214 protein-coding genes, 8 pseudogenes and 1 riboswitch (2 of these 223 cut by a window edge) are annotated in these 230,686 nt (G+C 37.5%); of the genes and pseudogenes, 156 read left to right on the top strand and 66 right to left on the bottom strand.

The features are described from left to right. Both ccdA2 and sdbB read left to right on the top strand, forming a co-directional pair. A protein-coding gene (gene ccdA2, locus AXE83_RS06275) for a thiol-disulfide oxidoreductase-associated membrane protein CcdA2 (RefSeq protein WP_060955820.1) crosses the window boundary here: on the top strand, positions 1-249 show its 3' portion. The gene continues 459 nt to the left of window position 1, outside the view; only the last 249 of its 708 coding nucleotides appear in the window; the start codon falls outside the window, past its left edge; it ends in the stop codon at positions 247-249. 12 nt (positions 250-261) lie between these two features. Beyond that, a complete protein-coding gene (gene sdbB / locus AXE83_RS06270) occupies positions 262-822 on the top strand; it encodes a thiol-disulfide oxidoreductase-associated lipoprotein SdbB (RefSeq protein ID WP_060955819.1) in 561 nt (186 codons plus the stop codon). A gap of 57 nt (positions 823-879) precedes the next feature. Here sdbB and AXE83_RS06265 read toward each other — a convergent pair whose 3' ends face one another. Further along, a complete protein-coding gene (locus AXE83_RS06265; protein ID WP_045763432.1) occupies positions 880-1,866 on the bottom strand; it encodes an L-lactate dehydrogenase in 987 nt (328 codons plus the stop codon). 195 nt (positions 1,867-2,061) lie between these two features. Here AXE83_RS06265 and gyrA point away from each other — a divergent pair, with 195 nt between their 5' ends. The 15 genes from gyrA to AXE83_RS06190 all read left to right on the top strand — a co-directional run bounded on the left by gyrA (position 2,062) and on the right by AXE83_RS06190 (position 18,830). Then, positions 2,062-4,530: a DNA gyrase subunit A gene (gene gyrA, locus AXE83_RS06260; RefSeq protein WP_060955818.1), complete on the top strand. Its 2,469-nt coding sequence runs from the start codon at positions 2,062-2,064 to the stop codon at positions 4,528-4,530. After that, positions 4,530-5,279 carry a class A sortase gene (locus tag AXE83_RS06255; protein WP_000078698.1) on the top strand — a complete coding sequence of 250 codons (750 nt, stop codon included), beginning with the start codon at positions 4,530-4,532 and terminating at the stop codon, positions 5,277-5,279. Before gyrA ends, AXE83_RS06255 begins: the two co-directional genes overlap by 1 nt. 287 nt (positions 5,280-5,566) lie before the next feature. Beyond that, positions 5,567-6,643 carry an aspartate-semialdehyde dehydrogenase gene (locus tag AXE83_RS06250; protein ID WP_049504392.1) on the top strand — a complete coding sequence of 359 codons (1,077 nt, stop codon included), beginning with the start codon at positions 5,567-5,569 and terminating at the stop codon, positions 6,641-6,643. 50 nt (positions 6,644-6,693) lie between these two features. Continuing rightward, positions 6,694-7,629: a 4-hydroxy-tetrahydrodipicolinate synthase gene (gene dapA / locus AXE83_RS06245; protein WP_060955817.1), complete on the top strand. Its 936-nt coding sequence runs from the start codon at positions 6,694-6,696 to the stop codon at positions 7,627-7,629. 106 nt (positions 7,630-7,735) lie between these two features. Then, the gene (gene dprA / locus AXE83_RS06240; protein WP_150114561.1) at positions 7,736-8,593 is read left to right on the top strand and encodes a DNA-processing protein DprA; all 858 of its coding nucleotides are present in this window, start codon (positions 7,736-7,738) and stop codon (positions 8,591-8,593) included. 118 nt (positions 8,594-8,711) lie between these two features. Beyond that, positions 8,712-10,799, top strand: a complete 2,088-nt coding sequence (topA, locus tag AXE83_RS06235; protein ID WP_060955815.1) for a type I DNA topoisomerase — start codon at positions 8,712-8,714, stop codon at positions 10,797-10,799. Positions 10,800-11,053: 254 nt separating this feature from the next. Continuing rightward, the gene (locus AXE83_RS06230) at positions 11,054-11,413 is read left to right on the top strand and encodes a YbaN family protein (RefSeq protein ID WP_045763427.1); all 360 of its coding nucleotides are present in this window, start codon (positions 11,054-11,056) and stop codon (positions 11,411-11,413) included. A gap of 93 nt (positions 11,414-11,506) precedes the next feature. Then, entirely contained in the window at positions 11,507-12,139 is a 633-nt protein-coding gene (locus AXE83_RS06225) for a copper homeostasis protein CutC (RefSeq protein ID WP_060955814.1), read from the top strand. Between the two features lie 43 nt (positions 12,140-12,182). Beyond that, positions 12,183-12,839, top strand: coding sequence for an MmcQ/YjbR family DNA-binding protein (locus AXE83_RS06220; RefSeq protein WP_060955813.1), 657 nt, complete (start codon positions 12,183-12,185; stop codon positions 12,837-12,839). 314 nt (positions 12,840-13,153) lie between these two features. Continuing rightward, positions 13,154-14,716 (top strand): 2-isopropylmalate synthase, encoded by a 1,563-nt coding sequence (locus AXE83_RS06215; protein ID WP_060955812.1) that lies wholly within the window; start codon positions 13,154-13,156, stop codon positions 14,714-14,716. Between the two features lie 11 nt (positions 14,717-14,727). After that, positions 14,728-15,765, top strand: a complete 1,038-nt coding sequence (gene leuB / locus AXE83_RS06210; protein WP_060955811.1) for a 3-isopropylmalate dehydrogenase — start codon at positions 14,728-14,730, stop codon at positions 15,763-15,765. Further along, a complete protein-coding gene (locus tag AXE83_RS06205; protein WP_049526689.1) occupies positions 15,762-16,031 on the top strand; it encodes a DUF1294 domain-containing protein in 270 nt (89 codons plus the stop codon). The genes leuB and AXE83_RS06205 overlap by 4 nt, the downstream gene beginning before the upstream one ends. Before the next feature lie 3 nt (positions 16,032-16,034). Next, entirely contained in the window at positions 16,035-17,417 is a 1,383-nt protein-coding gene (leuC, locus tag AXE83_RS06200) for a 3-isopropylmalate dehydratase large subunit (RefSeq protein WP_060955810.1), read from the top strand. A 9-nt stretch (positions 17,418-17,426) separates the two neighbouring features. Continuing rightward, positions 17,427-18,020 carry a 3-isopropylmalate dehydratase small subunit gene (gene leuD, locus AXE83_RS06195; protein ID WP_049526685.1) on the top strand — a complete coding sequence of 198 codons (594 nt, stop codon included), beginning with the start codon at positions 17,427-17,429 and terminating at the stop codon, positions 18,018-18,020. A 30-nt stretch (positions 18,021-18,050) separates the two neighbouring features. Then, the gene (locus AXE83_RS06190) at positions 18,051-18,830 is read left to right on the top strand and encodes an L-threonylcarbamoyladenylate synthase (RefSeq protein ID WP_049526683.1); all 780 of its coding nucleotides are present in this window, start codon (positions 18,051-18,053) and stop codon (positions 18,828-18,830) included. Positions 18,831-19,282: 452 nt separating this feature from the next. On the opposite strand, the gene AXE83_RS06185 is transcribed toward AXE83_RS06190, so the two are convergent. Next, complete coding sequence (locus tag AXE83_RS06185) at positions 19,283-20,986, bottom strand: thiol-activated cytolysin family protein (protein ID WP_083500998.1); 1,704 nt, start codon at positions 20,984-20,986, stop codon at positions 19,283-19,285. Between the two features lie 176 nt (positions 20,987-21,162). On the opposite strand from AXE83_RS06185, the pseudogene AXE83_RS06180 reads away from it, so the two are divergent. From AXE83_RS06180 to glgA, 12 genes and pseudogenes are all read left to right on the top strand, one after another. After that, positions 21,163-21,975 (top strand): annotated as a pseudogene (locus tag AXE83_RS06180) (5-methylcytosine restriction system specificity protein McrC); the annotation flags it as partial. Positions 21,976-22,118: 143 nt separating this feature from the next. Next, on the top strand, positions 22,119-23,102 hold the full coding sequence (guaC, locus tag AXE83_RS06175) for a GMP reductase (RefSeq protein ID WP_060955809.1): 984 nt from the start codon (positions 22,119-22,121) through the stop codon (positions 23,100-23,102). Then, positions 23,096-23,192: riboswitch (purine riboswitch) on the top strand. Its footprint overlaps the gene before it by 7 nt. A gap of 76 nt (positions 23,193-23,268) precedes the next feature. After that, positions 23,269-23,850 (top strand): xanthine phosphoribosyltransferase, encoded by a 582-nt coding sequence (locus tag AXE83_RS06170; protein WP_000770426.1) that lies wholly within the window; start codon positions 23,269-23,271, stop codon positions 23,848-23,850. Beyond that, positions 23,850-25,109 carry a nucleobase:cation symporter-2 family protein gene (locus AXE83_RS06165; RefSeq protein WP_000813114.1) on the top strand — a complete coding sequence of 420 codons (1,260 nt, stop codon included), beginning with the start codon at positions 23,850-23,852 and terminating at the stop codon, positions 25,107-25,109. The genes AXE83_RS06170 and AXE83_RS06165 overlap by 1 nt, the downstream gene beginning before the upstream one ends. Positions 25,110-25,202: 93 nt before the next feature. After that, positions 25,203-27,161, top strand: coding sequence for an NAD-dependent DNA ligase LigA (gene ligA / locus AXE83_RS06160; RefSeq protein ID WP_060955808.1), 1,959 nt, complete (start codon positions 25,203-25,205; stop codon positions 27,159-27,161). 3 nt (positions 27,162-27,164) lie between these two features. Beyond that, positions 27,165-28,115 (top strand): diacylglycerol kinase family lipid kinase, encoded by a 951-nt coding sequence (locus AXE83_RS06155; RefSeq protein WP_060955807.1) that lies wholly within the window; start codon positions 27,165-27,167, stop codon positions 28,113-28,115. A 32-nt stretch (positions 28,116-28,147) separates the two neighbouring features. Beyond that, positions 28,148-30,430, top strand: a complete 2,283-nt coding sequence (gene pulA, locus AXE83_RS06150; protein WP_060955806.1) for a type I pullulanase — start codon at positions 28,148-28,150, stop codon at positions 30,428-30,430. A 285-nt stretch (positions 30,431-30,715) separates the two neighbouring features. Continuing rightward, positions 30,716-31,756 (top strand): DMP19 family protein, encoded by a 1,041-nt coding sequence (locus AXE83_RS06145; protein WP_060955805.1) that lies wholly within the window; start codon positions 30,716-30,718, stop codon positions 31,754-31,756. A 527-nt stretch (positions 31,757-32,283) separates the two neighbouring features. Further along, on the top strand, positions 32,284-34,212 hold the full coding sequence (glgB, locus tag AXE83_RS06140; protein WP_060955804.1) for a 1,4-alpha-glucan branching protein GlgB: 1,929 nt from the start codon (positions 32,284-32,286) through the stop codon (positions 34,210-34,212). Beyond that, positions 34,202-35,344 (top strand): glucose-1-phosphate adenylyltransferase, encoded by a 1,143-nt coding sequence (locus AXE83_RS06135; protein ID WP_060955803.1) that lies wholly within the window; start codon positions 34,202-34,204, stop codon positions 35,342-35,344. Before glgB ends, AXE83_RS06135 begins: the two co-directional genes overlap by 11 nt. Further along, positions 35,334-36,473 (top strand): glucose-1-phosphate adenylyltransferase subunit GlgD, encoded by a 1,140-nt coding sequence (glgD, locus tag AXE83_RS06130; protein WP_060955802.1) that lies wholly within the window; start codon positions 35,334-35,336, stop codon positions 36,471-36,473. The genes AXE83_RS06135 and glgD overlap by 11 nt, the downstream gene beginning before the upstream one ends. Next, positions 36,470-37,903 (top strand): glycogen synthase GlgA, encoded by a 1,434-nt coding sequence (gene glgA, locus AXE83_RS06125; RefSeq protein ID WP_049548465.1) that lies wholly within the window; start codon positions 36,470-36,472, stop codon positions 37,901-37,903. Before glgD ends, glgA begins: the two co-directional genes overlap by 4 nt. A 222-nt stretch (positions 37,904-38,125) precedes the next feature. Here glgA and AXE83_RS06120 read toward each other — a convergent pair whose 3' ends face one another. Then, positions 38,126-39,382, bottom strand: a complete 1,257-nt coding sequence (locus tag AXE83_RS06120) for an ISL3 family transposase (protein ID WP_060955506.1) — start codon at positions 39,380-39,382, stop codon at positions 38,126-38,128. A 154-nt stretch (positions 39,383-39,536) separates the two neighbouring features. Between AXE83_RS06120 and serB the strand changes: the two genes are divergently transcribed. Together serB and AXE83_RS06110 are read left to right on the top strand one after the other, a co-directional pair. After that, positions 39,537-40,178, top strand: a complete 642-nt coding sequence (gene serB, locus AXE83_RS06115; RefSeq protein ID WP_060955801.1) for a phosphoserine phosphatase SerB — start codon at positions 39,537-39,539, stop codon at positions 40,176-40,178. 16 nt (positions 40,179-40,194) lie between these two features. Then, positions 40,195-41,310 (top strand): glycerate kinase, encoded by a 1,116-nt coding sequence (locus tag AXE83_RS06110; protein WP_060955800.1) that lies wholly within the window; start codon positions 40,195-40,197, stop codon positions 41,308-41,310. On the opposite strand, the gene AXE83_RS06105 is transcribed toward AXE83_RS06110, so the two are convergent. Continuing rightward, positions 41,307-41,750, bottom strand: a complete 444-nt coding sequence (locus AXE83_RS06105) for a DUF1694 domain-containing protein (RefSeq protein ID WP_060955799.1) — start codon at positions 41,748-41,750, stop codon at positions 41,307-41,309. The genes AXE83_RS06110 and AXE83_RS06105 overlap by 4 nt on opposite strands. A 164-nt stretch (positions 41,751-41,914) precedes the next feature. Here AXE83_RS06105 and eno point away from each other — a divergent pair, with 164 nt between their 5' ends. From eno to AXE83_RS05975, 26 genes are all read left to right on the top strand, one after another. Beyond that, entirely contained in the window at positions 41,915-43,219 is a 1,305-nt protein-coding gene (eno, locus tag AXE83_RS06100) for a surface-displayed alpha-enolase (RefSeq protein ID WP_000022825.1), read from the top strand. Positions 43,220-43,814: 595 nt separating this feature from the next. After that, positions 43,815-49,541, top strand: a complete 5,727-nt coding sequence (locus tag AXE83_RS11425; protein WP_060955798.1) for a mucin-binding protein — start codon at positions 43,815-43,817, stop codon at positions 49,539-49,541. Positions 49,542-49,953: 412 nt separating this feature from the next. Next, the gene (xseA, locus tag AXE83_RS06090; RefSeq protein ID WP_060955797.1) at positions 49,954-51,294 is read left to right on the top strand and encodes an exodeoxyribonuclease VII large subunit; all 1,341 of its coding nucleotides are present in this window, start codon (positions 49,954-49,956) and stop codon (positions 51,292-51,294) included. Then, complete coding sequence (locus AXE83_RS06085) at positions 51,272-51,484, top strand: exodeoxyribonuclease VII small subunit (protein WP_060955796.1); 213 nt, start codon at positions 51,272-51,274, stop codon at positions 51,482-51,484. Before xseA ends, AXE83_RS06085 begins: the two co-directional genes overlap by 23 nt. Next, positions 51,481-52,356: a polyprenyl synthetase family protein gene (locus AXE83_RS06080; protein ID WP_060955795.1), complete on the top strand. Its 876-nt coding sequence runs from the start codon at positions 51,481-51,483 to the stop codon at positions 52,354-52,356. The genes AXE83_RS06085 and AXE83_RS06080 overlap by 4 nt, the downstream gene beginning before the upstream one ends. Beyond that, complete coding sequence (locus tag AXE83_RS06075; protein ID WP_060955794.1) at positions 52,349-53,164, top strand: TlyA family RNA methyltransferase; 816 nt, start codon at positions 52,349-52,351, stop codon at positions 53,162-53,164. The genes AXE83_RS06080 and AXE83_RS06075 overlap by 8 nt, the downstream gene beginning before the upstream one ends. Continuing rightward, a complete protein-coding gene (locus AXE83_RS06070) occupies positions 53,157-53,588 on the top strand; it encodes an arginine repressor (RefSeq protein WP_060955793.1) in 432 nt (143 codons plus the stop codon). Before AXE83_RS06075 ends, AXE83_RS06070 begins: the two co-directional genes overlap by 8 nt. Positions 53,589-53,594: 6 nt before the next feature. Next, complete coding sequence (gene recN / locus AXE83_RS06065; protein ID WP_060955792.1) at positions 53,595-55,262, top strand: DNA repair protein RecN; 1,668 nt, start codon at positions 53,595-53,597, stop codon at positions 55,260-55,262. Further along, positions 55,263-55,991 carry a metallophosphoesterase family protein gene (locus tag AXE83_RS06060; RefSeq protein ID WP_060955791.1) on the top strand — a complete coding sequence of 243 codons (729 nt, stop codon included), beginning with the start codon at positions 55,263-55,265 and terminating at the stop codon, positions 55,989-55,991. A 78-nt stretch (positions 55,992-56,069) separates the two neighbouring features. Then, positions 56,070-57,893, top strand: coding sequence for a translation elongation factor 4 (gene lepA, locus AXE83_RS06055; protein ID WP_049510208.1), 1,824 nt, complete (start codon positions 56,070-56,072; stop codon positions 57,891-57,893). Positions 57,894-58,018: 125 nt separating this feature from the next. After that, positions 58,019-58,627 (top strand): hypothetical protein, encoded by a 609-nt coding sequence (locus AXE83_RS06050; protein ID WP_060955790.1) that lies wholly within the window; start codon positions 58,019-58,021, stop codon positions 58,625-58,627. Between the two features lie 199 nt (positions 58,628-58,826). Continuing rightward, positions 58,827-59,303: a PTS sugar transporter subunit IIA gene (locus AXE83_RS06045; RefSeq protein ID WP_000521965.1), complete on the top strand. Its 477-nt coding sequence runs from the start codon at positions 58,827-58,829 to the stop codon at positions 59,301-59,303. A gap of 39 nt (positions 59,304-59,342) precedes the next feature. Beyond that, positions 59,343-59,648: a PTS sugar transporter subunit IIB gene (locus AXE83_RS06040; RefSeq protein ID WP_000590576.1), complete on the top strand. Its 306-nt coding sequence runs from the start codon at positions 59,343-59,345 to the stop codon at positions 59,646-59,648. A gap of 44 nt (positions 59,649-59,692) precedes the next feature. Beyond that, positions 59,693-61,168, top strand: a complete 1,476-nt coding sequence (locus AXE83_RS06035) for a PTS galactitol transporter subunit IIC (RefSeq protein ID WP_049529555.1) — start codon at positions 59,693-59,695, stop codon at positions 61,166-61,168. A 102-nt stretch (positions 61,169-61,270) separates the two neighbouring features. Continuing rightward, entirely contained in the window at positions 61,271-62,164 is an 894-nt protein-coding gene (locus AXE83_RS10630; RefSeq protein ID WP_083500997.1) for an aldose 1-epimerase family protein, read from the top strand. 256 nt (positions 62,165-62,420) lie between these two features. Further along, complete coding sequence (gene lacA, locus AXE83_RS06025; RefSeq protein WP_000029280.1) at positions 62,421-62,846, top strand: galactose-6-phosphate isomerase subunit LacA; 426 nt, start codon at positions 62,421-62,423, stop codon at positions 62,844-62,846. A 29-nt stretch (positions 62,847-62,875) separates the two neighbouring features. Next, positions 62,876-63,391 (top strand): galactose-6-phosphate isomerase subunit LacB, encoded by a 516-nt coding sequence (gene lacB, locus AXE83_RS06020; RefSeq protein ID WP_001216925.1) that lies wholly within the window; start codon positions 62,876-62,878, stop codon positions 63,389-63,391. Between the two features lie 10 nt (positions 63,392-63,401). Then, on the top strand, positions 63,402-64,331 hold the full coding sequence (locus AXE83_RS06015; RefSeq protein ID WP_060955789.1) for a tagatose-6-phosphate kinase: 930 nt from the start codon (positions 63,402-63,404) through the stop codon (positions 64,329-64,331). 1 nt (position 64,332) lies between these two features. Then, positions 64,333-65,313 carry a tagatose-bisphosphate aldolase gene (gene lacD / locus AXE83_RS06010; RefSeq protein WP_060955788.1) on the top strand — a complete coding sequence of 327 codons (981 nt, stop codon included), beginning with the start codon at positions 64,333-64,335 and terminating at the stop codon, positions 65,311-65,313. Positions 65,314-65,548: 235 nt separating this feature from the next. Further along, positions 65,549-66,385 (top strand): PRD domain-containing protein, encoded by an 837-nt coding sequence (locus AXE83_RS06005; RefSeq protein WP_060955787.1) that lies wholly within the window; start codon positions 65,549-65,551, stop codon positions 66,383-66,385. Positions 66,386-66,420: 35 nt separating this feature from the next. Beyond that, positions 66,421-66,738, top strand: coding sequence for a PTS lactose/cellobiose transporter subunit IIA (locus AXE83_RS06000; protein WP_060955786.1), 318 nt, complete (start codon positions 66,421-66,423; stop codon positions 66,736-66,738). Continuing rightward, a complete protein-coding gene (locus AXE83_RS05995; protein ID WP_060955785.1) occupies positions 66,738-68,429 on the top strand; it encodes a lactose-specific PTS transporter subunit EIIC in 1,692 nt (563 codons plus the stop codon). The genes AXE83_RS06000 and AXE83_RS05995 overlap by 1 nt, the downstream gene beginning before the upstream one ends. A gap of 213 nt (positions 68,430-68,642) precedes the next feature. Then, a complete protein-coding gene (gene lacG, locus AXE83_RS05990; RefSeq protein ID WP_060956383.1) occupies positions 68,643-70,049 on the top strand; it encodes a 6-phospho-beta-galactosidase in 1,407 nt (468 codons plus the stop codon). 346 nt (positions 70,050-70,395) lie between these two features. After that, complete coding sequence (locus tag AXE83_RS05985; RefSeq protein WP_060955784.1) at positions 70,396-73,464, top strand: pneumococcal-type histidine triad protein; 3,069 nt, start codon at positions 70,396-70,398, stop codon at positions 73,462-73,464. Between the two features lie 285 nt (positions 73,465-73,749). After that, complete coding sequence (locus AXE83_RS05980) at positions 73,750-74,679, top strand: metal ABC transporter solute-binding protein, Zn/Mn family (RefSeq protein WP_060955783.1); 930 nt, start codon at positions 73,750-73,752, stop codon at positions 74,677-74,679. Positions 74,680-74,686: 7 nt separating this feature from the next. Beyond that, positions 74,687-78,124, top strand: a complete 3,438-nt coding sequence (locus tag AXE83_RS05975) for a pneumococcal-type histidine triad protein (RefSeq protein WP_060955782.1) — start codon at positions 74,687-74,689, stop codon at positions 78,122-78,124. A 77-nt stretch (positions 78,125-78,201) separates the two neighbouring features. On the opposite strand, the gene pepT is transcribed toward AXE83_RS05975, so the two are convergent. Continuing rightward, positions 78,202-79,425: a peptidase T gene (gene pepT / locus AXE83_RS05970; RefSeq protein ID WP_060955781.1), complete on the bottom strand. Its 1,224-nt coding sequence runs from the start codon at positions 79,423-79,425 to the stop codon at positions 78,202-78,204. Between the two features lie 154 nt (positions 79,426-79,579). On the opposite strand from pepT, the gene hemH reads away from it, so the two are divergent. Further along, entirely contained in the window at positions 79,580-80,674 is a 1,095-nt protein-coding gene (gene hemH, locus AXE83_RS05965; RefSeq protein ID WP_060955780.1) for a ferrochelatase, read from the top strand. A gap of 394 nt (positions 80,675-81,068) precedes the next feature. Here hemH and mnmE read toward each other — a convergent pair whose 3' ends face one another. Together mnmE and AXE83_RS05955 are read right to left on the bottom strand one after the other, a co-directional pair. Beyond that, positions 81,069-82,442, bottom strand: a complete 1,374-nt coding sequence (gene mnmE, locus AXE83_RS05960) for a tRNA uridine-5-carboxymethylaminomethyl(34) synthesis GTPase MnmE (protein WP_060955779.1) — start codon at positions 82,440-82,442, stop codon at positions 81,069-81,071. A 122-nt stretch (positions 82,443-82,564) separates the two neighbouring features. Beyond that, positions 82,565-82,747 carry a 4-oxalocrotonate tautomerase gene (locus AXE83_RS05955; protein ID WP_001117401.1) on the bottom strand — a complete coding sequence of 61 codons (183 nt, stop codon included), beginning with the start codon at positions 82,745-82,747 and terminating at the stop codon, positions 82,565-82,567. Between the two features lie 133 nt (positions 82,748-82,880). Here AXE83_RS05955 and AXE83_RS05950 point away from each other — a divergent pair, with 133 nt between their 5' ends. The 25 genes and pseudogenes from AXE83_RS05950 to AXE83_RS05845 all read left to right on the top strand — a co-directional run bounded on the left by AXE83_RS05950 (position 82,881) and on the right by AXE83_RS05845 (position 101,365). Next, a complete protein-coding gene (locus AXE83_RS05950) occupies positions 82,881-83,480 on the top strand; it encodes a thymidine kinase (RefSeq protein WP_049504679.1) in 600 nt (199 codons plus the stop codon). Next, a complete protein-coding gene (locus tag AXE83_RS05945) occupies positions 83,470-83,949 on the top strand; it encodes a GNAT family N-acetyltransferase (RefSeq protein WP_060955778.1) in 480 nt (159 codons plus the stop codon). Before AXE83_RS05950 ends, AXE83_RS05945 begins: the two co-directional genes overlap by 11 nt. A gap of 9 nt (positions 83,950-83,958) precedes the next feature. Beyond that, positions 83,959-85,038 carry a peptide chain release factor 1 gene (gene prfA, locus AXE83_RS05940; protein ID WP_060955777.1) on the top strand — a complete coding sequence of 360 codons (1,080 nt, stop codon included), beginning with the start codon at positions 83,959-83,961 and terminating at the stop codon, positions 85,036-85,038. Further along, the gene (prmC, locus tag AXE83_RS05935) at positions 85,038-85,874 is read left to right on the top strand and encodes a peptide chain release factor N(5)-glutamine methyltransferase (RefSeq protein WP_060955776.1); all 837 of its coding nucleotides are present in this window, start codon (positions 85,038-85,040) and stop codon (positions 85,872-85,874) included. Before prfA ends, prmC begins: the two co-directional genes overlap by 1 nt. Next, the gene (locus tag AXE83_RS05930) at positions 85,858-86,460 is read left to right on the top strand and encodes an L-threonylcarbamoyladenylate synthase (RefSeq protein ID WP_060955775.1); all 603 of its coding nucleotides are present in this window, start codon (positions 85,858-85,860) and stop codon (positions 86,458-86,460) included. The genes prmC and AXE83_RS05930 overlap by 17 nt, the downstream gene beginning before the upstream one ends. Position 86,461: 1 nt before the next feature. Further along, positions 86,462-86,893: a GNAT family N-acetyltransferase gene (locus tag AXE83_RS05925; RefSeq protein WP_049527103.1), complete on the top strand. Its 432-nt coding sequence runs from the start codon at positions 86,462-86,464 to the stop codon at positions 86,891-86,893. Between the two features lie 49 nt (positions 86,894-86,942). Next, positions 86,943-88,199 carry a serine hydroxymethyltransferase gene (gene glyA, locus AXE83_RS05920; protein ID WP_060955774.1) on the top strand — a complete coding sequence of 419 codons (1,257 nt, stop codon included), beginning with the start codon at positions 86,943-86,945 and terminating at the stop codon, positions 88,197-88,199. 7 nt (positions 88,200-88,206) lie between these two features. Then, on the top strand, positions 88,207-89,181 hold the full coding sequence (locus tag AXE83_RS05915) for a nucleoid-associated protein (RefSeq protein ID WP_060955773.1): 975 nt from the start codon (positions 88,207-88,209) through the stop codon (positions 89,179-89,181). Further along, on the top strand, positions 89,181-89,783 hold the full coding sequence (locus AXE83_RS05910; RefSeq protein ID WP_049527108.1) for a lysozyme family protein: 603 nt from the start codon (positions 89,181-89,183) through the stop codon (positions 89,781-89,783). The genes AXE83_RS05915 and AXE83_RS05910 overlap by 1 nt, the downstream gene beginning before the upstream one ends. A gap of 82 nt (positions 89,784-89,865) precedes the next feature. Further along, entirely contained in the window at positions 89,866-90,840 is a 975-nt protein-coding gene (locus AXE83_RS05905) for a DUF1002 domain-containing protein (RefSeq protein ID WP_060955772.1), read from the top strand. A 72-nt stretch (positions 90,841-90,912) separates the two neighbouring features. Beyond that, positions 90,913-92,271: a 23S rRNA (uracil(1939)-C(5))-methyltransferase RlmD gene (rlmD, locus tag AXE83_RS05900; protein ID WP_060955771.1), complete on the top strand. Its 1,359-nt coding sequence runs from the start codon at positions 90,913-90,915 to the stop codon at positions 92,269-92,271. 32 nt (positions 92,272-92,303) lie between these two features. After that, entirely contained in the window at positions 92,304-92,471 is a 168-nt protein-coding gene (locus tag AXE83_RS11200; RefSeq protein WP_223299854.1) for a hypothetical protein, read from the top strand. Between the two features lie 2 nt (positions 92,472-92,473). Beyond that, positions 92,474-92,965 (top strand): hypothetical protein, encoded by a 492-nt coding sequence (locus AXE83_RS05895; RefSeq protein WP_060955770.1) that lies wholly within the window; start codon positions 92,474-92,476, stop codon positions 92,963-92,965. Between the two features lie 119 nt (positions 92,966-93,084). Beyond that, positions 93,085-93,225, top strand: a pseudogene (locus AXE83_RS10625) (VOC family protein); the annotation flags it as partial. A gap of 21 nt (positions 93,226-93,246) precedes the next feature. Further along, positions 93,247-93,567 (top strand): TfoX/Sxy family protein, encoded by a 321-nt coding sequence (locus AXE83_RS05890; protein WP_060955769.1) that lies wholly within the window; start codon positions 93,247-93,249, stop codon positions 93,565-93,567. A gap of 236 nt (positions 93,568-93,803) precedes the next feature. After that, entirely contained in the window at positions 93,804-94,412 is a 609-nt protein-coding gene (locus AXE83_RS05885; RefSeq protein ID WP_150114531.1) for a Type 1 glutamine amidotransferase-like domain-containing protein, read from the top strand. Between the two features lie 106 nt (positions 94,413-94,518). Beyond that, positions 94,519-95,397, top strand: a complete 879-nt coding sequence (locus tag AXE83_RS05880) for an aminoglycoside phosphotransferase family protein (protein ID WP_060955768.1) — start codon at positions 94,519-94,521, stop codon at positions 95,395-95,397. 130 nt (positions 95,398-95,527) lie between these two features. Beyond that, complete coding sequence (locus AXE83_RS05875) at positions 95,528-96,145, top strand: DNA alkylation repair protein (protein ID WP_060955767.1); 618 nt, start codon at positions 95,528-95,530, stop codon at positions 96,143-96,145. Between the two features lie 423 nt (positions 96,146-96,568). Then, a pseudogene (locus AXE83_RS05870) lies at positions 96,569-97,317 on the top strand (CPBP family intramembrane glutamic endopeptidase). A 146-nt stretch (positions 97,318-97,463) separates the two neighbouring features. Next, complete coding sequence (locus AXE83_RS05865; protein ID WP_060955766.1) at positions 97,464-98,249, top strand: alpha/beta hydrolase; 786 nt, start codon at positions 97,464-97,466, stop codon at positions 98,247-98,249. A gap of 21 nt (positions 98,250-98,270) precedes the next feature. Continuing rightward, positions 98,271-98,399: pseudogene (locus AXE83_RS10620) on the top strand (ADP-ribosylglycohydrolase family protein); the annotation flags it as partial. Positions 98,400-98,616: 217 nt separating this feature from the next. After that, the gene (locus AXE83_RS05860) at positions 98,617-98,997 is read left to right on the top strand and encodes a GntR family transcriptional regulator (RefSeq protein ID WP_060955765.1); all 381 of its coding nucleotides are present in this window, start codon (positions 98,617-98,619) and stop codon (positions 98,995-98,997) included. Continuing rightward, positions 98,990-99,838, top strand: a complete 849-nt coding sequence (locus AXE83_RS05855; protein WP_060955764.1) for an ABC transporter ATP-binding protein — start codon at positions 98,990-98,992, stop codon at positions 99,836-99,838. The genes AXE83_RS05860 and AXE83_RS05855 overlap by 8 nt, the downstream gene beginning before the upstream one ends. Continuing rightward, on the top strand, positions 99,838-100,467 hold the full coding sequence (locus AXE83_RS05850) for an ABC-2 transporter permease (protein WP_060955763.1): 630 nt from the start codon (positions 99,838-99,840) through the stop codon (positions 100,465-100,467). The genes AXE83_RS05855 and AXE83_RS05850 overlap by 1 nt, the downstream gene beginning before the upstream one ends. Before the next feature lie 43 nt (positions 100,468-100,510). Further along, the gene (locus AXE83_RS05845; protein ID WP_060955762.1) at positions 100,511-101,365 is read left to right on the top strand and encodes an ADP-ribosylglycohydrolase family protein; all 855 of its coding nucleotides are present in this window, start codon (positions 100,511-100,513) and stop codon (positions 101,363-101,365) included. Between the two features lie 227 nt (positions 101,366-101,592). Here AXE83_RS05845 and AXE83_RS05840 read toward each other — a convergent pair whose 3' ends face one another. Genes AXE83_RS05840 through AXE83_RS05830 form a run of 3 tightly spaced genes read right to left on the bottom strand, consistent with a single transcriptional unit; the run spans position 101,593 to position 103,918 of the window. Next, complete coding sequence (locus tag AXE83_RS05840; RefSeq protein ID WP_060955761.1) at positions 101,593-102,309, bottom strand: ABC transporter permease; 717 nt, start codon at positions 102,307-102,309, stop codon at positions 101,593-101,595. Then, on the bottom strand, positions 102,306-103,121 hold the full coding sequence (locus AXE83_RS05835) for an ABC transporter ATP-binding protein (RefSeq protein ID WP_060955760.1): 816 nt from the start codon (positions 103,119-103,121) through the stop codon (positions 102,306-102,308). Before AXE83_RS05835 ends, AXE83_RS05840 begins: the two co-directional genes overlap by 4 nt. A 2-nt stretch (positions 103,122-103,123) precedes the next feature. Beyond that, positions 103,124-103,918, bottom strand: a complete 795-nt coding sequence (locus tag AXE83_RS05830; protein WP_083500994.1) for a MerR family transcriptional regulator — start codon at positions 103,916-103,918, stop codon at positions 103,124-103,126. Between the two features lie 268 nt (positions 103,919-104,186). Here AXE83_RS05830 and AXE83_RS05825 point away from each other — a divergent pair, with 268 nt between their 5' ends. The 10 genes and pseudogenes from AXE83_RS05825 (at position 104,187) to AXE83_RS05775 (ending at position 110,598) form a co-directional block, all read left to right on the top strand. Continuing rightward, positions 104,187-104,684 (top strand): hypothetical protein, encoded by a 498-nt coding sequence (locus tag AXE83_RS05825; protein ID WP_060955759.1) that lies wholly within the window; start codon positions 104,187-104,189, stop codon positions 104,682-104,684. A gap of 481 nt (positions 104,685-105,165) precedes the next feature. After that, a complete protein-coding gene (locus tag AXE83_RS05815) occupies positions 105,166-105,732 on the top strand; it encodes a hypothetical protein (protein WP_060955758.1) in 567 nt (188 codons plus the stop codon). Positions 105,733-105,836: 104 nt separating this feature from the next. Then, complete coding sequence (locus tag AXE83_RS05810; RefSeq protein ID WP_060955757.1) at positions 105,837-106,079, top strand: hypothetical protein; 243 nt, start codon at positions 105,837-105,839, stop codon at positions 106,077-106,079. Positions 106,080-106,178: 99 nt separating this feature from the next. After that, on the top strand, positions 106,179-106,604 hold the full coding sequence (locus AXE83_RS05805; protein ID WP_083500993.1) for a hypothetical protein: 426 nt from the start codon (positions 106,179-106,181) through the stop codon (positions 106,602-106,604). 62 nt (positions 106,605-106,666) lie between these two features. After that, a complete protein-coding gene (locus AXE83_RS05800; protein WP_060955756.1) occupies positions 106,667-107,074 on the top strand; it encodes a hypothetical protein in 408 nt (135 codons plus the stop codon). 290 nt (positions 107,075-107,364) lie between these two features. After that, on the top strand, positions 107,365-107,634 hold the full coding sequence (locus AXE83_RS05795; protein ID WP_083501023.1) for a hypothetical protein: 270 nt from the start codon (positions 107,365-107,367) through the stop codon (positions 107,632-107,634). A gap of 70 nt (positions 107,635-107,704) precedes the next feature. Continuing rightward, positions 107,705-108,115, top strand: a complete 411-nt coding sequence (locus AXE83_RS05790) for a hypothetical protein (RefSeq protein ID WP_060955754.1) — start codon at positions 107,705-107,707, stop codon at positions 108,113-108,115. Between the two features lie 45 nt (positions 108,116-108,160). After that, positions 108,161-108,547: pseudogene (locus AXE83_RS05785) on the top strand (hypothetical protein). 77 nt (positions 108,548-108,624) lie between these two features. After that, positions 108,625-109,533 carry a DUF6892 domain-containing protein gene (locus AXE83_RS10610; RefSeq protein ID WP_223299853.1) on the top strand — a complete coding sequence of 303 codons (909 nt, stop codon included), beginning with the start codon at positions 108,625-108,627 and terminating at the stop codon, positions 109,531-109,533. Positions 109,534-109,926: 393 nt separating this feature from the next. Next, a complete protein-coding gene (locus AXE83_RS05775; RefSeq protein ID WP_060955752.1) occupies positions 109,927-110,598 on the top strand; it encodes a CPBP family intramembrane glutamic endopeptidase in 672 nt (223 codons plus the stop codon). Between the two features lie 155 nt (positions 110,599-110,753). Here the strand turns inward: AXE83_RS05775 and AXE83_RS10605 are convergent. Then, a pseudogene (locus AXE83_RS10605) lies at positions 110,754-111,059 on the bottom strand (LacI family DNA-binding transcriptional regulator); the annotation flags it as partial. Here AXE83_RS10605 and AXE83_RS05770 point away from each other — a divergent pair. The 9 genes from AXE83_RS05770 (at position 111,054) to AXE83_RS05730 (ending at position 116,830) form a co-directional block, all read left to right on the top strand. Next, on the top strand, positions 111,054-111,422 hold the full coding sequence (locus tag AXE83_RS05770) for a DUF6892 domain-containing protein (RefSeq protein ID WP_414283146.1): 369 nt from the start codon (positions 111,054-111,056) through the stop codon (positions 111,420-111,422). The pseudogene AXE83_RS10605 and the gene AXE83_RS05770 sit on opposite strands and share 6 nt — an antisense overlap. 89 nt (positions 111,423-111,511) lie before the next feature. Further along, positions 111,512-112,303: an alpha/beta hydrolase gene (locus AXE83_RS05765; RefSeq protein ID WP_060955751.1), complete on the top strand. Its 792-nt coding sequence runs from the start codon at positions 111,512-111,514 to the stop codon at positions 112,301-112,303. Continuing rightward, a complete protein-coding gene (locus tag AXE83_RS05760) occupies positions 112,284-113,003 on the top strand; it encodes a class I SAM-dependent methyltransferase (protein ID WP_060955750.1) in 720 nt (239 codons plus the stop codon). Before AXE83_RS05765 ends, AXE83_RS05760 begins: the two co-directional genes overlap by 20 nt. A 277-nt stretch (positions 113,004-113,280) precedes the next feature. Then, positions 113,281-114,162, top strand: a complete 882-nt coding sequence (locus AXE83_RS05755; RefSeq protein ID WP_060955749.1) for a diacylglycerol/lipid kinase family protein — start codon at positions 113,281-113,283, stop codon at positions 114,160-114,162. 45 nt (positions 114,163-114,207) lie between these two features. Beyond that, positions 114,208-115,086, top strand: a complete 879-nt coding sequence (locus AXE83_RS05750; RefSeq protein WP_060955748.1) for a DUF4300 family protein — start codon at positions 114,208-114,210, stop codon at positions 115,084-115,086. 13 nt (positions 115,087-115,099) lie between these two features. Beyond that, positions 115,100-115,282, top strand: coding sequence for a hypothetical protein (locus AXE83_RS05745; protein ID WP_060955747.1), 183 nt, complete (start codon positions 115,100-115,102; stop codon positions 115,280-115,282). 22 nt (positions 115,283-115,304) lie between these two features. Further along, entirely contained in the window at positions 115,305-115,625 is a 321-nt protein-coding gene (locus AXE83_RS05740) for a hypothetical protein (protein WP_060955746.1), read from the top strand. Positions 115,626-115,663: 38 nt separating this feature from the next. Beyond that, entirely contained in the window at positions 115,664-115,975 is a 312-nt protein-coding gene (locus AXE83_RS05735; RefSeq protein WP_060955745.1) for a hypothetical protein, read from the top strand. Between the two features lie 48 nt (positions 115,976-116,023). Continuing rightward, entirely contained in the window at positions 116,024-116,830 is an 807-nt protein-coding gene (locus AXE83_RS05730) for a hypothetical protein (protein ID WP_060955744.1), read from the top strand. 30 nt (positions 116,831-116,860) lie between these two features. On the opposite strand, the gene AXE83_RS05725 is transcribed toward AXE83_RS05730, so the two are convergent. Then, positions 116,861-117,880, bottom strand: a complete 1,020-nt coding sequence (locus AXE83_RS05725; RefSeq protein ID WP_060955743.1) for a hypothetical protein — start codon at positions 117,878-117,880, stop codon at positions 116,861-116,863. 120 nt (positions 117,881-118,000) lie between these two features. On the opposite strand from AXE83_RS05725, the gene AXE83_RS05720 reads away from it, so the two are divergent. From AXE83_RS05720 to AXE83_RS05645, 16 genes are all read left to right on the top strand, one after another. Further along, complete coding sequence (locus AXE83_RS05720) at positions 118,001-118,507, top strand: YfbM family protein (RefSeq protein ID WP_060955742.1); 507 nt, start codon at positions 118,001-118,003, stop codon at positions 118,505-118,507. Between the two features lie 33 nt (positions 118,508-118,540). Then, positions 118,541-119,392: a CbrC family protein gene (locus AXE83_RS05715; protein WP_060955741.1), complete on the top strand. Its 852-nt coding sequence runs from the start codon at positions 118,541-118,543 to the stop codon at positions 119,390-119,392. An 18-nt stretch (positions 119,393-119,410) separates the two neighbouring features. After that, complete coding sequence (locus AXE83_RS05710; protein WP_190279303.1) at positions 119,411-119,893, top strand: hypothetical protein; 483 nt, start codon at positions 119,411-119,413, stop codon at positions 119,891-119,893. A gap of 17 nt (positions 119,894-119,910) precedes the next feature. Continuing rightward, a complete protein-coding gene (locus tag AXE83_RS05705; protein WP_060955739.1) occupies positions 119,911-120,465 on the top strand; it encodes a hypothetical protein in 555 nt (184 codons plus the stop codon). A 10-nt stretch (positions 120,466-120,475) separates the two neighbouring features. After that, positions 120,476-120,973, top strand: a complete 498-nt coding sequence (locus tag AXE83_RS05700) for a hypothetical protein (protein ID WP_060955738.1) — start codon at positions 120,476-120,478, stop codon at positions 120,971-120,973. A gap of 48 nt (positions 120,974-121,021) precedes the next feature. Then, positions 121,022-121,816, top strand: coding sequence for a DUF4261 domain-containing protein (locus tag AXE83_RS05695; protein ID WP_083279621.1), 795 nt, complete (start codon positions 121,022-121,024; stop codon positions 121,814-121,816). 43 nt (positions 121,817-121,859) lie between these two features. Next, on the top strand, positions 121,860-122,327 hold the full coding sequence (locus AXE83_RS05690) for a hypothetical protein (RefSeq protein ID WP_060955737.1): 468 nt from the start codon (positions 121,860-121,862) through the stop codon (positions 122,325-122,327). Further along, complete coding sequence (locus AXE83_RS05685; protein WP_060955736.1) at positions 122,320-123,336, top strand: hypothetical protein; 1,017 nt, start codon at positions 122,320-122,322, stop codon at positions 123,334-123,336. The genes AXE83_RS05690 and AXE83_RS05685 overlap by 8 nt, the downstream gene beginning before the upstream one ends. Positions 123,337-123,933: 597 nt before the next feature. Continuing rightward, on the top strand, positions 123,934-125,388 hold the full coding sequence (locus tag AXE83_RS05680) for an aminotransferase class I/II-fold pyridoxal phosphate-dependent enzyme (RefSeq protein ID WP_060955735.1): 1,455 nt from the start codon (positions 123,934-123,936) through the stop codon (positions 125,386-125,388). Further along, positions 125,389-126,249: a polyamine aminopropyltransferase gene (gene speE / locus AXE83_RS05675; protein ID WP_049504668.1), complete on the top strand. Its 861-nt coding sequence runs from the start codon at positions 125,389-125,391 to the stop codon at positions 126,247-126,249. Next, positions 126,246-127,505, top strand: a complete 1,260-nt coding sequence (locus tag AXE83_RS05670) for a saccharopine dehydrogenase family protein (protein WP_060955734.1) — start codon at positions 126,246-126,248, stop codon at positions 127,503-127,505. The genes speE and AXE83_RS05670 overlap by 4 nt, the downstream gene beginning before the upstream one ends. Then, a complete protein-coding gene (gene nspC / locus AXE83_RS05665; RefSeq protein ID WP_060955733.1) occupies positions 127,505-128,632 on the top strand; it encodes a carboxynorspermidine decarboxylase in 1,128 nt (375 codons plus the stop codon). The genes AXE83_RS05670 and nspC overlap by 1 nt, the downstream gene beginning before the upstream one ends. Continuing rightward, entirely contained in the window at positions 128,629-129,714 is a 1,086-nt protein-coding gene (gene aguA / locus AXE83_RS05660; protein WP_060955732.1) for an agmatine deiminase, read from the top strand. The genes nspC and aguA overlap by 4 nt, the downstream gene beginning before the upstream one ends. Before the next feature lie 9 nt (positions 129,715-129,723). Beyond that, positions 129,724-130,599, top strand: coding sequence for an N-carbamoylputrescine amidase (gene aguB, locus AXE83_RS05655; protein ID WP_060955731.1), 876 nt, complete (start codon positions 129,724-129,726; stop codon positions 130,597-130,599). Positions 130,600-130,946: 347 nt separating this feature from the next. After that, the gene (locus AXE83_RS05650) at positions 130,947-131,183 is read left to right on the top strand and encodes an AbrB family transcriptional regulator (protein WP_049504513.1); all 237 of its coding nucleotides are present in this window, start codon (positions 130,947-130,949) and stop codon (positions 131,181-131,183) included. Next, the gene (locus AXE83_RS05645) at positions 131,180-131,593 is read left to right on the top strand and encodes a type II toxin-antitoxin system death-on-curing family toxin (RefSeq protein ID WP_060955730.1); all 414 of its coding nucleotides are present in this window, start codon (positions 131,180-131,182) and stop codon (positions 131,591-131,593) included. Before AXE83_RS05650 ends, AXE83_RS05645 begins: the two co-directional genes overlap by 4 nt. A 140-nt stretch (positions 131,594-131,733) precedes the next feature. Here the strand turns inward: AXE83_RS05645 and AXE83_RS05640 are convergent, their stop codons facing one another. The 3 genes from AXE83_RS05640 to AXE83_RS11515 are packed head-to-tail and all read right to left on the bottom strand — an operon-like array spanning position 131,734 to position 133,583. After that, positions 131,734-132,549: a TIGR03943 family putative permease subunit gene (locus AXE83_RS05640; protein ID WP_060955729.1), complete on the bottom strand. Its 816-nt coding sequence runs from the start codon at positions 132,547-132,549 to the stop codon at positions 131,734-131,736. Further along, entirely contained in the window at positions 132,546-133,451 is a 906-nt protein-coding gene (locus AXE83_RS05635) for a permease (RefSeq protein ID WP_060955728.1), read from the bottom strand. Before AXE83_RS05635 ends, AXE83_RS05640 begins: the two co-directional genes overlap by 4 nt. After that, positions 133,452-133,583, bottom strand: coding sequence for an SPJ_0845 family protein (locus AXE83_RS11515; protein ID WP_060955727.1), 132 nt, complete (start codon positions 133,581-133,583; stop codon positions 133,452-133,454). Positions 133,584-133,738: 155 nt separating this feature from the next. On the opposite strand from AXE83_RS11515, the gene AXE83_RS05625 reads away from it, so the two are divergent. From AXE83_RS05625 to AXE83_RS05615, 3 genes are read left to right on the top strand one after another with little or no spacing between them, the layout of a single operon-like run. After that, positions 133,739-135,868, top strand: a complete 2,130-nt coding sequence (locus tag AXE83_RS05625) for a Tex family protein (protein WP_060955726.1) — start codon at positions 133,739-133,741, stop codon at positions 135,866-135,868. Then, positions 135,855-136,304 (top strand): SprT family protein, encoded by a 450-nt coding sequence (locus AXE83_RS05620; RefSeq protein WP_060955725.1) that lies wholly within the window; start codon positions 135,855-135,857, stop codon positions 136,302-136,304. The genes AXE83_RS05625 and AXE83_RS05620 overlap by 14 nt, the downstream gene beginning before the upstream one ends. Before the next feature lie 59 nt (positions 136,305-136,363). Continuing rightward, positions 136,364-136,636, top strand: coding sequence for a PspC domain-containing protein (locus AXE83_RS05615; protein ID WP_060955724.1), 273 nt, complete (start codon positions 136,364-136,366; stop codon positions 136,634-136,636). Positions 136,637-136,740: 104 nt separating this feature from the next. Here the strand turns inward: AXE83_RS05615 and AXE83_RS05610 are convergent, their stop codons facing one another. The 3 genes from AXE83_RS05610 to AXE83_RS05600 form a co-directional block, all read right to left on the bottom strand. Next, a complete protein-coding gene (locus AXE83_RS05610; protein ID WP_060955723.1) occupies positions 136,741-137,391 on the bottom strand; it encodes an ABC transporter ATP-binding protein in 651 nt (216 codons plus the stop codon). A gap of 1 nt (position 137,392) precedes the next feature. Beyond that, a complete protein-coding gene (locus AXE83_RS05605; RefSeq protein ID WP_060955722.1) occupies positions 137,393-139,387 on the bottom strand; it encodes a DUF1430 domain-containing protein in 1,995 nt (664 codons plus the stop codon). Positions 139,388-139,722: 335 nt separating this feature from the next. Beyond that, positions 139,723-140,418, bottom strand: a complete 696-nt coding sequence (locus AXE83_RS05600; protein WP_060955721.1) for a VIT1/CCC1 transporter family protein — start codon at positions 140,416-140,418, stop codon at positions 139,723-139,725. A 218-nt stretch (positions 140,419-140,636) separates the two neighbouring features. On the opposite strand from AXE83_RS05600, the gene AXE83_RS05595 reads away from it, so the two are divergent. Continuing rightward, positions 140,637-141,917, top strand: coding sequence for an O-acetylhomoserine aminocarboxypropyltransferase/cysteine synthase family protein (locus AXE83_RS05595; protein WP_060956378.1), 1,281 nt, complete (start codon positions 140,637-140,639; stop codon positions 141,915-141,917). 63 nt (positions 141,918-141,980) lie between these two features. Then, positions 141,981-142,661 carry a RadC family protein gene (gene radC, locus AXE83_RS05590; RefSeq protein WP_060955720.1) on the top strand — a complete coding sequence of 227 codons (681 nt, stop codon included), beginning with the start codon at positions 141,981-141,983 and terminating at the stop codon, positions 142,659-142,661. A gap of 24 nt (positions 142,662-142,685) precedes the next feature. Here radC and AXE83_RS05585 read toward each other — a convergent pair whose 3' ends face one another. The 7 genes from AXE83_RS05585 to AXE83_RS05555 all read right to left on the bottom strand — a co-directional run bounded on the left by AXE83_RS05585 (position 142,686) and on the right by AXE83_RS05555 (position 147,459). Further along, on the bottom strand, positions 142,686-143,375 hold the full coding sequence (locus AXE83_RS05585; RefSeq protein WP_060955719.1) for a gamma-glutamyl-gamma-aminobutyrate hydrolase family protein: 690 nt from the start codon (positions 143,373-143,375) through the stop codon (positions 142,686-142,688). A gap of 15 nt (positions 143,376-143,390) precedes the next feature. Continuing rightward, entirely contained in the window at positions 143,391-144,032 is a 642-nt protein-coding gene (locus AXE83_RS05580) for a redox-sensing transcriptional repressor Rex (RefSeq protein WP_060955718.1), read from the bottom strand. Positions 144,033-144,112: 80 nt separating this feature from the next. Then, entirely contained in the window at positions 144,113-144,328 is a 216-nt protein-coding gene (locus AXE83_RS05575) for a DUF4649 family protein (RefSeq protein ID WP_060955717.1), read from the bottom strand. 9 nt (positions 144,329-144,337) lie between these two features. Continuing rightward, positions 144,338-144,685, bottom strand: coding sequence for a DUF1831 domain-containing protein (locus AXE83_RS05570; protein ID WP_045762949.1), 348 nt, complete (start codon positions 144,683-144,685; stop codon positions 144,338-144,340). 4 nt (positions 144,686-144,689) lie between these two features. Then, on the bottom strand, positions 144,690-145,805 hold the full coding sequence (locus AXE83_RS05565; protein WP_060955716.1) for a cysteine desulfurase family protein: 1,116 nt from the start codon (positions 145,803-145,805) through the stop codon (positions 144,690-144,692). A 15-nt stretch (positions 145,806-145,820) separates the two neighbouring features. Continuing rightward, positions 145,821-146,765, bottom strand: coding sequence for a ribose-phosphate diphosphokinase (locus tag AXE83_RS05560; protein ID WP_001285421.1), 945 nt, complete (start codon positions 146,763-146,765; stop codon positions 145,821-145,823). 124 nt (positions 146,766-146,889) lie between these two features. Beyond that, positions 146,890-147,459, bottom strand: a complete 570-nt coding sequence (locus AXE83_RS05555) for a CYTH domain-containing protein (RefSeq protein WP_060955715.1) — start codon at positions 147,457-147,459, stop codon at positions 146,890-146,892. Positions 147,460-147,593: 134 nt separating this feature from the next. Between AXE83_RS05555 and AXE83_RS05550 the strand changes: the two genes are divergently transcribed. From AXE83_RS05550 to AXE83_RS05465, 18 genes and pseudogenes are all read left to right on the top strand, one after another. Next, positions 147,594-148,265 carry a GTP pyrophosphokinase gene (locus AXE83_RS05550; protein WP_049529686.1) on the top strand — a complete coding sequence of 224 codons (672 nt, stop codon included), beginning with the start codon at positions 147,594-147,596 and terminating at the stop codon, positions 148,263-148,265. After that, positions 148,249-149,067, top strand: coding sequence for an NAD kinase (locus AXE83_RS05545; RefSeq protein ID WP_025171265.1), 819 nt, complete (start codon positions 148,249-148,251; stop codon positions 149,065-149,067). The genes AXE83_RS05550 and AXE83_RS05545 overlap by 17 nt, the downstream gene beginning before the upstream one ends. Then, positions 149,064-149,963, top strand: coding sequence for an RluA family pseudouridine synthase (locus AXE83_RS05540; RefSeq protein WP_060955714.1), 900 nt, complete (start codon positions 149,064-149,066; stop codon positions 149,961-149,963). The genes AXE83_RS05545 and AXE83_RS05540 overlap by 4 nt, the downstream gene beginning before the upstream one ends. Before the next feature lie 15 nt (positions 149,964-149,978). Next, a complete protein-coding gene (gene pta / locus AXE83_RS05535; RefSeq protein WP_060955713.1) occupies positions 149,979-150,953 on the top strand; it encodes a phosphate acetyltransferase in 975 nt (324 codons plus the stop codon). A 251-nt stretch (positions 150,954-151,204) separates the two neighbouring features. Further along, complete coding sequence (locus AXE83_RS05530; protein ID WP_060955712.1) at positions 151,205-151,897, top strand: YjjG family noncanonical pyrimidine nucleotidase; 693 nt, start codon at positions 151,205-151,207, stop codon at positions 151,895-151,897. A gap of 287 nt (positions 151,898-152,184) precedes the next feature. Next, on the top strand, positions 152,185-153,276 hold the full coding sequence (locus tag AXE83_RS05525; protein ID WP_223299852.1) for a hypothetical protein: 1,092 nt from the start codon (positions 152,185-152,187) through the stop codon (positions 153,274-153,276). Between the two features lie 174 nt (positions 153,277-153,450). Next, positions 153,451-154,362 carry a hypothetical protein gene (locus AXE83_RS05520; RefSeq protein WP_060955711.1) on the top strand — a complete coding sequence of 304 codons (912 nt, stop codon included), beginning with the start codon at positions 153,451-153,453 and terminating at the stop codon, positions 154,360-154,362. A gap of 117 nt (positions 154,363-154,479) precedes the next feature. Continuing rightward, positions 154,480-155,133, top strand: coding sequence for a uracil-DNA glycosylase (locus tag AXE83_RS05515; protein ID WP_060955710.1), 654 nt, complete (start codon positions 154,480-154,482; stop codon positions 155,131-155,133). Between the two features lie 9 nt (positions 155,134-155,142). Beyond that, a complete protein-coding gene (locus AXE83_RS05510) occupies positions 155,143-155,607 on the top strand; it encodes an NUDIX hydrolase (protein ID WP_060955709.1) in 465 nt (154 codons plus the stop codon). Positions 155,608-155,622: 15 nt separating this feature from the next. Beyond that, positions 155,623-156,894: a dihydroorotase gene (locus AXE83_RS05505; RefSeq protein ID WP_060955708.1), complete on the top strand. Its 1,272-nt coding sequence runs from the start codon at positions 155,623-155,625 to the stop codon at positions 156,892-156,894. A gap of 10 nt (positions 156,895-156,904) precedes the next feature. Next, on the top strand, positions 156,905-157,165 hold the full coding sequence (locus tag AXE83_RS05500; RefSeq protein WP_060955707.1) for a hypothetical protein: 261 nt from the start codon (positions 156,905-156,907) through the stop codon (positions 157,163-157,165). Between the two features lie 11 nt (positions 157,166-157,176). Next, the gene (locus tag AXE83_RS05495) at positions 157,177-158,517 is read left to right on the top strand and encodes an MATE family efflux transporter (RefSeq protein ID WP_060955706.1); all 1,341 of its coding nucleotides are present in this window, start codon (positions 157,177-157,179) and stop codon (positions 158,515-158,517) included. Between the two features lie 179 nt (positions 158,518-158,696). Then, positions 158,697-159,665 (top strand): thiamine pyrophosphate-dependent dehydrogenase E1 component subunit alpha, encoded by a 969-nt coding sequence (locus tag AXE83_RS05490; RefSeq protein WP_060955705.1) that lies wholly within the window; start codon positions 158,697-158,699, stop codon positions 159,663-159,665. A gap of 17 nt (positions 159,666-159,682) precedes the next feature. Further along, positions 159,683-160,675, top strand: coding sequence for an alpha-ketoacid dehydrogenase subunit beta (locus tag AXE83_RS05485; protein WP_049548449.1), 993 nt, complete (start codon positions 159,683-159,685; stop codon positions 160,673-160,675). A 215-nt stretch (positions 160,676-160,890) separates the two neighbouring features. Further along, positions 160,891-161,934: a dihydrolipoamide acetyltransferase gene (locus AXE83_RS05480; protein ID WP_060955704.1), complete on the top strand. Its 1,044-nt coding sequence runs from the start codon at positions 160,891-160,893 to the stop codon at positions 161,932-161,934. Positions 161,935-161,973: 39 nt separating this feature from the next. Further along, the gene (lpdA, locus tag AXE83_RS05475) at positions 161,974-163,677 is read left to right on the top strand and encodes a dihydrolipoyl dehydrogenase (protein WP_060955703.1); all 1,704 of its coding nucleotides are present in this window, start codon (positions 161,974-161,976) and stop codon (positions 163,675-163,677) included. Positions 163,678-163,735: 58 nt separating this feature from the next. After that, positions 163,736-164,725: a lipoate--protein ligase gene (locus AXE83_RS05470; protein ID WP_060955702.1), complete on the top strand. Its 990-nt coding sequence runs from the start codon at positions 163,736-163,738 to the stop codon at positions 164,723-164,725. 103 nt (positions 164,726-164,828) lie between these two features. Further along, a pseudogene (locus tag AXE83_RS05465) lies at positions 164,829-165,476 on the top strand (hypothetical protein). 85 nt (positions 165,477-165,561) lie between these two features. On the opposite strand, the gene xerS reads toward AXE83_RS05465, so the two are convergent. From xerS to AXE83_RS05435, 6 genes are all read right to left on the bottom strand, one after another. Then, complete coding sequence (xerS, locus tag AXE83_RS05460; RefSeq protein ID WP_060955701.1) at positions 165,562-166,632, bottom strand: tyrosine recombinase XerS; 1,071 nt, start codon at positions 166,630-166,632, stop codon at positions 165,562-165,564. A gap of 276 nt (positions 166,633-166,908) precedes the next feature. Then, the gene (locus tag AXE83_RS05455) at positions 166,909-168,756 is read right to left on the bottom strand and encodes a zinc-ribbon domain-containing protein (RefSeq protein WP_006152013.1); all 1,848 of its coding nucleotides are present in this window, start codon (positions 168,754-168,756) and stop codon (positions 166,909-166,911) included. Positions 168,757-168,764: 8 nt separating this feature from the next. After that, positions 168,765-169,478 (bottom strand): hypothetical protein, encoded by a 714-nt coding sequence (locus tag AXE83_RS05450; RefSeq protein ID WP_006151858.1) that lies wholly within the window; start codon positions 169,476-169,478, stop codon positions 168,765-168,767. Next, complete coding sequence (locus tag AXE83_RS05445; RefSeq protein WP_006151537.1) at positions 169,471-171,141, bottom strand: hypothetical protein; 1,671 nt, start codon at positions 171,139-171,141, stop codon at positions 169,471-169,473. The genes AXE83_RS05450 and AXE83_RS05445 overlap by 8 nt, the downstream gene beginning before the upstream one ends. Continuing rightward, positions 171,138-172,988: a hypothetical protein gene (locus tag AXE83_RS05440; RefSeq protein WP_025197155.1), complete on the bottom strand. Its 1,851-nt coding sequence runs from the start codon at positions 172,986-172,988 to the stop codon at positions 171,138-171,140. Before AXE83_RS05440 ends, AXE83_RS05445 begins: the two co-directional genes overlap by 4 nt. 3 nt (positions 172,989-172,991) lie before the next feature. Further along, positions 172,992-174,260 carry a site-specific integrase gene (locus tag AXE83_RS05435; RefSeq protein WP_006151645.1) on the bottom strand — a complete coding sequence of 423 codons (1,269 nt, stop codon included), beginning with the start codon at positions 174,258-174,260 and terminating at the stop codon, positions 172,992-172,994. Positions 174,261-175,160: 900 nt separating this feature from the next. On the opposite strand from AXE83_RS05435, the gene AXE83_RS05425 reads away from it, so the two are divergent. Genes AXE83_RS05425 through AXE83_RS05410 form a run of 4 tightly spaced genes read left to right on the top strand, consistent with a single transcriptional unit; the run spans position 175,161 to position 176,405 of the window. Beyond that, the gene (locus AXE83_RS05425) at positions 175,161-175,406 is read left to right on the top strand and encodes a hypothetical protein (RefSeq protein ID WP_001813542.1); all 246 of its coding nucleotides are present in this window, start codon (positions 175,161-175,163) and stop codon (positions 175,404-175,406) included. Continuing rightward, positions 175,403-175,738 (top strand): DinB/UmuC family translesion DNA polymerase, encoded by a 336-nt coding sequence (locus AXE83_RS05420; RefSeq protein ID WP_000806926.1) that lies wholly within the window; start codon positions 175,403-175,405, stop codon positions 175,736-175,738. The genes AXE83_RS05425 and AXE83_RS05420 overlap by 4 nt, the downstream gene beginning before the upstream one ends. 12 nt (positions 175,739-175,750) lie before the next feature. After that, positions 175,751-176,119 (top strand): hypothetical protein, encoded by a 369-nt coding sequence (locus AXE83_RS05415; RefSeq protein WP_000567222.1) that lies wholly within the window; start codon positions 175,751-175,753, stop codon positions 176,117-176,119. After that, positions 176,106-176,405, top strand: a complete 300-nt coding sequence (locus AXE83_RS05410; RefSeq protein ID WP_001072467.1) for a DUF5960 family protein — start codon at positions 176,106-176,108, stop codon at positions 176,403-176,405. Before AXE83_RS05415 ends, AXE83_RS05410 begins: the two co-directional genes overlap by 14 nt. Positions 176,406-176,522: 117 nt before the next feature. Here AXE83_RS05410 and msr(D) read toward each other — a convergent pair whose 3' ends face one another. The 11 genes from msr(D) to AXE83_RS05360 all read right to left on the bottom strand — a co-directional run bounded on the left by msr(D) (position 176,523) and on the right by AXE83_RS05360 (position 188,452). After that, a complete protein-coding gene (gene msr(D) / locus AXE83_RS05405; protein WP_000420313.1) occupies positions 176,523-177,986 on the bottom strand; it encodes an ABC-F type ribosomal protection protein Msr(D) in 1,464 nt (487 codons plus the stop codon). Positions 177,987-178,105: 119 nt separating this feature from the next. Further along, the gene (gene mef(A) / locus AXE83_RS05400) at positions 178,106-179,323 is read right to left on the bottom strand and encodes a macrolide efflux MFS transporter Mef(A) (RefSeq protein WP_000417519.1); all 1,218 of its coding nucleotides are present in this window, start codon (positions 179,321-179,323) and stop codon (positions 178,106-178,108) included. A 385-nt stretch (positions 179,324-179,708) separates the two neighbouring features. Further along, on the bottom strand, positions 179,709-179,879 hold the full coding sequence (locus tag AXE83_RS05395; RefSeq protein WP_000873143.1) for a hypothetical protein: 171 nt from the start codon (positions 179,877-179,879) through the stop codon (positions 179,709-179,711). A gap of 628 nt (positions 179,880-180,507) precedes the next feature. Then, positions 180,508-182,190 carry an ABC transporter ATP-binding protein gene (locus AXE83_RS05390; RefSeq protein WP_060955700.1) on the bottom strand — a complete coding sequence of 561 codons (1,683 nt, stop codon included), beginning with the start codon at positions 182,188-182,190 and terminating at the stop codon, positions 180,508-180,510. A gap of 2 nt (positions 182,191-182,192) precedes the next feature. Then, complete coding sequence (locus AXE83_RS05385; RefSeq protein ID WP_001244586.1) at positions 182,193-182,930, bottom strand: ABC transporter ATP-binding protein; 738 nt, start codon at positions 182,928-182,930, stop codon at positions 182,193-182,195. 135 nt (positions 182,931-183,065) lie between these two features. Further along, positions 183,066-183,806 (bottom strand): ABC transporter permease, encoded by a 741-nt coding sequence (locus AXE83_RS05380; protein WP_000949747.1) that lies wholly within the window; start codon positions 183,804-183,806, stop codon positions 183,066-183,068. Between the two features lie 278 nt (positions 183,807-184,084). After that, positions 184,085-184,714 (bottom strand): TetR/AcrR family transcriptional regulator, encoded by a 630-nt coding sequence (locus AXE83_RS05375; RefSeq protein ID WP_000113543.1) that lies wholly within the window; start codon positions 184,712-184,714, stop codon positions 184,085-184,087. 661 nt (positions 184,715-185,375) lie between these two features. After that, positions 185,376-185,516: a hypothetical protein gene (locus tag AXE83_RS11195; RefSeq protein ID WP_006151551.1), complete on the bottom strand. Its 141-nt coding sequence runs from the start codon at positions 185,514-185,516 to the stop codon at positions 185,376-185,378. A 204-nt stretch (positions 185,517-185,720) separates the two neighbouring features. Further along, the gene (locus AXE83_RS05370) at positions 185,721-186,242 is read right to left on the bottom strand and encodes a hypothetical protein (protein ID WP_000097857.1); all 522 of its coding nucleotides are present in this window, start codon (positions 186,240-186,242) and stop codon (positions 185,721-185,723) included. Continuing rightward, complete coding sequence (locus AXE83_RS05365) at positions 186,232-186,918, bottom strand: DUF3800 domain-containing protein (protein WP_000933618.1); 687 nt, start codon at positions 186,916-186,918, stop codon at positions 186,232-186,234. Before AXE83_RS05365 ends, AXE83_RS05370 begins: the two co-directional genes overlap by 11 nt. A gap of 526 nt (positions 186,919-187,444) precedes the next feature. Further along, the gene (locus tag AXE83_RS05360) at positions 187,445-188,452 is read right to left on the bottom strand and encodes a DUF5677 domain-containing protein (protein WP_000763879.1); all 1,008 of its coding nucleotides are present in this window, start codon (positions 188,450-188,452) and stop codon (positions 187,445-187,447) included. 1,028 nt (positions 188,453-189,480) lie between these two features. Here AXE83_RS05360 and AXE83_RS05355 point away from each other — a divergent pair. Further along, positions 189,481-190,494 carry a hypothetical protein gene (locus AXE83_RS05355; protein WP_060955699.1) on the top strand — a complete coding sequence of 338 codons (1,014 nt, stop codon included), beginning with the start codon at positions 189,481-189,483 and terminating at the stop codon, positions 190,492-190,494. A 524-nt stretch (positions 190,495-191,018) separates the two neighbouring features. Continuing rightward, positions 191,019-191,656 (top strand): annotated as a pseudogene (locus AXE83_RS05350) (IS982 family transposase); the annotation flags it as partial. A 508-nt stretch (positions 191,657-192,164) separates the two neighbouring features. On the opposite strand, the gene AXE83_RS05340 reads toward AXE83_RS05350, so the two are convergent. From AXE83_RS05340 to AXE83_RS05280, 13 genes are all read right to left on the bottom strand, one after another. Further along, on the bottom strand, positions 192,165-193,715 hold the full coding sequence (locus AXE83_RS05340; protein WP_060955698.1) for a ClC family H(+)/Cl(-) exchange transporter: 1,551 nt from the start codon (positions 193,713-193,715) through the stop codon (positions 192,165-192,167). 15 nt (positions 193,716-193,730) lie between these two features. Next, on the bottom strand, positions 193,731-194,510 hold the full coding sequence (locus AXE83_RS05335) for a ribonuclease HII (protein ID WP_060955697.1): 780 nt from the start codon (positions 194,508-194,510) through the stop codon (positions 193,731-193,733). Then, the gene (ylqF, locus tag AXE83_RS05330; protein ID WP_006148526.1) at positions 194,497-195,348 is read right to left on the bottom strand and encodes a ribosome biogenesis GTPase YlqF; all 852 of its coding nucleotides are present in this window, start codon (positions 195,346-195,348) and stop codon (positions 194,497-194,499) included. Before ylqF ends, AXE83_RS05335 begins: the two co-directional genes overlap by 14 nt. A 183-nt stretch (positions 195,349-195,531) precedes the next feature. After that, positions 195,532-195,849 (bottom strand): Imm40 family immunity protein, encoded by a 318-nt coding sequence (gene imm40 / locus AXE83_RS05325; RefSeq protein ID WP_190279302.1) that lies wholly within the window; start codon positions 195,847-195,849, stop codon positions 195,532-195,534. A 76-nt stretch (positions 195,850-195,925) separates the two neighbouring features. Further along, the gene (locus tag AXE83_RS05320) at positions 195,926-197,938 is read right to left on the bottom strand and encodes a glucosaminidase domain-containing protein (protein ID WP_060955695.1); all 2,013 of its coding nucleotides are present in this window, start codon (positions 197,936-197,938) and stop codon (positions 195,926-195,928) included. 214 nt (positions 197,939-198,152) lie between these two features. Beyond that, complete coding sequence (locus tag AXE83_RS05315) at positions 198,153-198,599, bottom strand: hypothetical protein (RefSeq protein ID WP_060956375.1); 447 nt, start codon at positions 198,597-198,599, stop codon at positions 198,153-198,155. Further along, the gene (locus tag AXE83_RS05310) at positions 198,580-199,491 is read right to left on the bottom strand and encodes a phosphodiester glycosidase family protein (protein WP_060955694.1); all 912 of its coding nucleotides are present in this window, start codon (positions 199,489-199,491) and stop codon (positions 198,580-198,582) included. Before AXE83_RS05310 ends, AXE83_RS05315 begins: the two co-directional genes overlap by 20 nt. After that, positions 199,488-200,531 carry a bifunctional glycosyltransferase family 2/GtrA family protein gene (locus AXE83_RS05305; protein ID WP_060955693.1) on the bottom strand — a complete coding sequence of 348 codons (1,044 nt, stop codon included), beginning with the start codon at positions 200,529-200,531 and terminating at the stop codon, positions 199,488-199,490. The genes AXE83_RS05310 and AXE83_RS05305 overlap by 4 nt, the downstream gene beginning before the upstream one ends. Positions 200,532-200,756: 225 nt before the next feature. Then, a complete protein-coding gene (locus AXE83_RS05300) occupies positions 200,757-201,254 on the bottom strand; it encodes a YkgJ family cysteine cluster protein (protein ID WP_049509707.1) in 498 nt (165 codons plus the stop codon). A gap of 108 nt (positions 201,255-201,362) precedes the next feature. Further along, positions 201,363-202,541 carry a hypothetical protein gene (locus tag AXE83_RS05295; protein WP_060955692.1) on the bottom strand — a complete coding sequence of 393 codons (1,179 nt, stop codon included), beginning with the start codon at positions 202,539-202,541 and terminating at the stop codon, positions 201,363-201,365. 16 nt (positions 202,542-202,557) lie between these two features. After that, a complete protein-coding gene (addA, locus tag AXE83_RS05290) occupies positions 202,558-206,205 on the bottom strand; it encodes a helicase-exonuclease AddAB subunit AddA (RefSeq protein ID WP_060955691.1) in 3,648 nt (1,215 codons plus the stop codon). Beyond that, positions 206,202-209,453 (bottom strand): ATP-dependent nuclease subunit B, encoded by a 3,252-nt coding sequence (gene rexB / locus AXE83_RS05285; RefSeq protein WP_060956374.1) that lies wholly within the window; start codon positions 209,451-209,453, stop codon positions 206,202-206,204. The genes addA and rexB overlap by 4 nt, the downstream gene beginning before the upstream one ends. A 131-nt stretch (positions 209,454-209,584) precedes the next feature. Continuing rightward, the gene (locus tag AXE83_RS05280) at positions 209,585-210,256 is read right to left on the bottom strand and encodes a CPBP family intramembrane glutamic endopeptidase (RefSeq protein ID WP_060955690.1); all 672 of its coding nucleotides are present in this window, start codon (positions 210,254-210,256) and stop codon (positions 209,585-209,587) included. Positions 210,257-210,435: 179 nt separating this feature from the next. On the opposite strand from AXE83_RS05280, the gene AXE83_RS05275 reads away from it, so the two are divergent. The 3 genes from AXE83_RS05275 (at position 210,436) to AXE83_RS05265 (ending at position 213,193) form a co-directional block, all read left to right on the top strand. Further along, positions 210,436-211,245, top strand: coding sequence for a Cof-type HAD-IIB family hydrolase (locus AXE83_RS05275; protein ID WP_060955689.1), 810 nt, complete (start codon positions 210,436-210,438; stop codon positions 211,243-211,245). Between the two features lie 270 nt (positions 211,246-211,515). Further along, on the top strand, positions 211,516-212,424 hold the full coding sequence (locus AXE83_RS05270; protein ID WP_060955688.1) for an ATP-binding cassette domain-containing protein: 909 nt from the start codon (positions 211,516-211,518) through the stop codon (positions 212,422-212,424). 10 nt (positions 212,425-212,434) lie between these two features. Next, positions 212,435-213,193, top strand: coding sequence for an ABC transporter permease (locus AXE83_RS05265; protein ID WP_060955687.1), 759 nt, complete (start codon positions 212,435-212,437; stop codon positions 213,191-213,193). A gap of 39 nt (positions 213,194-213,232) precedes the next feature. Here AXE83_RS05265 and AXE83_RS05260 read toward each other — a convergent pair whose 3' ends face one another. The 8 genes from AXE83_RS05260 to glmU form a co-directional block, all read right to left on the bottom strand. Further along, the gene (locus AXE83_RS05260) at positions 213,233-214,111 is read right to left on the bottom strand and encodes a sensor histidine kinase (RefSeq protein ID WP_060955686.1); all 879 of its coding nucleotides are present in this window, start codon (positions 214,109-214,111) and stop codon (positions 213,233-213,235) included. After that, positions 214,108-214,809, bottom strand: coding sequence for a response regulator transcription factor (locus tag AXE83_RS05255; protein ID WP_060955685.1), 702 nt, complete (start codon positions 214,807-214,809; stop codon positions 214,108-214,110). The genes AXE83_RS05260 and AXE83_RS05255 overlap by 4 nt, the downstream gene beginning before the upstream one ends. A 105-nt stretch (positions 214,810-214,914) precedes the next feature. After that, positions 214,915-215,175 carry a SemiSWEET family transporter gene (locus AXE83_RS05250; protein ID WP_045763891.1) on the bottom strand — a complete coding sequence of 87 codons (261 nt, stop codon included), beginning with the start codon at positions 215,173-215,175 and terminating at the stop codon, positions 214,915-214,917. Between the two features lie 314 nt (positions 215,176-215,489). After that, positions 215,490-217,778 carry a DNA helicase PcrA gene (gene pcrA, locus AXE83_RS05245; RefSeq protein ID WP_060955684.1) on the bottom strand — a complete coding sequence of 763 codons (2,289 nt, stop codon included), beginning with the start codon at positions 217,776-217,778 and terminating at the stop codon, positions 215,490-215,492. 292 nt (positions 217,779-218,070) lie between these two features. Next, entirely contained in the window at positions 218,071-218,766 is a 696-nt protein-coding gene (locus tag AXE83_RS05240; protein ID WP_049529649.1) for a 5'-methylthioadenosine/adenosylhomocysteine nucleosidase, read from the bottom strand. A gap of 10 nt (positions 218,767-218,776) precedes the next feature. After that, positions 218,777-219,088 (bottom strand): cell wall synthase accessory phosphoprotein MacP, encoded by a 312-nt coding sequence (macP, locus tag AXE83_RS05235; protein WP_060955683.1) that lies wholly within the window; start codon positions 219,086-219,088, stop codon positions 218,777-218,779. Beyond that, entirely contained in the window at positions 219,081-219,644 is a 564-nt protein-coding gene (locus AXE83_RS05230; protein WP_060955682.1) for an NUDIX hydrolase, read from the bottom strand. The genes macP and AXE83_RS05230 overlap by 8 nt, the downstream gene beginning before the upstream one ends. 9 nt (positions 219,645-219,653) lie before the next feature. Further along, positions 219,654-221,033: a bifunctional UDP-N-acetylglucosamine diphosphorylase/glucosamine-1-phosphate N-acetyltransferase GlmU gene (gene glmU, locus AXE83_RS05225; protein WP_060955681.1), complete on the bottom strand. Its 1,380-nt coding sequence runs from the start codon at positions 221,031-221,033 to the stop codon at positions 219,654-219,656. A gap of 156 nt (positions 221,034-221,189) precedes the next feature. Between glmU and AXE83_RS05220 the strand changes: the two genes are divergently transcribed. From AXE83_RS05220 to lysS, 5 genes are all read left to right on the top strand, one after another. After that, positions 221,190-221,990, top strand: a complete 801-nt coding sequence (locus AXE83_RS05220) for a glycoside hydrolase family 25 protein (protein WP_060955680.1) — start codon at positions 221,190-221,192, stop codon at positions 221,988-221,990. Between the two features lie 109 nt (positions 221,991-222,099). Beyond that, complete coding sequence (locus AXE83_RS05215; RefSeq protein ID WP_049526116.1) at positions 222,100-222,942, top strand: DUF368 domain-containing protein; 843 nt, start codon at positions 222,100-222,102, stop codon at positions 222,940-222,942. Further along, a complete protein-coding gene (locus AXE83_RS05210) occupies positions 222,942-223,427 on the top strand; it encodes an aminoacyl-tRNA deacylase (protein ID WP_060955679.1) in 486 nt (161 codons plus the stop codon). Before AXE83_RS05215 ends, AXE83_RS05210 begins: the two co-directional genes overlap by 1 nt. Then, on the top strand, positions 223,424-224,050 hold the full coding sequence (locus tag AXE83_RS05205) for a histidine phosphatase family protein (protein WP_060955678.1): 627 nt from the start codon (positions 223,424-223,426) through the stop codon (positions 224,048-224,050). Before AXE83_RS05210 ends, AXE83_RS05205 begins: the two co-directional genes overlap by 4 nt. A 134-nt stretch (positions 224,051-224,184) precedes the next feature. Further along, positions 224,185-225,675: a lysine--tRNA ligase gene (gene lysS, locus AXE83_RS05200; RefSeq protein WP_060955677.1), complete on the top strand. Its 1,491-nt coding sequence runs from the start codon at positions 224,185-224,187 to the stop codon at positions 225,673-225,675. A 90-nt stretch (positions 225,676-225,765) separates the two neighbouring features. Here lysS and AXE83_RS05195 read toward each other — a convergent pair whose 3' ends face one another. The 3 genes from AXE83_RS05195 to AXE83_RS05185 all read right to left on the bottom strand — a co-directional run bounded on the left by AXE83_RS05195 (position 225,766) and on the right by AXE83_RS05185 (position 230,262). Next, positions 225,766-227,436 (bottom strand): formate--tetrahydrofolate ligase, encoded by a 1,671-nt coding sequence (locus tag AXE83_RS05195; protein ID WP_060955676.1) that lies wholly within the window; start codon positions 227,434-227,436, stop codon positions 225,766-225,768. Between the two features lie 170 nt (positions 227,437-227,606). After that, positions 227,607-229,082, bottom strand: a complete 1,476-nt coding sequence (locus tag AXE83_RS05190) for a hypothetical protein (protein WP_060955675.1) — start codon at positions 229,080-229,082, stop codon at positions 227,607-227,609. Further along, positions 229,063-230,262 (bottom strand): hypothetical protein, encoded by a 1,200-nt coding sequence (locus AXE83_RS05185; RefSeq protein ID WP_083500990.1) that lies wholly within the window; start codon positions 230,260-230,262, stop codon positions 229,063-229,065. The genes AXE83_RS05190 and AXE83_RS05185 overlap by 20 nt, the downstream gene beginning before the upstream one ends. A 141-nt stretch (positions 230,263-230,403) precedes the next feature. On the opposite strand from AXE83_RS05185, the gene coaB reads away from it, so the two are divergent. Further along, positions 230,404-230,686, top strand: partial view of a phosphopantothenate--cysteine ligase gene (gene coaB / locus AXE83_RS05180; RefSeq protein WP_060955674.1) — the start only. 407 nt of this gene lie beyond the right edge of the window; 283 of the gene's 690 nt are visible here — the first part of the coding sequence; the start codon lies at positions 230,404-230,406; the stop codon falls past the right edge of the window.

The raw sequence follows: 230,686 nt of genomic DNA, 5'->3' as shown, positions 1-230,686 counted from the left end.
GTTTTAGCACTGGCTGCCTCAGGAGGAAATGGAGCTCTTCAGGGGGCCTTATTAACCCTCATTTACACTCTCGGAATGGCACTTCCATTTTTAGTTCTGGCCTTGGCATCAGGTCTTGTCATGCCTTATTTTAGTAGAATCAAATTCCACATACTTTTATTGAAGAAAATTGGTGGTTTATTGATCGTTCTCATGGGAATTTTATTAATGTTGGGACAGTTAAATGTCTTATCTGGAATATTAGGATAAAAGGAGTAATCTATGAAAAAAATTATCTATTTTGGACTTAGTTTCTTGTCTCTCTTTCTTCTGATTGCTTGTGGCAAGGAAGAGAAAAAATCAAGTCCACAAAATCAATCAAGTCAGACACAACAAGCGTATGTGAAGCAAGTAGCTATTGGAGCAGAAGCACCTGATTTCACCCTCCAATCGATGGATGGAAAAGAAGTGAAATTATCTGATTTTAAAGGTAAAAAAGTTTATCTTAAATTTTGGGCATCTTGGTGCGGACCATGTAAGAAGAGTATGCCAGAATTGATGGAACTTGCTGCTAAGGAAGATCGTGGTTTCGAAATTTTATCTGTCATTGCGCCAGGGCTTCAAGGTGAAAAAACGGTAGACCAATTTCCAAAGTGGTTTGAGGAACAAGGTTATAAAGACATCCCTGTTTTATATGATACAAAAGGAGCTGTTTTTCAAGCCTATCAAATTCGAAGTATCCCTACAGAGTATCTAATTGATTCACAAGGTAAAATTGCTAAGATGCAATTAGGTGCAATTAGTAACGCAGATGCAGAAGCAGCTTTTGCTCAAATGAAATAAAGTAATGAAATATAAAAATGTCTAGACAAATCGTCTAGACATTTTTTCTAACTTAAATTAGTTTTTTGAAGCAGCTTGGAATTCAGGGTTTTTCCAAGCTTCATCAATAATAGCTTGCAATTCTTTTGCTGAAGCTTGCATTTTTTGAGTTTCAGCATCGTTCAATGGGATGTTTACTGGACGCACAATACCATGTGCTCCAACAACAGCTGGTTGACCGATGAAGACATCTTTGATTCCGTATTGACCTTCTTGGAATACAGAAAGTGGAAGTACTGCATTTTCATCGTCAAGGATTGCTTTAGTGATACGAGCAAGGGCAACTGCGATACCGTAGTATGTAGCACCTTTCTTGTTGATGATTGTGTAAGCAGCGTCACGAACACCTTCGAACAATTCGATCAATTCAGTTTCTTGAACGTTTTGAGTGTCTTTAAGGAATTCTTCAAGGTTAACACCTGCGATGTTAGCGTGTGACCAAACGGCAAATTCTGAGTCACCGTGTTCACCCATGATGTAAGCGTGAACTGAACGAGCGTCTACATCCAATTTTTCAGCAAGGGCTTGACGGAAACGAGCTGAGTCAAGAGAAGTACCTGAACCGATAACGCGTTCTTTAGGGAATCCTGAGAATTTCCATGTAGAGTATGTCAAAACGTCAACTGGGTTAGCAGCTACAAGGAAGATACCGTTAAATCCTGATTCAACAACTTGTGTTACGATTGATTTGTTGATTGCAAGGTTTTTACCAACAAGATCAAGACGAGTTTCACCTGGTTTTTGAGGAGCACCAGCAGTGATAACTACAAGGTCAGCGTCCGCACAGTCAGCGTATTCAGCAGCATAGATTTTTTTAGGTGAAGTGAAAGCAAGGGCGTGGCTAAGGTCAAGAGCGTCACCAACAGCTTTTTCGTGTAATTGAGGAATTTCAATGATACCAAGTTCTTGGGCAATTCCTTGGTTAACAAGAGCGAAAGCGTAAGATGAACCTACGGCACCATCACCAACGAGGATAACTTTTTTGTGTTGTTTAGTTGCTGTCATTAGTCTAAACATCTCCTTTGTTTTTTTTAGGGTAATACCCTGTCTGATTCCATTCTATCACTTTTAAATAGCTTTGTCACGGATATAACATCCAGTTATCAATGTAAGCGTTTTATGTGTGTCCATAGACTGAAATATAAGCTAAACTATGGTATAATATATCTAGTTACTAATAGTGAAATGAGGCATTTGTTAATGCAAGATAAAAATTTAGTGAATGTCAATCTGACAAAGGAGATGAAGACCAGCTTTATCGACTACGCCATGAGTGTTATCGTATCGCGGGCCCTTCCTGATGTTCGAGATGGTTTGAAACCAGTTCATCGTCGTATTCTATACGGTATGAACGAATTGGGTGTGACACCAGATAAACCTCATAAGAAATCTGCTCGTATTACAGGGGATGTCATGGGTAAATACCATCCGCACGGTGACTCATCTATCTACGAAGCTATGGTTCGTATGGCTCAATGGTGGAGTTACCGTTACATGCTTGTAGATGGGCATGGGAATTTTGGTTCCATGGATGGTGATGGTGCCGCAGCTCAGCGTTATACTGAAGCGCGCATGAGCAAGATTGCACTTGAGATGCTTCGTGATATCAATAAAAACACCGTTGATTTTGTAGATAACTATGATGCCAATGAACGTGAACCTGTTGTTCTACCAGCTCGTTTCCCAAATCTTTTGGTCAATGGTGCTACAGGTATTGCCGTTGGTATGGCGACCAATATTCCGCCACATAACTTGGGTGAAACCATTGATGCGGTTAAGTTGGTTATGGATAATCCAGAAGTTACGACTAAGGACTTGATGGAAGTACTCCCTGGGCCTGACTTCCCAACCGGTGCCCTTGTTATGGGGAGATCAGGGATTCATAAGGCCTATGAAACAGGAAAAGGCTCCATTGTTCTTCGTTCCCGTACAGAAATCGAGGAAACAAAAACTGGTCGCGAACGTATCGTTGTAACAGAATTTCCATACATGGTTAATAAGACCAAAGTCCATGAACATATTGTGCGTTTAGTTCAAGAAAAACGTATCGAAGGAATCACAGCTGTTCGTGACGAATCTAACCGTGAGGGTGTTCGCTTTGTTATCGAAGTGAAGCGTGATGCCTCTGCCAATGTTATCTTGAACAACTTGTTCAAGATGACTCAAATGCAAACTAGCTTTGGATTTAACATGCTGGCTATCCAGAATGGTGTACCAAAGATTCTCTCTCTTCGTCAAATCTTGGATGCTTATATTGAGCACCAAAAAGAAGTGGTGACTCGTCGTACTCAATTTGACAAAGAGAAAGCTGAAGCGCGTGCACATATCTTAGAAGGTTTGTTAATTGCCCTAGACCATATTGATGAAGTTATTCGTATCATTCGTGCCAGTGAAACGGATGCAGAAGCCCAAGCTGAATTGATGAGCAAGTTCAAGTTATCTGAACGTCAAAGTCAAGCAATTCTCGATATGCGTCTACGTCGTTTGACAGGTTTGGAACGTGACAAGATTCAGTCGGAATATGATGAGCTTATTGCTTTGATTGCTGACTTGGCAGACATTCTTGCAAAACCAGAACGCGTAGCGCAAATCATCAAGGAAGAATTGGATGAGGTCAAACGTAAGTTTGGCGATCCACGTCGTACTGAGTTGATGGTTGGTGAAGTCTTGACGCTTGAAGATGAAGACTTGATTGAAGAGTCTGATGTTCTCATCACTCTATCAAATAAAGGTTATATCAAACGTTTGGACCAAGACGAATTTACAGCTCAAAAACGTGGTGGACGTGGGGTCCAAGGAACTGGAGTTAAGGACGATGACTTTGTGCGTGAATTGGTTTCAACCAGCACTCACGATCATTTGCTATTCTTTACTAATAAAGGGCGTGTGTATCGTCTTAAGGGGTATGAAATTCCAGAGTATGGTCGCACTGCTAAGGGCTTGCCAGTCGTCAATCTTTTGAAACTAGACGATGGTGAAAGCATTCAAACCATTATCAATGTTGAATCAGAACGTAGTGATGATGCTTACCTCTTCTTTACAACTCGTGCTGGTATTGTTAAGAGAACCAGCGTTAAAGAATTCGCAAACATTCGTCAAAATGGTCTCAAAGCCTTGAATCTGAAAGATGAGGATGAGTTGATTAATGTCTTACTAACTGAAAAAGACACGGATATCATCATCGGAACCAAATTAGGTTATGCAGTTCGTTTCAATCAGTCTTCAGTTCGTAGTATGAGTCGTATCGCCACTGGTGTTAAAGGGGTAAACCTTCGTGAAGGTGATGCAGTAGTAGGAGCGAGAGTGATCACTGACCAAGATGAAGTCCTTATCATAACTGAAAAAGGATACGGTAAGCGCACAGTTGCGACTGAATACCCAACAAAAGGTCGTGCCGGTAAGGGAATGAAAACAGCCAATGTTACTGAAAAAAATGGTCCTCTGGCTGGCCTCTTAACAGTAAACGGTGACGAAGACTTGATGATTATCACTGACACAGGTGTCATGATTCGAACAAATGTAGCCAATATTTCACAAACGGGGCGTTCAACTATGGGAGTAAAAGTGATGCGTCTAGATCAAGATGCTAAGATTGTGACTTTTACAAGTGTTGCAGCAGCAGAAAAAGAAGAAGTTGGGGCAGAACAGGAAACAGAAAGTGAAGCATAATGTCTCAAAAAAAGAATCAAAGTAAAAAAAATAAACGTAAGAATCTTCTGATTAACATACTGGCAGGATTCCTAATCTTGTTATCTATCGCTTTAATCTTCAATGCCAATATTCGTGATATGTTCATGATTTGGAACACTAATAAGTATCAGGTCAGTCAAGTAACTAAGGAAGAGATTGAGGAGAATAAAGAAACAGAAGGGAATTTCGATTTTGACTCTGTAAAATCACTTTCCTCGGAGGCAGTCCTATCAGCTCAGTGGAATTCTCAGCAACTTCCGGTTATTGGAGGTATTGCCATTCCAGAGCTTGAAATGAATCTGCCAATATTTAAGGGACTCGATAATGTTAACCTCTTTTATGGTGCTGGGACAATGAAAGCCAATCAGGTAATGGGAGAAGGAAATTATTCTCTAGCAAGTCACCGTATCTTTGCAGGTGAAAATGCAGATAAGAAATTATTCTCTCCTCTTGCTCGCGCTGAGAAAGGGATGAAAATTTATCTCACTGATAAAGAGAAAGTCTATACATACGAGATTGAAGAAGTTAAAATTGTAACTCCTGATCGAGTAGATGTAATTGACGAACGTGATGGGATTAAAGAGATTACCTTAGTAACCTGTGAAGATGCTAATGCAGTTGAGAGAATCATCGTTAAAGGAAATTTGACAGAGATAAAATCTTATGCAGAAACTCCATCAGATATCTTAGAAGCCTTTAATAAACCCTATAAACAATTTTATGAATAGTAGAAGAGGTTGGGACAAAAGAGCCCGACCTCATTTTTTATTAGCAATCAAACTTTGACGCGGTAGCTGATTGAACTTTTTGTTCGTCTTTTAGTCTCCAAAAAGCTCCTAATCATCCTTGCGGGGCTAGGACTACGAAATCGAGACTTTGTCTATCGATTTCTGTCCCACCGCCTTTTCTTGTCAATTTCAGAAAATAGATAGGAAAAAGACTTTTCAATTTTGGTAAAAAGTAGTATAATGTTTCTATTATAGAAATTTTTAGAAAATTCCGAAAGAGGTTTGTTATGGGATACACAGTTGCTGTTGTTGGCGCTACAGGTGCCGTTGGTGCTCAAATGATCAAAATGTTGGAAGAATCAACTCTTCCGATCGATAAGATTCGTTACCTTGCGTCTGCACGTTCTGCAGGAAAGGTCTTGCAATTCAAAGGTCAAGATGTGACCATCGAAGAAACAACAGAAGACGCTTTTGAAGGGGTTGATATTGCTCTTTTCTCAGCTGGTGGATCAACTTCTGCAAAATACGCACCTTATGCTGTTAAGGCAGGCGCAGTCGTCGTAGATAACACTTCTTACTTCCGTCAAAATCCAGATGTACCATTGGTTGTTCCTGAAGTGAATGCTCACGCCCTTGATGCTCACAACGGAATCATCTCATGTCCTAACTGTTCAACTATTCAAATGATGGTAGCTCTTGAACCAGTTCGTCAGAAATGGGGCTTGGACCGTATTATCGTATCAACTTATCAAGCAGTTTCAGGTGCTGGTATGGGAGCAATTCTTGAAACCCAACGTGAGCTTCGTGAAGTCTTGAATGACGGTGTTAATCCACGTGATGTACATGCGGAAATCTTGCCTTCAGGTGGCGATAAGAAACACTATCCAATTGCCTTCAATGCTCTTCCACAAATTGATGTTTTCACTGATAATGACTACACTTACGAAGAAATGAAGATGACCAATGAAACCAAGAAAATCATGGAAGACGATAGCATTGCCGTATCAGCAACATGTGTACGTATTCCAGTTTTGTCAGCTCACTCTGAGTCAGTCTATATTGAAACAAAAGAAGTAGCACCAATCGAAGAAGTGAAAGCAGCTATTGCTGCCTTCCCAGGTGCAGTTCTTGAAGATGATGTTGCTCACCAAATCTATCCTCAAGCAGTAAATGCTGTTGGTTCACGTGATACATTCGTTGGACGTATCCGTAAAGACTTGGATGCAGAAAAAGGTATTCATATGTGGGTAGTATCTGATAATCTTCTTAAAGGTGCAGCTTGGAACTCAGTTCAAATCGCAGAAACACTTCACGAACGTGGTCTAGTACGCCCAACAGCTGAATTAAAATTTGAATTGAAATAATGTGTAGGAGTTCATTTGAACTCCTTCTTTAAAATAGAGAGGTGTTTTGTATGTCTTATCAAGATTTAAAAGATTGTAAAATTATCACGGCCTTTATTACTCCTTTTCATGAAGATGGGTCAATCAATTTCGATGCCATTCCAAAGTTGATTGAACATTTATTAGCACATCATACAGACGGAATTCTCCTAGCAGGAACAACTGCTGAGAGTCCGACTCTAACTCACGATGAGGAGTTGCAGTTGTTTGCGGCTGTTCAAAAGGTTGTCAACGGCCGAGTTCCTTTAATCGCTGGTGTTGGTACCAATGACACACGAGACTCTATTGAGTTCGTCAAAGAGGTAGCAGAGTTTGGCGGTTTTGCGGCTGGTCTTGCTATTGTTCCTTATTACAATAAACCATCCCAAGAAGGTATGTATCAACACTTTAAAGCTATTGCAGATGCATCTGATTTGCCTATTATAATCTATAACATTCCAGGTCGTGTAGTTGTAGAAATGACTCCAGATACTTTACTTCGTTTGGCGGAACATCCAAATATCGTTGGTGTTAAGGAATGTACCAGCCTTGCTAATATGGCTTACTTGATTGAGCATAAGCCAGAAGAATTCTTGGTATACACTGGTGAGGATGGAGATGCCTTCCATGCTATGAACCTTGGTGCAGACGGAGTTATATCTGTTGCTTCCCACACAAATGGGGATGAGATGCATGAAATGTTTACTGCAATCGAAGAAAGTGATATGAAGAAAGCGGCAGCTATTCAGCGTAAATTTATTCCTAAAGTCAATGCACTCTTCTCTTACCCGAGTCCGGCACCTGTTAAGGCGGTACTCAACTATATGGGGTTCGAAGCTGGGCCAACTCGTCTACCTTTGGTTCCTGCGCCTGAAGAGGATGCTAAACGTATTATCAAGGTTGTTATTGATGGGGATTACGAAGCAACTAAGGCGACTGTCACTGGAGTCCTTCGTCCTGATTACTAAGATAACTAATATAAAAAACTTTCTAAACAAGTAAAATTGTTGGGAAGTTTTTTTCTTTTTCTACGAATAAATAGATAAAGAGAAAAACAAGGAGTCTATCATGAAAATTAAGATTGATAATTTTGAGATTTATAAGTTGAAACAAGCAGGTTTAAGTAATCAACAGGTTTTAAAGGTACTTCAATATGGAGAAATTTATGATCAAGAATTAACCCTAGAAACGATAGCAGAAGCATCTGAGTGTAGAAATCCAGTGGTTTTTATGGAACGTTACCATAAACTCACCTTTGAAAGTATGGAGAGATTAAGAAGTGACTTTGAAAAATTTCCCTCATTTTCCATCCTAGACGATATCTATCCCTTTACTCTCAGTGAAATCTATGATGCTCCAGTATTATTATTTTATAAGGGCGATTTAAAACTCTTAAAGTTGCCTAAGATTGCAGTTGTAGGCAGTCGCTCTTGTAGTCAAACAGGGACAAAATCGGTCCGCAAGGTTATTGAAGAACTGGAGAATGATCTGGTGATTGTGAGTGGGCTTGCTAGAGGGATTGATACTGCAGCTCATATGTCTATTCTTCAAGGTGGTGGAAAAACTATTGCTGTCATTGGTACTGGCTTAGATGTCTACTATCCTAGATCGAATAAACGTTTGCAGGACTACATCGGTCAACATCACCTGCTCCTCAGTGAATATGGGCCTGGTGAAGAACCTTTGAAATATCATTTTCCAGCAAGAAATCGGATTATTGCTGGCCTATGTATGGGTGTTATCGTTGCTGAAGCAAAGATGAGATCTGGTAGTTTGATTACCTGTGAGCGAGCTATGGAAGAAGGAAGAGATGTTTTTGCTATTCCAGGTAGCATTTTAGATGGTCGTTCAGATGGTTGTCATCACTTGGTTCAAGAAGGCGCAAAACTTGTTTCGAGTGGTCAGGACGTGCTAGCAGAATTTGAATTTTAAGAACTAGTAAGTTTCTATCGGTTAAACTTTTATTCTATATATAAGAGTTAAGTCTTGACAGGTTTTTAAAAATGGTTTACACTTTATAAAGTTTATTACTTTGAAAAGGTGTGATACTGTGGCTACGGCAACAAAGAAAAAAAAATCAACAGTTAAAAAAAATCTAGTAATCGTGGAGTCGCCTGCAAAGGCTAAAACGATTGAGAAATACCTGGGTAGAAATTATAAGGTTTTAGCCAGTGTTGGTCATATTCGTGATTTGAAAAAATCCAGTATGTCAGTCGATGTAGAAAATAATTATGAACCCCAATATATCAATATTCGTGGGAAAGGTCCTCTGATCAATGACTTGAAAAAAGAGGCTAAAAAAGCCAATAAAGTCTTTCTCGCAAGTGACCCGGACCGCGAAGGAGAAGCAATTTCTTGGCATTTAGCTCATATTCTTAATCTAGATGAAAATGATGCTAACCGTGTTGTTTTCAACGAGATTACTAAGGATGCGGTAAAAAATGCCTTTAAAGAACCTCGTAAGATTGACATGGATTTGGTGGATGCCCAACAAGCCCGTCGTGTCTTGGACCGATTAGTAGGTTATTCTATTTCACCAATTTTATGGAAAAAGGTCAAAAAGGGCTTGTCAGCTGGCCGTGTTCAGTCTGTTGCTCTCAAGTTAATCATTGACCGTGAAAATGAGATTAATGCATTTCAACCAGAAGAATATTGGACTATTGATGGAGTCTTCAAAAAGGGAACTAAGCAATTCCAAGCATCCTTCTATGGAATGAATGGCAAGAAGATGAAATTGACAAGCAATGAAGAGGTCAAAGAAGTCTTGTCTCATCTATCCAGCAAAGACTTTACAGTTGATCAGGTAGATAAAAAAGAACGCAAGCGTAACGCTCCACTCCCTTATACTACCTCAACTATGCAGATGGATGCAGCTAATAAAATCAATTTCCGTACTCGAAAGACCATGATGGTTGCCCAGCAACTCTATGAAGGGATTAATATTGGTACGGGCGTCCAAGGTTTGATCACCTATATGCGTACAGACTCGACTCGTATCAGTCCAGTTGCTCAAAATGAAGCTGCAAACTACATTAACGAACGTTTTGGCAGTAAGTATTCTAAGCATGGTAGCAAGGTAAAGAATGCGACTGGTGCACAGGATGCCCATGAGGCTATCCGCCCATCAAGTGTCTTTAACACGCCAGAAAAAATTGCTAAGTATTTGGATAAAGACCAACTTAAGCTTTATACCCTTATCTGGAATCGCTTTGTAGCGAGTCAGATGACTGGTGCTATCTTTGATACCATGGCTGTGAAGCTCTCTCAAAATGGAGTTCAGTTTGCAGCGAATGGTAGTCAGGTCAAATTTGACGGTTACTTGGCCATTTACAATGATTCAGATAAGAATAAGATGTTGCCGGATATGGTAGTTGGTGATGTCGTCAAGCAGGTCAATAGTAAGCCTGAGCAACACTTCACTCAACCGCCAGCACGTTATTCGGAAGCGACACTGATTAAAACTTTGGAAGAAAACGGAGTCGGTCGCCCATCAACTTATGCACCCACTATTGAAACCATTCAAAAGCGCTATTATGTGCGTTTGGCAGCCAAGCGTTTTGAACCGACAGAATTGGGAGAAATTGTCAATAAACTGATTGTTGAATACTTCCCAGATATCGTCAATGTGACCTTTACAGCTGAAATGGAAGGTAAACTGGATGATGTCGAAGTTGGAAAAGAGCAGTGGCAACGAGTCATTGATGAATTTTACAAACCCTTCTCTAAAGAGGTTGCCAAAGCCGAAGAGGAAATGGAAAAAATCCAAATTAAGGATGAGCCAGCAGGATTTGATTGTGAAGAGTGTGGCAGTCCGATGGTCATTAAACTTGGTCGTTTTGGTAAGTTCTATGCTTGTAGCAATTTCCCAGATTGCCGTCATACACAGGCTATCGTGAAAGAAATTGGTGTTGAGTGTCCAAGCTGTCATCAAGGTCAAATTATTGAACGAAAAACCAAGCGTAATCGTATCTTCTATGGTTGCAATCGCTATCCAGAATGTGAATTTACTTCTTGGGACAAGCCTGTTGGCCGAGATTGTCCAAAATGTGGTAACTTCCTCATGGAGAAAAAAGTCCGTGGTGGCGGGAAGCAGATCGTTTGTAGCAATGGTGATTACGAAGAAGAAAAAATCAAATAAAATGAGTCCTGAAAGTAAATTTCAGGCTCTTTTTAGTAAAGGCTTGACAAAATTCCTTACTTTGTGGGAAACTAGAAGAAGATTATTTTATACTCAATGAAAATCAAAGAGCAAACTAGGAAGCTAGCCGCAGGCTGCTCAAAGCACTGCTTTGAGGCTGTAGATAGAACTGACGAAGTCAGTAACATATATACGGTAAGGCGACGCTGACGTGGTTTGAAGAGATTTTCGAAGAGTATTAACTAGGAGAAGTTATGCGTATTATCTATCTGATTATTGGATTTCTGTCATTAGCTCTGGCTATTGTTGGAGTTGTCTTGCCCTTGTTGCCCACGACTCCTTTTCTTTTGTTGTCTATTGCTTGTTTTTCGAGAAGTTCCAAGCGTTTTGAAGATTGGCTTTATCATACCAAACTTTATCAGACTTACGTAGCGGACTTTCGTGAGACCAAGTCTATTGCGCGTGAACGTAAGAAAAAAATTATTGTATCGATTTATATCTTGATGGGAATTTCCATTTATTTTGCGCCTCTTTTACCAGTCAAAATTGGTTTGGGATGTTTAACCATCTTTATTACCTACTATCTTTTTAAGGTGATTCCTGATAAAGAATAGCTTTAATAAGTAACGATTTTCCTTGATAAAAACAAAAACATATTCGAAATAGTATGATATAATAAATTTAAAGTAATCTTCAAGGAGAATCGAATGATTTACGAATTTTGTGCTGAAAATGTAACCTTGCTTCAAAAAGCTATGCAGGCAGGAGCTCGTCGCATCGAGCTTTGTGACAATCTAGCAGTTGGTGGAACAACTCCAAGCTACGGAGTAACCAAGGCAGCTGTGAAGCTGGCGGCCGACTACGATACGACCATTATGACTATGATTCGTCCACGTGGTGGTGACTTTGTTTACAATGATCTAGAAATTGCCATCATGCTTGAAGACATCGCTCTAACTGCTCAAGCAGGAAGCCAAGGCGTTGTCTTTGGTGCATTGACTGCTGATAAGAAGTTGGACAAGGCCAATCTTGAAAAATTGATTGCTGCATCTAAAGGTATGGAAATTGTTTTCCATATGGCATTTGATGAATTGAGTGAACAGGAGCAGTTAGAAGCTATTGATTGGCTCAGCCAAGCTGGAGTGACACGCATTCTGACTCGTGCTGGTGTATCTGGCGACTCGTTAGAGAAACGCTTTGCTCACTATCACAAAATTTTAGAACACGCTGCAGGAAAAATTGAAATTTTACCTGGTGGAGGGATTGACATGGACAACCGTCAGATCTTCATTGACCAACTGGGTGTGACACAATTACATGGAACTAAGGTTGTCTTTTAAAAAATAGAAAGGAACTGCTAGCTTTTGGTAGCAGTTTTCGCTTATGTTTGAAATTTTTAAAGCTTATCAGTTTAATAGTAAAAAGGCTAAAGAGTATGGATTTGAAGAAAATCAAGGCGTATGGAACCATAGTTCGACTATCTTGCACGGAGATTTTCTCATGATAGTTACAGTTGAGGATGGAGACTTAAGTTTTCAAGTTTATGACCAAGAAACTGGCGATCTTTATCCTCAAGTTCATATGGCCAGTATGAGAGGTACTTTTGTTGGAACTGTTCGAGAGGCTTGTTTAGAAGTTCTTTATGAAATCCGAAAGTCTTGTTTTGAGGTGCGGGATTTTATCTGCCCACAGACCAAGAGAATTATGGCAGTTGTTCAAGAAAAGTATGGAAATCAATTGGAATATCTATGGGAGAAATCCCCTGATACTGCAATTCTGCGCCATGAGGGCAATCAAAAGTGGTATGCTGTTTTGATGAGAATCTCTTGGGATAAGCTTGAAAAGGGCAGAGAAGGACTAGTGGAAGCAGTCAATCTCAAACATGATCAAGTATCTGATTTGTTGGTAAAAAAAGGGATTTATCCAGCCTTTCATATGAATAAGCGCTACTGGATAAGTGTGCCACTTGATGACAGTTTAGCAGATGAAGAGCTGCTAGAATTGATCGAAAAAAGTTGGAACTTGACCTTGAAAAAGTAATTAGATTTACTTGATTTTTCAAATACTTTCAATTAGCAAAATATTCTTTACTGAAGAAATTTTCAGAAAATATTGGATTTTTTCTTGACATGTGTTTTTTCCTATGCTAAAATACTAAACAAGATATCAAACGAAGGAGAAAGTCAAACATGAAAGCAGCTAAGTTTAATCAATTTGCTTTGTTGTTGAGGTACTCGGGCTAGTGCAAAAGCATTAGTCCTGTTTGGCTTACCAAGCGGGAGTAAATCAACATCTCGCTTGGAACTCCGAGCGAGATGTTTTTTTAAAACCAAATTTAGAAAAGGGGAAATCTTATGAGAACAGTTGAATTTCTAGATACTAGCCTTCGAGATGGTGAGCAGACACCAGGTGTTAATTTTTCTATTAAGGAAAAGATTGCCATTGCAAGACAACTGGAAAAATGGGGAATTTCGGCAATTGAAGCTGGTTTTCCAGCAGCTAGTCCTGACTCATTTACTGCAGTTCAGGAAATTGCAAAAGTCTTGAAGAAAACAGCGGTGACTGGTTTAGCTCGCTCTGTTAAATCAGATATTGACGCTTGTTATGAAGCACTTAAGGATGCTAAGTATCCACAAATCCATGTTTTTATCGCTACTAGTCCTATCCATCGTGAATTTAAGTTGAATAAAAGCAAAGAGGAAATTTTGGAAACTATTAAAGAGCATGTTTCCTATGCACGTTGTAAATTTGAAGTGGTAGAATTCTCTCCTGAAGATGCGACTAGAACTGAGCTAGACTTTCTCCTTCAAGTCATTCAAACAGCGGTAGACGCAGGGGCAACCTATATCAATATTCCTGACACGGTTGGTTTTACCACGCCAGAGGAATATGGGAATATCTTCAAGTATCTGATTGACAATGTTAAAACCGACCGTCAGATTATCTATTCGCCTCACTGTCACGATGACCTTGGAATGGCAGTTGCAAATAGCCTTGCTGCTGTTAAAAATGGTGCGGGGCGTGTTGAAGGAACCATTAACGGTATTGGAGAACGAGCTGGGAATGCTGCTTTAGAAGAAATAGCAGTAGCCCTCAATATTCGCCAAGATTATTATCAAGCAGAGACAAGTATCGTCCTAAACGAAACGATTAATACGTCCGAAATGGTCTCTCGCTTCTCAGGAATTCCAGTTCCTAAAAATAAGGCAGTTGTTGGAGGAAATGCCTTCTCTCACGAATCGGGTATTCACCAAGATGGCGTTCTTAAAAATCCTCTTACTTATGAAATCATCACACCTAAATTGGTGGGTGTCAAGAGTAATAGTCTTCCGCTCGGTAAATTGTCTGGTCGTCATGCCTTTGTAGAAAAACTGAGAGACTTAGCCCTAGATTTTACAGACGAAGATATCAAACCACTTTTTGCTAAGTTCAAGGCCTTGGCAGATAAGAAGCACGAAATCACTGATGCTGATATTCGAGCTCTGGTAGCCGGAACCATGGTCGAAAATCCAGAAGGCTTCCACTTTGATGACTTGCAACTTCAAACCCATACAGATAACACAATTGAAGCACTTGTTAGTTTAGCAAATATGGATGGTGAGAAGGTCGAATTTAATGCGACAGGGCAAGGTTCCGTTGAAGCAATCTTTAACGCTATCGATAAGTTCTTTAATCAATCCGTCCGCTTGGTGTCCTATACCATTGATGCTGTGACAGATGGAATTGATGCCCAAGCTCGGGTCTTGGTCACTGTTGAAAACAGAGATACAGAGACTATCTTTAACGCAGCTGGGCTTGATTTCGATGTGTTAAAGGCTTCGGCTATTGCTTATATCAATGCTAATACCTTTGTTCAAAAAGAGAATGCTGGCGAGATGGGAACAACAGTTTCCTATCGAGACATGCCTAGCGTGTAAAGGAGAAAGCTATGACAAGGAAAATAGTTGCCCTAGCAGGTGATGGTATTGGCCCAGAAATCATGGAAGCTGGGTTAGAAGTTCTGGAGGCTTTAGCTGAAAAAACAGGCTTTGACTATGAGATTGATAGAAGACCCTTTGGAGGTGCAGGTATTGATGCTGCAGGGCATCCCTTACCTGATAAAACCCTCAAGGCAACTAGGGAAGCAGATGCCATTCTTCTAGCGGCTATCGGTAGTCCTCAGTATGATGATGCTCCAGTTCGACCTGAACAAGGACTTTTGGCTCTCCGAAAGGAACTCAATCTCTATGCTAATATTCGTCCGGTTAAAATCTTTGAGAGTCTCAAGCACTTATCACCTCTTAAGCCAGAACGAATAACTGGTGTTGACTTTGTAGTAGTACGTGAGTTGACAGGTGGAATTTACTTTGGTGATCATATCCTTGAAGAAAAAAAAGCGCGTGATATCAACGATTATAGCTATGAGGAAGTAGAACGGATTATTCGTAAGGCTTTTGAAATTGCAAGAAGTCGGAGAAAAATCCTTACCAGTATTGATAAGCAAAATGTTTTGGCAACATCAAAACTCTGGAGGAAAGTGGCTGAAGAAGTCGCGAAAGATTTTCCCGATGTAACCCTGGAGCACCAGCTAGTCGACTCAGCTGCCATGCTCATGATTACAAATCCATCTAAATTTGATGTTATTGTGACAGAGAATCTTTTCGGAGATATCTTATCTGATGAATCAAGTGTTCTATCAGGTACACTAGGGGTTATGCCATCAGCCAGCCACTCTGAAGATGGTCCGAGTCTCTATGAACCGATTCACGGTTCGGCACCTGATATTGCTGGACAAGGCATTGCCAATCCTATTTCCATGATTTTATCAGTTGCCATGATGTTGCGTGATAGTTTTGGACGATATGAGGATGCTAAGCGTATCGAAGATGCTGTTGAAGAAACTTTAGCAGTAGGAATTTTAACGAGAGATATAGGAGGACAGGCTTCGACCAAGGAAATGACGGAAGCCATTATCGCAAGACTATGAAACTAAACGAAGGAATTACTTTTGCCCTCCTGATTTGGAATCTCATCATTTTCTTGATATATGGCATTGACAAATTTAAGGCAAGGAGAAGAGCTTGGCGCATCCCAGAGAAAATCTTACTCATTTTAGCCTTTGCTTGTGGTGGTTTTGGTGCCTGTCTAGCAGGAATCGTTTTTCATCACAAGACTAGAAAATGGTATTTTAAAACAGTTTGGTTTATAGGAATGGTGCCCACGCTAGTAGCCTTATATTTTATTTGGAGGTAATGGATGGCAGGAAAATCAATTTTTGATAAATTATGGGACCTCCATGTGATTACAGGAGAAGAAGGGCAGCCTCAACTCATGTATGTAGATCAGCACTATATTCACGAGGTGACCAGTCCTCAAGCTTTTCAAGGATTGCGAGATGCAGGACGTAGATTGAGACGACCAGATTTAACATTTGGGACCTTTGACCACAATGTCCCGACGGTCAATATATACGATATTCGAGATGTAATCTCCAAAGCACAGATTGATAAGTTAGCTGAAAATGTTGAGGAGTTTGGAATTGAACATGCTGCCCACGGTTCAGAAAAACAAGGTATCGTTCATATGGTTGGTCCAGAAACAGGAAGAACACAACCAGGAAAATTTATCGTCTGTGGTGATAGCCATACTGCAACTCACGGAGCTTTTGGAGCGATTGCCTTCGGTATTGGAACCAGTGAGGTCGAACATGTCTTTGCTACTCAAACCATTTGGCAAGTTAAACCCAAGAAAATGTTGGTGGAATTTACTGGTCTCCCTAAAAAAGGAGTCTATTCCAAAGATTTTATTTTAGCCTTGATTGCCAAGTACGGTGTTGCTTGTGGTGTTGGCTACGTGGTGGAGTATCGAGGTCAGGCTATTGATGCACTGAGCATGGAAGAGCGAATGACCATCTGCAATATGTCCATTGAATTTGGCTCTAAGATGGGAATCATGAATCCAGATCAGACCACTTTTGACTATTTAAAGGGACGAGAGTGTGTACCTAAAGATTTTGATGCAGCAGTAGCTGATTGGAAAAGGCTTGTTAGCGACGACGATGCCGTTTATGACAAGGTTATCCGAATGGATGTCTCTGAATTGGCTCCTATGGTGACTTGGGGAACCAATCCTGCTATGGGGGTTGAATTTGACAGTAGCTTCCCAGAAATTAAGGATATGAATGATGAACGTGCTTATCATTACATGAACTTGGAGCCTGGTCAAAAGCCAGCGGACATTGAACTAGGCTATATTTTTATCGGTTCTTGTACCAATGCTCGTCTCAGTGACTTGCAACTGGCTGCGCGATTTGTCAAAGGGAAGAAGATTGCTCCCAATCTAACAGCAATCGTAGTGCCAGGCTCTCGTCCTGTGAAACGAGCGGCTGAGAAGTTAGGCTTGGACAAGGTATTTCTGGATGCTGGTTTTGAGTGGAAAGACCCAGGTTGCTCCATGTGCCTAGGAATGAATCCCGACAAGGTCCCTGATGGCGTGCACTGTGCCTCAACCAGTAACCGCAACTTTGAAGACAGACAAGGTTTTGGTGCTAAAACACACCTCTGCAGTCCAGCAATGGCAGCAGCAGCAGCTATTGCAGGGCGCTTCGTAGATGTTCGACAAATGCCAGAAGCCCAGTAAGGAGAGGATATGGATAAATTTACAGTTTATACGGGAACGACCGTTCCTCTTATGAATGATAATATTGATACCGACCAAATCCTACCCAAGCAGTTTCTGAAATTGATTGACAAGAAAGGTTTTGGTAAATATCTCATGTATGCTTGGCGTTATCTGGACGATAAGTACACTGAGGATCCAGACTTTGTCTTTAACCGACCAGAATACCGCAAGGCGAGTATTCTCATCACAGGGGATAACTTTGGCGCAGGTTCTTCGAGAGAACACGCAGCTTGGGCATTGGCTGACTATGGTTTTAAGGTCGTGATTGCAGGATCTTTCGGGGATATTCATTACAATAATGAACTCAATAATGGCATGTTACCAATCGTTCAACCTAGGGAAGTTAGAGAAAAACTCGCCCAGCTCCAACCAACTGACCAAGTGACGGTTGACTTGGAACAACAAAAAATCATCTCACCAATTGGAGAATTCACTTTTGAAATAGATAGTGAATGGAAACACAAACTCTTAAATGGTTTGGATGATATCGGTATTACCATGCAGTACGAAGATTTGATTGCTGCCTATGAAAAACAACGACCAGCCTACTGGCAGGATTAGAAGAAAAAAAATAGAAAAGGAAATAGAACTATGACAAAACACATTCAATGGAACGGAACACTTTCACAAGAAGGCTACGAAATTTTAAAAGGTGAGGGCGGATGTATCGTTTGTCCTACTAAGGTTGGTTACATCATTATGACTAGTGATAAGGCAGGACTTGAGCGTAAGTTTGAAGCCAAAGAACGTAATCGTAACAAACCAGGAGTAGTCCTCTGTGGTAGTATGGATGAGCTTCGCGCTTTAGCACAACTAAATCCAGAAATTGAAGCTTTCTACCAAAAACATTGGGACGAAGATATTCTTCTTGGTTGTATCCTTCCATGGAAACCAGAAGCCTTTGAAAAATTGAAAGCATATGGTGATGGTCGCGAAGAACTCATGACTGACGTTCGTGGAACGAGCTGTTTCGTTATCAAGTTTGGTAAAGCTGGTGAACAATTGGCTGCTAAACTCTGGGAAGAAGGAAAAATGGTCTACGCTTCATCTGCAAATCCTTCTGGAAAAGGAAATCGTGGTAAGGTTGAAGGAATCGGAGAACGTATCGAAGAAGCAGTGGACCTTGTTATCGAGGCAGACGACTACGTGGCATCAATCCAACCTGACAAAACGATTGAAACACGCTACGAGCAAGGTGTGATGGTCTCTATGGTCGATAAAGACGGCAAACTCATTCCAGAACAAGGTGGAGCACGTTCAACTTCACCAGCTCCAGTGGTTATCCGTAAAGGCCTTGACATCGATAAAATCATGATGCATCTGTCAGACACCTTTAACTCATGGGACTACCGTCAGGGTGAGTATTATTAGGATGTAGAAGGAGTGAGGTTTAGTCATTATTGATAAAAACAGATTTTTTAAAAGTATTCATACACAATTAAAATCAAAGTTCATTTTTTGTTGATAGGCGACTTAAGAAACATCATAATACAAGTATAAACTTGTAAATTTACCAGCAAATCAATGAACCATACTATATTCAGGGCAAGCAAGTAATGAGTTTCTAACAATAACTTTAATATGTTTGTTTATACAGTAACATTTCTCCTCTTTTTGATTTTAAATGAGTATTAAATTGCGATAAGTTGAGTTAATTGGATTAAGAACCTCAAAAAACAAAAAGGAAAGCATCTCATGAAAAGATGTTTTCCTTTTATTGTATAAGTTATCGAATAGAGTTATCATATTGCTTTTCTTCAAATTCAAAGTGGATCAAAAATGATACTTGATGAATAATGATACTCTGTAGTTTAACCATTTTATTAGTTGTTTTCGACTTGTTCACTATATTTTGGTTTTAGGGTTGTTCCTGTATTGATAATAGTGCGTTTTTGAACTAAAGGCAATTCTGTACGATTATAAACTGTTCTCCAAGGTTCCCAAGCAAGACCAGTTTTTTCTTGAATTTTTACACGAAGATTGCGAACATTTCCTCTAAATTGTAGTTCAGTTTGGAAACCAGCAGTTCTATTTTTTCCATTATCTTCCCATTCACGAGAGCGGATGCTTTCAATTCCATTTTCGTCATATGTGACTTCGTCCCAGTAAACGTAGTAACGAGCGACATACCCACCCTTATGTTGCAAATTGAGATAGCCATTCTTGTAAGAGGTAATTTTAGTTTCAATATAATCAGTACTGTTTTGGATTGTTGCAACTTGATTATCTCTTAAAAAGGCAGTTTTATAAGAAATAGGGACTGCAGGATTTTGTGTACTAAAATTAGCTCCTTCTTGAATTAATTTTTTGAGATCTTCAGGTGTTCCAGTAACTACTCGAGCAGCGCCATCAGCGTTACCGCCAACAATAACAGCTGTTACAGAAGTATTTTTCAAAACACGAGCCCATTCAGATTCAGGGTTTATAGGCACACCTTTAATGACAGCATTTATAGCTGCTTTAAGTTCTGTACTTGTACTTGTTGTTTCAAATTTAACATACATTTGACGGCCATAAGACATACTAGAAACATAAACAGGAGGTGTTTGTTCATCCAAGCCGCGATCTTGTAAATCGTTGACTGTTACATTATCACCAAAGACATCTCCAGGATTTTTTGGTGCATCAAAGTTAGCGGTAAAGTAAATTTGTTTAAAGTCGACAACTTCAATTTGTTTTTCACCTTTTTGTGCAGCTTCAAAGTCAATTTTTAAATCAACCCCAATTTTTTCAAAGTTGCTACCAAATTTTGCTTTTAGTTGATTCATACTATATGCTGAAGTAGAATCGTATTGCATACGAGCAGGTGCAGGATTGCTTGATGCATAATTTGCATTCCATCTATTTACCAGAGTGTTAATTCCTTCCTGCATACCACTGACTGTTGTGTTTGCATCAGTATAGCTATCTGATCCAGCCATTCCTGGAAGGTCCACGCTGATTCTACCCTGTTTTCTATCAATACTAACAAGTTGAGGTTTATTTTCTAATAACCCTTGATCTGCTCGGAACAAAGCGCCTAAGAAGATGTCGCTATTACCGTTAATTGAAACATCAGCTGAATTATTAGAAATACTCTTTTTCACTTTTTCAATTACAACAAACTCATTTCCTTGTTGTTTTGAAGATGTATTTGAATAATTTTCGATTGCTTCACCTCTACGAGTTAAAATATCAATTTTATTGTAGTTTAATCCGAAAAGATATTTATTCAAGTCCTTATCTGCCTGATTAGTAGATCTCATGAGGTTTTCCATAACATCTGCTTTTGGTGCTTCAGTTACAGTAGTGGCGTCTTTTTCTTCAGGTTTTGAATTGAGGTTTGGAGTATTTTCTTGTTCGTTTACTGTAGGTTCTGTTTTTGGATTAGAACTACTTGAAATTGGGGGTTCAGTAGCTTTTACAGTATTATTTTGAATAATCGAAGCTGTACTTAATAAAAAAGTTGCAATAACAACACCACAGACACCAATGCTACGTTTTCGGATAGAATAACGAAAACCTTTTTCAAGATTATTTTGAATCATATAAAGCTCCTAGTTTATTATTTCATTTTATCATCTCTTGAATGCGCTTTCTCGGGATAAAAATATTCTATCAGAAATAAAAATCTAATGCAATCGTTTTCTTGACAAAATGGACATATTTATATATATGTTTATTTTTAGAAATTTATGCTTTTTAGTGTAATTTCTCTCTCGCTAGAGAGTTTACCTACGATAATCCTCTTATGCAGCTGATCCGTCATACAATTGAATATATGAAGAATCAGAGAAGCATAGGGGGAGGAGTTCTTGATAATTTATTAACAAGTCGTGAGAATGTGGCAGAAATCGTGCGAGTAACATCCACTTATAAACTAGCTAATCGAGCTAAGATTATCAGAATAAATAAAACCAAACCTCTTCGTCATGCCTATTTTCGAGAGTACAGAAAGTTGCAAGAGCTTTGCCTGATGATCCTAAATAGAGAAAAGCATGGTTTAGGAGACCAAGAGCAAAAAATCCATGGTATTCTTTTTGATGTTGCCTGGATTTGGGAAGAGTATGTTTATACCTTGTTGCCAAAAGATTTCATCCATCCACGAAATAAGAATAGGGCGGACGGTATTTCAGTATTTTCTGACCGTGAACGAAAAGTATTTCCAGATTTCTATCATCAAAACCATAAAATCGTACTAGATACTAAATATAAAAAACTAGAGTTCACTGAAAAAGGGATCAATCGTGAAGACTTGTTCCAGCTGATTTCTTATTCTTATATTTTAGAAGCTGAACAGGCTGGGCTTGTTTTTCCCAGCAAGGAAAAGGTAGTTGATAATGAGATAGGTAAGCTAGCAGGTTATGGAGCCTTGTTGAAGAAATGGTCTATCCAAATACCTGAACAAGCCGAAAGTTATCAAGATTTTGTCAGGAGGATTGAGTTCTTTGAAAAAGTCTTTGTCGAAAATCTAGGTAAGGATTTGAAAGGTAAGACAAATACAGGGTCAATGTCTACTTATTGTCTAAATCAATAATTATAAACACGAACATTATTTGTTTTCAGTCATAATAATTGACAAAAAACGGACATTAATGTAAACTTGTTAGAGTAATTGTCTGGAAAAGACGAGGCTATTCCTAACTTTAGGAAAGTCTAAAGAAGAGAAATGAGAGAAATATGTTAAACGAATTTCCAATCTTTGACTACGAAGACATTCAGCTAATTCCAAATAAGTGTGTCCTTCAAAGTCGAGCAGAAGCTGATACACATGTAACCTTGGGGAAACATACCTTTAAGTTGCCAGTTGTTCCTTCTAATATGCAGACGATCTTGGATGAAGATGTTGCTGAACAGCTTGCCAAGGGTGGCTATTTTTACATCATGCATCGTTTTGATGAAGAAGGACGTATTCCTTTTGTCAAACGTATGCACGATCAGGGCTTGATTGCTTCAATCTCAGTAGGTGTTAAAGACTACGAGTATGACTTTGTGAGTCAACTAAAGGCTGATGCACCAGAGTACATCACCATTGATATTGCTCATGGTCATGCAGACAGCGTGATTTCAATGATTCAGCACATCAAGAAAGAATTACCTGATACTTTTGTCATCGCTGGTAATGTTGGAACTCCAGAAGCTGTGCGTGAACTTGAAAATGCTGGAGCAGATGCTACTAAGGTCGGAATCGGTCCAGGTAAAGTATGTATTACTAAGGTTAAAACTGGTTTTGGTACTGGTGGTTGGCAGTTAGCAGCCCTTCGCTGGTGTGCGAAAGCTGCTCGTAAACCGATTATTGCTGATGGTGGTATCCGTACACATGGTGATATCGCCAAATCAATCCGTTTCGGTGCGAGCATGGTCATGATTGGTTCACTGTTTGCAGGGCATATCGAAAGTCCTGGTAAAACAGTTGAAGTTGATGGTAAACAATTCAAAGAGTACTATGGTTCAGCTTCAGAATACCAAAAAGGTGCTTATAAGAATGTCGAAGGTAAGAAAATCCTTCTTCCTGCTAAAGGACATTTGCAAGATACCTTGACTGAGATGGAACAGGATTTGCAAAGTTCGATTTCTTATGCTGGAGGTCGTAAAGTAGCTGATCTTAGACATGTGGATTATGTGATTGTGAAGAACTCTATCTGGAATGGAGATGCTCACTAAAAAATATCATTACTTATTTATGCCACGAATTGGCGTGGCGTTTCTACAAGGTACCGTAAATACCTAACAATGAGTAAGCTGCAGAGATATAAGGATAGGTGTTAAATCTATTTCTTTGTTTCCTAGAGGGTTACTTGGTAAGTCTCTTTTTATTTCGGAGGTTATTGTGAAATTATTAGAAGAACGAATTTTAAAGGACGGAAACGTTCTTGGTGAGAATATTCTTAAGGTGGATTCTTTCTTGACCCACCAAGTTGATTATTCCTTGATGCGTGAGGTTGGTCGTACCTTTGCAGAGCATTTTAAAAATGCTGGTATTACCAAAGTCGTGACCATTGAAGCGTCAGGAATTGCCCCAGCCCTTTATGTTGCAGAACAGTTAGATGTTCCCATGATTTTTGCTAAGAAGGCAAAAAATATTACTATGAATGAAGGAATTTTGACTGCTGAAGTTTATTCTTTCACTAAACAAGTAACTAGTACCGTATCTATTGCAGGTAAGTTCTTATCTCCTCAAGATAAAGTATTGATTATTGATGATTTCTTGGCTAATGGTCAAGCAGCTAAAGGTTTGATTCAGATTATCGAGCAAGCTGGAGCTACAGTTGAAGCTATCGGAATTGTGATTGAAAAATCCTTCCAAGATGGTCGTGAACTGCTAGAAAAATCAGGTCATCAAGTAGTATCACTTGCGCGATTAGAGCGTTTTGAAAATGGAAAAGTTATCTTCAAGGAGGCAGATATCTAATGAAACAACAGGAAAACCACTCACAAGCAGCCGTTCTTGGTTTGCAACACTTGCTAGCCATGTACTCAGGTTCAATCCTGGTACCAATCATGATTGCAAGTGCTTTAGGGTATTCAGCTCAACAGTTGACCTACCTTATTTCAACAGATATCTTTATGTGTGGGGTTGCAACTCTTTTACAATTGCAACTCAATAAACATTTTGGTGTCGGTTTGCCTATTGTTCTTGGGGTAGCCTTCCAGTCTGTTGCTCCTCTTATCATGATCGGTCAGAGTCATGGTAGTGGTGCTATGTTTGGAGCTTTGATTGCTTCAGGGATTTATGTTATCCTGATTTCAGGTATCTTTTCTAAGGTTGCCAATCTTTTCCCTGCAATCGTAACTGGTTCTGTTATCACAACAATCGGATTGACCTTGATTCCAGTTGCCATCGGAAATATGGGAAATAACGTTGAAAAACCTACTGGGCAAAGTTTAGCTTTGGCAATGATTACTGTTCTCATTATTCTTTTGGTCAATATCTTTACCAAAGGATTTATCAAATCTATTTCAATTTTGATTGGTTTGATTGCAGGTACCATTATCGCTGCAACAATGGGCTTGGTTGATTTCTCACCAGTAGCAGAAGCTCCACTCGTTCATATCCCAACTCCATTTTACTTCGGTGCTCCGCAATTTGAGATTTCTTCTATTGTAATGATGTGTATCATTGCTACTGTATCTATGGTAGAATCAACTGGTGTGTATCTTGCCCTTTCTGATATTACTAAAGATCCAATCGATAGCACTCGTCTCCGCAATGGTTATCGTGCTGAAGGTCTTGCTGTCTTACTTGGTGGACTTTTCAATACCTTCCCTTATACAGGATTTTCACAAAACGTAGGCTTGGTGAAACTTTCAGGTATTCGTACTCGTTTGCCAATCTATTACGCAGCTGGTTTCCTTATCTTGCTCGGTCTCTTGCCTAAGTTTGGTGCCTTGGCACAGATTATTCCGAGCCCTGTTCTTGGTGGAGCCATGCTTGTCATGTTTGGTTTTGTATCTCTACAAGGGATGCAAATCTTGGCGCGTGTAGACTTCGAACACAATGAACACAACTTCCTCATTGCAGCAGTTTCTATTTCTGCTGGGGTGGGATTAAACGGAAGCAATCTCTTCAATACTTTACCGACTGAATTACAAATGTTCTTCTCAAATGGTATTGTCATTGCAAGTACAGTAGCCATCGTCTTGAATGCTATTTTGAATCGTAAAAAATAAAAATAAATGAGAAGCGATAGAAATATCCTTCTCATTTTCTTTTTTAGAGCTTGAGTATTGTTTATAGAGTCCTTTTTATGGTAAAATGGTTCTATGAATGAAAGAATGAAAGAGCTCGTTGAACTGCTCAATCGCTATGCGACAGAGTATTATACAAGTGATAATCCATCTGTATCTGATAGTGAGTATGACCGTCTTTATCGTGAATTGGTAGAGTTAGAAAAAGCTCATCCTGACCAAGTTTTACCAGAAAGTCCGACACATCGTGTTGGTGGAAAGATTCTTGATGGGTTTGAGAAATATAGTCATCAGTATCCTCTTTATAGTTTGCAGGATGCTTTTTCACGTGAAGAACTCGACGCCTTTGATGCGCGTGTTCGTAAAGAATTGGATGATGTCACTTATATTTGTGAGTTGAAGATTGATGGTTTATCGATTTCCTTGACTTATGAGCAGGGAATTTTTGTTACTGGGGCAACTCGAGGTGATGGCTCCATCGGTGAAAACATCACTGAAAATCTTAAACGAGTGAAAGACATTCCTTTATCATTACCAGAAAAATTAGATATTACTGTTCGTGGTGAATGTTATATGCCGAGAGCTTCTTTTGACCAGGTCAATCAATCTCGTCAAGAAAATGGGGAGCCAGAATTTGCCAACCCAAGAAATGCGGCTGCAGGAACACTTCGTCAGTTAGATACAGCAGTAGTAGCCAAACGTAATCTTGCAACCTTCCTTTATCAGGAAGCTAGTCCTTCAACTCGGGATAGTCAAGAGAAGGTTTTGAAACATTTAGAACAATTAGGCTTTGTGGTTAATCAAAGACGTCTATTAGCTCATAGTATGGATGAGGTTTGGGCGTTTATTCAAGAAATTGGTCAAGAAAGAGATCAGTTGCCTTATGATATCGATGGAGTTGTGATTAAGGTCAATGATCTAGCTGGTCAGGAGCAACTAGGATTTACAGTCAAAGCACCTAAATGGGCAGTAGCATATAAATTCCCAGCAGAAGAAAAAGAAGCGAAACTTCTTTCTGTTGACTGGACAGTAGGACGTACAGGAGTTGTGACTCCGACTGCTAATCTTACTCCAGTGCAACTTGCAGGTACAACTGTAAGTCGTGCAACTCTTCATAATGTTGACTATATCGCTGAAAAGGATATCCGTAAGGATGACACAGTCATTGTCTATAAGGCAGGGGATATCATTCCAGCTGTTCTACGAGTGGTAGAATCCAAGCGAGTGTCAGAGGAAAGACTAGATATTCCAACAAACTGTCCAAGTTGTGACAGTAAGCTTTTGCATTTTGAAGATGAGGTTGCCCTTCGTTGTATCAATCCGCGATGTCCTGCTCAAATCAAGGAAGGCTTGACGCACTTCGCATCCCGTGATGCTATGAATATCTCTGGCCTTGGCCCATCAATCGTGGAGAAATTATTTGCCGCCAATTTGGTTAAGGATGTTGCAGATATTTATCGTTTGACTGTGGAAGATTTGCTTTTGCTAGATGGTATCAAGGAAAAATCTGCTCAAAAGCTCTACCAGGCTATTCAAGCATCCAAAGAAAATTCTGCTGAAAAACTCTTGTTTGGTTTGGGGATTCGTCATGTAGGAAGTAAGGCAAGTCAGTTGCTTTTACAACATTTCCATTCAATCGAATCGCTAGCACAAGCCAATCCTGAAGAAATTGCAAATATTGAAAGTTTGGGGAGTGTCATTGCTCAAAGCCTACAGACCTATTTTGCTACAGAGGGTTCTGCAATCCTTTTAAGGGAATTGAAAGAATCAGGTGTTAATCTAGACTACAAAGGACAGACAGTTGCAGCAAATGCAGCCTTGTCTGGTTTAACTGTCGTCTTGACAGGAAAGCTAGAGCGTCTTAATCGCTCAGAAGCTAAAAATAAATTAGAAAGTCTAGGAGCCAAGGTTACTGGTAGTGTGTCGAAAAAAACAGACCTTGTTGTAGCAGGAGCAGATGCAGGAAGCAAGCTCCAAAAAGCACAAGAACTGGGAATAGAGATTCGTGATGAAGCTTGGCTTGAGAGTTTGTAAGCTATGAAAGAAGAAAAAAAACGCGCACGTCTCATTTATAATCCGACATCAGGCCAGGAAATGATCAAGCAAAATATCGCAGAAGTCCTAGAAGTGTTAGAGAGCATAGGCTATGAAACCAGTGCTTTCCAAACCAAACCTGAACACCTGTCAGCCCAGAAAGAAGCAGAAAGAGCTGCAAAATCTGGCTTTGATTTGGTTTTAGTAGCTGGTGGCGATGGCACCATCAATGAAGTGGTTAATGGAATTGCACCTCTGGAACATCGTCCAAAGATAGCCATCATTCCTACTGGAACTACCAATGACTATGCAAGAGCATTGAAAATCCCTATGGGGGATCCAGTTGCTGCAGCGAAGATCATTGCCAAAAATGAAACCAAGAAAATTGATATTGGTCGTGCCTTTGGCGATAAGTATTTCATCAATATTGCTGCGGCAGGAGCTCTTACAGAGTTAACCTTTAGTGTTCCGAGTGAACTGAAGACGCGTCTGGGTTATCTGGCCTACGTTGCTAAAGGCATCGAGATGTTCCCAAAATCCAAGGCCCGTCCTGTTCGTATTTACCATGATTGGGGCATCTTTACAGGAGAAGTTTCTCTTGTCTTTGTTGCCTTGACCAATTCTATTGGTGGATTTGAGCAATTTGCACCTGATACCAAGCTGGATGATGGTAATTTCACGCTTATTCTAGTAAAGACAGATAAAATCCTAGATATGTTGAGTCTGCTAGTTCAAGCAATGAACGGAGGCCAACACGTATCAGATGTCAATGTTGAATATCTGAAAACTAGTAAACTCCGAATTGAAACTTTGGATCAGGAAGAGCCGTTTATGCTTAATCTTGATGGAGAATACGGTGGCGACACACCAGTAGATTTGGAAGTATGCCATAATCACATTGAGTTTTTTGTGAATCGTGAGGCACTTGATCAAGAAATTATTAGTAACATATAAAATCAAATTTAATTTAGAAATTAGGGAGAACCATGTACAATTATCCTGTACTTATTCATTACCATCGCAAGGATGAAGCCTACGAGGCTTGCAGTTTCAGCAAAAAGCCTCTAGATTCAGTAGAGCTTATCAAAGAAGAAGAATATTTTGGAGCTAAATTTTCACTGACTCAATCGAGTGAAGTAGCCCTTGAGACCATGACTTTTACTGTTGAAAAAGATGGTGTCAGCAAAGAATATCCTATTCGCTTCAATTATTATCCACTTTTGACAGAGGTTTGGATTTTGGATGGAGATGATACAGTTTATTATTCTGAAAATCCAGCTATTGCAAGTACTCATTATAAAGACCAAAATCCTTTTGCCTTCGACAAGGCAATCAATAGTGCGAGTTTTGACCACCACTGGGGTTATCAAGGAGAGTTGGGATGTCAAGTTTCTGAAACTGAAACAAGATTTAGCCTATGGGCCCCAACCGCTACATCTGTCCAAGTAGTAGTCTATGAATCTGCAAGTAACGACGCACCTATCCTTAAAAACTTTGAAATGGAGCGAGGAAATAGTTACTCCTATAGCCACAAGTATAATACCATTGGTGTTTGGAGTTTAACAGTTCCAGAAAACCTAGCAGGTCGTGCTTACCACTACCAAATTGACTTTCCTCATCACCAGTCATTAACTCGTGATCCATATACAATAGCGACAAGTCCTGATGGAAAACGTTCAGCCATTGTCTCAAATCAAGATCGTCAGGTCGAAGGTTTTGAGGTTAAGCATGGTACAGAAGCAACTTGGCGTTTGGAAAATCCTTGCCAAGCAGTCATTTATGAAATGCACATCCGTGATTTGACTAAGTCTGAAACATCTGGTGTTGCGCCAGAATTAAGAGGAACCTTCTTAGGTGCAGCGCAAACTGGAACAGTTAACCAATATGGTCAATCGACTGCGTTTGATTACATCAAAGAACTTGGTGTCAACTATGTTCAGTTGCAACCAATTGCTGACCGTCATAAAGAATACGACGCTGATGGAAATGTAACTTATAACTGGGGATATGATCCACAAAACTACAATGCTCCAGAAACTAGCATGTCTACAAATCCAAATGATCCAGGTCAAGCTATCCGTGATTTGAAAGCCATGGTCCAAGCTTATCATGATGCTGGTATCGGTGTTATTATGGACGTTGTTTACAATCATACCTTCTCAACCGTTGATGCACCATTCCAAACAACGGTTCCTGATTATTACTATCGAATGAACCATGATGGAACCTACCAAAATGGAACAGGAGTCGGTAACGAAACTGCCAGTGAGCATGAAATGTTCCGTAAATATATGATTGATTCTCTTCTCTACTGGGTAAAAGAGTACAATATTGACGGTTTCCGCTTTGATTTGATGGGAATTCATGACGTCAAAACCATGCAGATGATTCGTTGGGCTATGGACGAAGTCGATCCGAAAATCATCCTGTATGGAGAAGGTTGGGATATGGGAACAGGTCTTGCTCCTTATGACAAGGCTAAGAAAGACAATGCCTACCAGTTGCCAAACATTGGATTCTTTAATGATAATCAACGAGATGCCATCAAAGGTTGTGAAGTCTATGGCTCTATCAAATCTGGCTTCGTCAGTGGAGCAGGTACTGAGCCGATCCTCGCAAAGGCTATTCTTGGAAGTAGAGAACTCGGTTCATACCTTAGTCCAAACCAAGTCTTGAACTATGTAGAAGCTCACGATAACTACAATTTACATGATTTGCTTAAAACTCTTCATCCGATGGAGAGTGATAAACGCATCATGAAGAAAGTAGAAACAGCAACGGCTATGAACCTCCTCATGCAAGGGATGGCCTTCATGGAACTGGGTCAAGAGTTTGGCCGTACCAAACTTGTAGCTACAGGAGAAAATGGAGAGTTGACTCACGCAGATCGTGAACGAGCAATGAACAGTTACAATGCTCCTGACAGCGTCAACCAAGTCAACTGGGATTTGATCAATGATCGTCAAGATAGTATCGAGTTTGCCCGTCAGATCATCCGACTTAAAACACAAACCAGTGCCTTTTCGTACCCTACTTATGAAGAAGTCTACCGTCATGTCTTTGTCCACACAGCCATTGAAAATAGTGGTTGGATTGTCTACGAGATTCATGGTGGTGAAGAGCACTTTTTGGTTGTATTCAATGCCAAAGGGGCTTCCTATTACTATGAAAATGCAGGGAACCTTGAAATGTTGGTAACTAATAGCCGTTCTAACCAAGAAAATGCTATTGATGATGTCAGTGTGGCAGTCTTGAATGTTTTAGCGTAAGTCTTAGAGTGAAGACAGAGTCAGTGAAGTGTAGGACAAAACTATCTTGCAGAGTCCAATGAATAAACAAAAATGTTTCAGAGACTCATTTCTACTAAAAAGCGAGGTCGGGATTTTTGATCCCGGCCTATACTTCTAGAAAGTCTCCGTTGAAGTTCAAAGTAAACCTAAAATTTTTCAAAAAAGTAGTTTATTTTCAAGTCCTAGACAGATAGAAAAAGTAGAAGTTTCATTACTAATTGAATTAAAATTATTATAGCTCATTATTTTTAGCGGGAGATAGCTATGGATATCAATACAATTACTCTGGAAAAATTCATCACTTTAAATGAAGAGGAGAAACTTCAATGCCTCAAAGACATTAAGCATACCTACCAATTCGAAAAGATAAAGGAAATCCTCTCAGAGCTTGGCTTAGAAAATTTAAGTGGCCAAGTACTTAGTGAACTAGCCAAAGTTTGTAATAATTGGAGTCAATTCGAAGAGGCAAAAACAGTTTTAGAGATGGTCTCTGAAGAAGATAGAGATGCTATTTGGTATTATCGAAATGGTTTTACCCATTGGCGTTTATCTAGTGATCCGAACAAGGACTTTGAAACTGAAGCTAATCAGGCTCTAGATTTATTAGAAAATGCTATCAAAAATGCTGACTCCCCAACAAATCCAGTTATTGAATGGTGTATTGAGTTGGTTAGAGTAGGTTATCTAAAGCAAGTTTTTGAAAACAGGCCAACAGCTTATCCCTTGTTACAAAAATACTATTTTGAAGATGTTAATGAAACTAATCAAGAAATGAAAATTGTACAAAATAAGAAATTATACAAGAATATTACGATAGAAGACGTCCAAAAGGCAAAAGACTCATGGGATATTATTAAACCAGTATACGAAACTGTTAATATCTATAACACCTATGAAGACTATCTCGATTCTGCAAAAATTTTTACTTTAGAACAAAGATACCTTCTGGCAATTATCTGGTATTTTATCGAAGTAAATAATGGAGGTCACTATCAATTTTTCGATAATTCGACAGGGATTGTCTGGGAAGATACTTTAAAGGGCTTGGAACTATTTGGAATGAAGGAGCATGCTGCTAATTTCAAAAATCTTCTTGCCTACTTTGACGGAACTATCTCCTTTGTTAGAGAAGAGAGATCGGAGCTGCTAGCACAGATGGAAGAAGAGTACGGTGATGCTTTTTATGAGAAATTGGAGCAAGCAGATAATTTTGTCTATGATTATGATGGAAATGAGAATGAGCTAAGTTTTATCAAAAAATATCCAGAGAAATTCATTTTTCATGGAAGTGCAGATAAATCGTAAAGAATAGTAAATAAAAATGAGGCTGGGACAAAAGTCCTAGCCTCTTAATTGTCTTTGGATTTTCGAGCAAGACGCAGTGGTTGAGTGGGCTCTACTACGCTGATTTCATCAGCTTTTACAGCCCTACTCAACTGTGCGGAGGTAGAACGACGAAATCGAAATCTAACGAATTACCGATTTCTCTCCCACTCTCATTTTTTAGGGAGAAATCTCTTGTTTCTGAATAGTTGCAATCTAAATTGAATGTTATAAACTCAATATTTACGGATTTTCAATATATTTTTCAAAAATATAAGGCTAAAAATTGCTTAAATCCGAATATTTTGTTACTATTATATAAAAATGTAAGAAAATGAAAAGAGGCGAAGATAAATCAGAAAATTAAAATGATTTTCCAAAGACGCATCAGAGAATTATTTTCAGATTTTCAAAATAATTTTTAAAAATATAGTAATTTACTTGAAACTTCTCTTAAAAGGTAGTATAATAAAAAATAAGAAAACGCTTTCAATTAAAAGGGGGATTAAATGGATACATTAGAAGCTTTAAGAACTTTTACCAGTGGTGAAAATTTCCATCTTCAGCACTATCTGGGAGCACATCGTGAGGAGAGAGATGGAGAGTATGGCTATACTTTTCGTGTCTGGGCTCCAAATGCGCAAGCTGTCCATCTAGTTGGTGATTTTACTAACTGGATTGAAAATCAGATCCCCATGGTTCGTAATGAATCTGGAGTTTGGGAAGTTTTTACAACTTTAGCTCAAGAGGGGCATATTTATAAATATCATATTACTCGTGCTAATGGCCATCAACTCATGAAGATTGATCCCTTGGCAGTTCGTTTTGAAGCTCGTCCAGGTACAGGAGCTGTTTTAACAGAAATTCCTGAGAAAAAATGGAAGGACGGTCTCTGGTTAGCTCGCAGAAAACGTTGGGGATTTTTTGAGAGACCAGTTAACATCTATGAGGCGCACGCAGGATCTTGGAAGAGAAATCCTGATGGATCACCATATAGTTTTGCTCAACTAAAAGAGGAGCTTATCCCATATCTAGTTGAGATGAACTATACTCATATCGAGTTTATGCCTTTGATGTCTCATCCTCTTGGATTGAGTTGGGGATATCAGCTCATGGGTTACTTCGCTTTAGAGCATGCCTATGGTCGTCCAGAAGAGTTTCAAGACTTTGTTGAGGAGTGTCACCTCAACAATATCGGTGTAATTGTAGATTGGGTGCCAGGTCACTTTACCATCAATGATGATGCTTTGGCATACTATGATGGAACGCCGACTTTTGAGTACCAGGATCATAATAAGGCTAACAATTACGGTTGGGGCGCACTTAACTTTGACCTTGGAAAAAATGAAGTCCAATCTTTCTTGATTTCTAGCATTAAGTTCTGGATTGATTTCTATCACCTAGATGGTATTCGTGTGGATGCAGTAAGTAATATTCTCTATCTAGATTATGATAATGCTCCATGGACACCAAATAAAGACGGAGGCAATCTCAACTATGAAGGCTATTATTTCCTTCAACGTTTGAACGATGTTATTAAGCTAGCTCATCCGGATGTTATGATGATTGCTGAGGAATCTTCTTCAGGAACTAAGATTACTGGCATGAAGGAAATGGGTGGACTTGGATTTGACTACAAGTGGAACATGGGATGGATGAATGACATCCTACGTTTCTACGAAGAAGACCCAATATATCGTAAGTATGACTTTAATCTTGTGACTTTCAGCTTCATGTATGTCTTTAATGAAAATTATCTCCTACCATTTTCACATGATGAGGTTGTACATGGTAAGAAGAGTATGATGCATAAGATGTGGGGAGATCGTTACAATCAGTTCGCTGGTTTGAGAAACCTCTACACCTATCAAATTTGTCACCCTGGTAAAAAATTACTCTTCATGGGTAGCGAATTCGGTCAATTTTTAGAGTGGAAATCCGAAGAGCAATTGGAGTGGTCAAACCTAGAAGATCCAATGAATGCCAAGATGAAATACTTCACATCTCAGTTGAATCAACTTTATAAGGACCACCGTTGTCTTTGGGAAATTGATACAAGCTATGACGGAATTGAAATCATCGATGCAGATAATAGAGACCAAAGTGTCCTATCCTTTATCCGTAAAGGTAAGAAAGGGGAGATGCTAGTCTGCGTCTTCAATATGGCACCGGTTGAACGTCCTGATTTCACAATTGGACTTCCTGTTGCAGGTATTTATGAAGAAATTTGGAATACAGAGTTAGAACAATGGGGTGGTGTGTGGAAAGAGCATAACCAAACAGTTCAAACTCAAGAAGGATTATGGAAGGATTATGAGCAGACTTTGACCTTTACTCTACCAGCCATGGGAGCAAGTATTTGGAAAATCAAACGTCGCTTGAAACCTGCTAAAACTGTCACAAATAAGACTCAAAAAGGAGTAGAAAATGAAGAATGAAATGCTAGCTTTAATCCTTGCCGGTGGGCAAGGAACTCGTCTCGGTAAACTCACTCAAAGCATTGCAAAACCAGCTGTGCAATTTGGTGGGCGCTACCGTATCATTGACTTTGCTCTTTCTAACTGTGCCAACTCTGGTATCCACAATGTCGGAGTTATTACACAGTACCAACCTCTTGCTCTTAACAATCATATTGGGAATGGTTCTAGTTGGGGTCTAGATGTAATCGATTCAGGTGTTTCAATTCTTCAACCTTACTCTGCAAGTGAAGGAAATCGTTGGTTTGAAGGTACAAGTCACGCGATATACCAAAATATTGATTATATTGACAGCATCAACCCAGAGTATGTATTGATCCTTTCAGGTGACCACATCTACAAGATGGATTACGATGATATGCTCCAATCACACAAGGACAATAATGCCAGCTTGACAGTTGCTGTCTTAGATGTGCCACTTAAAGAAGCTAGCCGTTTCGGTATCATGAATACAGATGCAAACAATCGCATTGTAGAATTTGAGGAAAAACCAGCTCAACCAAAATCAACCAAGGCGTCCATGGGTATTTATATCTTTGACTGGAAACGTCTTCGTAATATGCTAGTTGCTGCGGAAAAGAACAATGTAGATATGTCAGACTTTGGTAAGAACGTTATTCCAAACTATCTTGAAACTGGTGAAAGTGTCTATGCTTATGAGTTCAATGGATACTGGAAGGACGTTGGTACTATCGAATCTCTTTGGGAAGCGAACATGGAATATATCTCTCCAGAAAATGCTCTCGATAGTCGTAACCGTCAATGGAAGATTTATTCTCGTAACCTAATTGCTCCACCAAACTTCCTTGGAGAATTCGCTCAAGTAGAAGACTCTCTTGTAGTGGACGGCTGTTACGTAAATGGTACTGTAAAACACTCTATCCTCTCAACAGCAGCTCAAGTTCGTAAAGGAGCAGAAGTTGTTGACTCTGTCATCATGAGTGGAGCAGTTATCGGAAAAGGCGCTAAGATTAAACGTGCCATTATTGGTGAAGGAGCTGTCATTGCTGATGGTGTAGAAATTGACGGAACAGAAGAAGTACAAGTAGTCGGATATAACGAAGTAGTGGGGGTAGCAACAGATGAAGATTGATAAATATTCAGCCATTTTAGGAAACACAGTTGGTTTTCATGATATGTCAACATTGACAGACAACCGTCCAGTGGCTAGCTTGCCATTTGGAGGGAAATATCGTTTGATCGACTTCCCACTATCAAGTCTTGCAAATGCTGGTGTGCGTAGTATTTTCGGGATCTTCCAGCAAGATAATATCAGCTCTGTTTTTGACCACATTCGTTCAGGACGTGAATGGGGCTTGAATACTCTTCTTAGCCACTACTATCTTGGAATCTACAATACTCGTGTAGAAAGTAGCACTGTTGGTAAAGAGTACTATCAACAACTTTTGACTTACCTAAAACGTTCAGGTTCAGACCAAACCGTTTCCTTGAACTGTGATGTTTTAGTGAATATCGATCTCAATCAAGTTTTCCATTTACATAATACAACAAAATCACCAATCACAGTAGTTTATAAGAAATTACCTAAGAAAGATATTTCAGAAGTAAATGCAATCCTTGATATTGATGAAACTGACCATGTGCTTTCTCACAAACTCTTTGATAAAAAATCAGACCAAGAATACTACAACATGTCGACAGATATTTTTGTAGTAGACACTCAATGGTTGATTAAGCGTTTGGAAGAAGAAGCTCAAAAAGAATATCCAGAAAAATTACGCTATGTTCTTCGTGATTTGGCAGCAAAAGAAGGTGCTTTTGCATATGAATATACAGGTTACCTAGCAAATATTCATTCAGTAGAAACATACTATCAAGCGAATCTAGATATGCTTGATCAGCATAAATTCTACTCTTTGTTCTCACCAAATCAAAAAATTCATACTAAAGTTAAAAACGAAGAACCTACCTACTATGCATCAGGTTCAAAAGTGAACACATCTCAATTTGCTTCTGGTAGTATCATTGAAGGTGAAGTGGATAAATCTATTATTTCGCGTAATGTTCGAATCAATAAAGATAGCTTGGTTAAAGAGTCTCTTATTTTCCCTCGCGTTATCGTTGGTAAAGGTGCACAAGTCGAGTATGCAATCGTTGATAAGGGTGCTGAAATAGCTGAGGGAGTTGTCATTCGAGGTACAGCAGAAAACCCTGTTGTCATCAAAAAAGGCGAAAAAGTAACAGAGGATGTCCTTTCATGAAAATTTTATTTGTAGCAGCCGAAGGAGCCCCTTTTTCTAAAACAGGTGGCTTGGGAGACGTTATCGGAGCACTTCCAAAATCATTAGTAAAAGCTGGGCATGAAGTTGCTGTTATCTTACCCTACTATGACATGGTTGAAGCCAAGTTTGGTGATCAGATTGAAGATGTCCTTCAATTCGAAGTATACGTTGGTTGGCGCAGACAATTTTGTGGAATTAAGAAAACTGTTTTAAACGGTGTTACTTTCTACTTTATTGACAATCAATATTATTTCTTCCGCGGACATGTGTATGGAGATTTCGATGATGGTGAACGTTTTGCCTTCTTCCAACTTGCAGCCCTAGAAGCTATGGAGCGTATTGGATTTATCCCTGATGTCCTCCACGCTCATGACTACCATACAGCTATGATTCCTTTCTTGTTGAAGGAAAAATACAGATGGATTCAAGCCTACCAAGGAATCAAGACTGTTTTGACCATTCATAACTTGGAATTTCAAGGTCAATTCTCTGAAAGTATGCTTTGGGACTTGTTTAGAGTTGGTTTCGAACGTTACGCTGATGGAACAGTTCGTTGGAATGATTGTCTTAACTGGATGAAGGCAGGTATTCTCTATGCAGATCGTGTATCAACCGTGTCACCGAGTTATGCTTATGAAATCATGACTACAGAGTTTGGTTGCGGTATTGATCAAATTCTTCGTATGGAATCTGGTAAGGTTTCAGGTATTGTTAATGGTATAGATACAGATTTGTACAACCCAGAGACGGATGCTTTACTTGACTATCATTTTAATAAAAATGATTTGTCAGGAAAGGCTCAAAATAAAGCAAAACTTCAAGAAAAAGTTGGTCTTCCAGTACGTTCCGATGTACCAATGATTGGTATTGTATCTCGCTTAACTCGTCAAAAAGGTTTTGATGTGGTAGTTGAGAGCTTGCATCGAATGCTTCAAGAGGATATTCAAATCGTTCTTTTGGGAACTGGAGATTCAGGATTTGAACAAGCCTTCTCTTGGTTTAGTCAAGTATTCCCAGAAAAACTTTCTGCCAATATCACTTTCGATGTGAAATTAGCTCAAGAGATTTATGCAGCATGTGATATTTTCCTCATGCCAAGTCGCTTTGAACCATGTGGACTTTCACAAATGATGGCCATGAGATATGGAACCCTTCCTTTGGTAAATGAGGTTGGTGGTCTTAGAGATACTGTTCAAGCCTTTAATCCAATTGATGGGACAGGTACAGGCTTTAGCTTTAATAACCTAACTCCATACTGGCTCAACTGGGCATTGCAAACAGCTTTGGATGTTTATCACAACCATCCTGATGTTTGGAAGAACATGCAAGTTCAAGCTATGGAATGTGATTTCTCTTGGGATACAGCCTGCAAGTCATATCTTGATTTGTACCATAGCCTAGCAAACTAAATAGTTAAAAGGCGGTGGGACAGAAATCGATAGACAAAGTCTCGATTTCGTAGTCCCAGCCCCGCGAGGATGATTAGGAGCTTTTCGGAGTCTAAAAGACGAACAAAAAGTTCAATCAGCTACCGCGTCAAAGTTTGATTGCTAATAAAAAGTGAGGTCGGGATCTTTTGTCCCAACCTCTTTTTTGAGGCTCTTTGTCAACTGTAGTGGGTTGAATAAAAGCTAACATCTGGAGAGGACAATCGTTGTCCTCTCCATTTTTATATTCAGAGCGATGAAAATTCGTTTCTTAAAGTTGTTAAAGTTCCTAAAACCAAAAGCATTTCGTTTGATGAGTTTAATGAGATTATTAGTCGCTTCCAATTTAGCGTTGGAATAGGGCAATTGAAGGGCGTTGACAATTTTCTCTTTGTCCTTGAGAAATGTCTTAAAGACAGTCTGAAAAAGAGGATGAACCTTTTTTAGATTGTCTTCAATAAGTCCGAAAAATTTCTCGAGCTCTTTATTCTGAAAGTGAAAAAGCAAGAGCTGATAGAGATTATAGTGGTGTTTCAACTCTTCGGAATAGCTCAAAAGCTTGTCTAGAATCTCTTTATTAGTTAAGTGCATGCGAAAAGTAGGGCGATAAAAACGTTTATCACTCAGTTTACGGCTATCTTGTTGGATGAGTTTCCAATAGCGCTTGATAGCCTTGTATTCATGAGATTTTCGCTCAAATTGATTCATGATTTGGACACGAACCCGACTTATAGCTCGGCTAAGATGTTGAACAATGTGAAAACGATCTAGAACGATTTTAGCACATGGAAAAAGCTGTTTAGCCAAGTTATAGTACGGACTAAACATATCCATAGTAATGATTTTCACTCGACATCGGATCGCTCTATCGTAGCGAAGAAAGTGATTGCGGATGATAGCTTGTGTTCTTCCCTCAAGAACAGTAATGATATTGAGCTGATCAAAATCTTGTGCGATAAAACTCATCTTTCCCTTGGTAAAAGAATACTCGTCCCAAGACATAATCTCTGGAAGACGAGAAAAATCATGCTTAAAGTGAAAGTTATTGAGTTTACGAATGACAGTTGAAGTTGAAATGGATAGCTGATGTGCAATATCAGTCATAGAAGTCTTTTCAATCAACTTTTGAGCAATCTTTTGGTTGATAATACGAGGAATTTGATGATTCTTCTTAACGATAGAGGTTTCAGCGACTATCATTTTCGAGCAATGATAGCACTTGAAACGGCGTTTTCTAAGGAGGATTCTAGTAGGCATACCAGTCGTTTCGAGGTAAGGAATTTTCGACGGTTTTTGAAAATCATATTTCTTCATTTGACATCCGCACTCAGGGCAAGACGGGGCGTCATAGTCCAGTTTAGCGACAATTTCCTTGTGTGTATCCATATTGATGATATCTAGAATCTTGATATTTGTGTCTTTGATATCAAGCAGTTTTGTGATAAAATGTAATTGTTCCATATGATTCTTTCTAATGAGTTGTTTAGTCGCTTTTTATTATAGATCTTATGGGACTTTTTTTCTACACAAAATAGGCTCCATAATATCTATAGGGGATTTACCCACTACAAATATTATAGAGCCTTTTTTGAAATGAAAAAAGTAAGGAAGTTATATGAATAAAGCTAGAGGGCTCTGTGTACTGGATGTTGATGGGACACTAATAGAAGAGGAAGTTATTGATTTGTTGGGGAAAGAAGCAGAGTGTGAAAATGAAGTAGCTCTACTGACTGCCCAAGCTATGAGCGGAGAACTAGATTTTGAAGAAAGCCTGAGAAAACGTGTTTCTTTATTACAAGGACTATCTGTCGATAAATTTGAACATCTTTATACACAGGTTCATTTTAGCAAGAATGCCCAAGAGTTCGTTAAAATTCTTCAAAAACATGATATTGAGGTCGGTCTAGTTTCGGGTGGTTTTGTACCTATTGTCGAAAGACTAGCAACTGAACTTGGTATTAGGCTAATTGCTGCAAATCGTCTTGAAGTAAAAGATGGATTTTTGACAGGAAAACTTGAAGGAGAGATCATTACTAGGGAAGTCAAGGAAGAGACTCTAGTAAGATGGGCTGATGAATTAGTGGTACCACTCGAAAGAACCATTGCTATTGGAGATGGAGCTAATGATTTAGCAATGTTGAAGAGAGCTGGAATCGGCATTGGCTTCTGTGCCAAAGCAATCGTGAAAGAGGAAATTCCCCTTCAAATTGAAGAAAGAGACTTCTCAAGAGTATTGAAGCTGATAGATTTATTTTGATTAGAAAGGAGAGTGTATGAAAATTGTTATCGCACCTAACTCTTTTAAGGAGAGTCTCCCTGCAAGTGAAGTAGCTAAAGCTATCAAACGAGGCCTTCAAAAGGATCTACCTGAATCGGAATGTTTGCTCTTACCTGTTGGAGATGGAGGAGAAGGAACAGTAGACGCTATAAAAAGTGCTTTAGGTCTTGAAGAACATACAACTCAGGTAACAGGTCCCTTTGGTGATGAGGTACAAATGCCTTATGTTTATAAAGAAACTCTCGCTTTATTTGAAGTTGCGGATTTGATAGGTCTTGCTAAAATTCCCATTGAAAAACGAAATCCCCTGAAGATTCAAACAAAGGGGATTGGCCAACTAATCCTGCATTTAATAGAGCAAGGAATGAAAGAAATCTATATCGGAGTTGGTGGGACATCCAGTAACGATGGTGGGATTGGTATTTCTTCAGGAATTGGTTACCAGTTCTATGACAAAAATGGAGATGAACTTCTAGCTACGGGTCAATACTTGTTTGAAATTACTGATATCTCAAAGGAGAAAGTTATATCTATTCCTTCTGATGTGCGAATTAAAATCTTAGCAGATGTGACCAATCCTCTCTGTGGCCTACAAGGAGCTACATATACATTTGGCAAGCAAAAAGGCTTAAATCCAGCTCAATTTCATGAAGTTGATTCTGCTATTGAAAACTTCTATCGAAAAGTTGCCCCTGAAATCTTAAAACTGGAAGGAGCTGGAGCAGGTGGTGGTATTGCAGCGGGCTTATGTTCTTTTGCTGGAGCAACAATTGTTTCTGGTATTCACACTTGTTTAGATTTAATCGGTTTTGATCAGAAAGTTGCGGATGCAGATCTTGTCATCGTTGGTGAAGGAAGATTAGACACTCAAAGCTTAGCTGGCAAGGCTCCAATCGGTGTAGCAAAAAGAACACCAAATGGTGTTCCAGTTATTGCTATTTGTGGGAGTCTGTCAGAGGATTTACCACCCTTACCATTTGAAAATATCGTTGCAGCCTTTTCTATCTTAGAAAAAAGTGAACCACTGGAAGACAGTCTAAAAAATGCCGCTATCTATTTAGAATATACAGCTACAAACATTGGTCAAATCTTAGCTTTGAAGAAGAATTAACCAAACCATTTTTTCCAAAAAGAAGTAGGAGCTTTGGTCTCTTTCTCTTGCCACAAGTCTGGAAAGGCCTTTTTAAGATCTTTTTCATTTATTTGAACAGGGGCATCACTATGAATAATCAAGCCAAAAGGAGATGAATTGTGATCTTCTGAAACGATAGTCGCTTGGCAGTCAGCATCTTTTGCTTGTTTTAGATAATAGACTTGCTTTTCAAATACTACCTGAGGAGAAATTTTGACAAAAAGAGGTTCAGTTTCTTTTTTTAGACTCACTAAAATAGATACATAACCCTTTTGAAATTTATCATCATTAGCCGTTTCAAGGTCTGCATAGCCAAGGACCCTTTCCTCGAAAGTTCCGAGAAAACGTCTCTGTTCATCTGGATTTAGTTTAAGCCCGCCATGAGCCTTTTCTAGGATTTGTTTTGATACATCAGTCATAAAAATAGTATATCATAAAATAAAGGAGAAAACAGATAAAAGAAAGCGATTACTTTATAAACTTAAGGAAAATTTGCACAAAGATAACGTTTTTCCTTGAAAAAGGTGTCTTTTTAAGGTATCATAGAGGTGTAAAAAATTTAACTCAATAAGGAGAGTAAAAAATGTCAATTATTACTGATGTTTACGCTCGCGAAGTCCTAGACTCACGCGGTAACCCAACACTTGAAGTAGAAGTTTACACTGAATCAGGTGCTTTCGGACGTGGTATGGTTCCATCAGGAGCTTCTACTGGTGAACACGAAGCAGTTGAACTTCGTGATGGTGACAAATCTCGTTACGGTGGTCTTGGTACACAAAAAGCTGTTGACAACGTAAACAACATCATCGCTGAAGCAATCATCGGCTACGATGTACGTGACCAACAAGCTATTGACCGTGCTATGATCGCACTTGACGGTACTCCTAACAAAGGTAAATTGGGTGCAAACGCAATCCTTGGTGTGTCTATCGCTGTAGCTCGTGCTGCTGCTGACTACCTTGAAATCCCACTTTACAGCTACCTTGGTGGATTCAACACTAAAGTTCTTCCAACTCCAATGATGAACATCATCAACGGTGGTTCTCACTCAGATGCTCCAATCGCTTTCCAAGAATTCATGATCGTACCTGCTGGTGCACCAACATTCAAAGAAGCTCTTCGTTGGGGTGCTGAAATCTTCCACGCTCTTAAGAAAATCCTTAAATCTCGTGGTCTTGAAACAGCTGTAGGTGACGAAGGTGGATTTGCTCCTCGTTTCGAAGGAACTGAAGACGGTGTTGAAACTATCCTTGCTGCTATCGAAGCTGCTGGTTATGTTCCAGGTAAAGACGTATTTATCGGATTTGACTGTGCATCATCAGAATTCTACGATAAAGAACGCAAAGTATACGACTACACTAAATTCGAAGGTGAAGGAGCTGCTGTTCGTACTTCTGCAGAACAAATCGACTACCTTGAAGAATTGGTAAACAAATACCCAATCATCACTATCGAAGATGGTATGGACGAAAACGACTGGGACGGTTGGAAAGCTCTTACTGAACGTCTTGGTGGTAAAGTTCAATTGGTTGGTGACGACTTCTTCGTAACAAACACTGCTTACCTTGAAAGAGGTATCGCTGAAGGCGCTGCTAACTCAATCCTTATCAAAGTTAACCAAATCGGTACTCTTACTGAAACATTCGACGCTATCGAAATGGCTAAAGAAGCTGGTTACACTGCAGTTGTATCACACCGTTCAGGTGAAACTGAAGATTCAACAATTGCTGACATCGCAGTTGCAACTAATGCAGGTCAAATCAAGACTGGTTCACTTTCACGTACAGACCGTATCGCTAAATACAACCAATTGCTTCGTATCGAAGACCAACTTGGTGAAGTAGCTGAATATCGTGGATTGAAATCATTCTACAACCTTAAAAAATAATCGTTGATTTAACAACGTTTTAAGCCCCTCGGATTTTATCCGAAGGGCTTTTTTTGATAAGAGCTATAGCGGATGTTTTTTAGGCAAAAACTTTCATAGCATGAGTGTAAGAAATAAAATAGTCTAAATAAATGATAGCTAAAAATTAACTAGCTTTCTTGTAACAGCTAGAGTGTATAATTTCTATAAAATTAAATAATGATATCACTAAGAATATAGGTTCAAATAAATAATAACAATTAACTATGAATGATAAGTAAACAAATTTATTTTGAGAGAGTATCAAGACACGTTACTTTAATCAACTTTTATAAACTGGGTATCTAATTGCATATATATATTAATCTTTGACATTGTTGGTACTCTGTTATTTTGACAGAAGATAAAAAATAAACTCAATATCTGATGTTATAAAACTTCTTGACAAAGAAAACAGGAAAACACCAAAAATATGACGATAGTCTTATTTTAAATCGTGTTTCATTAGATTTTTATAAAAATTAATGATATTATGTTTTGATATTTTAAAATAATTTGATATACTAGCTATGATGTGTATGTTTTTTTTCATACATCAAAAGAAGGAGGCAATTTAATGAAAATTAAAAGAAAACAACAAGCTGATTTTCGAACCGAGAAATATACTCGTTTTGGTATTCGAAAGTACAGTTTTGGAGCGGCTTCAGTTGCAATCGCAACTGGTTTGATGTTTCTTGGAAGTGGTGCTGTTTCAGCTAATGAGCTCACTTCAAAAGAAACTAGAGACCAAGTTGTTGTTGGAAACAATGAATCTGATTTAGTTAAGGAAAATCAGAGAACAGAATCAATTTATGAAGCACCTGCAGTAATTCCAGGTATGGATTCAAAAGAATCTAAAGGTTCAGAAAATAGTGAGGCCACTCAATCTTCATCGTCTGATTCAACATCTGAAGCACCTGTAGTGATTCCAGCTGTGGATTCAAAATCAGACAATACTAAGGAAACTCAGTCATTACCATCTGAGTCAACACCAAATTCAGTTGTGGATGCTGCTGTAGAAAATGCAGTTGAAAAAGTTGAGCATCAACTTGAAAAATCGAATGCTGAAGATAGAAGTGTATCTGTTGATACCACTGACTCTTTGAAACGAACTCGTCGAGAACTTGATTCTAGTGCAGTAGTAAAAGAGGGAACTATCAGTATCACTTCACCAAAGGAAAATACTTCAAGCGACTCGTCTCATCCAAATGGGTATAATAAATCTACTAAGTATCATGATGGTAATGATGGCTGGTATACTTTTGTTCAATTGGATCAACAAGAAAGACATCCACAGTTCACTTACATTAATTCGTTTGATGGTTATGTGGTTATATCTTCTAAGTCAGATCGAACACCAAATGGGTATACGACTGATGGCACGGTAAAACTAGAATTTTATAACCGTAAAAATGAGTTGCAGCAAGAGATTATCATGGATAAAAATACTAATTCAAGTGAATTTGTGTATAAGTATAAAAAGCGTAACCAGAAAATACTCATTAACCGAAATGCGGATTCCATTTCTATCGGTGATATGCCGAATACTGCAAAAACTCGTAATCAAGTTGCAAACTTTTATATCTTGTATAACGGTCCAGAAATTTCAACTAAACAAGGCCAAGGTATTTTTTATGCAGATGGATGGTTGATTCCTACTAATAATTCAGTAACTGTACGTTTTAAAGATAAGGACACTAAGAAAGACTTGGTTCCTTCTTATACTCTTAATGGTTTAACGGGTATGCGCTTTGATACGACCGCCGCAGAGCTGAAAGGATATGAACTTGTTGATAAAGAAATAGTTGGTACACCAAATGGCTATATTTCTCCTTGGAAGCAAGTAGGTGATAGCTTTACAAAAATAACTCAACCTAACCTCGAGATTAAATATACTTTACTGAACATGGATGGAACTATGAAGGCGGAGGTCTATTATAGTGGTAAAAAAATTCATGAAACAACTTTAGGAAAAGGTGAAACAACTGAGTATAATGGTACTGCAGCTAATGGACGTCCGTATACCCAACGTTTAGAAAATCCATTTTTGAATGCAACTAATGAGATTATATTCTACTATAAGGCGACTGCTCCAGTTGAACAAGATGTGACGAAACCAACTAAACAAACGGTAACGTTTGAAGGAGCAGGAACATCTACTCCAGCTGATAAGGTTCAAGATAACTTCACCTTTACTGGTAAACAAAAAAATGGTACGACAACATGGGATCAACCTAGTCACACTTATGGCAAAGAAACAGTTCCAGTTGTTGAACATTACTATGCCGATAAGAAGGAAGCTGGATCTAAGACAGTTACTCCAGATCAACCAGAAGTTACGGATAAGGTTACTTATAAACCACTTGGTAAGATCATCCCAGTTGATCCAGAAGGAAACAAAATTCCAAGTGCACCAACTCCACAGTACAACAATGATCCACAAGATCCAACTAAGGGTGGCGAGACTCCAACTCCAGTCATCCCAGGTTATGTGACAGATACACCAAGTGTAACTCCTAACAAACCAGGAGAGGATACACCTGTTGTCTACCGTAAGGCAGAACAAAAAGCTATTATCAAGTATGTAGACCAAAATACTGGTACAACACTTGAAAATGATCAAGTTTCTGGTAAATCTGGTGAAGCTATTGACTACTCAACTGCAGCTAAGATCAAGAAATACCAAGATCGTGGTTATGTTCTCGTTAGCGATGAGTTCCCAGCAGGAGCTACTTATGACACAGATGCATCTGTTGATCAAACTTGGACAGTAACTTTGAAACATGGTGAAACTCCAGTTGGACCAAATAATCCACATAACCCAACAGACCCAATCAATCCAAATGATCCAAACAGTCCAAACTATCCTGCGACAGATCAATGGAAGAAAGATGTAACATCAACTGTTAAGTATGTGGTATCAGACGGTAAGGCAACTGCTCCAGTTGACAATGTTCAAAATGCACAATGGACACGTACCTTAACACTTGATAAGGTAACAGGTGAAGTTCTCTCATCTACTCCATGGGCAGCGAATAAAGCTGACTATGATGCAGTTCCAACACCAGGATTGACAGGTTACTACGCTGATAAAGCAAGAGTTGCATCTAAGACAGTCACTCAAGAAAATCTTGAAGAAACTGTCACTTACAGACCACTTGGAAACTTGGTTCCAAAACCAGAAACACCAAACGATCCAAACTTCCCATCAACACCAGAAGTGAAGTATCCAAATAATCCAACGGATCCAACGAAACCAGGTAAGCCAGTTGTGCCTAATGTACCAGGCTACAAACCATACTTGCCAGATCCAAACGATCCAAGCAAACCAGGACAACCAGTAGAACCAGGTAAGGAGCTTCCAAACCTTCCAACAAACCCAGGTGACAACACACCAATCATCTACGTGCCAATCGTAAATGATGTGACAAAACCAACTAAACAAACGGTAACATTTGAAGGAGCGGGAGAAGACACTCCGACTACTAATGTTCAAGATGGCTTTACGTTCACAGGTAAGCATAATCCAACTACAAATACAACAACATGGAATGAAGCTAGTCATACGTATGGAAAATTGATTGTTCCAGTAGTAGATGGGTACTATTCAGATAAGACAGAAGCTGGATCTAAGACAGTAACACCGGATCAACCAGAAGTAACAGATCACGTTGTATACAAACCATTAGGAAAAATTATCCAAGTAGATGAAGCTGGAAATGTTATTCCAGGTTCAGTATCTAAGACTTATGAAAATAATCCGTTAAATCCTAAAGAGGCAGCAGAAACTAAAATTCCTGATGCTCCAGCTGGATACAAAATTAAGGAAGAACAACCTCAAGCTTGGGGTTACAATATAGTTGATAAAACGATTGAACCAAATGATGAAAGTGATCCAGATCGTATTTCACGAGACACACCAATCATCTACGTACCAATTGTAAATGATGTGACTAAACCAACTAAACAAACAGTTAAGTTTGAAGGAGCAGGCGATAAGACTCCAGCGGACAATGTCCAAGATGACTTTACGTTTACTGGTAAAGAAAACAAAGCTTCTGGAACTACAACATGGACTGAGAAGAGCCATACTTACGGTAAGGTATCTGTTCCAGTAATTCCAGGTTACTACGCTGATAAGACAGAAGCTGGTGGTAAGACAGTTACACCAGAAAATCCTGAAGCAACAGATACAGTAACCTACAAGCCACTTGGAAACTTGGTTCCAAAACCAGAGACACCAAAAGATCCAAACTTCCCATCAACACCAGAAGTGAAGTATCCAAATGATCCAAAAGATCCAAGCAAACCAGGTCAACCAGTTGTTCCAGATGTACCAGGCTACAAACCATACTTGCCAGATCCAAACGATCCAACGAAACCAGGTAAACCAGTAGAACCAGGAACACCAATCACTCCTGAAAATCCAGGTACTGACACACCAATCATCTACGTACCAATCGTAAATGATGTGAAGAAAGCAACTAAACAAACAGTTAAGTTTGAAGGAGCAGGCGATAAGACTCCAGCCGACAACGTCCAGGCCGACTTCACATTCACTGGTAAAGAAAACAAAGCTGATGGAACTACAACATGGACTGAGAAGAGCCATACTTACGGTAAGGTATCAGTTCCAGTAATTCCAGGTTACTACGCTGATAAGACAGAAGCTGGTGGTAAGACAGTTACTCCAGAAAATCCTGAAGCAACAGATACAGTAACCTACAAACCACTTGGAAACTTGGTTCCAAAACCAGAGACACCAAAAGATCCAAACTTCCCATCAACACCAGAAGTGAAGTATCCAAATGATCCAAAAGATCCAAGCAAACCAGGTCAACCAGTTGTTCCAGATGTACCAGGCTACAAACCATACTTGCCAGATCCAAAAGATCCAAGCAAGCCAGGTCAACCAGTAGAACCAGGAACACCAATCACTCCTGAAAATCCAGGTACTGACACACCAATCATCTACGTACCAATCGTAAATGATGTGAAGAAAGCAACTAAACAAACAGTTAAGTTTGAAGGAGCAGGCGATAAGACTCCAGCCGACAACGTCCAGGCCGACTTCACATTCACTGGTAAAGAAAACAAAGCTTCTGGAACTACAACATGGACTGAGAAGAGCCATACTTATGGTAAGGTATCTGTTCCAGTAATTCTAGGTTACTACGCTGATAAGACAGAAGCTGGTGGTAAGACAGTTACTCCAGAAAATCCTGAAGCAACAGATACAGTAACCTACAAACCACTTGGAAACTTGGTTCCAAAACCAGAGACACCAAAAGATCCAAACTTCCCATCAACACCAGAAGTGAAGTATCCAAATGATCCAAACGATCCAACGAAACCAGGTCAACCAGTTGTTCCAGATGTACCAGGCTACAAACCATACTTGCCAGATCCAAAAGATCCAAGCAAACCAGGACAACCAGTAGAACCAGGTAAGGAGCTTCCAAACCTTCCAACAAACCCAGGTGACGACACACCAATCATCTACGTACCAATTGTAAATGATGTGACTAAACCAACTAAACAAACAGTTAAGTTTGAAGGAGCAGGCGATAAGACTCCAGCCGACAACGTCCAAGACGACTTCACATTCACTGGTAAAGAAAACAAAGCTTCTGGAACTACAACATGGACTGAGAAGAGCCATACTTATGGTAAGGTATCTATTCCAGTAATTCCAGGTTACTACGCTGATAAGACAAAAGCTGGTGGTAAGACAGTTACTCCAGAAAATCCTGAAGTAGTAGAGGTTGTTACCTACAAACCACTTGGCAGTTTGGTTCCGAAATCTGATGATCCGAAATTCCCATCAACACCAGATGTGAAATATCCAAATGATCCAACAGACCCAACTAAACCAAGTAAACCAGTTGTGCCAAATGTCCCAGGCTACAAACCATACTTGCCAGATCCAAACGATCCAACGAAACCAGGTCAACCAGTAGAACCAGGTAAAGAGCTTCCAAACCTTCCAACAAATCCAGGTGATGATACTCCAATCATCTACGTACCAGTAACTCCAGAGAAACCAGTAACTCCAGAGAAACCAGTAACTCCAGAGAAACCAGTAACTCCAGAGAAACCAGTGACTCCAGAGAAACCAGTAACTCCAGAGAAACCATTGACTCCAGAGAAACCAGTAGCTCCAGAGAAACCAATCTCTGCTAAAGAAAATACTCCTCAGTTGCCAAATACTGGTACTGAAGATCATACTAGCTTAGCAGCACTTGGACTTCTTGGAATAATGAGTGGATTTGGACTTGTAGCTCGTAAGAAAAAAGAGGATTAGTATCTTTAATATTCTAAAGGAATAGCTATTCCGTTTTAATAGAACTAATTTTCACTAGGATAAATCTGAGGGCTAAAAATCTAATATTTTAAGTTTAAAGTTTCTTTAATTAAATTTTTAAACTGAATAGGTACTAAAAGTGAACAAGACAAAATTCTGATTTTCAGAACCTATGTTTTGTTCGCTTTTTTGTTATGAGCTATACCTTTGTATTAAACTCTTTATTTATTGTATAATTGTTAGAATAGCTGTATATGGCATAAAGATTATTATATAAAAAATAAATAAACCACTTTATCATTGTTTTAGTTTTATACTTATTATTGAAAAGAATCGAACCGAATAAAGATTTTTAAGCATATTTTTGGTATAATAATACCTAGGAAAAACTAGAGAAAAGAAGGAGGTAGAGATGGAAAAGTATTTATCGGTTACAACTTTGACCAAGTATTTAAAAATGAAATTCGATAAAGACCCCTACTTGGAACGGGTCTATTTAACTGGTCAAGTCTCTAACTTCCGTAAGCGTCCAACCCATCAGTATTTTTCTCTTAAAGATGACCGAGCGGTTATTCAGGCGACCATTTGGTCGGGTGTCTACCAGCGTTTGGGATTTGACTTGGAAGAAGGGATGAAGATTAATGTAGTTGGTCGTGTCCAAGTCTATGAGCCAAGTGGAAGCTATTCGATTATTATTGAAAAAGCTGAACCAGATGGTGTCGGTGCCTTGGCTATCCAATTTGAACAGCTTAAGAAGAAACTGGCAGAAGAAGGTTTATTTCAAGAACGCTTTAAACAATCTTTACCACAATTTTCAAAAAAAATAGGTGTGGTGACCAGTCGAAGTGGTGCTGTTATCCAAGATATCATCACTACAGTCAGTAGACGTTTCCCTGGTGTGGAAATTGTCCTATATCCTACTAAAGTTCAAGGTGAGGGTGCTGCAGAGGAGATTGCTCGTAACATTGCGAGAGCCAATGAACGAGATGACTTAGATGTTCTGATTATCGGCCGTGGTGGTGGATCCATTGAAGATCTTTGGGCCTTTAACGAAGAAATTGTAGTTCGAGCAATTTTTGAATCTCGTTTACCGACTATTTCGAGTGTAGGTCATGAAACGGATGTCACTCTGGCTGATTTTGTGGCTGATAAGAGAGCGGCAACGCCGACAGCTGCTGCTGAACTCGCTACACCAGTAACAAAGTTAGACCTTCTGACCTATCTTCAGAATCAAGAAAAACGCATGACTACAGCGGTTAAGCATAGTTTGTCAAAGAAACAAGAAGCTTTGAGAATCCTCAGTCAATCGGTCATCTTCAGACAACCAGAGCGTTTATATGACGGTTATCTACAACGCTTGGATCAGTTACAGCTACGACTGAAGCAAGGACTGAATGCTGAATTGGTTCGAAATCAACAAAAGGTTCAAGAACAAATCCATCGTTTGGAACAATTATCACCAATCATCAAAATCCAGCGTTATCAGGATCGTATCCAGCAATTAAAGAAACTGCTGCGAAGCCAGATGGCTGTGACATATGATGCAAAAGTAGCAGAAGTAAAACGCCTATCAGAAGCTCTCCTTATGCTAGATACTAGTCGAATTGTAGCCAGAGGTTATGCAATTGTCAAAAAAGGAGAAGTTGTAGTGGCTTCTGCGAAAGATTTGAAAGAAAATGACCAAGTATCACTGTTGATGCGGGACGGTCAAGTAGAATTAGAGGTAAGAGATGTCAAAACAAAAGAAATTTGAGGAAAATCTAGCAGAGCTTGAGACTATTGTTCAGAGCTTAGAAAATGGTGAAATTGCTTTAGAAGATGCTATTACTGCATTTCAAAAAGGGATGGTTCTTTCAAAAGAATTGCAAGCAACACTTGATAAAGCAGAAAAAACCTTGGTTAAAGTCATGCAAGAAGATGGAACAGAAAGTGAACTGGTATGAACAAGCAAGAAAAACTAGCTTTGGTCGAGTCAGCTCTTGAAGACTTTTATGGGGACCAACAATTTGCGTCCAGTTTAAGAGAATCTATTCTCTATTCCGTCCATGCTGGTGGTAAACGGATTCGTCCATATTTACTTTTAGAAGTTTTGGGCTCCTTACAAGTGCCTATCACTCAGGAACATGCTCAAGTTGCAGCGGCACTAGAAATGATTCATACAGGAAGTTTGATCCATGATGATCTTCCTGCCATGGATAATGATGATTTTCGTCGGGGGCATTTGACCAACCATAAGGTGTATGGTGAAGCTCTAGCTATTTTAGCAGGGGATGCGCTTTTTTTGGATCCCTATGCTTTAATTGCTCAAGCTGATTTGCCGAGTCAAACAAAGGTTGATTTAATAGCTAATTTATCACTTGCTTCTGGAAGTATGGGGATGGTGGCTGGACAAGTTTTAGATATGGAAGGCGAAGGAAAACACTTGAATTTAGAGGAACTTCAGACTATCCATGCTAATAAGACTGGTAAACTTTTAGCTTTTCCTTTCCAAGCGGCTGGTATCATTGCTGGATTGGATGAAAATCTTCAGAAGCAGCTTAAAACAGTTGGCGAGTTGATTGGCCTGGCTTTCCAAGTGAAAGATGATGTCCTTGATGTTACAGCAAGTTTTGAGGAAATCGGTAAGACACCTCAGAAAGATTTGCAGGCTGAGAAGTCAACCTATCCTGCTTTGTTGGGATTAGACCAAGCGATAGCGTTTTGCAATCAAACTTTGGATCAAGCTAATGCAAAACTTGAAGAGATTAGCCAAGTTGTGAGCTTTGACAAGGAACCAATTGTAAAAATAGTAGAAAGTTTGAGAATCAATGGCTAAGGAAAGAGTAGATGTATTAGCTTACAAACAAGGTTTATTTGAAACGAGAGAACAAGCCAAACGAGGTGTTATGGCTGGTTTGGTAGTTGCTGTTATAAATGGCGAACGATTTGATAAACCAGGAGAAAAAATTCCTGACGATACAGAGTTGAAACTCAAGGGCGAGAAACTTAAGTATGTCAGTCGTGGTGGCTTGAAACTTGAGAAGGCGCTAGATATTTTTGATCTATCAGTTGAAGGACAAACGACCATTGATATCGGAGCTTCAACTGGAGGTTTTACGGATGTCATGTTGCAAAATGGTGCTAAACAAGTTTTTGCAGTTGATGTTGGTACTAATCAACTGGCATGGAAATTACGCCAAGACCCTCGTGTTGTCAGTATGGAGCAGTTTAATTTCCGTTATGCTAAAAAGAGCGACTTTAATCAGGAACCAAGTTTCGCAAGTATCGATGTCAGTTTTATTTCCTTAGGCCTTATTTTGCCAGCTTTACACCGTGTTTTAGCCGATCAAGGTCAGGTTGTGGCTCTAGTTAAGCCTCAATTTGAGGCTGGTCGAGAACAGATTGGCAAAAATGGAATTATCAGAGATGCCAAGGTTCACCAAAATGTTTTAGAAGCAGTTACTAAAATGGCAGTTGATGAAGGATTTTCAGTCTTAGGGTTGGACTATTCTCCCATTCAAGGTGGTCATGGGAATATCGAGTTTTTAGCCTATTTGCGAAAAGAAGATTACGCAATCAATCAGGTTAGTTCTGAAATAGAAAAAGTAGTAGAAAAAGCACATAGAGAGTTTAAAGATGAATAAAAAAGAAAGACTTGAAAAGATTAGAAGATTTGTGACTGACTATCAAATCGGCACGCAGGAAGAAATCGTTGAACACTTGAGAGAAGCGGGTATCTCTGCTACTCAAGCAACAGTCTCCCGAGATATTAAAGAATTAGGTATTGTAAAAATTCCATTGAAAGACAATACTTACATTTATGAATTACCAAAATCAGTCGTTAGAAGCTTGCAATTGGCAGAAAATAATATTGTTCATGCTGAACGCATGGGATATATGATCAATTTGCAAGTCATTCCAGGAAATACTATTTTCGTCAAGAGTCAGTTGATGACTGTTTTTTCTGACCAAATTTTTAGCTGTATTGCTGATGATAATTCCATCTTGATGGTATTGAGAAGTGAAGAAACAGCCAAGGATATTTTTGAGCAAGTTAAAAATTGGTAGGATTATATGTTACTTGAAATTTCAATTAAAAATTTTGCTATCATTGAATCAATTTCTCTGAATTTTGAAAAAGGGATGACAGTTTTAACTGGTGAAACAGGTGCAGGTAAGTCAATCATCATCGACGCTATGAATATGATGTTAGGAGCCAGAGCTACAACAGAAGTTATTCGTCATGGGGCTCCAAAAGCAGAAATTGAAGGTCTTTTTTCAATTGAAAGTAATCGCGCGCTAGAAGAAATTTTTGATGAACAAGGATTAGAATTGAGTGATGAAATCATTATTCGTCGCGAAATTTTACAAAACGGCCGTAGCATCAGTCGTGTCAATGGACAGATGGTTAATCTTTCAGTATTAAGGACAATTGGCCAACAGCTAGTTGATATTCATGGTCAACATGACCAAGAAGAATTAATGCGTCCTCATCGACACATCCAGATGTTGGATGAGTTTGGAGATACTTCTTTCTTTGAATTAAAAGAAGCCTATCAGATGAGCTTTGACAACTATCGTCGTATGCGCAAGCAAGTGCTTGACATCAAAAAAAATCAGCAAGAACATAAGGCACGAATTGAGATGTTGGAATTTCAGATGGCTGAGATTGAAGCAGCTAATTTGAAAGCTGGTGAAGATGTTACTCTCAATCAAGAAAGAGACAGACTACTGAACCATAAACATATCGCTGATACTTTGACTAACGCATACAGTATGTTGGATAATGAAGAGTTTTCTAGTCTGGCAAATGTTCGTTCGGCTATGAATGATATGGAAAGTCTTGAAGAGTTTGATCAAGAGTATCGTGAGATTTCAAGTTCCCTTTCTGAATCCTATTATGTTCTAGAAGATATCACCAAGCGCTTGGAATCCATTATTGATGATTTAGATTTTGACGGTAATCGTCTGATGCAGGTTGAAAGCCGACTAGATTTGATTCACACCATTACCCGTAAGTATGGTGGTAGTGTAGATGATGTCCTAGAATACTTTGCCAAGATTACAGACGAATACAATCTTCTAACAGGAAATAATCTATCTTCTGAAGATATGGAAATCGAACTCAAGAAACTTGAAAAAAATCTTGTGGACCTAGCAGGTCAAGTTGCTCAAGCTCGCCATAAAATAGCGCAGGACTTAGAAGCTGAAATCAAGCAAGAATTGCAAGACCTATACATGGAGAAAGCACAATTTCAAGTTCGTTTTAGTCAAGGAAAATTCAGTCGTGAAGGTAATGAGAGTGTTGAATTTTACATTTCAACCAATCCTGGAGAAGATTTTAAACCTTTAGTAAAAGTAGCTTCTGGTGGAGAGTTGTCTCGTCTCATGCTAGCCATTAAGTCTGCCTTTTCTCGTAAGGAAGGCAAGACCAGTATTGTCTTTGATGAGGTGGATACGGGAGTTTCAGGTCGTGTAGCTCAAGCCATCGCGCAAAAAATTCACAAAATTGGACAAAATGGACAAGTGTTGGCCATATCTCACCTTCCTCAAGTTATTGCTATCGCAGATTATCAGTTCTTTATTGAAAAGATTAGCAATGAACATTCAACGGTATCAACTGTTCGCTTGTTAACAGTTGAAGAAAGGATTGAAGAGGTCGCTAAGATGTTGGCTGGAGAGAATGTGACAGAAGCAGCATTGAATCAAGCGAGAGAATTATTACAAAGTAAGGAGAAATAAATGACAGACTATTATGTAATTGGTGATGTCCACGGAAAAGCTGGAATGTTAGAAGACTTACTTAAAACATGGGATGGCAAGACTCAATTACTCTTTCTTGGAGATTTGATTGATAGAGGAGAAGATAGCCGCCGTGTTCTTGAAATGGTCAAGGATTTGGTTGATAACCAAGGAGCTATCTGCTTATCAGGAAATCATGAGTATATGTTTTTAACTTGGTTAGATAATCCTGAAGAAAGCTATGACCACTATCGTCGTAATGGTGGAGATACAACTATTAATTCTATTCTAGGTCGCCCATTGGATGCACCAGTAGATGGTGTAGCAGATGCGAAGCGTGTCGAGACTGAAGCAGCAGACTTAGTGGAATTTATTCGTCAGATGCCTTTTGTCATTGAAACGGAAAAGTATATCTTTGTTCATGCCGGTATTGATTTGACTTTGGATGATTGGCATGATACTACCGATTATAAGAAGGTATGGCTCAGAAAACCATTTCATGAAGCAGCCAATCATACTGGAAAAACCATTGTCTTTGGACATACACCAGTCTATGGTTTGTTGGATCAAAAACCTGGTACATCTGAACTTTGGATGACAGAAGACGGTAAGATTGGAATGGATGGAGGAGCTGTTTACGGCGGTGTCCTTCATGGGATTGTCTTTACCGACCAAGGTATGACTGAGCACTATTTCATCGAGAATGATGGCTTTGTTGCTGAAGATTAGTACTCCTAACAGGGTATGGTCTTGTCAAAATGTTAAAAACAATTTATAATTAATAGATACCCTGAAAGGAAGAGAATGATGAACTTAGAAGAATTGAAAAAACGACAGGAGAAGATTCGTAACTTCTCTATTATCGCCCATATTGACCATGGAAAGTCAACACTAGCAGACCGTATTTTGGAAAAGACAGAGACAGTTTCCAGTCGTGAAATGCAGGCCCAACTTCTTGATAGTATGGACCTTGAACGTGAGCGTGGAATTACGATCAAGCTTAATGCTATCGAGCTTAATTATACGGCTAAAGATGGTGAGACTTATATCTTCCACTTGATTGACACACCTGGACACGTGGACTTTACCTATGAGGTTTCACGTTCCCTAGCTGCCTGTGAAGGTGCTATTTTGGTCGTTGATGCTGCCCAAGGGATTGAGGCTCAAACACTGGCAAACGTCTATCTTGCTTTGGATAATGATTTGGAAATCCTTCCAGTTATCAATAAAATTGACCTACCAGCAGCAGATCCAGAGCGCGTGCGTACAGAAATCGAAGATGTCATTGGTCTAGATGCTAGCGAGGCTGTATTAGCTTCAGCCAAGGCGGGTATCGGTATCGAAGAAATTCTCGAACAAATTGTCGAAAAAGTACCAGCCCCAACTGGTGACGTGTCAGCACCATTGAAAGCCTTGATTTTCGACTCAGTATACGATGCCTATCGTGGTGTTATCCTCCAAGTTCGTGTCATGGATGGGGTAGTCAAACCTGGTGATAAGATTCAGCTCATGAGCAATGGTAAGACCTTCGATGTTACTGAAGTCGGAATCTTCACACCTAAAGCTGTAGGACGAGACTTCCTTGCAACAGGTGACGTTGGTTATATCGCGGCTTCTATCAAGACTGTTCAGGACACACGTGTCGGTGATACAGTAACCTTGGCGACAAATCCAGCGACTGAACCACTTTCAGGATACAAACAGATGAATCCGATGGTTTTCGCAGGTCTCTATCCAATCGAGTCAAATAAATACAACGATCTTCGTGAAGCCCTTGAAAAATTGCAGTTGAACGATGCTAGTCTTCAGTTTGAACCCGAAACATCGCAAGCTCTTGGATTTGGTTTCCGTTGTGGTTTCCTTGGACTTCTTCATATGGATGTTATTCAGGAACGTTTGGAACGTGAGTTCAATATTGACCTTATTATGACTGCACCATCTGTTATCTACAAGGTTAATCAGACTGATGGGGAGTCTATGGATGTGTCTAACCCATCCGAGTTCCCAGATCCTACAAAGATTGCGACCATTGAAGAACCTTATGTCAAGGCGCAAATCATGGTACCGCAAGAATTCGTCGGAGCAGTTATGGAGCTAGCTCAGCGCAAACGTGGTGACTTTGTGACCATGGATTATATTGATGACAATCGTGTCAATGTTATCTATCAAATCCCACTAGCTGAGATTGTCTTTGACTTCTTTGATAAGCTCAAATCTTCAACACGCGGTTATGCAAGCTTTGACTACGAATTGTCAGAGTATCGTCCATCTAAGTTGGTTAAAATGGATATCCTTCTTAATGGTGATAAAGTGGATGCTCTCAGCTTTATCGTTCACAAAGACTTTGCCTACGAACGTGGGAAACTCATTGTTGATAAGCTTAAGAAAATCATTCCGCGTCAACAGTTTGAAGTTCCAATTCAGGCAGCTATCGGGCACAAGATTGTCGCGCGTACAGATATTAAAGCCCTTCGTAAGAACGTTCTTGCCAAGTGTTATGGTGGTGACGTTTCACGTAAACGTAAACTTCTTGAAAAACAAAAAGCTGGTAAGAAACGCATGAAAGCTATCGGATCAGTAGAAGTTCCACAAGAAGCCTTCCTCAGTGTATTGAGCATGGATGAAGAATAGTTGCTAGGTTAGAATGGCATCTAGTATAAGAAATCAATTACTGTATTTTGTAAATTTTCAAAATACAGTAATTTTTTGACACTTTTCCCTTCATACTTTAAAATAGAAGGGAAAGGAGAGTTATCATGAAAAAAATAATAACTTTATCTACACTTTTACTTTGTAGTCTTAGTCTAATTGCTTGTAGCAATTCAGAGAAGACAAATGAGGTAAAGACAGAAGCATCTTCTAGTGTTCAGGAAGCTTCAAGTCAAGAGTCTAGTTCATCGCAAAAACAGACAGAAGAAACTCAGATAGTAGGTTCAGATGATTATGGTTATGTAAAAATTCCAAAATCATGGGTTCATTTCAAAGAAATTGAAGGTGGAGATGACATTCAGTACTGTGATGGGACAGATGTCAATATTGTAACTCTCAATACCTTTAAACCAGAGCAGTTTGGTATTAGTGAAAGTGAGTACGCTGCGCTTGAAACTGTTCAAATTTCAACTAGCATTTATGAATCTAAACAGAAAAGTCAAGACTTCTCCAAGGTATGGGGGTCAAAATCAACTATCGGAGGCTATGAGGCATACGTAGTAAACTGTATTGCGAAGAATGGTAAATATCTAATTATCTGGGTATTTAAATCCGATGATGGCAAGTTTAGATACGTTTCTCTCGAAGGTGTTCCAGAGGTATTAAAAAATCTCCTTCCAATGGTGGAAGAAAGTTGGACCAATAAAAAGAGTTAACATCGTGAAAACAGGAGTCATTCCTGTTTTTTTTATTATACTTATTAGGAAATTATAAAAAATATGTTTGAAATCATTAAATGTTTAATTCGTAAACAAAAAAAATAAAAATCAAACAAAATACAACAAAAAACATTGACAACGGTTTCATATAGTGTTATACTTGTACCATAAAAGTTAAATATGAAGGGAGAAGGTCATGGGATTAGATCATTTCTTTGACAAAGACTTAGTCTTTTGCTTAGAAGCAGATAATCAAGAGCAACTTTTCGATCAAGTTGCAACCCTATTGGAAGAAAAGAAAGTTGTTACAGAGACCTATCGATCGGCCTTGATTGAACGTGAAAAATCGTTCCCAACTGGTTTGGATATGGAGTTTTTAGGGAAGGATTTGCCTAACGTAGCTATCCCTCATACTGATACAATTCATAATCTAACTGAAAATGTTGTCGTGGTTCGTCTGGAAAAACCAGTAACGTTCCACAATATGATTGCCCCTGATAAGGAAGTAGAAGTATCATTACTCTTCTTTATCATCAACAATTCAAGTTCAAGTCAAACAAATATACTTGCACAGTTGATGGACTTCTTTACAGGCAATGGTCATCTTGAAGCGCTGTCTAAGATTACGGAACCTGAAGCCTTGTTCCAATATATCTCAGAAGCGACTGCTTAATTTGTTAATAATTTTTATATAAAAACGGAGGAAATCCAAATGATTAAAATTCTTGCTGCTTGTGGTGCAGGTGTTAACTCAAGCCACCAAATTAAAAGTGCTCTTGAAGAAGAACTTTCTAACCGTGGGTACGATGTTCAATGTGATGCAGTTATGGTAAAAGATGTCAATGAAGACTTGATTAAAGGTTATGATATCTTCACACCAATCGCTGCTACTGATTTAGGCTTTGAACCAGGTATTCCAGTTGTTGAAGCAGGACCAATCTTGTTCCGTATTCCAGCTATGAGCGCTCCAGTCTATGACAATATTGAAGCAGCTATCAAAGAACATGGTCTAAGCTAATTATTAATTTGTAAATATTCCATAAAAATAAAGGGAGGAAAATTATGGATTTCATTATCAATCTGGCCAACGATTTCTTTAAACCTATCTTGGCTATGGGTGGCCCAATCATCATGCTGATCATTTTGACAGTATTGGCCTTGCTTTTCGGAGTGAAATTCTCCAAAGCACTTGAAGGTGGTATTAAACTTGCCATCGCTCTTACAGGTATCGGTGCGATCATCGGAATGCTTAACGGAGCTTTCTCAGCTTCTCTTGCAAAGTTTGTTGAAAATACTGGTATTCAATTGAACATCACCGACGTTGGTTGGGCACCACTTGCTACAATCACTTGGGGTTCTGCCTGGACACTTTACTTCTTGCTTGTGATGTTGATCGTCAACATTGTAATGCTTGCAATGAAGAAAACTGATACACTTGACGTCGATATCTTTGATATCTGGCACTTGTCTATCACTGGTCTTTTGATTAAATGGTACGCTGACAACAATGGAGTTAGCCAAGGAGTTTCACTCTTCATCGCGACTGCAGCAGTTGTTCTTGTTGGGGTTCTTAAAATCATCAACTCTGACTTGATGAAACCAACATTTGATGACCTTCTTAACGCACCAAGTTCATCACCAATGACTTCAACTCACATGAACTACATGATGAACCCAGTTATCATGGTTTTGGATAAGATTTTTGATAAACTCTTCCCAGGTCTTGATAAATTTGACTTTGACGCTGCTAAATTGAACAAGAGAATCGGTTTCTGGGGATCTAAATTCTTCATCGGTTTCATCCTTGGTATCGTTATCGGTTTGATGGGAACTCCACATCCAGTTGCTGGAGTAGAAGATGCATCTTCATGGGAACTTGTTATTAAAGGTTGGTTGTCACTTGGTTTGACTGCCGGTGTCTGCTTGGAGCTCTTCTCATTGATAGGTTCATGGTTCATCGCAGCCGTAGAACCACTTTCACAAGGTATTACAAACGTTGCTACTAAACGTCTTCAAGGACGTAAATTCAACATCGGTCTTGACTGGCCATTTATCGCTGGTCGTGCTGAAATCTGGGCTTGTGCCAACGTACTTGCACCAATCATGTTGGTTGAAGCTGTGCTTCTTTCAAATGTCGGAAATGGTATCTTGCCACTTGCTGGTATCATCGCAATGGGTGTAACTCCAGCTCTCTTGGTAGTTACTCGTGGTAAATTGCTCCGTATGATTATCTTCGGAACACTCTTGTTGCCACTCTTCCTTCTTTCAGGTACACTTATCGCACCATTTGCAACAGAACTTGCTAAAGGTGTAGGTGCCTTCCCAGAAGGTGTAAGCCAAACTCAATTGATTACTCACTCAACTCTTGAAGGACCAATCGAAAAACTATTTGGTTGGGCAATTGGTAACGCTACAACTGGTGATATCAAAGCTATCCTTGGCGCATTAGTATTCCTAGTATTCTACGTTGGTATCTTTGCATGGTACAGAAAACAAATGATCAAACGTAATGAAGAATACGCAGCAAACGCAAAATAATTCGCTCCTAAAAATGTAAATTGTAAAAACTAGGTTGTCAGTTTCCAAATCTGGAGTCGACAGCCTAGTTTTTTTAGGCCTAAATAAATGGAGGTAATTCTAATGATTGAATTAAAAACAGAACAGTTAAGTGTACAGTTTCAAACTTTTGGTGGTGCACTTTCTTCAATAAAAGACAAAGATGGAATTGAGTATTTGTGGCAAGGAGATCCAACTTACTGGAGTGGACAAGCACCGGTTCTATTTCCAATTTGTGGATCCGTTAGAAATGATACTGTCTTGTATGATCAAGAAGATGGTAGTCAAGTAGCAGGAAAAATTCCGCGTCATGGTTTGGTTCGAAAAAAAGAATTTGAATTAGTAGAACAAACAGAGAATTCTGTCACCTTTGCTATCGAAGATGACCAAGACATGTATGAGAATTATCCCTATCATTTTCGACTAGAAATAACTTATACAGTTACTGGAAAGACTATTCGAACACAGTATCAAGTTACCAATAAAGAAACAGATAAGAAAATGCCATATTTTATTGGTGGACATCCAGGCTTTAACTGTCCTTTATTTGATGATGAAGCCTATGAAGATTACTATCTTGAGTTTGAAAAATCTGAAACTTGCACGGTTCCAAAACCATTCCCAGAAACAGGGATGTTAGATTTTCAAGATAAAAGTAGCTGGTTAAAAGATCAAAAAGAATTGGATCTAAACTATGATTTCTTTAGCTATGATGCTGTGACTTTAGATGAGTTAGCCTCTCGCTCTGTTTCCTTACGGTCACGTAAGCATGATAAGGGATTAAAACTAGACTTTAAAGAGTTTCCAAACCTCATCGTTTGGTCAACGCTTAATAAAGGTCCCTTCCTTGCTCTGGAACCTTGGTCAGGTTTGTCAACTTCACTCGAAGAGGGCGATCATCTAGAAGATAAGAAAAATGTTCGAATCTTAAATCCAGGTCAAAGTGATCAAATTGGTTTTGATATAGAAATTTTCTAAAAAATAAACAAAAACAAACATAAACTGTTGACTTTTTTAAACAATAGTAGTATATTATGTTTAGAAAGAACAATTTGTGTTTGTTTTAACAAGTTATTCTTCCAATTTCTCCAAGGAGAAGTTACAAAGAGTGATTAGATAAATCATTCTTAAACTAAAATAGTCAACAAAACTACTAGTAACTACTTGGTGATGGTCATTTTCTTTCCATAACCAAAATATTTTTACTGGTCTATATAAAAAAGGAGTATACAATATGTCTATTGTTATTGGTGCAGATGCTGCAGGTTTGAGATTGAAAGAAGTCGTTAAAGATTTCTTGGAAAAAGAAAACTTCCACGTTGTGGATGTTACAGCTGAAGGTCAAGACTTCGTTGATGTAACTCTTGCTGTTGCTGAAGAAGTTAAAAAAGAAGAACAAAACCTTGGTATTGTCATTGATGCTTATGGTGCAGGTCCATTTATGGTTGCAACTAAAATCAAAGGAATGGTTGCTGCAGAAGTATCTGACGAACGTTCAGCTTATATGACTCGTGGTCACAACAACTCACGTATGATTACTATGGGTGCTCAACTCGTTGGTGACGAATTGGCTAAGAACATCGCTAAAGGCTTTGTAAACGGTAAGTACGACGGCGGTCGTCACCAAATCCGTGTCGACATGTTGAACAAAATGTGCTAATTTTGATATTGAAAGAAAGGTAAGATAAAATGAGAATTGCAATCGGATGTGACCACATCGTAACAAATGAAAAAATGGCTGTTTCAGAATTTTTGAAATCAAAAGGACATGAAGTTATCGACTTTGGTACTTATGACCACGCTCGTACCCACTATCCAATCTTTGGTAAAAAAGTTGGTGAAGCAGTAGTTAGTGGCCAAGCTGATCTTGGTGTATGTATCTGTGGTACTGGTGTAGGTATCAATAATGCTGTTAACAAGGTTCCTGGTGTTCGTTCTGCTTTGGTTCGTGATATGACAACAGCTCTTTACGCTAAAGAACAATTGAATGCCAACGTTATCGGATTTGGTGGTAAAATCACTGGTGAATTGCTTATGTGCGATATCATTGAAGCTTTCATCAACGCTGAATACAAACCATCTGAAGAAAATAAAAAATTGATCGCTAAAATCCAACACGTTGAAACTCATAACGATCATCAAACAGATGCCAACTTCTTTACAGAGTTCCTTGAAAAATGGGATCGCGGTGAATACCACGACTAAGAGGTGACTTATGATTTTAACAGTCACAATGAACCCATCCATTGATATTTCCTATCCTTTGGATGAATTGAAAATTGACACTGTCAACCGTGTTGTCGATGTTACGAAAACAGCGGGTGGTAAAGGTCTCAATGTTACACGAGTTCTATCAGAATTTGGTGATTCTGTAGTCGCAACAGGACTTGTTGGTGGTAAACTTGGTGATTTTTTAGTAGAAAATATTGATGATAAAGTAAGCAAACGTTTCTTCTCTATTCAAGGTGAAACCCGTAACTGTATCGCAATTCTACATGGAGAAAATCAAACAGAAATCCTAGAAAAAGGTCCTAAAGTTCAAGAACAAGAAGGTCAAGATTTCTTGGCTCATTTCAAGGAACTTTTAGAGACTGTAGAGGTAGTAGTCATTTCAGGTAGTCTACCAGCAGGACTTCCTGTTGACTATTATGCTAGTCTAGTTGAACTTGCTAACCAAGCTGGTAAACCTGTTGTCTTGGACTGTTCAGGAGCTGCACTTCAGGCGGTTCTTGAATCTCCACATAAACCAACGGTTATCAAACCAAATAATGAAGAATTGTCTCAACTTTTGGGTAGAGAAATTTCTAAAGACTTGGATGAATTAAAAGAGGTTCTTCAAGAGCCCCTATTTGAAGGAGTTGAGTGGATCATCGTTTCCTTAGGTGCTAATGGTGCCTTTGCAAAACACGGGGACACTTTCTATAAAGTGGATATTCCAAGAATACAAGTTGTAAACCCAGTTGGGTCAGGTGATTCAACCGTTGCAGGTATTGCTTCAGGATTGTTCCATAAAGAAACTGATCAAGAATTGCTGACTAAGGCTAATGTCCTTGGTATGCTAAATGCTCAAGAAAAAATAACTGGTCATGTCAATATGGTAAACTATCAAGGCCTATATGACCAACTAGTAGTGAAAGAGGTATAAAATGGTTTTAACAGAAAATAAACGCGCTTGTATGCAAAAACTCTCTAATGAGAATGGTATCATCTCAGCTCTTGCTTTTGACCAACGTGGTGCTTTGAAACGCCTTATGGCTCAATACCAAACAGAAGAGCCAACAGTAGCTCAAATGGAAGAACTTAAAGTCTTGGTAGCGGATGAATTGACAAAATACGCTTCATCTATGCTTCTTGACCCTGAATACGGACTTCCTGCAACAAAAGCTTTGGATAAAGAAGCTGGTCTTCTTCTTGCATATGAAAAAACAGGATATGATACTTCAAGTACAAAACGTTTGCCTGACTGTTTAGATGTTTGGTCTGCAAAACGTATCAAAGAACAAGGTGCAGATGCAGTTAAATTCTTGCTTTACTACGATGTAGATAGTTCAGATGAATTGAACCAACAAAAACAAGCTTACATCGAACGTGTTGGTTCTGAATGTGTTGCCGAAGATATTCCTTTCTTCTTGGAAATCTTGGCTTATGATGAAAAGATTGCTGATGCAGGTTCTGTAGAATATGCGAAAGTAAAACCTCGTAAAGTTATCGAAGCTATGAAAGTATTCTCTGATCCACGTTTCAACATCGACGTATTGAAAGTTGAAGTTCCAGTAAACGTGAAATATGTTGAAGGATTTGGTGATGGAGAAGTCGTTTACAGCCGTGAAGAAGCAGCTGCTTTCTTCAAAGCTCAAGACGAAGCAACTAACCTTCCATACATCTACTTGAGTGCAGGTGTATCCGCTAAACTCTTCCAAGAAACACTTGTCTTTGCTCATGATTCAGGTGCTCGTTTCAACGGTGTACTTTGTGGTCGTGCTACTTGGGCGGGTTCAGTTGAACCTTATATCAAAGAAGGTGAAGCAGCAGCTCGCGAATGGCTTCGTACAACTGGTTTTGAAAACATTGATGAACTCAATAAAGTACTTCAAACAACAGCTACTTCATGGACTGAACGTGTCTAAATTTTCCCCCTTTTATGTCCTAAAACCCTAGCAAAAAAACTTTTAAAAAAAGTTGTATGTAAAGGTTTACAAAATAAAAATCTTGTGCTATACTTAAGTCACAAGTTAATACAAAGTGAGTGTTACTAAGTAATATTAGGCATGATCACAGATGACTCAGATGTATATTTTTTGAGTTCATTTGTGGTCATTTTTTATGCTCACAAAACTTAAATAATAGGGCAAGGAGGTTGCCATGTATCGGATATTAAATCCAATGAATAACAATGTTTCTCTCGTGCGGAATAGCAAGGGAGAGGAGTTGATCGTAATTGGTAAGGGTATTTCGTTCGGTAAGAAGAAGGGAGATTTGATTTCTGAGGATCAGATTGAAAAAGTTTTTCGGATGAAAACAGAAGAGTCGCGAGAAAACTTTATGGCTCTTCTCAAGGATGTACCGCTTGATTTTATTACGGTCACTTATGAGATTATTGATAATCTTTCTAAAAAATATCAATATCCTGTCCAAGAGTATCTATACGTCACTCTGACAGACCATATCTATTGTTCTTATCAGGCTATTAGCCAAGGACGCTATAAGGATAGTAATTTGCCTGATATTTCTGCAAAATATCCTATCGCGTTTCAAATTGCACAAGAAGCTTTTGAAATTTATCGTCAAAAACTGACAGAAAATTTTCCTGAAGACGAAATCATTCGTATTGCTTATCATTTCATAAACGCCGAAGGTGAGAATGAAGTCGAAGTTGTTGAGTCAATTGATAAGAGAAAGGAAATTTTAAAGAGAGTCGAAAGCGTTTTGAAGAGTTATAAAATCCAGCGAACACCTGAAAATAATAATTTCTACGACCGCTTTATGATTCATCTAAATTATTTTTTGGATTATCTGGATCGTAGTCGCAATGATAATCAATCCTTGCTCGATATGGAAGAACATATAAAGAATACCTATCCAGAAGCATTCGAGATTGGTAGTAAAATTTATGAGGTCATTGCTCAGGAAACTAGTCTTGACCTCTACAAGAGTGAACGAGTTTATCTTGTTCTACACATCCAACGTTTATTGTCATAACGCTTTACTAAAAAATATATAAGGAGAATTCTATCATGAATAGAGAAGAAGTAACATTGTTAGGTTTTGAAATCGTTGCCTATGCAGGTGATGCTCGTTCAAAATTATTGGAAGCTTTGAAGGCTGCTGAAGCTGGTGATTTTGCGAAAGCAGAAGCTCTTGTTGAAGAAGCAGCAGGTTGCATTGCGGAAGCTCACAAAGCGCAAACATCTATGCTTGCTCAAGAAGCTGCAGGGGAAGAAATTCCATACAGCATCACAATGATGCACGGACAAGATCACCTGATGACAACAATTTTGCTAAAAGATTTGGTGCATCATTTAATTGAACTTTATAAAAGAGGAGCTAAATAATGAATAAGTTAATTGCCTATATCGAGAAAGGGAAGCCTTTCTTTGAAAAACTATCTCGAAATATCTATCTTCGTGCTATTCGGGATGGATTTATCGCAGGAATGCCAGTCATTCTCTTCTCAAGTATTTTTATCTTGATTGCTTTTGTTCCAAACTCTTGGGGCTTTAAATGGTCTGATGAAGTAGTAGCACTTTTGATGAAACCTTACAGCTACTCTATGGGGATTCTAGCAGTCTTGGTAGCTGGTACCACTGCTAAATCTTTAACGGACTCCGTCAATCGTAGTATGGAGAAAACCAACCAAATCAACTATATGTCAACGCTACTGGCGGCTATTGTTGGTTTGCTGATGTTAGCAGCTGACCCAATCGAGGGTGGCTTTGCGACAGGATTCCTTGGAACAAAAGGGTTGCTTTCAGCCTTCCTGGCAGCTTTTGTAACTGTAGCTATCTATAAGGTTTGTGTTAAGAACAACGTTACTATTCGCATGCCTGACGAAGTTCCACCGAATATCTCACAAGTCTTTAAAGACGTTATTCCGTTTACGCTTTCAGTTGTTTCTCTTTATGCTCTTGACTTGCTCGCTCGTCAATTTGTTGGTACAAGCGTTGCAGAATCAATCGGTAAGTTCTTTGCACCTCTTTTCTCAGCAGCAGACGGTTATCTTGGTATTACAATTATCTTTGGTGCTTTTGCCTTCTTCTGGTTTGTCGGTATTCACGGCCCATCTATCGTTGAACCTGCCATTGCAGCGATTACATATGCAAATGCCGAAGTCAACTTGAACCTTCTTCAACAAGGTATGCATGCTGATAAGATCCTTACATCTGGTACACAAATGTTTATCGTCACTATGGGTGGTACAGGAGCAACTCTTGTAGTTCCATTCATGTTTATGTGGTTGTGTAAGTCGAAACGAAATCGTGCTATTGGACGTGCTTCAGTAGTTCCTACATTCTTCGGTGTAAATGAACCAATCTTGTTTGGTGCACCACTTGTTTTGAACCCAATCTTTTTTATTCCATTTATCTTCGCACCTATTGCAAACGTATGGATCTTTAAGTTCTTTATCGAAACTCTCGGCATGAACTCATTTACTGCCAACCTTCCATGGACTACACCAGGACCTCTAGGTATTGTTCTTGGTACAAACTTCCAGTTCTTGTCATTTGCTCTTGCAGCCTTGTTAATCGTAGTGGATATTGCAATCTACTATCCATTCCTTAAAGTTTATGACGAACAAATTCTTGAAGAAGAACGTTCTGGTAAAGCCAACGATGAATTAAAAGAAAAAGTTGCCGCAAACTTCAATACTGCTAAAGCGGATGCTATCCTTGAAAAAGCTGGAGTAGAATCAGCACAAAATACAATTACAGAAGAAACCAACGTACTCGTTCTTTGTGCGGGTGGAGGAACAAGTGGTCTTCTTGCCAACGCCTTGAACAAAGCAGCAGCTGAGTACAAGGTGCCAGTTAAAGCTGCAGCTGGTGGCTATGGTGCTCACCGTGAAATGTTACCAGAATTTGACCTTGTTATCCTTGCTCCTCAAGTAGCTTCAAACTATGAGGACATGAAGGCTGAAACAGATAAACTTGGAATCAAATTGGCTAAGACTGAAGGAGCTCAATACATCAAGTTGACTCGTGATGGTAAAGGTGCTCTTGCATTTGTTCAAGCGCAATTCGATTAACGATAGGGACTGTGAAACAGTCTCCTATCGTAACGGAAATCGCTATGGCGATTTTCCTAATCGACTTGTTAATTCGTCGGTAAAAATATATCGTTTTTACCTCCTCATGTCACAATTCGGTGGCTTGGAACAAGAAGTGAGATGGAGATGGATGGCTCACTAACTCCTCTCCCCTCACTTTTCATTTTATCCAATCAAGAAATAGGTGAAAAAATGACAAAAACACTTCCTAAAGATTTTATTTTTGGTGGGGCAACGGCTGCCTATCAAGCAGAAGGAGCTACGCATACAGATGGTAAAGGTCCTGTTGCCTGGGACAAATACCTAGCAGATAACTATTGGTACACAGCTGAACCAGCTAGTGATTTTTACCATAAATATCCAGTAGATTTGCAGTTGGCTGAGGAATATGGGGTAAACGGTATCCGTATTTCAATTGCTTGGTCACGGATTTTTCCAACTGGTTATGGTGAAGTAAATCCAAAAGGGGTAGAATTCTATCATAAGTTATTTGCAGAATGTCATAAACGTCATGTAGAACCGTTCGTAACTCTTCACCATTTTGATACACCTGAAGCTCTTCACTCAAATGGAGACTTCTTGAATCGTGAGAATATCGAACACTTTGTAAATTATGCTGCCTTCTGTTTCCAAGAATTTCCAGAAGTCAACTACTGGACAACCTTCAATGAAATCGGTCCAATCGGTGATGGTCAATATTTGGTCGGTAAATTCCCACCAGGTATTCAATATGATCTTGCGAAAGTATTCCAATCTCACCACAATATGATGGTGTCTCATGCTCGTGCTGTGAAATTGTACAAAGACAAAGGTTATAAAGGTGAAATTGGTGTTGTTCACGCCCTTCCAACTAAGTATCCATTAGATCCTAAAAACCCTGCAGACGTTCGTGCAGCTGAGTTAGAAGATATCATTCACAATAAATTCATCTTGGATGCTACATACCTTGGACACTATTCAGATGCAACAATGGAAGGTGTAAACCACATCTTATCAGTAAATGGTGGTAGCCTAGATCTTCGTGACGAAGACTTTGCAGCTCTTGAAGCAGCTAAAGATTTGAATGACTTCCTTGGAATTAACTACTACATGAGTGACTGGATGGAAGCCTTTGATGGCGAAACAGAAATCATTCATAATGGTAAAGGGGAAAAAGGAAGCTCTAAATACCAAATTAAAGGTGTTGGTCGTCGTGTAGCTCCTGACTATGTACCACGTACTGACTGGGACTGGATTATCTATCCTCAAGGATTATACGACCAAATCATGCGTGTTAAGAAAGATTATCCAAACTACAAGAAGATCTACATCACTGAAAACGGACTTGGATACAAAGATGAATTTGTGGACAACACTGTTTACGATGATGGCCGTATTGATTATGTGAAACAACACTTGGAAGTATTGTCTGATGCGATTGCAGATGGTGCAAACGTCAAAGGATACTTCATCTGGTCACTCATGGACGTCTTCTCATGGTCTAATGGTTATGAAAAACGTTACGGACTTTTCTATGTTGATTTCGATACACAAGAACGTTATCCTAAGAAATCTGCACATTGGTACAAAAAACTAGCTGAGACGCAGATTATTGAATAAGCTAATCAAAGAATAAAAATAGCTTACCGTTACTAATATACATAATATGGGATTTAGTTTTGCATAGAGCATGACTAAATCCTTTTTATCTAGATTTTACCTGAAAGTCAAAAAAATTCTTGACAGATTTATGTGATAGGAGTAAAATATTAACTAGTTAAATAACTGGTTAAGTATATAGAGAACTAACTCACTCGCTCAAATCTTGTTTGATAAATAGAAAATAGAAGGAGGAGTTTTAAAAGTGAGTAATTTTTCTAAATAGATGTTTAACTGGTTAAGGAAGTTCTTTAGGAAAAAGTGTAGTTCTTCTTTAACGAATAAATGAAATAGAAAGTGTATTAAGATGAAAATCAATAAAAAATATGTACTTGGTTCAGTAGCTCTTTTGGCTTTAAGCCTTTCAAGTTATGAATTGGGGCGTTACCAAGCGGTACAGACTAGCAAAGAGTCTAATCGTGTGTCTTATATAGAAGGAAATCAGGCTAGTGCTAAGACTGAAAATCTGACGCCTGATGAGGTTAGTCAGCGAGAGGGGATCAATGCTGAGCAGATCGTCGTTAAGATTACCGATCAAGGTTACGTAACTTCACATGGAGACCATTATCATTACTATAATGGCAAGGTTCCTTATGACGCTATCATCAGTGAAGAACTGCTGATGAAAGATCCGAATTATCAGTTGAAGGATTCAGACATTGTCAATGAAATCAAGGGTGGCTATGTGATTAAGGTAGACGGGAAATACTATGTTTACCTTAAGGATGCGGCTCATGCGGACAATATTCGTACAAAAGAAGAGATTAAACGTCAGAAGCAGGAACATAGTAGTAATCACGGGGGTGGTTCTAACGATCAAGCAGTAGTTGCAGCCAGAGCTCAAGGACGCTATACAACGGATGATGGGTATATCTTTAATGCCTCTGATATCATAGAAGATACAGGTGATGCCTATATCGTTCCTCATGGCAATCACTTCCACTATATTCCTAAGAGTGATTTGTCTGCCAGTGAATTAGCTGCTGCCCAAGCCTTCTTATCTGGAAAAGGCGGTCAATTAAGTACGGTTGAATATCGTTCAAGCAGAGGAGAAACAAGATTTAGTGTGAGAACTAGTCCATCTGAAACTTCTCAAAATCCTGCAACAGCTTCGGAGAGCCAAAATGAGGATTTAGCTAGTCTCCTTCAAGAATTGTACGCTTTGCCACTTAGCCAACGTCATGTGGAGTCTGATGGATTAGTATTTGACCCAGCACAGATTACAAAACGTACTGCAAATGGTGTGGCAGTTCCTCACGGGGATCATTTCCATTTCATTCCGTATTCGCAAATGTCTGCTTTGGAAGAAAAATTGGCTCGAAATCTGCCAATTGGAGGTCAGCCAGTTCAAAGTCATACTGATAATCCGAAACCAAGCAGTACTGAGAAACCAAGTTCAACCATTAAACCAAACTTTAATCTCAATACGCCGGCACCGAATCGTGGAACTGGAGGAGCCTATACAACGGATGATGGGTATGTCTTTAGTCCGACAGATGTGATTGAAGATACAGGAGACGCTTTTGTTGTACCGCACGGCAATCATTTCCACTATATCCCTAAGAGTGATTTGTCAGCAAGAGAATTGGCTGCTGCCCAAGCTTATTGGAATGGTAAACAAGGCGCACATTCCTCTACAAGTTCAAGTAAACCAAGTAGTGATAATTCTAAGCAAGCTCAACCAAGCTTGACAGAGACTCCAAATCTGACTGTCACCCCAACTTATCATCAAAATCAAGGGGAAGACATTTCAACACTTTTAAGTGAATTGTATGCCAAACCTTTATCAGAACGCCATGTGGAATCGGATGGTTTGATTTTTGAACCTGCTCAAATCACGAAAAGAACAGCAAATGGGGTAGCGGTACCTCATGGGGATCACTACCATTTTATCCCATATAGTCAGATGTCTGCGTTGGAAGAAAAGATTGCACGGATGATTCCGTTAAAAGGGCAAAATGGATTAAACGAAATTGTTACAGATATTAAACCTTTAGCATCAAAAGAAGTAGTTCATAAGTTCTTAGGACAACCAATCAAAGCTTATGGAAAAGGTTTAGATGGTAAACCTTATGATACGAGTGATGGATACATATTTACCAAAGAATCCATCGATTCTGTTGATAAATCAGGTGTTATTGCCAAACACGGAGATCATTTCCATTATATGGGATATGGTGAATTAGAACAATTCGAATTGGATGAAGTTGCCAAATGGATTCAAGAAACTGGTAAAAATCCAGATTCCATCATTTCTTCAGTACACTCAGATGAGGAGGAAAGACCAAAGTTTGATTATAAAAAAGTAACTAATAAAATTTCTAGAAATAGTAAAGTTGGTTATATAATTAATGAAGGTGGTAAAGATTATTTTTATTCACGTGAAGAACTCGATCTTACTCAAATAGCTTTTTCTGAGCAGGAACTAATGCTTAAAGATAAAGATAATTATCGTTATGATATTGTAGAAACAGAAATTAAACCAAGATTAGCTGTTGATGTATCTAGCTTGCCTATGCATGCAGCCAATACTACCTATGATACTGGAACTTCCTTCATTATTCCGCATATTGACCACATTCACGTCGTACCTTATTCTTGGTTAAATAGTGAGCAAATAGCAACTATAAAATATGTAATGAAACACCCTGAAGTTCGTCCTGAAGTTTGGTCTAAGCCGGGTCACGATGATGCTGGATCTGTTATTGCTAATGTGACTCCTCTTGAAAAACGAGCTGGAATGCAGAATTGGCAAATTATCCATTCTGCTGAAGAAGTTCAGAGAGCACTTAAAGAAGGCAAGTTTGCAACTCCAGATGGTTATATTTTTGATCCGAAAGATGTATTGGCAAAAGAAACTTTTGTATGGGAAGACAAATCATTTAGTATTCCAAGAGCGGGAGGTGGTTCATTGAGAAGTATCACTAAATCCGACTTGTCAGAAGTAGAATGGAAAGAAGCACAAGACTTAATAGCAAAAAGAATAAAAGAAAAAGAATCCAAAACTGAAACGTCTACACATCCTAATAAAGAATTAAAACCTGATTCAAACAATACTGGAAATAGTGATAAGAATAATACTGCTGTAGATAAAAATGAGGAGCAACCGAAGAAAAATACAGGGGAGAATGAGACTGGTACAACCAACGAAATTCCTTCAGAAAATAAAGAGAATGCCAAAGAAGAAAATGACGATGATTTACCAGACTATGGGTTAGATAAAGTAACTTTAAATGAACATATAGAAAAGTTAGCGAAAATTGCCCAAATTGATCCTAAGTTTCTAATCTTTCAACCAGATGGGGTTCAGTTTTACAATAAAAACGGTGAATTAGTGATGTATGACATTAAGACACTAAAACAAATAAAACCTTAAAAGATTTTTAATAGTTGTAATCTATTCGAAAGGATATTGTTCGATTTTTGATTGAATAATGTCCTTTTCTTTGTTAAAAAACTGAAATTTGTTGTCTTAAAAAATGAATCAAGGAGTTCTAAAACAATTAAAAGTCAAATGTTAAAAATAAGCAGTGAGAACAGAGAATGAAATCTAGTTCTCACTTTTTTCATGAAAATGCAAAAAAATATTGACATTTTAAATTTTTAGGAGTAAAATGTTTACTAGTTAATTAAACGGTTAAATACTAGTTAAGGAGTTGTTATGAAAAAAAGAACTATCCTATGGCTCATGCTGGCCTTCTTTGCTCTTGTCTTAGGAGCTTGTGGACAAAAGACCAGTCAAGACAAGAGTGATGAAACTAAGGGGATGAAGATTGTGACCAGTTTTTATCCTGTCTATGCTATGGTCAAAGAGGTTTCAGGTAATCTAAATGATGTTCGGATGATTCAGTCTAGTTCTGGTATCCATTCCTTTGAACCTTCTGCAAATGATATTGCAGCCATCTATGATGCCGATGTTTTTGTTTATCATTCTCATACATTAGAGTCATGGGCGGGAAGTTTGGATCCAAGCCTACAAAAGTCCAAGGTAAAGGTGTTGGAAGCATCTGAAGGTATGACCTTGGAGCGCGTGCCTGGGTTAGAAGATATGCAGGCTGGAGATGGGATTGATGAGAAGACCTTGTACGATCCACACACTTGGTTAGATCCTGAAAAGGTTGCAGAAGAAGCACAGATAATTGCTGATAAGTTATCCGAACTGGACAGTGCCAACAAGGATACCTATCAGAAAAATGCACAGAACCTTAGTGCTAAAGCTCATGACTTAACTAAGAAATACCAACCCATCTTTGAAAAAGCAAATCAAAAGACATTTGTGACCCAACACACAGCCTTTTCATATTTGGCAAAACGATTTGGACTCAATCAGCTTGGGATTGCAGGAATCTCTCCTGACCAAGAACCAAGTCCAAGACAATTGACTGAAATCCAGGAATTTGTAAAGACTTATAAGGTCAAAACCATCTTTACAGAGAGTAACGCTTCATCAAAGGTAGCTGATACACTTGTCAAATCAACAGGTGTGAGTCTGAAAACCCTCAATCCTTTAGAGGCAGACCCACAAAATGACAAGTCCTACTTAGAAAACCTAGAAGAAAATATGGCTATCTTAGCTGAAGAATTGAAATGAGGAGATTATGAAGATTAATAAAAAATATTTAGCAGGATCTGCAGTGGTCCTTGCTTTAAGTGTCTGCGTTTATGCTTTAAATCAACATCAAGCACCTGAGAAAAAAGATGACAATCGTGTTTCCTATGTTGACGGTAAAGGATCTGAAGCTAAGAAGAATGAATCTCTGACACCAGACCAAGTTAGCAAGAAGGAAGGAATAGAAGCTGAACAGATTGTTACCAAGATCACTGATCAAGGTTATGTGACGTCCCACGGCGACCATTTCCATTACTATAATGGTAAGGTGCCTTATGATGCTATCTTTAGCGAAGAACTGGTCATGAAAGATCCGAACTATCAGTTGCGTGATCAAGATATTGTCAATGAGATTAAAGGTGGCTATATCATCAAAGTGGACGGCAAATACTATGTCTATCTAAAGGATGCTAGCCATGCTGATAATGTCCGTACCAAAGAACAAATCGAGCAGCAAAAACAAGAACACACATCAGATAGTGGTAGTGCAAGTGAGGAAGTTCTTGCTGCCAGAGCACAAGGTCGATATACAACGGATGATGGTTATGTCTTTAATGCTGCAGATATTATTGAAGATACAGGGGATGCTTATATCGTTCCTCATGGTGGGCATTATCACTACGTTCCAAAGAGTGCCCTATCTTCAAGTGAATTAGCAGCAGCTCAAGCCTATCTAGCTGGAAGAGGAAGTCAACCAAGCCTGACGGATTATAAACCAAATCCAAGTGTTACACCAAGTTCTCAAGCCGATAGCTCAGCAACAAGCATCCCAGTAGATCAAGAGGATAGCCTCCAAAGTCTTCTTGCTCAGTTATATGCTTTACCAGTTAGTCAACGCTATCAAGAATCTGATGGTTTGGTATTTGACCCAGCTAAAATTACTAGTCGTACACCATCAGGAGTTGCGATTCCACACGGTAATCACTACCATTTCATTCCTTATAGTAGTATGTCTGCTTTGGAGCAAAAAATTGCTCGTTTGATACCACTTGGCGGTGCCCTAACACTAACAAAGCCGTTAGAAAATCAAAATAAACCAACAGTTCAGCGTGACCATAAAAATGTAACTCATAAGAACCATCATGAGGATGAACATGATCATGGATTTGCCGCTGAGCGTGTGATTAGAGAAGATGAGCAAGGTTTTGTAGTTTCACATGGGGACCATGCCCACTATTTCTTCAAAAAAGATTTGTCAGCAGAGCAGATAAAGGCAGCGCAAGAGCATTTGCATGGTCATGGCCGAACAGAAGTTCCAAAAGATAATCAAAACACTCATAAAGAGAATGAAGTGAAACATGAGCATCATGAAGATGAACATGATCATGGCTTTGCCGCTGAGCGTGTGATTAGAGAAGATGAGCAAGGTTTTGTAGTTTCACATGGAGATCATGCCCACTATTTCTTTAAAAAAGATTTATCAGCAGAGCAGATCAAGGCAGCGCAAGAACATTTACATGGGCATAGCCAAACAGAAGTTCCAAAAGATAATCATAACACTCCTAAAGAGAATGAAGTGAAACACGAGCATGATGAAGATGAACATGATCATGGCTTTGCCGCTGAGCGAGTGATTAGTGAGGATGAGCAAGGTTTTGTGGTTTCACATGGAGACCATGCTCACTATTTCTTTAAAAAAGATTTGTCAGCAGAGCAGATAAAGGCAGCGCAAGAGCATTTGCATGGGAACCATCAGGCAGAGCCTGTAAAACCTCTTGCCAAGACTGTAGAAAGTTTCTCTCGAGATGCCAGCGATGAAGAAAAGATAGCTTATATCTCTAAAACCTATGGTGTTCCGCTTGAAGCGATCCGAATTTCAAATGGATTCTTTGTATTTGGAAATCCAGACCAGGCTTATGACCCAACTCACATTCACCCTTATGCAGTTCGAAAGGAACACGTTCGTATTCCTCTCCAAACAGGTGATGCAGAGCTTGATTTCCTAAACGAACTCTATACAACTGCTTTACGTGATGGCGTTTCTCCTTATAGTTTGCAGGTTGAAAATGGTAGCTTCGTCATTCCTCACGGTGATCATAATCACTACATCAAAGTACAAACTAAAGGCTATGAAGTGGCTTTGAAACATAAGATTCCTGCCTTGCAATCTAACTACCAACCAGGAGCCTTTGATGAAGCTACTGTTCAAAATAAGGTTGATCAACTTCTAGCAGAAAGTCGTGAAGTCTATAAAGATAAACCAATTTTACAAAGACAAATTGAGCTTGCCTTGGGACAATTCTCTGAAAATATGAAGAAGCTCTCAACCAACTCAACAGCTGGTTATCTGGCTGCTTTAGATCTCTTTGACAAGCAGTATATCCACGTTGACTCTAGTGTAAAACCAACAGAAATCAGTCCTTTAGACAAGAAATATCAAGCTTTAGTAGACAAGATTAATACCTTGGATACGGATGCTTATGGACTTCCTAAAAAGGATCTTTTAGCTCAACTCCAAGAAAATAAATTGGCTCAAGATGAGGCTGGTTTAGATGCAGTTGAAGCTAAACTACAAGCTCTGCAAGATTTTAATGATCGTACTGGTGTTACGACAGTCGAATACATTAAGTATTTCTATCAACATTTGTCAGATGGTCGTTTAAATGACACTCTTAGAAATAAAGTTGCTAACTTAACTTGGACTCTTTATCAGTCACAATCTTTCCTTAAGGCAACTGACTTGAACAAACTCTTCCCTGAAATCTATCAAACAAAATTAGAGGTAGAAGAAGCAGTGAAGAATGAATCAGTTGCTCATAAACCTTCTGAAACGATCCTAGACACTGAAAAAGTGGATGGTCATAGTGCTAAAACGGCAGTCTATGAATTTTTGAAAGGTTTGTATGATGATATTAAGCCTGAGGAACAAAGCAATCATGTTCGAAAAGGTCAAGTAGAAGAACTCTTAACAAAAGCTGAAGAATTAGTAGCTCAAGTCAAAGAAGAGGGAGTTAAAGCTTCACTTGCTGACGAAGTTAAAAATCTGAAAGCTGCTCTAGATAAAGATGACGCAGACCTTGATGAATTAAACACGCAAGTCCAAGATCTTCTGAAACGTATTTCACAAACCATTCAGACTGAACGTGAGAATGCCAACCAAGACCCAGAGGTTTTAGTTCTTTATCAAAAACTATACAACGGAGTTATTGCCCTTCATACTTATTTGGAAGTGAATAATGGTTCTGATGCGGACTTTGAAAAAGTAGATGCCTTGTTTGATAAATTGTCAGCTGCAAGCAAAGACAAGCAAGCTCTTCTAGCTCTTGCTCAAGAAATTGTCTCATTAAACCAGGAATTTCAATCCAAAGTCAAGCCAGCTGAAACTAGCACCGAAACAGCCAATAAAGAAACAAATGATAAACAAGCTGAGTCAACCTTAACCGCTGCAACTACATCTCCAGAAACAAGAGAAAAAGTAGCAGAATAACAAAAAGTTCAGTCAGCTAACGTGTCAAAAGTAGACTGCTGATAAAAAAAGAGGTCGGGAATTTTTTCCCGACCTCTTTAGTCTTTATAAGCTACAATTCCGATGATTGTATCAACTGCACGTTCCATTGTTTGTAGACTAACGTATTCAAAACGTCCGTGCATATTTTCTCCACCAGCGAAGATATTTGGTGTAGGAATTCCCATAAAGGAAATTTTAGAACCGTCTGTTCCTCCACGGATAGGCTCGATAATTGGTGTAATATCAAGACTTTCCATGACTGCTTTAGCGATGGTGATTGGAGTCATATCCTTTTCAATGACTTCCTTCATGTTGTAATACTGGTCTGTCAAAGTCAAGGTTACACGATCGCTACCAAGTTCTTGATTCATCTTATCAGCAATAGCTTGCATGGCAGCTTTACGCGCTTCGAAGCTTTCTTTTTCAAAGTCACGAATGATGTAACTAGCACGCGCTTCCTCAACAGTTCCTGTTACATCCATGAGATGGTAGAAACCTTGGTAACCATCTGTTAATTCTGGGCGGTCACCAGCTGGGAGTTGATTGTGGAAGTCGATAGCTAACTGTAGGGCATTGACCATTTGCCCCTTAGCTGTTCCTGGGTGAACATTACGACCTTGGAAGTGAAGTTCGGCACCTGCAGCTGAGAATGTTTCGTATTGCAATTCCCCAAGAGGTCCACCGTCAACTGTATAAGCAAAGTCAACATTGAAGTCTTCTGCATCAAATTTATTGGCACCAACACCGATTTCTTCATCAGGACCAAAGCCGACACGGATTTCACAGTGTTTAATCTCAGGATGAGCAGTCAAGTATTCGATAGCTGTCATGATTTCAGCGATACCAGATTTATCATCAGCCCCGAGAAGGGTAGTTCCATCAGTTGTAATCAAGGTTTGTCCTAGATATTTCTTTAAGCTCTTGAAATCCGCTGGATCTAGTTTGAAACCAGAGTTACCTAGTTCGATAAGCCCACCGTCGTAGTTTTCAATTACTTGTGGATTGACACCTTCAGCATTAAAATCAGCCGTATCCATGTGGGAGATAAAACCAATCTTGCGAGTTAAACTTGGATCGTTAGCTGGAAGTGTACCGATAGCAAAACCATTTGGCAAATAATAGACATTTTGCAAACCGACACGCTTCATCTCTGGGATGAGAACATTAGTGGCAAAGTCTACTTGACTTTGAGTACTTGGTGTAGTAGTTGAATGTTCGTCAGAACGTGTATTGACTTTGACATAAGTCAAAAAACGCTCCAACAATGTTGGATATTTCATCGTAACTCCTTTTTTTCTTCTTTTAAAACCATTGTATCATAGAAAGAAGAGAAAAACAAAAGTCAAAAGGGAGATAAAATCCTTATGTTAGCGTTTACTTATGGCTTCTTTAGTGATACAATAAAAAAGATAAAAATATCACAAGGATGCAGAGATGAAAAAAGCAATTTTAATGATGACATTTGGTTCACCAGAAGAGATTACCTTTGAAGGAGTAGCCGACTTTTTTACCAATATTCGTCGAGGAGTTCGACCTCAAGACCACGAGATTCAAACCCTTTATGATAATTATGTTCGAATTGGAGGAACTCCACTTCAAAAAATTACCCGTGAAGAAGTTGCTTTGGTAGAAGCTAGGTTAGGAAATGAATATAGTGTGTATTTTGCCAATAAATTTTCAACCCCTTTTATTCCAGATGTGATTCGGCAAATGGAAGCAGATGGAATTGAAAAGTGTATTTGCTTGATTTTGGAGCCACACTATTCCTTTTACTCTGTCATGGGGTACGAAAAGTTTCTGGAAAGTAAACAAATTCAGTTTTTAGTTATTAAGGACTGGTATCAAGAAGAAGCACTATTAAACTATTGGACAGCTGAAATTGCTAAGATTTTAAAAGAAAAGGTGAAACAGGATAGCTTTAAAGTCATCTTTTCTGCCCACAGTGTACCCATTTTTGCCTTGGATTTTGGTGATCCCTATATCGACCAGATTTTCGAAAATAGCAAGTTAATTGCTGAGAAATTAGGCTTGAAACCAGAGCAATATACCAACACTTGGCAGAGTGAAAGTGATATTGGTATTCCTTGGATTAAGCCAGATGTTCTGGAATATCTTAGAGAACAGGAAGAACATCCAGAGCATTATATTTTTGTGCCTATTAGTTTTATCAGTGAGCATATTGAAGTCTTGTTTGACAACGATGTGGAATGTCATGACTTGTGTCAGGAATTGGAGGTGAACTACCATCGTCCACCAATGCCAAATACAGATTCTCGTTTGATTGATGCCTTGGTCAATATTGTCCGAGCTAACGAACATAAAGAATTTAGAGAATTCCTCCCAGAAGAAGAAACCTTTGATGAATTAGTCCCTTCGGATGAAACTAAGAATATTTTAGATGAATCACAAGACTTACAAATGCCAGAATTTGTTAAAAAATTAATTGAGAAAAAAGGTCGTGAAAATGTCAAGATGCCTTATTTAATCAAAAAAATGCTTGAAAAAGCTGGCAAATTACCTAAAGACTAAGTGAAAATAGAAAAGAACTGGTAATACTCTTCGAAAATCAAATTCAAACTGCGTCAACGTCGCCTTGCCGTACTCAAGTACAGCCTGCGGCTAGTTTCCTAGTTTGCTCTTTGATTTTCATTGAGTATAAGGTTTGTTTCATATTTCTGCTAAGGTAGGTTATAACTTAGAAGGTGAAAGAAAAGGCGGTGGGACAGAAATCGATAGACAAAGTCTTAATTTCGTAGTCCCAGCCTCGCGAGGATGATTAGGAGCTTTTTTGAGTCTAAAAGACGAACAAAAAGTTCAATCAGCTACCGCGTCAAATTATGATTGATAATAAAAAGTGAGGTCGGGATCTTTTTGTCCCAACCTCTTTTTAGGTGACTAGCATTTTTTTGACCTAGTTTTTATGTTATTTACCCAGACAAAATTGGCTGAACAACTGTGTAATGAGTTCATCTGGAGCAGCATCACCAGTGATTTCTCCGAGTATTTCCCAAGTACGTGTCAAATCAACTTGAAGCAGGTCGACTGGCATGCCCAATTCAAGACCTTCGTTAACAGCTTGCAGGCTTTCAACTGCCTTTTCAATTAATGAAATATGACGGGCGTTGGATAGATAGGTAGCATCTTGTTCGACCAAGCCTGCGTTTTCAAAGAAAAGGTTGTTAATCCGTTCTTCAATCTTATCGATGTTTTGGTTTTTAAGGACTGAAATACGAATAACGTCTTCAGGTAGTTCCGAAGTTTCAATCGCTTCAGGCAGGTCAGTTTTGTTAAGTAGGATGATACGGTTGGTATCTTGGCTGATTTCAAGAAGTTGTCGGTCTTGGGCAGTTAGTGGTTCACTAGCATTTAGAACCAGTAGAACCAAGTCAGCTTCCTTGAGGGCTTTCTTGGAGCGCTCGACACCGATTTGTTCGACGACATCATCTGTTTCACGAATACCAGCAGTATCAATCAACTTCAGTGGAACACCGTTGATGTTGACGTATTCTTCGATGACATCTCTAGTAGTACCAGCGATGTCAGTTACAATGGCCTTATCTTCACGCAGGAGGTTGTTGAGGAGACTAGACTTCCCAACGTTAGGGCGTCCAATGATAGCCGTTGAAATTCCTTCGCGGAGAATCTTCCCACGACGTGCCGTTTTTAAGAGATTGGTTAAGAGTTGTTCAAACTCCATAGTTTTTTCACGGACAACAGCAGTAGTGGCTTCTTCCACATCGTCATACTCAGGATAGTCGATATTAACCTCTACTTGTGCTAGTGTATTGAGGATTTCCTGACGAGTATTATTAATCAAGTCAGATAGAGAACCGTCTAATTGTTTGACCGCTATATTCATAGCCTTATCAGTCTTGGCGCGTATGATATCCATAACAGCTTCAGCCTGAGTCAAGTCCACACGACCGTTGAGGAAGGCACGCTTGGTAAATTCTCCAGGTTCTGCCATGCGTGCCCCTTCACGGATAGCCAATTGCAGGATTTCATTGGTTACGGCAATCCCACCATGGGTGTTAATCTCGATAATATCTTCACGAGTGAAGGTCTTTGGAGACTTCATAGCTCCCACCATAACCTCATCCATAACCTTGCCTGTCTGTGGATCAACGATGTGTCCGTAGTTTAGCGTGTGACTGGCAATCTTGCTTAAGTCTTTGCCTTTAAAGATTTTCTGCGCAATGGCAAAACTATCCGTTCCGCTTAGGCGGACTATCCCAATAGCACCTTCACCAAGCGGTGTCGAGATGGCTGCAATGGTATCAAATTCCCGTGTAATCATTTTAATTCCTTTATAGTTTATTTGTTTGTATAGACTAATATCTCTTCAAATTGTAACAAATTTTAGTATTTTCTTCAATGAATGTTACTTATAAAGAAAAGCCTAAGCAGATTGCTTAAGCTTTACTTAGTGCGCATTTCACCTTGTGGGAAATAGGTTCCTTCAGGCATATCGTTGATAATGACATGAACAGCAGATTGAGGTGCACCAGTGTTGCGAACAACAGCTTCCGTAACTTCCTTGGCTAGGGCTTTCTTTTGCTCTAACGTGCGTCCTTCAAATAAATCGATGCGTACAAATGGCATAATTACGTCCTCCACTAGTTATTTGATTTCTTCTATTTTACCACAATTTGCCGTTTAAAGCTTTGAGAAAATATGGTATACTATGGTATACTAGAATGTAGCAAAAATTTAGAAATGGACGTGAAATAGAAGCATGGCACAGTTGTATTATCGTTATGGGACTATGAACTCAGGAAAAACGATTGAGATTCTCAAGGTAGCCTATAACTATGAGGAGCAAGGAAAGGGAGTTGTGATAATGACTTCGGCTCTGGATACGCGTGACGGTGTTGGCTATGTTTCAAGTCGAATTGGGATGAAAAGACCAGCAGTTGCTATTGAGGAAACAACGGATATCTTTGGATTTATCCGAGATTTACCTGAAATGCCTTACTGTGTACTTGTCGATGAAGCCCAATTTTTAAAGCGTCACCATGTTTACGACCTAGCTCGTGTTGTCGATGAGTTAGACATACCTGTCATGGCATTTGGTTTAAAAAATGATTTTCGCAACGAACTATTCGAAGGTTCAAAATATCTTCTGCTCTTAGCAGATAAGATTGACGAAATCAAGACCATTTGCCAGTATTGCAAGAAAAAAGCGACCATGGTGTTGCGTACGCAGAATGGTCTGCCAGTCTATGATGGTGAGCAGATCCAGATAGGTGGCAATGAAACCTATATTTCGGTTTGCCGTAAACATTATTTTGCCCCACTGATAACATCTAAAAAGGAACAAGACTATGACAATTGAACTAAGAGATGTTACAATGGAAAATTATTTTGATGTTCTGCATTTAGATGTTAAGGAATATCAAAAACAATTTATTGCTAGCAACGCAATTAGTTTAGCTGAAGCATATGTCTACACAAAAAATGGAGATTTTGTAGCTCCATTGGCAGTTTACGATAATGATGCAATCATAGGTTTTGTGATGTTAGCTTATGATAAAAAAATCGGAATTAGTAATGGAAATTATTTACTACTTCGTTTCATGATTGACAAGCATTTTCAAGATCAAGGATATTTTAAACCAATTATGGATAAGGTGCTAGACTATGTTCGGACAGCGCCAGCAGTTTTATCCAATAAACTTTGGTTGTCTTATGAACCAGAAAATGAACATGCAAGATCTTGTTATCTCAGTTATGGATTTAAAGAAACTGGGGAAATATTTGAGAACGAAGTAGTAGCCATATACGATTTAACAATTGAAAATTAAGGAGAAAAAATGAACATCTATGATCAACTACAAACTGTAGAAGACCGTTATGAAGAGTTGGGAGAATTGCTGAGCGACCCTGATGTGGTCTCTGATACCAAGCGTTTCATGGAGCTTTCAAAAGAGGAAGCTTCTACTCGTGATACCGTAACTGCCTACCGCGAATACAAACAAGTCCTTCAAAACATTATCGATGCCGAAGAGATGATTAAAGAATCAGGCGGAGATGCGGACTTGGAAGAAATGGCCAAACAAGAATTGAAAGATGCTAAGGCTGAAAAAGAAGAGTACGAAGAAAAACTGAAAATCTTGCTCCTTCCTAAAGATCCAAACGATGACAAGAATATCATCCTTGAAATCCGTGGCGCTGCTGGTGGAGACGAAGCAGCACTTTTCGCTGGAGATTTGCTAACCATGTACCAAAAATATGCTGAAGCCCAAGGCTGGCGCTTTGAAGTCATGGAGGCTTCAATGAATGGTGTTGGTGGTTTCAAGGAAGTGGTTGCTATGGTATCAGGTCAGTCTGTATACTCTAAGCTTAAGTATGAGTCTGGTGCCCATCGTGTTCAACGTGTCCCTGTGACAGAAAGCCAAGGGCGTGTTCATACCTCTACAGCGACAGTTCTCGTTATGCCTGAAGTGGAAGAAGTAGAGTACGATATTGATCCAAAAGACCTTCGTGTGGATATCTACCACGCTTCTGGTGCTGGTGGACAGAACGTCAACAAGGTTGCGACTGCTGTTCGTATCGTTCACTTGCCAACCAATATCAAGGTTGAAATGCAGGAAGAACGTACCCAGCAGAAAAACCGTGAAAAAGCTATGAAGATCATCCGTGCGCGTGTTGCTGACCACTTTGCTCAAATTGCCCAAGATGAGCAAGACGCTGAGCGTAAGTCTACAATCGGTACAGGTGACCGTTCAGAACGTATCCGTACTTATAACTTCCCGCAAAACCGTGTAACAGACCACCGTATCGGCTTGACTCTTCAAAAACTCGATACTATCTTGTCTGGTAAACTAGATGAAGTTGTGGATGCCTTGGTTCTTTATGATCAAACACAAAAATTGGAAGAATTAAACAAATAATGAAACTAGCTCAAATGTTTAAAGATTTTGAGGAAAAGTTGATAGCACAAGGAGAGGAAGCAGAAAGCCTCTCCTTTGTCTATCGTAGCCTGAAAAAACTATCTTTTACAGACTTTGTCTTTGCTCTTCAGCAAGAAGTAACAGAGGAAGAAAGACAGTTTGTAGAGGAAATTTACACGAAACTAGCAAATCATATACCTGCCCAGTACATTATCGGCTATGCTGAATTCTTTGGGATGCAGTTAAAAGTAGATGAGCGGGTCTTGATTCCCCGTCCAGAGACAGAAGAGTTGGTGGAGCTCATCCTGGCTGAGAATCCGAAGGATAATCTCAAAGTTCTGGATATTGGAACTGGGAGTGGTGCTATCGCTCTTGCTTTAACTAAAAATAGACCAGATTGGACTATCACGGCAGCTGATATTTCTCAGGATGCTTTGGATTTGGCGCTGGAAAACGCTAATAATCAAGGTCTAACATTATTCTTTATTAAATCTAACTGTTTCTCCGAAATTTCTTCAAAATATGATATAATTGTATCCAATCCACCTTACATATCTCGAGTAGATGAGGCAGAAGTAGGTTTGAATGTTCTCCATTCAGAGCCACATGTAGCCCTCTTTGCAGATGAGGATGGTCTAGCGATCTATCGCAGAATCGCGGAAGAATCAAAGGACTATCTAAATGATGGTGGTAAGATTTATCTTGAAATTGGCTACAAACAAGGACAAAGCGTTCCAGCTCTTTTCAAGGAAAATTTTCCTGAGAAGCGAGTTCGAACTCTGAAAGACCAATTTGGCCAAGATAGGATGGTTGTCATTGATGATGGAGAAAATTAAACACGAGTTGGAAAAAGGTGAAGCTGTTGTTTTGCCAACGGAGACAGTTTATGGACTTTTTGCAAAAGCATTGGATGAAAAGGCTGTTGACCATGTTTATCAGCTTAAATGTCGTCCAAGAGATAAGGCGCTTAATCTGAATGTCGCTAGTCTAGACGATATCTTGAACTTTTCTAAGAATCAGCCACTTTATCTCAATAAACTGGTTGAAAGTTTTTTGCCAGGCCCTTTGACCATTATCTTAGAAGCTAATGACAAGGTTCCTTACTGGGTCAATTCAGATTTGACGACTGTTGGATTTCGCATGCCGAGTCATCCAGTAACTCTGGAGTTGATTCGTAAATTTGGTCCCTTAATCGGACCTTCCGCCAATATCTCAGGTCAATCAAGTGGAGTAAATTTTCACAAGATTCTTCATGATTTTGACCAAGAGGTCTTGGGACTTGAAGACGATGTATTTTTAACAGGTCAGGATTCGACTATTTTAGACTTATCTGGTGACAAGGTAAAGATTCTACGTCAAGGAGCGATTACTCGAGAGGATATCCTTGCCAAGATACCAACAATTCCTTTTGAGGAGGTATAATATGCTACGTGATTTGAAAACAACTGATGTTGCAGCTATTTGTGAGATTAACAAAGAAGCTTTAGGTTATTCGTTTAGTTTAGAGGAAACGGCTAGTCAACTAGCTAAGTTATCTCAGGACTCTCATCACTACCTACTGGGTTTCGAGGATTCGACCAGCCATGACTTACTTGGTTATGTTCATGCCGAGGTTTATGAATCCCTTTATTCAAAACCAGGTTTTAATATCCTAGCTTTAGCTGTTTTGCCTCAAACACAGGGTCAGGGTATCGGAAAAACTTTGCTCCAAGGATTGGAACAAGAAGCAAAAAAACGAGGCTATAACTTTATTCGCTTAAATTCTGCAGACCATCGTCTGGGTGCCCATGCATTTTACGAAAAAGTTGGTTATACTTGTGATAAAGTGCAGAAACGGTTTATTCGCATCTTTTAGTATATTTTCTTAAACTAAAGGACCAGTCACACTATAAAGGAGAAGACCTATGATTTTTGACAAAGATGATTTTAAAGCTTATGATGCAGATCTTTGGAATGCCATTGCCAAAGAAGAGGAACGTCAACAAAACAATATTGAGTTAATTGCGTCTGAAAATGTTGTTTCTAAGGCTGTTATGGCGGCTCAAGGGTCTATCTTGACTAATAAATACGCCGAAGGTTACCCAGGACGTCGTTATTACGGTGGTACTGATGTAGTAGATGTCGTTGAAAGTCTAGCTATTGAACGTGCAAAAGAAATCTTTGGTGCCAAGTTTGCCAATGTCCAACCTCACTCAGGAAGTCAAGCCAACTGTGCGGCTTACATGGCTTTGATTGAGCCAGGTGATACGGTCATGGGGATGGATTTGGCAGCAGGTGGGCACTTGACCCACGGAGCTCCTGTAAGCTTCTCTGGTCAAACCTACAACTTTGTTTCTTATAGTGTTGATCCTGAGACCGAACTTTTAGACTTTGACGCCATCTTGAAACAAGCTCAAGAAGTGAAACCCAAACTAATCGTAGCAGGGGCTTCAGCTTATTCTCAAATTATTGATTTTTCAAAATTCCGTGAAATTGCTGATGCTGTTGGTGCTAAACTCATGGTCGATATGGCGCACATTGCTGGTTTGGTTGCTGCAGGTCTTCATCCAAGTCCAGTCCCTTATGCACATATTACAACAACAACGACCCACAAAACCCTTCGTGGACCACGTGGTGGTTTGATTTTGACTAATGACGAAGACCTTGCTAAGAAGATTAATTCAGCTATTTTCCCAGGTATCCAAGGTGGGCCATTAGAGCACGTTGTTGCTGCTAAGGCTGTTGCCTTCAAAGAGGTATTGGACCCAGCCTTCAAGGAATATGCAGCAAATGTTATTAAGAACAGCAAGGCTATGGCAGAAGTCTTCTTACAAGACCCTGATTTCCGTATTATCTCTGGTGGTACTGAAAATCACCTCTTTCTAGTTGATGTAACTAAGGTTGTAGAAAATGGAAAAGTCGCTCAAAACTTGCTAGATGAGGTCAATATTACTCTAAATAAAAACTCAATTCCATACGAAACTTTGTCACCATTTAAGACAAGTGGTATTCGTATCGGGGCAGCAGCAACAACTGCACGTGGTTTTGGTGAAGAAGAAAGTCGTAAAGTGGCTGAGCTTATCATTAAAGCCCTTAAAAATGCAGAAAATGAAGCTATTTTAGATGAAGTAAGAAGCGAAGTCAAAGTCTTGACAGATGCCTTCCCATTATACGAGGACTAAAATTTTTATGGACATTTATATTAAGAAAGCTATTATCCATCAGTTCAGCCCTGATGACACAGAGTTGTTTCTAGCGGATAAATTTCTCAATATCACTCCAAAAATCGAGGAATACCTACGCAAGAAAATCGAACGTGTGTATTCAGATGAAGCCAAGACTGGGATTTTCGAAGAAGAAAATCCCTTCTTCAATCAAATCACAGATGATTTATTGGAGACGTCGGTGACACTGGCAAATCTCTGGAAAGAGGAATTCAGCATTTCTGAAAATCTCAAGACCAATGACTTGATTTTTGTGCAATTTTCCAAAGAAGGAGTAGAGCATTTTGCCTTCCTACGCATTGCCCTGCGTGAGACCTTGACTCATCTTGGAGGAGAAGTTGATAATCCAATCAAGCTGACTCAGAATAACCTGCCTGGATTTGGTACAGGGGCTGACGAGGCCTTGGTGCTCAATCTTCAAAGCCGAAAATATCACCTGATTGAGAAACGAATCAAGTATAACGGGACTTTTTTGAACTATTTTTCTGAGAATCTGATACAGGCTCAGCCAAAAATTTCACCTAAGAAGTCAATCAAGGAACTTGAAAAAACAGCTCAGAGAATTGCTGAAACATTTAATACAGATGATTTTCAGTTTCAATCCAAGGTTAAGTCTGCTATTTTCAACAACCTTGAAGAAAGCAATGAATTGTCTCCTGAAAAATTGGCAAATGACCTTTTTGACAACAATCTCACTGCACGTCTTAGCTTTATTGATCAAGTCAAGGAAGCAGTACCAGAGCCAGTTCAGTTTGATGAAATCGATGCTAGTCGCCAATTAAAGAAATTTGAAAACCAAAAACTTTCTCTGTCAAATGGGATTGAATTAATTGTACCCAATAATATTTACCAAGATGCTGAGTCGGTCGAATTTATCCAAAATGAAAATGGGACCTACTCTATCTTAATCAAAAACATCGAGGATATACAAAGCAAATAATGTTTAAATTTATAAGAAGGGTCTTGGTGCTTGTTCTTATCTTATTTACTGGTTATAAACTTTTTCATATGTATCGGGATGTGAAGCAGGTCATGACCTATCAATCCTTGGTACGAGAGGTTTTAAGTGAGCAAGATACGCCAGCAAATGAAGAACTAGTCCTGGCCATGATTTATACCGAAACCAAAGGTAAAGAAAGCGACGTGATGCAGTCTAGTGAGTCTGCTAGCGGAACTACAAATACAATCTCTGACAATAGGAGTAGTATTCGTCAGGGAATTCAAACATTGACTGAAAATCTTTATTTAGCACAAGAAAAGGGGGTAGATGTTTGGACTGCTGTACAAGCCTATAACTTTGGTCCAGCTTATATTGATTTTATCGCCCAAAATGGGAAAGAAAATACCCTTGCACTAGCCAAGAAATACTCAAGAGATACCGTTGCGCCAACTTTAGGAAATACAACTGGAAAAACCTATCGCTACATCAATCCAATTTCCATCTTTCAAGGTGGAGAACTTTATGTAGATGGAGGGAACTATTATTACTCTAGACAGGTTCAACTAAATCTCTACATTATTAAATTTTTTAATCTATTTTAAGCACTTAGAAAATTCTAGGTGCTTTTATAAGCTTTCTTTAAGGCTAATCGACTATCCTAGATAGGAAAAGGAGGAAAGTCTCATGCGAAAGAAATTCTTTCTGACTAGTGCTGCAGTTCTTTTAGCAGTTGCAACTTTGCAAAGCGCTCAAGCAGCCACTGATGTTCAAAAAGTAATTGATGAAACTTATGTTCAACCTGAGTACGTCTTGGGTTCTTCTCTTACTGAAGATCAAAAAAATCAAACATTAAAAAAACTCGGCTATAATGCCTCTACAGATACCAAAGAACTGAAGACTATGACGCCAGATGTCTACTCAAAGATTATGAACGTCGCCAATGACTCTAGTCTCCAGCTCTATTCGTCTGCCAAAATTCAAAAATTAGGTGAAAAATCTCCACTTGAAGTGAAGATTGAAACCCCTGAAAATATCACTAAAGTGACCCAAGACATGTACCGTAATGCGGCCGTTACCTTGGGTGTGGAACATGCTCGTATAACCGTAGCTGCTCCAATCCCTGTAACAGGTGAAAGTGCCCTAGCAGGTATTTACTATTCATTAGAAGCTAATGGTGTTCAACTTCCTCAAGAAAATAAAGACCTAGCTCAGGAAGAGCTAAAAGCCTTGTCAGACATTAACGATGAAAACAAGGACAAATCAGGCTATGATGCTAATAAACTCAATGTAGCCCTTGCCGATATCAAATCTGCTATCGCTAAGGCTAAAGAGTCCAAGGGTGAGCTTACTGAAGATGATGTTCGTAAGATTGTAGAAGATACATTGAAAAATTATAAGCTAGATCAGGTTATAACAGGAAATCAGATCAATATCATCATCAACTTTGCCTTTAATCTTTCAAAGAGTGATATTCTGAATAACGAAGACTTCACAAAGACCCTAAAAGATTTGAAACAAAGTATCGTTGCACAAGCAGGTGATAGTTTCAGCAATATTGACCTTAACTTTGATGCTAATAAAGCATTTGAGGATGGGGGCAATATTCTTAGTGCTATTTGGCAAGCAATTGTAAACTTTTTCAAGAGTTTTGGTGCTTAGGTTAATTCATGGTATAATAGATGGTAACAGAACAGTTGCCGTCTTTTTTTCGGCACATAGAAAGTGAAAAATATGTTAAAGAAAAATGATATTGTAGAAGTTGAGATTGTCGATTTGACCCATGAAGGAGCAGGTGTTGCCAAGGTCGATGGCTTGGTCTTTTTTGTAGAAAATGTATTACCGACTGAGAAAATCCTTATGCGTGTCCTTAAAGTCAACAAGAAGATTGGCTTTGGTAAAGTCGAGGAATACCTTACGCAATCACCACATCGCAACCAAGATTTAGATTTGGCTTACCTGCGTTCAGGGATCGCCGACTTGGGACATCTAGCTTATCCAGAACAACTCAAGTTCAAAACCAAGCAAGTAAAAGATAGCCTCTATAAAATTGCAGGAATCAGGGATGTAGAGGTTGCTGATACTCTTGGTATGGAAAATCCTATCAAGTATCGCAACAAGGCTCAGGTTCCTGTTCGTCGCGTTAATGGTGTTCTGGAGACTGGTTTCTTCCGTAAGAATTCTCATGACCTTATGCCACTGGAGGATTTTTACATTCAGGATCCAGTTATTGACCAGGTTATTGTGGCTTTACGAGATTTGCTTCGCCACTATGATTTGAAGCCTTATGATGAAAAAGAACAATCTGGTTTGATTCGCAATCTTGTAGTCCGTCGTGGTCATCATTCAGGACAAATAATGGTCATTTTGGTAACAACTCGTCCTAAAGTTTTCAGAGTAGAACAGGTGATTGAACAACTGATCAAGCAATTTCCAGAAATTGTGTCTGTTATGCAGAATATCAATGACCAGAATACCAATGCGATTTTCGGGAAAGAATGGCGTACGCTTTATGGTCGAGATTACATTACTGACCAAATGTTGGGCAATGATTTCCAAATCTCTGGACCAGCCTTTTACCAGGTCAATACAGAAATGGCAGAGAAGCTCTATCAGACAGCCATTGACTTTGCAGAGATAAGCGTAGATGATGTGGTTATTGACGCCTATTCAGGAATTGGAACTATTGGATTATCCGTCGCTAAGCATGTCAAGGAAGTTTATGGTGTAGAGGTTATACCAGAAGCAGTAGAGAATAGCAAGAAGAATGCTGCCTTAAACAGTATCACCAATGCCCACTATGTCTGTGATACTGCTGAAAATGCCATGAAGAATTGGCTCAAGGAAGGTATCCAACCAACCGTTATCTTGGTTGACCCACCACGGAAGGGCTTGACCGAAAGCTTCATCAAAGCAAGTGCACAAACAGGAGCTGATCGCATCGCCTATATCTCTTGTAATGTAGCAACCATGGCTCGAGATATCAAACTCTATCAAGAGCTAGGCTATGAATTGAAGAAAGTCCAGCCAGTTGATCTTTTCCCGCAAACGCACCACGTCGAGTGTGTAAGTTTGTTAGTGAAACGTGGATAATCGTTCAAAAATCAGAAGGACTAGAGATGTATATGTTATTATTATATCAAAATCCTTCTTTTAAAGATCTAGTCGCATTTGGGTCCTTAAAAGAAGGAAAAGAATTTGTATCTAAAATAACTGGATATACTCTAGAAAATGATTTTGTTCAAGGTAATAAAGTAGAAATAACGAACATTTATATGAAAGGTTTAGAGTAAACATGAGTCTCTTATTTGAAGAATTTAAAACCATTTGTTTCCATTTAAATCGAGTCGGAATTACACCGACACTGATGGGGTCTTTGGGATTGGAGTTTAGAACGAAAGAAAATTGGGGGCCGTCTGACATTGACATTCATGTGCCTGGTGACCCTAGAGGTTGGGAAGCGCCTGATCATCTCAGAATTTATGAATGGGACAAGATAATGAAAGTGATGAAAGACTTAGGCTACGTCTTAATAGATATTCATGAGCATGAATTCAAAAAGGATCGAGTGAGTGTTGAATTTGGAAGTATCGATTCCTTACCTGATTTTGCAGGAGTTTCGGAATCGGATATAGAGCTTATTCACATTGAAGGCATCACTTTTCGTCTTCCAAGTCTGGAGCAGTATCTAAGTATTTACAAAGCTTCTTCTAAAGACTCCTATCGAAATGATCACAATAACAATAAGGATTTTAAAAAGATCGAGTGGCTGAAAAGTCATTTGTAAATTATCATATGAAAAGTAGTAAGTTGTTAGACGGGCTGCTATGTTATTTTTATTATCATTTTTATTGGTTAATTAATTTATACTATATTGGCTAGTAATAGAATTAGTAAGGAAAAGCAGGTGGAAAAATTGTAAAAGAGTCACAGGGACTTTTCTGGGGTGGATATCACTCATATTTTTCGGATTTAGATGGATATTATTGGGAAGTTTCTTGGGGACCCAATTTTCAATTTGATGAAAATGGACTATTGAAATTTTAGTAATTAAGGGAGATAGCAAAAATGGCTTCAAGTAAAGAATATTTAGATTTCATTTTAGAACAATTGTCCGAGTTGGAAGAAATATCATATAGAGCAATGATGGGTGAATATATAATTTATTATCGAGGGAAAATTATGGGTGGAATTTATGATGATAGATTTTTAGTGAAGCCTGTCGAATCTGCAATAGCGTATATGCCGAATGTAGAATACGAATTGCCGTATGAAGGTGCAAAGGAAATGCTATTGGTAGCTGATGTTGACAACAAAGAATATTTAACCGGCTTATTTAATTCAATGTATGATGAGTTACCTGCACCAAAACCAAAGAAAAAGAAATAATAAAAACTCAGTTTATCTAGGTAATACCATTTAACGATAACCTTATGTTAGCGTTCAAAGGGTTATAGTCATGTTTCCACATACAGACAGGACTACCTGACATACTTAGCGTTGTAGGGTTGCTGGTGCGATCTTAGTCAGTCAATAATAAAATGATATGTTTTAAGAAAAAATTATAATTTAGAAACGTGAATAAACTTGTTTAAACATTATGTATCTTTAGAAAGTGTGAAAGATTGGGCGAACAAATTTTTTTGATGGGTGGAAATCCACCGATAAAGAACCATACGATTGTTAATAAAATTGTGTCATCAAGCAAGATCGAAAGAATTGCCATTTTTACAGTTTATCGAGAAAATTGGCAACCGTATATGAAAAAGTACACGGAAGTTTTCCAAAGTCAATTTCCTAATCTAAACACTGATTACTTACTTTTGGACACTGAGCTGATTGATTTTGATAGCTATTTAGATGCTGATCTAATTATTATCGGTGGTGGAAATACGGAAAAGTATTTAGCTACTTACGTCAATCCGCAGTTCAAAAATTATATCGATCGTATGCTGAATAAAGGGGCGAAAGTTATAGGATTTTCTGCAGGAGCCCTATTATTAGGAGAAAAAGTCTATGTTTCACCTAATGATAATTCAGATCATCAGATAAAGATAAAAAATGGATTAGGACTCTTTAGTCAGTTTTTAATTAGTGTCCATTATGATTCATGGAATGATAAAGCTAATAAGGATAGAGCTGAAGAACTCGTTAATGTTCCCGTAATCCCACTAAATGATCATTCATGTCTTGTATTGGATAAACTTGGAAATATCATAGAGAAAATTGACTAGTTTCCATTATCTAAATCTTGATCTAGGTAACTAAAGTGTAGACGAACTGGATAGGTTACTAGTGAAAACTGCAAAAAGTGTTGTGAAATGAATCGGAGAGTGCTTGATGGATTTTAGTAGTAAGATAACCATAAATAAAGGCTGGTCAGATGATAAAAAATATTGTGTGACAGATCAAAATCAGCAAAAATATTTCTTGCGTGTTTCTGATAAGGATAAGTTAGATTCTAAAAAATTTGAATTTGATATGATGGAGAAGGTGGCTTCTCTTGGAGTTCCGATGTGTAAACCGATTAGCATAGAACTCTGTGATGACGAAGTGCATTCTTTACACGAATGGATAGACGGGAAAGATGCAAGAGAAACCATTTTAACTGTTTCAAAAGAACAACAATACACTTACGGAGTAGAAGCAGGAAGTATCCTTCGAAAAATTCATTCTCTTCCTGTTACAGAAGTTCGTGAAGATTGGGAATCCTTTTTTAATCGTAAAATTGATGACAAAATCAAAAAATACAAAGAATGTCCTGTTCAATATGAAAATGGTCAGATTTTTATTGATTATTTAAATGCAAATCGAGAATTGTTAAAAGATAGACCTCAGGTTTTCCAACATGGAGATTATCATATCGGGAATTTCATGATTGGTGAAGATGGAGAAATTTATGTCATAGACTTTGATCGATTTGATCTTGGAGATCCTTGGGAGGAATTCAATCGTATTGTATGGTCTGCTCAAGTCTCTCCCTCTTTTGCGTCTGGTATGATAGATGGATATTTTGATCATAAGGTTCCGGATTTATTTTGGAATCTTCTCGCTATCTATATTCTAAATAACATAGTTGGTGCTCTGCCATGGTCTGTTCCTTACGGAATCGAAGAAATAGCAGTAATGCAACATCAAGCTAAAGAAATTCTAGAGTGGTATGAAGATATGAAGCAAATCATTCCTAGTTGGTATTTGATTGAGAAAAAGGCTGAATAATAAAAGAGTTTAAATATCAATTTGAGAAAATGTCAAGATTATTTGCTTATATTATAACGAATTCAATTCTTTATCGATACCTATCGAGAATTATCTTGAAAATTGGAATGTTGTTTCGGGGTCAAGTTACATGAAAGAATATATTTTAAATTTAGAAAAAGAATTCTCTTTAATAGAAAATGGATTTAAAGAGGAAGAGCAAAGAGCTCTTGCTGACTATCTATCAAACGATAATGCGTATACTAAAGAATTAGCATTTTTAGCCTTTAAATCCAATGTATATCAAGTTAGAATGTATAGTGTATTTCTCTTCGGCCATTTGTCATCGTATGAAGAAATTTTGATCTTCATGAGGGATGAGGTTTCAAAGGATGACAATTGGAGAGTTCAAGAAGTATTAGCAAAAGCATTTGATGAATTTTGTAAGCAAACAGGTTATGAAAAATCTCTTCCGGTTATTGACGAATGGTTACAAAACAGTAATCCAAATGTTAGAAGAGCTGTTGCAGAAGGTTTGAGAATATGGACGAGTAGACCATATTTCAAGGATAATCCAGATGAAGCTATTAAACGAATCGCAACATTAAAAGAAGATTCTAGTGAATATGTTAGAAAATCAGTCGGTAATGCTTTGAGGGATATTAGCAAAAAATTTCCAGAGTTGATTAAAGAAGAACTTGGTAATTGGGATGTTAAGAGTAAAGAGGTTCAACAAGTTTACAAGTTAGCAAGTAAATTTATAAAATGATAATTCTAAAATATAAAGTTAAAAAATGGTAACTATAAAATATTTTCATTCTATAGTATAATTTTATAAAACACTCTATCATTTTCGTTCTAAAATATAGATGTTGACTAGTGCCACATGTTGAGGCAGCATCACTGCTTGTCCGAGCTGAGGTATCAGCGAAGTAGAAGCAGATGTTCTGCCCATGGGATAGCTGTCGTAGAGTAAGGAGTTTACGACGAAACGATACGGTAACAGCGAACCGCCGAGTGTGCATCTTTGCTCGTAAAAGCATAGAAAGCTTGGTATGAATCAATAATGAAAAGCCTTGATTGTAAGGCTTTTTTGTGTTTTTGTGATAGAATATAGGTAGTTATAATCGAGAGCAACTAAGAAGCAGTAAAAAAATATTATACATAGAATAATCAGGATTAGGAAGATAAAATGGCAGAAATTGACAAAAAGAATTTTAAAAATTATCTTTGTTTTACATTTGGAATTTCTTATATAGCTTGGGGGCTTCTTGCCATCTTTACTCAATCTCACATTTTGGGATTAGAAACATTTATAGGGAGAATGTTACATATAGTAGGTGCACTTGGTCCAGCTATTGCAAGTGGCTTTTATTTGAATAGTAATAATATAAAATTTAAACATTTTATATTTAATAAAAGAAAAAATAGTAGTATTTATTTCATTATTCATTTGTTAGCAATTTTGATACTATTTTCTGTATCTTCCTTAGAATTAAATGGAGTATCAATTTATCTGATGCCACTATTCTTTATTCAATTAATTTTTTTGGTGGTGGACATGAAGAATTAGGATGGAGAGGAATATTACAACCATTACTTGATAAAAAATATACTTATTGGCAATCTAATTTGATTGTAGGTTCAATCTGGGGAATTTGGCATCTGCCTTTATGGTTTATAGTTGGAGAAAGTCATCAAGGATTTCCTTTTATTTTATTTTTTATATATACATTATTTTTAAGTTTTGTTTTAGGGCTTCTTTATCGTCAAACGAAATCTGTGGGGTACTGTCTATTATTTCATGCGTTCGCAAATTTGTTAAATCTCTATTTTGTGTTAAAAATTAATCTTATTTTTATTATCATTTTTATTGCTTATTTAATTTATACAATATTTGCGAGTAATAGAATTAGTAAGGAAAAAATTTTTAAATTTTAGAAAAGGAAATGCGTTATTGAAAGTAATGATTGGCTATTTAGATAATCAATGTTAGAGAATTTTCTGTTTGATGCGGTATCGCTGCTTGTTCAAACTGATTAAACAAGGATGTAGCTAGTAAAAGTCCTACAGTAAGGAGTTTAAACATGAAATACCATGAATTTGGTGATAAGAATTTGCCTCCTATTTTACTGATACATGGTGGTGGCAGTTCTTGGTGGAATTATCTTCGTCAAGCACGAATCTTGTCAGAAGAATACCGTATTATTCTACCCACTTTGAATGGCCACGGCGAGGAATATCAACTTGATTATGTTTCAACTGAAGATTCTGCTTTGGAGATTCTAGACTATATCAAAGCAAACTGTGGTGGTAAATTGTTTGCGATTGGTGGTGTTTCACTTGGTGGTCAAATTGCCATGGAGCTTTTGTCCTTAGACAGCGAGATAGCTGAGAAAGCCATCATAGACGGAAGCCTCTGTATTCCTCAACCAAGGTTGGCTAAAATAAGCATCTTTCTAGTATCTCTATTTGGTAAACTAATGTTTAGTAAATTCTCTTGCAAACTTCAGTTAAGCATAATGAACAAAATATATCCTAAACTCGCTTATCCAGAGGAAATAAAAGATTATTATTTGGAGGATCTGCCAAGGATGCCTATCAAAACATTAGTGACCATTTATAAAACCTATATGGGGCGTTACAAGCTCAAGGACACGATTTCTGCAAGCAAGTCGCAGGTTCTGTATATCTATGGTGAAAAAGAATCGAACTATGTGAAAGAGTCAGCGAAATTATTTCATCAGCTACATTCAAATACAATTTTGTATGAAGCAAAGGGCTATAACCACGGCTATTTATCGGCTTACCTGCCTCAAGAGTGGGTTGATTTGGTGGTACCATTTTTAAAGAGCAATCCATTGGAAATCTGATATGCTGTAAGGAGGAATCTCATGCTAGGAGCAATTGTGGGAGATATTGTTAGTTCAGTTTATGAATGGAACAATATTAAAACAAAGGATTTTCCCTTGGTTAGGGACGACTGCTTTTTCACAGATGATACGATTATGATAGGAGCTGTTGATGGTAAAAACGTATAAACCTGTGAACGAAAGTGATTTAGAAAAGCCTTGTTCTCAAGGCTTTTTCTTATATTAAAAATTGCAATCGAAAAGTAATCAATTTAAACGATAATATGATTCATACAGATTGTTAAATATTGAACTAATATAACTGTTATGCTATAATATAAACAGATGAAACAGAGATAACAGTTGGATAATTAGGAGGATATGGAGTGTGAATATACAAATTAATAATTCAAATGATGATCCGATTTATTTGCAGATAAAAAATCAAATAAAGGCTCAGATTATTTCGGGAGAATTAAAGGTTGGCGAGCAATTGCCATCAATCAGATTTTTGGCAAAAGAACTTCGAGTGAGTATGATAACTGCTAAAAGAGCTTTTGATGAACTGGAACTTGATGGTTTCATTAATTCAGTTCAAGGTAAAGGTAATTTTGTTGCGGCTCAGAACAAAGAGCTTATTCGAGAAGAATATTTGAAACGAATCGAATCAAAGATGCAAGATATTGTTGAGCTTTCAGCAATTGCAGGTGTATCCAATGATGAGTTGGTAGAGATGTTTAGTAGTTACATGGAGGGGAAATATGAGTGATTATGCTATTGAAATCAAAAACTTGGTTAAAAAGTTTGATAGCTTTACATTAGGACCGATAGATTTGTCTATTCCTAAAGGGACTATCGTCGGATACATTGGTCAAAATGGAGCAGGTAAAAGTACAACTATAAAATTATTGTTAGGATTACTTAAGAAAGATTCAGGAGAAATTAAAATTTTAGGTTATGATAATCCTAACAGTATTGAATTGAAAGATAAAATCGGAGTAGTGTTTGATGACTTACTAGTACCAGAAGAGATGACACTTGTTGATTTGGAAAAATTTTGTTCCAGGGTTTATTCAAAGTGGGATAGAGATTTTTTCTATCAACTAAAAAAGAAATTTAATTTATCAGAAAAGCAGTTTATTAAAAGTTATTCTCGTGGAATGAGAATGAAATTATCGATGGCAGTAGCTTTATCTCATAATGCAGACATTCTTATATTGGATGAAGCTACGAGTGGTTTGGATCCAATAGTAAGGGAAGAAATTTTAGATTTTCTTCTTGACTTTATGCAAGATGAAAATCATACAATTTTAATATCGTCACATATCCTATCCGATTTAGAGAAGGTAGCAGATTATATTGCTTTTATCAATGATGGTAAAGTTCTTTTTGTTGAACCAAAGGATGAACTCAAGGAAAACTATGGTATCTGTACTTTATCTAATGAAGAAGTTAAAGATCTTAATGTGGAAGCCATAATTGGGAGAAGGATACACTCATTTGGACAAGAGTTACTTGTTAAAAGAAATCTTGTTCCGGATGAAATAAGATTACAAAAACCATCTATCGAAGATATTATGATTTATTTTGTGAAAGGAGATAAAAGATAATGACTGCATTGATATTAAAAGATATAGCTACTTTAAAGAAAACACTACTATTATCGATTACTCTCTGTATTGCACTCGTTGTGTATGGGGTATATGAAAATGAAATTTTTATGATACCGCTTATTTGTACAATGATACCGTTAATTTTAACTGCTATCGCTTTTGGTTATGATACGAAATCGAAGTTTGAACAATTTGCCTTTTCAATGCCTATTAAAAAGAGTAGCTTTGTATTGAGTAAATTGTTTTTTGCATTTGTGTTTGGGCTATTCGGTTCAGTATGTTTATTTGTTCAATTGGTAATTAAAAGTGAGATGTCGATAGATAATATCATATTTATCTCACTAATTACATTACTTGCAAGTGTTTTGATATCAGCTATTCAACTACCGTTTATCCTTAAATATGGTGCTGAAAAAGGTAGGCTGATTATGGTTATATCCTACTTTACAGTCTTTGCTCTATCTAGTCTTTTAAAAGCAAAATCAGATTTACTGACTAATGTTGTGGAGTTCTTCTTAAACAATTCGAGGGTAATGATTTTTCTTGGAATAGTCTTTGTCAGTATTGTTATCATAGGAATGTCTATAAAAATATCTATTTTAATTATGGAGAAAAAAGAATACTAGAGAAGTTGAGAGTGGATTATAAAAACTTAAAAGGAGGAATCTTATGCTAGGAGCAATAGTTGGAGATATTGTAGGTTCTGTTTACGAATGGGACAATATTAAAACCAAGGATTTTCCATTATTTCGTGAGGATTGTTTTTTCACTGATGATACGGTTATGACCTGTGCTGTTGCAGAAGCAATTATGAATGGCGGTCAGAAGGATGACTTTATTGACGCTATGAAGAAATATAGTAGGGTGTATCCAGATGCAGGTTACGGTGCAAGATTTAGTAATTGGGTTGATGGCGACGATCGTGAACCATATAATAGTTTTGGCAATGGCTCAGCCATGCGTGTTTCTCCATGTGCTTGGGTCATGGATTGTGGCTTCTGTGCCAGAACAGGCACTTGGCCTTCTAGTAGAAATCTCGCGCGTCTCTCTGCAGAGGTGACTCATAATCATCCAGAAGGTATCAAGGGAGCTATGGCAACCGCTGATGCTATCTTTATGTGTCGCTTTTACTTTGGAGGTTACTGTGGGGATTATGAACAACCAATCAATGATAACCCTATAGAGTGCAAGAGACGCATCAAGGAATACATAGAGCAAGAGTATGGATATAATCTTTCTCAAACACTAGATGAAATTCGTCCTACTTATCGTTTCAATGAAACTTGCCAGAATACGGTACCTCAAGCCATCATTGCCTTTCTTGAAAGTACAGACTTCGAAGATGCTATCAGAAATGCTATCTCTATTGGTGGGGATAGTGATACTCTTGCTGCAATCACAGGAAGTATCGCCGAGGCAGCTTATGGAATTCCTGAGTGGATTAAGGACAAGGCCTTTAGCTATCTAGATGAGCCTTTGAAAGAGGTGCTTAGACGATGGGAGAAAGAAGTTTCGATATCATAACGGATACTAACTAGTCAGTATTAAACTCTGAAAAATAAGATTAAGGAAGTTGAGCAAATACTAGGGTAAAGAGTTATCACCTTTTGAGAAGAAAAGGCAGAAACAAACTTAACCAAATAATGAGCTTGACCACTGAAAAATAGCAAAGCGACGAGATAAGAAACAATCTCGTCGCTTTTTCTTTAAAGTTAATGTTGCCATGGATTCATGTTGCTCTATTCAGTTATTTACTCAGATTTTTGTTTATTCAAGAGGAGGATACAAGTCATTACTGCAATACAAGATACCAGAATTAAATACCATAGATTTTCAAGTCGAAGCCCTTTATCTAATATCAAACGGTATCCCCAATAAGCTGGGAAAACTCGCCCTAATATTTGGAGAAAATCGGGTAGTAAGCTAATAGGAAACATAATCCCCGAAAGCATAATTGAAGGTAAAAATACAAGTTGCGCTATCATAGTCAGCTTTGCTTGGTTTTTTAAAGTAAGCCCTAGTAAACTACCAATACATAATGACACAATCATGTAGATGGACAGCGCAAGAAAGAATAAGGGAAGTTGTGTCGGCAGACTTGCTTCAAATAAAATAGGGGCCAGTAGCAGGATCAAAATGCTGGTCATCATCAAATGGACAAAAGCCGAGAGAACCATAGTTAGCAATCCTAAATAAATAGGTACTCCATTTGCATTATAAATTTTTTTAATGTCGCTTCCATAAATTTCAACTAATGAAGGGGGCAAGCCAAGAAAGGCTCCCATTGAGACACTCATGACTATCATAGATTGTATGAGCGTACTTCCCATCTCAGGCATAACGGAAGTAAAAATACCACCCATGATAAGAAAGAAAACAAGCGGTACAATATAGAAAGTAACCAAGAGAGATTTGCTTCGTATATCTAATTTCCACTGTAATACTAAACTATATAGAAAACAGTTCATTCTGATTCCCTCCTTGCCATTTTGATGAAATGCTGTTCCAAGGTGCCACGATCAACCTTAATATCCAATATCTGGATTTTTTTCTGCTTGCATTCATTCAATAATGAAATTAAGGTATCCTCAATATTAGTCGTTTCAAAAGACTTCTCTGCTTCTTGAGTCTTCAAATGGATATAATATCTTCTTCCAACCTTGTCTGTCAGTTCTGAAGGAGTGCCACAAAAGACAATCTTTCCACTGTTCAAGATAGCAATGCGGTCACATAAGGTCTCAACTTCAGCCATATCATGACTTGCTAAAACGATTGTTTTCCCTTGTGATTTAAGCTTTCGTATTTGTTCGTGGAGGGCTAGTCTTGCTTCAACATCAAGTCCCGCTGTCGGTTCATCAAGGAAAATAATATCGGGATTTCCGATAAGTGCAAGTGCGAGATGTAGTCTTCTTTTTTGTCCTGTGGATAATTGCAGATATTGTGATTTCTCAATTTCTTTTATTTTCAGAGCTTTAAGCATATTATCATCAATTTTTGTTTGATTCCATTTCGCAAAGAGCTTTATCGCTTCCATAGGTTTAATATGAGCAGGCAAAGAAGATGACTGCAATTGAATTCCCATTTTGCCGTTTACAACAATAGTGCCTCCATCATATTTTCTCAGTCCTTCGATACATTCAAGCGTTGTTGTTTTCCCAGCACCATTCACACCAAGTAAAGCGAAAATTTCTCCCTTTACGATTTGAAAATTAAGACCTTTTAGGACCCCATGACAGCCGTAATTTTTATTTAGTTCACGAACCTCTATTGCGTATTTCATGGCTACACCTCCTCAAAGGGATTGGTTCCAAGTCTTGAAAAATAAACTTTCAAAGCGGGCTCTAAATATGAGTTAACGATTTTTTGCTTTTCCTCCCAAGCGTTAGTAGCGATATCAATATTACCGACTGCCATCAACTTCGGAAGCATAGTCATATCTCCATTTGTAAACTCCATGATCAAGCTCCAGTATTCTTGTACAACTTGTTGGCACTGTTCACTTTCAGCTGGCACCTTTTCTTTTTGGAGACGCACAATCTCATCACTTAGGCGATTAAATCTGTCCATAAAGTCTAGTCCGCTTTTCTTGTCAAATCGACTGCGTATGTGATCCAGCGTATCATCATCAAAACGTTTAATCAGAGAGTAAGATTCATTCTTCATTTGTAAATTGACAATAATATCTGCATACTTTTTAAAGTCAACCGTCTGTATTTGTAAAACTTCAACTTTTAACTGCTCTATTTCTGACAATGATGCCTGAAGCTGTTCTATTTTTTGGCGAATATCATCTGCTTGCTCTGTAAGAGCATTTGCAACTTCAGCTGGAGTTTTCAAAGAGTTCAAACGCCCCTTTATGTCCTTCAGAGAAAAACCAAGTGATTTCAAGGATATAATCTGATGAAGCACGACTAGATCTTTATCGGTATAAAGCCTACGTCCCCCCTCACTTTCTGCAGATGGAGAAAGCAATTCTTCTTTATCGTAGTATTGTAGAGTACGGACTGTAACTCCCATTTTCTTTGCGACTTCCCCAACTGTCATAAAACCTTCAGGGATTGCTCTGAATTTTGCCATTATTCTCACCTCCTAATATATATTATACATCATGACGCAAGGTCATGAGCAAGCGCTTTATAAAAATTATAGATTAACGATTTTTCTATCGACCTCATACAGTTAATATAATTAAAAATGCTTGTAGAAACACCTATTTTAAGATGACAAAAAGGAGTTGAAAGAGAAGTCCCAAAACAATTACTTGCATTTAGTATATCTTTTTGCTTTGTTCAATGATTGGTGCTATAATGTAGTTGAAAAGTAAAGAAAATATAGGAGATATATGATGAAATCAACTTATATTATTGTATTTTTTCTTGTCCTTTGGCTCTTGCTTTTTGTTGGATTTATGATTGTATATAGCAATAGAAAGAAAAAAGCTGTTAGCTTTGTTAGTGATAATAGTGATAAAGCTGTTGTTCATTTATACTGTTCAAAAACTAAAATTAACGGACAGAATCTTGCTGACTTTAATCCAATAACTGGAGAAAACCTAGAAAAGGTAGTTGCTTTAGTTCAAGGGAGATATACAATTGAGGGCGTTTATAAAACGACTGAGACTCGACTGAATCAAACAATCAATATCAAATCAGAAAATATCAGTATGGCTCTTGACTTGGAGGCTGGGAACACCTATTCAATAGCTATGTACCTATACTCTCCTGAAGAAAGACAAGAGTATGAGAATGGCAAAACTGATGAAGTTGTTTTGAGTGTTCCGTTAACCATTGTCGTGGGTAGTGATTTCATCAAAGCATACATTATTTGCTACAAAGAAAAATGATTATCTAAGAGGCTGGGCTTAAGTTTGTTACTGGCCTCTTTTCTAAAATTAAGTCAAGCTATGAGCAGCATCATTTTGTCAAGTAGGCTTGCTAATTAATCCAAGTTTATGTGGGAGATAAATATTATGAAAAAGAGTACCTATAATCTATTAACTAAGATTCCTATATACGGAGTTTTATTAAAATAATCGAGTAAAGGTGAGATGAGGCTATGCAGTCCATTCCTTCAAGATTTGGCGGAAGAAGGGGTTAGACCAATTGAAATTTATGAACTTCTAGAAGAGAAATATCCAGGTGAAGTGGTAACAAGAGATCGTTTTTATGAAGGTTATAATAAAATACTTGAATTAAAGTTTAAGAAGTAGATTGACAAAATTTAATGTCTTACTTTTATTTTTCAACAGTAGTACCACCTGAGAATGAGTAATAACGTAAAAATGATCAGAATTAATAGAAACAGTTAAGATTAGAGGATGATAGATGGTTATATTGGAATTGTACCAAAACAATTATTCAAAAGATTTAGTCGCTTTTGATTCTTTAGAAGAAGGGAAAGCCTTTGTAGCTCAAATCCCTGGCTATACGTTAGAAACAGAAGATGGGTTTGAAGTGGAATTTTTTAATCCTACAAACTTGCCGGATTATATGGAGATTGTCTTCAATGGAAATATTGTCCCTTTATCTAGATTCTCGTTTGAACCCGAAGAAAATGTGGACATTATTTGGAAAGAGATTTCGAATCTATCGGTTAAAAACGATAAAGTGATTGAAGGAGCTACAAAAGTCGATGCCTATGTCGTTAATAATGATGAAGTCAAAGCTTATATCGAAGCAAGAGAAATCAAGTATCATCAGGCAAAAGACTTTTTAGAAGGCAGTGGATATGGAGTCGACAGAAGCTATTTTGGAAGTGAAGACGGTGAGGCGATTGTCTACAGAAAAAAATGCACTCAAGATTGGCATTTCTTGTGTCACTTAGACCCGCTGTTTGTAGAGAATGAAGATGTAGAAGGATATATTAAAGAAGCAATGGAAGATATTCAATAGTCACTCAAAGTTCCTTGTGAGTGTATGATACTACTTGCGTAGGCAGCTTGAACAGTAAAGGAAAACCTCTAGCACTATCTGCTTTCTTAAGGAGAAAGGGCATTATGAAAATGGAAATCGGGAAAACCTATCTAGTGAAAAATGATATTTTCATTTTTAAAAAAGATGAACTCTGGACCTTAGTTGATAAGGGTTATCAGGCTTATTTTGGTGAACATAATTTCGTATTTGTCAATGATGATAAAGTGAAGGTAGTTGCAGTTTTACAAGGTGGTTCAGAGGAAGAAATGCATATTTACCATCATCTGGATGACTATTTTGAAGAAGTTACTCATGAAAATTTCTGAAGAAGGTGAGCTGCAAATTGAAAATGCTTGCTTTTAAAAAGTTTACTGAAATATTTTTGTGGGAAATCATAATTTTTTATATATTTAGTGAGAAAGATAATGGATAAAGAATTTTATATGACACCAAATTCTAAAGAAAGCAATCTTGTCCTGAAACAGGCTTTGAAGGAACTAATCGAATATATGTATAAAAAGAATATAATAGCAGGTTTGTTAGAGGATGATATGGAAAGTCATTCCTTTGAGGATCTTGTTCTTTCTTTAAGGGATAAACTTAAAGAATGCTATCCTAAAACTAAGCTCAAACGAATGATGAAGAGCATCCATTATGCGAATGGTTTTGAAGATAAATCTTTAAAAGAAAGTGCTTTTCTCTTGGATGAGATTGAACAGTATCTTAGTAGCAATCGTTTTCTTGATCATGATCAAGCGGTCAAGTATTTTAATGACAGAATTACAGCTGATGGTTTTGAAATCAATCCCCAATCTCTAGTTTTAATCGTGATTGAAAGTTTGCATAGCTGAGAGAAGCTGTATAGGATATTGAGAAAATATGCGTAATGATAATAAAAGAGAAAGGTATAGCTATGTCTTATGATTTAGTAGTATTTGAGAAATCAATCGCACCAGCTAGTAAAGCTGAATTTTTAGAATGGTATGAGGAGCAAGTGGAGTGGAAGGAAGACCACGATTATGATTCAATTGAAGTTAGTTCAAGCAAACTAAAAAGTTGGTTTCTGGACATGATAAAACTATTTCCTCCTATGAATGGTGACTTTGATTTGGATGATGCTTTAGAGAATGACCAAGAGCTGGAAAGTCGTTTTACTGACTATAGTATTGGTAAGAATTTTATCTATGCAGGATTTGTATGGACACAAGCAGAAGCAGCATATAATACAATGCTCATGTTAGCCTTAAAACATGATGTGGGATTTTTTGATGTCAGTGGTACTGGGGCAATTATCCTTTCTGAAACTATCAAGTTAGATTAAAAGATGAGCCAGGTTAGTTCTTAGGAGATTTTATGATTTCCATAGCTGCCAAGCATATGTATTTATTAACCCTTTTACATGGAATTAATTTTGGGATAGACGTCCTTACAGCGGCTATTCTGATTATCAAAAAGATCTAGACTGAAACCAAGCTGAAAGCCATCTGGTTCAGTCTTTTTTCTGTTAATGTAGTATAATAAAGGGTGTAGGAATTCTATTTTTTAATAGGATTTTTCCAAGTTAAGATTAGTTATTTTATGGAGTCAAAAGCTAGATCAGAGGTGAGAAAGTTGACTGAATTTGAGAGCTTATTTCTTCAAATAATCGAATATTCGAATCAGGTTATAGCTGAAAATTATCAAGAATATGCGGAGTTAGGGTATGATCTTTTAAGGAAAATCCATCATCTAGGTATGAAGGAGACACAAGTTTATGAGAGATTTTTTACATACTATGACAGCTTACAAGATGGAATGATAAAAGAGTGGTTTGCAGAAATGCTAGACTATATTTCTGGCTGGTGTCATTCAGAAAAATATCTTTGGAATCATCAGGAATAAGGGAGACCAGATTAGTAAATTGCAGCATTGGTAGTTGAAATTGATTTTGCATAAGATATAGGAGTTAGCTATGTTTAATGACAGTTTTATTTGGGGGCGTCTTTTCATCCCCCTTATCATGATTTTCGTCTTAGGATTGATGGTATTCGTTCATAGACGTCAGGTTTTTAAATATTTATATATCGTGAATATTTTTTTGTATCTAGTTGCGATTATTACTTATTTTATTTTAGAAAATCATCCAGTCGGCCAACCATTTCCATATCCATGGATGATAGTTATTCCGTTTGTTTGGGCAATATCTATTTTTCTAGCTTTTGGATTATCGTTCGCGTCTCTTAGTGCTTTTGTCATTGAACAGGCACAAAGGCATATCTGGGCAAGGATTATCATTGGTTTAGTTGTTCTAGCAATTATGATAGCTATCGCGATAGGTATATACTATTTTATAGAGATTATTAGAGTTATAGGTTACTTTTAATTTTTAGTCAGTTTCTAATGGTAAACATGTAGAAAGAGGAGCAATATGAAGCAATCACTTGAATTTTTAAGAGAAAGAATCACCGATAAGATGCCCTTAGAGGAAATGGTAGCAATCTTTGAAGACTTGTGTCGTGAGCCTATTGAGGATGAGATGATTTTATTTGAAACAGGGACATTTACAGCTATATCTGATAAGCCAATGTTTCAACTATCCTTAGTAAGATAAGCTCCAAATGAAGATGAAGAGTTTTATCAAGTTCACCTTGATATTTTCTATGAAGCAAGTCAAGAGAATGAAATATTTCATGAATCAATCTGGGATGAAGATTTAGAGGAAAATATTTTTGATTACATTAGAGCTTCAGAGGTGTTTGCCTATGCTAAAGAACAGGAATACCAAGCGGTCAAAATTTATCTGGAAGAAACTTAAGAAAAGGTAGTAATATGTTTCATTTTTTTAAGAAAAAAACACACAAAAAACTTGAAATCAATCTTCAAAACAATTCAATGATTATTAACGGAACTAGCTTAGCTTTTCCTTTGTCCTTGAAAGATATTGAAGCTGCTTTGGGGAAGCCTGACCAGGTTGTCAAAAGAGATAATAAGTTTATTAAATACATTTATGACAATACTGGTATTGTATTTGAACATTCTTTCTCAATTAATAATCATTTAAAAAAATGTAAGACCTACATTGATGAGGAACATTTGATTTCTACAGTTTTCCTCTACTATGGCGATTTTGTAAAATCTATGACTGGAGAGAAAGAATTACCAAAGCAACCATGTCAAGCTATGGTATTATCAGATGGAAAATCTCCTTATTTCTTTTCTGATAGGCATAGAGTAGGGGATTTTAACCTTATTTTATGGACCCCTTACGGAACGAATTTTAATGGAATTGCAGAGACCATCACTGACACACTTTCTATTTCCTACTTTCCAGAGATTAAACATGAACGGGAAAGCTACAAGTTAAAAGAAACTGACGAAGAACTGCTACACTTTGACAATATAAATTTTAAACTAACTATTATCCAAGTTTTGATGTATGATTTACGAGTACTGAAACCCTACTTTGACATCTATGATTTTGCGGAAGAATTTAGTGAAGAGGAAATCGACACAGAAAGTATAGAGATTATTCAGCCGGCACTTGAATATATGATAAATCTTCCTATACCTAAGAAATATGCTGAACAAGTTCAAGAAATCGATATGGACGGAGGTAACGAGATTTATATGAATCTGATACCTCAGTGGGACGGTGAAGATGAGACCTTTGATCTTAATGAAGTAGGTGTGGAAGAATTAAGACAGTTTCCGAACTTGGAAGAAGCAACCATCATGAGCAGCAATTTCAAACAAGTCAAAGCAGTTTTTGATGAAGCTGGCATTGATGTAGAGTTGTTGTAAAAACTTAGTACAGGGGAACCATCGTTTTATTTAATAAAACAAAAAATCGAAATCTAAACAGATCTTATATGTTTGTAACCGCTTTTTTCTGCTATAATATTACTAGATAGAAATGTGGGAGTTTTATCATGGTTACAAAACGGTTTTTGAAAAATGTTATTGTTGCGATGGTCTCGGTTTTTATGTCCTTGACCGTTTTTCAAGGTGTTCAAGCTCAGCAAACTGGATTCGATTACCAACGACAACAGCGAATTGTTGAGTGTGTAACTTTGCTCGTGAAATCCTAGAAACCTTTTGGCGAAAGTTTTTTAAGTTTTGAATTGTGAACTTAGTTTGACAATTCAGGACAAATGTATAACCATGTCGACCTACTAACGTTGAGGAGAAATATTTATGCCTGATTTTGCTAAAATAGATAAAAAGTCTGTATATACTACGATCATTGGTTTGTTTCTAATGGCAGTATTGTCTTTGACAAAGATAATACCTGAACTTTCTTTGTCAGGTCTCACTGTACTGATTGGTATTCTCTTTTTCTTTGTTCTTGAACATTTTGATAAGAAATCACATATAGAATCAAGTTTGCGCTTTAAATCATTTTTCGATGATCTGAAAAAACAAGGGGTATTTCTTTTGGTCTTGCTTCCTGTAGGAACCGCTGCAGCAACTTTGCTTATCGGCGATATGATATTTAAGGGCGCTTTTGCTAGTCATATTTTGGGAAGAACGGATGGTATGTTATCCTTCGATAAAATACCGCTCCTTATGGTTCAAATAGTAATCGCAGCCTTGGGGGAAGAAATTGCATGGAGAGGTTTCTTTCTTGGTAAGTCAATGAGAATTATACCATTTTGGCTTTGTGCCATTCTATCTTCTTTATTGTTCGCGATAGCCCATATTTCTAGTGGAAGCGTTGGGCTTGTAAGCTACGATATTTTCATGATTTTTGTTGATAGTATCATCTATGCAATGATTTATAAAAAGTCTGGGAATTGTTTGATTTCTACACTTTCTCATATTCTTGGAAATGCAACAGGAATTCTTTTGCTAATGATGTATAGCTAGACAGATTTTAATGTTATCTAGCTAATAAAGGATTTTCATTATAGGGAGGAAATGATTACTATCAGCAAAAGTGGGCTAGATGACTTGATTTATAAAAGTAAGGAATCTTGCTAAAAACTTGAATAACAAAAGGCCTTGTTTCTAAGGTTTTTTGTTTAATTTTTGAAAGTATACTTGTCTTGAGATAAAAACTCTGAGATCAAAACCTCTTGACTAATTGTTTCAGATAAGGCTTGTCTAAAAGCTAATTTTCATAATGAATAGGATTTGTCGTATATGGTTGGGAGGTTTAACAGTGGTCCAACTAACAAATGTTCCTGACCAATAATATAGGGACATTTGTTCCCACTTTCTTAATATCCTTTTATGAGTCCCGCAGTAAGTTCATCACTTGTTGCTAATATATCATCTATGCGAGCATCTTTTATCAATTGGTGAGATACATTTAGGCAGTCATTAAAGAGGAAGGAGTTCTAAAGCCTGCTTTTGATATTTTTGACTTTGCGGAAGAGTTTAGCGAGTTGGATATTGATACTGAAAGTATGGAGATCATTCAACCTGCTTTAGACCATTTTGAAAAGCTCCAAATCCCTAAGGAGTACGCCCAACATGTCCAAGAAATCTATATGGATGGAGGAAATGAAATTTATCTGAATTTGATACCTCAGTGGGACGGTGAAGATGATAGTTTCGATCTAAATGAAGTTAGTCTTAAAGAACTGCAACAGTTTTCAAATCTGAAGCAAGCGACTATCATAAGCAGTAATTTTGAACATGTCAAAAAAACCTTCGACAAGCAAGGGGTTCAAGTGAAGGTATTATAATTGTTGCATTTATCTGAATAAATCATAAATGGATGGTATAAGTTCTTTAAGGATAAGGGCTAAAAAGGAAAGAAATCTGGTGATAGATAATGAACATTCTTGATCTTAATTCTAATCAGAAAGATACGATATTGTTAATCCACCCGATGTTATCATCGGCTCAAGGGATGAAGTCCCTGATTGCAGACCAGATGGGGCAAGAGTTTAGATATATCATTCCGGATTTGTCGGCGCATGGGCAATCAGCTTCGCTAATCTACGAATCGGCTCTTAAGGAAAGCCAAATGATCTATGATTATCTAAAGGATCATCATATAAAAGACTTGTGTTTAGCTTTTGGTGCATCCTTGGGTGGAGTTGTGTTACTGCAATTATTGAATTACAAGGATATCAGGTTTGGGAAACTTGTTTTTGAAGGGGTTAGTTTATGGACAAATGCGCCCTTGTTTGATGTCTTTACTAGGTATTTATTGTTAATAAAGCACAGAAAAGCTCTGCGAAATAGAGATCTTGCTGTTCGTAAGATGGTTGCACTTTATGGAGAAAAAGGAGAGATGATGGCGGATTCTTTCATTGCTATGGATGAAGAAAGTATCAGACATATTTCCCATGATTGTGCATTTGTAGCTTTACCTAATCTTACGCCAGAGGAACAAAAGAGTTGTGTTTTCTTTTATGGTTCAAAAGAATTCGACTTGATAGTTGCAAAAAAAGTTGTCCCCAAAAAGTATCCTCATGCTACATTTCACATTTGGCAAGGATATGACCACTGTCGCAAGATCACTGAAAATTCGGCAGTTTACTGTAAATTATTAAAAGAAATGATTTTAAAGAAAAATATCAGTTTTAATGAGGTAAGACATGACAAGCAAAAAATCTGATCTTGAACATTATAGAAATATGTTAAAACAACCTTGGGGAAAGATACAATATGAAATAACCTTTGCCCAACTTGCTCATCTGGAAGGTAAGAAAATTCTAGATTTTGGATCTGGATTTGGTTTGGTCAGTGAATTTCTTTCTCGCAAGAATCAAGTTATTTCTGTTGAACCTAATGAGGAAATGCTCTATGCCAACTCTTCCACATCCTATGAAAAATTGTGGGGAAGTATTGACCAACTCGCTCGTTTTACGGATAAATCCTTTGATCTTGTCCTTTGCCATAATGTTTTAGAATATATAGATCCTAATGACCGAAAAGACTATCTTCTGGAGTTCAAAAGAATTTTAAAAGATGATGGCTTGATTTCAATTATCAAGCATAATCACGTTGGAAAAGTTCTACAAAGTGTTGTTTTTGCTAATGACATCAACCAAGCATTTAGCTTACTCAATGGTGAAAATTTTGAGAGTCCATCTTTTGCAAGTGGTTCTACTTATACGATAGAGGAATTATTAGCTTTGTCTGGTCTTAAATTAGAAAACTATTTGGGGATTCGAACATTTTACAGTCTACAACCAAATGAATTTAAGAGCAAAGAAAACTGGTTAGAAGAAATGACAAAGATTGAACTTGCAGTATGTGATTTAAAACCCTATAAAGATATTAGTTTTTTACAACATTTGTGGCTAAAAAAATAATAGAAGCATAGGTTTTGTTTTAAAGTAAAATAAAAACTGTCGTATATGAAGAAAGAGTGAATGAGATGATTTCTTCAGTTTGTAACTTGATAAAATTTTTTCCACAAATTTATTTTTCGAATTTTGAAAGAAAAATTCTTAGACAGTTCAGGATTGTATCTATTTTAGTTTACTACTTTCAATTTTTGTTTTTAGAAATATCATTATATAATAAAGTGTATCAAAAAAAGATATATTGATAGCCTAAAGATGCAAATAGATATTGAGGAGAAAATGAATGCAAAAAATAATGTTGATTATCAATCCAACCTCTGGTGGAGAAAAGGCTTTAGATTATAAGGAAAAGTTAGAAAGTAAGGCAAAAAAATACTTCGAGCAAGTCGATACCAGAATTACACAAAAAGCGCAAGACGCCACCAACTTCGCCACAGAAGCTTCTCGGGAGAATTATGATGCAGTCCTTGTTTTTGGTGGAGATGGGACTGTCAATGAAGTAATCTCAGGTATCGCTGAAAGAGACTATGTTCCAAAACTAGCAATTATACCTGGAGGAACTGGAAATCTCATTACAAAGTTGTTAGAAATCAATCAAGATATTGACGGGGCTATTGACGAACTCGATTTTAATTCTACGAATAAGATTGATATCGGAAAATCAAATGGAAATTATTTTGGTTATATCTTTAGTATTGGTTCACTACCAGAAGCCATTCATAACGTTGGAATTGAAGATAAAACAAAGTTTGGTATGCTAGCCTATGCGATTAATACCATGAAGTCTGTCGTGACAGATCAAGCATTTAATATTACTGTTGAGACTGAAAAAGGAAATTACATCGGCCCAGCCAGCCATGTTTTAGTTCTTCTTACCAATTATTTCGCTGACAAAAAAATCTTTGATGAAGACAAGGATGGTTATGCTAATATTTTGATTTTAAAAGATGCATCTATTCTTACCAAATTGTCAGTTATCCCTGATTTATTAAAAGGTGATGTTGTAGAAAATGATCACATCGAGTACATAAAAGCTCGTCATATAAAAATTTCTTCTGGTTCCGAATTAGAAACGGATGTTGATGGTGACAAATCTGATGACCTACCAGTAGAAGTCAAGGTGCTAGGTAAGCATATCGAGGTCTATTCTCAACCGAAAGCATAATCTTATTTACCTTTAACAACAATTTTTTTAAACAAAGGAAAGCCTATGAAATTTAAAAGATTAGCGACTATTGGTCTTTGCTCAACACTTCTTTTGACCTTAGTAGCTTGTAGTCAAACTCAAAAGACTTCTGATAGTACTGCTGAAACTTCAGTGACTCAATCACAGTCGAATCAGGTTTCTTGGAAGGCTAGCTATACCAATATGAACAGTCAACCAAGTGCAGAAGAAGTTCGGAAAGCCTTGGCTGCACATTTGGATAAAGACAGTGTCGATGCATTTTTCAACCTTGTAAATGATTATAACGCGACTGTTGGTTCAGTAGGCTTAACTGGAGATTTTTCTACATTTACCAAAACAGACTATGATGTTGAAAAGATAAGCAATCTTTGGGCACCGAAGAAAGGTGATTTTGTCGGCACTAACTGTCGTATTAACAGTTATTGTTTATTGAAAAATTCTATCGAAATCCCTAAGTTAGAGAAAGACGATTCCCTCTTGTTTGTCGATAATGATGCCATTGATAAGGGCAAAGTCTTTGGTGCAGAAGACAAGGATGCTTTTGATATTTTATTCTCAAGAGTCAAGACCGAAGCAACGACAGATGTTAAGGTGCATGCTGCTAAGATGGAACAGTTCCTTTCTCAATTCAAGTTTAATGAAAATGCAAGAATGCTCTCCGTAGTCGTCCATGATGACTTGGATGGTCAATTCCTCTTTATCGGACATGTCGGCATACTTGTACCAAGCGAGGACGGTTATCTCTTTGTCGAAAAGTTAACTTTTGAGGAGCCTTATCAAGCTATCAAATTTGCAACCAAGGAAGATTGCTACAAATATCTAGATACAAAATACGAAAACTATACAGGTGAAGGTCTAGTGAAGCCCTTTATTATGGATAATGATAAGTGGGTTCAATTTTAGGAGAGTGGACATTATGGATTCATTGTTTGGACTGATAGTCTTATTCCTAATAGGGGTATGGGCTGTTTGGGTTATCAAAGGAAACCAACAGAGACCAAGAAAAAATGAAAGGTTTATTGGTTATATCAATCGATACGATGAAGATGGAGAGCCCTACCAAGCTGAGGTTTGGGAAGTGACAGAAGATGATGAATAGAAATGATTAAGGGAAATCAAGCATGGCTAAACATACATTAAGAGTTGTAAAAATTGATAAAGAAGCTATTTTTGAGCTGCTCTACGAGACTTTTATAGCTCAAGAGCAAGAACTGCTGGACCTGTCGCCAGTAGATCTTATCAATGATTGTGCTATGGATTGGGAAAAGGGAGAGTTTATCTTTGCAGCACATCTTCAGGAAAATAGTCTGGGAGAATTGAATCCTCTTCCCAAAGATATTGATATCAAAGAGTTGCTGAAAAAACTACCTGTTACAACAGATTCCGTTCTTGGGCAAGAGAGGATTTATAGAGATTTTTCATTCGACCAATTAAAAAAATAGTATAATAGTAGTAAATAAAATAGTCATAAGGAGACATAATGGATATTAAAGATTTTACAGAAAAAGAACAAGAGATGATTAAAAAGGGACTAACTTTCTCTAAGCTGAACGATAAGGAAACTGCTGATAAGATTATCGCCTTAATTCCTCAAGATATGATTAAACGGATTCCATTTTTTGTTAGAAAACATGCCATTACACGTACTGTTAAGAGAGTCTCGCTCGAGTATCCAGAGTTGTATGCTGTAGCTGAACAAGAAGGCCAACTTCCTGAAAAGGAAGCTCAAGAATTGCGACAAATTCTTACAGATATTTTCCAAGAGAAAATGAACAAGCATAAGATTAAATAAGCTTTGAGATTTATCAATAAGATGTCGATTGAGCATTAGGAGTTGAGAATGGCTATTGATGGCGTTAAAATCATTGACAGTGATCAAGGGTATGACATTTACAATGAGGTAGTTGGTCGCTATAGAGACGGTGAACATGTAGCGAATATCATCAAGGATATTCTCGATGCGGAGAATGATTACTGTCAAACAGACTTTTTTACAGAAATTTATTGGACAGCTCTTGCCTACTCACTGTGGAAGATTGGTCACCTGACAGACGATATCAGAGATAAAACCATAGAGCTTATCAAAAAAGGTCCCGATCCATTTTGGTCGGAAATAGACTCAAAGGCTTTGAAGCAAAGGCAAAAGGTCTTGGAAAAACTTGCAGTTCAGTTGCAAACTGAAAATCCTAGACCTCTAAAGGTTCCTAAAGCAAAAGCTAAACGCAAACTTTACTTTGAAGAAGGGGATATCCTTGCTGTTAAGTTCCAAGATGAGTATGGTCTTGTCTTTGTATCTATGGTTGAGCAGAGTCCTAGAAAGCTTGAGTACCATTTGGCTTGCACGCGCCTCTTACAGACAAAAAAGCCCACCATCGATGATTTTTTGACCAGTCATATCTCCTGTAAGATGGACAATACAAAGTTTGCTCTGGTTACAGATTGCTGGTTCAATCACAAAGATTTAGGGCAATTATTAGAAAATATTGAAAAAATTGGACAGGTGAAACTCAGCCCATTTAGTCTTTGGATGCTAGCACCTGCCCAAAATTTAGAAGATATTTATGAAGAAATCACTAGAGATAAAGGTTCCTCTGGCCTTCGATTCATCGAAACCTATAAGCTTGTCGACGATATTTTTCCAGTTTAATGCCTATGTGATAAAGGGGGAAATGGTCAATCATTCCCATTGAATGTGTTGGGCTCTGACACCATAACTATCTAGGGAACCATCTGTATTAAACTTGGCTTCAATCCGGTATCTTTTCCAGAGGTCGTAATCTGCTGTTTGGATGGTTAGGATAAAGTTGGTATCCTTATCAGAGACATTATAATCAGCAGGATTGACTTCAAAGATATCGATTAATTTTCGTGTTTGAAAATCTTGGAGTTTGAGATTTGCTAGCTTGATATGATTGATGGAAATTTCTTCTAGTTGCTTGCTATCCTTAGGTGTTCTGTAATAGGTGATGACGCAGTTTTTGAGCTGATCAGTATCTCTTCCCGTAGGAGTAAGGCTCATAAAGCCATAGGACTGATCATCCCGCTTGACTTCGAGAAGCTGACCGTAGTAGAAGTGGTCGTTTTTGGGATTGGTGATGGATCTCTCTGCGCCTTTATCTCCAAAGGTAAAGCCTTGGTCTAAAAGCTCGGAAGCCTTAGTCTCCCCGATAATGATAGTGGTATCTTGAATGGCTACCGGAACAGGTTGAGCCGGAAGACCACTCATCATCATGCAAAACATAAAAACATAACTCGTTAAAAAAGCTGCCCCGATAAAAGCGTTGGTTGATGCATAGACATGACTGTTATGAAAGTTTTTTCTTATAGCCAGTACAACAAATTTGCCAATACTTTTTAAAACCATACTAACAAGTACGATAAAAAATTGTTTTTTTAAACATTCATAAATGGCTTGAGGAAAGCTATTACCATGATAGTAGAAGACAGCCAATACTAGTAGATTTACGATTAGATAGATTAGAAAGAACCAATGAATCTCTTTAAGGGCATTAGCATCAGTGATTTCTTCATAGTCAACGTGAATTCTACCTTGAATGGCATGGCCGAGTTTATAGATCCATTTTGGGACATCTTTCCCTTGTCTGACTACAACTACAAGTCTAATATAGAGATAGATAGTAAAGGACAAGGATAGAAAGAAAAGAGCATAAAAACCCAAAACAATACTAGTGAACATTACTATTTCCCCCTATTTTAACATTCAATAAAACAATTTCTTAGCTCCATTATAGCATTTTCTATAGAAATAGAGCTAAAAACATCAGTATTATCCTATAAAATTCAAAGGAGAAAAATCATGGGAATGATTGCCAATTATCAATATTTACCAGACGATGAATTAGAACAAATAAAAGCTCTTTCTAACCAAGAAGATGACTTGTTAGACTTTGCTGAGGACTCAGCTGATACTCATGATATCTTAATAGATATCGACAAAATGTGGGATGCCTTGGTCTTTGTCTTGACAGGATTTAGTAGTTCAGAATTTTTGGATGACAATCCCTTGAGAGAAGCTGTTTTAGGAGTGACTCCTCTAGAGGATGTATCTGAATATATTGCCTATACTGAAAAAACCAAGATAGCCGAGATTGTAGAAGCTTTAGAAAGTTTTGACATGGACAGAGCTATGGCTAACTTTAGTATGGAAGCTTGTAAAAAAGCTGATCTCTATCCTAATATTTGGGATTATCTAGAGGAAGAGGAAGAAATCAAGGATGAAATTCGAATCAGTTTTGTAAATATGAAAAGATTTTACAAGCAAATCTTAAGTCTAGAAGGAAATGTTTTAGTTACTATCTGTTAATCAGAATTTATCCATGTAAGAAAAGGTAGTCAGATGAATCCATATTTACAAGAATATATCACCCGGACAAGGGAATACCATGCTAAAGATGGAAATTCTTCCAGTGTTACGGCACTCTATGATTTGGCTGATGAATTAGCTAAGTCTGAGGATTTAGATGCTAAAAAAGTCTTAGTTGACTTCTATGAACAATTGGGTCTCTACACTAGTGCCTATAGCTTATTTACCGAAATTTTAGACAAATCTGATCGAAAACAGATAAAGAAACTGAGCCGTTTACAAGAAATGAGTCAGAGTCATGGCGATCGTTTTGCCCTTCCTCGTCCTCTAAGAAAAGAAGAGAAGAAGCAAAGACAGAAGCTATTACAGTCTTTGCCACATTTTATCTATCATCCAGATCCCTTAGCTACAGGTTCATTTGTTGAAGGAGAAGCCAAGCTTTGTCCATCTTGTGGGAAAGAAAGCAATGTTTATTATGCCTTGATACCTTATAGTATCGAGAATATAGAATACCTTTGCCCAATGTGCATTGCAAACGGTCAAGCAGCTAAGAAATTCGATGCGGAATTTATCCAAGATGCCGAGTGGCAGGGTGAATTGGATCCAGAAAAGAATCAGCTGCTTTTTTGTCAGACCCCAGGCTACTCTAGTTGGCAGGGAGAATATTGGCTTTCTTGTTGCCAAGATTATTGTGCTTACTTGGGTACAGTTGGAACTCGAGAATTGAAGGATATGGGAATCGCTGAGCAAGTCTTGGCAGACTATGAAGCGCGTGAAGAATATCAAGAGGTAGAAGACTACTTGATCAAAGACGGGCCTATCTGTGGTTATTTGTTTAGATGTCTACATTGTCAAAAATACCAGATCTGGGTTGATGCAGATTAAATCGAAATGTGATTAGCTATGAAAATTAAAGAGAAGACTATGGAAGAACTAGAATTATTCGAAGCTGCCTCCAAAGATTTATTAGATACTATGCAGGGATTTAAAGACAATCTATCTGTTCAATTTGCCCTATTAGATAGTGATAACTGGCAGTATGATAAGGGATCGATAAAAGTTTGTAAGGCTGATGAGTCAGGATTCAAAAAAAGATGTAGGGTCGGAATCAGCTACAACTTGAAAGTCTCCCTATTAAACGAAGATGCCGAGCAAATCTGGTTACTGTTTAAAAACTGGTTCAATACTAGCAGATTGGGTCAAGTTGAAAGAAATCCTAATAATGAGGATTTGGGAAGATATGTCTTCTCAGCAAGTTCCCCTCTAGGTGATCAGGTAGATTGTTCGATTTATTTGCCTAATGAGTGGAATATCCCTCAGATTAGCTTTTCAGGCTATCTAACAGCTCGTTATAGGGCTTGTGATCTTGATAAATTGCAAGAATAAGATGGAGGTTTTTAGAGATGAGAAAGATTAATTGGGACAAGATAAAAACTCGCTTAGATGCCTTGCTAGTCATTGACGAATATCTGACAGATCCGAGTGAGGATTGGCTCAGACTCGTGATTAAGACTGAGGAAGACTATGGACTCCGCTACCTTATTGACAATGGCTCTGGTGATTCTTTAGATGTGATTTTGACTGATAAAATGATCCTTATAAAAGGCTTTGATCATGAAAGTAGTTTAAGCCAGTTTGCTGCTGACGAGTGGAATCAAGATGTCATTGATGGTTTTTATAAAGGACTAGATGAAAAGTATGTCTCACTTTATTCAGAAGAACAAAAAGATGAAACAACCTTCTTTATCTGGTATGATGGTCACGCGCATCAACAGACTTACCAAGGCCAGGATGGTGGAGAATGGTTGCTTTCTTACCTTTTTGATAGCTTTGAGAGATTTCATGAGTTTGTGACTGACTATTATGAAATTACTGTAGATAAAGATTTACTTAGGAAACTCTACATGGATGGACAACTTTCAGACATAGAAGTAAAGCAATTAATCCAGGAGAGTTAAGAGAGTTATCATGAGAGTGAACTATAAAAATACCCCTGAAAACTATCGAGCTATGGCGGAAATAATCATCCCACCCTTGCTTGATTTACTCAAAAGTTTAACCTTGTTAGAAGAGGAAATTTTTGAGCGTAACAGAGCACTGGATAAGGAAAAAGAACGCCTTGGCATCCCAGCAAATCAAATTCATCCCAAGTGGAATGAACTTATGGATGACTATTTTCAGAGGCAAATGCAACTTCTAACTGGACGAGTGACTCAAAATTACTTGGAAGGAGGAGTTCGAATTTCTTATAGCTCTCCAAGTGAGTATAACTATGTTCAAAAGAATGATTTTTCTGTAGATTTTATCATGACAAAAGCTGAAGAAGCAAGAGTCATCACCCATTATCAAGAAGCTTTAGAAATGAAGCATCAGTTTGTACTTAGATTGGTGGATGGAAATTGGCTACTTGATGAGAAATTTTACGGTTTTGAGGATGAGGAAACTTGGTATGGCGACTTACTTTGAGTAAGAGAGCTTTGCTTTCCAACTGATATGAGAAAAAGGAGAAGTCCTGTGAATTTTTTAAAAAATCTATTTACTAGTAAGAAAGAAAAGTCAGAGAAGAAAAAACAACTGATCTTGTCCATGCCTCTTTTCAAAGGCAATCAAGCCTATTCTTTCGACCAGGTCATTCAGGAATTGAAATCTCACTGGGGACTTGAAATTTCTGAAGTTTCTGGGGATGATTCTAGTGCAACCTTTGTGATTGATGGTGCTCTCGTTGCGCTGGCTTTGATGGATCTTCCCATCCCAAGTCAAGAATTTGAAAAATTGTATGCCTATTCTTACCTCTGGCAGGATGTTGAGAAGGAAACACAGGAGCACACACAGCATGCTATTGTTTCTATTTTGTCTGACAATCTTTCGCCAGTAGAAACTTATTCCCTGTTAACTAAAGTCAATGCCTCTATCCTAAAAACTAGTCAATTAGCTATTGGTATTTATCAGGGTTCTACCACCTTGCTCTTGCCCAAAGATCTTTATCTAGACCTGGCTGACCTTTTGAAAGAAGAAATGCTTCCCCTTCAACTCTGGATTTACATGGGAATTATCAACCAGGGAGATAAAACTAGTATTTACACTTATGGTTTGAAAGAGTTTGGAAGAACTGAGATTGAAATTATCGAGTCTCCTATGAATAGCGATGACTTATATTATTTCCTCTTGTCTATTCTTCAGTATGTTTTAGGCAGTGATGTCACCTTAAAGGACGGTGAAACCATTGGCTTTTCAGAAGATCAAAAAATCAAAATCACTGAGTCAAAAGCCGTCTATTTGGAAGGAAATTCCTTGAAATTAGATGTTTAAACCATGATTTATAATTGAGTGTCCTTCCTAGATTGGGGGGGTTATGAAGCGTGATATAAAAAAGTATTATCTCTACCGTTTTCTGGTCTATAGATTTGAAAAACTCTCTTGTAAGAATCCAAGTCTCAAGGAAATAAAACCAGAGAAGAGAGAAAAAATCGTTCTAGAGGCTACTCGAACTAGTCAAAAGATTATTCTAATCCTTGGAATTCTTTATGTTTTGCTAAATTCTGCTATGTTCATTTACCTTAAGACCAGTGATTTCCAAAATCCTTTGTTTATGATGTATACTGACTACATCGATTATTTAGGTGAACTGATAAACGGAGAATGGGGCGGTAGTTGGCGTCAAAAGAAAGCTAGTTTTTTGATGATTGCTCTAGTGGCTTTACCGATTGTACTGATAGAAGGCGGCCCCTTCTTCTTAGTGGTTTTATTAGTTGGGAATTGGACATTAAAGAGAAAGATAAGAATTGAGAGAGAAGATAAAGGAGTAGAGAGCCATGGGTAGAACGGTGATTATAGGTACTTTAATTGCTTTTGCAATTTTTAATCTGCTACTCGGTCTGGGCTTTTATCTCTTTCTAAAAAAGAGGAAAGAGAATGGACAGTCATTGTACGAAACTCCTGTAAATCAACAAACTCGAACAGAAAAACTGGGTCTAGGTGAGATTTTGGTCTACCTGACACTGATTGCAATTGCAGGGATGTTTGCCTTTCAGACCTTAAATAGAGGTGGTGTGGGGAATTCTATTTTAGCCAAAATGATCCTCCTACCTGCTCTAATGGCCCTTTTCAATGCAAGAAAAAGGACTGGAAAGTCTTTACTTGCCCTCCTTATAACCTTGATGGTCTTTCTAGTAGGAGTCATGTTTCATCTCACGATTGGTTTGCCACCTCAAGCACCAATTTTGCAAATTAATGAAAGTAAAATCATTTTAGCAGAAACCAAAGTAAGTGATCTGATGGAAGCTGGATTTGATATCTATGTAAGACAGGGAGATGGTGCTAGCGACTACGAATACCTCCTGACAGATGGAAGTTTCCAAAAGTATGCAGGTAATAAAACAGTCACCATTGAAAAAGGCTTCAGGCTTGATAGTAATGCTGTCCCATACGCTCCCTATCTCTTTGCAAAAGATGGCATAGTTCTTGGGAGTATTTCCTTTTACGGGGCAGAAGATAAGGACGTGGTTCTAGAAGATTCTAAGGTTATTCAGGTTCGATTTAACAAGGATAGCATTGAAGCAGCTAAAGAACATTCTATAATTTTGAAATTGGATGAACTCGACTTGACTAGTCGACTGGATGTTCCACTTGTTCAAGAAACTTTTAAAAAGCATCTATGGTCAATCCCCCCATCACATACAAGTGATGTCACTCAATTGTGGTATGGATTACAGTGGTCAAGTAACAGTGACTCTCTATTTTGGAATGAATATTATAGTCTTATCCGTCTAGATGAAAATTATTTGATGACTGATTTTGAACTAGCTGCCAAAGTAGCGCGTGATGAGTAAATACGATTTTGAATAGTTAGCTTTGTTTATGACTATCTAAAGGAATTAATTTATTTAGTTCCTTTTTTTGTTTTTGATTTTAATTTAAAACGATTTCTATTTCTGGGTTGAATAAATTACACGAACTAAATATTAAATTATTTTAAAAAAGTTCTAAAAATACTTTACAAGTCTCTGAAAACATGATATAGTAATGAAGCTTAGAAAATGAGATGATGTTTTCTAGCAAATATAAACCCGAGTAAAAAATGCCTACGGACAGGCAGGGTTGAATGCCGAAGCGTGGTTGAAAAGCCACATTATTGATAGGGTTAAAAGCCTACTTTTATAAGTTGATGTTAGAACATTAGTTCTAATTCGTATACATTTGTTAGTGTGGTGAAAGCACACGTCATCTTGTGAAACGATCAATAAAGTACGTAATATTTGCTACTAGAGAGTTAGGAAACATCAGGAACAGACATACTCAAAAGAAACAAACATAAACACGTCAGTAGATTGTAGAGCAGGTGCCAACCTGCTCTTTTTTCATAAGTATCCTTGGCGCCTAAGTTTAATTAAGGTGTGAAAAATACAGTAAAGGAGTATGTCTTTATAATGTTAAATCAGAACCAAGCTCCCATTTATGAGGGGTTAGTTAAGTTACGAAAGAAAAGGATTGTACCTTTTGATGTGCCAGGTCATAAGCGTGGCCGTGGGAACCCAGAGTTGGTCGAACTTTTAGGTGAAAAATGCGTTGGTATTGATGTCAATTCTATGAAACCTTTGGATAATCTAGGACATCCCATTTCGATTATCAGAGATGCAGAAGAACTAGCAGCAGAAGCATTTGGTGCTGCTCATGCCTTTTTAATGATTGGCGGGACAACTTCATCTGTTCAAACCATGATTCTCTCCACTTGTAAAGCTGGAGATAAGATTATTCTTCCGCGCAACGTACATAAATCAGCTATCAACGCCCTTGTTTTGTGTGGTGCTATACCCATCTATATCGAGATGAGTGTGGATCCTAAAATCGGTATTGCTTTGGGGCTAGAAAATGATCGTGTGGCTCAAGCTATTAAGGACCATCCGGATGCCAAGGCTATCCTAATAAACAATCCAACCTACTATGGGATTTGTTCAGATCTTAAGGGGTTAACAGAGATGGCTCACGTTGCAGGAATGAAAGTCTTAGTAGATGAAGCCCACGGTGCTCATCTGCACTTTACAGATAAACTTCCTCTGTCTGCTATGGACGCAGGAGCGGATATGTCAGCTGTATCCATGCATAAGTCCGGTGGCAGCTTGACTCAAAGTTCCCTTCTTTTAGTTGGCAATCAGATGAATCCTGAGTATGTACGACAGATTATTAATCTGACACAGTCAACATCAGCATCCTACTTGCTAATGTCTAGTCTAGATGTTTCTCGTAGAAACTTAGCCCTTCGTGGTAAGGAGTCCTTTGAGAAAGTTATTGAGTTATCTGAGTATGCTCGTCGTGAAATCAATGCCATCGGTGGCTACTATGCTTACTCAAAAGAGCTAGTAGATGGTGTATCGGTTTGTGATTTTGATGTAACCAAGTTGTCAGTTTACACTCAGGGTATTGGTCTAACAGGGATTGAAGTTTATGATCTCTTACGAGATGAATATGACATTCAGATTGAGTTTGGTGATATCGGGAATATCTTGGCCTACATTTCAATTGGTGACCGCATTCAAGACATTGAGCGCTTGGTAGGTGCTTTGGCAGATATCAAGAGACTCTACTCACGAGATGGGAAGGACTTGATTGCTGGAGAATACATCCAACCTGAATTAGTGCTATCTCCTCAGGAAGCATTCTATGCAGAGAGAAGAAGCTTAACCTTGGACGAATCAGTTGGGCAAGTCTGCGGGGAATTTGTCATGTGCTATCCTCCAGGAATTCCAATCCTAGCGCCAGGTGAACGGATTACACGAGAAATTGTCGATTATATCAAATTTGCAAAGGAACGTGGTTGTTCCCTCCAAGGAACGGAAGATCCAGAGGTCAATCACATCAATGTTATTGAAAGAAAGGAGAACTAGATGGATTTATGGTTTTCTGAAGTTCATACTCCAGATGTGAAATTGTCGCTTAGAACTGCTAAACAACTTTACGCTGGCAAAAGTGAATGGCAGGATATTGAAGTATTAGATACACCAGCTTTTGGGAAAATATTGATTTTAAATGGGCATGTCTTATTCTCAGATGCAGATGACTTTGTCTACAACGAAATGACAGTTCACGTTCCTATGGCTGTCCATCCCAATCCAAAGAAAGTCTTGGTTATTGGGGGTGGTGACGGTGGTGTTGCCCAAGTATTAACTCTCTATCCTGAATTGGAACAAATCGATATTGTAGAACCTGATGAGATGCTGGTTGAGGTTTGTCGAGAGTATTTTCCAGACTTTGCAGCAGGACTTGATGACCCTCGCGTCACCATTTACTACCAAAATGGACTGAGATTTTTGAGAAACTGTGAAGATGATTACGACATCATCATCAACGATGCGACAGATCCATTTGGACATACAGAAGGGCTCTTTACCAAGGAATTTTACGGCAATAGCTATAGAGCCTTGAAAGAAGACGGAATCATGATCTATCAGCATGGTAGTCCCTTCTTTGACGAAGATGAGTCGGCTTGCCGTAGTATGCACCGCAAGGTCAATCAAGCCTTTCCAATCAGCCGGGTTTACCAGGCCCATATCCCAACTAGTCCTGCTGGCTATTGGTTGTTTGGATTTGCATCGAAAAAATATCACCCTGTCAAAGATTTTGACAAGGAAGGCTGGAAAAAACGCCAGTTATTTACGGAATACTACACTGCAAACTTGCATATTGGTGCCTTTATGTTGCCTAAGTATGTAGAAGACATTTTAGAAGAAGAGGAAGGAAAAAAATGAGTCGTTTATTAGTTATTGGATGTGGGGGCGTTGCCCAAGTTGCTATTTCAAAGATTTGCCAAGATAGCGAAACTTTTAAAGAGATTATGATTGCTAGCCGTACCAAGTCAAAATGTGATGACTTGAAGGCTAAATTAGAAGGTAAAACAAATACTAAGATTGAGACAGCTGCTCTTGACGCTGACAAGGTAGAAGAAGTGATTGCCTTGATTGAAAGCTACAAACCAGAAGCTGTTTTGAACGTAGCTTTGCCTTATCAAGACTTGACCATCATGGATGCTTGTTTGGCAACAGGTGTCCACTATATCGATACTGCCAACTATGAGGCTGAGGACACAGAAGACCCTGAATGGCGTGCTATTTATGAGAAACGTTGTAAGGAACTTGGTTTTACAGCCTACTTTGACTACTCATGGCAATGGGCTTACCAAGATAAATTCAAAGAAGCAGGCTTGACTGCTCTACTTGGATCTGGTTTTGACCCAGGTGTAACCAGCGTCTTTTCAGCTTATGCACTCAAACATTACTTTGACGAAATCCACTATATCGATATTTTAGACTGTAATGGTGGTGACCACGGTTATCCATTTGCGACAAACTTTAACCCAGAAATCAATCTACGTGAGGTTTCTGCACCAGGTTCTTACTGGGAAGATGGAAAATGGGTAGAAGTCGAAGCCATGTCTATCAAACGTGAGTATGATTTCCCTCAAGTTGGTCAAAAAGACATGTATCTCCTCCACCATGAAGAAATCGAATCATTAGCAAAGAATATTCCAGGAGTTAAACGCATTCGCTTCTTTATGACTTTTGGCCAATCTTATCTAACGCATATGAAATGCTTGGAAAACGTTGGGCTCCTTCGTACAGATGCTATTAACTTCAACGGCCAAGAAATCGTACCAATCCAATTCTTGAAAGCCTTGCTTCCAGATCCTGCCAGCCTTGGACCACGTACTGTTGGTAAAACTAATATTGGATGTATCTTTACAGGTATCAAAGATGGCGTTGAAAAGACCATCTACATCTACAATGTTTGCGACCATCAGGAGTGCTATGCAGAGGTTGGTTCACAAGCCATTTCTTATACAACAGGTGTTCCAGCCATGATTGGGACAAAATTAGTGATGGATGGTACATGGAAACAACCAGGAGTTTATAACCTTGAAGAGTTGGATCCAGACCCATTCATGGAAGCTTTAAATAAATACGGTTTGCCATGGGTTGTGGTAGAAAACCCACAAATGGTGGACTAATGAAGTTAGAACAAGTACCAACACCAGCTTACGTCATTGATTTAGCAAAACTAGAAGAAAATTGTAGCATTCTGCAAGAGGTTCAAGAAAAAACCGGCTGTAAGGTTCTACTGGCTCAAAAGGCTTATTCCCTCTATAAAACCTATCCTTTGATTAGTCAGTATCTGTCAGGTACGACGGCTAGTGGACTCTATGAGGCTAAGTTAGCTAGAGAAGAGTTCCCTGGGGAAGTCCATGTTTTTGCGCCAGCTTTCAAGGAATCAGATATGGAAGAGCTACTACAAATATCAGATCATATTGTTTTTAACTCAGAGAGACAACTTCGAAAATATGGTCAACGTTGTCGTGAAGTTGGTATTAGTGTGGGTCTGCGCATCAATCCTCAATGTTCAACGCAGGGTGACCACGCGCTTTATGATCCTTGTGCTCCTGGCTCTCGTTTTGGAGTGACTTCAGACAAGATACCTAGTGATTTGCTGGACTTGGTTGACGGGCTTCATTTTCATACTCTTTGTGAGCAGGGGGCAGATGATTTACAAACGACTTTGAAAGCAGTAGAAGAGCAGTTTGGAGCCTATTTGCATCAAGTTAAATGGCTCAATATGGGTGGTGGTCATCATATTACGAGAGATGACTATGATGTGGACTTGCTGATTTCTGAGATTAAAAGAATACGAGAAATCTATAACCTTGACGTCTACATTGAACCTGGAGAAGCTATTGCCCTTAATGCGGGCTATCTAGCTACAGAAGTCTTGGATATTGTTGAAAACGGGATTGAGACCTTGGTGCTAGATGCTTCAGCAAGTTGTCATATGCCAGATGTCCTTGAGATGCCTTATCGCCCCCCATTGAGAGATGGATTTGAAGCGCAAGAAAAACCTTATACTTATAGACTCTCTTCAAATACTTGCCTAACAGGGGATGTCATTGGGGATTATAGCTTTGAAAAACCGATTGAAATCGGTGATCGCCTCTATTTTGAAGACATGGCAATCTACTCCTTTGTCAAAAATAATACCTTTAACGGGATTGGACTTCCAAGTTTGTATCTCATGGATAAAGAGGGTGAGTGCAGTCTAGTTAAAGCATTTGGCTACCAAGACTTTAAGGAGAGATTATCATGATGGACAGTCCAAAGAAATTAGGTTATCGTATGCCTGCAGAGTATGAACCCCATCATGGGACTCTCATGATATGGCCTACTCGACCAGGGTCTTGGCCTTTTCAAGGAAAGGCTGCAAAAAAAGCTTTTAGCCAGATTATCAAAACGATTGCTCAAGGGGAAACAGTCTACCTTTTGGTTGAGGAGGACTATCTATCTGAAGCGCAATCCTATCTAGGAGACAAGGTTGTTTATTTAGATATTTCGACAAATGATGCCTGGGCTCGTGATACAGGTCCGACCATTCTTCTTAATGATAAAAGGGAAAAGTTAGCGGTAGATTGGTCTTTCAATGCCTGGGGTGGTGCTGTTGACGGTCTCTACCAAGACTATGAAGCAGATGACCAAGTAGCCAGCCGCTTTGCAGAAGTTTTAGAGATACCTGTTTATGATGCCAAACCTTTTGTACTGGAAGGTGGAGCTATACACAGTGACGGTCAAGGAACGATTCTTGTCACAGAAAGCTGTTTGCTCAGTCCGGGTCGTAATCCTCATCTGACTAAAGAGGAGATTGAAAAGACCTTACTAGAGAGCCTTGGTGCCGAAAAAGTCATTTGGTTGCCTTACGGTATTTATCAAGATGAGACAAATGAACACGTCGATAATGTTGCTACCTTTGTAGGCCCTGCAGAAGTTGTTTTAGCTTGGACGGACGACCAAGACGATCCTCAGTATGCCATGTCTGCAGCTGATTTAGCTCTCTTAGAGAAGGAAACTGATGCAAAAGGCCGGAGTTTCACTATTCATAAACTTCCAATCCCAGCTATTCATCAAGTAGTTACCGAAGAGGATTTACCAGGCTATACTTATGAAGAGGGCGAAGAGGAGCGCTATGCCGGTGAACGTTTAGCAGCTTCCTATGTAAATTTTTACATTGCTAATAAGTCTGTATTAGTGCCGCAATTTCAAGATGTAAACGATCAAGTTGCCTTGAATATTCTGAGCCAGTGTTTCCCAGACCGTGAAGTTGTCGGAATTCCTGCAAGAGATATTCTTTTAGGTGGTGGAAATATCCACTGTATTACCCAACAAATTCCAGAATAGGAGAAAAAGATGAGAAATGTAACGGTTGCAGCCATTCAGATGCAATGCGCTAAGGATGTGGATACTAATATCCAAACAGCTGAACGTTTGGTTCGACAAGCTGCGGAGCAAGGAGCCCAAATTATTCTCTTGCCTGAATTATTTGAACGTCCTTATTTCTGTCAGGAACGTCAGTATGACTACTACCAGTATGCCCAGTCTGTGTCTGAAAATACAGCTATTCAGCATTTCAAAGGAATTGCCAAAGAGCTAAAGGTCGTTTTACCGATCAGTTTCTATGAAAAAGATGGCAATGTCTTATACAATTCGATTGCTGTCATTGATGCAGATGGAGAAGTACTAGGCGTTTATCGAAAAACACACATACCAGATGACCATTATTATCAAGAAAAGTTCTATTTTACTCCTGGAAACACAGGCTTCAAAGTTTGGGATACTCGCTATGCCAAGATTGGTATTGGCATCTGTTGGGACCAGTGGTTTCCTGAAACAGCCCGTTGCCTTGCTCTAAATGGTGCAGAATTGCTCTTTTATCCAACTGCCATCGGTTCAGAGCCTATTTTGGATACAGATAGTTGTGGTCATTGGCAACGTACTATGCAAGGGCATGCAGCAGCAAATATTGTGCCAGTTATTGCTGCTAATCGTTATGGTTTGGAAGAAGTCTCACCTTGTGAGGAAAATGGGGGACAAAGTTCCAGTCTTAACTTCTACGGTTCATCCTTTATGACCGATGAAACAGGAGCTATTTTGACTCAAGCCGAAAGACAAGATGAAGCAATTCTCTTAACTACTTATGACCTTGACAAAGGAGCAAATGAGCGCCTGAATTGGGGTCTCTTTAGAGATAGAAGACCAGACATGTATAAAGATATTGTCAGATGAGAAAAAGCCTATCGTAGGCTTTTTTATGTACATACTATAATAATTTTTTGATAAAGTATTAGAAATCTGATAAAATGAACATAGTGTAAGAATGATAAGAGAGGTTGGGGAGCTCTCAATCAATTTTTTCTTGAAGAATTAAGCCGTGACTGAGGTTAATTATGGGAAAATGGACTTGTAGATGTGGTCAAGCAATGAACGACCACAAAGCCCCTGATCCAAATGCTTATTCGGTTTATTCGGATGAGTTATTTGAATAAATCTCTCATGCAAGAGTATTTTGGCTGATATTCTGTCATTGTAATTACGGTAATTATTTGTTATAATACTTCAAAGGAGGAAATCAGATGGTAGTAAAAACAAGAAAACAAGGAAATTCAATCACCATTACCATTCCAAGTGAATTCAATATTCCAAGTGGTGTAAAATACGAAGCGAAATTGTTACCAAGTGGTGAAATTATCTTTACTCCCGAAGAGTCTGAACATCAAATTTCTTATGTATCTGATGATGCCTTTGACTTAAATTTAGATAAAATCTTTGATGAATACGATGATGTTTTCAAAGCTTTGGTGGAAAAATGACAGTCTATCTTACAGAAAGACAAATTGAAAAAATCAATTCTTTAGCAATTCAACGGTATTCACCTAATGAAAAAATTCAGACAGTTAGTCCTTCTGCCTTAAATATGATTGTCAATTTACCAGAACAATTTGTTTTTGGCAAACCTCTTTATCCAACAATTTTTGATAAGGCAACGATACTATTTGTCCAATTAATCAAGAAGCATGTTTTTGCCAACGCTAATAAACGAACTGCTTTCTTCGTTTTGGTGAAATTTCTACAGTTAAATGGTTATCGTTTTTCTGTAACAGTTGAAGAAGCGGTGGATATGTGTGTAACTATTGCAGTAGAATCCTTAACAGATGAAGGATTAGCTAGCTACACCAAATGGATTTCCGAACATTCTTTTAGAGTTAATGGCAACAATTAAGCTTGGATGTTTAAATCCTATAAGAATAAAATAGATAAACAGACAGTATTAGAATTCTGTAATGCAGAAAACTAATCTTTTGAATATGTCAAATATTCAACCTTACTAAACAAGAAAAAGTAGCCCACTCAGGCTACTTTTTAAAATTCTTTGTAAACATAAGTATTCTCTGGTTTATCGACTTTTACAAAGGATTGAACTTCAAGGGTTGGGAGGATTTGGTTGAGTTCTTTGTGGTAGCGATTGCTAATCTTACCTTTGACTCTCACCCAAGTATTATTTTCGTACTGATTGGTGTTTCCTGTAGTCAAAAGTCCAAAAACTCCTGAATCAGCGATACAGTGCATGATACCAAAACGAAAGACAAATTGACTATTAGAGTAATTGGGATCATTGTAGACAAAGCCAGTAAACTCGATTTCCTTACCTTCAAATTCATTTGGAAAATCGTAGATGACCTCCATGACTTCCAAGTAATTCTCATCTTTGATAACAATACTAGATTGAGCTAAGTAATTATCAGCACTCTTACGGACAGTGTCTACATAAGCTGTGTGTGAATAAAACCTACTCGTATCTGGCTTCAGATACTGACTGCTAGTTCCTTCACTTGATTGGATTGCCTTGTCAGTTCCTTCCGACAAAGGAAAATAATATCCTTTGGCCGATACTGTTTGCGAATCTAGAGTGACTGTTGGAAAAGTAAATCCAACTAACAAGGGTAAACTTAAGAGGGCAAAACTAGCAAGCTTGGCTGAAAAACTATGTAAGTGACTATGTTCTTTCAAACGCTTGAAGCAAATATAGGCTTGAACGATGGCTAGTAACAAAGATAAAAACATAGTGATATAAGCCAGATAAGAGTAGTGGAGGTTTAGATACTGATTGAGCTTACCTGATAGGTGTAGATAAAGGGTTAAGAAAAAATAACTCATCAAAATAAAAAATCGTATCATAGCATCACCCCGACTAGATAAGAATAGACAAGAACAACAAGAGTTACAATTGTCATAAATTGCCAAATAAATCGAGTTTTAAGATAATTCTTCATCATGAGTAGATTTTTGACATCAAGCATAGGGCCTATAACCAGAAAGGCAAGCACTGGAGCAAAGCCAAAACTAGAGAGAAGCGAAGAGCCAATAAAGGCATCAGCTTCACTACAGAGTGATAGAAGGAAGGATAGGATCATCAAGAGAACGATAGCAAGGAGTGGTGTTGCACTGATAGAAGTCAGGATCCGAGTTGGTACATAGACCTGGACAATGCTGGCAAACAGACAGCCAAAAACCAAATAACGCCCCATATCAAAGAATTCATCAATAGCTTGGATGAAGACCTGAAGAAGTTTCTGACCTGAAGTCAAGTGAGAAAAATCATGCTCATGACAAGCCAGCCTATTTTCCTTCTGAATGGGTTCTTCCCAAAAAAATCCAAGGAAAATACCCAATATAGTAGCAACGAGAATAGAGCCCAAAGCACGTAGTAACACCATTTTAAATGAATTACTAAAGGCCGAATAGGTCGCAAAGAGTACGATGGGATTGATGATAGGAGCTGTTACTAGAAATGGAACAGCTGTATAGCTTGGAACCTTCTTCTCCAAGAAGCGGTTGATGATCGGAACAATTCCACACTCACAAGATGGGAAGAGAAACCCTATAAATGTACCAAAAAAGATTCTCCCCAAGCGATTTTTAGGGAGAAATCTATAAACTTTCTCAGGAGTCACATAGACTTCGATAGCACCAGAAATAATGCTTCCAATCAAAACGAAAGGTAGGGCTTCAATGATGATTGATAGAAAAATAGCGCCAGCTTGTAAAATACTCGAAGGCAGACTTTGAAAAATCGTCATCTATTTTTTCTTTTCTGCCTTATCTATTTTTTCTTTGTCATCTGGAAATGTTACTTGCTTTAAATCAGGTAGTTTAGCGAATTCTTCGAACATCTTATCTAAGTCATCAGTTTTTGTAAATTTAACAGCCATAAGGCATACCTCGATTCTTTTAGTTAACACTATTATACTATTATTTCTAAGAAATAGTTGGATTTTAAAATAAACATGGCTTTTATCTTTATAAAGTTGAAATAAAGCAACTAATTAATGAAAACAAGCTTTCTTCCTTATGGTATAATAGTTCTATGGATAAAAAATATGAAAAAATTTCCCAAGATTTGGGTGTAACCTTAAAGCAAATTGATACGGTCTTGTCTTTGACAGCAGAAGGAGCAACCATTCCCTTTATCGCTCGTTATCGGAAAGACATGACTGGTAGTTTGGATGAGGTTGCTATCAAGGCTATTATTGACCTTGATAAAAGTCTTACCAACCTCAATGATCGTAAGGAAGCGGTCTTAGCTAAGATTCAAGAACAAGGAAAGTTGACCAAGGAATTGGAAGAAGCTATCCTAGCAGCTGAAAAACTAGCAGATGTAGAAGAACTCTATCTTCCCTATAAGGAAAAACGTCGCACCAAGGCAACGATTGCGCGTGAAGCCGGACTCTTTCCACTTGCTCGCTTGATTTTACAAAATGTTCCTCATTTAGAAGCTGAAGCAGAAAAATTTGTCAGTGAAGGTTTTTCTAGTGGCAAAGAAGCCTTGGCTGGAGCAGTAGACATCTTAGTTGAGGCTCTATCTGAGGATCCTACACTTCGTGCTATTGCTTATCGCGAAGTCCTTGAAAATTCTAAAATCACTTCTCAACTGAAAGACGAAACTCTAGATGAAAAGCAAGTCTTTCAGATTTATTATGATTTCTCAGAGACGGTTGCTAACATGCAGGGCTACCGTACACTTGCCCTTAATCGTGGGGAGAAGCTAGGTGTCTTAAAGGTCGGTTTTGAACATGCGACGGACCGTATTCTTGCTTTCTTTGCTGCTCGTTTTAAGGTTAAAAATGCCTATATTGACGAAGTTATTCAGCAATCAGTTAAGAAGAAAGTACTGCCAGCTATTGAGCGCCGTATTCGGACAGAATTAACTGAGAAGGCAGAAGAAGGAGCCATTCAACTATTTTCTGACAATCTGCGTAATCTCCTCTTGGTAGCACCTCTTAAAGGGCGCGTGGTTCTTGGATTTGACCCTGCCTTTCGTACAGGTGCCAAGCTTGCGGTCGTAGATACGACTGGTAAGATGCTGACAACGCAAGTCATTTATCCAGTCAAACCAGCTTCAGCTCGTCAGATTGAAGAAGCTAAGCGTGATTTGGCAGATTTGATTGGCCAATACGGTGTTGAAATCATTGCTATCGGAAATGGAACTGCTAGTCGTGAAAGTGAAGCTTTTGTCGCCGAAGTGCTCAAGGATTTTCCAGAAGTTAGTTATGTCATCGTTAATGAGAGCGGTGCATCTGTCTACTCTGCTAGTGAACTTGCCCGTCAGGAGTTTCCAGAACTAACCGTTGAAAAACGTTCGGCTATCTCAATTGCTCGCCGTTTGCAAGATCCCCTTGCTGAATTGGTTAAAATTGACCCTAAATCCATCGGTGTTGGCCAGTATCAGCACGATGTTAGTCAGAAAAAACTGTCTGAAAGTCTTGACTTTGTTGTTGATACAGTAGTGAACCAAGTCGGTGTCAATATCAATACAGCTAGTCCAGCCTTGCTTTCTCATGTCGCAGGGCTTAACAAAACTATTTCAGAAAATATTGTTAAGTATCGTGAAGAAGAAGGTAAAATCACCTCACGAGCTCAAATCAAGAAAGTCCCTCGTTTAGGTGCTAAAGCGTTTGAACAGGCTGCAGGATTCCTCCGTATCCCTGAAAGTAGCAATATCCTTGACAATACTGGTGTTCACCCAGAAAACTATGCTGCAGTCAAGGAACTCTTTAAACGTTTGGACATTAAAGACCTAAATGAAGAAGCGCAAGCCAAACTCAAATCTATTTCAATCAAGGAAATGGCCCAAGAGCTAGACCTTGGTCAAGAAACACTTAAAGATATTATCGCAGACCTTCTCAAACCAGGTCGTGATTTCCGTGACTCTTTTGACGCTCCAGTTCTTCGCCAGGATGTCTTGGATATCAAAGACTTACAAGTTGGGCAAAAGCTTGAAGGAGTTGTGCGCAACGTCGTTGACTTCGGTGCCTTTGTTGATATTGGTATTCACGAGGATGGTCTCATTCATATTTCTCACATGAGTAAGAAATTTATCAAACATCCAAGTCAAGTAGTATCGGTTGGCGATTTGGTAACCGTTTGGGTTAAAAAAATCGATGCTGACCGCGAAAAAGTGAATCTGTCGCTCCTAGCTCCAAATGAATCTAACTGATTACGTTAAACAGGTTTCTATAGAAGATTTTGGAAAACCTTTCAAACACCAAGCTCAGTGGAATACTCGTCTACGGTCGACAGGTGGACGTTTTTTCCCTAAGGATGGGCATTTAGATTTTAATCCCAAAGTTTATCAAGAACTTGGTTTAGAGGTTTTTCGTAAAATTGTTCGTCATGAGCTCTGCCATTACCATCTTTACTTTGAAGGCAAGGGCTATCAGCATAAAGATTTAGCCTTTAAGCAACTTTTAAAAGAGGTAGACGGTCTCCGCTTTGTTCCTCCCTTGTCAAGTTCCAATCAAAAACCAAGCTTAGTCTATGTTTGTCAGTCTTGTCAGCAAATCTATCAAAGAAAGCGAAAAATCGATACCAAGCGTTATCGTTGTGGTCTCTGTCGAGGAAAGGTCCTCTTGTTAAATCGGCCTAAGGACTGATGTAGCAAATCTAGCTTAGTGCTATACTAAGATTAAGAAATCCGAAAGAGGAATAAATTATGAATACAAAATTTTATAAAATGAGAAGAAATCGCATGATATCAGGTGTTCTTGCAGGTCTATCTGATAAGTGGGATCTTGACGTCACCCTTGTGCGCTTCATTTTTGCTATCTTTACAATCGCAAACTTCGGACTTGGAATCATCATCTACATCATCTTAGCCTCTATCTTGCCAACAAAGGAAGATATTGAAGCTGAAATGTATGGAACAGGCCCACGCAAGATCAAAGATGCCAAACCAATCAATGATGACGAAGGTTGGTTTTGGTGAGATTTAACAGTAAATATTTATTATTTGCACTATGATACTTAAAAGAAGTAGCATAAATGATTGAAAATCCCTTGTGGCTAAATAACCACAAGGGATTTTGGTATTTAATTATATTCTGGTTCGTATTTAGAAAGACGAATTACCTGATCAGCCATTTTCCAAATACTAGGATTGTGAGTTGCGATGATAATTGTTCTATTAGCATTACGAAGTTCAAGGAGAATTTCCATAATTTCCTTGGAATTTTTGGGGTCTAGCGAGGCGGTAGGCTCATCAGCTAGAATTAAGGGAGGGTCTTTCAGGATAATCTTAGCAAGTGCTATGCGTTGAGCTTCACCACCAGATAATTCATAGATGTTTTGGTTGAGACTTAGATAATCCAGTCTGACAGCTTGCAGTGCTTGAAGAAGAAGTCTCTCTTTCTCTTGTTTTTTGTTTTTCTTTTTACCAATCAGTCCTAGCTCAAGGTTTTCTCGGATGGTCTGACTTTCTAATAGTCCAAAATTCTGGAAGAGATAACCTAGTTCGTTACGATAAAATTCCTCATTTTTTAGTGAAGTCAAAGACTTTCCTTTGTAAACTATTTCTCCTTTATCGAAAGTCTCTAGTTTTGCAAGCATATTGAGCAAAGTGGTTTTTCCACAACCACTGTCTCCTATCAAAGCATACACCATACCACTTTGAAAATTCAGATTCAAGTCTGAAAAAATAATACGAGAACCAAATTGTTTCCAAATATGTTGCAATTCAATCATGCTATCCTCCTTTGATAATGCTAACATAGGTTTTGCTTTCCTTCTTATCAAAGATCTTCAATAGAAGAACGGCTAAACTTAAAAAGCTGAAAAATAGGATCAGGGTAATCCAGATATTCTTAGAAATAATGAAAGCTAGACCACTTCCGAGAAAGAGAGTTGCTATTTGAGAAGTGATATATCTATTGTGTAATTCAAAGAAATAATAGCCTGCTATTTTTTTCAAGAATATGGTTTTGCGAAAGGCTTCAAAATAGAGCAGATTTAAACTTGTAAACAGCAAAATTGAAGTCAAAATAGCAAACATAGCACTCGCTAAGTTACTAAAAATTTCGATTTTAATTTTTTGATTTAACTGGAGATAGGTTTCCCTAGCAGACGATAGCCCTGAGACCATTTGATCAAGTTGATAGTGTTTCAAAAGTTCTTGTGTCTGGTGGAGGTCTGTAAAATAGAGATATTCTAGATTTGTAAACCAGAAGATGGAGGAAGCCTTACCAAGTGCTTTAGGAGAAAGCACAAGAAAGATGGGATTTGATAACCATTGATCATAAGCGATATGGGTGGTATTATAAATGAATACATCTTTTTTTTGATCAGTATAAGTTATACTAACTTCGACTCTATGCTTTGTATCACTACTGTATAATTGATTAGTTAAATCTTCTTGTATGTTTTGTTTTATTTGTTCCTCATTTTTCTTTTGTTCTTGAGGTAGTATTACAAGAACCTGTCCATCTTTTAGATTATTGATTTTTTTAAAGGTTTCTGATGTTAACTCTATACCTTCTTTTTTGAAGTAGTCAGGTGTTACATAGAGAATATTTTTCCCTTCCAAGTCATAGGGATTTTGTTCAGAATCATTATGAGTTGAAAGAGAATGTTTTATAGCTTGAATAGCGAGATTATGTTTGACTAGAAAGGCATTTCCATTTTCTAAAGAATATTGAATAAAGTCAAACCATTTATCAGCATTTGTCTGCAGTTCATCTAAATTTTTCATCTGACTGGAACGCCCTGTTTTAAGAGTAACAACATTGGAGCGTTGTTCCCAAGTAGCTTGTCCAGCCTCATTTTTCTCAAGTATATGATAGTAAGTAGACATACGTCCAAATCCTACAATAACCAGTAGAATGGCAAGTACCTGACCAAAGTAGAGAATGCGTAGAATTGACTTGATTGGTAATTTTCCTTTGATGATAGAGAGGAGATGGACTTTTTTTAAAGAAATGGTAAAAAGAAAGGCAATTAGAAGACTAAGTAAGAGAAGTAGGCTATTGTAAAGAATAAAAAGTATTCCTAGAAAAGTCTGAACTTCATAAGGATATCCCAAGGAAATGAGCAAGATACATGCTATCAGCAAAGCAGGTAGACCAAAAAGAAGGATATCAAGTCCGTCTCTTGCGAGAGAACGAAAGAAGAGATAGCTCAGCCGCTCTCCAGAAATCAATCTAATCCCTGACTGAGAAAGAGATTGAATCTGACCGATAACAATTAAAGCTAAGAAAGTCAGCAAAAAGATTAACATACTGATGAGCTGATCAGGTTGGGTAAAGATGGCCAGTACGAAGGATACTCTGTCATTTTCAAATGCATTCGCTTTTTCTAGTCCAAGTTCTTTCAGATGAGTAGCCAATTCTTGACTAGTTAGGGATCCGCTGATAATATTGTAGTTGTTGAGAAGATCGCTCTTGTGAATGCTTTCTTGACTTGCTGGAGGCATCCAGTCTGGGAGTTGCCCATCTCCAAAAGCTTCGTAGAGAGTTCTTGATTTTCCATCACTATCTACTTCCCAAATGGTTCTTGCGATAAGACTATTATGTTCTTTAGCAAGACTATTTAATTTTTCCTTAACGGTAGAATAATCTGCTTGCCCGCTTAATACTGCTGCACCTGGGAACAGGATTTGTGGAAGAGAGTCTTTCCAAAAGGACAGAGTGGCAATGAGGAAGAAAGTTAAAAGAAGATTGCTGATGAAGAGAAAAACACGTTTCATAGGAACCTCTTTCTAAAAAAGAGGAAGCTGAACCTCCCTCCTTATAGCAGTGATACGAATGATAGTTTAGCACCTTTAAAAAAAATTAGCAGAAAGCCAATTCTTTTACAAGATGTTAAAGAAAGCCTTTTCATAACTTAATTTTACTATTTTTTTAAGAATAAAACAAGCAATGACAGGACTTCTTATAGTAGCCATTTTCAAAAAAATTCCTCAATCTTACAAAAATGTAAGATAAAAGAGGCTGAACCAATTAATGATAATATAGGTTGGTTTTGGTAGTTTTACTTAATTGTTTATGTTTGGATAAAAAAAGATACCGCTCGGTATCTTTTTTAAATACTAAACAACTGTCCGAATAGATAGGTAACTCCCATGGTCAACAAACCGATACAAAGGTTACGAATCATAGCTGTTTTGGTTGGTGCTTTTCCAAGTTTAGCACTGGTGTAGCCAGTAACTAATAGAGAAATTGCTACAATAACAACAGTAGCAGGGATTCTGTATTCGCTTGGGAAAATAATAATCGAAAGCATTGGTGGTAGGCTACCAAGTACGAAGGCAATAAAGCTAGATGCAGCAGCATGCCAAGGATTGGTAAACTCTTCATACTCTATTCCGTATTTTTCTTCAACCAAAGCCTTGAGTGGATTTTTTAGAAAGGCTTTATTGACTAAAAGTTGAGCTGAAGTTTCACACTCACCATTTTGAAGATAAGCAGCATAGAGGGATTTTTTTGCAGCTTCGAGATCCTTATCCAAAAGTAATTGTTCACGCGCTACAGCGGCTTCCTCAGTGTCTTTTTGAGTAGATACAGAGACATACTCGCCTCCAGCCATAGAAAATGCACCTGCTAAGATTGCTGCTAAACCTGAGAGAAAGATAATCCAGATATTGCTGGTTGCACTGGCAACCCCGATAACAACACCTGCAATGGAAATAATCCCGTCATTAGCTCCAAGAACACCAGCACGTAGGATATTTAAACGACCAGCAAAGTTTGTATCTATTTCATGTTTATTTTCTGTCATAGTATTCTCCTTTATATCTAGTATAAAGTATAGGAGAAGTGAAAACAAACATTTTTAACTATCTGAAAAAAGTTCTACAATTCTAATAAAAGATTGCTATTTATCTCAATCGGGCATAGCCATAGCTATTGCTTATGCCAATATATAACAAAGTTGTATTTGTAACCTAGTGTAATAGGTGATACAATGAACCTAATGAAATCTTTGGAGGTCTGATGATGACTCGCGAATTTAAATTTGAAACTCTTCAATTGCATGCAGGACAAGTGGTAGACGCTACTACCAAGTCTCGTGCTGTACCAATTTACCAAACAACATCCTTTGTCTTTGAAGATACACAAGAAGGTGCAGAACTTTTTGCACTTCAGAAGGCTGGTAATATCTATACTCGTATCACAAACCCAACAACTTCAGCCTTTGAAGAGCGTATTGCAGCTCTTGAAGGTGGTGTTGGTGCTCTTGCCACAGCATCTGGGATGGCAGCTCTTACTTATACTATTCTTGGACTTGCTCACGCAGGTGATCATGTTGTTGCAGCTTCAACTATCTACGGTGGTACCTTTAACCTTTTGAAGGAAACCCTTCCTCGATATGGAATTACCACAACATTTGTAGATATCGATAATCTAGAAGAAGTAGAGGTAGCTATTAAAGATAATACCAAACTTGTTTTGATCGAGACTTTGGGTAATCCAGTTATCAACATTCCTGATATTGAAAAGATTGCTGAAATTGCTCATAAACACCAGATTCCATTGGTTACTGACAATACTTTTGCAACACCTTACCTCATCAATGTCTTTTCTCATGGTGTTGACATTGCGGTTCACTCAGCAACTAAGTTTATCGGTGGACACGGTACAACTATTGGTGGTGTTATTGTTGATAGTGGGAAGTTTGACTGGGTAGCTTCAGGGAAATTCCCTCAATTAGTCGAAGAAGATCCAAGCTACCACAATATCAGCTATACTCGTGATGTTGGTGCTGCAGCTTTTATCGTTGCTGCTCGTGTTCAATTGCTTCGCGATATGGGAGCTGCCCTTTCACCATTTAACTCATTCTTGCTCTTGCAAGGTCTTGAAACACTTTCTCTCCGTGTAGAACGCCATGTTCAAAACGCTGAAAAAATCGTTGATTTCCTTGTGAAGCATCCAAAGGTTGAAAAAGTTAACTATCCAAAATTAGCTGATAGCCCTTACCATGCCTTGGCTGAAAAATACCTACCAAAAGGTGTAGGTTCTATCTTTACCTTCCACGTTAAGGGTGGAGAAGCAGAAGCGCGTAAGGTGATTGATAGCTTAGAAATCTTTTCAAACCTTGCCAACGTAGCAGATGCAAAATCATTAGTCGTTCATCCAGCAACTACAACTCATGCCCAGTTGTCTGATTCAGATCTAGAAGCAGCAGGGGTAACTAAAAATCAAATCCGTCTATCAATTGGTCTTGAAAATGTTGATGATTTGATTGAAGATTTGCGTCTTGCTCTTGAAAATATTTAAAAATAGATAAATTTTATCTGGTTTACCATCCTTCTCACGAATAATTAAGTGAGGAGGATTTTTATGTATAGTATTTCTTTTCAACAAGATTCGCTCTTACCACGAGAACGGCTGGTGACAGAAGGAGTAGAGAGTTTGAGTAATCAGGAATTACTAGCTATTTTACTTAGAACAGGAACTCGTCAATCTACTGTTTTTGAAATCGCTCAAAAAGTATTGAATCAATTAAATTGCTTAACTGATTTGAAAAAAATGACCTTGCAAGAACTACAGAGTTTATCAGGTATAGGTAGAGTAAAAGCTATTGAATTGCAAGCCATGATTGAATTGGGCCATCGTATTCATAAACAAGAAACCATTGAGGCAGAGAGTATCCTCAGTAGTCAAAGACTGGCTAAAAAGATGCAAGCTGAACTGGGAGATAAAAAACAAGAGCACCTGGTGGCGCTCTATCTGAATACTCAAAATCAAATCATTCATCAGCAAACCATTTTTATCGGCTCAGCTACTAGAAGTATTGCTGAACCAAGGGAAATTCTCCACTATGCTTTGAAGCATATGGCAACATCTGTGATTCTGGTTCATAATCATCCATCTGGTGCTGTCATGCCGAGTAGAAATGATGACCATGTTACGAAGCTTGTTAAAGAAGCCTGCGAATTAATGGGGTTGGTCTTATTGGATCATCTTATCGTCTCACATTCCGATTATTTTAGTTACCGTGAGAAGACGGATCTGGTGTAAAAAACCTGTATATGATACAGGTTTTTACAATTCATTGACGACATAGTCGAAAAGTGTTTTATCTTTGGGGCGATTTTCAAAGAGAAATTCTGGATGCCATTGAACACCGAGGTAAGGAAAACCATCCGTTGTTGTAACAGCCTCGATAATTCCATCTTTAGGATCATGAGCTACAACCTTGAGATTTGGAGCTAGGTCCTTAATACTCTGATGGTGGAAAGAGTTGATATGGGAGATTTCTCCATAGATTTCTCGAAGAATAGTATCAGGCTCGGTGACTAAACGTTGAGTTGTATACTCGGCTGAAGTATCCTGCCAATGGTCTTCAATATCTTGATAAAGAGTTCCTCCCATAGCCACATTAAAGAGCTGAGTGCCTCGACAAACAGAAAAAATTGGTTTCTTTTGTTTGATTGCTTCTTCAATGAGTGCTAACTCAAAAATATCGCGTTGAAGGTAGTAGTCATCACTATCGATTGTTTTAGGCTCACCGTAGAACTTTGGATCGACATTTTGTCCACCTGTTAAAATGAGTTTATCAATCAAGTCAATGTAGTAACTAGCCATTTCTTGATCACCAATTGGTAGGATAATGGGAATTCCCCCAGCTTCCTTGACTCCTTCAACAAAGCCTTTCGCAGCATAGCTCATCATAAGCTCATCATCAGGATGAGCTTTTTCGTTTCCTGTAATCCCAATAACTGGTTTTTTCATAAATGCTTTCGCTTTCTAATCCTCTTTTCTCATGAAATAGAGGAGAGTTTGCAATTCACTAGTTAAATCTACATACTGAGCTACCACATCTTTTGGAAGTTGGAGATGAACGGGTGAAAAGCTTAAAATTCCTTTAATACCTGCTTCGACAAGGAGATTAGCTACTTCTTGTGATTTGACACTCGGAACTGTTAAGATTGCAGTTTTAACATCTGCATTCTTTATTTTATCCTTGATTTGGGAAATTCCATAAATTGGGATTCCATCAGGAGTTTTTGTCCCAACTTCAGGATGATCATCCAAATCAAAAGCCATAATGATTTTCATTTTGTTTCGTTCGTGGAAACGGTAGTGAAGGAGTGCATGCCCCATATTACCAATACCCACCAACATAACATTTGTAATAGAATTATCATTTAGAAGATCAGCAAAAAACGTCATTAGTTTTTTGACATCGTAGCCAAATCCACGGCGACCAAGTTCACCAAAGTAGGAAAAATCTCGTCTAACAGTAGCAGAGTCAATACCAATGGCCTCGGCAATTTGTTTTGAGTTGGCTCTTTCAATTTTTTCTGCATGAAATCTTTTAAAGATACGATAATAAAGAGAAAGTCTCTTTGCTGTTGCTTTAGGAATAGTGGACTGTTTTTCTTTCACAAAATCACAACCTTTCTAACTACTATTTTATAGAAAGATTGTGAAAAAATCAACAAAAACAAGAAAAAACTAAGAAAATCTTAGTTTATCTTTGTAAAATCATAGTGAAATAGAAAACGATAGAGATCTCCCAGAAGACCTTGATAGATTTCTTTTCCCTTATAGGTAAGAGAAGTAATGACGGTCGTATCTGGAAGAGTCACACATCCTGAAAGTGACAGCATGAGTGCTTCGTAATCTTCGTATTCTAAAAGGCGATCGACTTGATAGGTATCCTTATAGGTTAATCGAAACATAGGGACCTTCTATCTTTCACTTTTAGTGAAGACACCACGTTCAACAAGACTGTCCATCAAGAAGTAGAATTTCTCTTGGTGGATATGAGTTTCTTCTGACTTAAAGATATCAACCAAACGCAGACCAAATTTATCAGTGATGTTGATTTTTGCACCTGTTAAGTCTTTGTTGATAATAATCTTAAGTTGGAAACCTTCCCCACTATTTGGAACCTTCTCAAGAAGGCGTGTTAGTTCATAGTTACCAACCTTTGTTTCAAAAAAAGTGTTATCTTTTAGAGTAAACTTTTTGACAGTTGGGCTAAGTGTGTAATCGTAACGGCAATTTTTGAGACTAATAGTTTTTTCGAATGCCATTGAGTTATCCTCCAATGATTTCTTTTAGAGTTTGTGCGAGAGTGATCATTTCTTGCTCTGTATTTTGAGGTGAAATGCTGACGCGAACGGATTCGTGTAAGCGAGGAGAGTCTTCTCCGTAGAAAGCCTGAAGAACATGACTAACCTGAACGACACCTGCAGTACAAGCAGAACCAGTTGAAATAGAAATCCCTTCAAGATCCAGACGAAGAAGTAGTAGATCATTTCGTTGACCTGGAAATCCAATATTAAGGACATAAGGTAGCTGATCTTTCCCTTGATTGAGGTAATAGTCTGTCTCAGCCATTTCCTTTAAGAAGGTGTCTTTTAGTTGTTGAACTTTTTTAAAGTTTTGTGCTTGGTTTTCAAGATCATCCTTTAGAGCTGCTACCATTCCTACAATGGCAGGAAGATTTTCTGTTCCTGCTCTTTTTTTCTGCTCTTGATCACCACCATGAAGGTAGGAATCAAAATCTGTAGATGCAGCATAGAGAAAACCAACTCCTTTTGGACCATAAAATTTGTGTGCAGAAGCACTGAGAAAATCAATTCCCAATTCTTCGGGAAGTATCTCTAATTTACCGATTGCCTGAACTGCATCGACATGATAGACGGCTGGATGATTTTTTAGAACCTCACCAATTTCAGCAATAGGTAACAGTGTACCAGTTTCATTGTTGGCAAACATAGTAGAAACAAGAATGGTATCTTCACGCAGTGCATTTTTGACTTGGTCTGCAGTGATTTCTTGATGTTCAGGCTGTAAAATAGTCACTTCAAAACCGAAATTTTCAACCAAGTATTTGATGGGTTCTAGAACAGCATGGTGCTCAATCGCAGTAGTGATAATGTGCTTCCCACGATTTTGATGGCGAAGGCAGTAGCCGATGATAGCAGTATTATTGCTTTCAGTACCACCAGTGGTAAAGAATATATGTTGTGGCTTTGTTCCTAGTAAACTTGCTAGTTCTTGACGAGCTTCTCGTAATAGTTTACCTGCTTGACGCCCATGGCCATGAATACTAGAAGGGTTGCCATAAGTTTCTTGCATGACTTGAGTCATTGCTGAGATAGCTACTGAAGACATCGGAGTCGTTGCAGCATTATCCAAATAAATCAAAAACTCACCTAATTTCTATTTAAATAGTGGACTAACTGGTTTTCTTTCATGAATACGAACCATAGCATCACCAATCAATTCACTAGCAGTGATGTATTGTACGTTTTTAGGTTTTCTACTTTCTGTCACAACAGAATCTGTAACCAAGATTTCCTTGATATTTGTTGCATCTAATAACTCTGCAGCACCGTTAACGAATAGTCCATGACTTGAAACTGCATAGATTTCAGTTGCACCGTCACGTTCTAAGATTTTAGCAGCTTCAGAGAAGGTACGGCCAGTATTCAGAATGTCATCGATTAAGATTGCTTTCTTACCTTCAACCTCCCCGATAATGTAACCTTGACTGCGTTCAGAATCATCTTGTGCATAATCAATGATGGCAATTGGAGCATCTAGGTATTCTGCAAGACTACGAGCACGTTTTACACCAGAGTTTTTAGGACTGACAACAACCACATCTGAACCAGTCAAACCTTTATCGCAGTAGTGTTTGGCAAAAAGCGGGATTGTGTAGAGGTTATCTACAGGAATGTCAAAGAATCCTTGAACCTGAACGGCATGGAGGTCAAGTGTCAATACACGACTAACTCCGGCTTTGACCAACATATTTGCAACCAGTTTTGCAGTAAGTGGTTCGCGTGAAGAAGCGATACGATCTTGGCGAGCGTAGCCGAAGTATGGAAGTACAACGTTAATAGTATTAGCACTAGCGCGAACACAAGCATCAACCATAATCAAGAGTTCCATCAAGTGGTTATTTACTGGATAACTAGTTGATTGGATGATATAAACATCATATCCACGAACACTTTCTTCGATGTTAACTTGGATTTCACCATCTGAAAATTGGCGTGAAGATACTTTTCCAAGTGGAACACCTGCAGCATCTGCGATTCTTTGAGCAATTTCCTGGTTGGAAGATAGTGCGAAAAGTTTCATGTTTTTTGTATCTGACATCGATAAACCGTCCTCTTTAAACTAAGTGAATCGCTGTAGTGAAACACTTTTAGTGATAAATGCTCTCTACAACAGATTCTATTATTTTTCATCCCTTTTATTTTATCAAAAAAAGAAGATTATTTCAGTATTTTTTCATATTTTCTATAAAACGAACCAATTTTGAGGGAGCTTTTTTGTAATGGATTTCATTGTCTTGTAAAAATTCTTGGAAGTCAAGACTTCCTTGGTTGCCATCTTCCACTTCTAATTCAAGCTCATAGTCAACAATATCAAAGTATTGGCTCTGATCAAGTGCCATGAGTCCGATCGGAGTTTGCTTTTCGTAACGAACAGTAGTTAGGCAACCTAAAACTACCCAGCCACTGGTTGAAAGTCCACGGCTAGTCAATTCGTCAAGAATCATTCCTTGTGGAAGTTTACATTCTTTAAGACAATGGTTTGCTTCCTCAAGACTGAGATCTTGATTGTACTCCATATTTCCAACTTTTTGTGGGATTTTTATGGTCAATTCAGCGCTATTTTCAAAAGTACGAATGCGCATAGCGATTTTATGTTTGCGAAGGTAAAAATCAGGCGTGTCTAGGTAGTAATTTTTTTGTGTAATAGGTGTGACTCCTGAAAAGTGCTCCTGCAATCTTTGATATTCATCCTTGATTAGAAGTGTTTTCATTTCAATTTCTAAATGTTTCATTTTTTTTACTTTTTCCTTATCTTTGAAAGCGATTGTATGGTATAATAAGCATTGTATTTATTGTATAAGATTTTTCCTAGAAAATCAAAAGCTAGATAAATCGAAGTGTATAGAGAATTGGATGAAAAAGATATATGATTACAGAATGGGAAGAATTTTTAGATCCTTACATTCAGGCTGTCGGAGAGCTGAAGATAAAACTCCGAGGTATTCGAAAACAATATCGCAAACAAAATAAACATTCTCCAATTGAGTTTGTAACTGGTCGAGTCAAACCGATCGAAAGTATAAAAGAAAAAATGGCTCGTCGAGGGATTGGATACGATACGTTGGAACAGGACTTGCAAGATATTGCAGGTTTACGCGTCATGGTTCAATTTGTAGATGACGTGAGCGAGGTTGTTGCCATCCTTCGTAAGAGGCAAGACATGAGAGTGGTACAAGAACGTGACTACATTACTCATCGAAAGGCTTCAGGCTATCGTTCTTACCATTTGATTATTGAGTATACAGTTGATACGATCAAGGGGGCAAGAACGATTCTGGTGGAGATTCAGATTCGTACCTTGGCTATGAATTTTTGGGCTACCATCGAGCATTCTCTAAATTATAAATATCAAGGGGATTTTCCAGAAGAAATTAAGAAACGTCTGGAAATCACAGCAAGGATATCTCACCAATTGGATGAAGAAATGAGTAAAATTCGTGATGATATCCAGGAAGCACAGGCACTCTTTGATCCATTGCATAGAAAGTTAAATGACGGGGTAGGTAATAGTGACGATACCGATGAAGAATACAGGTAAACGAATTGATCTAATCGCTAATCGCAAACCTCAAAGTCAAAGAGTCTTATATGAATTAAGAGATCGACTTAAAAAGAATAACTTTATATTAAATGATAAACATCCCGATATCGTGATTTCCATAGGTGGGGATGGGATGCTTTTGTCTGCTTTTCACAAGTATGAAGACCAGCTGGATAAGGTTCGCTTCGTTGGTGTTCACACAGGTCATTTAGGCTTCTATACGGATTACCGTGATTTTGAACTAGATCAACTGCTTACTAATCTACAGTTGGATACTGGGGCTCGTGTGTCTTACCCGCTGTTAAATGTAAAGATATTTTTGGAAAATGGAGAAGTGAAAATTTTCCGAGCTTTGAATGAGGCTAGCATTCGGAGAGCTGATAGGACTATGGTTGCCGATATTATCATTAACCAAGTGCCATTTGAACGTTTTAGAGGAGATGGCCTGACGGTATCGACGCCAACCGGGAGTACAGCCTATAACAAATCTCTTGGTGGAGCTGTTTTACATCCTACTATTGAGGCCCTACAATTGACAGAAATTGCGAGTCTTAACAATCGTGTCTACAGAACCTTAGGTTCTTCTATCATTGTGCCTAAGAAGGATAAGATAGAATTGATACCAACTCGTAATGACTATCATACGATTTCTGTTGACAATAGCATTTATTCTTACCGTAATATTGAAAGAATAGAATACCAGATAGACCATCATAAGATTCATTTTGTAGCAACACCAAGCCATACTAGTTTTTGGAATCGTGTCAAAGATGCCTTTATTGGTGAGGTGGATGAATGAGGTTTGAATTTATTGCTGACGAACACGTCAAGGTAAAGACTTTTCTGAAAAAGCATGAAGTCTCTAAAGGTTTGCTGGCCAAAATCAAGTTTCGAGGTGGAGATATTCGCGTAAACGGTCATCCACAAAATGCAACCTATCTCTTAGATATAGGGGATGTGGTTGTCATCGACATTCCTCCTGAGGAAGGTTTTGAGACACTGGAAGCAATTGATTATCCACTGGATATTCTGTTTGAAGATGATCATTTCTTAATTCTAAACAAACCCTTTGGTGTGGCCTCGATTCCTAGTGTCAATCATTCCAATACCATTGCCAACTTTATCAAGGGCTACTATGTGAAACAGAACTATGAAAATCAGCAGGTTCACATTGTAACCAGACTAGATCGCGATACTTCGGGTCTCATGCTTTTTGCTAAACATGGTTATGCTCATGCTAGACTAGACAAGCAGTTGCAAAAGAAAGCCATTGAAAAGCGCTATTTTGCTCTGGTTAAAGGAGATGGTTTTCTGGAACCTCAAGGTGAAATTATTGCCCCGATTGCCCGTGACGAAGATTCCATTATCACTAGACGAGTGGCAAAAGGTGGTAAATATGCCCATACTTCCTATCGAATAGTGGAGTCTTATGGCAATATTCATCTAGTTGATATTCGACTACATACGGGAAGGACACACCAGATTCGTGTTCATTTCTCCCATATCGGTTTCCCTTTGCTTGGCGATGACCTCTATGGTGGTAGTCTTGAACATGGCATAGAGCGTCAAGCTCTGCATTGCCATTACTTATCGTTTTATCATCCTTTTCTTGAAGAGCAGTTGGAGATGGAAAGTCCACTGCCGGATGATTTCAACACTCTTATAACTCAGTTATCAAATAATAATTTATCTTAAAAGGAGTCAAAACTCATGGAAGTTTTTGAAAGTTTAAAAGCCAACCTAGTTGGTAAAAATGCACGTATTGTCTTGCCAGAAGGTGAAGAACCACGTATTCTTCAAGCTACAAAACGCATCGTAAAAGAAACAGAAGTTATCCCTGTCCTACTAGGAAATCCTGATAAAATTAAAATCTATCTTGAAATTGAAGGAATCATGGATGGTTATGAAGTAATTGACCCAGCACATTATCCTCAATTTGAAGAAATGGTAGCATCACTTGTAGAACGTCGTAAAGGAAAAATGACTGAAGAGGAAGCGAGAGAAGTGCTCATCAATGACGTTAACTATTTTGGTGTTATGTTGGTATACATGGGCTTAGTCGATGGTATGGTTTCAGGAGCTATTCACTCTACTGCGGCAACTGTTCGCCCAGCCCTTCAAATCATTAAAACTCGTCCGAATGTTAGCCGTACTTCAGGTGCCTTTCTCATGGTTCGTGGTACTGAGCGTTACCTCTTTGGTGACTGTGCCATCAATATCAATCCTAACGCTGAAGCTTTGGCAGAGATTGCGATTAACTCTGCAATTACAGCTAAGATGTTCGGTATCGAACCAAAAATTGCTATGCTAAGCTATTCAACTAAAGGTTCAGGTTTTGGTGAAAGCGTAGATAAAGTTGTTGAAGCAACTAAGATTGCTCACGACTTGCGTCCTGACCTTGAAATCGATGGGGAATTACAATTTGATGCTGCCTTCGTTCCAGAAACAGCTGCTCTCAAGGCACCAGGAAGCAAGGTTGCTGGACAAGCAAACGTCTTTATCTTCCCAGGTATCGAAGCAGGAAATATTGGCTACAAGATGGCAGAACGTCTCGGTGGCTTTGCAGCGGTTGGTCCAGTATTGCAAGGTTTGAACAAACCAGTTAATGACCTTTCTCGTGGATGTAATTCAGATGACGTCTTCAAACTTACTCTAATCACAGCAGCACAAGCTGTACACCAATAAAATACAAGATAGCTCCTTTTCTGTTAAAGGAGCTTTTCAAGTAGGAAGAATTCAAACTGGTTATTAAAAGGTGATAGGAATATCGGCTTTTGTTAATACTCGGTGAAGTTTATAGATCAAACCTATAGATACCCAAAGACCTAGTTGAGACCATAGTCAATACTGCCAGTTCAATAGAAATTAGCTCCTGCAATCTTTTGAATGACTATTTATTTTTTACTCACTTAATGTTCAGAAAGGAGCATTTAGATTTGAAATATAAGTATTTACTCTTCGACCTCGACCACACCTTACTCGATTTTGATGCTGCAGAAGATATTGCCTTATCGCAACTCCTAAAAGAAGAAGGAGTAGAGGATATACAAGCCTATAAAGATTACTATGTACCAATGAACAAGGCTCTTTGGAAGGATTTGGAACAGAAAAAAATTACAAAGGCTGAGTTAATTAACACACGTTTTGCAAAATTATTTGCTCACTTTGGTATTGAAAAAGATGGGGCTTACTTAGCAGAGCGCTACCAGTTTTTCCTATCAAAACAGGGACAGACTTTCCCAGGTGTCGAAGATTTATTAAGAAAATTGATAAGTCAGGGTTATGAGCTCTATGCTGCAACAAATGGAATCACCTATATTCAGACAGGTCGTTTGGAACAATCTGGTATTGCGCCATTTTTCAAGGAAATCTTCATTTCTGAGCAACTCCATACCCAAAAACCAGATGCTGAATTTTATGAAAAAATTGGAACTCGTATCCCTAATTTTGATAAAAATCAGACCCTTATGATTGGTGATTCTTTGTCAGCTGATATTCAAGGTGGAAATAATGCTGGCATCGATACCATCTGGTACAATCCTCAACATCTGGAAAATAAGACACAAGCTCAGCCAACTTATGAAGTCGACTCTTATCAGGCGCTGCTTGATTGCTTGGGGCTCCTTTAAAAATCACAAAATATAAAAGATTCTAGAAAACTTGGAGCATGGAGTGCAAGAAATTTTGGTATTTTTTGAAAACGTTTTATTTTTTTGATATAATAAATCATACTAGGATATAATGATAAGAATATTGTGATTGTCATCTACCGTTAAGTTGTATATGGATATCAAATTGGTAGTACAGTTAATCAAGCAGGTATTAAAAAGAAGCATCTAAACTAGTCAATAAATTCTCTATTCATCTGTTTGAACGTCTTAATTGGTAGAAACAAACGATATAGGAGCAAATCAGTATGATATTGAAAAGAAATAAAAGAGCCATGAACTTCATGTTGATGATTATAAGTGCTTGTTGCTGCCTTATTTCTCTAAGTGCCTGTCAGTCAAATAAGGTAAATTCGGTAGATGATTATAAAATGGCTATCTGGGATAGCGATAAAATAGCTGTATTTGATGATTATGATTTAAATGAGTTCAAGGGTAATATAGCCAGAAAAGAAAAATATATCTATTGGGCAGAAAGTTTTTCGGAAGCAGGATCCTATTCAACTGCAAAAACAAAAGATACCTCAGGTCTAAAAAGATATGTATCTAGAATTAATAAGGAAAATTTAAGTGAAACATTTAAATTAGCAGAAGGAAATGATGCTTACGCATCCATAACAGATGGGGATTATTTATATGCAACTGCTGTCTTTACAGATAGAATTGAATTTTATAAATATGATAACAATTTAGAGGTTGTCACTAATGTTACCATGAAAAATGATGGTCAACTAAATGCCAGTCAACAGTTTGTTATTATAGATAATTATTTATACTTACTTGTAAGCACATTGGATTTATCTACTCAAGTTCCTAATGTCGAAATTTGGAAAATGGATAAAGAGTTCAACATCGTGGAAAAATATAATCTAAACGAAACATCAGCATATATGAGAATGGTTAATGTAGGTGATGTCTTGTATATTGTGGAATCACTTGATGGACGTAATTCTAATGGGGAATATAAGTCAGGAAATAAATTATTGGTTTTTGATTTAAAGAGTCAAAACAAGAATTATATCGATATTCCTGATAAGTATCCAACAAATATTCACTATGATGCTAAAAATAACCAATTGATTATAGAGAATGAGGGAATGTATAATGGTGAATTTTCCTTTACTACAGTCAATCTAGACAATTTAGAAAAAGATATTATTCATCTGGACGGCTTTAGTACAGAGCAATATATTGCACCTTATTTTACATTTAAAAACAACATCTATTATTTTTTATTTAATGATTCTCTGGTTAAATATGATATTGTTGATAAGAAACAAACCATTATCAATCTAGAAAAATATAAGATAAAAGACGCACATTATTTGATTGTTAAATAGTTTATTTATTGGGTGAAAGTCAAATAATAGAAAATTAATCTTTAAGATGTGCTTAAGTATAGTTTTAGTAATCTCTCCTTATCTCTGGATAAGGGGAGATTTAATCTAGTTTGTTGTCAGCATAACTTTACAAAATATTTAGAATTGTTTAAAAGTAGATAGGAGTCTCGAATTATGGGAACATGGGATGCAACGATTTTTGGAAATGACACCTCCTTAGATATTAAAGAAGAATTTTTTGAAAGATACAATCGAAGTGAAGATGCAAATACAATTAAAAATGACTTGACGTCGGATTTATACGATGACGATATGTATGATGTCTTGTTCGCCTTAGCACACTGTTTATGGGAAGTTGGGCAATTAGATGACGAATTCTTGCTTGAAATTAAAAAAATCATTCTCAACAAAGAGGATTTAGAACTTGCCCAAGAATTGGGAGCAGATAGTGAATTTTTAGAACAAAGAAGTGAAAATCTAGAAAAGTTCTTAGAAAAAATTAGTGTAAAAAAAGAAAATCCCAAAAAGAGAATTGCTCCGCCTGTTCCTGTAGAAAGCAAATATAGGAACGGTGCTGTGATGGTTTTTCAGTATGAAGATGGCATGTACGGTGCTTTGATAGCAGTAGATGGAGCTTTCTTTGATAAGGAAACCTATTATGCTTATCTGCAGACTGATATTAAAATGCCCACAAAACCCACCATGAAAGATGTGCGATCAGCACGAATTCTCGATCCAAGTTTTCATAGTGCAGAATACAATTCATTTCGTGACTCTAAGTATTACTACTCTTTTGTAAATTGTATTTCAGGATATCTAAAAAGTACAGCAACTAAAAAATTTGAAAAATACAATGATAGTGTTTTTGAAATTATAGGCTATCTTTCAGATTGGGGGAGTTGCTGTAGCGCGGCTTCTGGAGGATTTGATTACTATAAACAAAAATCAAGTGATGAGTTTAAGATAAGCGTTGTAAAGGAATTGAATAAAAAATTTGATGAAAAACTAAATACTCGAACAGAATTGATTATTGATGAAATCGACAAAGAATTTATCCTTTCTAACACGAGAAAAGGTGGTGAATAAAGGCTCTTTAGTATAAATTCTCTATAAAACTTCTCAAATCTCAATAGATACTTTTAAAAGTGGTTTAGATAGCCACTTTTTGCTATAATAGAGGCAGTATAAACGAAGGAGTTGACTATGGAACACTCGTCTTGGCATGCTTTGATTAAAGAGCAATTACCTGAGGGTTATTTTGGGAAAATCAATCACTTTATGGAGCAGGTTTATGCCCAAGGAACTGTATATCCTCCTAAAGAAAAGGTTTTTCAGGCTCTTATAACAACTCCTCTGGAAGAGGTTAAGGTGGTGATTCTAGGCCAAGATCCCTATCATGGGACTGGTCAAGCTCAGGGCTTGAGTTTTTCAGTTCCAGATTCTATTCCAGCACCTCCTTCTTTGCAAAATATCTTGAAAGAACTTGCAGATGATATTGGAGTTAAGAATTCACATGATTTGACTACTTGGGCCGAGCAGGGGGTCTTGCTTCTCAATGCTTGCTTGACGGTTCCTGCTGGTCAAGCAAATGGTCATGCTGGGCAGATATGGGAACCTTTTACAGATGCTGTGATCAAGGTTGTCAATAATATTGATAGACCCGTAGTTTTTGTACTTTGGGGAGCTTATGCACGTAAGAAGAAGTCCTTGGTTACAAATCCTCAGCACTTGATTATCGAATCAGCCCACCCAAGTCCTCTTTCTGTTTACAGAGGATTTTGGGGTTCTAAGCCTTTTTCTAAGGTCAATGCATTCTTAAAAGAAACAGGACAAGAGCCAATCGATTGGCTTAGATAAGGAGAGAATATGCCTCAGCTAGCGACAATTTGCTACATTGATAATGGAAAAGAATTGCTCATGCTTCATCGCAATAAAAAGCCTAATGATGTCCATGAAGGAAAATGGATCGGTGTAGGTGGAAAGTTAGAGCGTGGAGAAACTCCACAAGAATGTGCTGCTCGTGAGATTTTAGAAGAAACTGGTCTAAAAGCAAAACCAGTATTAAAAGGAGTGATCACCTTTCCTGAATTCACTCCGAACCTAGACTGGTATACCTATGTATTTAAGGTGACAGAGTTTGAGGGTGATTTGATTGACTGTAACGAAGGGACCTTAGAATGGGTTCCATACGATGAAGTTTTAAGCAAACCAACCTGGGAAGGAGACCACACCTTTGTCGAGTGGCTCTTAGAGGGGAAGCCTTTCTTTTCAGCCAAATTTGTTTATGATGGTGATAAGTTATTGGATACCCAAGTGGATTTCTACGAATAAAGGAGTAATAAAGTTATGTTAGTAATCAAAAACGGCCGTGTGATGGATCCAAAGTCTGGTTTGGATCAAGTTTGTGATGTTTTGGTTGATGAAGGGAAAATTGTTCAAATCGCTCCTGAAATCCAGGAAGAAGGTGCTCAAGTAATAGATGCTACTGGTCTTGTAGTTGCGCCTGGTTTGGTGGATATCCATGTTCATTTCCGTGAACCTGGCCAAACACACAAGGAGGACATCCATACTGGGGCACTAGCGGCTGCCGCAGGTGGTTTTACAACGGTTGTCATGATGGCTAATACCAGTCCAACCATTTCGGACGTAGAAACTTTGCAAGAAGTTCTCCAGTCTGCTGGCAAGGAAAAAATTAACGTCAAAACGGTTGCGACTATTACCAAGAACTTTAATGGCCAAGACTTGACAGACTTTAAGGCGCTTTTAGAAGCAGGGGCAGTTGGTTTTTCTGATGACGGGATTCCTCTTGAAAGTAGTAAAGTTGTCAAGGAAGCCATGGAAGAGGCTAAAAAGTTAAACACCTTTATCAGTCTGCACGAAGAAGATCCTGGTTTAAATGGTACTCTAGGTTTTAACGAAAATATCGCTAAAGAACATTTCCATATCTGCGGTGCAACAGGAGTTGCAGAGTACGCTATGATTGCTCGTGATGTCATGATTGCCTATGCAACTAAGGCTCATGTTCATATTCAGCATTTGTCAAAAGAAGAAAGTGTAAAAGTTGTGGAGTTTGCTCAAAATATGGGAGCAAACGTAACTGCAGAAGTAGCACCCCAGCATTTTTCTAGGACTGAAGCTCTGCTTTTGACTAAAGGAAGTAACGCTAAGATGAATCCACCTCTTCGTTTGGAGACTGATCGTCGCGCCGTCATTGAAGGTTTAAAATCTGGAGTCATTTCTGTCATTGCTACTGACCACGCGCCTCACCATGCTGACGAAAAAAATGTTGAGGATATTACCAAAGCTCCATCAGGTATGACAGGTTTGGAAACTTCTTTGTCACTAGGTTTAACCTACTTGGTTGAAGCTGGCGAGTTGAGTTTAATGCAATTGCTAGAAAAAATGACCTACAATCCAGCAAAACTTTATAATTTTGAAGCAGGTTATTTAGCTGAAAACGGGCCAGCTGATATTACGATTTTCGATGATAAAGCTGACCGAATCGTAGACACGCATTTTGCTTCTAAAGCAGCTAATTCACCATTCATTGGTGAACAATTAAAAGGGCAGGTTAAATATACTATCTGTAAGGGACATATCGTTTATCAAGCAGATTAGGAGCTTGTGGATGAATTATTTTCGTAAACTTAGAAGTCGAAAACGAAATGCTTGCCATGGAGTATATTGTCCAGCCGCTAACCGTGCTAAAATTCAGTATGAAACCAAGGAAAAAGCTGATCACGCCGTAGACTATGATAATGGTGGCTTGGTTAGAAGCTATTATTGCGCCTCATGTAATTGTTGGCACACGACATCAAAAGCTAGTAATCCACCTTTGAGCTTGAGAAAATATGGCTTAAAGCTTTTTGGCTTGGATGAAAAGGAGTAGAAAGAGTAGGTATGCATACAACAGAAACTATTAAAGACAAAATCATCTTATTTTTAAAAATTTTCTTTCCTATTTTAATTTATCAATTCGCTAATTTTTCCGCATCTTTTGTAGATACCACGATGACGGGACAATATAATACACTGGATCTAGCGGGTGTTTCCATTGCAACTAGTTTATGGAATCCTTTCTTTACCTTTTTGACAGGGATTGTCTCAGCCTTGGTCCCTATTATTGGTCACCATTTGGGACAAGGAAAAAAGAAAGAAGTTTCTTCGGATTTTTATCAATTTCTTTATTTGGCTTTAGCCTTATCTATCGTACTTTTTGGCTTGGTTTTCTTTTTAGCACCAATTGTCTTACAATTCATGGGGCTGGAAGTGGCTGTATCCAGTGTTGCCATACGTTATCTGTGGCTCCTAGCCATCGGTATTATTCCACTTTTGCTTTTTAGTGTTATTCGATCGCTACTTGATACGCTAGGACTGACAAAGTTGTCTATGTATCTTATGCTTCTTTTACTTCCTTTAAATAGTGGATTTAACTATTTACTAATATATGGAGCTTTTGGTTTTCCTGAGTTAGGAGGTGCAGGAGCAGGTCTGGGGACTTCCCTTGCGTACTGGGCTTTGTTGCTAATTTCTATATTCGTTCTTTTCAAACAAGAAAAACTAAAAGAACTTCATCTAGAGAACCGATTACCTTTAGACAAGAATAAAATAAAAGAAGCGATAAAACTGGGGTTACCTATTGGTGGAACTGTATTTGCAGAGGTTGCTATTTTTTCAGCAGTAGGATTGATTATGGCGAAGTTTTCATCATTGATAATAGCTAGTCATCAGTCTGCCATGAACTTTTCATCTCTCATGTACGCTTTTCCTATGAGCATTTCAACAGCAATGGCCATTGTGATTTCTTATGAGGTAGGAGCTAAACGGTTAGACGATGCTAAACAGTATATCCATATTGGTCGTTTAACAGCTATGGTGTTTGCAGTTTTAACACTTTCTTTTCTGTATGTTTTTAGAGAAAATGTTGCCAGTCTCTATGGTCATGATCCAGAATTTATCCAACTAACAGCTTCTTTTATGACCTATAGCTTATTCTTCCAGTTAGCTGATACATTTGCGGCACCATTACAAGGGATTTTACGAGGTTACAAGGATACGATTGTTCCTTTTTGCCTTGGTCTTCTTGGATACTGGGGTGTTGGGATTCCGCTTGGCTTATATCTTGATTATTCGACTAGTTTAGGTGCGTACTCCTATTGGATTGCTCTCATCATTAGTTTAATGGTAAGTGGAATTCTTTATCAGTGGCGTTTACAAGTTATTATGAAAAGATTCAAATAATTTGTTGAAAAATGATGAAAAAATAACTTGTGAAATTTGTATTTTATATAAAGAAAAGTCTTGATTTTACTGACTTTTCTTTTTTTATATTGTGAAAAATTGCAGGCATATTTTTTGACACAAATTAACCTATACAGTAAAATAGAACTATAAGAATTTAAACTTAGAAAGGCAAGATTATGTCAACTTTAGATAAAAATCTTTTGCTTGAGATGTTCCGTAAGATGGAAGAAATTCGTCGTATGGACTTAAAAATTGCTCAATTAGTAAAAAAAGGAAAAGTGCCAGGAATGACGCACTTTTCTGTTGGTGAGGAAGCTGCTAACGTTGGGGCTATGTTGGCTCTAAACGAGGATGACCTCATCACCTCAAATCACCGTGGTCACGGGCAAGCCATTGCTAAAGGAATCGACCTCAATGGGATGATGGCTGAAATTCTTGGTAAATACACTGGAACTTGTAAAGGTAAAGGTGGATCTATGCATATCGCAGACCTAGATGCTGGTAACCTTGGTGCCAATGGTATCGTAGGTGGTGGTATGGGGATTGCAGTAGGTGCAGCCCTTACTCAACAAATGAAAAACACTGGTAAAATCGTTGTCTGCTTCTTTGGTGACGGTGCAACAAACGAAGGTGTTTTCCACGAAGCTGTTAATATGGCTTCAGTTTGGAATCTTCCGGTAATTTTCTACTGTATCAATAACGGTTATGGAATCTCTGCTGATATTAAGAAAATGACAAATGTCAAGCATATCCATGAGCGTAGTGCTGCTTACGGTATTCCTGGAATGTTTATCGAAGACGGTAACAATGTTATCGATGTCTACGAAGGATTTAAGAAAGCAGTCGACCATGTTCGTTCTGGTAAAGGTCCTGTCTTGATCGAAAGTGTAACTTACCGTTGGCTTGGTCACTCATCATCAGACCCTGGTAAATATCGAACACGTGAAGAAGTCGATGAGTGGAAAGAAAAAGATCCAATCGAAAACCTTCGCAAGTACCTTGTTGAAAATAAAATTGCTAGTGCAGAAGAACTCGAAGAAATTCAAGCGCAAGTCAAGGAAGCAGTGGAAGCATCTGTTAAATTTGCTGAAGAGAGTCCATTCCCTCCACTAGAATCAGCATTTGAAGATATATACGCAGACTAAGGAGAAGTAGAGAAAATATGGAAACTAAATTAATGTCTTTCCGCGATACCATTATCCTTGCAATGTCTGAGGAAATGCGTCGCGATGAAAATGTGCTTTTGATGGGTGAAGATGTCGGTGTCTTCGGTGGAGATTTTGGTACATCTGTAGGTATGCTTGAAGAATTTGGACCAGAACGTGTTCGTGACTGTCCGATTTCCGAAGCTGCTATCTCAGGTGCAGCTGCTGGTGCAGCTATGACAGGACTTCGTCCAATCGTTGACATGACTTTTATGGACTTTTCTGTTATTGCCATGGATAATATCGTCAACCAAGCAGCTAAAACTCGTTATATGTTTGGTGGTAAAGGTCAAGTGCCTATTACAATCCGCTGTGCCGCTGGTAACGGAGTAGGTTCTGCAGCACAACACTCACAATCATTGGAATCTTGGTTCACTCATATCCCAGGATTGAAGGTTGTAGCTCCAGGTACACCAGCTGATATGAAGGGACTTCTTAAGTCTTCTATCCGTGACAACAACCCTGTTATCATTCTTGAATACAAATCAGAATTTAACCAAAAAGGTGAAGTTCCTGTTGATCCAGACTATACTATCCCACTTGGCGTCGGAGAAATCAAACGCGAAGGAACTGATGTAACTGTAGTAACATACGGTAAAATGCTTCGTCGTGTCATGCAAGCAGCTGAAGAATTGGCTGAAGAAGGCATTTCAGTAGAGGTAGTAGACCCACGTACTTTGGTCCCACTTGATAAAGAGATTATTATTAACTCTGTCAAGAAAACAGGAAAAGTAGTTCTCGTCAATGATGCTCATAAGACTAGTGGATTTATCGGTGAAATCTCAGCTATTATTTCAGAATCTGAAGCATTTGACTACTTGGATGCACCTATTCGCCGTTGTGCAGGTGAGGATGTACCGATGCCTTATGCACAAAATCTTGAAAATGCAATGATTCCAACAGTTGAAAGCATCAAAGATGCAATCCGTAAAACTCACAACAAACAATAATACATAACATAAATTATGTAAATAAATTAATCAGACGAGAAGCTTTGTATCTATTAGATGCAAAGTTCTCTACGTCCTTAATATCTTATATTCGAACACGGGCTAAAAGCTCGGAAAAAAGATAAATCTCCTTGGCTTCATCGAAGCCATCGTCGATTTCCTATTTTTCAGTCGCTTTTAACGCCCTTTGTATCATAAATAGAATAGGAGAGGTCATGGCTGATGATAAGCTAAGAGCGACTCCTGCGGCTAGAAAATTAGCAGATGATTTAGGAATTAATCTCTACGATATTTCTGGCTCAGGCGCAAACGGTCGTGTCCACAAAGAAGACGTGGAAACATTTAAAGACACTAATGTGGTTCGCATTTCACCACTCGCAAAACGAATTGCACTAGAGCATAATATTGCTTGGCAAGAAATCCAAGGAACTGGTCATCGTGGCAAGATTATGAAGAAGGATGTTTTAGCTTTCCTTCCGGAAAATATTGAAAACGATATGATTAAATCACCTGCTCAAATCGAGAAAGTGGAAGAAGTTCCAGATAACGTAACTCCTTATGGGGAAATCGAACGCATTCCGATGACTCCTATGCGTAAGGTTATTGCTCAACGTATGGTTGAGTCATACTTGACTGCACCAACCTTCACGCTTAACTATGATGTCGATATGTCTGAAATGCTTGCCCTTCGTAAGAAAGTCCTTGATCCAATCATGGAAGCAACTGGTAAGAAAATTACTGTTACAGACTTGCTTTCACTTGCGGTTGTTAAGACTCTTATGAAACACCCATACATCAATGCGTCATTAACTGAAGATGGTAAGACAATTATCACTCACAACTATGTCAACCTTGCGATGGCTGTAGGAATGGATAATGGTTTGATGACGCCAGTTGTTTATAATGCTGAAAAATTGAGTTTGTCTGAGTTGGTAGTTGCCTTCAAAGATGTTATCGGACGTACTTTGGATGGTAAACTAGCTCCTAGCGAATTGCAAAATTCAACCTTCACCATCAGTAACTTGGGAATGTTTGGTGTTCAATCGTTTGGTCCAATCATTAACCAACCGAACTCAGCAATCCTTGGGGTTAGCTCAACAATTGAGAAACCTGTTGTAGTCAATGGTGAAATTGTGATTCGTCCAATTATGAGTCTTGGTTTAACAATTGACCACCGTGTCGTCGATGGAATGGCTGGTGCTAAGTTTATGAAAGACTTGAAAGCTTTGATTGAAAACCCAATCTCAATGTTGGTTTAAAGAGTTTATTTTTAGAAATATAGATAAAGGAAGTAAGATATGGCCTTAGAAGTAATTATGCCAAAAGCCGGCGTGGATATGACAGAAGGACAAATCGTCCAATGGAATAAAAAAGTCGGAGAATTTGTAAAAGAAGGAGAAATCCTTTTAGAAATCATGACTGACAAAGTCAGCATGGAATTGGAAGCAGAAGAAGACGGTTACTTGATCGCTATCCTAAAAGGGGACGGCGAGACTGTTCCTGTTACTGAAGTTATCGGTTATCTTGGTGAAGAAGGGGAAAATATCCCAACAGCTGGAGCAGCTGCACCAGAAGCTAGCCCAGCACCTGTAGCAAGTGCTTCGAACGATGATGATAAGAGCGATGATGCTTATGATATCGTTGTTATTGGTGGTGGACCTGCTGGTTATGTTTCTGCCATTAAAGCAGCTCAATTAGGTGGTAAGGTTGCTCTTGTTGAGAAATCAGAACTTGGTGGAACCTGCTTGAACCGTGGATGTATCCCAACCAAGACTTACCTTCACAACGCTGAAATCATTGAAAATATCGGTCATGCAGCAAATCGTGGTATCGTGATTGAAAACCCTAACTTCACTGTTGATATGGAAAAACTTTTAGAAACTAAATCTAAAGTTGTGAATACTCTTGTTGGTGGTGTTGCAGGACTTCTTCGTAGCTACGGAGTTGATGTTCATAAGGGTATCGGTACTATCACTAAAGATAAGAATGTTTTGGTAAACGGTTCTGAATTACTTGAAACTAAGAAGATCATCCTTGCTGGTGGTTCAAAAGTAAGCAAAATCAACGTTCCTGGTATGGAATCATCACTTGTGATGACTAGTGATGACATCCTTGAAATGAACGAAGTTCCAGAGAGCCTCGTTATTATCGGTGGTGGTGTCGTTGGTATCGAACTTGGACAAGCCTTCATGACATTCGGTTCAAAAGTTACTGTTATCGAAATGATGGACCGTATTGTACCAGCAATGGATGCGGAAGTATCTAAGAACCTTCGCTTGATTCTTGAGCGCAAAGGTATGACTATCTTAACAGGTACTAAACTGCAAGAAATCATTGAAGAAGATGGCAAACTCCGTATCAAAGTTGAAGGAAAAGATGATATCATCGCAAATAAAGCTCTTCTTTCAATCGGTCGTGTTCCAGACCTTGAAGGTATCGGAGATGTTGAGTTTGAGTTAGACCGTGGTCGTATCAAGGTTAACGAGTACATGGAAACTTCTGTTCCAGGTATCTATGCACCAGGTGATATCAACGGTACTAAGATGTTGGCTCACGCTGCCTTCCGTATGGGTGAAGTTGCTGCTGAAAATGCCCTTAAAGGAAATCACCATGTTGCTAAATTGAACTTGACTCCTGCAGCTATCTACACACTTCCAGAAGTAGCAGCAGTTGGTTTGACTGAAGAACAAGCTCGTGAGAAATACGATGTCCAAATCGGTAAATTCAACTTTGCCGCAAACGGACGTGCCATTGCATCTGATGCAGCTCAAGGATTTGTTAAAGTCATTGCAGACAAGAAATATGGTGAAATCCTTGGTGTTCATATCATTGGTCCTGCTGCTGCAGAGTTGATCAACGAAGCGTCAAGTATCATCGAAATGGAAATCACTGTTGAAGAAATGCTTAAGACAATCCACGGTCACCCAACATACTCTGAAGTTATGTACGAAGCATTTGCGGATGTTCTTGGAATGGCTATCCATTCACCTAAGAAAAAATAAAAATAGATAGACTAGACTGGAATTATTTTCCAGTCTCTATCGTATTAGAAGGTATCTTATGAAATACATTATCAATCATTCAAACGACACTGCCTTTAATATTGCTTTAGAGGAGTACGCTTTTAAACATCTTCTTGATGAAGATCAAATCTTCCTTCTTTGGATCAACAAACCATCTATCATTGTAGGTCGTCACCAAAATACCATCGAAGAAATTAACCGTGACTATGTTCGTGAAAATGGAATTGAAGTAGTCCGACGAATCAGTGGTGGTGGAGCTGTTTACCATGATTTGAACAACCTTAACTATACAATCATTTCAAAAGAAGATGAAAACAAGGCTTTTGACTTCAAGAGCTTCTCTACTCCGGTTATCAATACCTTGACTGAACTTGGTGTTAAAGCTGAATTTACAGGCCGTAACGACTTGGAAATTGACGGTAAGAAATTCTGTGGAAATGCACAAGCCTATATCAATGGCCGTATCATGCACCATGGTTGTCTTCTCTTTGACGTGGATTTGTCAGTCCTAGCTAACGCACTTAAAGTGTCTAAAGATAAGTTTGAATCAAAAGGGGTTAAATCAGTCCGTGCTCGAGTGACCAACATCATCGATGAATTGCCAGAAAAAATCACTGTCGAAGAATTCCGTGACTTACTTTTGGAGTATATGAAAAAAGAATACCCTGAGATGACTGAGTATGTATTCTCAGACGAAGAATTAGCTGAAATTAATCGTATCAAAGATACTAAGTTTGGAACTTGGGACTGGAACTATGGGAAATCACCTGAATACAACGTCCGTCGAGGAACTAAATTCCCAAGCGGTAAGGTTGAAATCTTCGCTAACGTCATTGAATCCAAAATCCAAGACATCAAGATTTATGGAGACTTCTTTGGTATCGAAGATGTTGCAGCAGTAGAAGATGTCCTTCGTAGCGTCAAATACGAACGTGAAGATGTCCTCAAAGCCCTTCAAACCATTAACCTAGGTCGTTACTTCGCAGGAATCACTGCAGAAGAAATTGCTGAGGCTGTGGTGGAATAAAGTAAAAGATATCCATTTAACATGGATATCTTTTATCTTAGACTTGATATTCAAAAATAATGAGAGTAGAATAAAGAGGAAATCTGAACAAAAAAAGGGGATTATATTCGATGATAAAAATTTCAGTGAAAAACTTGGTCTATTTGAACAGTTAGATCGTATAGTAGTGGCTTTTTTTAGCAAGCAACAACCTTCAAGTCCATATGATTTGAATATCAGTATTACACAAGAACACCTTGACCAGAAAAAGCAAGAGCTAGAACCATTAGGTTATCAAGCTGTCCAACTAGCATTGGGAATGGCTTTAGATAATATCATTCAGCAACCTCATTATAAAAACTAAATCATTGGTGGGCTTGCTCCCGACGAAATTATAGTCAGCAAAGAAGAATTAATGCCTTTGAAAGATATTGTGGATAGTTTTTGTATTATGTACGCTACAGCGAATAACAGACTGGAAAATAGTAAGGCTTATGAATTAATGAAAGATAAAATGGTTTATTTTATTGGTAAACTATTTACAGATTTTCCAAAAGACGGTGATGAAATTGCTTATTTAGGAATTGATCGAATAGCGAGCGATGGTACACCATATGAAGCAGTTAAATGCTTTCTAACGGAAGAGAGTGCAGAGAAGTACAATGGTGAAAAAAGACCAGTCACCCCTGCAAACTTGGCCTATCTAAAATCATTCTGGGGAAAACCAGTCATTATTGAGCCACACCGTAATTATTGGATCGAATTTTTATAGAAAGAATAAAAGAGCGTAAGATTCCATAAAAAAGCCTACGCTCTTTTTTTAATACGAAAACGTTACATAATTTATATTATGTATCTCACAAACTATCCAAGGCATTTTTCTGTTCGTCATTAACGATATGCGTATACAAGTCCGTTACCTGTGTGCTAGCATGTCCTAGTTGATGACTTACCAAAACTTGGGATTTGGTCGCATCATATAGACGGGTTGCAAGAGTATGGCGTAGTTTGTGGGGAGTTACCCGAACTTTGAAGTCTTCCGAATACTTGGCGACCATTTTTTCAACACTAGAAGCATCAATCCGATTCGGAACGCCTCGATACAAGGTTAAGAATAGGGCTATATCGGTCTTCTCTGTCTTATAACGTTTGTCTCGAATAGCGAGATATTGCTCTAAATAGGGTTTAGCAAAGGCAGCAACATTGACTGAGTCTCTTTTTCCACCCTTTCGAGTGACGTCAATCACCATCATTTTAAGGTTTAGATCTCGAAGATCAAGGTTAACTGCTTCGGAGAGACGGACACCAGAGGCAAGAAGGAGTGCAATGATGGCTAAATCTCGCTCCTTATTCTTGTTAAAGGACGATAAGGCTCGATTTGAGAGAGTTTTAGGGTATATCTCATCTATATAATTCAAAAATCCCTCTGTTTCATCGCCTAAAAAGAGTTTTTGCTTGATATTCTCAGCCCGTGCAGCTAAAGTTTCTTTCTTTTTCTTGGTAGCAACCTTCTTCATAACATTGCGATAGAAATAAGGTTCACCTTGTTCATTTTCAACCTCCTCAGTCAAATACTTATAAAGACTAGAAAGTGCCGAAAGGGTACGGTTAATGGTTGTTTGAGATACCCCGTTTTTCGTCGTATTGGCATTGAGTAGTGGACGTTCACGTAAGTAAAGAATAAAAGATTCCATGTCTTTCTTTGTCATGTTCTCAAGAACATCTAAAGGAATATTTGCTATGGTGTCAGCATCTGATATACCAGATTCCAAAACCCAGATGAAAAATCGATCGTATTCCTTTAAGTATTCGTACAAGGTCGTAAAACTGTATGGTACAGCCAGTTTCGATTGATAGTATTCAAGAACATACCAGGGCATAACTTGTTTGAGCTTATCAATACGTTCTAATAAGATCTCGCGTTTCATGTTTTTCTCCAAATCTTTCTATACTAGTAGTATAGCATAGCTAGATATATTTTTCAAGAAAATTATAGTTTTTCGGAAAGATGATATAGGAGATATTAACAATTAACTGGAAAAAATTTTTCTCGAAATAATGTACTTTATTCCCGTGAAAACTAAATCTTTCGCATACTAAAATTCTGTACACTATCTACTTGAAAACTAAAAATACAATCTTTTAAAATAATGTACTTTATAAAAATCTATGATAAAAAACAAGTTCAAATTTGAACCTGTTTTTTAAATTTTCCTATAAGGAACAAAATGTTCTCTTTTTCGTCTACGCCCTTTACAAAATATGCATGGCTCGATAGATCGTTTTACATTTGCAATCTTATCTACAATAGCCATTCTATAACGATGCTCTGGATTATTCTTACAAATCCACCAAAATCTTAATTGCGTATTATTTGGGATTCTTTCTGGATCCCCTAGAATAAGATTGTTAAGATAGTCCCACTCGTTCATCAAATCTTCAAATGAGATATTATCTTGTCTTTCTTTTAATTCTGCACAAAATGGACACATTTCTTTAAGATCTTTTGTCTCGGAATTTAAATACTTATTTAATATAATGCTGAAGCGCTCATGAAATTCGAAGTTACATTCTTTGCAGCGCCATAAATAAAACCTTTTTTCAGTTAATAATGGAACAAAACTATCTATTGAGACTTTATTATTTGGTGCCCACAATTTTGCTAGTTCAGGGTACAAATAATCAAATGTATTATACCCATTCAGAGGCTTATCGTTGTTACAGAAAGGACAACACTGAGAAACTTCTCTTCGAATTGGGATAGAACATAAATATGTCCCATGACACTTTGAACAATCCCACCAATATTTTTTCGTTTCTATTGTTGTCTGAGATAAATGAATAGGAATTTTATTTTTATCGCTCCATTCTTTGATGAGTTTTGGTTCTTTAAGGAAAATATTATTTTTAAATACCTCAGTCCTCCAGTCACATTGATTGGGACATGTTTGAAAGTTTTGATTTTCTAAATCGGTTCGACTGATCATTTCGGCTGGGCTACATTGAAAGTTGATTTTACAACAAGGACAAACCCAACTAACTACATTATTTGACTTAAACCAATATTCGGAAAAATCCCTTTCATTACTGAGGTCCCAAAATTCCCTCAAATAGGGATGTGTTTCATTTAGTGTATTAAAATCCTGAAGTTTTTCTCTATTTGAACAAAATGGACAAGACCTATCTGTTTTTTCAAATAGTGAGCATGAATACTCTCCGTGACAATTCGTACATTCCCATAACACATGAACATTAGATAATACATCAACTTGATTAGGTGTATTATTGTTCCTTTTAGACCACTCCTTGAGCATGGAAGAATTTAAAAAAGATAGAGGAGAAACATCAAAATCTTTATCCAATAACTCTTCAAATGAAGAATGACACTCCAAACAGTAATGACCACTTCTTTTAATTCGGTTCAATAATCTATCAATAGATAATTCAAATTTGCAATGACACTTATCACATTCCCAATGGATAGGTACTGTTATATTGTAACTCAGCTTCAGTTCGTTAAATTTAAATTTGTTTAAATGTTCGCTATAGATTTTAGCTAAATTTGGATAAATTGATTTGTAATCGCAATGATAGGAAGTTTCATTGCAGCCAAAATGAAATAAATCCCCACTTGTTAGTTGAAATAACCTCTTATTTGTCGCAGAATCTTTCCAACTTAATTGACACGTCGGACATTTAAAATTGAATTTTCTTTTACTATTGAACGGCAAGGTAAGAAGTTTCTCATCTAATTCTTCATCTCGCTCAATGCTGTAGTTTATATAATTTCTGAAATCGGGATAAACCTGAAGGACGCTCTCATTTTCATCAATGGAACGTTCACCTAATCCACAATGGGGGCAACACCTAAGATATTCATAACTGTCAAGCTGCACATCAATGATTTTCGCTTCCCAATGGTGTTGACAATAAGGGCAAGACCAATAGGCATATTTTAAACTATTTGACGATAATTTTTTGGGGTCAAGAACATTTCGTTTTTGATCCCAGTACATGTAAATAGCTGGATTATCTTTAACTTTCTTGTTCATTTCTTTCCTCATTTATAATTAGTTTTGCTGTCTAGTAAGTTTTTAATAGAAACCACTTTAGTTGATTTTTGAGGATTTTCTTGTTCAATAAGACCACCAGAATGAAAATCTATTTCTGAATCAGCGGTGATGATATTGTCTGCTAGGAAATCCTCACTGATAACCTTTTGAGAATATTTTAACAATCCTTCTTCTTTTAAAAGCTCATTCGCAATTTCTGGATAGACACTTGTTTTGATTATTTGTAATAGTTTTTGATTCTCATCACTTAACTCATTTTCTCTTTGTAGCTTCTGTTTTAAATCTTCATTAGTTGACTGTAGTTCAGAATTTAAACTACGTAACTTATCTGCTTCTTGTTTATAGCTGGCCGCAATGTTTGCTATTTTCTTGTAGTATTGGCTAATTTCCACCAATGCTCTTTTCATAGCACCTGGAGCACGATTTTTTGCCATAAAATTGTCAGGATCTATGGTCTTATAAGTAATTACAGCTTCATAATTTTCATCTTGGTATTTAATTTCACTTTCTTTTAAAAAATCCCTGAATCTTTTATTACGTCTAATGGTTGTATCCGCAACATTTTGATAGCCATTATTCCTAACATAGTCACCAAACCGAGGGATTTTTACCAAGCTTAAATCACAGGAACACTGGGAAATTAAATACTGTTCAAACAAATGAATCAATTCATCATCAGAAATTGATTTCTTTCTAGCCATTAGACTTATTCTCCTCTAAAGATAGTTGTTTAGCATTTAAGTAATCTTGATAGGTATTGCTAACTGTTTTTAATTTCAACAAAGCTTCTCCAATATCTTCAATATGACCTTTCCCTTGCCTAACTTTTCTAATCGCTTCATCTACAACCATAGCTTTTTCATCAACTGACTTTTTAAATGTTTTATCCATTGAAAAATAATCTTTACCTGCTTTACGGTAAAAAGGGCAGCTCGTACAAGCACCTAGTTCTGCATGCTCACTAATAACTTTCAGACAATCTGAATAATCACCTTTCGCAAAGCGGGGTGAGTAACACCGTCCTTTATTTTCTAAAGTGATGTATTGTCCTTGTGCTGTATAAAATGGCTGTCTCTTACTTATGGTGTAATTCGTATTCTTACTCGTTAGTTTACGATACATTTGATAACTACGACATTCAATAAATTGGCTTAAATTTGAAAAATAGTGAGATGAAGTTGTCACATCTTCATGACCAGCTAAAAGCATAGCTGTAACAGGACTAGCCCCTTCTGCAATTAAATTGATCATTGCAATGTGTCTCGTATCCCCAATATGAATCAAATTAATCTCGTTTTCATCTAATCTAGCTGGAAAACTAAAATAATTAACTTGATAACCGTATTTTTGAGAAATAATCTCATTAAAAAAATACCTCAAAATAGTATTGAGATTAGTGTAAGTTAAAAATCGGTTATTAACACCTGTTCGACGACCCCAACGGTTATAATGAGGATCAGTCACAAATAATGTATCTAATTTAGTAGAATTATTATTTTCCGTAAGTTTGAGGTAAGTCTTTATTTCAGAAGCTAATGAATTAGTAATTTCATAAGTATTCAAAGTATAATCTTCAGAAATTTTATGTGCAACAAGTCGATCCCTTCCTTTGATTATATTTCTCCTTAATGTAAGAAAATATTTTCCATCTTTCTCGGTTAAACAGTTTCTTTGTATTAAAAGAAATTCTCTTGGCCTTAAAGGTAAAATTGCTGTAATCTGCCACCAGAGATACAATGGATAATAAAATAGACGTTCTTTCTTAGATAATGTTTGAGACCAATAATCATTTAAAATGTCATTAAAAGTAAAATAGGATTGAAATTGCGCTAATTGTCTTTGCTGTTTTGACCTCTGCTTTTTTTGAAGGTTGATAGTTAATTTATTATCTAATTGCTCCAATAGTTGATTTAGTTGACTATCATCTGAACAGGGAAGATTTGAGAAAAAGTCAATACATAAACCAGGAAATTTTACAGAAATATTTTCTAAATCTAAAAACGTATCTTTGGTTGTATTTTTAATAATTTGTTTAATATCCATTAGAAATAGCTGTAAAGTTTTTAAAACATGTTGTTTCATTGAGAAAACAATAAAACTTTTTAAGTAATTGATAAATTCCTTATAAGACAACTGAAAAAATGATTGATAAAATCTCCTATATTGAAATTCAGAAATGTTAAAAAACAGGCTAATATTGGCATATTCATTTGTAGTTTCCCATTTCTTATGATCAAAATCGTAACTTAGAATAATTCCTTTATCAAAATAGTCATCGAAAACTTCTTTTGCTCGCAGAACACAATCACGGTCAAAAGTTTCAAAATAATTTTCAATTTTAAAAAGTTTAGCTTGATTGTTCAATTTATTAACTCCTTTATTATTTCTTCGTAATCATGTAACACGTCATCTCCATATTGCTCGCATAAAGCTTGCAACATTTCAGTTAAACAAGGTTTTATTTGTTCTTCTAAAATACTCCGAATTTTACCTTTTTCTAAATCAGTTCGAACTCTAGAGTATTGTTTGTTCAAACGATTGAATTCTCCTACTAATAACAATAAAGTAGATTTCGTTTGTAATTCATAATGACAACCGATGCAATGTTGCCTATCGTCATATGGACAAATCTTTCCAAGCGCAGATAAAAGACACATGCTTTCACCTTGTTTTGAGAAGGCTTCACCGTTTCCTATACGATGACAAATAGTAAGAAGTTGATTAGGCTCTGCTTCTTCTTCTACCAAAATCTTTAATGCCTTTTGCGATTTCACTTCTGCCTGAATGCTTAAAGCCAATGTTTTTTCAATCTCATTTGGTGTCAAATCTAACTGTTTAATCATCTGAGTCTGTTGACTAGGACTTAATTCTTTATACTTTCCTCTAGTTACAATCGTCAGGATCATTGATGGAATCATAGATAAAACACCTCGTTCAAATAGTTCTCTCGCAACCATTTCTGGTTTAAGCTGGCTTAGTTGGGCATCTTTTAGGTACGTTGTTGTAGTTTGTGCAAATTCATCGAATGAACCTTTATGGCTACGGGCTAATGCGGCTAAAAAATAGCCTTTAATATTTAACTCAGATTTTTCTTGCAAAACATCATCTGCTAACATGGCAACAGTTTGAAGATAGGATTTATTTGCAGATCTAGAACTAAAATTCCTTTCAAGAAATAAGTCTCCAATTTCTTTCCCCATATATCGATTAATTCGTTTATATTCTTTTATTTGTCGAATTAAAGGTTCATCATTATTATCTTTATTCAACTGATAATGAGCTTCACAGATAGCCAACAACGTTCCAATCAATACCTGACAACTCTCAGGGACCTGAAATTTAATCTGACTAATATTTTTAGTTCGCTTTGTTTTGTTTGGAGTAATATTTAAATAAGTTAAACGAGTTGTAATACTTAAAAGAGTTCTTCTTGCCTCACTGCTACTCCAATTACCACTTCTAACTGATTTTAGAACTTCTTTCGGTGTTCTAGGAAGTTGTGGATGTCCAAGTTGTTCTAAATCTGTTCCACGTAGCGCACATATAAAATGAAGTGCTAGAAATAGCCAGGTATCTGCGTAGTCTTTTGAGATTGCTGCTTTATAAAGCATATCTTCTTTTCTAATGTAATTGTCATTAAAAAGAAAATACAGTAATTCTAAATATTCGTCTAACTCATAAGCGTTAGTCTCCTGTTCTAATGTGTATCGAGGTGTAAATTCATATCTTTTGTGATAGTTACATCTCATTTTATTCATTAACCACTTTAAAAAATCAATAAAAACTTCGCCTTTTTGCTTTTCAAGTGCATATACTGCTTCTTCAACCAACAATTCAATCTCATTATCATTACAGAGAAATAAATCTCTTTTAAGATAAAAAGCAAGAAAATCTTGAACATAAAACATGTTTTCCTTAGATAAGTTGCTATCTTCTGAGTATTGCTGAAAATATTTGTAAGTTAATGGGAATTTTTGTTTAAATATAGGCTGAATTCCTGCTAAACCAGTTGGTCCAAGAAGATAATTGGTTATTTTTTCTATTAATAATTGAGCATCTTTATCTGAGATAGAATAGTTATCCAAATCAATCTCAATATTAAACCAATTGTTATCAACTAAAAACTTACTAATTTTGCCTTTATACTGTATATCGTTTTTTCCGAGTTCACTTAACAGATTTTCGATCAAAGATTTAATTGAATAAGTCATACATTACCTTTCTAACTTATCACCAAAAAGTTCATTTGCTCGCCAATTCATATAGTCAAAAACACCATTATTAACTTGACCATATTGTTTTGCGATTTCTCCTTTGTTTTGTAGATAAACCCAAGCACTCTCAGGCGATTTATCACCTCTTGCTGACATAAGCTCACTTATTTCAGAAACCCCAGATAATACTAACTGTGTCGTGTACCAGTGTCTGAAAATATGTGGGGAAATATTATGCTCCTGCAAAAGCTGCCCAAAAAAGACAACCTCTGCATCATCAGATTTTAAGAAGATTGGGATCATTTCGTCGCGAATAATCTTACGAAATCGTTGATAGTATACATCGTATGATAATGCTTTTCCTCGTCTGTTAAGATTTAAAGGTCCATAATCCTTCTCATACTTCTTACCTTCCAGATAAGTCATATAGTCATTATAAGTGTCTAAAAAGACCTCCAGAAAGATATAAGGTACTGCTTGAAGTCTTTCCTTTTTAATCCGTCCAGTTGGCTTTAAATCGCTTCGGAGAGGTATTTCTTTTCGTAGATCGATCTCAATCTTAAATACTTGCCCATCACTTTGGTGAAACAAAATACCTGGCCCTAGAGGACTATCTTCACGTCTTACATTGCATGCTTCTGATGGTCTTAAGCCAACAAAGGCTCCCAAGGCCACAACCATGAGTAGATCTTTATGATAGTGTGCTATGTGAGAAAATAACATCTCAAAAGCACTATTTGGCATATCACGAAAAATAGCTTTCTCAGTGTTGCTATCATTTACGTATATTTCAAAATTTGGTTCTTTACGCTTTATAACCCGTCCTCTACTATTCGTAAAAGTTGTCGTAGAATACAATTCTTCTGCTTTTAACTTAGCCTTTCCCTCTCGCTCACTTAAATAAAGAGTTAAGAAGTCAAGAACTGCATTTACGCATTTTTCAACGGTGCTTTTCTTTCTTTTTTCTCTATCTCCTGGTAACTGAGATAATCCATAAAGCGTAAAAAATTCTCTAACCATTTCAAGTGTAAGTTGATCTATACTTTTAAGTCCAGAAGTACCAAATATAAAATTTAGAAACTTAACAACGTAAGAAAAGCGTTTATTCCCATCATCTGAAATAGACTTGATTCTTGAAGTAGATTTAACATAACGATGAAAATCAGTAAATTGTAAGTTGCCGTCATCGTGCTTCAGAACGATAAATTGCTTTGTCACGATGTTGTTATCACCTAAAACTAGTGAATGTTTATATACAACAAATCTCATGTTATCTCCTTGTTTAATATGACTGAAGGTTCTGACTGGGTTTTAGGATGTCAATACACAAAAAAACGATCAAATCAGTACCATTTTCCTTTGTGCTCTAAACTGCATAAAGGGAATATCGATGAGTACTTTCATTGATCGTTATTATTATTTGAATTAATTCAATAACAAAAGTAACTTCATCTAAGTAATAAGAGCAATTAATTAGCTCAGCAACAACGATAACCACAGCAACTCCTTCTAAACAATGAAAGGAATATCCGCCGTGGCTATCTATTTACTTTTTTTCTTTTACTTTTGTAAGTTACTTTTGTTATTTTTACTTTTTCTGTATTATATCATATTTTGATTAAATTGTCATCTGAGATAGTGATTTTAAAAAAACTGGAAATTTTTTTAATTGTATATTTTGACAATAAAAAACATTTTTATATCAATTTAATGATTTTAGAGCGTTTTTAGCTTATTTGATTTTAAAGTTGTCGTCTATTCCTCAGGATTACTTGAAGAACAGGAAAAATTCGACAACAAAGTAGTCGATCTATTCAGTTATAAAACCTATGAAGGTCTTTCTGCTGGAACTGGCCACTCCTACTTTGGAGATGTAGATTATACTCTTACTTATTCAACTGAGAATATCCCTCATGATTTCTCCTCATGTGCTGAGAGCTTTCTTCTATACTAATAGACGAAAGGGTGTGAAAATGATTTTTAAATGATACTGTGGAACGGAACAGTAGCCCTAGTATTGACTACTGTCGTTTCTATTCATATTGGCTATTCTAGGACTGAGATGAAAAAATCTATAAATGCTCAGAATAAAATTGAACCCGCAAATCTCCCCAAAACAATGGTGAGTCATGTACTTGTATTATTCCGAAAAAATACACCTCTGGTGCAGTGAGACAAATTGGTGTATCTTATAGTGGCTTCGTAGATGAAAGCTATACTCTACTATCACTCTTTGATGATGTAGAACAAATTGAAAAAGATAATAGACTTCAGACAGCTATTGATGTTGTCAGAGAACAGTTTGGTTTTTTAGCCATACAAAAAGGAACCGTCCTAACTGAAGGTTCCAGAAATATTGAACGCAGTAAACTTATCGGTGGTCATTCCGCGGGTGGATTGGAGGGATTAAAATGAAACAAGAAAAAAATACAGTACAATTTTCAGAAATCCGTAGCAAAGGATGTAATGATATTGAAATGCTTGAAAGATTTTTACATGGAATCGTTGAAACAGCAACTTCAAAACTTCGTCAGAGAAAACTCAAAACAACTGAAATATCGATACGACTAGTACATGCTAAATCTGAAAACCGATTACCATTGGAATTTACATTTAGCATTAAGCCAACAAGCTCATCTGTGATAATCTATACTGAGGTAATCAATCGCTTTAAAGAATGTTACACAGGTGGGGGAATTCAAGGTTTTACGATTCAATTTGATAAAAATACCCTTGCCTCTGCATAGAAAGGATTTGATATGATTGACCGTTCATATTTACCATTTCAATCAGCAAGAGAGTACCAGGATACAAAGATGCAAAAATGGATGGGCTTTTTCCTATCTGAACATGCATCAGCACTCTCTGATGATACAAACAAAGTAACGTACATGTCTGACTTATCACTAGAGAAGAAATTATTACTCCTCAGTCAAGTATACGCCGGGCAGCTACGCACACGCATTCAAGTGATTGAAAAAAACAAGCGTGTTTCCTACACTGGAACAATACCAAGTCTGACCAAAGATTTCATTTTGATAAAAACTACAACAGGTCACATCAATTTGAAATTAAAAGACATTATTAGTATTGAACTTGTCGAGGAGGTGCTCTATGAATCAGCTTGAGTTTCAGCGTAATCACCTACAAATGGACTATTATAGCGAGAGCTACCAAGATTTTGAACGTGACTTCTACCGCTACTCTAACATGAATATTCCATTGACCTTCCTAACTGATGATATCCTAAAAACAATGGCGACTTCACGTAAGAATTACTTTGTCCTCAATAAGGAAAAGTCCAGAGATAACCGCGATCACTTCTTCATATTTGAAGTAAGTACCGTAGATGAGAATCCGCTAATCTATCATTATACATATAAGAAAACTACAATATATTTAGCAGAAAAATAGGAGCAGTTCAATTGACTGTTCCTATTTTTAATATTCATAAAATCTAAAGTCTTTATACTCTTTAACAATGGAGTCGCCAACCAGAACAGACTATACTGACCAGCGACTACCTTAAATTTAATGTTTCAGATTTATTTTCTTATCTCTAATTTCATAAACTACATCTGCTACATTTTCGAGTAATCGTTTATCGTGGGTGATAAACACGATAGTTCCGGTGTACTCCTTCATTAGTATTTCCAAAGCCTCTAAACTTGGTATGTCAAGGAAGTTACTGGGTTCATCCATTATTAGGATGTTATATCTACCCATGAGCATTTTAGCAAGCAACAATTTTATAATTTCTCCACCGCTTAAAACAGATAAACTTTTTCCAATATCGTTCTGTTTGAACCCCATAGATGCTAGCACTGAACGAATTTCTGATATATTGTAGTCACAATCCTTCTGCATAAACTCCATAACATTCTGATTACTGTTGTACTTGTAACCATTCTGTGCAAAGTAACCTATTTTTGCCTTAGGCGAAATAGAAATTCCTTCTTCATGGTTTAAGATCATTTGGATTAAAGTTGTTTTTCCGATTCCATTACCACCAGTTAACGCCACTTTTGCTCCTAACGGAATTTGAAAAGATGCATTTTCAAACAGAGCCTTATCCCCAAATACTTTATTAATTTCTGCACCGACTATAGGGTATGGATTATGGAGCTCCAATGCTTTACTTTGCCTGAAACGAATTCTGCGAATGCCTTCCGGAGCTTCTACTTTTCCTAAGGCCGCAATCCTGTGCTCTAGGGTTTTAGCAGCATTATACATCTTTTTTTCCTTACTTCCTATTGATTTTTGATGAGCTAAACGCCCTCCGTCTTCAGTACTTTTTTTCTTTGAAGAACCTTTTGCCTTCTGTTCTATTTTACGAGCCTGTTTTCGCTTTTCCTCCGCAGCCCTTTCCAATCGGGCACGTTCCGCAATAAATTGTTCGTATTCTGCAGCTTGGCTCTTACGTTCTTCCTCTTTCTGACGAAGATAATCAGAATAGTTTCCCCAATACTCAGTGATTTTGCCATCTTTCAGTTCCCATATTTTATCTACTATTTCATCAAGAAAATAGCGGTCATGGCTAATAACTAACAGTGCACCTGTAAAATATTTTAGCTGTCCTATTAGAAAATCAATTCCTTCACGGTCTAAATGGCTCGTAGGTTCATCCGCTAAAATACCATGAACCTGTGCCGATAAGGCCTGTGCTATTTTAAGCCTTGTTTCTTCACCACCGCTCATAGTCTGTATATTTAATTGCTCAACACCTAGCTTGCCTACAAGTGCAAAATCTTTTTCCTCCTGCAGAGTTACTTCGTCCAACTGGGGAATATAGGCAAGTTCACCCAGACGATTCATTTTACATCCTGGGGGAGTTAATTCTCCTAAAAGTACCCTGAGTAAAGTGCTTTTTCCAGCACCATTTGCTCCTACTAAACCAATACGGTCATAATCATATACTTCTAATTCATTTATATCTAAAACATCGCGTCCTTTGAATTCCACACGAATGTCTTTTGCTTTTAATATTAATTCCATAACATTTCCTCCTGTCTATAATCGCATGCTTTCATTTGCTTGTATGCAGGGAAAACCCTGCGATTTTAGCAGGAAGAGTTACATGAAAATAAGATACATAAATATTCCTCCAATATTGTTTATTTTAAATCTAATTTTCTAACCTCAGTTATCATTTGGCAAACTATAGCAATGCCAATAATTAAAATACCTGATAGTAAAAACCAATGATTTACACCGATTTTATCAGCAAAGAATCCAGAAAGAATTAACCCAATTGGCATAGCAAGTGACATGATACTTCCGATCAAAGAAAATACACGTCCTAAATATTCAGGCTTAATTTTCTCCTGAAAAAGAGCTGTTTGCACACCGCTATAAAATGGCACCGAAAGCCCCATTATTGCACAGCAAACTACGAATATTACAAATCCATTTGGAGGAAGTATTCCCGAAACGGCTAAACTGGTCCCCATTATAAAAAATGAACTTGTTATTAGTAATACATGCTTTTCGAAGCCCCCTAATCTTCCTAATAATAAGCCTCCTGCTAGCATCCCAAATGCAAAGGAAATTTCCGTAATAGAAATATGCACAGGCGTTCCATTAAAGTGTTCCATGCTTATTAAAGGAAATAGTGCATTGATTGGCATATAAACAAAAGTATATAGTGTTCCTAAGAGTAATAAGGCAAACAATCCTTTGTTTTGTCTCAGAACCACAACTCCTTCTTTCATCTCCCTTATGAAATTTGGTTCTAAACTTTGCACTTGATTACCCAGCTTAGGTATACGTACAATTGCTACCGTAATAGATGCAATCACAGCACCCAATACGTCGATGGCAATAATAGCATTTAAATCCCAAACGGAGTATAAGAGTGCTGCAACTGCCGGACTAACAATATAGCTTATAGACTGCAAAGACTGACTATAGCCTGCGCATTTCGTTAGCTGTTCTTCTGGTACTAAAAGTGGTGTAACCGCATTGAGTGCTGGGGTATGAAAAGCTGTTCCAATGCTACGGATAAACAATACTATCATAATCATCCAGACAGGTAGCTCCATACAGAATGCAACAATAGCAAGCACTGCACCAGCTGCTGCGATAATTAAATCGGCACCAATCATTATCTTCTTCCTATCATGACGATCCACTAGCACACCAATGGCAGGTCCCAAAATCGCATAGGGTAAAAAACCTACTAATGAAGCCATAGACAAGACCATCGCAGATCCTGTTTTTTCTGTAAGGTAAAAAATAATCGCCATTTGCAGGATGGCACTAGTGATTAATGATACTGCTTGCCCTGCCCATATTGCATAAAATTTTCGTTTCCAATTGTTGTATTTTTCCATTTATATTATCTCCTGCATATTATTTTGCTTGAATTTCTATTTTGAATAGCATTCTAGGCAATAAAAAATGCAGGCCAAACCCCACAATGTGGCTTTTGGTCTGCATACATACAATTTGGAAACATTCATATTAAAGACATAGTTAAATAAAGGTATAGTTAAATAACCAATATCCTCACCGTAACTAATGAATGCTCAATATCGTATAAATAAGCACAACAAAAAAGCCTATCATCGGGTATAGATTCTGCTTTTTTTATTGCCAGCTTATCTTAAACGCATTGAGGCTGTCATAGTTTCGGTTCCTCCTACATCTTTGTTTATATCAATTTATAGTATAACACAACAAGATGATATGTTCAATATAAAAGTTATGGAATGAGACTCATACTTCCAATTCGATGCCAGATTTAAAGGATATGACGAAGTTTTCTTCATAGACTGTAACGCTCTGGATTATCTTCCTTAGTAGCAAGCGATTAGCTTTCACAAAATCTTCTGTTTGTAGTTTTAAAAATTCATCAGGATTTTCTAACTCAACCTCAAAATATTTCATTTTACATTCCCTCATTTCATTTATTGATAAATTGAGTTTGCAAAAAAGAGTGGACAATTTTTGTCTACTCTTAACCTTTAAAATAGTTTTTTTTAATCGATTTGAAGTTGCCTAAATTATTACTTATTCGGTAAAATGAAGTATTGCTTTCAACAGATTTCCTTCAACTACACTTCACTTGATTCAAACAAGGTGGGTACATTTCTATTCCCACAAACTCCTTGTCAATGGAAACAAACACGTACCCACAGGGTAAATGGAAATAGAAACTGATAATTTCTAGCTATCACTTCTACTCATTCCAAAAATTTTCTCACTCTGATACTTACCCACCATAAAGCAAAAAGCCTTGCAATCAAGGCTTTCATTATCCCTTTCGTTCAAAGGTTTCTAAGCTTTTACGAGCAGAGCGACACACTCAGCGGTTCGCTATCTCCGTTCTGTCTGCGTGCTAGCACTTGTCAATCACGGACAGCTATCGCATGGGCGGAAGTAAATGCTAATCTTCGTCGTTTTACTCCTTGACTAGCAAACTTACCGCCTCAACATGTGGTGCTAGCAAGCTTATATATTATAGAACGAAAAGGATAGAGTGTTTTATAAAATTATACTATAAAATGAAAGAGAATTACACACTCAACTCAAACAACTTATAAAACTCACCTCTCCTATCCATCAAATCACTGAAAGAACCATCTTCAACAATAACGCCATCTTTCATAAAGAGAATTCTATCGTATTTTTTCAAAATGTTCTCATTCAACTTGTGGGTTACTACAAGTGCAGTCAAATTTTGAATATCCAAGATTGAACTTTCAATTTCAGTAGTTACTTGATTATCCAAAGATGAAGTAGCCTCATCCAATAATAAGATTGGTGTTTTTCGAATCAAGGCACGCGCAATACTAACTCTTTGTTTTTGTCCGCCAGATAGATTTGAGCCATTCTCTCCACATAAAGTTTGTAGACCAGATTCATTTTCTAAAACATAACTTTCTAAACCCGACTGCTGTACAGCTTGCTTTATTTCCTCATCAGTGAAGGATTGATTAAGAGTAATATTTGCTCTTAAAGTATCATCAAAGATATAAACGTCTTGTTGAACAATTGTCATTAAGTTATAAAGGCTCTCTGCTGAAATAGCTTGCAAATCTATATTATCAATGGAGATGTGCCCACTTGTTACATCGTAAAAACGCAGTAATAGATTGAGCAAAGTTGATTTCCCACTCCCTGACATTCCAACAATTGCAATTTTTTCTCCTTTTTGAATCTTCAAAGATAAATGGTTAAAAATTTTTTCTTTAGTATTAGGGTAAGAAAAGTCTATATTTGAAAAAGAAATAACATCATCGAAATATTCTTTTGTTTCACCAGTCTGAAGCTCAGTTACATCTTTTACCTCAAATGCATCTAGTGTTGCCTGACCTTCACGAAATTTACTTATTCCCATTCCAACTTCATTCAGTGGCATTACTACAAAATTGACCAGTTGAACAATAGCTGTTACACTCCCAATTGTGGTAGAGCTATTAAATACGAGATACATCCCTCCACCAAAGGCTACCAAAAAAACAATCATCCCTGAAAGCTGTGAAGTAACATTAGTTAAAACGTCAAATTTCCCTTTTATAAAATTTATTTCATCAAATTTTTCACTTTCATGACTATAATCCTCACAGATAGCATCTTTCACATTAAAACTTTTAATAACAAGAAATCCTGCTAAAATATCTTTAACCTTAGCTAAATACTTCTGATCGGCAACCATAGCTCTATTTTGTAAAGAGGCTGATTTTTGTCCAATAAATCCTGAAATCATCATCGGAATGATGCTAGCAATGATAACTAATAAGGTCAAAAACCAATTACCTATAAACATAGTTAGAAGTGAAAAAATCATTAAGGAAAGGTTTTTTGAAATATTAAAATACTGGTATAGATAATCTTGCTCAATTTTCTTCATATTTTCGGTTAATACGGAAATAAATTTCCCTGATTTTTCTTTAGAAAAGTCTCTATAATCCCTATCTAAAATAGATTGGAACACCTTGTTTTTGTATCTTGACATGATTTGCCTAACAAGTTTATTTCTCAATCGAAGAGATATAAAGTTGAGTGCTGCATAGATGAAAATAACAGTAGCTCCTACTAGTACCGCTTGAGTTAAGGCTTCTTTATTTTGGGACATGCCACTATCAATAATACCTTTAATAGAATAAGCAAAAGCAATATTAGTTAAAGGGACCAGTATATTAAATATCATGAAAGCATAAAAAGCCTTCTGATGGTTCTTTATCAATTGTTTCATCCTTAATCTACCTCATAATTCTTAATTTCATTTAGAAAATGTGACATAAAATATTCTTCTAAGTCAATATTCTCTCTCCTAATCTCTTTCATAGAAACCTGTTCTACAATTTCTCCATTTTTGATAAAGCCAATTTTATCTGCTATCTGTGAAATTTCCGATAATATATGACTCGATATTAGAATAGTAATTCCATGCTCCTTAGAAAGCGACAACAAAAGATTTCGAATTTCTTGAATCCCTATTGGATCTAAACCATTGATTGGCTCATCTAAAATTAACAATTTAGGTTTTGTTAGAAAGGCACGAGCTAAACCAAGCCTTTGCCTCATTCCTAACGAAAAATCTTTTACTTTTTTAGTCGTATTTTTTAAGCCGACCATTCTTAAGGCTTTTTTTATATCTGATTCAATAATATTTTTCCCCATATATTGAGCGTGAATTTCCAAAATTTCTTTTGCAGTGCAATTATCATAAAAAATTGGTGATTCAATAATACTTCCAATCTGACTTAGGATTTCTTCTCTGTGTTCTTGTAGATTTTTCCCAAAAATTTCAATACTACCTGATGTAATTGTTGATAAGGTTAACATACATTTCATTAACGTTGTTTTTCCAGCACCGTTCGGTCCTAAAAAACCATAGATTTCTCCTTCAGCAATTTGAAGGTTGATACCACTTAAAATTTCTTCTTTATCAATTGTTTTAAAAACTTCTTTTATTTCAACAATATTTCTCATTTCTATCTCTCTTTCTATATCCAGCTTTAAATGAAAGAATTTTTCTCCTGGAGCATAAATACCAACTTATACAGCCTCTTTTTTTATAGAAATCATCAAGGAATTATCACATTCCTTCAATTAAATTCAGCTATGCTACTTGATACTAATATCTTGTCTTGAAATATTATAAATTGAAAATGAAGTAATCATTAAACTTATGAAACTTGCAAATATCAAAAAGAATAAGTTATCAGCAATATTATTAGATAAACTTCCTGGACTGGCATTCGAAAGTAATGCTGCTAAACCAAGTCCTGTAAGCATTGTTATAGCTGTTGAATGCTTAATCATACCTAAAACAAATGGTAATAACCCTATTAGTACTGTTCCAAACGTAATTCCAGCTAAGTTAATTAATTGATTAGCTACAGGGATACAACTAGATTCAGTTACAACAGCCATGAATCTAATGAATATTTGAATAACTAAATGTGCAGAAAAATGGGCAATAAATGATATTAGGATGACTAAAAGAATTTTTCCCCATAGTAACTTTATTTTAGAAATAGGGTAAGAAAACAACTGAAAAATTGTTCTTCGTTTAAATTCATCAATGATAATCGTAGATAATAAATAAGATTCGAAAATCAAAAATGCTGCTTTTGTAAATAAAGATGAAAACAATGAAGCTACAATTGCCCAGCCTTCCCATTTACCAGTAACTCTAATAACATTAGAATCCTGACCAGCGAATTCTCCTAGTTTATTGTCAGTACCTAAACCCATAATAATGATTGCTGTAATGCCTAACACTATAAAAATAGTACACAACCAGGCTAAAAATAATTTAGGTTTAGAAATTTTATTTAATTCAATTTTAATAAGCGATAACATAGATTCTTTCCTCCAAAGTGTAAATAAAGAGTAAACTATTCAAACTAATCTCAACAAATATTTAAAAATTAGCTTATTTTTCAGACAATTACACCATACATACTATCGGTATGGCTACACTGAAAAATAAACATACCTACGGTATGTATAGTGGATTTTTAATAACACACTTTAAGTGTGTTATTTTTAAATTATAAATTATGTAATATAGTTTATTCAATTGATAATACATAAATAGAAATTAGTATTAACAAGAATGTCATGCGACTACTTATTTACTATTTTTTTAAGTGATCAAATAAGTTGAAAATCACCTCCATCATTTCATCAGAAATTAACTGTACCCCTAGACCTTCAAAAGTAAGTTTAATGAAATTCATTTTGCGCTTTAATTCTACTAATGAAAAAACGGAAATTTGAAAACCAATCCAAATATTTAGAGTTAAAACAATTAAATCTGCTAGCTCTTCTGGATATTCTGTTTTAATAGACCCATCTTCAACTCCTTCGTAAACTTTTTCTCTAATTTCGGGTAAAAAATCAGAAAATAGACCTAGATACTGCTCTCCTAACAAACGTGGACTTCTAAGCATGATTGAGGCAGAGTAAACGAGCCTTTGGTGTTCAAAATTAGAGAAAGAGTCCATCAAAGAATTTTGTATCTTTTCTAACCCAGTATTTCCTCTCCAATTATAATTTAAAATTTCTTGATTATTTTCGCTAATGATTGTTTGCAGTATATCGTATTTAGACTCAAAATGATGATAGATAACACCTTTTGTTAATCCACCTAACCCATCTATGATATCTTGTATTGACGTATTATCAAATCCTTTTTCTAAAAATAAATTTTTAGAGACCTCTAGTATTTTTTGTCTAGTTTCATGTGAGTTTCTATTTCTTGCCATTCCAGTCCCTTTCTATCATACCAATGGTATGTAATTCTATTGTAGTGGAAGTAACTAATAATGTCAAGTTCTTTATTGGAATATGAAAAACCTTTATAATAAAGGCTTTTCATTATTACTTCGCTACAAGGTTTCTAAGCTTTTACCAGCAAAGATACACACTCAACATGGGTTTTAGAGGACTAAATGGAGTCTGAATTGCCTGATAGAGATGTAGTATTGATTAAGCCATCAACAAAAAATGTACAAAACAAAAATAAAGTACACTACTTAATGAGTGCACTTTATTCTTCTAATTCAGTTTTATCAATGGTTTAGCTCTAGTTAAATCAATTGTACATAAACTTTTAGTTTTTTTTTGGAACAAAAATATCCTAAAGTCTACCCTATCAAAGTGAAAACTGGAAATTTATTAAACCTGAATTTTAGTGAGAATATACTTTACTAAAATCATATAGTTAAAGTCTGACAAGGAATTTGCCAGACTTTTTGTCATCAGTGTTCTTTAATATAATTCATCCCTGATTGATTCAACAAACTCCGTGTAAAAGCGCTGAATGGATTGCTTAACATAATCAGATTGGCGGTCATCAGTCCCATCTAACAATCTCTGATAGCTATCCAAAGATTCTACATCCTTGAGTTGACTTCAAAGGTGTGCCTAATACACCGGCTTCTCAAAGTCACTAAGAAATCCTTTTAGCGATTCTTTTTGCATTCCTTGGTAAATATTTTTATCTAACCGAATACCAAGAGTGTTTAACTCAGTTGATAGGTTGTCGTAAAGTTCTTGTAAGTCCATAATGTACTCTTTGTAAATAAATTTCATGCGGGAATAGAGATATCCATTTGGACATTTGGGAGAATATCTCTGAAATTATTGCTGTCTGTTAATTAAATACTTGCAATATTTTATAGTTTTGGTATAATATAGTTAACTCATCGACCAAGTTGTTGAAGGAGATTGCGATTACGTCCCTAATCATAGGGACGTTTTCTGTTTTTCTCAGTTAGTTTTATATTTATCGTATTCTTTCAGTTTCTTTCGAAGTACATTATCATAGTGTATGTAAAATGCTGTTATCAATAAATAGTAACTAGGTCTTTCTTCAAGTACAATAAAATAGCGATCTACTGGATCTAATAAAAATATTCTATTAGATTTTTTATACGGTCGTTCATATATTAAGAAACAATCTTGTTTGCAAATCTTGTTATGATCCGTTTCTATTGCAGGTCTTAACCAACATAATCTTTCGCTCCTTCTTAAATCAGGTTCTCGTTCTTCTGAATCTATATCAAAATTTTTACAGGTAAGATGAAAATAACTATCTTCTTTACCTTCAAAATACGGATACGACTTTAACTCGACAAATTTCCCTCTAAAAGTTATCTTGAAGTTGAACAATTGCTCTAAAAATACATTCTCATATAAAAAATCATCATAAAGAGCATAGTCACCATTAAATTGATCAAGTGTTATCTTCGGAGGAAGGATAGGACAAAAATCTGTTACGTTACTGCTCATCACTTAACTCCATTTTAAAAATATTGAATTTTATTGCGTTATACTTTGTATTCGTTGTTAACTCATGCTTAGCTCTATTAGAGATTAAATTACTTAGCCTGATTCTAGCTAAACTACTTTCAAAGCTCCTATTTTTATAAGCTACTGCCCCTATCAATAGGTCAGCTAATTGCATTATTGAGTTTTCATGAGAGCGAATTTGTTGAATATTTTTGATATGTTTGGGTGACTGCTTCCAGTTTTCAAGAATATTCTTTAACTTGTTAACTTTTAAAATACTATTTGTGTCTTTTATATCTATAAAAACGTTAACATCATCCTCAAAGAGAAATTTTCTTACTAAATAAAAGTACTGCTTATAGTAAAAATCATCGTGGGTTTGATTATATTTCTTATGGTTTAATTTATTTTTGTCTATTATAACTACTCTAAAATTAAGATGCTCATTATCAAAAAAATAATTTACAAGATCTTCATAAAAGGTAATTTTAGAATTTGAAACTTTCCTCCACTTTATTTCAGAACGTGAAGAAATACCGTGTTTTCTTTTTATTTCTTTTATCTCCTTATAGACAATATTCCTTACATAGTCTGGACAAGAAATCCCTCCTATTAACATTACACTCTCACCATCATTTTCCAAATGACAAGACTCATCACAATATAAGTTGAGCATCTTAATAACTCCTAATTTTTGTAGTAATAATTCTATTATACCACGAACCCCCAGTAAAACTAAGACTTACAAAGGATTATTCTTCAAGAATTAGTATGTATTTTTAAGAACAATAATCTAAAATAGATTGGAGAACAGACATCTTACTTCGGTGTCTGTTTTTCTATACCTAAAAATGTACTTTTGCTCTTCATCAACTTCACCAAACTTTCTTCTAAAATATACATTAAAAAATCTCCTAATGGACTACAATATAGATACCACGATGAACGTTATTCTAGCTTTTTCAATTTTACATAATAAAATAAAGTACATTTTTCAAATAGTCTACATTACTCCTTAAACTCAGTTGTATCAAGGGTTTATCCACTGTCTCGGGAAAAGTACAAAATTTTTTAGTTTTAACATGTAGTAATTTTCAATGAAAACTTTATGTATACAAATAAAAAAAACAATATATTGTGTTTTGCTGAGTCTTTAATAAAAATAATTTTAATTTTTTGTACTTTTTTATTCTATCAAATATCTATCTTAGACTTAAATTTTTTTCATTATTCCATAATTTGGGTTCATCAGGAAAAATATAGTCATGTGTTTTAAAATATTGCTCTCTTACCACATCAATCCACTTATTTAGCATTTTTGCAGCTATTATAGAATCACCAGATGGATATACCATCAAAAGCAACCCCGTAAGTTGCGCTATTGTTATAGCAGAGTGTTCACCAGGTATTGTTAGTCCATAATCAGTATGCCCTACACTTATTTTCTCTTCCCCGTCCATTAGACCTAATCGATTAAATGTGCCTTGTGATGATGCATGTGTGACTTCATTAGAGATTCGATATGGTTGTTGCCATAATTCTGATGGGAAATTGGATTTTTTTCTGATATCGTCAAAACTTATATATCTCTTTTTAGGACTAAATTCACCACAAGCTCTTGCCCATTCATAACGATCTTCTGTATTATGTGATGAAATATAAGCTTCAGCAACTTCCTCTCCATATTCTGAAATAAACGACGCAATAATATTTAATTCGTAAAGTGAACGCCATCTAGAATACGCACCATCAGCAAATCCATTTTTCATTAAAGTGATTATCTCTAAAAATTGTTGTAGACCTCTTCCGTGTATGTATTTTAAGGCTGTGTATTTATGAATAGATTTTTCTCTCTCCTTGTTATCAATTTTATTTACATAATCAGAATAATCTTTTACAGATTCAAGAACCATCATATACATGGTCTCAGATGTAGCAAACGCATTAGACCACTTTTGCTCTATTCTTGCAATTATTTCTGTTTCCTCTCCTCTAAACAGTAACGTATTCTCATGCATTATCATCTTAGCATCTCTTACCATTTGATTTGAAGTGTCATTAATCATTTCTAGATATAATCCTGAAAAATCAGCCTTTTCATATTTTTCATAAAATTTATCAATTTCAGATTGATTTTTTAATTCTTTTACATGTTCTACGAGAATTTCTTTTAGTGTATCTTTAAAAAACTGTCCAAATTTATCGGCCATTATAGCTCCTACCTTTTTAATAGTTTATACATAGTATTTATTGCAATAATCTTCTAGTCTAAAAGAAAATAAATTAGAAAATCTTGTATTTTACGTTTAGAAATAGCGCATCATCTATCATTAATTATACCATCAACAAAATAAAAATCTATATCTTGTGTTAAGTAGGAACATAAATAAGTTTTAAAAAAATGTACAATTGAACCACCACTTCTTCTGCACTTATTAGAGTAAAAAATGTACAAAATAATCCCTTAAATCAGATGATGTTATGAACTAGAAAACATACAAAATACCACTCCAGAATAATGTACAAAATAAAAATAAAGTACACTTTTTAAAGAATGTACTTTATGCTTCTAATTCAGTTGTATCAATGGTTTAGCTCTAGTTAAGTCAATTGTACATAAACTTTTAGTTTTTTGGGCTTGCCTAACTAACTATAAATATAACCAAAAAAAACTAAAAATTTTTCAAATGTACATTTTGACAATAAAAAACACTTTAATATAAATTTAATGATCTTTAGAGTGTTTTTAGCTTGTTTGATTTTAATATTCTATTACATCTTTAATCTAACAAAATGCTCCTGTTTTCTTCTTAAACCTTTGCAAATCGAACATGCCTTTTCATTTCGCTTTCTGTATGTCAGTCTTTCTTTAACTTAAATTTTATAACGATGATCTGGTTTTTCCTAGCATATCCACTATACAGACAGACATATTACTCAACTCTGTGATTTCAGTTGGACTTGCTATTAGAAGGTTATTTAAATAATCCCACTCAAACAACGGAATTAAATTTGTTTTTTGCGCTAAAATGATGCGCACGTTTAGAATAAAACAAGTATTAAACTTAATACAATTTTAACATAGCGGAAAAGAGGTGTAAAGAATAAATACTCTGAAAAGCTTGTATACATTTTTGATTCGTGCACAAGTATGTAAATATTGTAAAACAATTTCAAAATGTGGTAGACTAGATATGAATTTTGATGGACGATAATTAGGTCTGAGAAAAGGTTACAGATGGAAAAATTAGTTTTTATCGGAATGCTAGTGTTCTTGGCAATTGTGTTTATTGGAATATTGATTTGGCTGCGTTTTAGAATGAAGAACACCTTTGAGAACGGTGTTCCAGTGTACGATGCCCCAGCCAATAATCAGACTAGGACGAGTAAGCTAAGCGTAGGAGAGTATGCAGTGCACATAGTTTTAATACTAATTAGCGCTGTAATTGCCTTTAGGGTCATGAGCATGTTCCGTCATGGGGCGGCACCAATTGGTGCTGCTATTATCACGCCTTCTATAATGTCGCTTTTCAATGCACGAAGGAGAACCGGGAAATCTTGGATAGGTATCGTTGCAGTGCTTATGGTATTCGTGTTTTTGATGTTTGTATATATAATTATAGGTCTACCTGATAACGCACCTCCACTTAAAATTGACGAAACTGAAATTCATCTTACAGAGACTAAGATTTCGGATTTGATAGACAAGGGGTTTGAAATTTATGTGTCAAATGGTAGACATGATTATCCTAATTATAACGAGCTTTTGACAACGGGAAGCTATACTAAATACCAAGGAGCTGGGGTTAGCATACCAAACGGCTTTAAGTCATATGACTCAGCAATTACGCGATCTACCTATCTTCTTGTAAAGAAGAATGTAGTTCTCGGATGTATAGGTATTTACGGAGATAAGAGGAAGAGTACGGAGCTGAAGGACTGTGTAGTTACGCAGGTTTGCTTCGATTCTGAGTGCACAGCTGTTGCCACAAAATATGGAATTTCATATAATATAGATGGTATAGATTTGCTAAAGAAGCTTGACGAAAACGAGTTCACGAAAGTATTTGGGAAAAAAATATGGCTGACTCCAAGCGAGCCAAGAGATGAATATTTGGGTCATTATGGCGTGCAGTGGGGAGCAGGTAACAATGAAATCTTTTGGAATCATTATTTTATGAATTTAGACCTTGATTCGAATAATGATATAGTTAATTTTAATTTTAGTTCTAATATTGCAGCAGAGCGATAGAAGAATTTGCAGGGATAATTAGGCAAAATGAAAAAGAAAAAAGTACTAAGTAAGCCAAAGTATGCTATTTATCTTCTAGTGATCCACCTTATATGCATACTTTTCACTATAACCAAAATAATGATACCTTCATGGGGGCACTGGTTAGAGACGACACGCTTTCTTTGGACAAACTTTCCTACCTATGTATGCGTGTTAATAGCCGTTTTCCCAATGATATGCTTTTGGCCATATTCAATTAGCGCAGATTTTAAGCCAGGTACATCAAAGACAATACTTGCGACTTTCGGCCTAATAGTAGGTAACGTGACTCTGATTTTGATATATACGACTATTTTGCACAAGGTATTATAGCAATTAAAAAATCCCAGCGAAAAACACTGGGATAAAAGTCTGACTTTGAGGGTCATCTCATGCCTTATTATAGGTTTTTTTTAATTTCTGCAAGCAGCTCATCATATTCTTCAAATGCCGGAACCTCAGGATGCTCCTTCTTGATTGATTCGGTGCTTCTAAACAAGAATCCTTGTGGGTGTCTCCTTAAAAGAAGTCGGTTTAATCGATGGTCAAGGCAGTTGATTTGGTTAGTCCAAATTATTCGGCAAGCCATAAATACTCAAATTTCTCCCAATAACATTGTCATCATAGATAGTTTCCCCTTATCACTTTGTCAACCAGTCCGTAACCATAGTGCACATGTTTTTAATGAACTAGCCGACATTGGTTACAATTCCTCTAAGCACCTTTGGGTCTATGGATTCAAAGTACATATGCTGGTCACCCTATCAGGCTATATTCTGAATTATGTTGTAACGCCTGCCTCAGTACATGATATTAGGGCAATTGATGACTTACTAGAAAATTGTTCTCAACCCTATGTTTTAGCTGATTTAGCTTATCTTAGCTATGAACTCAGAGAACAGTTGAAACAGAAAGGTTACCATCTCATCTTTGGACGCCTTTACGTCAAAATATGGCAAGAGCTAAACAACATAATCATTGGAAACTAATGGCTATGAGACGGACTATTGAAACTCGATTTTCAGAACTTTGTGCTTTTTTTGATGTCGAACAAACACTAGCTAGAGGCTTAACAGGATTGCAGTTGAGAATGGAGCAAATTGTACTGACTTATAATCTGAGATACTTTGAGATTAACTAGCACCACGAGTAAAAATCTATATCTTACTATCAATAAGACCTTAAATGAGTAGCAAAAAATGTACAATTGAACCACTACTTCTTCTGCACCTATTAGAGTAAAAATGTACAAATCAATTCCTTAAATCAGATGATGTTATGAACTAGAAAAAATACAAAATAACACTTCAAAATAATGTACAAAATAAAAATAAAGTACACTCCTTAAAGAATGTACTTTATGCTTCTAATTCAGTTGTATCAATAGTTTAGCTCACGTTAAGTCAATTGTACATAAACTTTTAGTTTTCTAAAAAACGACTAGATTCGCTAAGTGAATTATTGATCATTAATTTATTGACTTAAAAAATTTCTAAAGCTTCTACAGTTCATTAGAATAAAATATAAAAACTCGATACCATTATTTAGGAATCGAGTTTTGATTCATATGACACGGTCTATCTTTTTAATTACTAATTTTAGACAAACTATATACGAGACATAACATAAGTTATGTAAAAAAAACAATCCTACAACAACAAATCTTTCACTTTTCCAATTTCACTTTTTGGAATTACGAGATGAATCATATCACCTAGATACATCCTTGTAGATCCATTAACTGTCTTACTTTTCCCATTATGTACTTGGGTTGTGATGAGTACGTTATGAGGTAAATTGAGTTCATGTACTTGCTTACCAGCTATCTTATCAGAAACTGGGATTTCAATAAGAGTGACTTCACCATCGTCACTTGCGGTTTCTGGTAACATTTTCTCCAGCATGGCTTCATAGACTGGCGCCCCTTTAAGCAGATCCATAACAATATAGGCAACTAGGGTCACCATCCCTAAAGGCATGAGATTGCGGATATCACCGACCATCTCAGTCACAAGAATCATAGCTGTCAAAGGTGCTTTTGAGATGGCCCCAAAATACCCACTCATTCCAAGAATCACAAAGATAGGAAATTGCTGCTGGGTAACAAGGCCAAGATTGACACAAATAACACCGACCAGAGCTCCAAGTAAGGATCCTAAAGCTAAAATTGGTAAGAAAATACCACCTGGTAGTCCACTTCCGTAACTAATCATACTCCAGATAAAACGAATGATGAAGTAAACTAAGAGAATTTGGAAACTATGATCTTGTTCTGTTAAGGATAAGACAACCTGATTGCCCCCACCAAGTATTTGAGGTAGGAATATTCCCACAGGAATAATCAGGATAAAAGCAAAAATTGGATGATAAGCTTTGTCAATGTGAACCTTTTTCCCAATCCAATCATATACTTTTCCGACATTCAGAACGGCTTTTTCATAGAGAAAACCTGAGAGTCCTAGAAAAATTCCCATCACCAGATAAATCCAATATTGGCTCAAGTTCATGAGAGGGATATTGTCCGGCATATCAAGTACAGGTGTTAAGCCAAAGATAAGAAGAGAAATGAAGTTTGCTACTAGACTAGCAGCCAAGGTAGAAACCCAGAAAAATCGTGAAAAATGATGGTAGACTTCTTCTACTACAAATAGGAGTCCTGCAATAGGTGCATTAAAAGCTGCAGCAAGTCCAGCAGCAGCTCCGCTAGCAATCAAAGAACGCTCCTCAACAGGGCTAGACTTGAGCCATTTAGCAATTCCTTTTCCTCCAGCGGCACCTAGCTGAATACTGGGACCTTCACGACCGAGCATGAGCCCACTCGCAATGGCCAAGATACCTAGAATGTATTTCTTCCAGAGGACACTCCACCAGTTGAGAGACATGAGACCTTTTAACTCCGCTTCAACTTGAGGAATACCAGAACCTTTGATATCTTTTTCTGAACGTGTTAATTTGGCACTAAGTAAGCAAATGAGGATATAAAACAATAAAATGATCAATAGATTCCGTATCAGATTCTCTTGGTCTTGATAAAATCCTTGAACGATATGAAAGCCTTTTTCGATCAAAAATCGAAATGATCCTACAATAAGTCCTACGACTAATCCGACAATAATACCTCGCCCTACTTGAGCTAAGATCGTACTGGACGCGAAGGCAAATTCTTTCTTGGAACTAAGTATTTCCGATTGTTCCTCCATAATTCTCTCCTTTAATTATTTTTTACTAGTTTCTGAAACGATCGTTTTAATCGGTTCAAAACTGGTGCGATGAATAGGTGTGACACCGTGCTTTTCAATTCCTTCTAGATGCTTAGCAGTTCCATAGCCAGCATTTTGAGCAAAATCATAGCCTGGAAATTCTTCGTCATAGTTAGCCATGATCTTATCTCTGGTAACTTTAGCTATAATCGATGCTGCTGCAATAGATAAGGAGTTCGCATCCCCTCTTATGATGGATGTCTGAGAAATCGGCAAGTCCAACTTCATAGCATCAATCAAGAGGTGCTCTGGTTGAGGCTCAAGCTGATAAATAGCTTCCCTCATGGCTAGTTTCGTCGCTTCGTAGATATTGACTTGGTCAATGACATGATTGTCCATAATCCCAATACCGATTGCTAGGGCATTCTCTTTGACAGCCTGAAAAATCTCCTCGTGTTTTTTCTTAGGAATTTTTTTACTGTCATTTAAACCTTTAATTTTACAATTTTGAGGTAAAATCACTGCAGCAGCCACCACTGGACCAGCTAGCGGACCACGTCCAACCTCATCTACACCTGCAATGAAGCTTATTCCATTCTCGTAAAGCTCTTTTTCATAAGATAACATGCCTTCTAAGCGCAGATTTTCATCAATTTCAGCTTGAATAGCTTTTTTGCGCTTTTCAATTTCTTTTTGGACACCTGAACGAGAATCTGTTTCAAATTCCTTAAACAGAGGACTATTAAGTTCGGTTATATTTGCTAATTCTTCTTTTATTTCTTTAATCGTTGCCATTGAGGTCTTCCAATGTATCTAATGTATAATTGCCTAGTTTTCCATCACGAACTTCTTTGACGAAGAGATTGTAAAAGCGATCATAATCATCACGGAAACCAAGGATACGAGTCATGTCCATGATAATTTCAGGAGCTTCATCGTCCAGATTCATTTGTTTAAAACGTTCTTGAAGCTTTTCAGGGTAATGTGTTTTAAAGTAATTGAGTCCGAAAATCGTCACTTCATCCATTGGAAGCAACTGATCCTTGATCGCTCCTGTAAGAGCAAGTTTAAGAGCAACAGTTTCATCTTCAAATTTTGGCCAGAGAATCCCTGGAGTATCCAAGATTTCCAAATCCTTATTTGTTTTGAGCCATTGTTGGCCTTTGGTCACACCTGGCTTGTTACCAACTACAGCAATTTTCTTACCAGCCAAACGGTTCATTAGCGTCGATTTACCAGCGTTTGGAATCCCGATTATCATGGTACGTAAGGTTTCGATTTGAATCCCACGTTCCTTTTGACGAGCTATCTTATCTGCCATGAGTTTCTTAGCAGCGTCCGTTACGACTTTTACCGTAATTTGCTCTTTAGAATTGATTGCCAGTGTTTGAATGCCTTGTGATTCAAAATGCTGACGCCATTCTTTTGTTAATGCTGGGTCTGCTAGGTCTGCCTTGTTCAAAATCAATAGTCTTGGTTTATCTCCGATGATTTTCGTCAGCATCGGATTTTGACTTGACAAGGGCAAACGTGCATCTACTAAAACTGTCACAAAATCAACGAATTTTAAATTTTCCTGAACCTGACGACGCGCCTTGGACATATGTCCAGGAAACCATTGAATAGTTGCCATGAGAGTATAATTCCTTTCTCTTATTGGATTTGTATCTATTTTTCCAGTTTCAAAAATTAAATACAAATCCTTTTTCTAAAATAAATCACTATCTTTTATTATAACATGATTTCTCGTATTTGACGCTTGATTCAATGCCGATTGTAAAATGTTTTCTAAGTAAATCAGTCACAAATGAAATTTCTAATTGTCTAAAACGATTGAAAAATAATAGTGTTCACCATGATTTTTTACATAGTTGCTGATATACTTTTCTGTTTGGAAAATGGATTTCCTGCTATCAATAGTTGGATCTTGTTTTTCGTAATACCAATTATCATAAGTATGTGTCAATTGGCCATTCTTGTAGCAAAAAACATCCCCACCTAGTATAATTTGATTATTGGCTTTGAGATTATCAAGTAAGTCTGGGATTACTGAATAATCATAAGCATATGCATCAATCCCTAAGTCACGTTGATCGATTCCTCTTTTATTTGTATTCTCGAAATACTGTTTCATAAAGTTCATTTTTCAAGTTTCTCTTGATAAGCAAAATCGATAACCACTATACAGTCGTTATCGATTTTAATAATTTTTAGTCTTTTTCACCAAGCTTGCTGTTAATTGACATCATGATGCTTGCAATTTTTTCTCCCCAGTATGGATCTGAAGCATAGAGGACGTTCATACCTGATGATTTATTTCCTAGGTAAGTTCTGCCATTATCAATGTAATTTTCGCGAATCCACTTGGCTGCACCTAAGATGCCCTTGTCAACATCGTCGAAGCTTTTAGCTGAATCATATGGTGTTGTATCATAAGCAGCGATACCAAAGAAGTTGTTTTTATCCTTAGCGATTTGGCTACGTCCCCATGAACTTTCAAGGGCACTATGGGCGATTAGATAGAGAGCGTTGATCTGATAGCGTTCTTCAGCTTCTTTAAAGATTGCACCCTTACCTGCCAGACGACTTCCCTTGATATTCATAAGAGAATAGACTTTATCTAATTCTTCAGCTGTGTAATTGCTTGGTTTTCTTAAATCTCTAAATAAGAAAGGATTTTCAACTGTAAAGTTTTCAAAATTAATACCATCAGTTGAATAGTATTTTTTACCAATTGCCATTGATGAGCTATGAGGTGCTACACGAATACTTGCGTAAGGTGATAACTCATGGTAAAGATAATTACCGTCAGTGGCATAGTGAGGAATGAAGTCACTATCTGAGCTGACTGCTACTAGATCACTCTTGTTCATATAGCCTGAAAGGCCTGAAATTTTGACCGGAAGTCGACCGTCTTTGGCTTCAGCTCCATCAATCGCTACAATACTTCCTTGCGAAATATAGCTAAGTTTCTCACCAGAAGCGCTATATACATTTGCTGTAATAGGTTTTACTTTATAATATGAGGCTGAATCAGTAATCCATTTTCCGTTGCTTTGGAAAGTATAGTCTTTCCCATTAATGGTGAAGTTACCAGTTACATAGACTCCATCTTCTTTTAGATAATACCAAGCGTTGTAGTCCTTATCGAAAATCCATTCATTTTTGGCCATATAACCAAAAGATTTGAGATAGTAAGAACCTACCCATTGATTTTCAGCATAGGTACCGTCCGACTTGAGGTAGAACCAACTCTTGTATTTTTCATCGAAAATCCATTCGCTTTTAGCCATGGCGCCACTATCTTTTAGATAGTATTTCTCTTTCCATTGGCTACTTAACATGACACCGTCTTTATTAAAATAGTACCATGAACCGCTGATTTTCTCCCACTTATCGCGAATAATTTTTCCTGATGCTGTAGCATAATACCACTTATCTTCGAGTTTTGCCCAGGCATTTTCTGCCATAGCTCCACTAGTCTTGAGAAGATAGTCTTTATAAATAGTAGCACTTAGCATGACACCAGATTCATCAAATCGATACCATTGTCCATCAATCTTTGCCCACTTGTCACGATTGATTTTTCCTTCTTGATCGCCGTAGTACCATTTATCACCAATTTTTACCCAGCTATTTTCAGCTAAGACACCACTTGCTTTGAACAGATAATCATCGTAAACTGCATTGCTGATCATGATACCATTTTCATCGAATCGATACCAAACACCAGCTATCTTTTTCCAATTATTACGAGTAACTTTCCCGTCCTCAGTGGCATAATACCATTGGTTGTCAATTTTTACCCAAGAAGATTCTGCCAAAGCACCGCTATTATTCAATAGGTAGTCATTAAAGATAGTATTACTAAGCATGATGCCATCTTGATTAAAATAGTACCAAACACCCGCTATTTTTTTCCAATTTGAAACGGGCTGATTATCCTCATAATAACGCCATTGGTTATTTTCTTTTTGCCAACCCTCTTTGTTAACTACCTCTACTACTGTTTCTTTTGAAGGTTGTTCTTTGGTCTCTGGAGTTTGAGAAGTTGCTTTTTCAGCTTCGCTTTGATTTTTCTTTTCATTGCTTACTGTATTCGTAGCAATCTTTTCTGATGATTGAACATTATTGGTAGCTTGAGAATCCTCGGCATAGACTGTCGTTTTTGCAAAACCTGCCATAGAGAGGGCAACTGTACTTGCCAGCAATATTTTTTTCATTCTTTTCTCCTTGCAAATACCTAAATAGGGGATTTGATGTTTCTATATATAGTGTAAAAAACAGTAATTATCCACTATATTATACAATATTCTGTTAAATATAAAAGTAGTATCTTTCAGAAGAAAAGAACTTGTAATATTTTTAAAATATTTTAGAAATAAAAGTCAATAAAAAGTAGTCGAACATCAGCTGAACGACTACTTTTTTATAACATTATGCCTGACCATAGACTTCTTTGCGATTTGTTTTGGTTGCTTTAGTAGAATTCTTCCAAAGGTTTGGATTGATGAAAATAGTGACGATCGCTAGTATTGCAAAACCAATCCCAACATACCAGTAGGGTGTATCCAGAGTTGTAGAACGCCCTGAGAGATTGACAATTCCTCGGAAAAGTGTACCCGCTGTAATAATCGCTACTGCCGAATTCCATAGATTCAGACTAATACGAGAGAAATGAGGGAGAACCTTGAGAAAGATTGCTAGTAGAATCCCCCCTACAAGAGGTGCTGCAAATAAATAGTGCATATGAACAGAAGTTTCTCCAAAACTAAAAGCTTCATAAATTCTAGAAAATGCAAAGAAGAAAATAGTGATTAGTGTATAAGAAATGACCGTTTTTTTAAATCGTTTTTTTCCAAAATTAGTAACCAATGTAGACAATGTCACTCACCGCCCTTTCTGAAATTTTGTTTCCACCAGTCGTTGGTTTATTGATAACCTGACCGTTGAAGTAAAGTGTAGATGATCCACCACCATCAAGGTTGTAGGCTGTTTTTGCTCCATAAGATTTCATGACCTCAGCAAGCTGATAAAGAGAGAGACCTTCACTTTCTGATGTACGTCCATCTGAAACAACGATGATATAGTGGTTTTCATCGATAATACCAATAGCTGTACGAGGATTTGAAGCCATTGCTTGTCCTACTTCTGTATTGGTATCAACTGCAATTTCACCATTTTCGACCAAGGCTGGTCCAAATGCCAAGAGATTGACGACACCGTCATTAACTAGTTGCTCAGCTGAGATCTGATCTTCGTAAATGACCTTGAAAGAGCCGTCTTTATAAATAGCTAAGTCACCATTACTAGAATCTTCACGAACAGTATCACGATAAACTACTCCATTACGGATAACATAACCTGTAGAGTTAGCACCATAGTAGTCCCCGTTTACCGCTAAAATGGCATTGTTGTTAGCTGCGGTTACAGAGGTTTTTGCAGTTACGTTAGTTCCGTAGGCATTTTGAGCAAAGGCAGTTTTCAGATAATCTGATGAGCTCAGAGTAATATCAGCAACGTAGACTTGGGTATTATTGACCGTCGTTTCAGACAAATTGACAGTAATATTGTCATCTTTATAACTAGAGTCAGTGACAGTAGCTGTTTTAGCAGCTTGACTTGCTGCTGCAGCATTGGAACTTGTGCTAGTTGTGGCAACTGTCGAGATAGTTTCAGCGAGGACAAAGGTCTTTAGCATTGAGTAACTAAAGGATCCTGTCAAGAGTAGGCCAAGAACAGAGGCGTAAGCATAGCGTTTCTTTAAAAATTTCATAATACAGTTGATGTCCTTTCCTTAAAGATGAATTTCTTCTGAACTGTCCAAGAAACAGCGAAGAGAAGGATGCCGACGATAACTTTAGCAATCAGAAGGTTGATACCAAAGACTGTAAAGAAAAGACGAATCAGTAGCGTGTCTAAGATAAAGAGTCCGACTGCTAGACCAAAGTATCCCATCCCTGTTTTCACAAGGCTATCGTCATTTTTAAAGACTAGTTTCTTATTTGTAGAATAGTTGAAAATAGAGCTAGTCACACGAGCTACTCCGTTTGCTAGAAAGATTCGTAGACTCGTCGGAACTGTCGGCGAAATCAAGATTGCTAGGGCGTAAACGACATAGTCTACAACAAAGCTACTGAGAGATGATAAGGCAAATTTAAAAATATTTTTATAAATCATGAGCCCGTCTTGTATTGGACGGAAGTGTGAAGCCTCATTATCGTTGATATAGACAGTTTCAATAGGCACTTCTAGAATCTCGTATTCTTTCGTTGCTTCGAGCAACATATTCATCTCATATTCATAACGTTGACCTTCAATCTTAAGCATAAACGGTATCAAGTTTGTCGTAAATGCACGAAGACCTGTCTGCGTATCTGTTACTCCTACTCCTGTTTGAAGCTTAAAGAGAGCTTTGGTTAAGCTGTTACCAAAACGGCTACGAAGGGGAACTTTTCCAGAAAAGGCACGTACACCCAAGATTAGCTTGTTTGGATTTTCGGAAGCTTTATTAGCCGTGCGGAAAATATCCCATACCTTGTGCTGTCCATCCGCATCTGCTGTGACAACCGTACCATAAATATTTTGTTCTTGGATATAAGTAAAGGCTGTTTTTAGAGCCTGCCCTTTACCTTGATTCACTTGGTGACGAATGACAGTAGCAAATTGTTTTGCTTTATCAAAGATTTTTTGGCACTCTGATGAACTGCCGTCGTCTATGACTAAGATATGAAAATCACTCTTTTCGTGAATTTTTTCGATGAGTTTGATAAGTTTATTATCTGGTTGATAAGCTGGAATGACTATGTAGTTCATATCGATACCTCTTTCTTTGATGATGGTATAACTATACAGAACATCGCTTAAAGATACCTTATATCAGTTTTCTTTAAGATTAGGTTTAAAAAAACTTTAAGCTTAAAGAAAAGACATATCGCTTAATAAGAAATATGGTTTGAATTTTCAGATAAAAATAAATATACAAAAAACCTCAAATAGTAACTGTATTTGAGGATGAATCTTATCACAAAACGAGAGTTCTTAATCTATCTTCTCTCTTAATCTTTCAACAAAGAGATAGGCTGCTGGACAAGTTAAGGTATTTTTAATAGTAAGATTATTGATTTGGTAAATCTTCTTACGGTCAGTATGTGGAAATTCACGACAGGCTTTTGGACGGACGTCGTAGATGGAACAAAGATTATCGCCTCCTAAGAAGGGACAAGGCATTGACTTAAAGACTTTATCACCGTCTTCATCTACTTGCAAAAACTCAGCTTCAAAAGCTGGCAATTTCATTTTAAAGTATTTTGCGATACGTGTGATATCTGCTTCTTTGAAGTCTGGACCAAGACTCTTGCAACAGTTAGCGCAGGCTGTACAATCAATTTCAGTAAAAACTTCTTGATGGATTTCAAGGGCAATTTTATCCAAATTTTTAGGTGCTTTCTTTTTCAGATTTCCTAAAAACTTCCGATGCTCTTTTTGTTTTTGCAAGGCTAGTTGGTGATAATATTCGATATCGATTTCTTTTGACATAGTTTCTTTCTAATTTTTAATGTTGATACATAAATAAAATTATGTAAAATAATTTAGAGACATAATTTTAACAATAATGACTCTCTCCATGCAGGACGAAAACTACTGCTATACTAACATTCTTTCTAAAAAAGGTTTGATGCAGTTGGTTAAAATGCCTTCTATCCAAGATTTTTGAGCGGACGATAGATTTTCTGCATCTAAACATTCCTTTAGAAAATCACGTACCTGATCAGGTGCTATTTCAAATTCAAAAGCCTTCATTTTGTAGAAAAAGTCAAACAAAGTGTTAGAGAGATAGTCAGTTGAAAATGGAATTTCTCCGTTTTTTCGATACATGATTAAAAGTCGAGAAAATCGAGCTTTTTCTTCGGGTATATCCTTAAAATACGAGTTAAGCAACCAGATTTGCTTTTGTTTTCTTTCAAGGGGATCTTGACTAGCAATGCGTTGATCCTTTTCAAGTTCTCTTTGGTACTGTTTTGATTTTATAGAACGTTCTGTCCGATTTTTACCGAAGAGAATCTTTTCCCACTGGCGTTCTTCTAGATTCAGTGTTTCGCTAAGTCCAAAGTAATCTTGATAGGCACGTTCAGCTGGTCCCATTGCTAGAACTAGATTATCCGCATATTGTTTAGCAATCTTGTCTCGCTTCTTTCGCTCCTTTTCAGCCTTGATGCGAAGTTCCTGCTCATAGTCAATTTTTTCTTTTCCTAGTTTAACAAGATAGAGTTGATCGTCAGATTTTCCAAGTAGAAAGGGTTTGATAAATTTTTCAAGGACTTCTTCCATACGAGCTTTCTTCAAAGGCTCTGCCTTACTCCAACTTCCACCTTGAAAAACTTCCAAAAAGAGTTGATAATCCTTTTCTGGTGAAAATTGATTGCCTCGATTTGACTTAAAAGCTCCCTTTTCCCATAGCCAGTTGATCAGTCGCTCATCAAAATCTGTTTTATTAACTCGAATGACTTCTTTTTTCTGGGCCTTTCTGGTTAGATTTTCAAGCTTTCTGAGAAGTTTTTCTTCCTCTTCTAGCTGTTGATCTAGGCTAATTCTTTGGAAATGACGCACACAGTCACTCCCAATGGGAAAAAGTCGTTTGCCAGTAACTCCGTTAAAAAGTTCATAAGCATACTTAATAGCATTACCGCAGACACAATTGCTTCGACCGATTCCATTAAAAATCAAGGAAACTTCACTCCATTCTTTGGTAGCTTGTTCCCAAGTATCGGCTTTAGAAGCCTCTAAAACTGCATCATATAAGTTTTTTCTAACAGGAATGGACATGATGTCTCCTTTCTTTTTAAAGTTTAACGACTTCTACTTGGTCTTTACCAAGAAAGATTAGATATTTTTCAACCTTTTCTATCTGATAAGAACGGGATAAGGCTTCTGCATAGAGAGATAATTGACCTCTATAACGTTCAATCAGTTGACTTGGATATTCATAATGATCTGTCTTGTAGTCAAAGAGAGCAATCTTATCATCGTAGAGGAGATAACCATCTAAGATTCCACGGACAACAAAGTTTTCTTGGCTCTTCTCGTCTCTTTTTAACATTGAGAAAGGTTGTTCTCGATAGAGTTTATCTTGATTTGCAAGAATCTCTTGACCGAGAGCTGTATCAAAGAAGGATAAAATTTTTCCTAGATTGATTTTGGATTTGACATCCGAGCTTACTTGAACTTGCTCCAAGGCCTCTGTTAAAGTCTCTAAAGTGGGTTTCTTAGCTAGATTAATTCTCTGCATGAGTTCATGGGTAGCACTACCAATCTCAGCACCAGTAACTTTCTTAGTTTTAGAGAAATCAGGAAACTTGAATTGAACCGTACTTTCTTTTAGTTGACTTTGACCAGCTACTACTACACCTTCCATATCCATAACTGGTTCATAAAACTTCTTAATCTGACTTGGGGTTTGTACACTTGAAAGATTGATTGCTGCACGGTGGATATCATTATACACTTCCACTTCTTTTAGCATTTCCAACGCATCTTTGATGGTTTCTGACTGGCGATTATCTGCTTGGGATTGGTCTTGGAGCTGGCTTTTATTTTCCAATTCTCCGATAGCTTCTTTGGTTAGGCCTTCTTCACCTTCAAAGCGCACAGTGAAATGCAAATCCTCCTTAGAAAATGCTTGATAAATGGCCCAAATCCAATCTTGGAAATTAGTAGCGTCTAGTCTAGTTTCTCGAGTCAAAAGACCTTGCCCATTTGTCGGATATTCTTTAGATTCTAACTTTTCACGAGAACCTTTTCCAACTAAATATAATTTTTTCTCAGCACGTGTCATGGCTACATAAAGTAAACGCATGAGTTCAGAATAACTTGCTAACTGAAGTTCTTCTTCGTTTTGCGTATAGGTCAAGCTAGGGATAGATAATTTAATCGTAGATGGAACGTATTCCTCTTTGGCATTTGTAGCAACTCTAGCAACATACTTGAGACCAAGGCCATTTCTTCGACTTAGGATGACCTCAGACATAGAATCTTGCTTGTTGAATTGCTGATCAATGTTAAGGATAAAGACATAAGGAAACTCAAGGCCCTTACTTTTATGAATACTCATGAGTTCTACAGCATCCTTAGGTGGTGCCACAGCGACATTAGCAAGATCATGTTGGGCTTCCAAGACCTGATCTATCATTCGAATAAAGCGAGATAATCCCTTGAAATTACTCTTTTCAAACTGATCAGCTCGTAAAGCTAAGGCATAGAGGTTAGCCTGTCTGGCCTGTCCATTTGGTAAAGCACCGACATAGTCATAGTAAAAGCGGTCGCTATAGATTTTCCAAATGAGATCATAAAGTGAGTGCGTTTTAGAATACAAACGCCAAGCCTGGACGGTTTCCATGAAAAAGTCTAACTTTTTGTGTAATTCAGTCTTAATTAAATCCTTTTGGAGGCTAGTTTGTGCTTGAGCATTGACTAGTTTCTCGTAAAAGTTTTCTTGGACCTTATCCTCGGATTTTTGGAGAGCAAGACGAGCTAATTCATCCTCATTAAAGCTAAACATTGGAGACTTCATTAAAGCCACTAAAGCGAAATCTTGAAGAGGGTTGTGAATGACACGAAGAGTATCCAACATAACCTGCACTTCTAGGGATTGCAAATAGTTTGATTGGGCGCCGTCTGTCTTGACTGGAATACCATACTCAGACAAGGCAAGTAGAATCTGGTCATTGCGACTTCTGCTGGCAGTTAAGAGAGCCATGTCCTTGAAAGGTACACCCTTATCATTATGAAGGTGAATTATCTCCTTTAGCACCATGCGCATCTCACCAGTCAGTTTGTAAGTTGCAAGTTCCTCCTCATCATCAGAATCACTATCATCATCCTTATCATATAAGAGAACTTCTGCCTTGTTTTCAGAATTTGCTTGAATATCAGTATTCCCAAAAACAAGTTGATGCATACCATCGTATGAAATTTCCCCAACTTCCTCGTCCATAAGATGCTTAAAGACATCATTTGTAGCATCTAGAACCTCTGAACTACTACGGAAATTTTCCTTAAGCAGAATTAACTGACCTTCTTTGCCATCTTGAGCAAATCTATGAAATTTTTCGTTGAAGATTTGGGGATCTGCCTGTCTAAAACGATAAATAGACTGCTTAATATCTCCTACCATAAAACGATTATGACCGTTTGAGAGGAGTTCCAGCATTCTCTCCTGGATGTGGTTGGTATCCTGATATTCATCGACCATAACTTCGTGGAAGCGTTTCTGATATTCTTGTCTAACCTGAGGGAAGTTTTCCAAAATCTCAATGGTATAGTGGCTAATATCAGCAAATTCAAAGGCATTTTCTTCACGCTTCCGTTGTCGATAGGCATCAACAAAATCCCTCATGAAAACTTGAAAAGTCTTTGCTAAGTCCCAAGACTCTTGATGATATTTTTCCTGGAATTTCAATAAAGTAATTTGGTCATTTAGTGCAATTAGCTTTTCAAACTTGACTTTTCTCTCTTGGTTGTATGCTTCTTTCAGTTCTTGAAGTTCAGCCTTGCGACTGGCATTTGTAAGAGCTCGACCTCCCTTATCCTTAGAGATACCAACAACTCGGTCTAAAACTTCTAGATATTGCTCAAAAGTAGATTCATGGCTTAAAGAACCGATCGCGTCAAGGACTTGTTGGACAGATTCTAGGTAAGCTGCTTTGCCAAATTCCTTGGCATCATTTTCCAAATGGTAACGGAAAAAGTCTTCTAAATCCCAGAGTTTTTCTTTTATTTCCTCTGCAAGGGTTTCTTTAGCAACTGTAAAATCAGCCTCCTCAAAACCTTTTAAGAAGGAATCTTCTAGCCAAGCCTGAGGATTGCTGGTAGATTGCAAGAAATCATAAATCATATAGACCTGTTTACGCAATCCACGCGCATCTTTACTCCTACCAGCAAAGTTCTTAACCAACTGACTAAATTGTTCTTGTTCTTTGCCTTGGTAATGACTTTCAAAAACTTGACGAAAGACCTCATTTTTTAAGTGAAGTTGCTCACTTTCATTCTGAAGAATACGAAAATTTGGAGAGAGGTCAAGGAGATAACCGTGTTTGGTCAGAAATTTCTGGGTAAAAGAGTCCATGGTTCCAATCGCAGCATTGGGTAAATCAGCTAATTGTCTACCTAGATGTTTTTTTAGTTCCACATCTTGCGTTTCTTGGATCTGTTGGCTGATTTTCTTTTCCAAGCGTTCTTTTAACTCGGTTGCTGCCTTAACGGTAAAGGTAGAGATAAAGAGTTGGCGAATTTCTACACCACGCGCTAGTTGGTCAAGAATACGTTCAGCCATGACAAAGGTTTTCCCCGAACCAGCAGAAGCTGAGACTAGAATATTTTGACCAGAACTATAGATTGCTTGAATTTGCTCAGCAGTTTTCTTAGGTTTCTTGTTAGACTGAGCTTCTGCTATTTGTAACTCTTTAATCTCTTCTTGAGATAAAAATTTCATCGCTCCAACTCCTCTCTGATTTTATTAAACCATGCTTCCTTGTCATTGCTCTTAGCTACCTTATCTAACAATCTAGCCTGACCTAGATGATAATTAGCTTCAAAACCTGTAATAGCTTGATATTGTTGAACATAGGGGGCAATGCTTCTACCGTTTTCTGTATAAGGGTTGATCGCAAATTGACCAGATAAAATCTTCTCTGCCGCTTTTTTGTAGAGAAGGGCATTATAATCCAATAACAACTGGAATTCCTCATCTGACAACTGATAAGTCTTATTTTTATTGTAAAACTCTCCAAGGTTTTTTATCTCTTTTTCAAGAAAGAGGCCTTGGTATTTCATAGTCTTATTGGTTTCTGCTACTGCTTTAGAAAGAGTTTTTGCAGTTTGCAATGACTGAATTGGTTCAGCCATTTCTAGGTACATAGCACCAAAGAAGTCTCTATTCCCTTCTTGCTTGAGAGCAGCTAGATAGGTTGGTAATTGCGAGTTAAGACCATTATAAAACATAGGGAACTTGAACTGAGTCAAAGAAGACTTATAATCTACAACACCGATAGCATCAGAAGTTTTCAAACGGTCAATTCGGTCAACCTTCCCACGAATATAGACATTTCGACCATTATCTAGCTGAATAAAGGCTTGTTCCTTGCCACCGAAGACGGCTTCTTCCTGAATGGTTTCAATTTCAGAATTGTGACGAAGAATGTGCCCAGTAGCGCGTGCTACATCCAAAAGAACTTCCTGGGTGAATTTAGCTTCCAGGCTTTCTTGATAAATGGCTTGAAACTCACGTTCTTGACTAGTTTCAGAGATTGCTTGTTCTAAACGTCGATCAAAGGATTCATCACTCGGAAGTTTCAATGCACGTTCAAAAATACGGTGCAAGAAATTACCGTGACTTCTAGCGTCAGGTTTTAATCGCAATTCTTCTTGCAAGCCTAATACATAACGAAGGTAATAACTGTATTCATTACGGTAAAACTCCGTTAGTCCAGAAGTAGATAGATAGAAATCTTGATCTACAGGATACAAGGCTTTCAAAGTTTCAGAATCTAAAGTCTTGCTCTTTGGACTTGTTGGAAGGACGGGATTATCAAGACCTTGATCTTCTAATTTTCTCCCCATGACACGAGCTAGAACCTTAATAAAGGTTAAGTCTTGCTCACTTGTCTCCGACTCACCTTGCTGGTGATAAGCAACAAGACTAGACAGAAGACTGTGATAAGAACCGATATCTTCTGTTGATAGATTTTTTCTGTCGATTCTCTTTTCAATCTTGCTAAAACCAAAGTCCTGCAATTCTTTCAGATAAACTGACTCTTTACTCTCGTTTTCATTGAGTAAACTTGGTGCTGATAAGACCAATTCCTTCCTAGCAGAGTTGACCAAAGAAAGCATGGTATAGCGATTCTTCTTGAGGTTTTCTTGACTTGCAATCAGTAATTGAGAACCTTCTTGAGTTGCTTGGTTTAGCACTTCTCTTTCTTCATCGCTCAACAAACTGGTGTTTTGAGCAATTTTTGGCAAGTGATCTTGAGTTAAGCCAAGTGCATAGATGTAATCAGATGTCAAAGGTGCAATCAAATCATAACTTTGCACCAGGACAGTATCTACTGTTGCTGGGATTGTACGATAATTGGACAAGCTCATACCTGAATGAAGAAGAGCCAAGAAATCATCCAAAGTGACCTGAGAACCTTCAAATACCGTAGCAAATTGCTCCATTACGTGGCAAAATGCTTTCCAGACCTCCTCTTGTCTTTCTTGCTCTGCTACTTCCATCGTTGCAGATAAGGTTTGTAACTGCTTGGTCAAATGAGCATCTTTCAAAAAGTTGTTCCATTTTGAAAGAAGATTCTCAGCTTTTTGCTTACGACTGGTTAATAACGTTTCTAATGGATCTAGAACACGAACACGAAGCTTATTTAATTTTTCTAAATCAAATTTCCCATGATGATTTTTTGTGAATTCTTGTTTAAAACTAGAAAGACCATCAATACCTAGATAACGAAGATATTGTTCAAATCTATCAATTTCCTCTTGGTTAAGGTCAGTATACAAGCCAGTGCGTAAGAGATTAATCAAATCTTCTTGACGGAAATTGTATCGTTTGAGACGTCCCACTGATTCTACAAATTGCGTTAAAGGATGATGAGCCATGGACTCACTCCTGCCCAGATAAAATGGAATCTGATACTGATTAAAGATTGTCTGCAAAGACAGTTTATAAGACTCTACATCACCTAGCAGGATACGAAAATTCTTATAACTAAGTTCTGAATCTTGGTGCAATTTCTGTCGAATACTACGAGCAACTAACTCCAGCTCTTCTTTTTGGGTTAGACAAGACCAAATTTGCAAATCTTCTCTATCATTTTCATCCACTTCTAAGCTACTTTCAGAATAATCATAAGCACTTTCCAGTAATCTTGAAGATTTAGCAAAGACATCAAGTTTCTCATGGTCTTGACAAGCATTTTCTGCCTTGGTCTGGTATTTAAAGGCTAAATGATGCAAAAACTCAACACTGGCTTGATAGAGATTTCCTTCAGTAAATGGACTTGTATAAGCTTTTTTAGTCGCATACACACCAATGACAATCTCAACACCCTTACGGTGTAGCAGATTCACAAGGTGTTCCTCTTCTGAAGAGAAACGAGTAAAACCATCAATAACTAGGGCAATCTGACTAAAATCACTGCTTACCTTGTTTTCTTCGATAGCATTGATCAGATATGATAATTGACTCCCTTGTGAAACTTGACCTTGATTCAGATAAGCTGCTACCTTTTCAAAAATCAAGAGTAAATCAGAGCGTTTATCAGCGTCAGCTAGACTTTCCAAGTCCAAAAAACTCATCTTAGCAGTTGTCATTTCGTGATAAATCTCAATTAGTTGCTGGATGAATTGCGGATCTTGCTTAATAGCCCCGTAAACACGGAAATCCTTAGCATCTATCTCTGATAGACACTTATAAAAAGCCATACCCAGACCAATATCATCGAGACTTGACTTCGCGGGTATATCGTTTAAAACCAGATAACGAGCCATTTGAGCAAAGCGCGTGACTGTGATCGCAAAAGAAGCCTGCTGACTCAAGCACTCCAGCACGGCACGTTCCTTTTCAAAAGAAAGAGAGTTAGGAGCTATGTAAAAGACTCGTTTGCCTTGGGCAACCAGTCCTTGAGCCTCCTTGGTCAGGATTTCTGTCAAAGAAGTCCGAGTATCGGTATAAAGTAGTTTCATCTCTGCCTCATTTGATTTTTTCATTACCTTTCATTATACCATTTTTTGACTGCTAATCCTATAAATAGAGAGTTCTTAAACTACTGATAAAAAGTAAAATACCGGAAATTTCCGGCATTGATTGATAAGCACTAGCTTCCTGAAAATAGATTTACCCATAATTCCCAAAATGCAGCAATGTTAATCATGAGATGGAGCAAAATAGGATAATAGAGAGAGTGAGTTTTTCGGTAGAGGAATGCTACAATCGCTCCTCCACTTGCATAGGTGAAAAAGGCAAGTGGTGTTATACCATCAGCAACATGCACATAGCCAAATACACAGGCTGATAGTAAAACATCTCCATACCAAGGTGAATCTTTCAAAAATGTATTCATGAGAACTCCTCGATAAACCAATTCTTCTGTAATTGGTCCTAGCAGACAAGTAATAAGCAATAAATATAGTAACTCTTGTCGCCCTGTCATATCAATCAATTCATTTAAAGCGATTTGATTGGACGTTGCTGGGGTTAAAAAGGACAATGCAATATCTAAAAGATAATTGACACCATAAGCAAGGAGCAAATAAACTGGATAACTCCATTTCCACTTCAACTCAAGAATTCTTCTACCTTCGAATACTAGTAAATAAAGAATAGCTAGAAGACTTACACTAAGCTCTAAAAAAGCAAGAATCTGAAAAAATTCTCGACTGGCAGTCACAAACCTAGCTGAAAAGTGATTAAAAATCCACCAAAACCATGTCTTTCTATAAATAATTACTAACAAGGCTAGTAAAATCTGTACTGCTCTTTTTTTCATGAGAAGTCCTCTGCTTTTTTATCCATTATCAGTATATTGCAAGTTTAGTATAGCATATATTTGCCAAAAAGCCTCTTCAAATCATGAATTGTAATTGAAACGTCCTAAATTGACATAGTAATCCTTATTTCCACTAAATTATGCTATAATATAGACAAAACACGTGAAAAGGAACTACTATGATTAAACTACTTGCCCTTGATATGGACGGAACTCTACTCAACGAAGCCAAAGAAATTCCTCAGGCTCATATTGCTGCCATTCATAAGGCTATAGACAAAGGCGTCAAACTGGTTCTCTGTACTGGTCGTCCTCTCTTTGGGGTTCTTCCCTACTACAAGAAACTAGGACTAGATTTGCAGAATGAATACGTTATTGTCAACAATGGTTGTTCTACCCACCAAACTAGTGATTGGGGCCTTGTTGACTGGAGAGAACTTAGCAAATCAGACATTGAATACCTGAATGAACTTGCAGAAAAAAGTGAGGTTCAATTGACTCTCTTTGACGAGGAACACTACTTCGTTCTCGGAGGCGAACCAAATCCTATCGTAAAATACGATGCGACACTCGTCTTTTCTGACCTGACTGAAATTTCACTAGAGGAAGCTACCAGTGGTAAATATCGCATGTTCCAGGGTATGTTCTTAGGTACAAAAGAACAAACAGATGATTTTGAACAACGATTTGCTGATGAACTTTGTCAGAGATTTAGCGGAGTTCGTTCACAACCAGTTATCTATGAAGCAATGCCACTCGGTACAACTAAGGCTTCTGCACTTTCTCGTTTGGCTGAGATTTTGGATATCCAACCTTCTGAAATCATGGCAATGGGTGATGCCAATAACGACATTGAGATGCTAGAGTTTGCTGGTCTTGGGATTGCCATGGGAAATGCTAGCGACTATGTCAAATCTCTCGCGGATGCCGTAACTGTCAGCAATGAAGAAGACGGTGTTGCACGCGCTATTGAGAAATATATTTTGTAGAAAATAAGCCCAGTCAACTAGTATTTCTAGCCAATTGGGCTTTTTATTTTTTAGAAACTTAAAAACTTTAGAAACACTTTAGAAATGCTTGACGATTCTTTGATATCTATGCTTTATACTAGAATTATAAAAATAAAACATCTTATACTCTTCGAAAATCAAATTCAAACCACGTCAGCTTCGCCTTGCCGTACTCAAGTACAGCCTGCGGCTCGCTTTCTAGTTTGCTCTTTGATTTTCATTGAGTATTAAAGGTTAAAGGAGAAAACTATGAAAACAGTCCTCGAAATCCATGGCTTGTCCAAACAATTTGGTAAACAACCCATTCTACAAGATCTTAATCTCTCAGTGAAAGAAGGAGATATCTATGGGCTTATCGGAAAGAATGGTGCTGGTAAAACTACTCTGATTAAAATCATTACCCAATTATTATCTGCTGACCATGGAACTATTTCCCTCTTTTCCAGTCAAAGTTATAAGGAATGCACAAAAGCCCTATCCCGAGTAGGTTCAGTCATTGAGTCCCCAGTAGCTCACAATCATTTAACGGCCTATCAAAATCTTAAATACTATTGTACTATTCGACATATCCCAAATGCTGATCAAGTCATTCAGGAAACATTAAAGTATGTAGGGTTAACAGATACAGGTAGAAAAGTTTTTCGAGATTTCTCTCTTGGGATGAAACAACGTCTAGGCATTGCTATCGCTCTCCTATCAAAACCAGACTTTCTCATCCTTGATGAACCCATCAATGGTCTTGACCCAATCGGTATCAAAGAGTTTCGTCAAATGATTCAACGTCTGCATCAAGAGAAAGGAATGACCATTCTCATCTCTAGTCATATCTTGTCAGAACTTTATCTTGTTGCCAATCGCTTTGGAATTCTGGACCAAGGGAAAATCATTCGAGAAATCAGTAAGGCCGAATTTGAGACACTTAATGAAGACTATATTGTTCTAAAAACAAGTGACAAAGAAAAAGCTAGTCAAATCTTAAAAGACAAAGTGCATCTTGAATTTAAAGTTGTTAATTCAGACAATGAGATTCATATTTTTAGTCATGAACAAGATATCAAACGCATTCTCAAAGAACTTACTCTAGCAGATGTTGCCGTGGATGAGATTTACTATGCTCGTCAAAATCTTGAAGAATACTTCACACAATTAGTAAAATAGGAGGAACACCATGATACACACAATTCAAGCAGACTTTTACCGTCTTTTCCGTTCCAAAGGCTTTTGGATTACAGAGATTGTTCTCTTTGCACTCATGTTGATGGGAGCCACTATTGGGGCGACAGGACATCTAATGTCAGTTGAAACAACACCTCCAGAAACTGAACTTCCAAGTAAGGGCTGGGATGGTATTCAAGCCCTGATTAACGCATCGAGTCAAGGTTCAAACCTCGTTTTTCTCTGCATTATCCTTGCTTGCTTAGTTCTAGGAGTTGATCTTATCGGAAAACTCTATAAAAATAGTTTGACAGTGGGTGTTTCTCGTACAGAATTCTTCTTTGCCAAATCTGTTGTATTAGCCAGTATCGCTCTAATGCAAATTTTTGTTAGCCTAGTTATTGCTTTTGTACCAGCAACTATCCTAAACGGGGTTGGTACGATGCCAGAAGGATTTATTGGCAATCTACTTCTAACAATTTCTCTGCAATTTCTCTGCCTTCTAGCTTGGCTATCTATTGTTTCCTTCATTCTATATGTGACTCATTCTTATTTGGCTGTTTTCATAGGCTATTTAATCAGTTCTATCTTGCTTTCAACACCAATGCTTATCTTTCCAGATATCGAGATTTTACGCTATTTGTCCTTGAATTTTGCCTATGCCATGACTGCCTATAGTCAAGCTGTTCTATACACCATTATCGTTACAGTGACTGTTATTCTATTCTTTACCATAAGTGGACTTGCTGTTTTCAAAAAGAAAAGCTTATAAAAATGACCTCCTCTATTCAAAAAGAGGAGGTTGCTTGTTTTAAAAGAGTATCTTAACTGTAAACCAAGCACCATCAGTACTTAGTTGTAGTTCTGCACCAAGGAGATGGGATAGTTCTTCAGTAATATAAAGGCCTAAACCAGAGGATTCTTCTGTATCTGAAAGGTTTTCAGAGTAAAATCGTTGACTGAGATTTTCAATTTTACGAATCGGTTGTTTAACCAGATTAGCAATTTCCAAACAGATATGATTGTCCACTTCCTTCAAAGAAAATCTCGCTTCATCCTTACCATGTTTTAAAACATTGCCAATGAGATTTTGTAACATACGGTCTAATAACTCCGAATCTGTCAGTAAATACAAACCAGGTTCTACTTGCAAATCAAGGTCAATCTTTGCCGTTTGAAAAGAATCATAATAGGTTAGCAATTTTTGCGTCATAAATGTCGAGACTTCTAACTCAGATAAGTCAGGTTTAACTGCTCCTTCCATTAACCGACGATAGTCCAAAAGAGCCTCTAGACGTTTTGAAACTTGATTGAGATGATGGGAAATTTTTTTCAAACTCTCAGACTCAGGATTTTCTGTTTTAAGTAATTGCTGAGTATAACCCGACGCAATCGTTAAAGGCGTCCGAATATCATGTGCAATATTACTAATAGCCATGTCCAAAGTCTGTTTTTCACGCTTCATAATCAACCGTGACTGCTCAACTTCTTGAAAGAGATGATTGATTTGCTGGTAAAGATGTAAAAAATCCTTGGAGAAAGTTGACACTCCGATTCTCTTCATACTTCCAGTCAGAATCTTATCTTCAATCTGTTGGCTCAAGTTAACGAGTGCTAGATGATAGCGAATCAACCCTATCGTCAATAGGATAATAACCAGCAGTAGCAAAGAAAGTAAAATATAGATCATTGCTCATCTCCTTTTAACCGAACACCAACTCCCCAGATAGTTTCAATATACTCTTGCTCTGGATCTAGTTGGCCTAATTTTTTACGGAGATTGCTTAAATGAGTGTTGAGAGTATTGTCGCCTGGTAAATAAGTATCCTCCCAGACTAATTCATACAGTTCTTCTTTCGTGAAAATTTTCTTAGGATGTCCCAACAAGGTTTGTAGAATCAAACATTCTTTCTTAGCTAGGCGAATAGTTTCCTGGCAATTTTTGATTTCAAAACTATCTGCATCAAATTGAATATTTTTTAACTGTTGAATCAACTTGTCTGGATGTTCGATTTCAGCTGCTTGCTTGTCACTTTTTTGACGTAACTGTACCGTAACCCTGGCAAAAATTTCATCCAAATCAAAGGGCTTTACAATATAATCATTAGCACCATCTAAGAGATATTGGCTGATGAGCTTTTTATCGCTTAGGGCAGTTAGCATGATGACAGGAACTGAACTATCTTGTCTAATGGCTTTTAGAACCTGATCGCCATTTTTTCCTGGAAGCATAATATCTAGCAAGATTAGATCAATGTCACCTTGTTCAAATCGAATCATTCCTTCAGTACCAGAAAAGGCCTGAATCACCTCATGCTCCTCAGAAAGAAGAGTTCTCAAAATTTCTTGAATCTCATTATTATCTTCAACGATAAGTATTCTAGCCATAAACACCAACCTTTCTGATAGTATTATATCATGTTTTTTTAGGAATTTCGGATAAAGAAAAACTCTCCTTCATGCTTAAATACGAAGAAGAGTTCAATAGCTATATTAAATTAAAGCTGTCAAAGCGGTGATAAGTCCAAAAACGATACCAGGTGCATTGGCTGCTGCCAAAGGGATATCTCGTTCTTTTTTAAAGAGACCGTAGTAAACCCAAAGACTGCAGTTAAGTGCAGCTACTGCTGGTTGGATAAAATTCCCTTTTTGACCCGCAAGGTTGTTCATAATTTGAGGAATATAAGAGACATACATCATTACAGACATAAAGGTTGCAATCCAACCTAAAGTTTTCATTTGTTTTTCAGTCATTTTTTTCTCCTTTCAAAAACATTTTCCATTATACACTTTTTTTAAAAATAGTGAAGTTTAAAAAGCTGTTTGTTAAAAACTTGTAAATTATCACAAGATTGTGATAAGAGTATTCGTAAAAATGGCGGTGGGACAGAAATCGATAGACAAAGTCTCGATTTCGTAGTCCCAGCCCCGCGAGGATGATTAGGAGCTTTTTGGAGTCTAAAAGACCAACAAAAAGTTCAATCAGCTACCGCGTCAAAGTTTCATTGCTAATAAAAAGTGAGGTCGGAATCTTTTGTCCCAACCTCAATCAGATTCATTTAGAAAACTTACTTCTTCTCAATCGGTGCTACACTGGCTAGGAGTTTCTTGAGGCCAACTTCTGGGAAATTGATTTTCAATTCCTGAGTAGATCCACTTCCTGAAACTTCTAGAACAGTTCCTTCGCCCCACTTCTTATGAAGGGCAATATCACCAATAGACCAGCTGGTTTCACTTAAAGTTGATTTTGATCCAGTAGCAAACTGTCCAAAAGGTAGTCCTTTTGATTCAATTGATCTTGGTGCTGCGTTGCGTTTGCGATCTTGTAGAGCTTGAGCTAGGCTCATGCCTTGACCAAAGGCGACACCACCACTGCTATAAGATGCTTTGAAGCTACTATTAGCTGGACGCGCCAAACCTTGATAAGTTAACAAATCTGAACTAATCTCATTGATAAAGCGTGTTGGGCGATTATAGTTCGTTCGACCAAACAGCAAGCGTGAGTTAGCATTAGTCAGATAGAGAATTTTCTCTGCGCGCGTGATACCGACATAGGCTAGACGGCGTTCCTCTTCCAATTCATCCATGTCTTCTGCTGCACGACTAAGTGGAAAGACATTTTCTTCCATCCCAATCAAGAATACAACTGGAAACTCCAGTCCCTTGGCAGCATGGAGTGTCATCAAGGTTACTTCTGATGTTTCCTGACTGCCAGAGTCTGTATCTGCAATCAAGGCCAAGTCATTGAGGAATCGACTGAGTTTATCCAGTCCCGTTTCCTCTTCTTGATTATCTGGATTATCATCGAAATTCTTGGTAACAGAAAGGAACTCCTCGATATTTTCAACCCGAGCCTTGCTTTCCAAAGTCGCCTGGGCATTGAGAATATCCACGTAGCCTGTCTTTTCCAAGACTGCTTCTACTAACTCAGTAATGCTTAATTGGTCTAGTTGCTCCCGTAAATCAAGAATCATATTGGCAAAATCCCAGATCGACTGGGCTGCCTTACCTTTAATTCCTGATAACATGATATTAGCTGAAGCATCTAGCATAGACAGGTTTTGTACGTTGGCAAAGTCACGAATTTTCTCTACTGTTCCAGGGCCAATGCCACGTTTAGGTTCATTGATGATACGCTCAAAACTGATATTGTCACTCAAATTGGCAATGAGATTCAGATAAGCGATGATATCACGGATTTCCTTACGGCTATAGAATTTTGTTCCACCGACCATGGTATAGGGAATATTGGACTTGAGCAAAGCTTCTTCAATAGTACGAGATTGGGCATTGGTACGGTAAAGAACTGCAAAGTCTTTGTGAAGGAAGTTTTGACTACGACCAAGTTCATCGATGGTTTTGGCTACAAAAACAGCCTCGTCTTGTTCATCATTAGCACGATAATAGACAATTTGTTCTCCATCCGCATTTTGAGTCCATAGATTCTTAGGACGGCGATTTTTATTGTTTTTGATAACGTCATTAGCAGCTTGGAGGATGGTTTTGGTTGAGCGGTAATTTTCCTCCAACAAAACAACCTTGGCTTGAGGATAATCCTTCTCAAAGTCCAAGATATTCTGCATATCAGCACCACGCCAACCATAGATAGACTGGTCTGCATCCCCAACTACACAGATATTTTGAAAGCGTGAAGCCAGGAGTTTAACTAATTGATACTGGGCATGGTTGGTATCTTGATACTCATCAACGTGGATATACTGGAACTTCTGCTGGTAGTAGGTCAAAACATCAGGATTTTGGTCAAAGAGACGCAAGGTCAACATGATTAAGTCATCAAAGTCCACCGACTCTGACTGACGAAGTTCTTTCTGATAGGCCGTATAACACTTAGCTACAATTTGCGTGTACATATCACCTGCCTGGGCAGCATAAGCCACATCTTCAATCAAATCATTCTTAGCATTGGAGATAGTTCCCAAAATGGTACGTTCATTCCATTTTTTAGGATCCAAGTTCAACTGCTTGAGAATACGTTTCATGAGCGTCCGCTGCTCCCCTGGATCCACAATCGTGAAATTGCGATTGTAGCCAATGTGGTCCGCATCACGACGTAGGATACGCACGCACATAGAGTGGAAGGTCGCAATCAAACAGTCCTGAGTAGCTGGGTTGAGCCCATAAGCGCGCTCCTTCATTTCACGTGCCGCCTTATTGGTAAAAGTAATGGCCAAGATATTCCATGGGTTTACCATCTTTTCATCAATTAAGTAAGCAATACGGTGGGTTAAAACACGAGTCTTACCAGATCCAGCACCCGCCATGATCAGCAAAGGACCTTCAGTCGTTTGAACAGCCTCAGCTTGACGGTCATTCATTCCCTTTAATAATTCGTTCATTTTCTCTTCCTTATTCTTCAAGTCAATGTTTCTATTATATCAAAAAAGTTTGAAAATAACTTTTCTCAGAAGCCTTCTGATTATTTTAGTTGGCAAGACAAGAAGAGGCTGGGACAAAAGTCCTAGCCTCTCAATTCTCTTTTGATTGTCGAGCAAGACGCAGTGGTTGAGTGGGCTCTACTACGCTGATTTCATCAGCTTTTACAGCCCTACTCAACTGTGCGGAGGTGGGACGACGAAATCGAATTCTAACGAATTACCGATTTCTGTCCCACTCTCAGTAATTATTCTATTAATCCTTTATAGACTGCAAAAGCGTCATTAGGGCTTGGGCAGAACGACGTCCTGCTTCTACGATAAATTCATCAAAGGAAACGGATGCTTCATGGTTGGCATTGTCACTCATGGCACGAACGACTAAGAAAGGTAGGTTCAAAGCGTGAGCTGCTTGAGCAATAGCTGCCCCTTCCATCTCTACAGCAAGAACTTGAGGGAAGTGCTCTTTTATCGCTTTGATTTTATCTTCTCCAGCAACAAAACTGTCTCCTGTCGCAATCAAACCTAAATGCCAAGTTTGTTCCAGTTTAGACAAACTCTCTTGAATCAAACTGATAAACTTTTTGTCTGATTCAAAATAGAGAGGCTGTTGAGCCATTTGACCGTAATCATAGCCAAAGGCAGTCACATCAACATCGTGATAGGCAAGCTTGTCTGCAATCACTACATCGCCTACTGCAATCCCATTTGCCACTGCACCAGCAGATCCAGTATTAATAACTGCATCAACCTGAAAGTGATCCGCTAGGATAGCGACACTCATAGCAGACATGACTTTCCCGATTCCACTCTCTACAAGTACAAGCTCGACAGAACCAATCTTACCAGTATGATAGCTATTTCCCAGAACCTTTTCTTCGCTGGCATCGTCCAAGTGTTGAATCAAGTAAACTAGCTCTTCTGGCATAGCTGCTATAATTCCAATTTTCATGATAGACCCCTTAAATAAATCTCATTGCTAGAATCAACAAAATCAAGAGAAAAATAACTGCAAAAAGAATTTTATTCAATTTAGAATTAAAGACATTTCTCTTAGTATTTTCAATCCGACGACTTTTGTGAATAGAAGGTTCAACTTCGATGGTCAGTGTATCTTGGCTAAAACCATGATCTCTGGTTCGCGAATAGCCAAAATTTTGAGAAGAAGTCGGTAAAATCTTAGTTTCCTCATCATCAAGCAAGGGAGGACCAGATATGTCCTCTCCTCGATTGGCACGTTCAATCATTTCATCTGTTAATAAAGGTTTACCCATGGGTTCCTCCACTATTTTTTTGTAATTCCCAGTACTGGATAGCCATGATGGTCTTGGCATCACAAATATCTCCTGACTGGATCAGTGCTTTAGCTTGGTCTAGACTGACTTCAAGCAACTCCAAAGTCTCATCTTCATCCTGAGGACGAGGATTTTCAACTTTTGTCAAATCACTTGCCAAGTAAAGTTTTAAGCGCTCGTTACAAAATCCAATCGCTGAGTAAAAATCATAGACAAGGCTTAATTTGCCAGTATAGGCTGCCTCTTCCTCTAATTCACGAAGGGCTGCTGCTTCTGGATCTGCATTCTCCCCGATTTCAAGTTTACCTGCAGGAATTTCATAAGAGATTTTTTCAATCGCCTTGCGATATTGTTTAACAAGGACAATCTTATTTTCTGGAGTGACTGCAAGGACACAAACTGCTCCATTGTGGAAAATCAAATCACGTTGCGCTCTACCTTTGCCAGAAGGTAGTTCAACCTGGTCTTGAACCAATTGGAAGATCGGTCCTTTATAGATTTCTTTACGACTTATAGTCTTTTCTTCGAATTCCATCGTTAGCTCCTATTTATTGTTAGGATGATGAGGGAGGCGAGTTGCATATTCATCCTTATTGACTTGACGACCTCGTCCAATAGCAATGGCATCAGCTGGGACATCCTTAGTAATGGTTGAACCTGCTCCAACAAGAGAGTTATCTCCAAGTTCTACTGGAGCAATAATGGTTGAATTTGATCCAACGAAAACATTGTTTCCAATGGTTGTTTTAAATTTGTGTTGACCATCGTAATTTACAGTGATCGTTCCTGCACCGAAGTTGACATCACTACCAACCTCACAGTTACCAATATAAGTTAAATGACCAGCTTTTGTATTTTCACCGATGCTAGATCCTTTGACTTCAACAAAGTTCCCGATATGCACATCTTTTGCAAGACTTGAGCCTGGACGGATATGAGCATATGGTCCAACTGTAACACCATCAGCAACCGTGCTTTCTTCAATCATCGAGTTTGTAATCACTGCCCCTGAACCGATACTACTATCAACGATATAAGTTCCGTTGGTCAAAACAGTTCCTGCACCAATCTTACTAGAACCTTTGAGGGTTACATTTGCTTCGATTTGAACTTCTGGAGCGATTTCAACATCAATGTCAATGTAAGTAGCTTCAGGATTCACAAAACTAACCCCATTGACCATGTGCGCTTGGTTAATACGGCGACGCATAATGCCTTCAGCTGTCGCAAGGGCAACACGGTCATTAACTCCGAGACTTTCATCAAAGTCTTTTAGAGTATAAGCACCAACTTTTTCCCCTGCTTCACGGAAAATACCAATCACATCTGTGATGTAGTATTCGCCTTGAGCGTTATTGGTATTGATATTCTTAAGTGCTTCAAAGAGACGAGCATTATCAAAGACATAGGTTCCTGTATTGATCTCCTTGATTTGTTTTTCAAAATCAGTCGCATCCTTCTGCTCCACGATACGAAGCACTTCAGCATTCTCGTTACGAACAATACGTCCATAACCAAACGGATCTTCAGCTTCTGCCGTAAGGATTGTAGCTACATTCTTGTGATTTATGTGGAAATCAATCAAATTTTTAAGACTTTCTCCAGTGATTAATGGTGTATCACCAGCGATGACCAATGTTTGACCAGAAAGACCTTCAAGAATTGGCTCAGCCATCATGACTGCATGACCTGTACCTATTTGTTCAGACTGTCTCACAAAATCAGTTTGACCAGCTAAAACTTGTTCAACTAGCTCTGCCTTATGACCAACAACCGTTACTGTTTTTTCAGGTTTGATAGCACCCACGCTATGAAAAACATGCTCCAGCATAGAAATTCCTGCAACCTTGTGCATGACTTTTGGTAGATCTGATTTCATACGAGTACCTTTACCCGCTGCTAAAATAACTGCATAATTTGCCATATTTTTCTCTTTTCTATAGAAATTCCCTTATATTATATCATAAATTTGTTCATTCAAACACAAAAGAGGGCAAATGCTTTAAAACATCGCATTCTCTACATGATTTCGAGTATTTTTTTTTGATTTTTTTCACCATTTACGATACACTATAAAAGTATGAGAAAGAAAATAAATCCTGTTTTTATTTTTACTGTATTAGCGACTATCTTGGGTATTTTAATCATTAACAGACCCAAGTTTGAAGACCATCCAGTCAAAACAAAGCAAAATCCAGTTCAAGTAGAAACTCAAGCTTTACATAATATCAACAAGCCGATTATTGATGTTTCTGGCTGGCAAAGACCATCTGAGATTAATTATGACACCTTAACTCAAAATATTTCAGGTGCGATTGTTCGGGTTCATAGTGGAGCTCAAGTTTCTATTGAAAACGATTCTTCATTCAAAAATGGAGTCGATAAGGCTTATAAAGAACATATCACTGAATTCCAAAAACGAAATGTTCCAGTTGCTGTTTACGCCTATGTAGCTGGAAAAAATGTCGAAGAAATGGAAAAAGCTGCTGAAGCCTTCTATAACGCCGCTTCTCCTTACAATCCTAGCTACTATTGGCTTGATGTTGAAGAAAAGACTATGTCTGACATGAATCAGGGCGTTGAGGCCTTTCGTGCCAAATTAGCTTCATTGGGAGCAAAAAATATTGGTATCTATGTTGGTGTTTACTTTATGGAGGAACATAGTATCAGCATTGATAATTACTCGGCTATCTGGATACCTTCCTATGGAACCAACTCAGGTCACTATGAGAGTGCTCCAAAAACAGATCTTAGCTACGACCTTCACCAATACACTTCCCATGGAAATCTTGGTGGATTTGAACATCACCTCGATTTGAACCTCATTTCTTCATCAAAGAACAAGGAAGAAACCTTTAGAAAATTATTTTTAAATCCTTAATCACTATCACAATAAGCAAGTCAGACATTGCTTTCTGCTTGCTTTTCTTTATTTTTCAGTATTAAATCACTGTTTTATCTATATAGAATATAAATCTCGGAGGCCCTCTATGTTATCATGGCTATCAAAAATTATTAAGGGAATTGTAATCGCCCTAGGTTTCATTCTACCAGGGATTTCTGGTGGCGTTCTTGCCGCTATCTTAGGAATTTATGAGAGAATGATTCGTTTTCTTGCCCATCCTTTTAAGAATTTAAAAGAAGATTTGCTCTTTTTCCTTCCTGTCGGTATTGGGATGTTACTGGGCATCGGACTTTTCTCTTATCCAATTGAGTATCTTTTAGAAAATTATCAAGTTTATGTATTGTGGAGTTTTGCTGGAGCTATCATTGGTACCATCCCAAGTCTTGTCAAAGAATCAACTCGTGATTCTGACAGAGATAAGGTTGACCACATATGGTTTTGGGCAACCTTCATCATCTCAGGTCTTGCCCTCTACGCCTTGAATTTTGTAGTTGGTTCTCTATCTGCAAGCTTCCTTAACTTTACACTGGCTGGTTGTTTGTTGGCGCTTGGAATTTTGGTTCCAGGGCTTAGTCCTTCCAATCTTCTCTTGATTCTTGGGCTTTATGGCCCTATGTTAACAGGGTTCAAGACTTTTGATTTGTTAGGAACCTTCTTACCAATTGGGATTGGGCTTCTTATCACTCTGATTATCTTTTCAAAATTCATGGACTACGCTCTTCGCCTATATCACTCACGTGTGTATCATTTTATCATTGGAATTGTACTATCAAGTACACTTTTGATCCTTATTCCAAACGCTGGCAATGCTGAAAGTATCAGTTACAGTGGTTTGTCTCTAGTTTCATATGTACTGATTGCTTTCTTCTTTGCACTAGGGATTTGGTTGGGAATCTGGATGAGTCAATTGGAGGATAAGTATAAATAATGGCAAAAAAAGTAAAAGTCAAGAAAACCTTGGTCCAACAAATTTTAACCAAGGCAGGAATAAACCATACAGGTATTCAAATTAATGCCCTGGAAGGTGAGATGCCTCAAGGTTATGAAAAGAGTCAGATTTTTAAGACTCTAGCACTGCTGGGAGATAAGACTGGACCCATTATCGGTATCCTTCCTATCACTGAACATCTTTCTGAAAAGAAACTAGCTAAGATTTCTGGTAATAAGAAAGTCAGCATGATTCCACAAAAAGACCTAGAAAAAACAACAGGCTATATCCACGGTGCCAATAATCCAGTTGGGATTCGTCAAAAACATAACTTTCCTATCTTTATCGATCAAACTGCTATTAAACTGGAGGAAATGATTGTTTCCGCAGGGGAAGTAGGTCATAGTATCATTATCAACCCTCAAGATCTAGCAACCTTTGTTAAAGCTGAATTTGCAGATATCTTGGAGGTAAGTAACACATGAAATTCTATTTTATTCGTCACGGTAAAACACTTTGGAATCTTGAGGGACGTTTTCAAGGAGCAAGTGGTGACTCTCCACTCCTTGAGGAATCCATTGAGACCTTAAAAAAATTGGGGCAGTATCTCCAAGAAACTCCATTTGATGTGATTTATTCTAGTGATCTTCCTCGGGCTAAAACTTCTGCTCAAATTATCCAAAGTCAACTGAAAGTCAGTTGTCCTTTAGTAGAAATAGCCTCTCTAAGAGAGTGGCAACTCGGGAAACTTGAAGGAGCAAAATTTGCAACCTTGGAAGCCATCTATCCCGAGCAATTAAAAGCTTTTCGTACCAATCTTGCTAAGTTTGATTCGACTTTGTTTGGTGCAGAGTCTGTCTATCAAACAACTCAGCGTACCACTCAATTTGTCAAATCATTAGAGTCCAAACCTTTTGAACATGTCATGATTGTTGGTCACGGAGCCAATCTTACAGCCAGTATTCGAACTCTTCTAGGATATGATACTCCGCTACTTAGAAAAGATGGGGGTCTAGCAAATGCTAGTGTTACTATTCTGGAAACCCAAGACTTTACAAACTTCAACCTCATAGTCTGGAACGACACTTCTTACCAAGATAATAACTGAACTTAGCAATCACTGTTAAGTTCTTTTTAGATTTTGTAGAATATCCGTGAATTTATTTGACTTTTATGATAAAATGGGAGTACCGCAAAAAAGACTCATCGTATCAAGAATTGAGTAAAAACTAGGAGGAAAAAATGTCAACAGAACATATGGAAGAACTAAATGACCAGCAGATCGTTCGCCGTGAAAAAATGGCTGCGCTCCGCGAACAAGGAATCGATCCATTCGGTAAACGATTTGAACGCACTGCTAACTCACAAGAATTAAAAGATAAATATGCTGATCTCGATAAGGAACAACTACATGAATTGAACGAAACTGCTACTATTGCAGGTCGTCTTGTTACCAAACGTGGTAAAGGTAAGGTTGGATTTGCCCACCTTCAAGACCGCGAAGGTCAAATCCAAATCTACGTTCGTAAAGATGCTGTCGGTGAAGAAAACTACGAAATCTTTAAAAAGGCTGACTTAGGAGACTTCCTTGGTGTCGAAGGTGAAGTGATGCGTACAGATATGGGAGAACTCTCTATCAAGGCTACACATATTACTCACTTGTCCAAAGCCCTTCGTCCGCTTCCAGAGAAATTCCACGGTTTAACAGACGTTGAAACTATTTACCGTAAACGTTACCTTGATTTGATTTCAAACCGTGAAAGCTTTGAACGCTTTGTTACCCGCTCAAAAATTATCTCTGAAATCCGTCGTTATCTTGATCAAAAAGGCTTCCTTGAAGTGGAAACACCTGTTCTTCACAATGAAGCTGGTGGAGCATCTGCGCGTCCATTTATCACTCACCATAATGCTCAAAATATTGATATGGTACTTCGGATAGCTCTAGAACTTCATCTCAAACGTCTAATTGTCGGTGGTATGGAAAGTGTCTATGAGATTGGCCGTATCTTCCGTAACGAAGGAATGGATGCAACTCATAATCCTGAATTTACTATGATTGAGGTTTACCAAGCTTATGCAGACTTCCAAGACATTATGGACTTAACTGAAGGCATTATCCAACACGCTGCTAAAGCTGTTAAAGGCGATGGCCCAGTCAACTACCAAGGTACTGAAATCAAGATCAACGAACCATTCAAACGTGTTCACATGGTTGATGCTATCAAGGAAATTACAGGTGTCGATTTCTGGCAAGACATGACTTTCGAAGAAGCAAAAGCTATTGCTGCTGAGAAGAACGTTCCAGTTGAGAAACACTATACTGAAGTTGGGCACATTATCAATGCTTTCTTTGAAGAATATGTAGAAGAAACGTTGATCCAACCAACCTTTGTCTATGGACATCCAGTAGCTGTATCTCCACTTGCTAAGAAGAATCCTGAAGACGAGCGCTTTACCGACCGTTTTGAACTCTTCATCATGACTAAAGAATACGGAAATGCCTATTCTGAGTTGAATGATCCAATCGACCAACTTAGCCGTTTCAAAGCTCAAGCTAAAGCCAAAGAACTTGGTGACGATGAAGCAACAGGCATTGACTACGATTACATCGAAGCACTTGAATATGGTATGCCTCCAACAGGTGGTTTGGGAATCGGTATCGACCGTCTCTGCATGCTCCTCACTGATACTACTACTATCCGTGATGTATTGCTCTTCCCAACTATGAAATAAAATACAAATCTCCTAGTCACATTCTAGGAGATTTTTTAGTATTAATATAAAAGACAAACTCGATTTCGAGATTGTCTTTTTGTTGTTCAATTAGAATAATCCAAGAACAGTTCCATCACTTTCAACATCCATGTTGAGAGCGGCAGGACGTTTTGGAAGTCCAGGCATGGTCATGACATCACCAGTAAGGGCAACAATAAAGCCTGCACCAAGTTTTGGTACCAATTCACGAATGGTAATTTCAAAGTTTTCAGGTGCTCCAAGTGCGTTTGGATTATCTGAGAAACTGTACTGAGTCTTAGCCATACAGATTGGTAGTTTATCCCAACCATTTTGAACGATTTGTGCAATTTGGGTTTTAGCTTTCTTCTCAAAGTTTACTTTGCTACCACGATAGATTTCAGTTACAATCTTTTCAATTTTTTCTTGAACAGAAAGGTCGTTGTCATACAAACGTGTATAGTTAGCTGGGTTTTCGTCAATTGTTTTGACGAGAGTTTCAGCCAAAGTCACTCCTCCTTCAGCTCCATCAGCCCATACGCTAGCTAGTTCGACTGGAACATCGATTGAAGCACAAAGTTCTTTCAAGGCTGCGATTTCTGCTTCTGTATCAGAGACAAATTCATTGATAGCAACAACTGCTGGAATACCAAACTTACGGATATTCTCAACGTGGCGTTTCAAGTTTGCAAATCCAGCACGTACTGCTTCCACATTTTCCTCTGTCAGAGCATCTTTAGCAACTCCACCATTCATTTTAAGGGCACGAAGAGTCGCTACAATGACTACTGCACTTGGAGCTGTTGGCAAGTTTGGAGTCTTGATATCCAGGAACTTCTCTGCACCAAGGTCTGCACCAAAGCCAGCTTCTGTCACTGTGTAATCTGCTAAACGTAGAGCCGTTTTCGTTGCCAAAACTGAGTTACAGCCATGGGCGATATTGGCAAATGGTCCACCATGTACAAAGGCAGGTGTTCCATAGATTGTTTGAACCAAGTTAGGTTTGATAGCATCCTTCAAAATCAATGCCAAGGCACCTTCAACCTGTAGATCACCCACTGAAACAGGTGTACGGTCATAACGGTAACCGATGACGATATTTGCCAAGCGACGTTTCAAATCTTCAATGTCAGTTGCCAAGCAAAGGATAGCCATGATTTCTGAAGCAACAGTAATATCAAATCCATCTTCGCGAGGAATTCCATTAAGAGGACCACCGAGTCCAACAGTTACATGACGAAGAGCACGGTCGTTTAAGTCAACAACACGTTTCCAAAGAATACGACGTTGGTCAATTCCTAGCTCGTTTCCTTGGTGCAAGTGATTGTCAATCAAGGCAGAGAGAGCATTGTTTGCAGTTGTGATAGCGTGCATATCCCCAGTAAAATGAAGGTTGATGTCTTCCATTGGTAAAACTTGGGCATAACCACCACCAGCTGCACCACCTTTAATCCCCATGACTGGTCCAAGAGAAGGTTCGCGAATAGCAATCATCGTTTTCTTACCAATCTTATTCAAAGCATCAGCAAGTCCGATGGTAATGGTTGACTTTCCTTCACCAGCAGGTGTTGGGTTGATAGCTGTAACCAGGATCAATTTACCGACTGGATTACTTTCCACTTCACGAATCTTATCAAAACTAAGCTTAGCCTTGTATTTTCCATATAATTCCAAATCATCGTAAGAGATGCCAAGTTTCTCTACAACATCAACGATTGGTTTTAACTCGATACTCTGTGCAATTTCAATATCTGTTTTCATAACAAACTCCTCTACCTCAAATGTGTTAATTCATTATAACACAAAACAAGATTTTTAACAGACATAAAGCTTGATAACGTTCGTAAATATAGCGTCCTCAAAGGATTTATTGGCTACTATTTAAATTTTTATATGCCTTTATAAGTTTTAACTATAGTTTGAGATTTCGACTAATTTAAAAAGTAGCTATCAATTTCTGATAAATCATGTAGAATTTGATTATCAGAAACTCCTATATGCTCAGCTAATTCAATTGTATACTCAAATCTGAGACGAGTATTGAGTGATAAATCAAATGAGTAATCCTGTAATCGTCCTAGTTTATGATATTTATCTATAATATCATTAAAAATAATCTTGTATTTATCATCTAAGTTTTTGATATGGTTATCTAAGTTTTCCCTGTAATTTTGAATTAATTCCTGCTCCCTATCACTTAAAATCCCTTTACCTATTTCCCAAATTATTGAAGTAGCAATTGAACCTACTACTGCTCCTAAGACAGGGACAGGAATAAGTGTTTGACCAACACATGAACCAATTGTCGCTAATGTTGTATCCAATGTATTGATAGTTATAAAATTTATAAATTCATCCTCAGTAATCTCATTTGTTCTAAATTTAGTAATAATATCTACTATGCCGTAACTTGCTGTTACAAATGCACTTGCATTAGGAGCACTCATTTTGCAAACATTAGTAAGTCCATATATAGCATATCCGGAGATTGCTCCTTTAACAGAACCTTCTAAAGCTTCCAGCCCACAATCCTCCCAGTCATCTCGTTCAAATTCGAAGATATTTTTACCATCAGAATACTTATTATATATACTAAATATTAAAGAGAAACCACCTTGTAGAAGTGCTGCATTTTTTGCAACCCTATTAGCTTCTTTTATATTTGGTAATGCTTTTTTTTGTGCTACTAATCTTTTTTTATTTAATTCTTGTTGTTTCAGTCTAAGTGTTTTACGAATATTCTTCTCTTCAAAATCTAAAAGAGGGTTAATTGAATTTTTTTGAGCATCATCATAATTTAAAACAGATGATTTCATCCAAGATTTATATGAAGTAAGTCCCTTGCTTTTAGTAATATCATTAATCATTTGTCGTATATCCGTAATTTGTTTAATAGACAATCTTTTACCATTAAATTCAACTTCTTTGGCGCCAGTCATAATTTTTTCGTATACTAACACGTGATCTTTTGGAAACATCATTTTCATTTTTTCACTGTAATGAAATGATTGAGCTAATTCATCACGTAAATTATTATAAAACTTCATTTGAATGGTATTTCTGCCAATTAATAAATCGGCTGGTCCATTATCATTCAATACTTTTACAATAGGATTTAATCCTTCAAAAGCTCTCCTAGCATTTACAATACCTGCTTCTGCGAATTCAGCAATAAAACCGTGACCGCCGTACTTACCTCCACGATTCCTTAGAATAACGTCTTCAATGTTATCTCTAGCATAGTTTAGAATTTTAGAGGCATTGTCCTTGTTTAAAATGACCTGTCGAGCTTCATCCTCAATCATTTTCATAGCAATTTGTAAGTCTTGAATTCTAAGATTATTAAGACAATTTACATATGCTCCAATACCTTGATAGAATGCTCTATTAGCAACTTGAACCATCATTTACTTTAATTTCCTTATTGATCATTTCAGTCAGAGAAAGGGTTGAATTTACCAAACTACCTGCTTGATACTTTTCATCATCGGTAAATAAATTATAATCATTTCCAATTAATGAAAGATTAGCAAAGTAAATCCCCTCAGTTTGCTTTTCAATTAAATTAATTAATTCACTAATTTCTATTATTGATTTTTCAGTTTGTCTAATTAATAACTCAATTTTCTTTTGTTCATCAAGCGCTTCTTTAGCTACTTCTTCGTTTTTTTTATTAGCAAAAACACCTGCTCCGACAGACGCTGTTAACATTAAGCCAGCAATCCCCCAACCAACAGGCCCCGCCATAGCTAGAAAGGCATTACCTGCAGCAACACCGCCTCCGCCTGTGGCTATACTGCCTCCACCTAACCAAGCTAATGCCGCACTATTTGCTGCTGCACCTGTCAAACTAGAAATTGCTGTTCCTGTCGATGCGACACCAAAAGTAGTTGCGACTCCCATAGCGGCAGTAGGACCTAAAGTTGCGACTGTCACACCTAAAGCACTTAAAGAAGCTGTAGCTGCCGTACTACCGCTGGCTAATTCTGCTTCTTTGATTGCCTGAGTAATAGCTAACTGTTTATCTTCGAAATTCTGTATTTCAACAATTATTTCTTCTAACTTTGTTTCAAATTCTTTCGGTTTATTTGCTAATTTACTAATTCTCTCTTCAACAATTTTTACAACTTTAATCGCCTTGTCTCTAGTTTTATAAAGCTCAGTCGATTTATTCGTTAGATCTGTGGCTTTTTCATTATATGTTTGAATAGATTCATGATAGTTCTCAACAGCTTCGGACCTTAGTTTACCATTAAAAAGATCTATTGAATCAATTTGCGATTTTGCTTCAGTTGCAACTTTTCCAGCTTGATTGATTGTGCTAGTTGTCACCTCTGTTACTTGTTGAACAGTATCATTCGCTACTGTAGCAGCTTGACCTGAAACGTCTGAAACAACATTTCCTATCTTATTTGATACATCTCCTATTACTTTTACAGAATCTGATAATAAATCTCCTGTAACTTTCCCAGCGCTATCTAAAGCTTTTCCAGCTTCATTAAGTACGCTACTGGTTGTCTTACTAGCATCATCAATTACTTTACTAGCTTCTTTAACCATATTATCTGCAAATTTAAAAAAGTCCATAACTGCTTCCCCTTTACATATATAACTAAAATAATTATCTTATATCTTAAATTAATTGTCAATAATAATATAGTTATAAAGTTTAGTTATATTTTATCGCTTTCATTTTACTTACTGCTCATTTTTTTGTACAATAGTTCTATGAAAATTTTAGTTACATCTGGTGGTACAAGCGAAGCCATTGATAGAGTTCGCTCCATTACCAACCACTCTACCGGTAGACTTGGTAAAGTAATAACTGAGGCTTTACTAAAGGCTGGGCATCAGGTCTGTCTGATTACTACGCAACAAGCCTTAAAACCAGCTCCACACTCAAATTTATCCATCATTGAAATCAAAGACTCTTCCGGTTTACTTCGAGAGATGAAACGGATTGTTCCTGATTATCAAGTTTTGATTCATTCCATGGCAGTCTCTGACTATA

The organism is Streptococcus sp. oral taxon 431 (assembly GCF_001553685.1).
Lineage (GTDB): Bacteria > Bacillota > Bacilli > Lactobacillales > Streptococcaceae > Streptococcus.
This window is presented reverse-complemented; position numbering and strand designations above follow the sequence as displayed.

Coding starts and splice junctions, on each gene's coding strand:
- AXE83_RS05210 (WP_060955679.1), top strand. CDS start 222,942: ATGGCAAAAAAAGTAAAAGTCAAGAAAACCTTGGTCCAACAAATTTTA.
- AXE83_RS05250 (WP_045763891.1), bottom strand. CDS start 215,175: ATGACTGAAAAACAAATGAAAACTTTAGGTTGGATTGCAACCTTTATG.
- AXE83_RS05360 (WP_000763879.1), bottom strand. CDS start 188,452: ATGGCCGATAAATTTGGACAGTTTTTTAAAGATACACTAAAAGAAATT.
- AXE83_RS06070 (WP_060955793.1), top strand. CDS start 53,157: ATGAATAAAAAAGAAAGACTTGAAAAGATTAGAAGATTTGTGACTGAC.
- pta (WP_060955713.1), top strand. CDS start 149,979: ATGGAAGTTTTTGAAAGTTTAAAAGCCAACCTAGTTGGTAAAAATGCA.
- AXE83_RS11200 (WP_223299854.1), top strand. CDS start 92,304: ATGTTATTATTATATCAAAATCCTTCTTTTAAAGATCTAGTCGCATTT.
- AXE83_RS06015 (WP_060955789.1), top strand. CDS start 63,402: ATGATTTTAACAGTCACAATGAACCCATCCATTGATATTTCCTATCCT.
- AXE83_RS05485 (WP_049548449.1), top strand. CDS start 159,683: ATGGAAACTAAATTAATGTCTTTCCGCGATACCATTATCCTTGCAATG.
- AXE83_RS05690 (WP_060955737.1), top strand. CDS start 121,860: ATGAAGCGTGATATAAAAAAGTATTATCTCTACCGTTTTCTGGTCTAT.
- AXE83_RS05270 (WP_060955688.1), top strand. CDS start 211,516: ATGAAAACAGTCCTCGAAATCCATGGCTTGTCCAAACAATTTGGTAAA.
- pepT (WP_060955781.1), bottom strand. CDS start 79,425: ATGAAATATCCAACATTGTTGGAGCGTTTTTTGACTTATGTCAAAGTC.
- AXE83_RS06230 (WP_045763427.1), top strand. CDS start 11,054: ATGCGTATTATCTATCTGATTATTGGATTTCTGTCATTAGCTCTGGCT.
- AXE83_RS05545 (WP_025171265.1), top strand. CDS start 148,249: ATGAAGAATACAGGTAAACGAATTGATCTAATCGCTAATCGCAAACCT.
- AXE83_RS05355 (WP_060955699.1), top strand. CDS start 189,481: ATGGAAAAATTAGTTTTTATCGGAATGCTAGTGTTCTTGGCAATTGTG.
- AXE83_RS05740 (WP_060955746.1), top strand. CDS start 115,305: ATGGCTAAACATACATTAAGAGTTGTAAAAATTGATAAAGAAGCTATT.
- AXE83_RS05440 (WP_025197155.1), bottom strand. CDS start 172,988: ATGACTTATTCAATTAAATCTTTGATCGAAAATCTGTTAAGTGAACTC.
- AXE83_RS05615 (WP_060955724.1), top strand. CDS start 136,364: ATGAATACAAAATTTTATAAAATGAGAAGAAATCGCATGATATCAGGT.
- guaC (WP_060955809.1), top strand. CDS start 22,119: ATGTTAAACGAATTTCCAATCTTTGACTACGAAGACATTCAGCTAATT.
- AXE83_RS05905 (WP_060955772.1), top strand. CDS start 89,866: ATGCGAAAGAAATTCTTTCTGACTAGTGCTGCAGTTCTTTTAGCAGTT.
- AXE83_RS05805 (WP_083500993.1), top strand. CDS start 106,179: ATGGATAAAGAATTTTATATGACACCAAATTCTAAAGAAAGCAATCTT.
- AXE83_RS05945 (WP_060955778.1), top strand. CDS start 83,470: ATGACAATTGAACTAAGAGATGTTACAATGGAAAATTATTTTGATGTT.
- AXE83_RS05275 (WP_060955689.1), top strand. CDS start 210,436: ATGATTAAACTACTTGCCCTTGATATGGACGGAACTCTACTCAACGAA.
- AXE83_RS06265 (WP_045763432.1), bottom strand. CDS start 1,866: ATGACAGCAACTAAACAACACAAAAAAGTTATCCTCGTTGGTGATGGT.
- AXE83_RS05635 (WP_060955728.1), bottom strand. CDS start 133,451: ATGACGATTTTTCAAAGTCTGCCTTCGAGTATTTTACAAGCTGGCGCT.
- lacB (WP_001216925.1), top strand. CDS start 62,876: ATGAGAATTGCAATCGGATGTGACCACATCGTAACAAATGAAAAAATG.
- AXE83_RS06135 (WP_060955803.1), top strand. CDS start 34,202: ATGAAGAATGAAATGCTAGCTTTAATCCTTGCCGGTGGGCAAGGAACT.
- serB (WP_060955801.1), top strand. CDS start 39,537: ATGAATAAAGCTAGAGGGCTCTGTGTACTGGATGTTGATGGGACACTA.
- lacG (WP_060956383.1), top strand. CDS start 68,643: ATGACAAAAACACTTCCTAAAGATTTTATTTTTGGTGGGGCAACGGCT.
- AXE83_RS05725 (WP_060955743.1), bottom strand. CDS start 117,880: ATGTTCACTAGTATTGTTTTGGGTTTTTATGCTCTTTTCTTTCTATCC.
- sdbB (WP_060955819.1), top strand. CDS start 262: ATGAAAAAAATTATCTATTTTGGACTTAGTTTCTTGTCTCTCTTTCTT.
- ligA (WP_060955808.1), top strand. CDS start 25,203: ATGAATGAAAGAATGAAAGAGCTCGTTGAACTGCTCAATCGCTATGCG.
- AXE83_RS06205 (WP_049526689.1), top strand. CDS start 15,762: ATGAAACTAAACGAAGGAATTACTTTTGCCCTCCTGATTTGGAATCTC.
- AXE83_RS05295 (WP_060955692.1), bottom strand. CDS start 202,541: ATGTCCATTCCTGTTAGAAAAAACTTATATGATGCAGTTTTAGAGGCT.
- AXE83_RS05340 (WP_060955698.1), bottom strand. CDS start 193,715: ATGGAGGAACAATCGGAAATACTTAGTTCCAAGAAAGAATTTGCCTTC.
- AXE83_RS05930 (WP_060955775.1), top strand. CDS start 85,858: ATGATGGAGAAAATTAAACACGAGTTGGAAAAAGGTGAAGCTGTTGTT.
- AXE83_RS05555 (WP_060955715.1), bottom strand. CDS start 147,459: ATGAAACATTTAGAAATTGAAATGAAAACACTTCTAATCAAGGATGAA.
- AXE83_RS05815 (WP_060955758.1), top strand. CDS start 105,166: ATGGTTATATTGGAATTGTACCAAAACAATTATTCAAAAGATTTAGTC.
- AXE83_RS05300 (WP_049509707.1), bottom strand. CDS start 201,254: ATGTCAAAAGAAATCGATATCGAATATTATCACCAACTAGCCTTGCAA.
- AXE83_RS05205 (WP_060955678.1), top strand. CDS start 223,424: ATGAAATTCTATTTTATTCGTCACGGTAAAACACTTTGGAATCTTGAG.
- AXE83_RS06045 (WP_000521965.1), top strand. CDS start 58,827: ATGGGATTAGATCATTTCTTTGACAAAGACTTAGTCTTTTGCTTAGAA.
- AXE83_RS05975 (WP_060955782.1), top strand. CDS start 74,687: ATGAAGATTAATAAAAAATATTTAGCAGGATCTGCAGTGGTCCTTGCT.
- AXE83_RS05915 (WP_060955773.1), top strand. CDS start 88,207: ATGGACATTTATATTAAGAAAGCTATTATCCATCAGTTCAGCCCTGAT.
- AXE83_RS06155 (WP_060955807.1), top strand. CDS start 27,165: ATGAAAGAAGAAAAAAAACGCGCACGTCTCATTTATAATCCGACATCA.
- AXE83_RS05880 (WP_060955768.1), top strand. CDS start 94,519: ATGGATTTTAGTAGTAAGATAACCATAAATAAAGGCTGGTCAGATGAT.
- AXE83_RS05395 (WP_000873143.1), bottom strand. CDS start 179,879: ATGAAATATTTTGAGGTTGAGTTAGAAAATCCTGATGAATTTTTAAAA.
- AXE83_RS05435 (WP_006151645.1), bottom strand. CDS start 174,260: ATGAGATTTGTTGTATATAAACATTCACTAGTTTTAGGTGATAACAAC.
- AXE83_RS05585 (WP_060955719.1), bottom strand. CDS start 143,375: ATGAAAAAACCAGTTATTGGGATTACAGGAAACGAAAAAGCTCATCCT.
- AXE83_RS05720 (WP_060955742.1), top strand. CDS start 118,001: ATGGGAATGATTGCCAATTATCAATATTTACCAGACGATGAATTAGAA.
- AXE83_RS05875 (WP_060955767.1), top strand. CDS start 95,528: ATGAAAGAATATATTTTAAATTTAGAAAAAGAATTCTCTTTAATAGAA.
- AXE83_RS06035 (WP_049529555.1), top strand. CDS start 59,693: ATGGATTTCATTATCAATCTGGCCAACGATTTCTTTAAACCTATCTTG.
- AXE83_RS05865 (WP_060955766.1), top strand. CDS start 97,464: ATGAAATACCATGAATTTGGTGATAAGAATTTGCCTCCTATTTTACTG.
- AXE83_RS05240 (WP_049529649.1), bottom strand. CDS start 218,766: ATGAAAATTGGAATTATAGCAGCTATGCCAGAAGAGCTAGTTTACTTG.
- aguA (WP_060955732.1), top strand. CDS start 128,629: ATGATGGACAGTCCAAAGAAATTAGGTTATCGTATGCCTGCAGAGTAT.
- AXE83_RS06105 (WP_060955799.1), bottom strand. CDS start 41,750: ATGACTGATGTATCAAAACAAATCCTAGAAAAGGCTCATGGCGGGCTT.
- AXE83_RS05765 (WP_060955751.1), top strand. CDS start 111,512: ATGAACATTCTTGATCTTAATTCTAATCAGAAAGATACGATATTGTTA.
- AXE83_RS05700 (WP_060955738.1), top strand. CDS start 120,476: ATGAGAGTGAACTATAAAAATACCCCTGAAAACTATCGAGCTATGGCG.
- glgD (WP_060955802.1), top strand. CDS start 35,334: ATGAAGATTGATAAATATTCAGCCATTTTAGGAAACACAGTTGGTTTT.
- AXE83_RS05955 (WP_001117401.1), bottom strand. CDS start 82,747: ATGCCATTTGTACGCATCGATTTATTTGAAGGACGCACGTTAGAGCAA.
- AXE83_RS05810 (WP_060955757.1), top strand. CDS start 105,837: ATGAAAATGGAAATCGGGAAAACCTATCTAGTGAAAAATGATATTTTC.
- AXE83_RS05670 (WP_060955734.1), top strand. CDS start 126,246: ATGAGTCGTTTATTAGTTATTGGATGTGGGGGCGTTGCCCAAGTTGCT.
- hemH (WP_060955780.1), top strand. CDS start 79,580: ATGAAAAAAGCAATTTTAATGATGACATTTGGTTCACCAGAAGAGATT.
- xerS (WP_060955701.1), bottom strand. CDS start 166,632: ATGAAACGCGAGATCTTATTAGAACGTATTGATAAGCTCAAACAAGTT.
- AXE83_RS05950 (WP_049504679.1), top strand. CDS start 82,881: ATGGCACAGTTGTATTATCGTTATGGGACTATGAACTCAGGAAAAACG.
- AXE83_RS06080 (WP_060955795.1), top strand. CDS start 51,481: ATGAACAAGCAAGAAAAACTAGCTTTGGTCGAGTCAGCTCTTGAAGAC.
- AXE83_RS05825 (WP_060955759.1), top strand. CDS start 104,187: ATGAAATCAACTTATATTATTGTATTTTTTCTTGTCCTTTGGCTCTTG.
- nspC (WP_060955733.1), top strand. CDS start 127,505: ATGAAGTTAGAACAAGTACCAACACCAGCTTACGTCATTGATTTAGCA.
- AXE83_RS05620 (WP_060955725.1), top strand. CDS start 135,855: ATGAATCTAACTGATTACGTTAAACAGGTTTCTATAGAAGATTTTGGA.
- AXE83_RS05500 (WP_060955707.1), top strand. CDS start 156,905: ATGAATTATTTTCGTAAACTTAGAAGTCGAAAACGAAATGCTTGCCAT.
- AXE83_RS05550 (WP_049529686.1), top strand. CDS start 147,594: ATGATTACAGAATGGGAAGAATTTTTAGATCCTTACATTCAGGCTGTC.
- AXE83_RS05790 (WP_060955754.1), top strand. CDS start 107,705: ATGTTTAATGACAGTTTTATTTGGGGGCGTCTTTTCATCCCCCTTATC.
- AXE83_RS05625 (WP_060955726.1), top strand. CDS start 133,739: ATGGATAAAAAATATGAAAAAATTTCCCAAGATTTGGGTGTAACCTTA.
- AXE83_RS05510 (WP_060955709.1), top strand. CDS start 155,143: ATGCCTCAGCTAGCGACAATTTGCTACATTGATAATGGAAAAGAATTG.
- AXE83_RS06255 (WP_000078698.1), top strand. CDS start 4,530: ATGTCTCAAAAAAAGAATCAAAGTAAAAAAAATAAACGTAAGAATCTT.
- glgB (WP_060955804.1), top strand. CDS start 32,284: ATGGATACATTAGAAGCTTTAAGAACTTTTACCAGTGGTGAAAATTTC.
- AXE83_RS05410 (WP_001072467.1), top strand. CDS start 176,106: ATGAATCAGCTTGAGTTTCAGCGTAATCACCTACAAATGGACTATTAT.
- AXE83_RS05645 (WP_060955730.1), top strand. CDS start 131,180: ATGACAGTCTATCTTACAGAAAGACAAATTGAAAAAATCAATTCTTTA.
- AXE83_RS05755 (WP_060955749.1), top strand. CDS start 113,281: ATGCAAAAAATAATGTTGATTATCAATCCAACCTCTGGTGGAGAAAAG.
- AXE83_RS11425 (WP_060955798.1), top strand. CDS start 43,815: ATGAAAATTAAAAGAAAACAACAAGCTGATTTTCGAACCGAGAAATAT.
- AXE83_RS05265 (WP_060955687.1), top strand. CDS start 212,435: ATGATACACACAATTCAAGCAGACTTTTACCGTCTTTTCCGTTCCAAA.
- AXE83_RS06220 (WP_060955813.1), top strand. CDS start 12,183: ATGTTTGAAATTTTTAAAGCTTATCAGTTTAATAGTAAAAAGGCTAAA.
- recN (WP_060955792.1), top strand. CDS start 53,595: ATGTTACTTGAAATTTCAATTAAAAATTTTGCTATCATTGAATCAATT.
- AXE83_RS05895 (WP_060955770.1), top strand. CDS start 92,474: ATGAGTCTCTTATTTGAAGAATTTAAAACCATTTGTTTCCATTTAAAT.
- AXE83_RS05480 (WP_060955704.1), top strand. CDS start 160,891: ATGGCTGATGATAAGCTAAGAGCGACTCCTGCGGCTAGAAAATTAGCA.
- AXE83_RS06075 (WP_060955794.1), top strand. CDS start 52,349: ATGGCTAAGGAAAGAGTAGATGTATTAGCTTACAAACAAGGTTTATTT.
- AXE83_RS05195 (WP_060955676.1), bottom strand. CDS start 227,436: ATGAAAACAGATATTGAAATTGCACAGAGTATCGAGTTAAAACCAATC.
- AXE83_RS05995 (WP_060955785.1), top strand. CDS start 66,738: ATGAATAAGTTAATTGCCTATATCGAGAAAGGGAAGCCTTTCTTTGAA.
- aguB (WP_060955731.1), top strand. CDS start 129,724: ATGAGAAATGTAACGGTTGCAGCCATTCAGATGCAATGCGCTAAGGAT.
- AXE83_RS05830 (WP_083500994.1), bottom strand. CDS start 103,918: ATGGCAAAATTCAGAGCAATCCCTGAAGGTTTTATGACAGTTGGGGAA.
- AXE83_RS10610 (WP_223299853.1), top strand. CDS start 108,625: ATGATTATTAACGGAACTAGCTTAGCTTTTCCTTTGTCCTTGAAAGAT.
- AXE83_RS05710 (WP_190279303.1), top strand. CDS start 119,411: ATGAAAATTAAAGAGAAGACTATGGAAGAACTAGAATTATTCGAAGCT.
- lysS (WP_060955677.1), top strand. CDS start 224,185: ATGTCAACAGAACATATGGAAGAACTAAATGACCAGCAGATCGTTCGC.
- AXE83_RS05520 (WP_060955711.1), top strand. CDS start 153,451: ATGGGAACATGGGATGCAACGATTTTTGGAAATGACACCTCCTTAGAT.
- dapA (WP_060955817.1), top strand. CDS start 6,694: ATGTCTTATCAAGATTTAAAAGATTGTAAAATTATCACGGCCTTTATT.
- AXE83_RS06005 (WP_060955787.1), top strand. CDS start 65,549: ATGTATCGGATATTAAATCCAATGAATAACAATGTTTCTCTCGTGCGG.
- glgA (WP_049548465.1), top strand. CDS start 36,470: ATGAAAATTTTATTTGTAGCAGCCGAAGGAGCCCCTTTTTCTAAAACA.
- AXE83_RS06165 (WP_000813114.1), top strand. CDS start 23,850: ATGAAACAACAGGAAAACCACTCACAAGCAGCCGTTCTTGGTTTGCAA.
- AXE83_RS11195 (WP_006151551.1), bottom strand. CDS start 185,516: ATGGACTTACAAGAACTTTACGACAACCTATCAACTGAGTTAAACACT.
- lpdA (WP_060955703.1), top strand. CDS start 161,974: ATGGCCTTAGAAGTAATTATGCCAAAAGCCGGCGTGGATATGACAGAA.
- AXE83_RS05685 (WP_060955736.1), top strand. CDS start 122,320: ATGGGTAGAACGGTGATTATAGGTACTTTAATTGCTTTTGCAATTTTT.
- AXE83_RS05800 (WP_060955756.1), top strand. CDS start 106,667: ATGTCTTATGATTTAGTAGTATTTGAGAAATCAATCGCACCAGCTAGT.
- AXE83_RS05365 (WP_000933618.1), bottom strand. CDS start 186,918: ATGCTCAACTTATATTGTGATGAGTCTTGTCATTTGGAAAATGATGGT.
- AXE83_RS05610 (WP_060955723.1), bottom strand. CDS start 137,391: ATGATTGAATTGCAACATATTTGGAAACAATTTGGTTCTCGTATTATT.
- AXE83_RS11515 (WP_060955727.1), bottom strand. CDS start 133,583: ATGGCTGTTAAATTTACAAAAACTGATGACTTAGATAAGATGTTCGAA.
- AXE83_RS06120 (WP_060955506.1), bottom strand. CDS start 39,382: ATGGAACAATTACATTTTATCACAAAACTGCTTGATATCAAAGACACA.
- AXE83_RS05470 (WP_060955702.1), top strand. CDS start 163,736: ATGAAATACATTATCAATCATTCAAACGACACTGCCTTTAATATTGCT.
- glyA (WP_060955774.1), top strand. CDS start 86,943: ATGATTTTTGACAAAGATGATTTTAAAGCTTATGATGCAGATCTTTGG.
- lacA (WP_000029280.1), top strand. CDS start 62,421: ATGTCTATTGTTATTGGTGCAGATGCTGCAGGTTTGAGATTGAAAGAA.
- AXE83_RS05745 (WP_060955747.1), top strand. CDS start 115,100: ATGGATTCATTGTTTGGACTGATAGTCTTATTCCTAATAGGGGTATGG.
- AXE83_RS05310 (WP_060955694.1), bottom strand. CDS start 199,491: ATGAAATTTTTAAAGAAACGCTATGCTTACGCCTCTGTTCTTGGCCTA.
- gyrA (WP_060955818.1), top strand. CDS start 2,062: ATGCAAGATAAAAATTTAGTGAATGTCAATCTGACAAAGGAGATGAAG.
- prfA (WP_060955777.1), top strand. CDS start 83,959: ATGAACATCTATGATCAACTACAAACTGTAGAAGACCGTTATGAAGAG.
- AXE83_RS05575 (WP_060955717.1), bottom strand. CDS start 144,328: ATGTTTCGATTAACCTATAAGGATACCTATCAAGTCGATCGCCTTTTA.
- leuD (WP_049526685.1), top strand. CDS start 17,427: ATGGATAAATTTACAGTTTATACGGGAACGACCGTTCCTCTTATGAAT.
- AXE83_RS05850 (WP_060955763.1), top strand. CDS start 99,838: ATGACTGCATTGATATTAAAAGATATAGCTACTTTAAAGAAAACACTA.
- AXE83_RS05190 (WP_060955675.1), bottom strand. CDS start 229,082: ATGATGGTTCAAGTTGCTAATAGAGCATTCTATCAAGGTATTGGAGCA.
- leuC (WP_060955810.1), top strand. CDS start 16,035: ATGGCAGGAAAATCAATTTTTGATAAATTATGGGACCTCCATGTGATT.
- xseA (WP_060955797.1), top strand. CDS start 49,954: ATGGAAAAGTATTTATCGGTTACAACTTTGACCAAGTATTTAAAAATG.
- AXE83_RS05185 (WP_083500990.1), bottom strand. CDS start 230,262: ATGGACTTTTTTAAATTTGCAGATAATATGGTTAAAGAAGCTAGTAAA.
- lepA (WP_049510208.1), top strand. CDS start 56,070: ATGAACTTAGAAGAATTGAAAAAACGACAGGAGAAGATTCGTAACTTC.
- AXE83_RS05840 (WP_060955761.1), bottom strand. CDS start 102,309: ATGAACTGTTTTCTATATAGTTTAGTATTACAGTGGAAATTAGATATA.
- AXE83_RS05980 (WP_060955783.1), top strand. CDS start 73,750: ATGAAAAAAAGAACTATCCTATGGCTCATGCTGGCCTTCTTTGCTCTT.
- AXE83_RS06185 (WP_083500998.1), bottom strand. CDS start 20,986: ATGATTCAAAATAATCTTGAAAAAGGTTTTCGTTATTCTATCCGAAAA.
- eno (WP_000022825.1), top strand. CDS start 41,915: ATGTCAATTATTACTGATGTTTACGCTCGCGAAGTCCTAGACTCACGC.
- AXE83_RS05925 (WP_049527103.1), top strand. CDS start 86,462: ATGCTACGTGATTTGAAAACAACTGATGTTGCAGCTATTTGTGAGATT.
- AXE83_RS05255 (WP_060955685.1), bottom strand. CDS start 214,809: ATGGCTAGAATACTTATCGTTGAAGATAATAATGAGATTCAAGAAATT.
- AXE83_RS06050 (WP_060955790.1), top strand. CDS start 58,019: ATGAAAAAAATAATAACTTTATCTACACTTTTACTTTGTAGTCTTAGT.
- AXE83_RS05420 (WP_000806926.1), top strand. CDS start 175,403: ATGAAACAAGAAAAAAATACAGTACAATTTTCAGAAATCCGTAGCAAA.
- pcrA (WP_060955684.1), bottom strand. CDS start 217,778: ATGAACGAATTATTAAAGGGAATGAATGACCGTCAAGCTGAGGCTGTT.
- AXE83_RS05985 (WP_060955784.1), top strand. CDS start 70,396: ATGAAAATCAATAAAAAATATGTACTTGGTTCAGTAGCTCTTTTGGCT.
- rexB (WP_060956374.1), bottom strand. CDS start 209,453: ATGAAACTACTTTATACCGATACTCGGACTTCTTTGACAGAAATCCTG.
- AXE83_RS05375 (WP_000113543.1), bottom strand. CDS start 184,714: ATGGCAAGAAATAGAAACTCACATGAAACTAGACAAAAAATACTAGAG.
- AXE83_RS05260 (WP_060955686.1), bottom strand. CDS start 214,111: ATGATCTATATTTTACTTTCTTTGCTACTGCTGGTTATTATCCTATTG.
- AXE83_RS05370 (WP_000097857.1), bottom strand. CDS start 186,242: ATGAGCAGTAACGTAACAGATTTTTGTCCTATCCTTCCTCCGAAGATA.
- AXE83_RS05455 (WP_006152013.1), bottom strand. CDS start 168,756: ATGAACAAGAAAGTTAAAGATAATCCAGCTATTTACATGTACTGGGAT.
- AXE83_RS05390 (WP_060955700.1), bottom strand. CDS start 182,190: ATGAAACAATTGATAAAGAACCATCAGAAGGCTTTTTATGCTTTCATG.
- AXE83_RS06000 (WP_060955786.1), top strand. CDS start 66,421: ATGAATAGAGAAGAAGTAACATTGTTAGGTTTTGAAATCGTTGCCTAT.
- AXE83_RS05320 (WP_060955695.1), bottom strand. CDS start 197,938: ATGAAAAAAATATTGCTGGCAAGTACAGTTGCCCTCTCTATGGCAGGT.
- AXE83_RS06110 (WP_060955800.1), top strand. CDS start 40,195: ATGAAAATTGTTATCGCACCTAACTCTTTTAAGGAGAGTCTCCCTGCA.
- AXE83_RS05540 (WP_060955714.1), top strand. CDS start 149,064: ATGAGGTTTGAATTTATTGCTGACGAACACGTCAAGGTAAAGACTTTT.
- AXE83_RS05335 (WP_060955697.1), bottom strand. CDS start 194,510: ATGGCAACGATTAAAGAAATAAAAGAAGAATTAGCAAATATAACCGAA.
- rlmD (WP_060955771.1), top strand. CDS start 90,913: ATGTTAAAGAAAAATGATATTGTAGAAGTTGAGATTGTCGATTTGACC.
- radC (WP_060955720.1), top strand. CDS start 141,981: ATGTATAGTATTTCTTTTCAACAAGATTCGCTCTTACCACGAGAACGG.
- AXE83_RS05705 (WP_060955739.1), top strand. CDS start 119,911: ATGAGAAAGATTAATTGGGACAAGATAAAAACTCGCTTAGATGCCTTG.
- prmC (WP_060955776.1), top strand. CDS start 85,038: ATGAAACTAGCTCAAATGTTTAAAGATTTTGAGGAAAAGTTGATAGCA.
- AXE83_RS05385 (WP_001244586.1), bottom strand. CDS start 182,930: ATGAGAAATATTGTTGAAATAAAAGAAGTTTTTAAAACAATTGATAAA.
- AXE83_RS05505 (WP_060955708.1), top strand. CDS start 155,623: ATGTTAGTAATCAAAAACGGCCGTGTGATGGATCCAAAGTCTGGTTTG.
- AXE83_RS05600 (WP_060955721.1), bottom strand. CDS start 140,418: ATGACAGAAAATAAACATGAAATAGATACAAACTTTGCTGGTCGTTTA.
- AXE83_RS05910 (WP_049527108.1), top strand. CDS start 89,181: ATGTTTAAATTTATAAGAAGGGTCTTGGTGCTTGTTCTTATCTTATTT.
- AXE83_RS05855 (WP_060955764.1), top strand. CDS start 98,990: ATGAGTGATTATGCTATTGAAATCAAAAACTTGGTTAAAAAGTTTGAT.
- AXE83_RS05280 (WP_060955690.1), bottom strand. CDS start 210,256: ATGAAAAAAAGAGCAGTACAGATTTTACTAGCCTTGTTAGTAATTATT.
- speE (WP_049504668.1), top strand. CDS start 125,389: ATGGATTTATGGTTTTCTGAAGTTCATACTCCAGATGTGAAATTGTCG.
- AXE83_RS06040 (WP_000590576.1), top strand. CDS start 59,343: ATGATTAAAATTCTTGCTGCTTGTGGTGCAGGTGTTAACTCAAGCCAC.
- addA (WP_060955691.1), bottom strand. CDS start 206,205: ATGAAATTTTTATCTCAAGAAGAGATTAAAGAGTTACAAATAGCAGAA.
- AXE83_RS06145 (WP_060955805.1), top strand. CDS start 30,716: ATGGATATCAATACAATTACTCTGGAAAAATTCATCACTTTAAATGAA.
- AXE83_RS05640 (WP_060955729.1), bottom strand. CDS start 132,549: ATGATACGATTTTTTATTTTGATGAGTTATTTTTTCTTAACCCTTTAT.
- AXE83_RS05730 (WP_060955744.1), top strand. CDS start 116,024: ATGGCTATTGATGGCGTTAAAATCATTGACAGTGATCAAGGGTATGAC.
- leuB (WP_060955811.1), top strand. CDS start 14,728: ATGACAAGGAAAATAGTTGCCCTAGCAGGTGATGGTATTGGCCCAGAA.
- AXE83_RS05415 (WP_000567222.1), top strand. CDS start 175,751: ATGATTGACCGTTCATATTTACCATTTCAATCAGCAAGAGAGTACCAG.
- AXE83_RS06215 (WP_060955812.1), top strand. CDS start 13,154: ATGAGAACAGTTGAATTTCTAGATACTAGCCTTCGAGATGGTGAGCAG.
- AXE83_RS05750 (WP_060955748.1), top strand. CDS start 114,208: ATGAAATTTAAAAGATTAGCGACTATTGGTCTTTGCTCAACACTTCTT.
- AXE83_RS05715 (WP_060955741.1), top strand. CDS start 118,541: ATGAATCCATATTTACAAGAATATATCACCCGGACAAGGGAATACCAT.
- glmU (WP_060955681.1), bottom strand. CDS start 221,033: ATGGCAAATTATGCAGTTATTTTAGCAGCGGGTAAAGGTACTCGTATG.
- AXE83_RS06250 (WP_049504392.1), top strand. CDS start 5,567: ATGGGATACACAGTTGCTGTTGTTGGCGCTACAGGTGCCGTTGGTGCT.
- AXE83_RS06085 (WP_060955796.1), top strand. CDS start 51,272: ATGTCAAAACAAAAGAAATTTGAGGAAAATCTAGCAGAGCTTGAGACT.
- AXE83_RS05230 (WP_060955682.1), bottom strand. CDS start 219,644: ATGGAATTCGAAGAAAAGACTATAAGTCGTAAAGAAATCTATAAAGGA.
- mnmE (WP_060955779.1), bottom strand. CDS start 82,442: ATGATTACACGGGAATTTGATACCATTGCAGCCATCTCGACACCGCTT.
- AXE83_RS05760 (WP_060955750.1), top strand. CDS start 112,284: ATGACAAGCAAAAAATCTGATCTTGAACATTATAGAAATATGTTAAAA.
- AXE83_RS05215 (WP_049526116.1), top strand. CDS start 222,100: ATGTTATCATGGCTATCAAAAATTATTAAGGGAATTGTAATCGCCCTA.
- AXE83_RS05515 (WP_060955710.1), top strand. CDS start 154,480: ATGGAACACTCGTCTTGGCATGCTTTGATTAAAGAGCAATTACCTGAG.
- AXE83_RS06225 (WP_060955814.1), top strand. CDS start 11,507: ATGATTTACGAATTTTGTGCTGAAAATGTAACCTTGCTTCAAAAAGCT.
- ylqF (WP_006148526.1), bottom strand. CDS start 195,348: ATGGCAACTATTCAATGGTTTCCTGGACATATGTCCAAGGCGCGTCGT.
- lacD (WP_060955788.1), top strand. CDS start 64,333: ATGGTTTTAACAGAAAATAAACGCGCTTGTATGCAAAAACTCTCTAAT.
- AXE83_RS05605 (WP_060955722.1), bottom strand. CDS start 139,387: ATGAAACGTGTTTTTCTCTTCATCAGCAATCTTCTTTTAACTTTCTTC.
- AXE83_RS05845 (WP_060955762.1), top strand. CDS start 100,511: ATGCTAGGAGCAATAGTTGGAGATATTGTAGGTTCTGTTTACGAATGG.
- imm40 (WP_190279302.1), bottom strand. CDS start 195,849: ATGAAACAGTATTTCGAGAATACAAATAAAAGAGGAATCGATCAACGT.
- AXE83_RS05595 (WP_060956378.1), top strand. CDS start 140,637: ATGACTCGCGAATTTAAATTTGAAACTCTTCAATTGCATGCAGGACAA.
- AXE83_RS05680 (WP_060955735.1), top strand. CDS start 123,934: ATGTTAAATCAGAACCAAGCTCCCATTTATGAGGGGTTAGTTAAGTTA.
- AXE83_RS06190 (WP_049526683.1), top strand. CDS start 18,051: ATGACAAAACACATTCAATGGAACGGAACACTTTCACAAGAAGGCTAC.
- macP (WP_060955683.1), bottom strand. CDS start 219,088: ATGGGTAAACCTTTATTAACAGATGAAATGATTGAACGTGCCAATCGA.
- AXE83_RS05835 (WP_060955760.1), bottom strand. CDS start 103,121: ATGAAATACGCAATAGAGGTTCGTGAACTAAATAAAAATTACGGCTGT.
- AXE83_RS06060 (WP_060955791.1), top strand. CDS start 55,263: ATGACAGACTATTATGTAATTGGTGATGTCCACGGAAAAGCTGGAATG.
- AXE83_RS05380 (WP_000949747.1), bottom strand. CDS start 183,806: ATGTTATCGCTTATTAAAATTGAATTAAATAAAATTTCTAAACCTAAA.
- AXE83_RS10630 (WP_083500997.1), top strand. CDS start 61,271: ATGATTGAATTAAAAACAGAACAGTTAAGTGTACAGTTTCAAACTTTT.
- AXE83_RS05495 (WP_060955706.1), top strand. CDS start 157,177: ATGCATACAACAGAAACTATTAAAGACAAAATCATCTTATTTTTAAAA.
- AXE83_RS05560 (WP_001285421.1), bottom strand. CDS start 146,765: ATGTCAGATACAAAAAACATGAAACTTTTCGCACTATCTTCCAACCAG.
- pulA (WP_060955806.1), top strand. CDS start 28,148: ATGTACAATTATCCTGTACTTATTCATTACCATCGCAAGGATGAAGCC.
- AXE83_RS05525 (WP_223299852.1), top strand. CDS start 152,185: ATGATATTGAAAAGAAATAAAAGAGCCATGAACTTCATGTTGATGATT.
- AXE83_RS05890 (WP_060955769.1), top strand. CDS start 93,247: ATGGCTTCAAGTAAAGAATATTTAGATTTCATTTTAGAACAATTGTCC.
- AXE83_RS05650 (WP_049504513.1), top strand. CDS start 130,947: ATGGTAGTAAAAACAAGAAAACAAGGAAATTCAATCACCATTACCATT.
- AXE83_RS05450 (WP_006151858.1), bottom strand. CDS start 169,478: ATGGCTAGAAAGAAATCAATTTCTGATGATGAATTGATTCATTTGTTT.
- AXE83_RS05570 (WP_045762949.1), bottom strand. CDS start 144,685: ATGGCATTCGAAAAAACTATTAGTCTCAAAAATTGCCGTTACGATTAC.
- AXE83_RS05490 (WP_060955705.1), top strand. CDS start 158,697: ATGTCAACTTTAGATAAAAATCTTTTGCTTGAGATGTTCCGTAAGATG.
- AXE83_RS05775 (WP_060955752.1), top strand. CDS start 109,927: ATGCCTGATTTTGCTAAAATAGATAAAAAGTCTGTATATACTACGATC.
- AXE83_RS05305 (WP_060955693.1), bottom strand. CDS start 200,531: ATGAACTACATAGTCATTCCAGCTTATCAACCAGATAATAAACTTATC.
- AXE83_RS05220 (WP_060955680.1), top strand. CDS start 221,190: ATGAGAAAGAAAATAAATCCTGTTTTTATTTTTACTGTATTAGCGACT.
- AXE83_RS05735 (WP_060955745.1), top strand. CDS start 115,664: ATGGATATTAAAGATTTTACAGAAAAAGAACAAGAGATGATTAAAAAG.